The sequence below is a fragment of the Paraburkholderia xenovorans LB400 genome, from assembly GCF_000013645.1.
Lineage (GTDB): Bacteria > Pseudomonadota > Gammaproteobacteria > Burkholderiales > Burkholderiaceae > Paraburkholderia > Paraburkholderia xenovorans.
In genome coordinates, this window is the sequence record NC_007951.1 from 1,380,186 (window position 1) to 1,604,616 (window position 224,431).

Here is a 224,431-nt window from a genome sequence, read left to right on the forward strand (position 1 = left end):
CGATCAACTACAAGACGGAAGATTTCGTCGAAGTGATCAAGTCGCTCACCAACGACCGCGGCGTCGACGTGGTCCTCGACATGGTGGCGGGCAGTTATGTGTCGCGCGAGCTGACGGCGTTGGCCGACGGCGGCCGCATCGTGCTGATCGCGTTGCTGGGCGGCGCGAAAGCGGAACTGAATCTGAACGAAGTGCTGCGCCGCCGTTTGACGGTGACCGGTTCGACGCTGCGTCCGCGGCCGATCGAATTCAAGGCGAAGATTGCCGCGCAACTGAAAGAGCGCGTCTGGCCGCATCTCGAAGACGGCCGCATCAAGCCCGTGGTGCATCGCGTGTTTCCGGCCGCGCAGGCGGCCGAGGCGCACGCGCTGATGGAAAGCAGTACGCATGTCGGCAAGATTGTGCTGTCTTGGGGCCAGGACGCTTGACACGGTCGGTTTGACCCGATCCACCCCACGCAGTAAAATTGCGCGTTTTGCGCACGCCGCATGAATCCGCAAGGCGGACTGTAAGCGCAAACGAAGTCCGCCGCCAAGACAAGACGAGACGATGTCGAAACAACGAGCCAAACTGGTAGTCGGTAACTGGAAGATGCACGGGCGCCTCGCCGAAAATGCCGTGCTGTTGCAGGCGGTGGCGCAAGGCGCGGGCGAATTGCCGGCTCAAGTGCGCGTCGGTGTTTGCGTGCCGAGCCCGTATCTCGCGCAGTCTCAATCGTTGCTGGAAGGCAGCCGGGTGGCGTGGGGCGTGCAGGACGTGTCAGCGTTCACGCATGGCGCCTACACCGGCGAAGTGGCCGCGCCGATGGCGGTGGATTTCGGTGCCACGCTGGCGATCGTCGGGCATTCGGAGCGCCGTGCCTATCATCGCGAGAGCGCCGAGCTGGTCGCGGTGAAAACGCAGCGCGTGCTGGAAGCGGGTTTGACGCCGATCGTCTGTGTCGGCGAAACGCTTGAAGAGCGCGAAGCCGGTTCGACCGAGCAGGTGGTCGGCATGCAACTGGACGAAGTGCTGGCGAAATTGTCGGAGCAGGAGGCGGCGCGGATTGTCGTCGCGTATGAGCCGGTTTGGGCTATCGGCACCGGCAAGAGCGCGAGCTCTGAACAGGCGCAAGCGGTTCACGCGTTCCTGCGCGCGCGTCTGGCGGCAAAGGGCGCGGCAGTGGCGGATGTCCCGCTGTTGTACGGCGGCAGCGTGAAACCGGAAAACGCGGAAGAATTGTTCCGCCAGCCGGATATCGACGGTGGCCTGATCGGCGGCGCGTCGTTGAAAGCCCAGGATTTCCTGGTGATCTGCAAGGCGGCCACAACGAGCGTCGCCGGTTGAGCAGGGCGCCCTGGCGAGAATGACCCCATCCCGTGCAACACGTAGTGTGTTGCGCGGTTAAATAAAGACTCAGGTGAGTGTGATGCTGTATTTGAAAACATTGATTATCGTCGTTCAGCTGTTGTCGGCACTCGGGGTTATTGGCCTCGTGTTGCTGCAGCACGGCAAAGGCGCCGATATGGGCGCGGCTTTTGGTAGCGGAGCGTCCGGCAGTCTGTTCGGCGCGACCGGTTCTGCAAACTTTTTGTCACGTACGACAGCCGTTCTCGCGGCTGTGTTTTTTATCACCACGCTGACGCTCACTTACCTCGGCGCCTATCGCGCGAAACCTTCCGCCGGCGTGCTGGGCGCGGCTGTGGCGGCTCCGGTTGCTGCTTCCGCGGCTTCTGCCGCTTCGGCGGCGGCGGGTGGTTCGGCTGTTTTGCCGGCATCTGCCGCGTCCGTTCCGGCGACGGACGTGCCGAAATAAAATTTTCGTTCAACGTGTTTTTGTGCGTTGAACAAACTGTTTAGACCAGTTATAATTCAAGTCTTGAAGCGATTCGCGGGTTTTATAAGTTGTTTTCCCGGATTGCATGCAGTGCCGACGTGGTGAAATTGGTAGACACGCTATCTTGAGGGGGTAGTGGCGAAAGCTGTGCGAGTTCGAGTCTCGCCGTCGGCACCAAAATGTTATCTAAATGCCAGCCGCTTGCTTCGCTTTCGGCTGGCATTTTCACTTCTGGCGTGCGGCTTGCGTTGGGCTTGCGGCATGTGCGTTTCGGAAGTGATTTCGCGTCAGGAGTGCTATGCTCCTGACGGCACTCAGAACCCAACCGATTGAGGACTGTCTTGAACCTCGCAGCCTATTTCCCCGTCTTGTTGTTCCTCATTGTAGGCACCGGTTTAGGCGTAGCACTGGTCAGCATTGGCAAGATCCTCGGTCCCAATAAGCCTGACACCGAGAAAAACGCACCGTACGAGTGCGGCTTCGAAGCATTCGAAGATGCGCGCATGAAGTTCGACGTGCGCTATTACCTCGTCGCCATTCTCTTCATCATTTTCGATCTTGAAACCGCGTTCCTGTTCCCGTGGGGCGTTGCCTTGCGCGACATCGGCTGGCCCGGCTTCATGGCGATGATGATTTTCCTGCTCGAATTCCTGCTGGGCTTCGCCTATATCTGGAAGAAGGGCGGCCTCGACTGGGAATGATGGATTAATCGCCGGTTTGCGTGGGTGGCCTGGCTTGCCACCCCGTCTGGAGTGGAAAGCAAATGAGTATCGAAGGGGTCTTGAAGGAAGGGTTTGTCACCACCACGGCTGACAAGCTGATCAACTGGACGCGCACCGGCTCGCTGTGGCCGATGACGTTTGGTCTCGCGTGCTGCGCGGTCGAGATGATGCATGCGGGTGCTGCCCGTTATGACCTGGACCGGTTCGGCGTGGTGTTTCGTCCAAGTCCGCGTCAGTCGGACGTGATGATCGTCGCCGGCACGCTGTGCAACAAGATGGCGCCGGCTCTGCGCAAGGTCTACGACCAGATGGCGGAGCCGCGCTGGGTCATCTCGATGGGCTCGTGTGCGAACGGCGGCGGCTATTACCACTACTCGTATTCGGTGGTGCGTGGCTGTGACCGGATCGTCCCGGTCGACGTCTATGTGCCGGGTTGCCCGCCTACGGCGGAAGCGCTGGTGTACGGCGTGATCCAGTTGCAGGCCAAGATTCGCCGCACCAACACAATCGCCCGTCAATAAGGCCAACGCCTCCCCCACAATATGGCAAGCAAACTCGAGACCCTGAAAGCGAACCTCGAGGCGGCCTTTGGCGGCCTCCTGCAGAGCACTACCGAGGCAATCGGTGAGTTGACGATCGTCGTGAAGGCTGGCGACTACCTCAACGTTGCAACCCGTCTGCGTGACGACCGCTCGCTCGGTTTCGAGCAATGCGTGGATCTGTGCGGCGTCGACTATCAGACCTACGCCGACGGCGCTTACGACGGTCCGCGTTTCGCGGCCGTTCTGCATTTGCTGTCGGTGCAGAACAACTGGCGTCTGCGTCTGCGCGTGTTCGCACCGGACGACGAAGTGCCGATTCTGCCATCTGTCGTCGAAATCTGGAACTCGGTCAACTGGTACGAGCGTGAAGCGTTCGACCTGTATGGCATCGTGTTCGAAGGCCACCCGGACCTGCGCCGCATCCTGACCGACTACGGTTTCATTGGTCACCCGTTCCGCAAAGATTTCCCTGTCTCCGGCTACGTCGAAATGCGTTACGACCCGGAAGAGAAGCGCGTCGTCTATCAGCCCGTGACGATCGAGCCGCGGGAAATCACACCGCGCGTGATCCGCGAAGATCGCTATGGCGGTCTGAAACACTAAGAGAACGCCATGGCAGAGATCAAGAACTACACGCTCAACTTCGGCCCCCAGCACCCGGCAGCGCACGGTGTGCTGCGCCTCGTGCTCGAACTCGACGGCGAAGTCATCCAGCGCGCCGATCCGCACATCGGCCTGCTGCATCGCGCGACTGAAAAGCTCGCCGAAACCAAAACATTCATTCAGTCGGTGCCGTACATGGACCGTCTCGACTACGTGTCGATGATGGTCAATGAGCACGGCTACGTGATGGCGATCGAAAAGCTGCTCGGCATCGACGTGCCGGTGCGCGCGCAATACATTCGCGTCATGTTCGACGAAATCACGCGCGTGCTGAACCACCTCATGTGGATCGGCGCGCATGCGCTCGACGTCGGCGCGATGGCGGTGTTCCTTTATGCATTCCGCGAACGCGAAGACCTGATGGACGTGTACGAAGCGGTGTCCGGCGCACGGATGCACGCGGCTTACTATCGTCCGGGCGGCGTCTATCGCGATCTGCCTGACGCAATGCCGCAATACAAGGCATCGAAAATTCGCAATGCGAAGGCATTGTCGAAGATGAACGAGAACCGCCAGGGTTCGCTGCTCGACTTCATCGACGATTTCTTCACGCGTTTCCCGAAGTGTGTCGACGAATACGAAACGCTGCTCACCGACAACCGGATCTGGAAGCAGCGTCTGGTTGGTATCGGCGTGGTCAGCCCGGAACGCGCGCTGAATCTCGGCATGACGGGTGCCATGTTGCGCGGCTCGGGTATCGAGTGGGATCTGCGCAAGAAGCAGCCGTATGAAGTCTATGACAAGCTCGATTTCGACATTCCGGTCGGCGTGAATGGCGATTGCTATGACCGCTATCTGGTTCGCGTCGAAGAAATGCGCCAATCCACGCGCATCGTGAAACAGTGCGTTGAGTGGCTGCGTAAGAATCCAGGCCCCGTGATGATCGACAATCACAAGGTTGCGCCGCCGTCGCGCGTGGGCATGAAGTCGAACATGGAAGAGCTGATTCACCACTTCAAGCTCTTCACGGAAGGCTTCCATGTTCCGGAAGGCGAGGCGTATGCGGCTGTCGAGCATCCGAAGGGCGAGTTCGGCATCTACCTGATCTCGGACGGCGCGAACAAGCCGTATCGGCTGAAGATCCGCGCACCGGGCTATGCACACCTGTCCACGCTCGACGAAATGGCGCGCGGCCACATGATCGCCGACGCCGTGACGATCATCGGCACGCAGGACATCGTGTTCGGCGAAGTGGATCGCTAGGACGTATTCATCGGCGCGCGTCTTCAGATTGCACCGAAGCGCGCGGCAAGCAAAGGAACGCCGGGTCTGTCGCAGCATGATGTGAGCGACGGGTTTTCGTTCGGTAGGAATTGAAAGAGTCGTGTCTGAAAATGATCTCAGCTGAAGGCCTGAAAGAAATCGATCGTGCGATCGCGAAGTATCCCGCCGATCAGAAACAGTCCGCCGTGATGTCGGCGTTGGCCACTGCTCAGGAAGAGCATGGCTGGCTGTCGCCCGAACTCATGCAGTTCGTCGCGGACTATCTCGGCATGCCGGCAGTCGCCGTGCAGGAGGTGGCCACCTTCTACACGATGTACGAGACCTCGCCGGTCGGCAAGTACAAGATCACGCTCTGCACGAACCTGCCGTGTCAGCTTGGCCCGGACGGCGGCTCGGACAGCGCGGCTGAATATCTGAAGCAGAAGCTCGGCATCGACTTCGGCGAAACCACGCCCGACGGCAAGTTCACCCTGAAAGAAGGTGAGTGCATGGGCTCGTGCGGCGACGCGCCGGTGATGCTGGTGAACAACCATCGCATGTGCAGCTTCATGAGCCGCGCGAAGATCGACCAGCTGCTCGAGGAACTTTCGAAATGACGTGTTTACACGATCGTCACATCAAACCGCTGATTCTCGCCGGCCTGAACGGCGATAACTGGCATCTCGAAGACTATGTGGCGCGCGGCGGTTACGCCCAGCTGCGCCGTATTCTGGAAGAGAAGATTCCGCCCGAGCAGGTGATTGCCGACGTCAAGGCGTCGGGCCTGCGTGGCCGGGGCGGTGCAGGCTTCCCGACCGGCCTGAAGTGGAGCTTCATGCCGCGTCAGTTCCCCGGCCAGAAGTATCTCGTCTGCAATTCGGACGAAGGCGAACCGGGCACGTTCAAAGACCGCGATATTCTGCGTTTCAATCCGCATTCGCTGATTGAAGGCATGGCCATTGGCGCGTACGCAATGGGCATTACGGTCGGCTACAACTATATTCACGGCGAAATCTGGGAAGTCTACAAACGCTTTGAACAGGCGTTGGACGAAGCTCGCCGCGCCGGGTTCCTTGGCGAAAACATCATGGGTTCGGGCTTCTCGTTCGAACTGCATGCGCATCATGGTTACGGCGCCTATATCTGCGGCGAAGAAACCGCGCTGCTCGAATCGCTGGAAGGCAAGAAAGGCCAGCCGCGCTTCAAGCCGCCATTCCCGGCGAGCTTCGGCGTGTACGGCAAGCCGACCACCATCAACAACACCGAGACGTTTGCCGCGGTGCCGTTCCTGCTCGCAATCGGTCCGCAGAATTACCTTGAAATCGGCAAGCCGAATAACGGCGGCACGAAGATTTTTTCGATCGCAGGCGACGTCGAGCGTCCGGGCAATTATGAAATTCCGCTCGGCACGCCGTTCGCCACGCTGATGGAACTCGCCGGCGGCATGCGCGGCGGCAAGAAGATCAAGGCCGTGATTCCTGGCGGCTCGTCGGCGCCGGTCATTCCGGGCGACATCATGATGCAGACCGACATGGACTACGACTCGATCGCCAAGCAAGGCTCGATGCTCGGTTCCGGCGCGGTCATCGTCATGGACGAGACGCGTTGCATGGTGCGCTCGTTGTTGCGTCTGTCGTATTTCTATTACGAGGAATCGTGTGGTCAATGCACGCCTTGCCGTGAAGGCACGGGCTGGCTGTACCGCGTCGTGCATCGTATCGAGCACGGACTCGGCCGTCCGGAAGATCTGGATCTGCTGAACTCGGTCGCTGAAAACATCATGGGCCGCACGATTTGCGCGCTCGGCGATGCAGCGGCCATGCCGGTTCGCGGCATGCTCAAGCACTACTGGGACGAATTCGAATATCACGTCGCCCACAAGCATTGCCTCGTCGGCGGTCATGCCGGCGCTGCAGCGGCGTCGGAAACAGTGGCTGCCTGAGCACGCAGACAGGTACGTAGAACAGGTACACACCAGCATACGTCAACCGCGGGATTCATCGCCTGAAACGGGCGATGAACAGGCGAACGATTGAGCGGTAACAGGTTAAGGAAGATTGACCATCATGGTTGAACTTGAAATAGACGGCAAGAAAGTAGAGGTGCCTGAAGGCAGCATGGTGATCCAGGCTGCGCATAAGGTCGACACGTACATTCCTCACTTCTGCTATCACAAGAAGCTGTCGATTGCGGCCAACTGCCGGATGTGTCTGGTCGATGTCGAAAAGATGCCGAAAGCGGTGCCCGCGTGCGCCACGCCGGTATCGGCCGGCATGATCGTGCGCACCAAGTCGGACAAGGCGGTGAAGGGCCAGCAAGCCGTGATGGAATTCCTGCTGATCAACCACCCGCTGGACTGCCCGATCTGCGACCAGGGCGGCGAGTGCCAGTTGCAGGATCTGGCCGTGGGCTACGGCAAATCGGCGTCGCGCTATAGCGAAGAAAAGCGCGTGGTGTTCCACAAGAACGTCGGCCCGCTGATCTCGATGGAAGAGATGTCGCGTTGCATCCACTGCACGCGTTGTGTGCGGTTCGGCCAGGAAGTGGCCGGCGTGATGGAACTCGGCATGCTGGGCCGCGGCGAGCATTCGGAAATCACGTCGTTCGTCGGCAAGACGGTGGATTCGGAACTGTCGGGCAACATGATCGATCTGTGCCCGGTCGGTGCGCTGACCAGCAAGCCGTTCCGCTACAGCGCCCGCACGTGGGAACTGTCGCGCCGCAAGTCGGTGAGCCCGCACGATTCCGTCGGCGCCAACCTCGTGGTGCAAGTGAAGAACAACCGCGTGATGCGCGTTCTGCCGTTCGAAAACGAATCCATCAACGAATGCTGGATTTCGGACAAGGACCGCTTCTCGTATGAAGGCCTGAACAGCCCCGAGCGTCTGACTCAGCCGATGCTCAAGCAAGGCGGCAAGTGGGTCGAGACCGACTGGCAAACCGCGCTCGAATATGTGGTGAAGGGTTTGAAGGGCATCAAGGGCGACCACGGCGCAAATGCGCTGGCTGCGCTCGGCAGCGCCCACAGCTCGGTCGAAGAACTGTTTCTGTTGAAGCAACTGGCGCAAGCGGTCGGCACGCCTAACGTCGACTTCCGTTTGCGTCAGTCGGATTTCTCCGCGCCGGTCAACGGCGCGCCGTGGCTCGGCACCGCGATCGCCGATCTGTCGAACGTCGACGCCGCGCTGGTGATCGGCTCGGATCTGCGCCGCGATCATCCGCTGTTCGCCGCGCGTCTGCGTCAGGCCGCAAAGGGCGGCGCGAAGCTCACGCTCGTGCAGGCCACCAACGACGACGCGCTGATTCCGCAAGCGCAACGCGTGGTAGCGGCGCCGTCCGCATGGCTCGACGCGCTGGCCGGTATTGCCGGGGCCGTGTCGGAAGCCGGCGGTGTGGCGCTGCCGGAAGCTTTCGCCGGCACGCAGCCTTCGGACGCCGACAAACAGGTCGCGAAGTCGCTCGCCACGGGCGAACGCCGCCTCGTGTTGCTGGGCAATGGCGCGGTCCGTCATCCGGATTTCGCGGTCATCCAGGCCGCGGCGCAATGGATCGCAGATGCGACCGGCGCGACGCAGGGCTTCCTCACGGAAGCGGCCAACACGGTCGGCGCGCATCTCGTGAACGCGTTGCCGGGCGAGGGCGGTCTGAACGCTCGCGAAGTGTTCGAGCAACCGCGCAAGGGTTATGTGCTGCTGAATGTCGAACCGGAGTTCGACACGGCCAATCCGGCGCAGGCTTTGGCCGCGCTGAAGCAGGCTGAAATGGTGGTCGTGCTGTCGCCGTTCCAGACCGGTGCCGACTACGCCGACGTGCTGCTGCCGATCGCGCCGTTCACGGAAACCGCCGGCACGTTTGTCAACGCCGAAGGTACGGTGCAGACGTTCAACGGTGTCGTGCGTCCGCTCGGCGACACGCGTCCGGCCTGGAAGGTGTTGCGTGTGCTGGGCAGTCTGCTGGGTCTGCCGGGCTTCGAATTCGAGACATCGGAAGAAGTGCGCACGGCCGCTCTCGGCGACGGCGAACTGAAGTCGCGGCTGTCGAACCGGACCGGTGTCACGGTTGCGCGCGGCAAGGCGGCGAAGGCAGCGGAAGGCAAGTTCGAGCGTATCGCGAACGTGCCGATCTATCATGCCGACGCGCTGGTGCGTCGGGCAGAGTCGCTGCACCTGACGGCAGCGGCACGGGCAGCGAACACGGTTGGTCTGCCGGCTGCGCTGTTCGACAAACTGGGTTTGAAGGAAGGCGACGCAGTGCGCGTGCGCCAGGGCGAGCAATCGGTGCAGTTGCCGGCCGTGCGCGACGCGAATCTTGCGGAGACGGTCGTCCGCGTATCGGCGGCTACGCCTGCCGGTGCAGCGCTGGGCAGCCTGTTCGGTGAACTGGTGGTGGAGAAGGCGTAAATGAGCTTGTTCGATACGATCAACTCGGGCGGCACCCAGCTTCTCGGTGTGGCATGGCCCACGGTGTGGGCACTGGTGCGCATCCTGGTGGTGGCCGTCGTGATCCTGCTGTGCGTGGCTTACCTGATTCTGTGGGAGCGTAAGCTGATCGGCTGGATGCACGTGCGTCTCGGCCCGAACCGCGTGGGCCCCGCAGGTTTGCTGCAGCCAATCGCCGACGTGCTGAAGCTGCTGCTGAAAGAAGTGATTCAGCCGGCGCAGGCGAGTCGCTGGATATACATGGTCGCCCCGATCATGGTGGTGGTGCCGGCTTTCGCGGTCTGGGCGGTGATTCCGTTCCAGGCCGGCGCGGTGCTCGGCGACATCAACGCGGGTCTTCTGTACGCAATGGCGGTCTCGTCGATCGGCGTGTACGGGGTGATTCTGGCAGGCTGGGCGTCGAACTCGAAGTACGCGTTCCTCGGCGCCATGCGTGCCGCGGCCCAGATGGTGTCGTACGAAATCTCGATGGGCTTCGCGCTCGTGGTCGTGCTGATGACGGCCGGCACGCTGAACCTGTCGGGCATCGTCGGTTCGCAGGAACATGGCTTCTTCGCCTCGCACGGTTTGAACTTCCTGTCGTGGAACTGGCTTCCGCTGCTGCCGATGTTCGTCGTGTACTTCATCTCGGGCATCGCCGAAACGAACCGTCACCCGTTCGACGTGGTGGAAGGGGAGTCGGAAATCGTCGCGGGCCACATGATCGATTACTCGGGTATGGCGTTCGCGCTGTTCTTCCTCGCCGAGTACATCAACATGATCGTGATCTCGGCATTGGCTGCAACACTGTTCCTCGGCGGCTGGAGCGCACCGTTCGGCTTCCTGTCGTTTATCCCGGGCATCGTATGGCTCGTCGCCAAGGTTTTCTTCCTGTTGTCGGTGTTCATCTGGGCGCGTGCCACCTTCCCGCGCTATCGCTATGACCAGATCATGCGTCTGGGCTGGAAGATCTTCATTCCGGTCTGCGTGGTGTGGCTGGTGGTAGTCGGCTTCTGGATCATGTCGCCGTTGAATATCTGGAAATAAAGGGCGGATGAACCCATGACCGCAATCCAAAACTTTTTCAAGACCTTCTTCCTCACGGAGTTGCTCAAAGGCCTAGCGTTGACCGGACGTTATACGTTCCAGCGCAAGGTGACGGTGCAATTTCCGGAAGAGAAGACCCCGATCTCGCCGCGTTTTCGCGGTCTGCATGCGCTGCGCCGCTATGAAAACGGTGAAGAACGCTGCATCGCCTGCAAGCTGTGCGAAGCGGTGTGTCCGGCGCTCGCCATTACGATCGAGTCGGAAACGCGCGCGGACAACACCCGCCGCACCACGCGCTACGACATCGACCTGACCAAGTGCATCTTCTGCGGTTTCTGCGAAGAGAGCTGCCCGGTCGATTCGATCGTCGAAACGCACATTCTCGAGTATCACGGCGAAAAGCGTGGCGACCTGTACTTCACGAAAGACATGCTGCTGGCCGTTGGCGATCGCTATGAAACGGAGATCGCTGCGAACAAGGCAGCCGACGCACCGTATCGTTGAAGCGCTTCGGTTGAAGCAGTCAATGCAGTGGTAAAAGCAGCAATCACGGCCTGTTGTCGGGCCGGGCGCCGCGGCCTGAACGCCGCGGCACGGCGCACCTGCGCGGCTGTTCTGGCGGTATGCCAGTGGTATGTCAGCCCCGGGTGCCAAAGAACAATGCCTGACGATGGCCTAACGATGAACCGGTAATCATGGAATTCACGACCGTACTGTTCTACATCTTCGCGCTGCTCCTGGTGGTTTCAGGGCTGAAGGTGATCACCTCGCGCAACCCGGTGTCGTCCGCACTGTTTCTGGTGCTGGCGTTCTTCAATGCAGCCGCGATCTGGATGCTGCTGGAGGCCGAGTTCCTTGCGATCCTGCTGGTGCTGGTCTACGTCGGCGCGGTGATGGTGCTGTTCCTGTTCGTCGTGATGATGCTGGACATCAACATCGACGTGCTGCGCAAGGACTTCAAACGCTTCGTGCCAATGGCCACGCTGGTCGGCGCGATCATCGTGATCGAAACCGCGCTGATCCTGTGGCACGGTTACGGCGCGACCGCCACGGCGCTGCGCGACACCACGGCCGCCGCCAACGGCATGGGCGACTGGTCGAACACCCGCCTGATCGGCAAGATCATTTACACCGATTACATCTTCGCGTTCGAAGTGGCCGGTCTGGTGCTGCTGGTGGCGATCATCGCGGCGATCGCGCTGACCACGAGCCACAAGAAAGACAGCAAACGTCAGAACGTCAGCGAGCAGGTCAAGGTACGCGCTCAGGACCGTGTGCGCGTCGTGAAGATGAAATCGGAAAAGACCGCGGCCACCGTCGCGGCGGAAGAAGCCGCGGCAGCGGCGGCAGCAGCGGCCGACTCGGCACCAGCCAAGAACAGCTGAGCGGACAGGAGATAGAAATCATGTTGACCCTTGCCCATTACCTTGTCCTCGGCGCGATCCTGTTTGCGATCAGCATCGTCGGCATTTTCCTGAACCGTCGCAACGTCATCATCATCCTGATGGCGATCGAACTGATGCTGCTCGCGGTGAACACCAATTTCGTCGCGTTCTCGCATTACCTCGGCGACGTGCATGGCCAGATCTTCGTCTTCTTCGTGCTGACGGTTGCGGCAGCGGAAGCGGCAATCGGCCTCGCGATTCTGGTGACCCTGTTCCGTAGCCTCGACACGATCAATGTCGAGGATCTCGATCAGCTCAAAGGTTAATTTCAGGAAAAGCGGTTATGTCCACGATACTCAATGAAAACCTGCTGCTGGCGATTCCGCTGGCGCCGCTGGCCGGCTGTCTGGTTGCCGGGCTGTTCGGAAAAGCGGTAGGGCGAGCCGGTGCGCATTCGGTCACGATCCTCGGCGTCGCGATCTCGTTCATTCTTTCGGCCATCGTCTTCTTCCAGGTGATGGACGGCGCGAGCTTCAACGCGACCGTCTACGAATGGATGTCGATCGGCAAGACGAAGTTCGAGGTCGGCTTCCTGGTCGACTCGCTGACGGCCATGATGATGTGCGTGGTGACCTTCGTGTCGCTGATGGTGCACATCTACACGATCGGCTACATGGCCGACGACGACGGCTACCAGCGCTTCTTCTCGTACATTTCGCTCTTCACGTTCTCGATGTTGATGCTCGTGATGAGCAACAACTTCCTGCAGCTGTTCTTCGGCTGGGAAGCGGTGGGTCTGGTGTCGTACCTGCTGATCGGCTTCTACTTCACGCGTCCCACGGCGATCTACGCGAACATGAAGGCGTTCATCGTGAACCGCATCGGCGACTTCGGCTTTCTGCTGGGTATCGGCCTGCTGTTCGCGTTCGCCGGTTCGATGAACTACGGCGACGTGTTTGCGAAGCGCACCGAACTCGCGGCATTGACCTTTCCGGGTACGGACTGGGGTCTGCTGACGGTGGCCTGTATTTGCCTCTTCATCGGCGCAATGGGTAAGTCGGCGCAGTTCCCGCTGCACGTCTGGCTGCCGGATTCGATGGAAGGCCCGACGCCGATTTCCGCGCTGATTCACGCGGCAACCATGGTGACGGCCGGTATCTTCATGGTCACGCGCATGTCGCCGCTGTTCGAACTGTCGGATACGGCGCTCTCGTTCGTGACGGTCATCGGCGCGATTACCGCGCTGTTCATGGGCTTCCTCGGGATCGTGCAGAACGACATCAAGCGCGTGGTGGCTTACTCCACGCTGTCGCAGCTCGGTTACATGACGGTGGCGCTCGGCGTGTCGGCTTACCCGGTCGCCGTGTTCCACCTGATGACGCACGCGTTCTTCAAGGCGCTGCTGTTCCTCGGCGCGGGTTCGGTGATCATCGGCATGCACCACGATCAGGACATGCGCAACATGGGCGGCCTGCGCAAGTACATGCCGATCACGTGGATCACGTCGCTGATCGGTTCGCTGGCGCTGATCGGTACGCCGTTCTTCTCGGGCTTCTATTCGAAAGACTCGATCATCGACGCAGTGAAGCTCTCGCATCTGCCGGGTTCGGGCTTCGCGTACTTCGCGGTGGTGGCGAGCGTCTTCGTGACTGCGCTGTATTCGTTCCGTATGTACTTCATGGTGTTCCACGGCAAGGAGCGCTTCCGCGATCCGAAGCATCCGGATTCGCCGATGGGTGCCGAAGCCGCCGCCCATGCGCATGACGCGCACGGCCACGACGCGCACGGCCACGGCCACGGCCACGGTCACGACGACCACGCACACGAGCCGCACGAAACGCCGTGGGTGGTGTGGCTGCCGCTGGTGCTGCTGGCGATCCCGTCGGTGGTGATCGGCGCGATCGGCGTGGGTCCCATGCTGTTCGGCGACTTCTTCCAGCACGGCGTGGCGTTCGACAAGGTGATCTTCATCGGCGAAAACCATCCGGCGCTTCATGAGATGGCTGAAGAGTTCCAGGGCTGGGCGTCGATGGGTCTGCACTCGGTCGCGGGTCTGCCGGTCTGGCTGGCGCTCGCGGGTGTGGTGGTCGCATGGTTCCTGTACCTGATCCGTCCGGATTTGCCGGCTGTCATCAAGCGCGCATTCGGCCCGATCTACACGTTGCTCGATAACAAGTACTACCTGGACAAGATCAACGATGTCGTGTTTGCGCGGGGCGCCGTGGCAATTGGCCGTGGTCTCTGGAAGGAAGGCGACGTCGTGGTGATCGACGGCATCGTCAACGGCAGCGCACGCTTTATCGGCTGGTTCGCCGGCGTGATCCGCTTCCTCCAATCCGGCTACATCTACCACTACGCGTTCGCCATGATTATCGGCATGTTGGGGCTCCTGACCCTGTTTGTAACGCTCGGCGGCAAATAAGGCGAGGGACACTAATGCACGCTTATCCGATTCTCAGCATCGCAATCTGGTTACCGATTCTCGTCGGCCTGCTGGTCCTCGCTATCGGTTCGGACCGGAACCCGGCTCCCGCGCGCTGGATTGCGCTCATCGGCTCGGTCGTCAGCTTCCTCGTGACGATCCCGCTGATTACAGGTTTTGATTCGAGCACCGCCGATCTGCAGTTCGTCGAAAAGGCGAACTGGATCGAGCGCTTCAACATTACGTACCACCTGGGTGTCGACGGCATCTCGATGTGGTTCGTCGTGTTGACGGCCCTGATTACGGTGATCGTCGTGATCGCCGCGTGGGAAGTGATCACGAAGAACGTGGCGCAGTACCTCGCCGCGTTCCTGATCCTCTCGGGCATCATGGTCGGCGTGTTCAGCGCGGCCGACGGCATGCTGTTCTACGTGTTCTTCGAAGCGACGCTGATTCCGATGTACATCATCATCGGCGTGTGGGGCGGGGCGAACCGCGTGTACGCGGCATTCAAGTTTTTCCTGTACACGCTGATGGGCTCGCTGCTGATGCTGGTCGCGCTGCTGTACCTGTACGTCCAGACCGGCACGTTCGACCTCGCCACGTGGCAGCATGCGCAGATCGCCATGACGCCTCAGGTGTTGCTGTTCATAGCGTTCTTCATGGCGTTCGCCGTGAAGGTGCCGATGTGGCCGGTTCACACCTGGTTGCCCGACGCCCACGTGGAAGCGCCGACCGGCGGCTCGGTCGTGCTGGCCGCGATCATGCTGAAGCTGGGCGCATACGGTTTCCTGCGCTTCTCGTTGCCGATCACGCCGGACGCGAGTCACTTCCTCGCGCCGGTCGTCATCACGCTGTCGCTGATCGCGGTGATCTACATCGGCCTCGTCGCGATGGTGCAGGCGGACATGAAGAAGCTGGTCGCGTATTCGTCGATCGCGCACATGGGTTTCGTCACGCTCGGCTTCTTCATCTTCAATCAGCTCGGTGTGGAAGGCGCAATCGTTCAGATGATCTCGCACGGCTTCGTGTCGGGCGCGATGTTCCTGAGCATCGGCGTGCTGTACGACCGTATGCATTCGCGCCAGATCGCCGATTACGGCGGTGTCGTCAACGTGATGCCGAAGTTCGCGGCGTTCGTCATGCTGTTCTCCATGGCGAATTGCGGCCTGCCGGGCACCTCCGGTTTCGTCGGCGAGTTCATGGTGATTCTGGCGGCAGTCCAGTACAACTTCTGGATCGCGGGCGGCGCGGCAGTCACGCTGATTCTCGGCGCGGCCTACACGTTGTGGATGTACAAGCGCGTGTACTTCGGCGCGATCGCCAACGATCACGTGAGGAGCCTGCTCGACATCAACCGTCGCGAGTTTTTCATGCTGGCAGTGCTCGCCGCACTGACGTTGTTCATGGGCCTGTATCCGAAGCCCTTTACCGATGTGATGCACGTATCCGTGGAAAACCTCCTCTCCCACGTTGCGCAATCAAAGCTGCCGTTGCCTCAGTAACGCAGAGCGGAGGAATTTAAAGACCATGCAAAACGCCCCTATGACTGCTCTGTTGCCCGACGCGCTGGTGATGCTCGCCGTTGTCGTCGCGTGGCTCAACGACACGTTCGTCGGCCAGGCCGGTCGCCGTACCACGTATTTCATCGCGTTCTTCTCGACGCTGGTCGCCGGCATCTGGTTCGCGATGAATGCGTTCGACCCGCAAGTGCGCTACTACTTCGGCCACATGTACGTGGTGGATTCGTTCGCCAACGTGATGAAAGCGGTGGTGACGCTCGGCTACGCCGTGTCGATCGTCTACTCGCGCCGCTACCTCGAGGATCGCGGGCTGTTCCGCGGCGAGTTCTTCCTGCTGGGTATGTTCTCGTTGCTCGGCCAGCTCGTCATGATCTCCGGCAACAACTTCCTGACGCTGTATCTCGGCCTGGAGCTGATGTCGCTGTCGCTGTACGCGGCGATCGCCCTGCGTCGTGATGCGGCGCAGTCGAACGAGGCGGCCATGAAGTACTACGTGCTCGGCGCGCTGGCTTCCGGCTTCCTGCTGTACGGTATCTCGATGCTGTACGGCGCGACCGGTTCGCTCGACCTGAACGAAGTGTTCAAGGCGATCGGCACGAGCCACTACGACCCGAGCGTGCTGCTGTTCGGCGTGATCTTCATCGTGGCGGGCGTGGCGTTCAAGATGGGGGCGGTGCCGTTCCACATGTGGGTGCCCGACGTGTATCAGGGCGCTCCGACGGCCATGACGCTGATGGTCGGCGGCGGTCCGAAAGTGGCCGCGTTCGCGTGGGGCTTGCGCTTCCTGGTGATGGGTCTGCTGCCGCTGGCGGTGGAATGGCAGCAGATGCTGGTGATTCTCGCGGCGCTTTCGCTGATCGTCGGCAACATTACCGGTATCGTGCAGCGCAACGTCAAGCGGATGCTCGCTTACTCGGCGATCTCGAACATGGGCTTCGTGCTGCTGGGCCTGCTGGCCGGCGTGGTCGACAGCAAGACCACGGGCGCCGCCAATGCGTATGGCTCGGCCATGTACTACAGCATCGTCTACCTGATCACGACGATGGGTACGTTCGGCGTCGTCATGCTGTTGGCTCGCCGCGATTTCGAAGCCGACACGCTCGAGGACTTCAAGGGTCTGAACCAGCGCAGCCCGGTTTTCGCGTTCGTGATGATGATCATGATGTTCTCGCTCGCCGGCATTCCGCCCGCGGTCGGTTTCTACGCGAAGCTCGCGGTGCTGCAGGCCACCATGAACGCCGGCTTGACCTGGCTGACGGTGCTGGCCGTGATCACCTCGCTGTTCGGCGCGTTCTACTACCTGCGTATCGTCAAGCTGATGTATTTCGACGATCCGCAAGACAAGTCGCCCATTCTCGCCGACACCAGCACGCGTGCGTTGCTCGCCTTCAACGGCGTGGCCGTGCTGGTGCTCGGCATCGTGCCGGATCCGTTGTTGAAGGCCTGCCTGCAGGCTATCCAGCACACGCTGCTGCTCTGATGTCGGCGGCGGGTTGGTTTATCGTGCTGTTGGCGCTGGCGGGCGCCAACCTGCCGTTCCTGAATCAGCGCCTCTTCGCCGCCGTGCCGTTGAAAGCGGCGAGGAAGAGCGCCTGGATCCGGATTGCCGAATTGATTGTGCTGTACTTTGTGGTCGGCGCGCTCGGGTTTCTGCTGGAAGCGCGCGCGGGCAACCGCTTCGAACAGGGGTGGCAGTTCTACGCAATCACATTCGCGCTGTTCGTGGTGTTCGCATTTCCCGGCTTCACCTTCCAGTATCTCGTCAAACGCCGCTGACGGCGTCTCGCCGTCGGCGCACCCAGTTGTCCCGAGGTCCGCATATGGCTGAACTTCCCGATCACGACGCCGCGCTTACCGAGACCTGTCTCGAGAGCAAAACGATCCACCAGGGGCCGTTTCTGACGCTCAAGTGCGATACCGTTCGCCTGCCGGACGGTAAGCACGCCACGCGCGAGTATGTTCAGCACCCGGGCGCCGTGATGGTGATTCCGTTGTTCGACGACGGCCGTGTGTTGCTGGAAAGCCAGTATCGCCATCCGATGGGCAAGGTCATGGTCGAGTATCCGGCCGGCAAGCTCGACCCGAACGAAGGCGCGTTGGCCTGCGCGATTCGGGAACTGCGGGAAGAGACCGGCTATACCGCGCGTGAGTATGTCTATCTCACACGCATTCACCCGATCATCTCGTACTCGACCGAATTCATCGACATCTATCTCGCGCGTGGTTTGACCGCGGGGGAGCGCAAGCTCGACGAAGGCGAGTTTCTCGAACTGTTCACGGCGAGCGTGCCCGAGGTGTCCGAGTGGGTTCGCACCGGCAAGATCACTGACGTCAAGACGGTGATCGGCACGTTCTGGCTGGAGAAGGTTATGTCGGGCGCGTGGCCGATGGCGGAGCCGGAATAACGTCAACGGTTCAGAACGTGTGCCGGCCACCCCGAGCAGGCAGCGTGTCGCCGCACGGCCCGGCGCGGCAGTCTGTCGGCTGATCCGCTGCTGATCCGCCCAGGCGTTACGACGGAGCGGAAGCTGCCACATTACGGCATCCCGCCGCGTGCAAATCCGTGACGATCCGTTTCCACGCGCTGTCCACGGTAGCCGGCACTGGCGGAGAACTCGACGCCGCCACCGAATCGACTACATCGCGAATGAACACGCGATGCACGTAATCGGCGCTACAGGTTATTGGCGCACCATCTTCGGTGTCTAGCGCGGCAAAAGGCCGGCCGGGGCGGCTCGCATTGCCGAGGTCCGCGGGCATGGCAAGCGCGGCCGTAAGGGCGAACAACGCCGCGCCGATCAGCACGACGGTGCGCTGCGAGGCGAGCCACGGCGCGATCCACGTAAGCCTGGCAAGCGCGCGCGACAACGAGTGAAGCACGGCGGCCAACCACGGCAGCGAGCCGCCAGCACCACCGGCGCCGCCGATGTCGGCGGGCGAAGGCGGCGCAGTCCGGCAGAATCGATATCCGACGCAAGGTATATAGACCAGTTGCCGCTCGAGCCCAAGCGGCTGCAACGAACGGCGCAAGCGTGACACCAGCCGCGTCAGTCGATTCACGTCGACGTCCTGTTCATCGCCCCAGATCCGAGAAATCAACTCGTCGCGCTCCAGCGTGACATCGGGCTGCTCGACGAAGGCCTGTAGCAACGCGCTTTCGAAGCCCGTCAGATGAACGGTTGCGCCGGCATGGGTGACCACGCCCTCGTCGCCATGAATGGCCGGCAGGCCGATCGACCCGGACGACGCGCGCTGACAGCCAACGGCGCCGCGCAACCGCGCAAACCAGTTGCGAAGGGTTGCGCGGCGCGGTGCGGGCTCCTCCGCGACGGCGGCGCCAACCGGAGCAGGTGTTTCATCCGGCGCGGGTTCGTCGGTATCGATCTGAAGTCCTTCCGGCTCGAAACGATAGCCCGTACGGGGCATCGTCACGATATGGTCGCCGAGGCCGAGCGGCCTCAACGACTTGCGCAACCGGTAGACCAGTTGTGTCAGATAGAGCTCGTCCATATGGATCGCACGCTCGCCCCACACGACTCCCATCAATGCTTCACGGTCGCATACACGTCCGGCGCTTTCCACCATCAGACGGAGCACGTCTTTTTCCTGTCCCGACACGCGGACGGCGATATGGCCGACGGATACACGGTCATGTCGCCAGTCGAAACGAACGATGCAACTATTCTTACTCACGAATTCCTCCTGCGTATTTAATACGCATAACGTAGCATCGGTGAACGGTCTCAGCCAATGGAGGAACCCGGGCGCGCGCGCGAGGTAACGGACATACCCTGACGCCAGATGGAGTATCGCAACTTCCATATGGCACACGGCAGCATGGAAACCGGCACGGCAGGTGAGACGCGAATGTGCGCCATCTTCTATGGCGGACGCGGACCGGAGGAAAAACAATCGCATCGCGGCAGCAGTTAGCTTTCCTGTCCGCCGCGACTTTTTTCCACCTCACGGTTACCGATCATGAACTCATCGATGAATAGCGGCACGAGCGTCGTCTTTTTACAGCGGACACTGGCACAGGAAAATCCACGCCTGAAAGTGGACGGTCTGTCGGGCCCCGACACGCAAAGCGCGCTGCGGCGATTCCAGCAGCGGCGTGGCTTGCCGGACACCGGCATGGTGTGCGAGCAGACTCGCGCTCTGCTCACGCAAGCGGCACGCCATGCGGGATTGCTATCCGAAGCGGACGTGGCGGAAGTCAGCGACGCGCTAGGCGTTGCGTCAGCAAGGCTTCTCGCACTGATCGAGGTCGAGAGCGCGGGCTTTGGCTTCCTGCCGGATGCCCGCGCGAAGATCCTGTTCGAACGCCATGTGATGTACCGGCGGCTGGTCGCCGCGGCGCTGCCCGCGCAACGGTGGCGCAGCGAATTTCCTGAGATCGTCAATACGACACCCGGAGGCTATCTGGGCGGCGAGCAGGAATACGAACGTTTTGACGCAGCCAGCGCGCTCGATTCCGATTGCGCGATCGAAGCCTGCAGCTGGGGGTTATTCCAGGTCATGGGCCTTCATTGGCTGTATCTGGATTATGCCAGTGCGTCCGACTTTGCCGCGTCGATGACCATTGATGAGCGCAGCCAGCTCGACGCATTCGTTCGTTTCATCGAGCGCGACGCCGCGATGCTGCACGCGTTGCAGCAGGGAAGGTGGGACGACTTTGCGCGACGCTACAACGGTCCGGCCTATCACACACATGCCTATGACACACGACTGGCGTCAGCGGTCGCGCATTTCGACGCCGTGACTTGTGGAGGAGCGGCATAGGCGGGGTGAGATAGCCGATCGTCTACGTGGCCGGCGTGCGGAGCGCGAATTTTCGATGGATTCTCCATGTCGTTCGTCGATGAGGCATCCGAACATGAACAGGTCGATCAGGCAACGCCACGGTGCGTAGCCATCGACATCCACTTTTCATGAACGAGGTTCTTATGACGCAATTGAATGATTCCACGTCGGCAGGCGGCTCCGTACAGCAGGGGCGCCAGAACAGCAAGCTGGTGTACAACGGCGATCCGGGCGACAAGTCCGGTGCCAAAGGCGCGACGGAGAAGAAGTATCAGATGAACGGCTACAAGCCGGCCACCGAAGTCGAGAAGTTCAGCTACACGTCGGGCCGGGTGGCGAAGCGGGTCTACAACGGCTACAAGCCGAACGACACGAAGGTGTTCGGCTATTACACGGACTGGTCGCAATACGACGGGCGCTACGACGGCGATTTCGCTGACGATTCGTGCGGCCGCGGCATCGACCTGATGCTGCTCGACGCGAAAGCGTACGACAAGCTCGTGCTCGGTTTTGCCGGCATCATCGGCGACAAGGGCGAGAAGCAGAACACCATCAACCGGGCCGCGACGGATTTCGGCCGCAAGAAAGACGAAGCGACTTTCGTCGACGCCTGGGGCGACGTTGCTTCGTACCGTAACTGCGGTTTCCCGGGCTGGGTGAGCAACGACTATCAGGCATTGTTCCATCAGGAGACCGCGCAAGGGGTGCTGGGTGGTCTGCGCAAACTGAAGACCAAAAATCCCGACCTGGTGCTGTCGTTCAGTATCGGCGGCTGGACGATGAGCGAGGCGTTTCACTGGGTGGTTGCCGAGTCGGCACGGCGCAAGACGCTGATCAACAGCATTCTCGACCTCTTCAAGCGCTTCCCGATGTTCGGCGCGATCGATCTCGACTGGGAGTATCCGGCGGCAGAGGGTAACGACGGCAATACCTATTCCGATGCCGACACGCCGAACTTCCAGGCGTTGGTGCGCGAACTCAGGCAGGCGTTCGACGGCGCGCGCCGCAACGATGTGATGATCAGCATCGCCGCATCCGCCGCCTTGTCGAAGATGAAGAAGGCCGACCTGAAGGGCATGCTCGATGCCGGCGTGCACGGCATCAACCTGATGACCTATGACTTCTTCGGCACGCCGTGGGCGCCGAAGATCGCGCATCACACGAATCTGCATCCGAGCCACCCGAGCGACCCGAACGAGTTCAGTATCGACGCCGCGCTCGACTATCTGATCCAGACCGGCGTTCCGTTGAACCGTGTGGCGATCGGCTACGCGGCGTATAGCCGCAGCGCGCGCAATGCGAAGCTCACGAGCCTCTCGCCGCTCGAAGGCACCTACGATCCCGGCACGGGCACGACCACCGGCAGCTTCGAATCGGGCACGACGGAATGGTACGACCTGATCTATAACTACCTGGATCTGGAGAACCAGCGCGGCATCAACGGCTACGACGTCTATACCGACGAAATCGCCGACGCCGATTACCTGTACAGCAAAGACTCGAAACTCTTCATTTCGGTCGATACACCGCGCACGGTGAAAGCCAAGGGCGAATACGCGCGCCAGCGCGGTCTCGCCGGCCTGTTCACCTGGACCATCGACATGGACGGCGGCGTACTCGTCAACGCCGCACGTGAAGGGCTCGGCAACGAGATCACGAAGCAGACGATCGACATGTCGCCGTTCTACTTCAAGGGTATCAACGTGCAGGGCGGCAACCGGCCGCCGGTGGCCGCGATCGACGGTCCGCTGGAAGCGTTCGCAGGCGACGCGGTTCACTTCAGCGGCAAGCGTTCGAACGACCCGGATGGCGATGCGCTGACCTACCTGTGGTCGGCTCCGGGGCTGTCGTTCGACGGTGCCACCACTGTCGAGGTCGACGGCGTCGTGCCGACGGGTGCCGCCACGAGCTTCACGGTGAAGCTGACGGTCAACGACGGTCACGGCAACACCAACACCGCGCAGGTCAAGCTGACCGTGAAATCGAAAAGCGGTCAGCCGCCGGTAGCCCGGATGACGGTGCAACTCGCGTCAGGGACGGCGTTCCAGCTCTCGGGCACCGCGTCGTTCGATCCGGACGGCGATCCGCTGTCGTATGCGTGGGAGGCGCCGCAACTGCCGTTCGACGGCTCGCACGAGGCGGTCGTGAGCGGGGTTGTGCCGAGCGTCGCCAAAACGACCGACTACCTGATCCAACTGTCGGTGAGCGACGGCACGTCGACGTCGAGCGAGGCGATCTATCTGGAAGCCACGCCGTCGTCCGGCGGTTCCGTGAAGGCGGTGATCACGGGTAAGACGAACGTGGAGAGCGGCGCACCGCTGTCGCTCTCGGGTGCGGATTCGACCGGGCCGGCACCGCTCGTCTACAAGTGGAGCGCGCCTGGCCTGTCGTTCGACGGCTCCGATCAGGCGAGCGTTACCGTGACCGCGCCGACACTCACGAAGACCACCGCGTATCCGGTGCAACTGACGGTGACCGGACACGGCGGCGACGGCGCGCAATCGGTCGCATCGGTCACCGTGACGGTCGTCGCGGGCCAGAGCGCCGGCACGTGGAAGCCGCAGGACTATCCGGGCGGCTCGGTGGTGACGCACGACTATCAAGGCCAAGGTCTGCGCAAGTATTGCGCGTTGTGGTGGGCGAACCGCTCCGACGAGCCCGGCAATCCCGATTGCACGAGCAAGCAGAAGTATGACGGCAAGGTCTGGCAGGACCTCGGCAACGCCTGATCACCGGTTGCGGGTGATCATGTCCTGACCGCGAAGTGCGGCGGCGCTCCGGCGAGCGTCGCCGCACACGAGCCGGTCGACTTCCTGACCTTTGGAGTTGGATACCATCATGGCCACTTATCCTGTTGCTTTTTTCGCCACTCCGGTATTGGTGGGCGGCTTGAGAGGCGGTGTTGCCTTCGTCGCGTCGCATATGCTCAGCGATTTCGAACGGGTATTGGGCGTCGCTTGCGGAGCGCTTCTGTATCTGACGCGTTCGCATGAGACCACGACGTGGCGCAGGGCGATCTATTTCGTCGTGTCGCTCGTAGGTGGCAATGTTCTCGCACGGCGGATCGTTCTGACCTGGCCGCAGGTCGAACCGTGGCTGGCCGGGTTCGTCGCGAGTGCGGCACTCGTGACGTTCACGATTCTCGCGCTCGACTGGAGCGAGCGGCACGTCGAGCCGACTCTGGACCGTGTCTACGCATGGATCGTCAAACGGCTCCTCAAAGGATGAGGCAGGTTGCACGAAAGGCGCAAAAAAACGCGGGCCGCGACGGCCCGCCTTCACACATGCCGCTGGGCGGCGTCTGCTTTTTCCTGGTCTCCCAGGGAGACCTCCGGTACCCATCAACCGGATAGATCATCCTGCCATGCACGCAAAGTTCTGGATACGGCTCCGCGGTAGCGCGGGTAGTTCGGAATGTGCGCGCAGCTTCGCCCGTTCCCCTGTCTCGAAAACGTGCCTTTGTCTTATGACTTCAGGCAGTCTCGCTCTGCAGCCCTTCTATCTCTAGCATGGACCCTGTGACAGCGGTGTCGGGCATCTCCTTTACTTTGGATAACGAAGCGTAGGGGAGATATCCGATTCAGAGTGGATAATGAAAGTTGTCACTTGACAACCTGACTCCCACTCATTAAATTGGAGGGCATAGATGGTTCGAGGAACCCACTCTAAGAAAGAGGTCGAGGCAGCGCTGGCGTACGCGGAGCAGAACGGCTGGCGTGTCCAGGGCGGTGGCAAAGGCCACGCCTGGGGAAAAATGTACTGTCCTGACAAAGACGCCGAGTGTCGGTGCGGCGAGTTCTGCATATCGAGTGTCTGGAGTACGCCGAAGAATCCCGGCAACCATGCCAGGCATCTGAGGCGCATTGTCGATAACTGCACGGCTCGCCGGTAGCAGGGGTGCTCTGCAGGCGGCAGTGTTGGGCTGAATAAAAGCAGGAGTAACGTATGGAATATGTGTTCACCTTGAAGTACCGGCTCGCGGCGGAAGATTGCGATCTCGACGCGATCGTTGAGCGCCTGGGCGAAGCCGGGTGTGACGACGCCACCGCTGGCGTCGGGCAGCCGGGCCGCATCGCGCTGTTCTTTACTCGCGAGGGCACGTCCGCATTCGGGGCGCTGGTCAGCGCTCTCCAGGACATCAAACGAGTGGTGCCGTCCGCTCGCCTTGTCGAGGCGGGCCCCGATTTCGTCGGCCTTACTGACGTCGCCGAAGTCGCGGGCGTGTCGCGGCAAAACATGCGCAAGTTAATGCTTAACCACGCAATCGACTTCCCGTCGCCGGTCCACGAGGGCAGTGCATCGGTGTGGCATCTGTCGGACATCCTTGATTGGCTCAGTGCGCGCGGTGGTTATGAAATCAAGGCAGACGTGTTCGACGTTGCGAGATCGGCCAAGCAGATCAACCTTGCCAGAGAGGCGCGCGAACTCGAGCCGAGGCTGGGCCGTCAACTGGAATGCCTCGTGGCATAAAAGCAGAGTGGCAGCCAGCATGCGCAGCCTCGCAGGCGTAGGTGATCGGCAAGCCCATTTGCCTTCCGGAGTAGCCTCGGCAGGCGTTTGCGCAAAGCGTTAAAATCGCCCACCGCGTCCGGATTGTCCGTCACCTCCGGAGTCGGCGCCTTCGTCCGTAAAATTTTACGAACGACCGTTCACAAATTTACGTTTTGCGCTAAACTGGCACGCAAGCCCTGATTCCACATGAAGGTCCTCGATTTACAGTGTCCGCATGGCCATCGGTTCGAAGGCTGGTTCGCTTCGGCTGATGACTTCGAATCGCAGCAGTCCCGCAAGCTCGTCGAATGTCCGATCTGCGGTGCGAACGAGGTGAGCCGTTTGCCGTCGGCGCCGCGCCTGAATCTGTCGGGTGCGACCGGAACGAAAGCGCCGGCGGACGCAGGGGAAATGCAGGCGCGCGCGATTCGTGCCTTGCGCGAGGTACTGGAAAAGACCGAGAACGTGGGCGACCGCTTCGCCGAGGAAGCACGGCGCATTCACTACAATGAAGCGCCCGCACGCAATATTCGCGGTGTCACCACACCGGAAGACGCGAAAGCCTTGGTTGAAGAAGGCATCGAAGTGATGCCGCTGCCGGTCCCGGCTCCCTTGAAGGAACCGCTGCAATAGCGCAGTGGCTCACTGGGCGGCGGGTGGTGGCGGCCAGGAGACACTACGCATGAATCTGGACTATTCCCCCGCTGACAGCGCGTTCCGCGCCGACATCCGCGCCTGGCTCGAGGCAAATCTGCCCCGGGAACTGAGCGACAAGGTACTCAATCACAAGCGGCTTTCCCGCGCAGACTTCGCAAGCTGGCACAAGCTGCTCGGTATGCGCGGCTGGTCGGTGGTCGCGTGGCCGAAAGAATACGGCGGCCCGGATTGGGACGCCACCCAAAGGCACATCTGGGACGAAGAGTGCGCGCGCATCGGCGCGCCGTCCGTGCTGCCTTTCGGTGTCTCCATGGTGGCGCCCGTGCTGATGAAGTACGGCAACGAGGCGCAGAAACGCCACTATCTGCCGCGTATTCTCGATGGTACGGACTGGTGGTGTCAGGGCTACTCCGAGCCGGGCTCGGGTTCGGATCTGGCGTCGCTGCGCACGCGCGCGGAGCGCGCCGGCGACCATTACGTGGTCAATGGTCAGAAAACGTGGACCACGCTCGGCCAGTACGCCGACATGATGTTCTGCCTGGTGCGCACGGACAGCGGCGCCAAAAAGCAGGAGGGCATCTCGTTCCTGCTGATCGACATGAAAACGCCGGGTATCACCGTGAGGCCGATCATCACGCTCGACGAAGATCACGAAGTGAACGAAGTTTTCTTCGAAGACGTAAAGGTGCCGATCGAGAATCTGGTCGGTGAAGAGAATCGTGGCTGGACTTACGCGAAGTATCTGCTCGGCCACGAGCGCACCGGCATCGCGCGGGTCGGCCAGTCCAAGCGCGAACTCGTCTTCCTGAAACGCCTTGCACTGAATCAGAAAAAAAACGGCAAGCCGCTGCTGCAAGATCCGGTGTTTGCCGCAAAAGTCGCGAACCTCGAAATCGAGTTGATGGCGCTCGAAGTCACCGTGCAACGCGTGGTCGCCAATGAAACAGGCGGACGCGGGCCGGGACCGGAAGCGTCGATGCTGAAGATCAAGGGCACGGAAGTGCAGCAAGCGCTGACTGAACTGATGTTCGAAGCAGTCGGGCCGCTCGCCGCACCGTTCGACATACCGTTCCTCGAAGGAGAGCGCGAACATAGCCTCGCCGGCGACGACGATGCCGCGCCTCTCGCCGCGTACTACTTCAACTTCCGCAAGACATCGATTTACGGTGGCTCGAACGAAATTCAAAAGAACATCATCGCGCAGATGATTCTCGGACTTTGAGGAGCGGCGCATGGACTTCACTTTCAACGAAGAACAGCAGCAATTTGCGGATGCGTTGCGCCGCTATCTGGACAGGAGCTATGGGTTCGAAGCGCGCCAGGCGATCGTGCGATCTGAACCCGGTGTATCCGATGCGCATTGGGCCGCGTTTGCCGAACTGGGCCTGACTGCGTTGCCGGTGCCGGAAGCGCAAGGCGGTTTCAACGGCGGCCCGATCGACATGCTTGTCGTCATGCAGGAACTCGGCCGCGCGCTGGTCGTCGAGCCTTATTGGGCGACGGCGGTCGGCATCGAGGCGTTGCGCCTCGCGGGTAGCGAACAAGGCGAAGACGCGTCGCTGCTCGAACGTGCGGCTCGGGGCGAGATCAAACTGGCTGTGGCCTTTCACGAACCCCACGCTCGCTACGACCTTTTCTCGATTGAGACAACCGCGAGCGGGCAAGGCGGACAGCACACATTGACCGGCACCAAGTCGGTCGTACTGCACGGTGCGCAGGCCGACCACTGGATCGTGCCGGCCCGGCTGAACGGCGAGATCGCACTCTTTGTCGTGGCGCGCCATGCGGCCGGCGTCAGCGTAACGGACTACCGCACGATCGACGGCCAGCGTGCCGCCACGCTAGAGTTCAACGGCACGCCTGCGCGCCAGCTTGCCGGCCAACACGCTGGCGCGGCGGCGCTCGAACATATCGCCGACTACGGCACGGTGCTGCTGTGCGCCGAGGCAATCGGCGCGCTCGACGCCTTGAACCTCGCCACGGTGGACTACACGAAGACGCGCCAGCAGTTCGGCCAGCCGATCGCGCGTTTTCAGGCCTTGCAGCATCGCATGGTGGAGATGCTGATTCACGCCGAGCAGGCGCGTTCCGTCACGTATCTGGCCGCCATGCGCTACACCAGCACGGACGTCGACGAACGTCGCCGCGCGGTTTCCGCCGCGAAGGCGCGGGTGGGGCAGGCCGCGCGCTTCGTCGGCCAGCAGGCGGTCCAGTTGCATGGCGGCATGGGCGTCACGAACGAAGTAGCGGCGGCACATCTGTTCAAACGGCTTGCCATCATCGAAACCACATTGGGCGATGTCGATCACCATCTCGCGCGGTTCGCCGCGCTGCCCGGCTTCGTCACGGCCGAGGCGTGATCAGCCGCCCGAATCGAATAAAAGGAGATACGACAATGGGTTTGAGTTACGAGGACTTGATAGTCGGCACGAGCATCGAAATCGGCAAGCACACGTTCACGCGTGACGAGATCGTGGAGTTCGCGCAGAAGTTCGATCCGCAGCCGTTTCATCTGGACGAAGCCGCCGCTGCCGAGTCGCCGTTTCGCGGATTGGTCGCGAGCGGCTGGCATACCTGTTCGGTCATGATGGGCATGCTGGTGCGCAACGCGTTTGCGGATTCCACGTCGATGGGCTCGCCCGGTATCGACGAAATCCGCTGGTTGAAGCCGGTACGTGTCGGCGACACGATCACCATGATGAACGCCGTGCTCGACAAGCGCATCTCGGAGAGCAAGCCGGATCGCGGCATCGTATCGACGCAGTGGGAAGGCATCAATCAGCATGGCGAAACCGTGATCACGGTGCGCTCGAAAGCATTGTTCGGGCTGCGCAATCCGGGCGCCGCGTCATGACGGGCAGCGCGGCCGCTGCTGCAACGTTGGGCAGTGCCACCGCCTTGCGCGCGCTGGTGGGTGCCGAGCCGCTCGTTAGCGAATGGCTGACGGTGGACCAGGCGAGTGTCGATCGTTTTGCCGAAGCGACCGGCGATCATCAATGGATTCACGTCGACCCGGAACGGGCGCGACGGGAGTCGCCGTTCGGCGGCCCCGTTGCGCACGGTTTCCTGACGCTGTCGCTGATTCCCGCGCTGCTCGACAGGACGGTGGCGCTCGAACAGCGCATGGGCGTCAATTACGGATTGAATCGTGTGCGTTTTACGTCGCCGGTTCCGGTTGGTTCGCGGTTGCGCGCCGGATTCGCCGTCGAGTCCGTTACCGAAGTGGAGAACAACGGCGTGCAGGTGCTATGGAATGTGACACTGGAACGGGACGGCAGCGAACGGCCGGTGTGCGTCGCGGAGTTCATCACGCGGCACTATTTCTAGCGTTTCGGCGCACGCAGGTAGGTTGAAGAAGCGCGAAACGGCAGGCATGCCGGCTCGCGCTTTTTTTGTTATTGCGGAATCAGGCGGCGCGGCGAAATCAATGTTCGCTGATCGCGCCGCGTCTCCTGAAGAATACCCGCCCGGCCTCAAAACCGCGTAATCGGCGTCTCCACGCGAGCCGCCGCGCCGGCATCCATATAACGTGCGAGTTCGAGCTTGGCGATCGCATTGCGGTGCACTTCGTCGGGCCCGTCGGCGAAACGCAGTGTTCGTGCGGACGCATACGCATATGCCAGCGGGAAATCGTCGCTGACACCGCCGCCGCCGTGCGCCTGAATCGCCCAGTCGATTACCTGACAAGCCATGTTCGGCGCGACGACCTTGATCATCGCAATTTCGCCGCGCGCCCCCTTGTTGCCGACGGTGTCCATCATGTAGGCCGTTTTCAGCGTGAGCAGACGCGCCTGCTCGATCATGCAGCGGGCTTCGGCGATACGCTCCTGCGTGACGCCTTGCGCGGCAACCGGCTTGCCGAATGCGACACGTTGCAGCGAGCGTTTCGACATCAATTCGAGTGCGCGTTCGGCGAGACCGATCAGGCGCATGCAGTGATGGATGCGTCCCGGCCCGAGCCGGCCTTGCGCGATCTCGAAGCCGCGCCCCTCACCGAGCAGCATGTTGGTGGCGGGTACGCGCACATTTTCGAGCGTGATTTCCATATGCCCGTGCGGCGCGTCGTCGTAACCGAAGACGGTGAGCGGACGGTGCACGGTGATGCCGGTGGCGTCGGCGGGAACCAGGATCATCGACTGCTGCTGGTGGCGTGGCGCATCCGGATCCGTCTTGCCCATGACGATATAGATCTTGCAGCGCGGATCGCCTGCGCCGGACGACCACCATTTATGGCCGTTGATCACGTAGTAGTCGCCGTCGCGCACAATGCTGGTCTGAATATTGGTGGCATCCGACGACGCGACTTCAGGCTCCGTCATCAGAAACGCCGAACGGATCTGCCCTTGCAGCAGCGGTTCGAGCCACTCGCGCTTGTTGTCGTCGCTGCCGTAGCGTTCGATGGTTTCCATGTTGCCGGTGTCGGGCGCGTTGCAATTGAATACTTCGGGCGCCCAGGGCACGCGGCCCATGATCTCGCAGAGCGGCGCGTATTCGAGGTTCGTCAAGCCGGCGCCGCGTACGGATTCAGGCAGGAACAGATTCCACAAGCCGGCGTCGCGCGCTTTCTGCTTGAGTTGTTCGACCAGTTCGGTGGGCAGCCACGCGTTGCCGTTCTGGCGATTGCGGGCAATCTCCGCGTAGAACGCCTGTTCGTTCGGATAGATGTGCTCGTCGAAGAAGGCGAGCAGTTTCTCGCGCAACGCCTGAACCTTCGGGGTGTAATCGAAATTCATGTAAGACCTCGCGAATGACGGGTAACGGACGACGTTTGTTCGGGGCGCGGCCGGACGCGCGATTCAGCGCGCGAATCCGGTCAGCGCACTTTCTGCGCGTAGCGCCAGGCGAGTTCGGCCATCGGCTTCGCGCGGCGGCCGGCATCGAGCGCCTGCGCGCTGGCCGCGGTGCCGTCGACGACACGCTTCATGATCCCTTGCAGGATCGCGGCGATGCGAAACATGTTGTACGCCAGGTAGAAATTCCAGTCGCCGTGAATCTCGAAGCCGGTGCGTTGGCAATAGCGCGCGACATACTGGCTTTCGTCGGGAATGCCCAAGGCCGCCCAGTCGAGGCCCCCGATCCCGCGGAACTGCGTTGGGTCGACGTGCCACGCCATGCAGTGATAGGCGAAGTCGGCGAGCGGATCGCCGAGCGTCGACAACTCCCAGTCGAGCACGGCGAGCACGCGCGGTTCCTCGGGATGAAAGATCAGATTGTCGAGCCGGTAGTCGCCATGCACGATCGAAGCGCGCTCGCCCGTTTCGGCCGGCATATGCTGCGGCAGCCATTCGATCAGGCGCTGCATGGCATCGATCGGTTCGGTCTCGGACGCGATGTACTGCTTGCTCCAGCGACCGATCTGGCGCGCGAAGTAATTGCCCGGCTTGCCATAATCGGCGAGGCCCACCGCCGTCACGTCGACGCTGTGCAGCGCCGCGATCACGCGGTTCATCTCGTCGTAAATGGCCGCGCGTTCGGCGGCTGTCATGCCGGGCAACGACTGGTCCCACAGCACGCGGCCTTCGACGAACTCCATCACATAGAACGCGCGGCCGATCACGCTTTCGTTCTCGCACAAGGCGAGCATTTTCGCGACCGGCACATCGGTGCCGGCAAGCGCGTGCATCACGCGATATTCACGTTCGACGGCGTGCGCGGACGGCAGCAGTTTCGCAGCCGGCCCGGGTTTGGCGCGCATCACATACGAGCGGGACGGCGTGAGCAGCTTGAAGGTCGGATTGGACTGGCCGCCGGCGAATTGCTCCAGCGTGAGCGGGCCGGCGAATCCGTCGACGTGCCGGGTCAGCCACGCGGCGAGCGCGTCGCTGTCGAAGCGTTGCCGCTCGCTGACCGGGCGCGTGCCCTCGAAGTCCGAATAGTCCGGCTGGTGTTCCGGTTCGCCGGTCTGTGTGGCTTGCACCATCTGTCTCCTCCAGTTCGGGTTCAGCTACGCTTGTATTGAATGAATTGTGCGTAGAGCATTTCCATCGTGGTGTTGCGCACGCCGCGATGAAGCGGCGACGGCGGTGAATAATTGATCGTGCGCAGCACCCAGTCGCGTGGCGCGGCGCCCACGTCGAGCGCGTTGATGCAGCCGGTGGCTTGCGCCAGGTGCCCGAAGAACGTGCGGCCGCCAGCCGTCAGCGCATGCGACAGGATGGCGCGATTCACGCCGCCGTGCAGGACGAGCAGCACGGTGTCCCACGAGGTGTCCTCGCGCAACGCGGCGAGCGCGGGCAGCACGCGATCGAACAACTCGCCAATGGTTTCGCCGTCGAGAAAGCGCGTGCTTTCCTGCACGATGCCGTCGAACACGCCGAGAAACGCGGCTTCCATATCGTGTAGCGGAATGTTGCCGAGCTTGCCGCCGCGAATCTCTTCCCAGGCGGGCTCGATTTCCAGTTCGATCTGCTGGCCGGTCTCGGCGAGCACGCGCCGCGCCGTTTCGACGGTGCGCGGCAAACCGCTGACGATCACCCGGTCGAAACGGATCTGCTGAGCGGCGAACTCGCGGCCCGCCGCGCTCGCCTGTTCGCGGCCGTTGGCGTTCAGGGGCACGGTCTCGGGATCGATTGCGCGGCCGGAGTCGTCGAAATAGGTGACGTCGCCGTGACGCATCAGAAAGATGCGGCGGCGTTTGGGCAGTTGATAGTCAGGCATGGTCCTGTCGGTCACTGAGGTTCACTTATACGCCGGAGCACGTTTTTCGAGGAACGCGGAAATTCCTTCCAGACTATCGCGATGATGCAGCGACGCGACAAAGTTGTCGCGCTCCGCAACGAGATGGTCGGCGAGCTGCTGCGTGCCGGCCGCGCCGATCAGCCCCTTGATGCGAGCGACCGAATTGGGCGAAATCTTGCCGAGCTCGTCGGCCCAGGCAACCGCGGCGTCGCGCACGGCGCCGGTTTTGGCGAGTTTGTTGACGACGCCGAGTTCATGCAAACGCGTGGCGCCGATCGGTTTGCCTTCGATCAGCACTTCGGTGGCCAGCTGACGCGGCAACGCTTGCGCGAGGAACCACGAACCGCCGCCGTCGGGTGTCAGGCCCACGCGTGCATACGACATCACGAATTTGGCCGTGTCCGCCGCAACGATCAGGTCGCACGCGAGCGCGAGCGAGAATCCCGCGCCGGCGGCGGCGCCATCGACCGCGGCGATCACCGGCTTCGAAGAAAGGCGCAGCGCCGAGATCCATTCGCCGAGCAGATCGATGCTCTGGGCCTGCACGGACGGATCTTTCGCGCGATTTTCCAGCAGACGTTTCAGATTGCCGCCCGCGCAGAAAAAGTTGTCGGCGCCGGTAATCACGACGGCGCGGATCGACGGATCGCGCTCCACCGAGTCGAGCGCCTCGATGCCGGCGGCGTACATGTCCGGATGCAGCGCGTTGCGCGCGCCGGGGTTCGACAGCGTGAGAACCAGTGTCGATTCGCTTCCGGTCGGGCGCGAGGTCAGCAGTTCGGCGCTCATTGTTGTGTCTCCGTGGTGTGCGTTTCGGTATCGGCTGCGTCGCGTTGGGTCAGCGGCAGGCCAAGTTGAGCTCGCCGCGCGAGCCAGGGCGACGGACGATAACGCGGGTCGCCGAGCACGCTGAACATATTGCGCAGGATCGCGAGAATAGTGGTCGAGCCGAGCGCGTCGCCGAGGGCGAGCGGGCCGCGCGGATAGCCGAGGCCGAGCGTCACGGCGAGATCGATATCCTCCGGCGTGGCGATCTGTTTTTGCGCAATATCGCAGCCGATGTTGACGATGGTCGCCACCACGCGTTGCGCGACGAAGCCGGTCGAGTCGCGGATCACGGTGACGGGCACGCCGTCGGCGGCAAAGAGCGCATGCGCCATGTCACGCGCGGCGCGCGTGGTGGCGGGCGTCGTCATCAGCGTGCGGCGTTGCGCGCCGACGAGCGGGAAAAGCGCGTCGAGCGCGACGACACGGGTGGCGTCGAGCGCTTCGTCGACCGCGGCCGTGGTTGCATCGTGACCGAACGGTGTGACGACGATCAGCGAGTTCGATTCGGGCGTGATGCCGTTGTCGAGTGTCACGCCGGCTTTTTCGACGAGTTGCACGACGGCGTCATGCGCTTGCGGATAACGCTTGCTGACCCACACACTGGCCGGCAATCCGGTCGGCGCGGGCGCCTCGGCAGGTACCTGCTGCTTGCCGTCTTCGTAGCGGTAAAAGCCTTCACCTGTCTTGCGGCCGAGCAGTCCGCCCGCGAGCCGCGTGCCGGTGATGGGCGAAGGCGTGAAGCGCGGCTCTTCATAGAACTGGTGATAGATCGACTCCATCACCGGATGCGAGACGTCCAGTGCCGTCAGATCGAGCAGCTCGAATGGGCCAAGACGAAAGCCCGCCTGCTCGCGCATGATGCAGTCGATGTCGGCGAAACTCGCCACGCCTTCACCCGCCACGCGCAAGCCTTCGGTATTCATGCCGCGGCCCGCGTGATTCACGATGAAGCCGGGCATATCTTTCGCGCGCACCGGCGTGTGACCCATGCGGCGCGCGAGATCCATCAGCGCGTCGCCCGCGGCGGGATCGCTGCGCAGACCGTCGATCACTTCGACGACTTTCATCAACGGCACGGGATTGAAGAAGTGATAGCCGGCCACGCGCGACGGATCGCTACAGCCGGCGGCAATTGCCGTGATCGACAGCGAAGACGTGTTAGACGCGAGGATGCAGCGGCCGCTCACAACGGTTTCCAGTTCGCGGAACAGCGCCTGTTTGACGTCGAGTTTTTCGACGATCGCCTCGACGACCAGATCGCAACCGGCCAACTCGCCGATGGCCTGCGCGCCGCTGACATTCGCGAGTGCGGCGAGAGAGCGCGCCTGGTCGAGCTTGCCTTTAGCGGTCAACTTCGCGAAAGTCTCGGCGAGGTAGTCGCGCGCGGCGCCGATTGCAGCAGGGTTGGTGTCGTACAGACGCACAGTGAGGCCGGCCAGCGCGGCGATCTGTGCGATGCCGCGGCCCATTGCGCCGGTTCCGACAATGCCGATAGTCTCGATGCTGAAATTGCGAGAGGTCATTGTGATGCTCGACTCCATGATTATTTTAGAATAGCACGATCGTGCAATTTACCGGATGATTGATCGAAGACCGCTGCTTTGACGTTGACAGACGGTCACATACAACCCGAAGGAAGGAGACACCCGATGATCAGGCTGTGCGGTTTCGCGCTTTCTAACTATTACAACAAAGTGAAGTTCGTGCTGCTCGAACACGGTATTCCGTTCGAGGAAGTGGCGGTGCTGCCGAGCCAGGAAGAGGCCATGCTCGAGCATTCGCCGCTCGGCAAGGTGCCTTATCTGCAGACTGAAGACGGCGATCTGTGCGAATCGCAATGCATTGTCGAGTATCTGGCCGCGCGCTTTCCCGACAAGGCGATTTTCTCCACCGACCCGTGGGAAGCGGCCAAGGAGCGCGAGCTGATCATGTTCGTGGATGTGCATCTCGAACTGACCGCGCGCAATCTCTACAAGGAAGCGTTCTTCGGCGGCACCGTGACCGAGGCGACCAAAGGGCGTGTCGAGAAACTGCTTGAGCATCATATTGCCGGCTTCAGGCGGATCGCGAAGTTCGCGCCGTATCTGAGCGGCGAGCGTTTTAGCGTTGCGGATACGGCCGGGTACGTGAGCTTGCCGCTGGTGGGCATGGCGACGCAGACCATCTACGGGCGCGATTTTCTGCTGGACGCCGGCGTGGACTGGAAGGGCTACGTGAAAGCGATCAACGCACGGCCGGCCGCGCAGCGTGTGACCGAGGATCGCAAGGCATATATCGCCGCGTCGCGTCCGGTTTGACGCGTGCGGCCTGCCGGCAAGCGAACGACGGGCGCGCGCCGTGCACGCCCGGGCCGTTGCGCGCGATGGCAAGGAACGGGGAAGCGTTCTTGGCATCGCGCGGGACATTTCAAAGCCGTGCCAGCCGCTCGAGCGCGGTGGCGAGCGTGCTCTCCTGCTTGGCGAAGCAGAAGCGCACCACGCCCGACTCATGTGCCTCGTGATAGAACGCCGAGACCGGAATGGCCGCGACGCCGATCTCGCCGGTCAGCCATTGCGCGAATTCGGCTTCGGGCAAATCGCTGATTGCCGAATAGTCGACGCACTGAAAGTACGTGCCCGTGCACGGCAACAGCCTGAAGCGTGAATTCGCGAGGCCGGCGCGGAAGAAGTCGCGCTTCTTCTGATAAAACGCCGGCAGGTCGAGATATGGCGCCGGATCTTTCATGTAGTCGGCAAGGCCGATCTGCATTGGCGTGTTGACCGTGAACACGTTGAACTGGTGCACCTTGCGGAACTCGACGGTGAGCGCGGCGGGCGCGGCCACGTAGCCGACCTTCCAGCCCGTCACATGGTAGGTCTTGCCGAAACTCGATACCACGAAGCTGCGCTGCGCCAGTTCCGGATAGCGGGCCACGCTCTCGTGCGGCGCGCCGTCATAGACCATGTGTTCATATACTTCGTCCGACAGGATCAGCACGTTGGTGCCGCGCACGATCTCCTCGAGCTTGCGCATGTCCTGCTCGCGCCAGACCGTGCCGGTCGGATTGTGCGGCGTGTTGATCAGCAGGAGCCGGGTTTTCGGCGTGATCGCGGCGGCGAGCCTGTCGAACGGGATCGCGTAGTCGGGCGCTTCCAGCGTGACGAAGACCGGCTTGCCGCCGGCCAGTTCGATGGACGGCAGATAGCTGTCGTAGGTCGGTTCGACCACGACCACTTCGTCGCCCGGATGGACGCTGCAGAGAATCGCGGTCAGCAATGCCTGGGTCGCGCCCGCCGTCACGGTGATTTCGGTCGTGGCGTCGTAGCGGCGGCCGTACAGGTTCGCGATCTTGTCCGAGATTGCCTGACGCAGCGGCGCGGCACCCGCCATGGGTGGGTACTGGTTGTGGCCTTCGCGCATGGCGTTCGCGACCGCGTCGACAATGCGCGGATCGCAGTTGAAATCGGGAAAGCCCTGGCCGAGATTCACCGCGCCTTTTTCGGCGGCGAGTGCGCTCATCACGGTGAAAATCGTCGTGCCGACATTCGGCAGGCGAGACGGAAACGTGGGACTCGTTGGCGTATCGTGCGGTGCATTCATGGCGCTGTCCGGAGCGTGGGCAAGTGGGTTAGACAAAGGCGTCGTTTGAAACGGGCGAAGCCTGATTGTAGGGAATCGCGGCGCGGTGTGCGCGCCGCGAAGCTCGCGTTAGCCGTCTGGCCAGGGCCATGCGGCTGGCGACTCATGCGGTTGCGGGCTCACCGGCAGTGCCCGGTAACGCGCCGATGGCGGCGACGAAGGGCGCCGGCTGGGCGATCTGAAAGCCGAAATCACGTGCAATCCGTTTGGCCAGCTTCAACACCGCGCGATCTTTCGAGACCAGCCAGTCGGCTTGCGCGGCGTGCGCGAGTTCGAGAAACTTCTGGTCGTCGCGATCTTTGCATTTGGGCAAGGGCCTTGTGTCTTCCTGTGGCGCAACGGGTTCCACCAGTTGCGCGAGCCGCGCGACGACCGCGAGCGCGGCGGCCTTGTCCACTTTGCGATGCACGAACTGCGGGTAGTCGAGCACGTAGGTGAGTTCGGCGAGGCAGCGCGCGTCGATCAGCGCGGCCAGCGCGCCGCTTTCGAGCGCGGCCGCGATTGGCCGCGTGTGCGGATCGTCGAACACGAGAATGTCGATCCACACATTGGAATCGAGGACGACGCGCAAAGCGCCGCGCGAGGCATGGGAACCGGGCATTCGTTACAATCTGGCTTTCGTCTTTGACCGCCAGGCACGGCGTGCCTGCAAGCCTCTATGATAATCGTTCTGTCGCCGGCGAAATCTCTCGACTACGAAACCCCGCCTCACGTCAAAAAGCACACGATCCCCGATTTCGTCGAAGACGCGGCCGAGTTGATCGGCGGATTACGCCTTTTGTCGCCGCAACAGATCGCCTCCTTGATGGATATTTCGGATCAGCTCGCGCACCTCAATTTCCAGCGCTATGCAGAGTGGTCGCCCAAATTCGGCGCGCACAACGCCAAGCAGGCGGTATTGGCGTTCAACGGCGACGTGTACGAGGGTTTCAACGCGAAGACATTGTCGGCGGCGGATCTGGACTATGCGCAGAATCACGTGCGCGTGTTGTCCGGCCTGTACGGTTTGCTGCGCCCGCTCGACCTGCTGCAACCTTACCGGCTCGAAATGGGTACGCGTTTCGCCAACCCGCGCGGCAAGGATCTATACGCGTTCTGGGGCGAGCGGATCACGCAGGCCCTGAATGCGCAATTGAAGAAGAACGCCGTGGCGTCGCGCGTGCTGGTGAATTGCGCGTCGGGCGAGTACTTCAGGTCGGTCAAGCCGAAGCTGCTCGAAGCGCCGGTCATCACGCCCGTGTTCGAGGACTGGAAGGGCGGCCGCTACAAGATCATCAGCTTCCATGCAAAGCGTGCGCGCGGCCTGATGGCGCGCTATGCCGTGGAAAACCGTCTCGACAGGCCGGAGCAGTTGAAGGACTTCAACGCCGAAGGCTATGCGTTCGACGCCGAAGCGTCGAACGATTCCACTTACGTATTCCGCCGCCGCGTCGCTGAATAAGCGTTTCGCCGCGCCCACAAGCAGGGAAGAAACATCATGACGTTATCCATTACGAGCCACTTCGACGCAGGCGCGATCGAGGTGCTGTCCTGTGAAGAAGCGGGCAAGATCCGTTTGCGCGTGCGGCCGGACAGCCATGCCGAGTTTGCGCAGTGGTTCTACTTCCGGTTATCCGGCGCGGCGGGCGAGCGCTGTGTGATGACCTTCGAAAATGCCGCCGCGTGCGCTTTTGCCGAAGGCTGGCGCGACTATCAGGCCGTGGCGAGCTATGACCGGGTGAACTGGTTCCGTGTGCCTACGTCGTACGACGGCCGCGTGTTGACAATCGATCACACGCCGGATTTCGACCGTATTTACTACGCGTATTTCGAGCCGTACAGCGAGGAGCGTCATTCGGAGTTTCTGGGCGCGGTGCAGCAGATGCCGCAGGCGACGCTCACGGAATTGGGCACGACCGTCGAAGGCCGGCCCATGTCGTTGCTCACGCTCGGCACGCCGCAAACCGGCGACACGCCCAAAAAGAAGATCTGGCTGATCGCGCGCCAGCACCCCGGCGAGACAATGGCCGAATGGTTTATCGAAGGTCTCGTGAAGCGGCTCGCAGGTTGGGGCGATTGGGCGGGAGACCCGGTGGCGCGCAAGCTCTACGATCACGCTGTCTTCTATATCGTGCCGAATATGAATCCGGACGGCAGCGTGCACGGCAATCTGCGCACGAATGCGGCTGGCGCGAATCTGAATCGCGAATGGATGGAGCCGGATGCCGCGCGCAGCCCCGAGGTGCTGGTGGTGCGCGACGCGATTCACGCCACCGGCTGCGACCTGTTCTTCGATATTCACGGCGACGAAGCGCTGCCTTACGTGTTCGTGGCCGGCTCCGAAATGCTGCCGGGTTTCACCGAGCGGCAGCGGGAAGAGCAGCAGGCGTTTATCGAAGCGTTCAAGCATGCGAGCCCCGATTTCCAGGACAAGCACGGCTACGCCGCGAGCAAATATCGCGAGGACGCACTGAAGCTGGCGTCGAAGTACATCGGCAACGAATTCGGCTGCCTGTCGCTGACCCTGGAGATGCCGTTCAAGGACAACGCCAATCTGCCCGACGAACGGGTGGGCTGGAACGGCGAGCGTAGCGCGTCGCTTGGCGCCGCGATGCTTCAGGCGATCTTGCGGCACGTGGAGACGTTTGCTTAAACCGTGTTCCGCATAAAAAACGAGGCACACACCATGAAGCGTGTGCCTCGTTTTTCATTGCGTCACCCGTCGGACCGGCGGCTCGGGCGACATGATGCCGCAGCCGCGGGCCGCTACTGGGTTTTCTTCTTTGCCGGCGCCTTCTTTGCGGTGGCCTTGCCGGTGCTCGTTCGCGACGACGACTTGGCCGGGCTCGATTTCGAAGACTTCGTGGTCGCCTTCCTGGTGGTTTTGCCGCTTGCCGTGTGCTTGCCCTTGGCGCTCTTGTGCTTGCCGGACGACACTCGCGACCCCGAGGGTTCCGAGCTGCGCGCGCGGGCCGGGGGCACCGGATCGTTCCAGCTGAACGCCAGCATCTGCGTGCCGACATAGCCGCAGCGGAACTTCAGATCGGCCGGGTCGCCGTCGCCGCTCTGGCGGATGCCAAGCCCTTCGACTGTGACGATGTTGTCTACCTTGACGCGCTGCTTGCCCTCGTCGAACGAGTCGTTCCACGGCGTGACCGAGGCATGCGCGCTATCGAATGAGCTGGGTGGAAATTCGACGTGGTCGAAGGCGGTCGACGTGCTGGCGACAAAGTTGCCATGAGCCGCGCAGTCCGCAACGAGCGGGTCCGCGTGCATTTCATTGACAAGCTTGTTGACGAGATCATTGTGCTGCTCGAGTTGATCGGCGAGCGCGGAGGTGGAGCATATGAGCGAGAGACTCGCCGCACATGTTGCCAACCGGCCGACCAACCGCAGCAATCGGCGCGGTACGTTGGTACGATCCATCTAGTTCGTTAGACGCTAATGAGACATGAGGCACGTAAGATGCCCCGCGAGAGGGTGGAGTTCAATCCTGACACAAATATTTTGTCCTGTCGTGGTGCGCGGGCGGCTCGACGCGAGCCCGCGCCGCTCATTGCCGTCAACAGGCGTTCGTGGTCGATGCGAGTGTCAGGTGCGTGGTCCGCCCAATCGATATCTCCGTACGTCATAAGTGGTGACCCACGCAGGACGATAGACCGCGATCAACGCCGTCGACATGCCGGTGAACCAGGCTTCCCCTGTGGCAAGTAGAAGCACACTGAATGCGTAGCCGGCGGGTATTACGCTCATCGAGCCGCCGACGAGCGCGATATGAACGCCGAGCGCCGCGGCCGCCGTAAGAGACACGGCAATGGCAGGCGAGACAAACCCCTGGCCGAAGATGAACATGAAGAGATTGCGCGGCAGCCACGCGATGCTGATGCGTTGAACCAGAGTCGAAATGCCGACTGGCAGCGCGCCGTACACGAGGAAGGTTAGCGCGATACCCTGCCAGGGAGCATCGAAGACGACGGCCGCAAGACCCGTGACCACCGCCATGGCGATCAGCGCCAGCGCCCAGTCGAATAACGTGACGACTAGCGTGGCACCGAGCAGATGCATGACGGTGCCGTCGTCGAGCCATGCATTGCTGGCCCACAGCACCGACACTGCGACGATGATCGCAAGCCAGACATGCTGCAGTGTGCCGTCCTGAAGTCGTTTGAAAGGATTTTTCCACAGCGCGAGCGCGACCACTATCGCAGTGGCGGTCCAGCCACCGACAGCGACCCAGAACGGAAGCGGTGTGTAGAGGAAACCCATGAGTCTCATATTACTCGTTGGACGAGAAAAGGTGTGAGCGGATTCCATGCCAGCAGGCGCAAACGCTGTCAGAAAATGCCCGCCCGGGTTCTGTTGCGCGCACCCGCGCCGCTCATGCGGGACCTTGTGGAAGCGGGTCCGCTGCCGGTCCGGCGGCGGGCGCATCGCCATATTGCGTGCCCGGTTCGGCGGCCATCGGCAACAGGGCGGCCGTGTCGTTGGCGGGCAACGGATACTGGAAGCGCCGTCGCGTGCGGCGACGCAAGGGCACTATGCCGGCTTGTCCCATGATCGGGCGAATCGGGCCGTCGGCGTCGTTGCGCAATACCTGTAGATGGTTTGACAGCCAACCGTTGTAGAGCGCGACCGCGGCGGCGCGATTTGGCGCGCCGAGCTGCTGGAATATGCTGGTCAGATGGATCTTGACGGTGCCCTCGCTGATGCCGAGGGTGCGCGCGATCATCTTGTTGGTGCTGCCCATGTGGACGCAGCGCATGATCTGCTGCTGACGGGGTGACAGCCCGTTGGCCAGTTTGGTGCGGCGTGGCGGTGGGCTTTTTTCGTCGAACGGCCGGATGGCGATATCCGGTGGCAGAGGAGGATCGAGCGCCAGTGCGCCGGGTGGCACGTAGTGACCGCCCAGCAGCACCATTTCAAACGCGCGCACGATCAGACACGGGTCGGTGTCGCGCGGCACGACGCCGAGCACGCCTTCGTCCATGAGCTCTCGCACGGAGACCGGCGAGATCTGGTCGGTTAGCACCGCAATGCGCAGATCAGGGTAGTGACTGAGCAGATGGCGCGTATCCGCGATCGACATCCAGTCCTGCCAATCGATCACGAGCAGGTCGGGCCGCTGACGCTTGAGCGGGCGTTCAACCTGACGCCAGTCTTGCGCTTCGTTAAAACGCGCGAGCCGGTCAATTTGCCGCAGTAGTGCTTTGAGCCCATCACGTCGTTCCGCGTTTGAGTTGAGTATCGAGAATCGCATGCATGTCTCCAGATGAATCGGGCGAAGTGGCGCGATGCAGACGCGCGGCGAGTGAGAGCCGGATGCGTTGCGATACGTCGCCGTCCCTATGATGACAAATTCCCTTCAACTTGACGGCCTGTCCAAAAGGCATAAGAGGAATGACATGGAGAAGATCGGATACAAAAAAAGCCCCGCGCGCGACGGGGCTTTTTTATGTGGCGCGAAACGCGCCGGCGGCCATGCTCAATGGAAGTGCGGCTGCGCGGGCTCCGCGTCCTCCGGCATTTCGGCATGGACGATTTCGCCGAGCGGGTCGGCATAGAGCGGCACGCCACAGTCGTCGCAATATTCCGGCTCGAAGCGGCCGGCGTGCCGACGCACCTCGGTCACGCCCGTCTCCTTGAGCAATGCGACGATTTCTTCGAGCGGATCGTCCGAAGCGGCCGTTTCTTGCGGCTCTTCGTCGATGCCGGGCTCGCCGTTCTCACGGCCGTACAGTGGCCATACGACGCCGTAGATCACGTCGTTGCTGCCCCGGCGCGTGAAGCCGACGCGGTATTCGTCGATACGGCGTTCGCCGAAGCCCGCCACGACCGCGCGCAATTCCTGAGGCACCGCGCCGATCGTGTCGAACAGATAGCGCACGGCGGTGCGCACGGTGTGAGGGCGTACGCTCTCGTCGGCATCACGGCAGGCCGAGTAATAGGCGTCCGGTAACAGACACTCGAATTCGCAGCCGGGCAACACCAGCGACAGATTGGCGCCGCCTTGCGTGGCCCATTGTTCAAGGCATTGGCCGCGCTCGATCCGGCTGCCGTGCTCTTCTTCCTGCCAGCGGAACGTGGGCTCGCCCACCGGCGCCGCGACCACGGCCAGCAGGAAGCGCGGGTCGGCCAGAATCGGCGAAGTCTCCGGCAACTCGCCGAAATTCAGTTTCACGTTGCCGCCGGTCATGGCTGCCTGAGCGAGTTGCTGGGCAATGCGCCAGGTTTCGACATGATGACGCGGCAGTTGATCGATGCTGTACAGGAAAGGCGCCATGGCGACCCGCGTATTCGCGGCGAGCACGTGAGCTTGCAGATGCGCGCGCAGGGCGTCTGCGGCGTCGGCCTTGAGCGGGCCGGACGGAATCATGTAGCGGGTCCAGGCGAGCACGGGCGCGGCGATCAGCAGCGCTTCGTAAGGCACGCCTTCGTGTTCGAGGATGAACGACTCGCTGTGCGTTTCCGCCATATCGGCGAGCGCACCATACGCGTCGGGATGATTTTGCTGTAGATGATCGAGCGCGGCGTCCAGCGTAGTCTGGTTGGCATTGCGGACGATCTTGGCCAGCAGCGCATCGAGCTTTGCTTCCCAGAAGCGATCCTCGGTGCGGCTGCCCGACGCGAAAAGCGCGAGCGAAAGACCGACGAGCTTGTCGGCATCGGGTGGGAGACGTTTGGCGATTCGCGAGCGCATAAATCCGGAAGTTGGGGTGTACAACCTTATATTCTAGTCTTTTCTATGCCGCCATATTATTTGGGCGGCGATGCCGGATGAATTAGGACGTTTCCACACGAAAAATCAGCCTGTTGAGCGCGCCTGCGGATCGTTGCACGGCGACCTGGCCCAATGTTATAAGACGCTCCCGGACGCGTGACTCGCCTCTATACTGACCCTTTCAGCGGACGTCTGATAAAGGTATGTCTACTCGTCGCCGGGCGTTTGGCGTAACAGGAGATTCAACATGAAATCGGACCAACTGATCGAACGTCTTGCCGCTGTGTTCGCGCTGATTATCCTGGTGGGCGGATCGCTGCTGGTGCTGGCGCCTTTCACGACCGCGCTGCTATGGGGCGCCATTCTCAGCTATAGCTCCTGGGGCTTGTACAGAAGGCTGACCGCGGCTCTCGGGGGGCGGCGCAAGTGGGCGGCCACGTTGATCGTGCTCATCATTCTGATTGTGGTGCTTGGGCCGTTCGTCTATGCGGGCTTTGCCTTTGGTGCGCGCGTGCACGACATCGTCGCGCTGGTTCAACGGCTCTTTGAGGCCGGTTTGCCGGATTTGCCGCCGTGGGTTGCCCGGATTCCTCTGGTGGGTTCCAGCATCGAGGCATTCTGGGAGCGTCTCACAAGCAGCAATTCGGAACTGATCGCGCAATTGCGTACGCTAGCGGCACCCGCCGGCAAGTGGATTCTGGCGGCTGCGATTGCGGTTACGCATGGTCTCGGGCTGTTGGCGTTGAGCATCGTGCTCGCTTTCTTCTTTTATACGGGAGGCGAGGGTGCCGCCGCCTGGTTGAATGCGGGCATGCGGCGTGTTGCCGGCGAGCGTGCCGACTACCTGCTGGCGCTGGCTGGCAGCACGGTGAAGGGCGTGGTCTATGGGATTCTCGGCACGGCACTCGTACAGGGGATTCTGGCCGGATTCGGATGCTGGATCGCGGGCGTGCCGGCGCCAGCGCTATTGGGGCTGGCGACATTCTTCCTGTCCGTGATACCGGGCGGTCCGGTGGTCGTCTGGTTGCCTGCGGCGATCTGGCTGTACCACGGCGGCGCGACTGGCTGGGCGATCTTTCTGGTGGTGTGGGGTGTGCTGGTCGTCGGCATGTCCGACAACGTCATCAAGCCGATCCTGATCGGCAAGAATAGCGACATGCCCTTGATCCTTGTGATGCTGGGTATTCTTGGCGGCGCATTTGCTTTTGGTTTTCTTGGCGTTTTCATCGGCCCGACTTTGCTGGCGGTCGCCTATACCGTGCTTCACGACTGGACCATCGGCGCGCCGGCTGCGCGTGCGTTGGCGCCTGATGTGAAAGTACCTGTCATCGATGAGCGGGGTGGTATAAAAAAGGCGCCTTGAATAAATTCCAGATAACGCTTGCAAGACGGGGTGTGGCTCGCTAGAATCTCGCTCTTTCGTGCTCCGGACAACGGGGCGCGGGAGGCGGGAGAGCCAGCAGTGGCAAGGCTTTCAGCGAAGTGGGCGGGTTGGAAAAGTTGGAAAAACCTGTTGACGACGTAGCGAAAGTTATTCATAATCTCGTCTCTCTGCTGCTGATGCAGCGACGCAGAACGAAGCGGTACCGGGTGGTGGGTTGTTGAGGTTTCCCGGTGGCGGTTTGGTGGTGAATGCGGACCCGATCTTTAAAAATTAACAGCCGATAAGTGTGGGCGCTTGATGCGCGATGCGGGGCGGATCTTCCGGGATCTGCCGTAAAGCGGAAGTATCAGGTCTCACGCAGTAATGAAAGGAAGGTTTGACTGTCGCAAGATGGTTGGATCATTCGTCAGTACGTTGAGTGAGCGACCGGGCTCGAAAGAGCCCGAAAAACAGTAACAGGTTTGAACTGAAGAGTTTGATCCTGGCTCAGATTGAACGCTGGCGGCATGCCTTACACATGCAAGTCGAACGGCAGCACGGGGGCAACCCTGGTGGCGAGTGGCGAACGGGTGAGTAATACATCGGAACGTGTCCTGTAGTGGGGGATAGCCCGGCGAAAGCCGGATTAATACCGCATACGCTCTGCGGAGGAAAGCGGGGGATCTTCGGACCTCGCGCTACAGGGGCGGCCGATGGCAGATTAGCTGGTTGGTGGGGTAAAGGCCTACCAAGGCGACGATCTGTAGCTGGTCTGAGAGGACGACCAGCCACACTGGGACTGAGACACGGCCCAGACTCCTACGGGAGGCAGCAGTGGGGAATTTTGGACAATGGGCGCAAGCCTGATCCAGCAATGCCGCGTGTGTGAAGAAGGCCTTCGGGTTGTAAAGCACTTTTGTCCGGAAAGAAAACCTCTGCCCTAATACGGTGGGGGGATGACGGTACCGGAAGAATAAGCACCGGCTAACTACGTGCCAGCAGCCGCGGTAATACGTAGGGTGCAAGCGTTAATCGGAATTACTGGGCGTAAAGCGTGCGCAGGCGGTTCGCTAAGACAGATGTGAAATCCCCGGGCTTAACCTGGGAACTGCATTTGTGACTGGCGGGCTAGAGTATGGCAGAGGGGGGTAGAATTCCACGTGTAGCAGTGAAATGCGTAGAGATGTGGAGGAATACCGATGGCGAAGGCAGCCCCCTGGGCCAATACTGACGCTCATGCACGAAAGCGTGGGGAGCAAACAGGATTAGATACCCTGGTAGTCCACGCCCTAAACGATGTCAACTAGTTGTCGGGTCTTCATTGACTTGGTAACGTAGCTAACGCGTGAAGTTGACCGCCTGGGGAGTACGGTCGCAAGATTAAAACTCAAAGGAATTGACGGGGACCCGCACAAGCGGTGGATGATGTGGATTAATTCGATGCAACGCGAAAAACCTTACCTACCCTTGACATGTATGGAAGTCTGCTGAGAGGTGGATGTGCCCGAAAGGGAGCCATAACACAGGTGCTGCATGGCTGTCGTCAGCTCGTGTCGTGAGATGTTGGGTTAAGTCCCGCAACGAGCGCAACCCTTGTCCCTAGTTGCTACGCAAGAGCACTCCAGGGAGACTGCCGGTGACAAACCGGAGGAAGGTGGGGATGACGTCAAGTCCTCATGGCCCTTATGGGTAGGGCTTCACACGTCATACAATGGTCGGAACAGAGGGTCGCCAACCCGCGAGGGGGAGCCAATCCCAGAAAACCGATCGTAGTCCGGATCGCACTCTGCAACTCGGGTGCGTGAAGCTGGAATCGCTAGTAATCGCGGATCAGCATGCCGCGGTGAATACGTTCCCGGGTCTTGTACACACCGCCCGTCACACCATGGGAGTGGGTTTTACCAGAAGTGGCTAGTCTAACCGCAAGGAGGACGGTCACCACGGTAGGATTCATGACTGGGGTGAAGTCGTAACAAGGTAGCCGTATCGGAAGGTGCGGCTGGATCACCTCCTTTCCCGAGCTAACGTGTCAAGCGTTGAGCGCTCACGCTTATCGGCTGTGAATTAAAGACAGAAACGCAGACAGACTCAGGGGTCTGTAGCTCAGCCGGTTAGAGCACCGTCTTGATAAGGCGGGGGTCGATGGTTCGAATCCATCCAGACCCACCATGTCGATGATCGTTGGCGCTTAAGCGCTTACGGGCATCCCACCCCCGAAGGGGGCAGGGCGGATCTGGTGTGTGCATGACTGGGGGATTAGCTCAGCTGGGAGAGCACCTGCTTTGCAAGCAGGGGGTCGTCGGTTCGATCCCGTCATCCTCCACCAATCCTCAATGCGTAGCGTTCTGTGAAAGAAGCAGAGCGTTGTGCATTGGCGATTGAGCCAGTCAGAGTGATACATGGTTATAGCAACCGTGATATCGGCTGTCGTTCTTTAACAATCAGGAAGAAGTAGTAAGGAGATTCACGAAAGCATACTTAGAGATGGGTGTGCGAGTAGGTGAATCAGGGTTGTGATTGTATCAATGTATGAAAAGGTGATCGAAAGATTGCTTTGGAATACGGCGCAACACGAATACTCAACCTGTAGCGTGTGTATCGAGAGACACACCCGTTATAGGGTCAAGCGAACAAGTGCATGTGGTGGATGCCTTGGCGATCACAGGCGATGAAGGACGCGGTAGCCTGCGAAAAGCGGAGGGGAGCTGGCAAACGAGCTTTGATCCTCCGATATCCGAATGGGGAAACCCGGCCCGTATGGGTCATCCGTAGCTGAATCCATAGGCTGCGTGAAGCGAACGCGGTGAACTGAAACATCTAAGTAACCGCAGGAAAAGAAATCAACCGAGATTCCCAGAGTAGTGGCGAGCGAAATGGGACCAGCCTGCATTCTTTATCCGTAGTGTTAGTCGAAAGCTCTGGAAAGTGCTGCCATAGCAGGTGATAGCCCTGTAGACGAAAACATCATGGAAGAACTAGGTATGCGAGAAGTAGGGCGGGACACGTGAAATCCTGTCTGAAGATGGGGGGACCATCCTCCAAGGCTAAATACTCGTGATCGACCGATAGTGAACCAGTACCGTGAGGGAAAGGCGAAAAGAACCCCGGGAGGGGAGTGAAACAGATCCTGAAACCGCATGCATACAAACAGTCGGAGCCTTTGAAAGAGGGTGACGGCGTACCTTTTGTATAATGGGTCAGCGACTTACATTCAGTGGCAAGCTTAACCGATTAGGGCAGGCGTAGCGAAAGCGAGTCCGAACAGGGCGATTCAGTCGCTGGGTGTAGACCCGAAACCAGGTGATCTATCCATGGCCAGGATGAAGGTGCGGTAACACGTACTGGAGGTCCGAACCCACTAACGTTGAAAAGTTAGGGGATGAGCTGTGGATAGGGGTGAAAGGCTAAACAAACCTGGAAATAGCTGGTTCTCTCCGAAAACTATTTAGGTAGTGCCTCGTGTATCACCTTCGGGGGTAGAGCACTGTCATGGTTGTGGGGTCCATTGCGGATTACTACGCCATAGCAAACTCCGAATACCGAAGAGTGCAATCACGGGAGACAGACATCGGGTGCTAACGTCCGGTGTCAAGAGGGAAACAACCCAGACCGCCAGCTAAGGTCCCCAAATATTGCTAAGTGGGAAACGAAGTGGGAAGGCTAAAACAGTCAGGAGGTTGGCTTAGAAGCAGCCATCCTTTAAAGAAAGCGTAATAGCTCACTGATCGAGTCGTCCTGCGCGGAAGATGTAACGGGGCTAAGCAATATACCGAAGCTGCGGATGCATATTTATATGCATGGTAGGAGAGCGTTCCGTAAGCCTGCGAAGGTGCATTGAAAAGTGTGCTGGAGGTATCGGAAGTGCGAATGCTGACATGAGTAGCGATAAAGGGGGTGAAAGGCCCCCTCGCCGTAAGCCCAAGGTTTCCTACGCAACGTTCATCGGCGTAGGGTGAGTCGGCCCCTAAGGCGAGGCAGAAATGCGTAGCTGATGGGAAGCAGGTTAATATTCCTGCACCATTGTTAAATGCGATGGGGGGACGGATCGCGGAAGGTTGTCCGGGTGTTGGAAGTCCCGGTCCTTGCATTGGAGAAGGCGCTTTGGCAAATCCGGGCGCAGGATTCAAGGGTGCGAGGCCATTCACTTCGGTGAAGAAGCAATCGGAAGTGGTTCCAGGAAAAGCCTCTAAGCTTCAGTTTAACAAGACCGTACCGCAAACCGACACAGGTGGGCGAGATGAGTATTCTAAGGCGCTTGAGAGAACTCGGGAGAAGGAACTCGGCAAATTGGTACCGTAACTTCGGGATAAGGTACGCCCCTGTAGCCTGACTGGCCTGCGCCAGAAGGGTGAAGGGGTTGCAATAAACTGGTGGCTGCGACTGTTTAATAAAAACACAGCACTCTGCAAACACGAAAGTGGACGTATAGGGTGTGACGCCTGCCCGGTGCCGGAAGATTAAATGATGGGGTGCAAGCTCCTGATTGAAGTCCCGGTAAACGGCGGCCGTAACTATAACGGTCCTAAGGTAGCGAAATTCCTTGTCGGGTAAGTTCCGACCTGCACGAATGGCGTAACGATGGCCACACTGTCTCCTCCCGAGACTCAGCGAAGTTGAAGTGTTTGTGATGATGCAATCTCCCCGCGGCTAGACGGAAAGACCCCATGAACCTTTACTGTAGCTTTGCATTGGACTTTGAACCGGTCTGTGTAGGATAGGTGGGAGGCTTTGAAGCGTGGACGCCAGTCTGCGTGGAGCCGACCTTGAAATACCACCCTGGTCTGTTTGAGGTTCTAACCTTGGTCCGTTATCCGGACCGGGGACAGTGCATGGTAGGCAGTTTGACTGGGGCGGTCTCCTCCCAAAGTGTAACGGAGGAGTACGAAGGTACGCTAGGTACGGTCGGAAATCGTGCTGATAGTGCAATGGCATAAGCGTGCTTAACTGCGAGACCGACAAGTCGAGCAGGTGCGAAAGCAGGTCATAGTGATCCGGTGGTTCTGTATGGAAGGGCCATCGCTCAACGGATAAAAGGTACTCTGGGGATAACAGGCTGATACCGCCCAAGAGTTCATATCGACGGCGGTGTTTGGCACCTCGATGTCGGCTCATCTCATCCTGGGGCTGTAGCCGGTCCCAAGGGTATGGCTGTTCGCCATTTAAAGAGGTACGTGAGCTGGGTTTAAAACGTCGTGAGACAGTTTGGTCCCTATCTGCCGTGGGCGCTGGATATTTGAAGGGGGCTGCTCCTAGTACGAGAGGACCGGAGTGGACGAACCTCTGGTGTACCGGTTGTCACGCCAGTGGCATCGCCGGGTAGCTATGTTCGGAAGAGATAACCGCTGAAAGCATCTAAGCGGGAAACTCGCCTTAAGATGAGATATCCCCGGGGCTTCGAGCCCCTTGAAGGGTCGTTCAAGACCAGGACGTTGATAGGTCAGGTGTGGAAGCGCAGTAATGCGTTAAGCTAACTGATACTAATTGCCCGTAAGGCTTGATCCTATAACAGGTGTGTCTTATCCCCACAGGGGAAACAGGACACGCACGGTTGAGTGATCCGTGTTGTGCCAGCAGAAACAACACAACCCCACGCTCCACCCCTGGTGAGCATCACCAGAAACTACTTCTTCCCGATTGGCCTCGCTGGCCCGAAATCCAGCGCGGCAACAAGTCATGCCTGATGATCATAGCGAGTCGGTCCCACCCCTTCCCATCCCGAACAGGACCGTGAAACGACTCCACGCCGATGATAGTGCGGATTACCCGTGTGAAAGTAGGTCATCGTCAGGCTCCCAAGCAGCATCAGAAACCCCACCCCAACACAGGTGGGGTTTCTGCGTTTACCGCTCACACCATCCAGAACAGAAGCAGCGTGCAAAACCGCCGCGAAAAACCCGCCTTCACTCCTTCCCCAGCCGCACCGCCTCCGCGTAGCCCGTCAGTTCCAGTTTCCCAGTATTTTGTCTCGGGATCCATTTCGACCTTTATCCTTTCACAACTGCCCACACTGGAGCAAAAAATAGCTCCTTCCCACGGGCACAAACTGTCCTAAAAAACAGTTTGATCAATTCCGTCAATTCTTCCTACGGTAAGCGTGTCGCCAACGCCGTCTTGACGGTGTTATCGATTGCCCCATCGATTGGTCGCCAGCCGCATCAACGCTGCGTTGGCAGCACGCCGATCGAATAGCTCCGGATCGAAGCCTGGACCGACCCATTGGCGATAGTCATCCGCCTTCTCACTGTCAGGGGTATCGCGCAGCGTGGTCAGGAACATCTCGTACCCGGGCGCACCACCTACATCTTCCGGCGGGCAGGCACGAGCACCATCGATGACCTTGGACTCGCCCCATGATTCGCCTTCAATCGTTTCAATGCTCTCCACCTTGATCTGATGATCCCAGCCATCACCGAAGTCATATCGATAGATGATGCGCGAGTCAGGTCGCAGAACTTTGTTCAGTTTGGTTTTCCGGTCGTCGAACGTCTTGGTCAGGTCCATGAACTCCAATCCGGCTTCTATATCGAACTGGGCATAGGTCTTGCCGTCGATCAGGAAGTCGTGGAGATGGGTATCCTCCCAGCCGAAGGCAGCTTGCAGGATGTGATTGTGGCGCGACAATCTGGATGAGAGACGCGCGACAATCAAGTTGAGAATGTCGCGGCAGGAATGATGATGCCGATGTTGATTGACGCTGGCAAGCGTTTGTTGATTGACGCGCGGTGTTGATTGACGCGGGCGAGCGGGTGTCGCGCGACAATCAAGCTGAAGCCTTCCGTCGTTGAGGATTGCTGTGTAATGTGTGACGCCGCAGGTATTCTGGCTGCGCGACAATCAGGATGAGAATGGGGTGGCGTGGAAGGTGATGGGTTGATTGACGCCGGCTAGCTTTACCTGCGAGCCGCGCGTCAATCAGGATGAGACAGCGGGTCAGTTGGTGAGGTCAATGCCGTGCTGATCCTCCTGTGTCGGTGGCACGCCAACGTTCTTTGGTGTCGCGCGACTGGCCGGGCGTCCCGGTTCCTGCTGCTTGCGCTGCAGGGCCGTACGGCGACGGTAGCTTTCGACGTTCAGCTCAAAGATGGTCGAGTGATGGACCAGCCGGTCGACGGCGGCCACCGTCATGGCCCGGTCGGGGAAGACCTTGTCCCATTCGCCGAACGGTTGATTTGCTGTTATGCAAAGAGAACGGCGTTCATATCTGGCGCTGATGAGCTCGAACAGGACCGACGTCTCGGCCTGATCCTTGCTGACATAGGCGAAATCGTCCAGGATGACCAAATCGAAGCGATCCAGCCGGTTGATGGCGGACTCCAGAGCGAGTTCGCGGCGCGCGACCTGCAACCGCTGCACGAGGTCGGTGGTACGCGCAAACAGGACCTTCCAGCCCTTCTCCAGCAGACTCAGTCCGATGGCCGACGACAAGTGCGACTTGCCACCGCCACTCGGTCCCAGAAGAATCAGGTTGGTGCCGTTACGCAGCCAGCCGTCGCCAGCGCAAAGCGCCGAGACGTGCGCGCGGGACACCATCGGCACCGCGTCGAAATCGAAGTTCTCCAGCGTCTTGCCCGGCAGCAGCTTTGCGTCCCTGAGGTGACGTTCGACCCGGCGTCGATCGCGCTCGGCGATCTCGTGTTCGGCCAGCGCCATCAGCAGGCGCGCTGCCGGCCAGCCTTCCGTGTCGGATCGCTCGGCAAAGCTGGACCAGATCTGCTTGATGGCGGGCAGCCGCAAATCGTTGAGCAGCAGCGACAGGCGGGTGGCGTCGATGTCGAGACTCATGCCGTCACCTCCGTTGCCATGTCAAGCAGGGCTTCGTAGTCGCTCAGCGGTGCCAGCTGGACGTTCACCTCCGGCATGCTGTTCGTGCGCTTCGCTTCGAAACGCGAACACAGTGTGTCCAGGTCGGGTAACCGTCCATCGCCCAGACACTGCTGCAGTGCCTGGGCCAGTTGCGCTTCGCAGTTGTGCTCGTGGGCCAGGCTAAGCAGTTCAACCATGGTCCTGCATGCCTGACGCTCCGGGAGCTGCTCGAGCAGGCGATCGAAGGTCAGGCGATAGGCCTCGCGCGGAAAGATCTGATCGCGATAGACCAGGTTGAGCAGCGCCATGGGCTTGCGGCGCAGCGCGTGGATGACGTGCCGGTAGTTGATGACGTGGCCGTGCTTGCCATTGGGGCCCGCACGGCCGCGCTGCAGTGTCATCAGGGCCGTGCCGCCCAGGAACAGCTCCAGGCGGTCGTCATACAGCCGCACGCGCAGGTGATGGCCTATCAGTCGTGACGGGACGGTATAGAACACCTTGCGCAGGACGAAGCCGCAGGTGGTCGTGACGTACACGCGCGTTTCCTCGTAGTCGCACGTACGCTGGACCGGAAGCGGCTGAAGCAGTGCACGCTCGGCCTCAATGCGTTTGCCATTACGCGCGTTGATTCGACCGACGATCTCGTCGATGAAGCGGCGATAGGAATCGAGATCGTCGAAGTCGTGACTGCCGCGCAGAAGCAACGCATCACGCACTGCGTTCTTGAGGTGCCCATGAGGGCTCTCGATGGAGCCGTTCTCGTGGGCAACGCCACGGTTGTTGCGTGTGGGCTGCATGCCGTAGTGAGCGCACAGCGCATCATAACGCGTGGTCAAATCCTCGCGCGCGTCGGCATCGAGATTGCGGAACGCCGCCGACAGGCTGTCGCTGCGGTGCTCGCGCGGTGCGCCTCCGAGTGCCCAGATGGCGTTCTGAAGCCCTTCGGCCAGCGCGACATAGCTCTCGCCGCCGAGAATGACGTGAGCGTGCTCAAAGCCCGAGCAGGCCAGCCGGAAGTGATAGAGGCGGTGGTCCAGCGCGATACCCGCCACGGTGATGCCCAGGCTGTCCATCTCGGTGAAGTCGGACAAGCCTAGCTGACCGGGCTGGTGTACCTGACGGAACATGACGTCACGTTCCTCGCCATGAAGGGCGCGCCAGTCGCGAATACGCCGCTCGAGAGTGCGACGCACGTTGCCCGGGAGCTCGGGATGGCGCCGAAGCATCTCGTCGAGTACGGCTATCGGCCGGATGCCGGGGGCGGACTGGAGCAGCGGCACGATCTCGGTGTCAAAGATCGCGACGAGGGGATCGGCCCGGCGACGCCCGCGCGGGGCCTTCTTCTGCGATGGCAGTCGCCGGTCCCGATCGATGCGATAACCCGTGGCGGCGCTGAACCCGGCGCGCGCAGCCGCTTGAGCTGGTCCTTCCTTGAGTCTGTACTTCATGTAGAGCCTCATCTGATGGTCGTTGATGTGTCGGCCGGGCAACTCAGCCTCCCTTCGCTACATGGAAGAGCTGTTCATACCCGATTTACCGCGACCACCGACAAGGCACCCCGGCAGCGGGGCGGACTCCTCGGCGCGGCGTTGCGGCAGCGGTTCCGGGCTACGCCCTCCACCGCTGCCGCAACGCCAGTACTCTCATCCAGATTGACGCGCTGCTCTCATCTTGTTTGACGCGCGGCAATGTGATGCAATTTGCGCAGCGAGTCGGGGCCCTCGACCGTGATTCGACGCCAGACGGGCGGCTGGATATACAGCAATTGCACGTGCAAGGTATAGCGCTGGAACGATTTGGCCATCTGATCTCCGGAGGCTGAGTATCAGCGGTATTATCCCTTCACTGTGCGGGGAGCGTCACCACCCAGGGCAGCAAGTCATCAATCCGGTTGATCCGGTGATCCGCAATACGCCCGAGCACATGGCGCAGATACGCTTGGGGATCGATGCCGCTGAGCTTCGCCGTGCCGATCAGACTGTAGATTGCGGCGCCCCGGTCGCCGCCCGAGTCAGCGCCGGCGAACAAGTAGTCCCGCCGGCCAATGGCCACGCCGCGCAACGCACGCTCGACCGGCAAGTTATCGATTTCTGACTGGCCGCCGTCGCAATAGCGCATCAATGCCTCCCATCGATTCAAGGCATAGAGAATCGCCCGACCCGTGTCGGATTTACGCGAGAGCGTTTCCAGCGTCGCGCTCAGCCACGTATGGAGTTGATCGAGTCGTGGCCGGGCATGGGCCTGCCGATAGGCCCGGCGTTCGTCGGGTGACTTGCCCCGGATGGCTTCCTCGATCCTGTGCAGCGCGCCGATGCGCTCTAGCGCTTCGGTGTTCAAGGCATTCGGCCGAGCGGCATGCAGTTCGTAGAACTGTCGCCGGGCATGTGCCCAGCAAGCAGCTTCGGCAACACGCCCGGTTTCGTAGATCGCCCGGTAGCCACCATACGCATCGGCCTGCAGCGTGCCGCTGAACGATTCGAGGTGCTGTTGCGGATGAATGCCTTTGCCGGTCCGGCGTGTACGAGAACCACACGGCTGGTGGTGTCACGTCTCCCGAGTTCCGGTTATCGCGTACATACACCCACAACCGTTCGGTCTTGGCCTTGCCATTTCCCGGCGCGAGCACCGGCACGGGCGTATCGTCGGCATGCAGCTTCGTGGCCGCCATGACGTGTCGGCGTAGCGCATCGACCAGCGGTTGCAGCAGGTTCGCGCCGTGGCCGACCTATTTCGCCAGCAGTGAGCGATCCAACTCCACGCCTTCTCGGGCATAGATCACGGCCTGGCGGTAGAGCGGCAGATGGTCCGCGAACTTCGCGACCAGCATGTGTGCCAGCAGGCCCGGGCCAGCCAGGCCACGCTCGACGGGGCGACTGGGGGCCGGTGCCTGGGCAATGCGATCACAGCACGAGCAGGCCAGTTTGGGCCGCACATGGCGGATCACGCGGAAGCTGGCGGGTACGTATTCAAGTTGCTCGGACACGTCTTCGCCGAGCAGCTTCATCGCTCCACCGCAGGTCGTGCAGGTGTCGCCGGATTCCGGCAGGTGCGTCAGTATTTCGCGTGGCAGATGCTCTGGCAGCGGCTTGCGCTGTATCTGCTCAACTGCGGCGTGCGACGTCTTCGGAATCTCGATGGGCGCTGCGCCTTCGTCGGCTTCGAGATCCTCGAGCTTCAGTTCGAGCTGCTCGATCTGGCGATCCAGTTTCTCGGAACTGCGCCCAAACGCCATGCGGCGCAGCTTCGCGATCAGCAGCTTGAGATGCTCGATCTCGGCTTTGCCTGTCGCCACCACGGCTTCGTGCGACTCGACCAGATCTTCCAGGTGGCCGATGCGCGCGTCACGCTCAAGCAGCATCGCCTTGAGCGCTTCGATGTCGTCCGGATATGCGTTCGCCGTGGTCATGCCCGCAGTTTACGCGGGCGTCGGAAGGTTTACAACGCCGAACCCGGCTCGATCGTGCGAACCGGCTGTCGCCAATCGATGCCCTCGAGCAGCATCGACAGTTGTGCCTGGCTCAGGCAGACAACGCCGCCATCGGCTCGCGGCCACACAAACCGTCCGCGCTCCAGGCGCTTCATCAGCAGGCACAGGTCATCGCCGCTCCACCACAGCACTTTGATCAGATCACCGCGCCGGCCGCGGAACACGAACACGTGGCCGCTGAACGGATCGCGCTCCAACACCGTCTGCATTTTCGCGGCCAAACCATTGAAGCCCGAACACATATCGGTCACGCCAGCAGCTAACCAGACGCGAGTCCTGGCTGGCAGGTCCGGCATCATGACGTAGCTCTCAGACTGGCCAGCACGGTTCGCAATACCTCCAGATCCGCAGGGCCCTCGAAACGCACGCGAATGGCACCGCTCGCAATGACAACAACCGACGGCTCTATCGATTCCAGGGGCGAAGCCGGCGTATCAATTTGCACCGGTAGAAACGTTTCGGGGAGAAGCTGATCGTATCGCCACTCCAGTACCCATCTCCCGGCTACGCCACATCGATACGAGGTTCGCATTCAGTCCATGCGAGTGCGCAACCTCGGCAATTGAGCGGTTTGGGTCGCGTGTCTCGGCCACCACTTGCGCACGAAACTCCGGCGGATAGTGCTTCGAACCCACCCGACGACCTCGAGCTTTGGTTTCTATCATCTGATTCCCATTAGATTTCCGATGGGGATCAGATTGCCGACTTCAGGCCCCTATGCATAGACGGTACTGGGGACTCGCTTACTTCCTACGCGCATCGCGTAGTTGCTCTCTGCCTTAACATCTATCTCAAAATACTGTATAAATATACAGTGAAAAATCGCCGCTTCATGCTCGTCCGATGCCGGGCAGGGCGGAGCGTTCCCTATTCAGGAGCGTGTCTATGGCAGCAGCGATTCGGCTGGCGACGACCGCGCTGTCGTCCCAATTGCGACGTCAGGTGTGGCAGGGCAATGAGCTTGCCGAGGCGGACTCGCGTGTGATTTCCAGCGGTTATGCCGAACTGGATAAGTTGTTGCCGGGCCAAGGCTGGTCGGTTGGCGGCCTGACGGAATTATTGATCGAACATGGTGGCGTGGGTGAAGTACGTCTGCTAGCCCATGCGCTTTGTTATCTGACGATGCAGGCCGGACGGCATGTCATGCTCGTGGCGCCTCCGTATCAACCATGTGCGGCCGCGTTGAGGGCTTGGGGTGTCGATGTCGAGCGAGTCTTATGGGTGCGCTCGAGTGAAGACCAGGCCCTGTGGGCCGCCGCTCAGGCCTTGAAGCAGAATGGCATCGGCGCGGTCCTGGTTTGGCTGCCGAATGCGCGTGCCGACAAAGTCCGGCGTCTCCAGGTGGCGGCTCAGGAGTCGGCCTCGCTGGCATTTTTGATCCGGCCTGTCGAGGCAGCCCGGCAATCCTCCCCGGCACCGTTGCGAATGATCTGCGAGCCGCTCTTGCCGGCCAATGCGCAGACGATCAACCGTCGTCAATGGCTACAGGAGATTGGTTTGTCGATCGACATCTTCAAGCGTCGCGGGCCGCCGTTAGCTGAGCCTCTTCGGCTCGTTTTGCCTTTACAAAGCGTCTTGTTGCCGGAAAGCGGGGTCGGCAGCCATCAGGAACCAGAGATCAAACATGCTGTGGATCGCAGTCACATTGCCACTCTTGTCACTGGAAGCGGTGAAGCCCCTCGCGCCGCTCCCGGCTGGTTTGCTCGCGAAGTCGAATCGGCGTGAGTCGCGCGACGAAGCAGGCCAACCTCACAATGCCGAAGACATCGGTAAAAGGCATTGCTACGCCCTGGCCGATCATGCGCACATCCTGATGCCGGATTTCGACGCATTGCGCGCCGGCGTGCATGCGGGTCACTCGCGTTCATATGCACTGGCGTTGGCGCCGGGGCTCGAACTGCTTGCCGCCGATGCCGACCGCGAAACTCAGTCGTTCGAATCAATCGCGCTTGCATTGCTGGCGTACACACCGAAAGTGTCCCTTGCCGATGCGCACACTCTATTGCTGGAAGTCGGTTCCGGTTTGAGGTTGTTCGGCGGCTTGCGCGCGTTGTTGTCGCGGGTGTCCGCCACAGTGGCGGAGTTCGGCTATACGGCGCGCATTGCCTGTGCGCCGACCGCCTGGGGCGCGTGGCTATTGGCACAGGCGCGCTGTGCTCAGCAAGGGCGTCGCTGGCATGTGGTCAAGGAGACTTCACTCGTGCGTGTGCTCGATGGTTTATCCGTATCGCTGCTGCCGGTCACGCAGGCGCATCGCGATGCGTTTTCGCATGTCGGCTGTACGACACTGGCCGATTTGGGTCAGTTGCCACGCTCGGGTATCGTGCGACGTTTTGGTAGCGAAATTCTGGATCTGCTGGCGCAGGCGTATGGTACGCGCCCGGATCCCCGCGAATCGTTTCGGGCGCCGGCGTCGTTTCATGCGCAACTGGAGTTGCCCTCGCGGGTCGATAACGCGGATGCATTGCTGTTTGCCGCGCGTCGGCTGATTGTGCAGTTAGCTGGCTGGCTGAGCGCGCACCATGCGGCGCTCAGCGGCTATACGTTGCTGCTCGAGCATGAATTGGCGTCCCGTCATGCACCGAAGACATCGAGTCTGAAGGTTGCATGGGCCATACCGTCACGTGATGCCGAACATCTGATCTGGTTGCTGCGGGAAAAACTGAATCAGACAGTGCTGATGGCACCCGTTATCGAGTTGAAGCTGGTGGCGGATCAGGTCGGTGAATATGCTGGCCAGTCGGACACCTTGTTCCCCATGCCCGAATCGGATGGCGATTCGATTACGCGTCTGCTCGAACGCTTGAGCGCGCGGTTGGGTCCCGAGAATGTGCTGCAGATGTCGGTGCAGGACGATCATCGTCCCGAACGGGCGATGCGTGTTGAAGCCTACCAGGCGCAAGCGTTTTCGCGCAAGAAGCGTTCGCCAGCGAAGTCCCGGTCGAAACTCAAAGCGGACAAAACCTGGCTGACCGATGAGTTGCGGCACGCTGCCGCGGAGGAAGGGCGCGAAGACGGCGAGAGGGCCACACAGGCCAGCCAGGTCACCCAACGCCCATCCAGAACGAGCAACGCTAGAAACACCAACACATCCGCACCGCAACCCAACAACGCACAGGCATCCCTCGATCTACCCGACAGCGCGTTGCCTTCCCAGCCTCGCCCTGTCTGGATGCTCGATAAGCCGCTGCGTCTGATGATGCGCGACCAGCGGCCGATCTATCGCCGGCCGCTGAAAATGCTCACGCGTACCGAACGGATTGAAGCAGGGTGGTGGGACGGCAACGGTGTCGAGCGTGATTACTACGTCGCGGCCGATGACCGCGGCCATATGTTCTGGGTATACCGTGAACGTCTTAGCGGCGAGTGGTATTTGCAGGGTTTATTCGGCTGAACATCATGCCTCTATCCCAGTCACCATTCCTCGCGAAGCAGACACTTGCCACTCATTTGCCGGCATATGCTGAGTTGCATTGCCTGACTAATTTCTCTTTTCTGCGTGGCGCTTCACATCCTTATGAGCTCGTCGAGCAGGCGATGTCGCGTGGTTATAGCGCGCTCGCGATCACTGACGAATGCTCGCTGGCAGGCGTCGTTCGAGCCCATACGGCGTTGAAGGAAATCAGGGAGGAGCGGGAGCGTCAGCAGAAAGAGCGCGAGGATAAGGCCAAAGCGGCCAAAGCGGCGCAGGCGGCAGTGCCTTTGGAAGATGCGTCGAAAGCCGGATTTATACAACAGGAAGCCGAAGAAATAGAGGATGCCGAATCATTAAAACCCCTCCCTCATCTGATCATCGGCAGTGAATTCAATCTGACTGACGAAACCGGCGAACCCTTCTGCACCCTGGTTGCGCTAGCAACCAACCGCAACGGTTACGGCAATCTTTCCGAACTGATCACGCTGGCTCGCTCGCGCGCTGACAAAGGCAGTTATCGTCTCGGTCCGTCAGACTTCACTGATTCCTTGCCGCATCTGGCACATCTGCAGACATTGCCCGATTGCGTCCTGATGCTCGTGCCACAGCGCGCGGCGACACTCTCGCATACGCTGCGTTGTGCGCATTGGCTCGCATCATTCGCCGCACAGCGTGCGTGGATCGCGCTCGAACTCTGGCAAACAGGTAGCGATGATCTTCAGATCGACGCCTTGCGCATGATTTCAAAAGCGAGCGGTTTGCCGCTGGTCGCGGCAGGTGGCGTTCTAATGCATGCCCGCTCGCGCAAGCCTTTGCAGGACACGATGACCGCGATCGGCCTCGTCACGCCGCTATCGGCATGCGGTCACGCGCTTGAAGCGAATGCAGAGCGCCACATGCGTACGCGCGTACGGCTCGGCAAACTGTACCCGCGCGATACGCTGGAAGAAACGCTGCGTATCGCCGCGCTATGCCGCTTCTCGCTCGACGAACTCAAGTATGAGTATCCCGAAGAACTGGTACCCGCCGGCGAGTCGCCATCGAGTTATCTGCGCAAGCTGGTCATGGCCGGCGCGATGGAGCGCTGGCCCGAAGGCATGGATCTGAAGCGGATCGGCCAGATCGAAAAGGAATTGGCGCTGATCGCCGATCTGAAATACGAAAAGTATTTTCTGACGGTGCACGATATCGTGAGTTTCGCGCGTTCCAGAAACATTCTGTGTCAGGGGCGAGGTTCGGCGGCGAATTCGATCGTTTGCTATTGCCTGCACGTAACGGAAATCGACCCCGTGCAGATGAACATGCTGATCGAACGATTCATCTCCCGCGCGCGTAACGAACCGCCTGATATCGACGTCGATTTCGAGCATCAGCGGCGCGAAGAGGTGATTCAATATATCTACACGAAGTACGGCCGTCATCGAGCGGCGCTTACTGCATCGCTGATTACGTATCACGCGCGCAGTGCGCTAAAAGATGTGGGCAAGGCGCTGGGTCTCGAGGCGTCGTTGATCGAGCGGATCAGCAAGTCGCAACAATGGTGGGACGGCACGGATGCGGTCGCGGGATATCTGGCCGAAGCGGGCTTCGACGCCAACTCGCACATCACGCAGAATCTGATTCGCCTCACGAGGGAGTTGCGCAGCTTTCCGCGTCATCTGTCGCAACACGTCGGCGGGTTTGTGATTGCGAAAGACAAACTGTCGCGACTCGTGCCGATCGAAAACGCGACCATGAAAGACCGCAGCGTGATCGAATGGGACAAGGACGATATCGACGCGCTCAAGCTGCTGAAAGTCGACGTGCTGGCGCTCGGCATGTTGTCGGCCATCCGGCGCGCGTTGGAATTCGTCGCATTGAGGCGCGGTTTCCCACAGTTCCGGGTGCAGGATATTCCGCGCGAGGATCGGGCTGTCTACGAAATGTGCGGCCATGCCGATACGATCGGCGTATTCCAGATCGAATCGCGTGCGCAGCAAAGCATGCTGCCGAGGCTGAAGCCCAACAAGTACTACGATCTCGTGATCGAAGTGGCGATCGTGCGGCCCGGGCCGATTCAGGGCGGCATGGTGCATCCCTATCTGCGCCGCAAGCAGGGCCTCGAACCGGTCGACTATGCTAAGGATGAACTTCGTCCCGTGCTCGAACGCACACTCGGCGTGCCGATTTTCCAGGAACAGGTCATGCATCTGGCAATGGTTGCGGCGGAATATACCGGTGAGCAGGCCGATCAGTTGCGGCGCGCTATGGCCGCATGGCGGCGCAGTGGCAACCTTGCGAAGTATCAGAAGGATTTGAACGAACGGATGCTCAGACGTGGCTATGAACAGGCGTTCATCGACCGCATCTGCAAACAGATCGAAGGCTTCGGCGAATATGGTTTTCCGGAGAGCCACGCGGCGAGTTTCGCTTTGCTCGTCTATCTCAGCGCGTGGTTGAAGCGCTACGAACCGGCCGCATTTCTGGCCGGTTTGCTGAACAGCCAGCCGCTGGGGTTTTACTCGCCGTCGCAACTCGTTCAGGACGCGAAGCGCCACGGCGTCAAGATATTGCCGCCCGACGTGACCTTGAGCGATTGGGAGTCGACATTCGAGAGGCGCGGTCATGAAGGGCGGCGGATCTCATCGGACGAAACCTGTCTGCATCGTCAGCAGACCGTACTATCGGCGCAGCAATTGCGCGATCTTTCGCTGCGGCGCCTGACGGTGAGCAGGACAGTCCGGCGCGCCGCACAGCGATTGACGGCTCGCGTGTTTCAACCGTCGAACACCTATGGCGCGCGCGGTCCCGCCGTGCGTATCGGCATGCATCTGATCAAGGGCCTCACGCAAGGGGCCGCCGAACGCATCATGGCGGCTCGCCACGACGCGCAATTTACCGATGTCGACGATCTGGCGCGCCGCGCGGCCTTGACGCGGCGCGATCTCGAAGCGCTTGCCGCAGCGAACGCGCTGGTCAGTATCGCGGGACATCGGCGCGAAGCGTGGTGGGCCGTGACGGCGCAGCACGCGGTGCCCAGATTGCTGCGCGATGCGCCGATTGCCGAAGCTGCGCTGGCGTTGCCGCAGGCAGCAGAAAGCCGCGAAATCGTCGACGACTATGCGAGCCTCGGTCTCACGCTCAATCGTCATCCGCTCGCACTGTTGCGCGCGCGTCTTGCGCGCCAGCGTTTTCGCACGGCCGCCGAACTCACCGCCTGTCAGCACGGCACACTGGCGCGCGCGTGCGGCATCGTCACCGTGCGACAACGGCCGGGCACGGCAAACGGCACAGTATTCGTGTCGATCGAAGACGAAACCGGTTCGATCAATGTGATCGTCTGGCCGTCGCTGGTGGAAAAGCAGCGCAAGGTTTTGCTGGGCGCATCGTTGCTGGCGGTCTACGGCGTTTTGCAGCGTGACGACGGCGTGGCTACCGGAGGCAATCATTCTGGCAACGGCGTTCATGCGAATCAGGCCGGCAAGGCGAAACAGAAACACAAAGGCGAGGTGATCCATCTCGTCGCCCATCGCCTCGAGGACCACAGCGAATGGCTCGGCGACCTGGCTACGGCGAGCCGCGATTTTCATTGAGGCCTGGCTGGCCACAGGCAAGCGCGCCGGTTCGGCGTGTCAGAGCGCCGTGCCGGCGCGCGGCATCATCGCAATATGGGCACTTGTTGTGGCCGGCCCTCTCTACCAGGCGAGACGTCTACGCCTGCGCGGCACCGCGCCACGGGAACGCGGCTAACACTTGCCGGATCGCCGTATCGAACGGTGTACGGCGGCCGATCCCGAGCGCTTCGAGCCGGGTCGAAGCGAGGTGGCAGTTATGCGGGCGCGGCGTCGCATCGGTCGGCGTGCGTTGCGGTGTCAGATGCGCGTCGAGTTGCAACGCTTCGGCAAGGCGCACGGCGATCTCGTACTTGTTCATCGGTTCGTCGCCCGACCATTGCACGATGCCGCGAATCGCGTCGCCGCGCGCATGCAGTTCGAGCATCTGCCGGATCACGAACGCGACGTCCGGCGTGAAGGTGGGATAACGGATCGCCCATGCATCCATGACGGCGGGTTGACCAGCCGGCGCAGCCGACGCGGCGATCGCCGGCACGAGACTCGTCACGGCCGACTCGGCCCAACTGACGATCGGCCCGTACAGCAGCGGCAAACGCAGCACGCAGCCCAGGTCGGTCGATTCCGTCAGCGCGCGCTCGCCTTCGAGCTTGCTGTGCCCATAGGCATTGAGCGGCGCGGGCACGGAATCGTGCTGGTAGGGCGGGTGTGTGCCGTCGAACACGTAATCCGTGGAGATCGACAGCGTCCATGCGCCGCGCCGGTTCGCCGCCGCGGCAAGCGTGCGCACGGCATCGACGTTCAGTGCGCGGGCCAGCGCGGGATCGTGCTCGCACACGTCCGGTCGGCGCTCCGCCGCGGCAATCACGAGCGCATCCGGTGCTTCGCGCTCGACGAACTGCTCGACCGCCTGCGCGTCGCGAATATCCAGCGCGATCCTGCCTGGCGCCGGCCGGCTGAACGCCGTGGCCGCGACTTGCCAGCCGGGCTGCTGTGCCAGTTCGTCTGCGAGCGCGCGGCCGAGCAGCCCGGAGGCGCCGATGACGGCAACTTTGAACATGCCGTGAACTCGCTTAGCGGACTGTGCCGGATGCGCCGGTCGTTGCGCGAGTTGCCGCGCCCGTCACCGTGTAGCCGGCTTCGTCGATGGCGGCCTTGAGCGCCTCAGCCGGTTGCGCCGATTCGACTGTCACGCGCCCGGACGCCAGATCCACCTGGACCTGCGCGGCTTCATCGTGTTCGCGGATGGCGTTCGTGACCGCCGCGACACAATGCTGGCAGCTCATGCCTTCAACCTGGAATTCGATCGTCATCGGGATTACCTCGGAAAAATGGATATTGCGATAGTTGAATTATGCCTGCCGATCCGCAATTCAGTGGTGACCTTCCCATGATGGCAAGGTGTACGATCGATTCACATACAAGGGGAAACGCCATGAATATCGGTGAAGCGGCCCGCGTGTCGGGCGTCACGGCGAAAATGATTCGCTACTATGAAAGCGTCGGCTTGCTGGCGGCCAAAGCGCGCACGAGCGCCGGCTATCGCGTATATGGCCCGCAAGAGGTTCATTCGTTGCGCTTCATCCGCCAGGCGCGCCGGCTCGGCTTTCTGGTCGAAGACATCCGGCGGCTGCTCGCGCTGTGGCACGATCGCTCGCGCGCCAGTGCCGAGGTGAAGGCGATTGCGCTGGAACACGTTGCAGAGCTGGATCGGCGCATCGCCGAACTGACTGATATGCGCGACACGTTGGCGCACCTGGCCGACCATTGCCACGGCGACGACCGCCCTGATTGCCCGATTATCGAGCGGCTTGCCGATACTGACCTGGTTTCAGGACAGGGTTGTCATCCGATTTGACGTGTTGTGGCGTCGGTTCGCCAGCCGAAGCCTGAATTCGCGGCAATTCGAGTAGCATTTGCACCAAAACAATGCGTAAAAATATGGGGCAACATCATCCGTTAAGAAAAATACATCTCGAATTCAGCGAAATCAATCACTTACGTGCACCATGCTTGTGCACCATTCCAAAACGGAATGCACGTCATGCGGGCATTTCACTAGCAAGCTTGCACTATCGGTCTATAATCCGGGTTAACCCTTTTACGGGAAATCCCTGATGCCCAATCCACCGGGGATTCAATCTTGATCCTTGGAGAACATCATGTTTGCATACGTACTTGAAAAGCTGAGCACCTGGTTTGAAACTGCTGAACGCACCCGTCGTGAAGAATACCTGGCTTCGTCTTCGGACATCGTCCAACTTGAACAGCGTATTCGTTCACTCGAAAGCAACGGCTACTCGCTGTAAGTTTCAAATGCATCAAGCGTGACCTGGCAGCGCCAACGCGCGGCCTTGGCAGTAAAAGCGTTGAGCCCCGTCTATCTATGCGGGGCTTTGTCATATCTGGGCTGCAAAAATCGCGGCAGGATGGCGTCAGAAAGCTATCCGTGGCGAATGTCGACTAGCCTCGCGGCTGCCGTCGCGGTAAGGTAAAGCGTTTTCCGCGCAATCCGGCTTCTCAAACTCAACCGGTCCGCCCATGTCACTCGTCCGCACGCTCCCATCCATCCTGGTCTTGACCCTTGCAGCTTCGCTGACACCAGTTTTTGCCATGTCGAGCGCTTCTGCTGCATCGACCAGCGCGCGCAAGCCGGTGATTCTCGACTCGCAGAACGGCATCAGTGACGGTCAGAGCGGAACCGTACTCCAGACCGCGCCGCTTTCGCGGCAGCCGATCGTCGAGGCGCAGCCTATTGCGACACCGGCCGAACTGGCGCCGAATTCGTCGATCCCGATCGTCGTTGCGCCGTATATCCAGTTGCCCACAGGCGGGGGCACGCCACCGCAGCCGCAGCCTCGGCCAGCGCCTCGTCCGCAGCCTCGTCCGCAATAAGCGCTCGCGGCGCGATTGCTCCCGGCCGCTCCTTTCCCCTTTTCGTTGATGCTTCCGCGAGTGGCCAGTCCGCAGTCGCCAGGCGTATGCCGGCACGCCTGGGTTTCGTGCGGTTGACGAGCCGCAGCGGCATGCACCATTGGGGTTTGGGCGCATGGCGCGGGCGAAACCGTCAGACGACAATCATCGCGCGGTCTCGCGCCGGCGACCCAGCTACGCATCGAGTCTGCGCCGCCGTATCGACGAAAAACAGAACAAGGAGACATCGAATGCCGATTTACTGGATGCGACGGGCCGCCAGCGCTTGTGTCACGCTGCTCGCGCTGGTTGCGCTACCCAGCGCCGCGCTCGCCAAAGACACGCCGGAGAAGCCCGCGCTGACAATGGCCGTCGGCGGCTTGCCGGGTCTTTACTATCTGCCGGTACTCACCGCTCAACAGTTGGGCTACTTCAAGGACGAAGGCCTCGATGTCACGCTCGAAGACTTCGCGGGCGGATCGAAAGCGCTGGAAGCGGTGGTGGGCGGCAGCGCCGACGTGGGCGCGGGCGCATTCGAGCACACGCTGTTCATGCAGGAGAAAGGGCAGCACTACCGGGCGTTCGCGTTGATGGGACGCGCGCCGCAGATCGTTGTCGCGGTGCTGAAGTCGAAGGCCGATCAACTCAAGACGATGGCGGACTTCAAAGGCGCGAAAGTCGGCGTGAGCGCGCCGGGTTCGTCGACGGATCTCGTGCTCACCGTGGCTTTGCGCAAAGCCGGCGTACAGCGCAACGAGATTTCGGCGATCGGCGTGGGCAGCGGCGCCGCCGTGCTCGCGGCGGTGAGCGGCGGCCAGATCGACGCGCTCTCCAACGTCGATCCGATGATGACCAAACTGGCCCGCAGCGGCGCAATCAAGGTGCTGGTCGACACGCGCACGGTGAAGGGCACGCAGGAAGTGTTCGGCGGGACGATGCCGGCGGCGACCCTTTATGCATCGGACAGTTTCATCCAGAAGTATCCGAAGACCACGCAGGCGCTCGCCAATGCGATCGTGCGCGCGGATCATTGGCTGCAGAGCGCGAGCGATGCCGATCTGCTGAAGATGGTGCCGCCGGCCTATCTGCTCAACGACCCGGCGCTTTATGTGGAAGCGTTCCACAACGTGCGCGACGCCTATTCGCCGGACGGCCTGATGCCCGCGGACGGTCCGGCGACGTCGTTGCGCGCGTTGTCATCGTTCGATAACCGGCTCGATCCGAAAAAGATCGACCTGAACGCGACCTATACCAACGACTTCGCCCGCAAGGCCGCGGCGCTACTCAAGTAGGCGGCAGTGGCTCACCGGGCGGCCGGCTGCGCGTGTCGCGCGTAGCCGGGCACAACGCTCGTCAGGCGAGGCGAACTGCGTACGCCAGCGGTTGCAAAAAAGCTCGCGACCCGCAAAAGCCCGCAGCCAACCAAAGCCCACCACCCACACCACGAAGCTCAGTCGCCGCGATACTCCACCTTGAACTGTGCGGCGTTGTCTTCGCCGAGCACCTTGACGAGCCAGGGCATCTGCTCTTTCAGCGTTTTCGCCAGCGTGTACGGCGGGTTCAGAATGAACATGCCGCTGCCGAAAAGTCCAAAACCATCCTCGGGCGGATTGCTGACCGTCAGGCTCACGTGCAGCCAGTTCTTGTCCTGCAGTTTCTTCAACTGATCGGGAAAACGCAGCGACTCAGGGCGCCTCACCTGCGGATACCAGACCGCATACGTGCCGGTCGGGAAACGCTTCAGGCTTTCTTCGACACAGCGCAGCGTGCGCGTGTAGTCGCGCTTGTCCTCATACGACGGATCGAGCAGCACCAGCGCGCGGCGCGGCGCCGGCGGCAGCAAGGCGAGAATGCCGTCGAAGCCGTCGCCCGCATACAGCATGGCACGGCGGCCCGCGTCGCGGAAATTGTGGCGCAGCACGTCGATTTCGGTGGTATGCAGCTCGAACAGACGCATGCGGTCCTGCTCACGCATCTGCCGCCACGCGATATACGGCGAGCCGGGATAGAAGCGCAACTGGCCGTCCGGATTGAGCGCGCTGACTTCGTCGACGTAGTCGGCGAACATCGGCGGAAGATCGTTGCGCTCCCACAATCTGGCGATGCCGGTCCGGAACTCGCCGGTTTTGGTCGCGTAACCTTCCTTCAGCGAATAGACGCCAGCGCCCGCATGCGTGTCGATATACCAGTAGGATTTGTCCTTCTGGCCGAGGTAACGCAGAAGCTGCAACACGACGGCGTGTTTCAGAACGTCGGCGTGATTGCCTGCATGAAAGGCGTGGCGGTAGCTGAGCATGATGAGGAGACGCTGAAAGAGGGCATGCCGCTCCAGGGCGGATTCGGCGCTGCGGATGCAATACGGTGCAATGCTGCTGCACAACGGCCATACGGCGCGGTGTGCAGCGCGGCCGCGTATTGTACGCGACGCCGCGATGCGCACCGCGCTTTGCGGCGAGTGCCGCGTAACACGCTCCCGGCCGCGATCCGCCGGATTCATGTTACGCGCCCGGGTGCCGGCCAGGTCAGTCGTGCGCGTCGCCGATAATTTCCTCGATCCGCTCCTTGAGTTCCGGCGTGATCCGCCCGGCCACCTCGGCGGACTTCATGTTTTCGCCGATCTGTTCGACCCGCGACGCACCCGTGATCACCGTGCTGACGTTGGGATTTTTCAGAATCCAGCCAATGGCGAGCTGACCGACGGTGCAGCCCAGCTCGTCCGCCACTTCGCCGAGCTTGCCGACCACGTCGTTCCTGCCTGCGTCGGTGAGCTGCTTGCGCAGCCAGTCGTAGCCTTGCAATTGCGCGCGGCTGTCGGCCGGCACGCCGTTGCGGTACTTGCCGGTCAGCAGGCCGGACGCCAGCGGGCTCCAGGTGGTCAGGCCGAGGCCGATGTCCTCGTAGAGCCGCTTGTATTCCTGCTCGACGCGGTTGCGATGGAACAGGTTGTACTGCGGCTGCTCCATGACCGGCTTGTGCAGATGATGCCGTTGCGCGATGTCATAAGCGGCGCGGATTTCATCGGCGCTCCATTCGGAGGTGCCCCAGTACAGCGCCTTGCCGCGAGTGATCATGTCGCTCATGGCCCAGACGGTTTCCTCCACCGGCGTGTTCGGGTCCGGACGATGACAGAACACCAGGTCGACATAGTCGAGTTGCAGACGTTTCAGCGACGCGTCGATCGCATTCAGCAGATATTTGCGGTTCAACGTGTGGTACTGGTTCGGCGCTTCCGCGAGGCCCCAGAAGAATTTCGTCGACACCACGTAGCTCACGCGCGGCCACGCCAGTTCCTTGAGCGCCTGGCCCATGATCTCTTCGGATTTGCCGCCTGCATAGACCTCGGCGTTGTCGAAGAAGTTGACTCCCGCATCGCGCGCCGCCGCGAGCGATTCGCGTGCCGCGCGATTGTCCACCTGGTTGCCGTAGGTGACCCACGAGCCGATTGACAGTTCGCTCACTTGCAGGCCGGAGCGGCCCAGTCGTCGATAATTCATGCATTCCTCCTTGTTGGTGATGCCACCGGAATCCCGCTGAAAACATCCAGTTTAAAGAGATAAGCTGCAATACGCTTTTTACCGATGGAGTTCACACGGTTCATGCACAATAGCAGCGTTGGCCGCACTGCAGCATCCGGCGAACGGCCTATGCCGTTTGGCTGACTTCACGCCGCCGGCGGCCCGTGGTCTCATTGCTCATCAACTGCATGGAGGTTCTGGATGTCTTCACTGAACACAAATCTGAATGGCAAAGTCGCGGTGGTTACCGGCGCCGCAAGCGGCATCGGCAAGCAGATTGCGCTGACCCTTTCCGCGGCGGGCGCAGCGGTTGCGATCGCCGACCTGAACCAGGACGGGGCGAATGCCGTTGCTGAGGAAATCAGAAAGGGCGGCGGCAAGGCAATCGGTGTGGCGATGGACGTCACGAATGAAGACGCCGTCAACCAGGGCATCGACAAGGTCGCCGCGGAACTCGGCTCGGTTGACATTCTTATTTCCAACGCCGGCATCCAGATCGTCAATCCGATCGAAAACTATTCGTTTTCAGACTGGAAGAAGATGCAGGCGATCCATGTGGACGGCGCCTTCCTGACCACCAAGGCAGCGCTCAAGCACATGTACAAAGACGATCGCGGCGGCATCGTGATCTACATGGGTTCGGTCCATTCGCATGAAGCGTCGCCGCTCAAATCGGCTTATGTGACGGCAAAGCATGCGCTGCTTGGCCTCTCGCGCGTGCTCGCCAAAGAAGGCGCAAAGCACAACGTGCGCTCGCACGTGGTGTGTCCGGGTTTCGTACGTACGCCGCTCGTCGACAAGCAGATTCCCGAGCAGGCCAAGGAACTCGGCATCAGCGAGGAAGATGTGGTGAAGCGCGTCATGCTGGGCGGTACGGTCGACGGTGTCTTCACCACGGTGGAAGACGTCGCGCAGACGGTGCTGTTCCTGTCCACCTTCCCGACGGCGGCGCTCACCGGGCAGTCCTTTATTGTGAGCCACGGCTGGTATATGCAATAAGGAGGCGCGCATGGCGCAACGCAATCTCAAGCGGGCGCGCGTCGGCGCGCCCGGCGACGGGGAAGGCGAGGGCGCCGGTCCGGCGCCCGCCGTGCACCCCGGCCGGCACATCCATTTGCCTGATTACGAAACCGTTGCCCTGATGCTGCAAGGTGGCGGCGCGTTAGGCGCCTATCAGGCCGGCGTTTTTCAGGGCCTTCACGAAGCCGGCATCGCGCCGAACTGGCTGGCCGGCATTTCGATCGGCGCGTTGAATACGGCCATCATTGCCGGCAATCCGCCGGAGAAGCGCGTGGAGCGGCTGCGGCAATTCTGGGAGACGATCTGCCAGCCGGCTTTCGGACCGCCGTTGCCCACGTTTATCGAGCACGCGCTGTTCAACTCCAGCGAAGCCATACGCAAGGTGTTTACGGCAACCCAGGCAATGGGCGCCATCGTCGAAGGGCAAAAAGGCTTTTTCGTGCCGCGCTTCCCGCCGCCGTTGCCCACGGTGTCCGGACCGCCGCAGCTCGCCAGTTACTACGACACCACGCCGCTGAAGGCCACGCTCGAAGCGCTGTGCGATTTCGACCGGATCAATTCGCGCGAAACGCGGGTTTCGGTGGGCGCGGTCAATTGCGGCACGGGCAATTTCGCGTACTTCGACAACACGCACACGACGCTGAGGCCCGAGCACTTCATGGCGTCGGGTGCGTTGCCGCCAGGCTTCGCGGCGGTCGAGATCGACGGCGAGTACTACTGGGACGGCGGTTTGATGTCGAATACGCCGCTCTACGAGGTGATCCAGTCCACGCCGCGCCGCGACACGCTCGCGTTCCAGGTCGATCTCTGGAGCGCGATCGGGCCGGTACCGGACAACATCACCGACGTCCAGGGGCGCATGAAGGACATCCAGTATTCGAGCCGCACGCGTCTCGTGACCGATATGCTCCAGCGGTCGCAGCGTTTCCGGCACGTATTGCACGAGGTGCTGGAACGCGTGCCCGCGGATCAGCGTGACGATCCGTGGTGCAAGCTCGCTGAAGATCTGTCGTGTTCGAAGCGCTACAACGTGATTCATCTCATCTACCGTGAGAAAGAATACGAAGGGCATTACAAGGACTTCCAGTTCGGTCTTTCAACCATGCGTGAACACTGGCAAAGCGGTCTGGAGGATATTCGCCGTTCGCTTGTGCAGCCGGATTGGCTCGACATGCCGAATAACGACGCAGGCTTTGTCACGCACGATATCCACCGGGATTCGCGCTGAAGAACCGCACGGCCCATAAAAAAACGGCGCCCGGAAGGGCGCCGTTTTTACAAGCAAGTGCAAGTTCCATCAAAGCGCGTGCAATGCATGCCCGCGCTTTCCCGTGCCTTACTTCAATACGTGAGCGATCGCGTTGGCCACCGCGTCGAGGTTGCGCGTATTCAGCGCGGCCACGCAGATGCGACCCGTGCTCACGGCGTAGATGCCGAATTCTTCGCGCAGACGGTCCACCTGCGGCGCCGTCAGACCCGAGTACGAGAACATGCCGCGCTGCGCGTTCACGAAGCTGAAGTCGCGATCCACGCCGCTCGCCTTCAGGCGTTCGACCAGACCATTGCGCATGGCGCGGATGCGATCGCGCATTTCGGCCAGTTCCGTTTCCCACGTGGCGCGCAGCTCCGGCGACGCGAGCACGGCCGCGACCACCGAGCCGCCGTGCGTCGGCGGGTTCGAATAGTTCGTGCGGATCACGCGCTTGAGTTGCGACAGCACGCGAGCGGCTTCTTCCTTGCTTGCCGTGATGATCGACAGCGCGCCGACGCGCTCGCCGTACAGCGAGAACGACTTCGAGAACGACGACGACACGAACACGTTCAGTTCCGCCGCGGCGAACAGACGGACGGCCGCTGCGTCTGCTTCGATGTTGTCGCCGAAACCCTGGTAGGCGATGTCGAGGAACGGCACCAGATTGCGCGCCTTGACCACTTCGACAACCTGCTTCCATTGCTCGATGTTGAGGTCCACGCCGGTCGGGTTGTGGCAGCACGCGTGCAGCACGACGATCGTGCCGGCGGCATAGCTGTTCAGCGCGCTCAGCATGGCGTCGAAATTCACGCCGTGGGTGTGCGCGTCGTAGTACGGGTACGACACGACTTCGAAACCTGCGCCTTCGAACAATGCGCGGTGGTTTTCCCAGCTCGGATCGCTGATCGCGACCTTGGCGTTCGGGTTCAGGCGCTTCAGGAAGTCCGCGCCAATTTTCAGCGCGCCCGTGCCGCCCAGCGCCTGCGCCGTCACGACGCGGCCCGCCGCGATCAGCGGCGAGTCGTTGCCGAGCAGCAGCTTCTGCACAGCGGCATCGTAAGCGGCGATGCCTTCGATCGGCAGGTAGCCGCGCGGCAGCGCGGCATCGACGCGGGCCTTTTCTGCGTCGCGCACGGCGCGCAGCAACGGAATCTTGCCTTCTTCATTGAAGTACACGCCGACGCCAAGGTTGACCTTGGTGGTGCGCGTATCGGCATTGAAGGCTTCGTTCAGGCCCAGAATCGGGTCGCGGGGAGCAAGTTCGACGGCGGAGAACAGAGACATGATGGGTGGGCAGCAGTAGTGAAAAGAGGGCGGCTTCGATCGCGGACGGCCGGGCCAGCAGAGGCGTTCGCGCGACGCGCAAACGGACTGCGGACAGCAGCGAGCGAGCGCAACTTCGCATTGTAACGAATTCGCGACTATTTTTCGGTCGAGAAAGCCGGCCGGCCGGAAATTTCTGCTTGAAAAACAGGCACTCCGATACCACGTGCCATGAGCGGCTCTGTCCGTGAGACCGTCCGCAAAGGGCCGGAAAACGGCTCGCCGCCGTAAAAGCCGAAGCTGGACACGCAAGCCTGGCTGCCCGTGAGCCAATGCGAGCGACCTCTGCAAACGGTGGCCACATCGCATGCGGCCACACCCGCGCGAACCCTCGAAAGCCTACGCAGACCCGCTCGATCGTCGATTCCCGCAACCCGTTAGAATAGTTCTTTGCCCCAAGGCCCGATGCCGCCCCACATGTCCGAACAACATCTGACTGAAGCCGAAGATACGCTCGACGAATCCAAATTCGTCAGTTTCGAAGGCTCGCCGTTCCAGCTTTACCAGCCGTATCCGCCCGCCGGCGATCAGCCCACGGCGATCGACACGCTCGTCGAAGGCGTGGAGGACGGCCTCGCGTTCCAGACGCTGCTTGGCGTGACCGGCTCAGGCAAGACGTTCACAATGGCGAACACGATCGCGCGGCTTGGCCGCCCGGCTATCGTGTTCGCGCCGAACAAGACGCTCGCCGCGCAGCTCTATTCGGAGTTCCGCGAGTTCTTCCCGCGCAATGCGGTCGAGTACTTCGTCTCGTACTACGACTATTACCAGCCGGAAGCGTACGTGCCGCAGCGCGACCTGTTCATCGAGAAGGACTCGTCGATCAACGAACACATCGAGCAGATGCGGCTGTCGGCTACCAAGAGCCTGATGGAACGGCGCGACGTGGTGATCGTGGCAACGGTGTCGGCCATTTACGGTATCGGCAATCCGTCCGAATACCACCGGATGATCCTGACGCTGCGCACCGGCGACAAACTCGGCCAGCGCGACATCATCGCGCGGCTGATCGCGATGCAGTACAACCGCAACGAAGCCGACTTCCAGCGCGGCTCGTTTCGCGTGCGCGGCGATACGATCGATATTTTCCCGGCCGAGCATGCCGAGATGGCGGTGCGCGTCGAACTGTTCGACGACGAAGTCGAAACGCTGCAGCTGTTCGATCCGCTTACCGGACGCGTGCGTCAGAAGATTCCGCGTTTCACAGTGTATCCGTCGTCGCACTATGTGACGCCGCGCGATACCGTGGTGCGCGCGGTCGAAACGATCAAGACCGAACTGCGCGAGCGGCTCGAATTCTTCTATGCCGGCGGCAAGCTGGTCGAAGCGCAGCGGCTCGAACAGCGCACCCGCTTCGACCTGGAAATGCTCCAGGAGCTGGGTTTCTGCAAGGGCATCGAGAACTACTCGCGGCACTTTTCCGGCGCGGCGCCCGGCGAGCCGCCGCCTACGTTGGTCGATTACCTGCCGCCGGACGCGATCATGATGCTCGACGAGTCGCACGTGCTGATCGGGCAGTTGAACGGCATGTATAACGGCGACCGGGCGCGTAAGGAAAATCTGGTCGACTACGGTTTCCGCCTGCCGTCGGCGCTCGACAACCGGCCGCTCAAGTTCAACGAGTTCGAGCGCAAGATGCGCCAGGTGGTGTTCGTGTCGGCCACGCCGGCCGACTACGAGCAGAAGACAGCAGGGCAGGTGGCCGAACAGCTAGTGCGTCCCACCGGCCTCGTCGATCCGGAAATCGAGGTGCGGCCGGCGCGCAGCCAGGTCGACGACGTGCTGGGCGAGATCAACGAGCGCGTCAAGGTGGGCGACCGCGTGCTGGTTACGGTGCTGACCAAGCGCATGGCCGAACAGTTGACCGAGTTTCTGGCCGACCACGGCGTCAAGGTGCGTTATCTGCACAGCGACATCGACACCGTGGAGCGGGTCGAAATCATCCGCGATCTACGGCTCGGCACCTTCGACGTGCTGGTCGGGATCAACCTGTTGCGCGAAGGGCTGGATATCCCGGAAGTGTCGCTGGTCGCGATTCTCGACGCGGACAAGGAAGGCTTTCTGCGCGCCGAGCGTTCGCTGATCCAGACCATCGGCCGGGCGGCGCGGAATGTGAACGGCAAGGCGATTCTCTATGCGGACAGGGTCACGGATTCGATGCGCCGCGCGATCGACGAAACCGAGCGGCGCCGTAACAAGCAGATCGCCTTCAACCTCGAGAACGGTATTACGCCGCGCGGGGTGGTCAAGCGGATTCGAGACATTATCGACGGCGTGTACAACGTCGACGACGCCCGCGCCGAACTGAAGGAACAGCAGGCGCGCGCGAAATTCGAAGACATGTCCGAGAAGCAGCTCGCCAGGGAACTCAAGCGGCTCGAAAAGCAGATGATGGAGCACGCCAAAAACCTCGAGTTCGAAAAGGCCGCGCAAACGCGCGATCAGCTCGCACTGCTGCGCCAGCGGGTGTTCGGCGCGAACGTCGGCGATCACGTCTCCGGCGTCGAATAATGCGTCTTCACGCCGCTGGGCGCGGCAATGTGCCGCGCCCATGTCAATGACTGCCGGCTGCCCGCCGCGTCATCGCACGCATTTCCTTAAAAGCGCCTTAACACCCTGCTGGCATAAGGCTTTGCGTGCGTTCTGAATTGTTCTCCCTTGCGATCGATGATAAACTGGACCAATATTGAGAATGGTTCGCATTAACGTTCGTATGCGATGGCCTGTGATCGGCCGCGGTATTCAAGCTAGGCCCGCGGCGGCGGTGCCAACGCATGCGCAACGCACCGTTCCAATGGGTTCGATTCCAGTCTGATAAAAACAAGGAGTTTCAATGCGGATTTCTTCATTTGTGCGCGGCGGCGCAGCAGCGGTGGCCGCGGTCGCGGCTTTGTCGGCAACGGCGGCGGAATACCCGATCGGCAAGCAGCAGATTCAGGGCGGCATGGAAATCGGCGCCGTCTATCTGCAACCGATCACGATGGAGCCCGAAGGCATGATGCGCAAAGCGTCGGATTCGGACATCCACCTCGAAGCCGACATCCACGCGGTCAAGAACAACCCGACCGGTTTCGCCGAAGGCGACTGGATGCCGTACCTGCAGGTGCGTTATGAACTGACGAAAGCCGGCTCCAATCAGACGCAGAAGGGCGACATGATGGCGATGGTCGCCAACGACGGTCCGCACTACGGCGACAACGTGAAGCTGCAGGGTCCGGGCAAGTATCACCTGAAGATGATCGTCGAGCCGCCGATGCAAACCGGCCACATGGCTTTCGGCCGCCACGTCGACAAGGAAACCGGCGTGGGCCCGTGGTTCAAGCCGATCACGCTCGAATACGACTTCACCTTCGCCGGCATTGGCAAGAAGGGCGGCTACTGAACGCCGCGTATCGTCACGTGTGACCACGCTTCGCGGCGTGGCCGCGCGTGGGCGAATGGTTGAATGAAACAATGCAGCAGGCGGCGCGTCGTTGATGAACCCCACGGCGCCGCGTTTTCCGGAAAGGCCAATGAGAATTAACCAAAAGATCGCAACCTTCGCCGCCACGGTTCTGCTGGCGGGCGCGGCCCATGCAGCCGACCTGCCGACCTTCAAGCTGGAAATGAACGACGGCAAGCTGACCCCGGCGCGCATCGAGGTGCCGGCGGGACAGCGCATCAAGATCGAAGTGCGCAACACCGGCAAGGGCGCGGCCGAATTCGAAAGCGTGCAGTTGCGTAAAGAAAAGGTATTGGCGCCGGGTGCGGATTCGTTCGTCGTGATCGCGCCGCTGGAACCGGGCGAGTACAAGTTTTTCGACGACTTTCACCAGCAGGCGCAGGGTGTGATCGTCGCGAAGTAGCGGCTTGGGGCGCGAGCGCGGGCCTTTTCGCGGCTCGTGTGCTCGCCGGAGCAGTAGCAGGGTAGAGGGAGAGCTTGGATGGGTCAGATTCTGTTCGTCGTGTGGCGGGAAAGTGTCGAGGCGCTGCTGGTCGTCGGCATTCTGTACGCATGGCTGAAAAATGGCGACGACGATGCGCGCCGCGGTTTGCCGTACCTGTGGGGCGGCGTGGCAGCCGGATTGATCGCGGCAGTGGCGCTCGGCGCGGCGCTGGTCGGCTTCACCGAAGTGCTCTCCGGCGACGCGCAGGATTATTTCCAGACCGCGATGGTGCTGATCGCCTGCGTGCTGATCGTGCAAATGGTGCTGTGGATGAAGCAGCATGGCCGCTCGCTCAAGCGTGACATGGAACAGTCGCTGCAAAAAAGCCAGCGCGATTCGAACTGGTGGGGCGTCGCGCTGCTGGTGGCACTGGCGATCGCGCGTGAAGGCAGCGAAACGGTGATCTTCCTGTACGGCCTCGGCTTTGGCCAGTCCGGGCACGTGGACGGCAGCCAGATGCTTGCGGTCGTGATCGGTCTCGGCCTCGCGTTCCTGACCTTCTACGTGCTGCAACTGGGCGGCAAATTCTTCTCGTGGCGGCTCTTTTTCCGCGTCACGGAGATCATGCTGCTGTTCCTCGGTGCGGGCCTGTTCCAGACCGGTGTCGACAAGCTGATCGACAAGGAAATCCTGCCGACGCTCGTCGACCAGATGTGGAATTCGTCGGCGATCCTCGACGACTCGAGCACCTTTGGCTCGCTGGTCTCGACGCTGACCGGTTATCGCGCGCATCCGGCGCTGATGAATCTGCTGGCGTACGCGCTGTACTGGGCGGTGGTTTATCTGCTGGTGCGCCGCGCGAATCGCAAGCCGGTGCAGCAAGCCGCCGGGCGTGCGGCATGAGCACCGTCATGACCCGTCCGGGCCGCCTCGCGGCGGCCGGGCAGTGGATGCAGCGGCACGGCGCCGCGATTCGCGGCATTCAGTGGGTCGTGGTGGCGGTGTACGCGTTCCTGATTCTGGTGCCGGCGGTGATGCCGCTGCCGGGCGACACCGCGCACCTGTGGAACAACCTCACGCTCGCCGCGCAGTTCGTTTTCTGGGGTATCTGGTGGCCGTTCGTATTGCTTTCGATGGTCATGCTCGGCCGTGTCTGGTGCGGCGTGCTCTGTCCCGAAGGCGCGCTCGCCGAATTCGCCAGCAAATACGGACGAGGCTGGGCGATTCCACACTGGATGCGCTGGGGCGGCTGGCCGTTCGTCGCGTTCGGCCTCACGACCATCTACGGGCAGATGGTGAGTGTGTATCAGTATCCGAAAGCCGTGCTGCTGGTGCTCGGCGGCTCGACCTTCGCGGCGATGATCATCGGCCTGCTATACGGACGCGAGAAGCGGGTCTGGTGCAAGTATCTGTGCCCCGTCAACGGGGTCTTTTCGCTTCTGGCGCGGCTCGCGCCGTTTCACTACAAGGTCGATGAGGACGCATGGCGCCGTTCCTACAAGGACGGTGAGCATGGGCACCGGGTGATCCCGATCAATTGCGCGCCGCTCGTGCCGTTGCGCAATATGAAGGGCGCGTCGGCCTGTCATATGTGCGGCCGCTGTAGCGGGCACCGCGACGCGATTGCGTTGACGTGGCGCGCGCCGTCGTCGGAAGTGGTTGAGTTGGGCGACAAACAGGCGAATGCGTGGGACACCGCGTTGATCCTGTACGGCCTGCTCGGCATTGCGATCGGCGCGTTTCACTGGACCGCGTCGCGCTGGTTCGTCGATCTGAAGATGTTCTTCGCGACCTGGCTGGTCGACCACGACATTACGTGGCCGCTCGACACCAATGCGCCGTGGTTCCTGTTCACGCATTATCCCGAGCAGAACGATGTGTTTTCGTGGCTCGACGGCACGATGGTGATCGGCTATATCCTCGCCACGGCGCTGGTGTACGGCACCGCGCTGCTGATCCTGCTGATGGGCGCGACGCGCATGCTGGGGCGCTTCAATGCCGTGCGTCTGCATCATCTGACACAAGGGCTGATTCCGATTGCCGGCGCGGGCGTGTTCCTCGGCCTGTCCGCTACCACGCTGTCGCTGTTGCGCGCGGAGCATGTGTCGTTGTGGTGGGCGTCGGACATGCGTATCGCGATTCTGGCGATCGCCAATCTGTGGAGCGCATGGCTCGCCTGGCTCGTTACGCGCCGCTATAGCGAGCGCTTCGTGCAGCGCGGCCTCGCGATGGTCTGGTTCGTCGCGGCGCTGGCCGTGGTCGATAGCGCATGGTGGCTGATGTTCTGGGGTTGGGCTTCGAAATAAGGCTTCAAAGAAGGCTTCAAAGCAACGTTTCAACGCAACGTTTCAACGCAACGCATGGCCCGTCGCTGCGACCTGCCGCAGTAGCCGGCGCCGGCCCAGACAAAAAAGCCGTGGAGATGACACCATCCCACGGCTTTTTCCATTTTCTGCATGATCGGCACACGCCGTTGCGTGTCGCCGCATCGAGTGAGGACCAAAAAAGCGGCCTGGCTGGCTGCGACGGCTGGCTTGGTGTCTGCACGAAGGGGTCTAGTTCTCACGTGCAAGCCGTCGTGGCTGGCTAATGCCCAACACCTCTCTGGGAGGTGGTCCCCACAATACCCGGTACTTACCTCTGTTCGTCTTACTTCGTCAGGATCAGCTTGCCTAGCCGCGTTGCACGCAGCTGGTAGGTTTCGCCGTTGTGCACGATGCTGACGTGGCTATGTCCTTGCAGCAGTGCGTCGCTGCGTACGACCCGCTCCGACGTCCCGCCCGAACCGTTGGCGCGATCCGCGCCGGGCTTCTGGCCGGGTGCCGTTGCCGTCGATGCTTTCGGACGGCTGGTCAGCGCGGCCGCAGGGCGGCGCAGGCTGAGTGTGGAAGGGCGCGTGGGCTCGGTCATTGGTTTTAGCTGTTGGTCGATTCGATGAGTTAATTCTAAATGATAACTATTCCTATTTACAAGAAAGAGAAATTGATCGGATTTGAGTTTCGATAGTCGAGCGATGAAGAGGCGGAGCGGCGGAGGAAGCGGAAGAAGGCCGCCGCGCCCATTGGCGGCCTTGCCGGCGATAGCAAGCGCAGTGAGACGCGCGCCCGCCGGATTCAATGCAGCGAGCCGGGCTCCTGCTTCGCCTGCACGTATTGACGAATAAGCCGAACGGTATCGATATCGTTCTCCCGATACGCCGACTTCACGATCTCCTGCGTCTGGTGTGCATCGGGATCGGTCGATTCGGGCAGCGTGGTCGCGTACTCGAAGCGCAGAAACAATTGCAGTTCGTCCGGTTGCTCGATGGTCATGGTCAGCGAGCCGCCAACGTAGTCCGCCGTCTGCAGAATGTCGTAGCGCACGCTTTGGCTCTCCTCCAGCGTGACGCGATCGCGCACGGTCGCCTGGCCGTAGTGCAATTCCCGTTCGAGCACGTTGCCGTCGCGCGAAAGAATCGTGCAGCTGTCGAGTCCCATCACGAACAGTTGCGGCTGTTCGGCGCGCAGCACGAGACCTTCCCACAACTGCGCACGGGTCATGGATTCGACAAACGGATTCAACGGGTCGTTGATCTGGATAAGGTGTTCGAAATTCAAAACGACGGCTTCCTATGAATGCGATTACGCGACGGCGAGCCCGGAACGGATCGTGATCGAATGCGTGAGGATCTTGTGAACCGGGCACTGATTGGCAATTTGCAAGAGCCGTTCCCGCTGCTCGTCCGACAGATCGCCTTCCAGCACGATCCTGCGGTCGATGGTCGTGCCCGCTTCGCCGGTTTCGAGCGAGAGTGTCACGCGCACGTCGGCAAGCGGCCAGCCCTTGCGCTGAGCGTACATCTTCAGCGTGATCGACGTGCATGCTCCAAGGCTCGATAGCAGCAGCGAGACCGGCGTCGGCCCGCGATCACCGCCGCCGAGCGACTCGGGTTCGTCGGCCAGCCACGTGTGCTTGCCGTCGTCGAAAAGAACCTGGAAATTCGTCGAACCGATGTGGGCGGTGACGGTGGACTCTGCCATGCGCGCTCCTGAACAGGGACGGAAATCGCCGCGCGCCACGGCTCGTGATGACTGAGCGGCGCGGCGCGCGGCCTGAGTCGCTATTGTGAACGAATTTACCGGCCTTCGCGCCTCGGGATGCGGCGCAGGCCGCGCGTGAGTGTGTGCGCGTGCGTGCGCCTCGCCCGCCCGCGACTCAATGCGTGATCGCGCCCATGCGCCCGGCCTGGTAATCGACGACAGCCTGGCGGATCTCGTCTTCCGTGTTCATCACGAACGGGCCATAGCGCACCACCGGCTCCTTCAGCGGCACGCCGCCGAGCAGCAGCACTTCCAGCAGCTCCGTGCCGGCCGTGAGCGTCACGGAGTCGCCGTCGTTCTGAAACACCACCATTTTCTGCGCGCCGATTTCCTGACGCGCTTCGCCTTCGCCGTAGAACCCTTGGCCGGACAGGCTGTAGGCGAACACGCGATAGTCGGTCGGCACCGGCTGCCGGATCGTCGCGCCCGGTTGCAGCGAGAAATGCTGGTACAGAATCGGCGTGCGCGTTTCGATTGCGGCTTTGACGCCGAGCGCTTCGCCGGCGATCACCTTGACGCGCACCTTGCCGTCCGCGGACGTCGCCACGGGAATGCTCGACGACGGCATTTCCTGGTAGCGCGGCGCGATCATCTTGTCGCGGCGCGGCAGATTCACCCACAACTGCAAGCCGTGCACGCGCCCACCCGTGCGTACGAACGACGGGTCCGGCATCTCGCTGTGCACCACGCCCGCGCCCGCGGTCATCCACTGCACGTCGCCGGCGTGCAACGTGCCGGAGTGGCCGGCCGAATCCTTGTGGCCGAACTGGCCTTCGAGCACATACGTCACCGTCTCGAAGCCGCGATGCGGATGGTCGGGCGCGCCTTTGGCCTCGCCCGGCGCATAGTCGATCGGACCCATTTCGTCGAGCAGCAGGAACGGATCGAAGTCCATCAGCAAGCGGGTCGGAAACGGGCGGTGGACGATAAAGCCGCCACCCTCGGTCGTGCGAACGGCGGGAAACGTGCGTTCGATCGTGCGGCTCGTGCTCATCAAAGTCACCTCAAAAAAGGGGGAATAGCGTTATTTTTGAAACATGGGGCTATTATAGGGACCGTTTTCCGGGGTGCCAGCCGCCCTCACGCAATGGATTGTTCTATTACTGGAACGATGAGATGAAGATCGATTCACACAATCTGAATGACCTGATGTATTTTTCGCAGGTCGTCGAACATGGCGGTTTTTCGGCCGCCGAACGCGTGCTGGGCATTTCCAAGTCGCGACTGTCGCGCCGCCTGACCGAGCTGGAAGCGTCGCTCGGCGTGCGTCTGCTGCAGCGGTCCACGCGCAAGCTGGCGCTGACCGAAGCCGGGCAGCTGTTCTATCAGCATTGCCAGGCGATGCTGAGCGAGGCGCAGGCGGCCGTCAACGTCGTTCAGCAACTGCGCTCGTCGCCGCGCGGCACGGTGCGCGTCAGCGTGCCGGTCACGATTTCGCAGACCATCCTGTCGCAGATCCTGCCCGAATTCATGCATCGCTACCCCGAGGTGCGCGTCGTGATGCGGGTGACGAACCGTGTGATCGATCTGTTCGAGGATTCGGTCGACGTCGCGCTGCGGGTGCGTTCCGATCCGCCGGAAAACGCCAACATCGTGGTGCGGCCGCTATGGCGCACGCAGCAGATGCTGGTCGGCGCGCCGAGCCTGTTGCAGCAGAATGCGCCGCCGTTGCTGCCGGCCGATCTGAACCGCTTCGAAACGCTCGACGTGCCGACCGGCGACGGTCGCCACGTCTACAACCTGATCGCACCCGACGGCACGCGGCACGCGCATGAGCACGAGCCGCGCCTCGTGACCGCCGATCTGATGACGATCCGTGAAGCGGTGCTCGCCGGCGTGGGTATCGCCGCGCTGCCGGAGATGATGTACGGCGCCGCGTTGCGAGCCGGGCAATTGTCGCCGGTCATGCCGGGCTGGACATTCCCGACGCCGCAGTTGTACGCCGTATTCGTGTCGCGTCAGGGGATGGTGCCGGCCGTGCGCGCCTTTGTCGATTATCTGGTCGAGATGCTCGATCCCGACAACGGTAAGCACATCGCGGGAGAGTGCCCCGCGCGCGAGGAAAAGGCCGCTGCGCAGCCGGCGCTGGCGATTGCGTCATAGCACTTCTCATGCGCCACAACATCGCTTTTAGCATTTAAGCGCGGCTTGTCATGAGTACTTTCAATGGCCGTTTGCTTGAATGCGCGCGCTGCCGGGCCTATAGTGAAATCCCTTCGCTAAGGAGTCTCTTATGCGGAAACTCATGGCCGCTATCATAGCGGGCCTGATAGGGCTGACCGCGCTGTCCGTGTCGATCACGGCTGTCGCATGCGGTGACTCAGGCAGCTATCAATCTTCGACCGATGGCAAATGATCCCGCCGCCCGAAGGCGCCGAGTGCGCACAAAAAAAGGCCTTCATCTGACGATGAAGGCCTTTTACTTTTTGGCCCTTGTTTAAAGGGCTTTTTGTCGCATCACTTCGTTTTCGGTTGCGTCACGAAGCCGATCTTCGTCAGGCCGCCGGCCTGGGCCGCCGACATCACTTCCGCCACTTTTTCGTACGGCACCTTGCGGTCCGCGTCGAGATGCAGTTCGGGCTGCGGGTTGGCTTGCGCGGCCTGCGCAATCTTCGCGCGCAGGGTGGCGTCGTCGACCTTCTGGTCGTCCCACATGACGTTGCCGTCCGCGTCGACCGCGACTGTCACCTGGGCGGGTTTGGTGTCTTCTTTCTGACTGCTTGCATGCGGCAGATCGATCTTGACCGCGTGACGGATCACCGGAATCGTCACCATGAAGACGATCAGCAGAACCAGCATCACGTCGACGAGCGGCGTCATGTTGATTTCGTTCATCAGGCCGTCGTCATCGTCGCCGGCAAAGGGGCTCATTGCCATTGGAGTGCCTCGTCGATCAGTTCGTGCGGGCGAGACGCAAGCCGTCGCCGCGCCTCGACGACGACAGGCGCGCGCCGGTCACGAAGAATGCATGCAGGCCATGCGCAAAGCGGCTCAGTTTGGCGACCACCGCCTTGTTGGCGCGCGTCAGTGCGTTGTAGCCGAGCACCGCCGGAATCGCGACGAACAGGCCAAACGCGGTCATGATCAGCGCTTCGCCGACCGGGCCGGCAACCTGATCGATCGACGACTGGCCGCTCGCGCCGATGGCCAGCAGCGCGTGATAGATGCCCCACACCGTGCCGAACAGCCCGACGAACGGCGCCGTGCTGCCAATCGACGCGAGAATCGCGAGACCGCTCTGCATGCGCGCGACGCTTTCGTCCATCGTGTCCTTCAGGCAGCGCGTGACCCAATCCGACACGTCCATGCGGTCATGCAGATGCGGTTGCGTCTGATGATGGTGATCGGCCGCTTCCTGGCCCGACAGCGCCAGTGCGAGGAACGGGTTGTCCTGCGGCGTCGACGAGCCGGCGCCGAGTTTCTTCACGCCGTCGGCGAGATCGTCCGAATGCCAGAACGCCTGCTCGGCATTCTTCGTGAGACGCTTCAGGCGCATCACATTCCAGCCTTTGATGACGATCACGCTCCACGACATCACCGACATGATCAGCAGCGTGAGCGCGATACCCCGCGTCACGAAATCCCCTTGCGCCCAGACGTGCGCCAGTCCGTAGTTTTGCATTGCAATTCCTTTTTTTATAAAAGCTGCCTCAATCGTTCAGATTGAAGACGTAAGGCTGGGTGGTCGGGACCCGTACCGGCTGCCCGTTCTCAAGATAAGGTTTGCAGGCGCTCGCGCGCACTGCGTCGAGGGCGGCGTCGTCGAGGCGGCTGAAACCGCTGCTCTTCTTCAGAGCGACGTTTTCGAACTTGCCGGTCACGCCGACCACGAGACTCACGATCACCGTACCCGTCTCGCCGCGGCGCCTGGACAGCGGCGGGTAGTCGGGTTTGGCGATATTGCACGTGAGGTGGGAAATGTCTTTGGGCGCGCTGATCTCCATCGTCTGACGGCCGATCGCCGGCGCAGCAGGGGCGGGCGGCGCAACCGGCGTGGCAGGCGCGGGCGGCGTCGGATCGGGTGCGGCGACGGGCGTCGGCGACGGCGCGGCGGCCACCGGTAGAGGCGTGGGCGTTGGCTTGGGTGTTGGAGTCGGCTTCGGCTGGACCTTCTGCCTGGTGCGGACCGGCGGTGTAGGCGTGGGTGGCGGCGGCGCGATCGATTGAATCGCGACCGGCGTGGCAACCGGCGCGGGCGGCAGCAATTGCGCGGTCATTACCCGCGATTCGAGAGCCGGCTGAACGGGATCGTGACGCAAGGTCATGACCACGGCCAGCAGCGCAACGTGGATCGCCGCCACCACGGCGGTTGCAGTCAGGACGCGGGAATTCAGTCGGGAAGACGAAGCCGGCATGGCGCCGGCCGAAATGGTATGCGTGGCCGGCATATTAGCGTGGCGGCGCGCTGCGGAAGCAGCGCGTCAGGCAAGACGTCGTCATGTTCGAAAAATCAGCAGCGAAATGAACAAAGTAGTCACGAAACCAATCAGCAATTCCATCTCGAACTCCTTTGAAGGGTGAGGCGGGTAGCTGGCTGGTACGAATACTGGCTTGCTGACGGCAGTGGGATAACGCTTGAACGGCGAGAACGGCTGTGGGCGGCGAACGCCCGGGCGCGGCGGCCGCCGCGCCTTGTGAAACCCGGTCTCAGGCGGCCTTGCGTTCGTAAAACGTCAGCGGTACAGCCTGCTGATTATGCTCGAAACCGCACCGGGTCGCGCACACGCCGCTCTGCATCATGACGTCGCGCACGGACTCCGCGCATTTGCCGCAGCAGGAGGCGACGCCGAGCTCGAACTGAAGCTCGTCGAACGAATCGACACCGTCCGCGATCGAGGCACGGATCTTTCGGTCAGAAACAGACTTGCAGACACAGACAATCATGGCAGGCGTCATAGCTAACGTTAATGCGAATTATTATCATTTTGTTTGAGCTGTTTGGCAAGCGTCCTGCATGATTTTTTGTAACAAAACCAGACTCCTGGAAGGGTTTCGTCTATAAGGCGGGATTTGACGCGGGCGGCCGGCGGCGCGCGAAAGTGCGCGGAAAAGCCGCGTGGCCGGGCAAAACGTAGATGTGCGGCCGAATTTATGCGGCTTGGGAATTCGGCGCTACCGTGCGGCGGGACGGGATCACCACCTGCTCGACCGTTGCATCGACATGCAGCAATGTAGCCGCCAATTGCTGCTGATGGGTGCCGTCGCCGGTTGAATAAAAACGGGGCAGAGCGGTGCCGGCGCTTTCCGGCGCCGCGCGCAGGCCGTGTTGATCCAGCACCCGTTCCAGCTGACGGGCAATCGCGACGCTCGTATCGATCAGCGCGAGCCGATCGCCGACGATCTCGCGGATCGCTGTATCGAGAAACGGGTAGTGCGTACAGCCGAGCACCAGCGTATCCGCGCCCGCGTCGAGCATGGGCTGCAGGTAGCCGCGCAGCAACGCCCGCAATTCGGCCGAGCCGACGTCGCAGCGTTCCACGGCCTGCACCAGTCCGTGGCCCGGCTGGCAAAGAAAGCGGCAATCCGCGGCGTAGCGTTCGAGCAGCGCCTGGAAGCGCGCGCTGCGCAGCGTCACCTGCGTGGCGAGCACGCCCGCGACGCGGGTTTTCGACTGCAATGCAGCGGGTTTGATGCCGGGTTCGACGCCGACCAGCGGAATGGGCAGCTTTTCGCGAACCATCGCGATGGATTGCGCGGTGGCCGTATTGCAGGCGACCACGAGCGCTTTCGCGCCTTGCCTGACCAGCCATTCGCCGATCGCGAGCGTGCGGTCGGCGATGAAATCGTCGTCGCGTTCACCGTATGGGGCATAGAGCGAGTCGGCGACATACAGGATTGCTTCGTCAGGCAATTGCGCCCGCACCGCCCGCAATACCGACAGACCACCGAGACCCGAATCGAAAATGCCGACCGGTGCACGCGATCCGGCGCCAGACGTGAACGTTCCGGTGTTCGTGGACGGTGATTCTGCGGGCATAGGCGAAGAGGATGCGTGCGGCACGGCGCTCAAGGGGAAACCTGGGAAGGTGCGCAAGTATATCGTCAGCGCGTCGCCCGCGCGGCGCGCCCTGAAGGGACTTCCTTCGGGGCGGGCAGACCCATGAACGGGCGGCGTGGTTCGATCAGGATTCGACCGAACCCATTGCGGTTTGCTGATAGTTCTGGATACCGACCTTGTCGATCAGGTCGATCTGGGTTTCGAGCCAGTCGATGTGTTCTTCGGTATCGTCGAGAATCTTCGTGAAGATTTCGCGCGAGACGAAATCGCGAACCGATTCGCAATACACAATGGCTTCCTTGCAGGTGCTCTGCGAAATCTGTTCGAGCTTCAGATCGCATTCGAGGATCTCTTTCGTTTCCTCTCCGATCAGCAGCTTGTGCAGGTCTTGCAGGTTCGGCAGACCGTCGAGCATGAAAATGCGTTCGATGAGCCAGTCGGCATGCTTCATTTCGCCGATCGATTCGTCATATTCATGCTTGCCGAGTTTGTCGAGGCCCCAGTGCTTGTACATCCGCGCGTGCAGAAAGTACTGATTGATCGCAGTCAGCTCGTTCTTCAGTTGTGCGTTCAGATACTCGATGACTTTCTTGTCGCCTTGCATGGTATTTCCTTTTGGGGAATTTGAATTTTCAACAACAATAAACGCCATACCTGAAAAAGCCAAGGGAACAGACGTATCTTTTGACATTGTTCCGGATATCGCGTGTCGCGTTGCCGGCGGCAACAAAAAAGCCGGGACCGCGGTCCCGGCTCTTCGGCATGCGTGACAGGCGTTAGCGGCGAATCAAACGGTCGCGACCGGAATCTTGCCGATTCTGGCCTGCCATTCCTTCGGGCCGGTCTGGTGAACGGAGGTGCCGTTCGAATCGACGGCCACGGTGACCGGCATGTCCTGCACGTCGAACTCGTAGATCGCTTCCATGCCGAGGTCTTCGAATGCGAGAACCTTGGCGCTGCGAATCGCCTTCGACACGAGATACGCCGCGCCGCCCACGGCCATCAGATAAGCGGCCTTGTGCTTCCTGATCGCCTCGATCGCGACAGGGCCGCGCTCGGCTTTGCCGATCATCGAAATCAGGCCGGTTTGCGCCAGCATCATCTCGGTGAACTTGTCCATGCGGGTTGCCGTGGTCGGGCCTGCGGGACCGACGGCTTCATCGCGCACCGGATCGACCGGGCCGACGTAGTAGATCACGCGGTTCGTGAAGTCGACCGGCAGCTTTTCGCCCTTTGCCAGCATGTCGGCAATGCGCTTGTGAGCGGCGTCGCGGCCCGTCAGCATCTTGCCCGACAGCAGCAGCGTCTGGCCCGGCGTCCACGCCGCGACTTCTTCCGGCGTGAGCGTGTTCAGATCGACCCGCTTGCTCTTCTCCGTGTCCGGCTGCCAATGCACCTTCGGCCATGCGTCGAGCGAAGGCGCCTCGAGTCTGGCGGCGCCCGAGCCGTCCAGCGTGAAGTGCGCGTGGCGCGTGGCCGCGCAGTTCGGGATGATCGCAACCGGCTTGGACGCGGCGTGAGTCGGCGCGGCCATGATCTTCACGTCGAGCACGGTGGCGAGACCGCCGAGACCCTGCGCGCCGATCCCGAGCGCGTTGACCTTCTCGTGCAGTTCCACGCGCAGTTCTTCGATCCAGTCCTTCGGGCCGCGCGCGATCACGTCCTGAATGTCGATCGGATCCATCAGCGATTCCTTCGCCATCACCATCGCTTTCTCGGCGGTGCCGCCAATGCCGATGCCGAGCATGCCCGGCGGGCACCAGCCCGCGCCCATGGTCGGCACGGTCTTCAGGATCCAGTCGACGATCGAATCCGACGGGTTCAGCATCGCGAACTTCGACTTGTTTTCCGAGCCGCCGCCCTTGGCCGCGACCTGCACGTCGACCGTATTGCCCGGCACGATCTCGTAGTGGATCACGGCCGGCGTGTTGTCCTTCGTGTTCTTGCGGCCGCCTTCGGGCGGGCTCACGATCGACGCGCGCAGCACGTTGTCCGGGTTCAGATAACCGCGGCGCACACCTTCGTTGATCATGTCGGTGACACCCATCGTCGCGCCGTCCCAACGCACGTCCATGCCGACTTTCACGAACACCGTGACGATGCCGGTATCCTGGCAGATCGGGCGCTTGCCTTCGGCGCACATGCGGCTGTTGGTGAGAATCTGCGCGATGGCGTCTTTCGCGGCCGGGCTCTGTTCGAGTTCGTACGCGCGGCCCAAGGCCTGGATGTAGTCGAGCGGATGGTAATAGCTGATGTACTGAAGCGAATCAGCAATGCTCTGAATCAGATCTTCCTGTTTGATGACGGTCATGGCTAGCTCAGTGGAGACGGGGCGCTTGTTGTCGGACACGCCGGGCAGGCGAGTCAGTCGTGCGCCTTCAGGGGAGTGGAACCTTTAGCGGCACCCACGGCGTGCAGCACGGTGGGCTCTTCGAAATGCTTGGGATGCGTATGCGTGGTGAGGCGGTCGACCAGCGCCATCACGACTGCCGAGACGAGGAACGCCACGTGGATGATGACCTGCCACATGATCGTATGCGTCGAATTCTGATCGGGGCTGATGAAGGTCTTCAGCAGATGGATCGACGAGATGCTGATCAGCGCCATCGACAATTTGACTTTGAGCACGCCGGCGTTCACATGGTCGAGCCATTCCGGTTCGTCCGGATGACCCTCCACGCCGAGGCGCGACACGAACGTTTCATACCCGCCGATGATCACCATGATCAGCAGGTTCGAGATCATGACCACGTCGATCAGGCCGAGCACGACCAGCATGATGTTGGTTTCGTCGAGCGTCAGGGAAGCCGTGACGAGGTGCCAGACTTCCTTGAGGAAGAGCACGACGTAGACGGCTTGCGCCACGATCAGGCCAAGATAGAGCGGCACTTGCAGCCAGCGGCTCATGAAGATGATGGCGGGCAGCGGGCGCATGGGCCGGCGCTGCTGGGCGGAGTCGGGTCGCGGAGCGGACATAGGCAAGAGTCAGATGAAACGCAGGTGACGGAACACGGACCCGACGCGCCGGGCCGCCATGCATATACGCACACCGGTCGGGCATACAAACCCGGCACGCAAACCAGGTGCGGACGGCGCGGTGCGCGGCCGGGAAAGAGGCCGCAAATGGCCGCGAAAGGCCGCGAAAGCTCACGTCAGGCGCGCTATTGTACAGCGTCGGCTAAATTTGCTGCATCGCGGCGGGCAGGTTCGGGAGGCGGCCGGCGGCACGGCGTCGAAGACACCCGCAAGAACAAGGACGTAACGATTCAGGCTGGAATCGGCAGGGAGGCGAGCACGGGGCGCGTGCAAGTGGAGATGGCCACCGGCCGCCGCGGGCCTGTCCAGCGCGATGCGCTGGACAGGCCTTGCGGCGGCCGGCGGCATTCAGCGCTGCGTCATGCGCCGCCAACGCCTCCCATCGCACCGGCGGCTTTAGTCACTAGCGGCATGATCGAGCTGAAGAGTTGCGCCACGGCGCCCACCAGTTGCTTGATCATATCCATGACCGACCCGCCATTCTGTGACGGATCGGCGCCGCCTGTTTGCTGCGTCGCGCCGGGATCCTGTGCGTTCGTGTCACCGCCCGCCTGTCCCGTTGCGGCGGGGCTTTCGGCCATCTCGCTGCGTTCCGCTGCCTTGGCAGCGTGCCATGCGGCCCTCGCGTCGGAACGCTGCATATCGCCGCCGACATTCCCCGTGTTCTCCACGGACGAAAACGCCCGGACCGTACTGGAATCCGATCGACTGTGGCCTTCAAACTGCGCCGGTGTCTGCATGTGGCTCATCATGTTGAACGACGTGTTGCTGATGTTGTTGATGGCAGTCATCATCAAATCCTTGAAATTGGATGAAAGGAATTAATTAAACCGGATAGCTGTTATGCCAAAAATTGGCGTGCCAGCTTCCGGGTGCCCGTTACGAGAAACACATTGGCTGAATTGATCTGTTTTTATCGACCTCCTGTAGTTTATCCAAGGGAACCAGCCGGTACATCCGGGTCAATCATATTGAGATTGATCGGATGTTTGTTATCCAGCAATTGCGTGACGCAGATTATTCTGACAAAGCCAGTGAAATTACAGATGGCTTCCTGGGTAAGATCAATTTCAAGCGCCCATCTGGAAATCAGTTTTCCCACCGTCACGGATTCCTGGCGCGCAATTTCTTCGATGATTCGCCAATAAACCTCTTCGAGACGTAGACATGTCGCGAGGCCGTTGATCCTGACGGAGCGTTGCCGCGGCTTGGCGAGCTGTGGGGTGAAGTTGCAATACCGCGTCATCGGCATGTGCGTATACGCGTAGGAATACGAGGGGAAAGAGCCTCCGTTAAGGCGGTAAATGTCCTGATGCATTTCAAGATGGCCATGCATCTGCGACGTGAGTCGCGTGGGTTGTTTCTCATGTTCGGGTGAATTCAAGTGACGGCTAGTCAATCTTCTCTCCGCAATAATCCAGTCAGGTCATAAAGATGTATGACGTTGCATTTGACACATTTTCTTATTTTTGAGATATGAGGTCCGACTGGATCAATTGAAAATGCATGAGGCATGTGTATCGGTTTCGCGAAGGATTATTAAAGCGTCCAGACCGGCCATGTTTCCAATCTTCAGGCGACGTCGTGCATATATATGACCATCGGTGATGCCGCGGCTATTAAATTTCATTGGCGTAATCAATACAACGTAGCCAGGAATTTTCAATGCCGATCAGGAGCCGCAATGATTCGCCCAATAAGAAAGGTCGTGGTCGACCGCAGTCCCCGCCGCCGCGCGTGAGGGGCACTGCCGCGTTTCAGGTGGCCGCTCAGCTCGCGGCGGCCTGGGTGGCGTTGCTGGTCCCGGCGGCTCAGGCTGCCATGCCGGTCTGGCATGGTGCGCCGATCCACTACACAGCGAACGGCACGCCGCTGCCCGACATGCTGCGCGACGTGCTCGCGGTGGAGGGGCTGACCGCGGACATCGGCCGTGACGTCAAGGGCGCGGTCAATGGCCGTTTCGACGATACGCCCGGCAATGTGTTCATGCAGCTGGTCGAGGCCTACGGCCTGGTCTGGTATTTCGACGGCAAGTCGATGCACGTCACGACCGCCGCGGGCGTGCGCAGCCAGGTGATTCCGTTTGCGCCGATGACTCGCGAAGCGGTTGCCTCATTGCTGCGCAACCTGGACCTCGACGACGCGCGCCTGCCGATCCGATACTCGGCGACGACCGCCAGGGTTGCCGGCCCGGCGGCCTTTGTCGGCGCGGTAGCCGAGGCGATCGACAAGGCGCAGCGGCAGAGCACGGCGGAGCCGTCGTTCGATCAGACGGAGATCCGCATTTTCCCGCTGCGCTACGCGCAGGCGCAGGACATGCACTACTCGGTGGGCGCGCAGGATCAGGTAGTGCCCGGGGTCGCCTCGCTGTTGCGCAGGGTCATGGCGGACGCCTGGCAGGCGAGCGCGCCGCGCGCGGCCCGCTCGCGCGCCGAGATCCGCAGCGACGCCCGCAGCGCGCGCGGCGGCCCGCCGCCGCTGCCGAGCCTGCGCGGCCTGGGTCTTGCCGGCGGCGCGCCCGCCGATAGCGACGGCGATACGCCGCCGCCGCTGCCCGACGCGGGGACTTCTGATACGGCCCGGACCGACCAGCCCGGCGCGACGCCCGCGCGGCGCAACATCATCGCGGATCCGCGTACCAACTCGGTGGTGATCAACGACCTCGCCTCGATGATGCCGAACTACGAGCGCGCCATCGCGATGCTCGATCAACCGCAGGAGCTGGTCGAAATCGACGCGGTGGTGATCGACGTCTCGTCGAGCGCGGCGCGCTCGCTTGGCGTGGCCTGGGGCGGCTCGAACGGGCGTATCAGCGGTTCGTCCGGCACCATCAACTCGCCGTTGACCTTCGGCGCGCCGGCCCTCGCAACCGCGGCCGGCATGGCGAGCGGACTGAATCTCGCCACCCTGGTCGGCAATTCGGCGCAGTACCTGTTCGCGCAGATCCACGCCCTGGAAGACGCCGGCCAGGCTCGTGTGCTGTCGAGTCCGCAAGTCCTCACGCTGAACAACATGGAAGCGGTGCTGACGTCGCACAGTTCGGTCTACGTACGGGTTGCGGGCAACCAGGACGTCGATCTGTACAACATCGATACCGGTCTTACGCTGAAAGTGACGCCGAGCATCGAATCGGCCGCCGATCCGCGCCGCAATATCCGGCTCAACATCCAGATCGACGATGGCGCGTTCAACACGTCGATGTCGGTCGACGGCATTCCGAAGGTCGACAACCATTCGATCGTCACTCAGGCGATCGTGCGCGACGGCGAGAGTCTGCTGGTTGGCGGGTATCAGTACGAGCGCAGCGAAAGCACCACCTCGAAAGTGCCCGTGCTCGGCGACGTGCCATACCTCGGCGTGCTGTTTCGCGACACGCAGACGACCCGCGAGCGCCTCGAACGGCTGATCCTGATTACGCCACGCCTCAAGCGCATGGTCGGCAATGGAGAGCCGGCCGGTGGGGCGGTCATGGCGGGGCCGGTTGGGCTAGCCGCAGGCGCGGGGGAGGGGGCGGGCGCTGCGTCCAACGCTGTGTTGGCGAACGGCGCGGGCAGCGCGCCGGGTTCTTCCGCGCAGGCGGCACAGATGACGCCGCCGTCGACGCTTCGGGTGGCCACTAACGTGCCGTTGGGCATCAACGTCTCACCGGCCATCAACGTACCGGGCAGCGCCAACGCCAACGCCAGCGCCAGCGCCAGCGCCAGCGCCAACGCCAACGCCAACGCGTCCGCCGCTGTCACCGCCGCGCTGCGGACGCTCCCGGCGAGCGCCGGCCCGGGTGCGCCGTTGCCGTCCGCGCCAGCGTCGTCGCCTCCGCCTCTGCCCGCGTGGCAGTCGACGAGCAAGTTGCCGTGGGAGGACCGCCATGACCGCTGATGCGTTGATCCTCGTCACAGACGGTGTGCACACCGGCGCAAGCGTCGCGTTGTCCGCCGGCAAGCCGCTGCAGATCGGCAGTGGCGGCGAAGCCGATCTGATGGTGATCGATGACGGCGTCGAACCGCTGCACGCCACCGTGCAGTTGCGCGGCGCGGCGCTGGAGTTGCTGGCTCGCCAGCCGGGCGTCACCGTGTTCGGCCGGCGTCTGCCGCCGGGGCGGCGCGTGCTGTTGCGGCGCGGCGCGTGGTTTGCGGCCGGAGCGGTCACCTTCCAGTTTGGTGGCCGCGATACGCCGACTTCGACGCTGACGGCCAGCGCCGAGCGCGCCTATCTGTTGCGCCATGCGCCGCTCGCCTATTGCGCGAAACGCTGGTCCGGTGCGTCGCCGGTCGCGAAGGCGACGCTCCTTGCGACGCCGGTTGCCTTCCTGCTGCTCGCATGGATGGCGTCGAACCCGATGCCCGGCGCGCCGCACGCCCCCCGTGCCGACGACACGTTCCGGCTGGTGAGAACGCATCCCGATGCGAAGTCGGGTGCCCTCGTCTACGAAGGCTACGTGCAATCGCCGGCCGATCTCGCGGCGCTGACCGCGCGGGCGTGGTCCCGGCAGCGGACGCCGGTGATGCGCGTGATCGTGCTGTCGCAGTTGCAGGATCAGGTGGGCGATTTTCTCGCGCGCTATTACCGGGGCGCTGAAGTGCGGCCCGCCGAGCCGGGCGCATTCACCGTGGTACTGCCTGGCGCACAGGGCTTCCTGTCGCCTGAGTCATGGGACTACGCGCGCGTCGCGAAGCTTGCGCGCGGCGAGATCGAAGGGCTGCGCGGGCTCACCTTTCCCGGCCACGTGCAGGAGGGCGCGAAGGTGCGCGTTCCGCTCGAGGCGCTGGGGATGAATCTGCTGTCCGGTAGCCGCGCGGCCTGGCTCACCGACGCCCAGGGCGTGCGCTATTTCACCGGCGCGCGACTGCCCGCCGGACGAATCACGCGAATCTCGGCATGCGCGGCCGAAGTGACGCGCGACGATGGTTCGATCTACGAATTTTTTATGGTTGCAGCGCATGAATCCAAAGACTGCCACTAGAAGCACGCTTGGCTCGTTCGGTGAACTTCCGATCGAGGAGCGCCTTGCCGGAGCGGGTGGCCGCGAAGAGATCGCAGCGCAACTGACGCGCGAGATCGATGACCTGACCCATGCGCTGTCGACCTCGTCGGCAGAGGTGCGAAAAGAACTTGTTTTGCTTGTCGAGTGTTTGCGCGCGGCTCGGCAAGTCATAGAGCGAAGTGCGAACTTCGCAACACGCGCGCGACAAACTTAAGGAAGAGAAATCATGAATGGTGTCAATCCGTTGGTATCCCCGAATCCGGTTGGCAACAACTACGGCGGCGGCGGTGGTGGTGGCGGTTCAATGCTCAGCCCCAATGGCGGCGTGTCGATTAACAGTGTCGCCGAGCTGTGCGAGAAGCTGCTCAAAAAAGCAAACGCCAATTTGGCCGACGCGATGAACGAGGCCCAAAACCAGGCCGATGGGCAGCAAGCCAACGGGCAGGCGGCGGGCGGCGGCCAGGGCGGCGCCGGTGACAACCTCAGCCTGATGAAGGTTCAGCAGGCGCAAGGCAACGTCACGGCTATCAATCAGGAGGGCGTATCTCTCATTCAGGCCGCCACTGATTCGCTCAAGACCACGGCGCAAGCAATCAAATAACGCCTCTTCCTAACGGGACGAAGACGCCCTCGCGGCGTCTTCGGGAGCCATTGCAGATGCAGGACGACACCTTGCGACTACTGATTTCAATCGGCCACTACGCCCGCGTCTTTCGACGTTTCGACGAGGCGCGCTATCTGTTCGAGCGGCTGCGCCTGCTCTATCCGCGGCGCGCATTTCCCTATCTCGGGCTCGGCATGGTGGAACTCGACCTCGCGAACTATCGCGCTGCCTCGCGGCTGTTTGGCAGGGCGGTGGACCTCGTGCCCGACAGCTCGCTGGCGCGCGCCTGGCTAGGTGTGTGCCAGATATTCGAAGGTCACTACGCGCTCGGTGCCCGAACGCTGATGGCAGTGCCGAACGACGACGAGCCCAGCGCGAGTTCGATGGCGGAGGCGTTCCTCAACCTGCCCGAATGCGCGCCCTATACCCGTGCCGCGCGCGCTGCCCAGACTGCGCACCGCGCGGCTTCTTTCTCAACGATTGAACGACTGACTATTCGAAGCGGGCATTGATATGTTGCCACTCCTTGATACTGCCATTCCGGCGCAAGCCGACGCATGGTCCCCTATGTCTCCCTCCGCTCCCCAGCTCATTGATGGCGCAGGCGACGGTAGTACGGTGCTCGAGCGTATGCTGAACAGCATGCAGGATGGATACGACGCGTCGACCCGGCGCGTGACGACAGAGCTGGATCGACTCGACGCCGACAGCGTATCGACCGTGGACATGCTGAGGCTTCAGGCTCACGTGGGCGCGGTCACGGTGCAAGTGGAAATGATGAAGAGCGTTGCCGATGAATTGGGCCGCGCGATCCAGACGCTGACGCAGCGAAGCTGATGCGCCGCGCCCTGATCCTGCTGCCGCTGCTGCTTCTCCTCGCCGGCTGCAGAACCTCGCTTTTCGAAGGCCTGGACGAGGACCAGGCCAACCGCATCGTCGCCGCGCTGAGCCATCACGGTATCAACGGCTACAAGGAGCGCAACCCCGACCGCACCTGGAACATCACGGTCGACGACGCCGACGCGGTGGTCGCCACCGAACTGGCGAGCGCCTATGCGCTGCCGCGCGGCGGCCACGCGAATCTCGGCGACCTGTTCAGCCGCCAGGGGCTCATTTCGAGCCCCGAGGAGGACCGCGTCCGCTACGTGTACGGGCTCTCGCAGGAGCTCTCCGAGACGCTCGAAAAAATGGACGGCGTGCTGCTTGCCCGCGTGCATATCGTGCTGCCGGAGAAGGATCCGATGGATTCCACTCAGGACACTTTGCCGTCGGCCTCCGTGATGATGCGTTATCGCAGCGACTACAACCTCGAACCAATGCGCGACCGGATTCGTGCGCTGGTCGCGGGCGGCGTCGAAGGGCTGACACCCGCGCGCGTTTCGCTGACGCTCGTCGCGGTCACGCCCGTGCTGACTTTTCCCGGCGATTGCGCGGCCGGCGGCGATGTCGCGAGCGCCGCCGGCGCCGTCGCGGCCACGTCCTGCGAGGAAGCGGGCGGCTACACGCCGTCGCGCTCCACGGCGATGCTGGGCGTGCTGGCCTTGCTGGTGCTGCTGATGAGCGGCTCGATCTGGCTGTGGCGCTCGGGACGGCGCACGTGGTTCAAGCCGAAGAAGCGCGGCGCGGCAACCGGCGGCAGCGTTCAGCCGAATTCAGGCAGCCACGCCGGAGGCGACGCATGAAGCACGCGTACACCTGCGCGCCGGCCGACTGGGCACATCACAGCTGGCTCGAACGTGGGCGGCCCGTCCGTAACGAACGCGCCGCGCGCGCCGCCCACGCATTTCTGTTCGGCCGTTATCCGCAACTGATTCGGGTGGCGCTCGCCGACGTGCCGCCGGCGCTGCCGATCTGGCCGCGGCCCGCGTGCGCGCGCTTGTGCCGGATCGTCGCCGCGCTCGCCTTCGCGCCTTCGCTGCGTCGCGTGGTGGCCGCGCAGGCGCGCGCCGCGTTTGCGGCCGGCGTCGCGCCGCAACTGCTCGCCGAGATTCAGCGGCATCCGCGCGCCGCTTCGGGCGGCCTGAATGTCGAGCCGGCGCCGTCGCTGTTCAGCCGGCGCGACATGACGGCGGCAGGGCTGGCGCTGTCGCTCGAAGCCGCCGCCGACTCGCGCTATGCGTTCTGGTGGAGCCTGCGCTTGCCGCGCGAGATCTACGAGGCCGCATGCCGCTATCGCGTGCGTGATCTGTCCGCTGCCGAGGCGCGCGAACTGGTCGCCGAGGCGCGGCGTCTGATGGAGGCGCACCCATGCTGATCTGTCGAATGGGCGCCTGGCGGATCGAATCCGACGGGCATCTGAGCATGCATGAGCTGGCGTCGCTTGAAGGCTTGCGCGCCGTCGACGCGGACCGTGCGGCCGAAGTGGCGCATGAGCGCCGCCGTCTCGGCATGCAGGTGCGCGAACTCAAGCGCCGCGCGTGGCGGCGCGGTCGCGCGGCCGGGACCGCGGCGGCGCTGCGCGAGCAGGTGGCGCGTACGGCCGCGACGGCGTTCGTCGCCCATCGTCTGGAGGACAGGCTCACGCAGATCGTGCTCAGCGTGGTGAGCGACATTGTCGGGCAGCTGCCGCCGTCGGCGGTGTTGTCCAATCAGCTGCGCCGCTCGCTCGTGGTGGCGCAGTCGCAACGGCTGGTTTCGGTACGCGTGGCGCCGGCCGACTTCGATGACGCCGTGCGCCTGATCGCGACGCTCGAGCAGGAGTTCGGGGCGCCGCTATGCGGCGTGCTCGCCGACGCGGGACTGGCTGCGCATGCGTGCGTCATTGAAACCGAGTCCGGCGTGATCGACGGCGGTCTGAAGGTTCAGTTGCCGGCGCTGGAACGCGGCATCCGCGACAGCGTGGCGCAGGTGCTGCGCGAATATGACTTTGCGGACGGCTCGGGACGTACGGCGCTCGACACGATCGAGCACGGCCTGCGGCAGACGTTGACCGCGCTGGCGGCGCCGTTGCCATCGCCTTTGCGATCGCCGACGCCGATGCCGATGCCGACGCCGATGCCGATGCCGATGCCGATGCCGCCGACAGCGCCGACAGCGCCGACAGCACCGACAGCACCGACAGCACCGACAGCACCGACAGCACCGACAGCACCGACAGCACCGCCAACGCCGACAGAGCCGACAGAGCCGACAGTGCCGCCAACGCCGCCACGTCCCAACGCAGTCCGCGTGGTCCAGCGTTCATTCGCGCGGGAGGCGCCATGAATCTCTGGCACGACATGGAGACCGTGACGCTCGCGGACGTCGAGCGCACCAACCTGGCGATCCGCCATTTCGGCCATCCGCACGCGGTATCGGTCGGCGCACGGCGTTTCACGCTGCAGTTCGAAGCGTGCCGCGCGCGCTATCCGCTGCGGGTGTCCGGGGTCGCCGGGCAGGTGCCGTTCAGCGCCGGCTGCGATGCCGGCGCGCTGCTGCCGGAACTGGCGCCGTCGGTCATCGACGCGCGCGGCGACGCCGCGCTCGGGCACGTCGCCGACGCGTTGAACGACTGGCTATGCGCGCTCGAGGGGCTGTTCGGCTTCACGATCGATCTGACCGGTGTCGCGTTCGACGGCGTCCCGGAGCAGGGCGCGTACGGGCTCGCCGTGACCCATACGGCAAGCGGTCGCGCCGCTCATTTTTCGTTTCTTAGCCCGGCGGTCGATGCATGGCTGCAACTGCGTGCGCCGCCCGTGCCGTCCAGAGAGGCGTTGCTGAGCCGCCTGTATGTGCGCCTGCCGATCTGCCTGCCGGGCCCGTCGCTATCGGTGCCGCGCCTGCGCCGGATCGCAGCGGGCGACGCGCTGCTGTTCGATCGCCATTCGAGTTACCTGCGCGTGCCGTTGCGAATGGGCACGTGCCGGATCCTGTTGAAATTCACTGAGGAGTACACCTTGATAGACCATGTCATGACTGATGAAACCCAGCCCGTCGAAATGACCAGCGAATTGCTGCCGATCGACTCGATCACCTTCGCCTTCGAGGCAGTGCTCGGCACGTTGTCGTTGTCGGTAGCCGAACTGGCGCATTTGCGCGAAGGCTCGATCGTCGCGTTCCGGCTGCCGGCGCGCGAGCGCAAGGTCACGCTGCTCTGTCAGGGGATCCCGTTTGCCCGCGGCGAGCTGATCGATATCGAAGGCGCCCTCGGCGTGCGCGTTACGCGGCTCACCCAGGAGGATCTGCCGGCATGACCGCCCAGTTCGATCCGCTGCAGAACATCAGCCTGTTTTTCATGCTCGGGCTGCTGCCGCTCGCGGTCGCGATGACCACTTCGTTCACGAAGTTCAGCATCGTGCTGACGCTGCTGCGCTCCGCGCTCGGCGTGCAGCAGGCGCCGAGCAATCTCGTGATCTCGGGCATGGCCCTCGCGGCCACGCTCGTCGTGATGGCGCCGACCCTCTCGAAGATCGAGGCCGCGCTCGATACCGGCGACGGCGCCATGCCGCGCCCCACCGAACTGGTGCAGGCCGTGCGCGGCCCGCTCGGCGAGTTCATGCTGAAGCACTCGCGGCTCGAAGAGCGGCAGTTTCTCGTCAGCGCGGCGAAGCGGATCGACCCGGAGCACGAGGCGCACGACACCGACTTGCAACTGCTGATACCGGCGTTCCTGATCAGCGAGATATCGAGCGGATTCGAAGCGGGCTTTCTGCTCTACATCGCGTTTCTGGTGGTGGATCTGGTGGTCGCCAACGTGCTGAGCGCAATGGGCATGATGATGCTCTCGCCAAGCACGGTGTCGATCCCGTTGAAGCTGTTCATCTTCGTGTCGGCGTCGGGCATGTCGAAGCTCATGCACGGCCTCATCGTCAGCTATGCAAAATGAACGGCCTGCCGTCTCTCTCCACGTTGTCCAGCGACGCGTTGATGCTGGTGTTCTGGCTGTCGTTGCCCGCGCTCGCGGTAGCGACCCTTGTCGGCCTGCTGATCGGGCTGCTGCAGTCGGTCACGCAGATCCAGGATCAGAGCCTGCCGTATGGCGCGAAGATCATCTGCGTGGGCTTCGTGCTGATCGTCACCGCGCCGTGGGCGAGCCGCGAACTCGCGCGCTTTCTCTCGCACGTATTCACCTATATTGCAGCGGGGCGTCTGCATTGAGCATGGAAACCATCCGCTATATCGAAGGCTTTGCGTTCTGCACGATCCGGCCGGCCGTGGCGCTTAGCCTGGTTCCATTCAACCAGGGCGGCTCGGTGGGGATCGTGTTGCGGCTGCCGCTCATGATCGCGATCGCCATGCTGCCGCAGCAGGTGGGCTGGCCGCCGCACCTGTGGGCGGGGATGTTCTTCGAAATGGCGACCGGCGCTGTACTGGGGTTGCTGCTCGGCACGATCTTTCACGCGGCGGGAGCCGCCGGTGCCGTGCTCGACCAGCAGGGCGGCTACACGAGCGCCGCGATCTACGACCCGAACTTCCAGCAGGAGGCGGCGCTGTTCGAAAGCCTGTTTCTGCAATTCGCCGCGTTGACGTTGTTCACGGGGCCGGGTTTGCCGCTGCTGTACGGTTTCTTTACGGATGCGTGGGTGCTGTGGCCTCCCGGGCGCTGGCGCGGCGATCTGGTCGACGTGTTCGGGCAGCTTGCGCAACGCAATCTCGCGGACTCCCTGACCGAGGGTCTGCGTCTCGCGAGTCCGTTGCTCGGCCTCGTGCTGCTGGTGGACATCGCATTCGGCCTGATGTCGCGGCATGCGAAGCGCCTCAATCCGTTTGCGACCGCGCGCACCGTGAAAGCCGCGGTGCTGACGTTCGCCGCCGTGCTCAGCGTGCCTGCGCTGTTCGCGCAGTTGCGCCTCGCATTCGATCACGTGATCCATTTGCGATGAGCGACAAAAGCGAAGCGCCCACCCCCAGGCGGATCCGCCGCGCGCGCGCGGACGGCGAGATCGCGAAGAGCGTGCATCTGACTGTGGCGTTCAGCGGCCTCGTCTGGTGGCTGTATCTGTTCATCGAGGCGCCGCATCTGTACGCACTCGGCAGCCAGCTGATCCTGCACGTCACGACACTGGACGCATCGCGCGATTTTGGCGACCAGCTCGCGTCGACCTGCGCCGCGCTTTACGCTTTCATGGCGCCGGTGTTGACGGCGCTCGGTGTCGGCGTACTCGCGGTTCTGGTGCCGGAGCTGATGCAAACGCGCGGCGTGCTTGCATGGAAGCGCGTCGCGCCCGACGTCAAGCGCCTGAATCCCATCAACGGGTTGAAGCAGATGTTCAGTCTGCGCCTGCTGTGGGACAGCGTGCTCACGATCATCCAGTTCACCATTCTGCTGTTTCTGTTCACACAGGCAGTCGTAGCCTGGCTGCGGCAACTGGCTCCTGCATGGGAATTTTCCCTGCCGGTCCATCTCGGCTATACGGCCATTGCGCATTCGCATCTGCTGGCGTGGATGGCCGCCTCGCAGATCGTGCCCGGCGTTGCCGACTATCTCGTCCAGCGCTTTCTGTGGCTGCGCGGCCTGCGCATGGACAAAAACGAAATCAAACGCGAATTCCGCGACGACGAAGGCGACCCTTACGTAAAAAGCCGTCGCCGCGCGCTTCATCGGGAGCTTGGCCAATAACATGTCGAACCGTTCCATTCTCAGCCGCTACGATCTGTCGGCTTTTTTTGCGCGTCATGCGGACCTCGCCGTCGGCATCGGCATTCTGGCGGTTCTTGCCTTGCTGATCGTGCCGGTGCCGCCGTTCGTGCTCGATCTGTTCATCTGCGTGAGCTTCGCCGCCGGGCTGACGATGCTCACCACCACGCTGTATGTGTCGAAAGCCGCGGATCTCGCGAGCTTTCCGTCGCTGCTGCTGATCACGACGTTGCTGCGCCTCGCGCTGGCCATCGCCTCCACCAAGATGATCCTGCTTCATGCGCACGCCGGCCAGATCATCGGCGCGTTCGGTGAAATGGTGGTGGGCGGCAATGTGGCGGTCGGCCTCGTGGTTTTCGTGGTGCTGGCGGCGATCCAGTTCATCGTCGTGGCGAAAGGCGCGGACCGTGTCGCGGAAGTGGCGGCGCGCTTCACGCTCGACGGCATTCCGGGGCGGCAGATGAGTATCGACGCCGATATGCGCAACGGTGTGGTCACGCCCGCCCAGGCGAGCCGTCTGCGCGCGTCGCTCGAACGCGAAACCTATTTCTACGGCTCGCTCGACGGCGCGATGAAGTTCGTCAAGGGCGATGCGGTGGCGGGCCTCGTGGTGGCGCTGGTGAATATCGTCGGCGGACTGGCGGTCGGTATCGCGCAGCGCGGCATGTCGTTCGGCGACGCGCTGCGCACGTACACGATTCTGACGGTCGGCGACGGCCTCGTGTCGCAGATTCCGTCGCTGATCGTCTCGGTGGCCGCGGGTATTCTGGTCACCCGGGTGAGCGCGGCCGACGGCGCCGACGCCCATCTCGGCAGTGACATTTACAGGCAACTGGCGGCGCATCCGAAAGCGATCGGCATGGCCGGCGTGGCGTGTCTTTCTCTGGGTGTGATTCCAGGTTTTCCGCATGTCCAGTTCCTGGTGGCCGGCGGCTTGCTGCTCGCGCTCGCGATCACGCTGATGCGCAACGCCGCGCTCGCGACCAACTCGCAGCGCGCGCTGATGCCCGGCTTGACGCGCGACGGCGGCAACTACGTGCCGCGTATTCTCGACGACGTCGAGTTGGGTACAAGCGCGGCGTTGCGCTTGCGGCTCGGTCTGGAGGCGTTCGACGCGTTGCGGCCCGAGGCGCTGAACCGCCAGCTCGGTCAATTGCGCCGCAAGCTGATGGTCGAGCTGGGCGTGCCGTTTCCGGGTCTCGCGTTGCTGCGTGATGCGCGGCTCGCGCCCGAGCGCTACGTCGTGGATATCGAAGACGTGCCGTTTGCGAGCGGCACGCTGGTCGACGCGCACACGCTGGTGAGCGGTGACGAGAGCCGCGTCGTGTTCGACGGCGTGGCGGGCTACCGGCCGCGCGCGGCGAAATCGGTCTGGGTGCCGAGCGCGACGGCGGCCTCGCTCGACGATCCTGAGCTCCACAAGGCGAGTGTCGACGAGGCGCTGTGCGATCACCTCGCGGAAGTCTGCGAGCGTTCGGCGGCCGATTTTCTCGGCGTCCAGGAGACGCGCTTTCTGCTCGATCAGCTGTCGATCGAATTTCGCGAGCTGGTCGCTCAAGTGGGGCAGACCGTGAACACGGTGCAGCTCGCCGGTGTGCTGCGCCAGTTGCTGCAGCAGCGCGTGCCGATCCGCAATCTGCGCGCGATTCTCGAAGCCGTCGTCCGCGTGCCGGCGGCCGAGCGCACCACCGACCGGATGGTGCGGCAGGCGCGCATCCAGCTGGGGCCGCAGATCGCGCGCGGCTATGCCGACCTGGAGTCATGGACGATCTTCGCGGCGGTGCTGGAGCCCTCCTGGGAAGCCGAGCTCGAAGCGCAGATCAGAAGCGGGGTCGACGGTGAACCGCAATGCGTGCTTTCGGTGGAGGAACTGGAGCGTGCGCAACGGGTTTTCGCCATCGACATGAACGGGGTCGCGCTGATCGTGACGAATGCGGTTTTGCGTCCGCATCTGGCGAGGCTGCTGCACGACTTCGGGCGGCGCGTCGACGTATTGGCCATCGAAGAGATTCCGCTCGACGTGTACCGTGTCGAGGCCGTTGCGACGCTGGGCGACGCATGAAGGAGAACCTGATGCCCTCTATGGGGAAAACCGCGCCGGTGTTTCTGTCCGCGCCCGCGTTGCGCGGCCGGGTGGTGGAAGCGCGCGGCGTGATCGCACGGGTGGTGGGCGTGTCGTTGCGGATCGGAGAGAAGGTGCGCCTCGTGCGGCCGGATACGCTCGAAGCGCAATACGGGGAAGTGGTCGGCTTTACACACGATGGCGCGCTGGTCATGCCGCTTGCCGGCCTGAACGGCCTGTCGGATATCACCGAGGTGCAAGGCTGCGGCTCGGCGTGGGGCACGTTCGACGCGGCGGGGCTGCTCGGCCGCGTGGTCGACGGTCTCGGCAATCCGCTCGACGGCGGTCCGGTGCCACGGCCGCTCGCGAGCGCGGCGGCGCAAGCCGGGGAGGGGACGCTCAATCCGCTGGAGCGCCCGGTTATCGCGACGCCGTTCGCCACCGGCGTGCGCGCGATCGATGGCCTGCTGACTTGCGGCGTGGGTCAGCGCACCGGCATCTTCGCGCCCGCCGGCGGCGGCAAGAGCACGATCATGGGCATGATCGCGAACGGCGCATCCACCGATGCGATCGTGGTCGCCCTGATCGGCGAACGCGGCCGCGAAGTGGCGGAATTCATTCACGACCACCTCGAACGACGGCGCGCGTCGACGATCGTGATCGCGGCGACGTCCGATCGCCCCGCGGCGGAACGGATCAAGGCGGCGGAACTTGCGTCGCAGGTCGCCGTGGGGCTGCGCGCGAGCGGGCGTAACGTCCTGCTGCTATTCGACTCGCTCACACGCTATGCGCGCGCGCTGCGCGAGCTCGGGCTGGCGGTCGGCGAACCGCCGCTGCGAGGCGGCTTTCCGCCCAGCGTGTTTGCGCAGTTGCCGCGTCTGATCGAAGCGGCCGGGGTGACGGCGCAGGGCAGCATCACCGCGTTTTACACCGTGCTCGCCGACGAAGCCGATCTGTCCGATCCGGTTGCCGAGGAAGCGCGCTCGCTGCTCGACGGGCATATCCAGCTGTCGTCGAAACTGGGCGCGGCGGGGCACTATCCCGCCATCGATATTCTGCGCAGCCGAAGCCGGTTGATGACGCGCGTCGCGGCTGCCGTGCATCAGGCGGACGCGAACCGCGTGCGCGACTGGCTCGCGCGTTATGAGGATGTCGAACTATTGCTGCAGATCGGTGAATACCAGCGTGGTAACGATGCGGACACGGACCAGGCTATTGACCGGCGTGCGGCGATCGTGAGCTTTCTGCGCCAGCGGTACGACACGCGTTGCGGCTGGGACGACACGCGCAGGCAGTTGCATGCGTTGTGTGACGGCGATCGTCGGGCATGACGCAGAGCGTCGCGAGGTTGGCGGAGTTCTGGCGCGTGCTCGCCCGAGTGCGGCGCCTGCGGGTGCAGCGCCGGCTTCGCGAGGTAGTGGACGCGCGCCGCGACGAGCGTCTGGCGGCAGACGAGGTGGCCGCGAGGATCGCCGCGCTCGAACGCCACGCCGAAGAGCGGCTGCGGGTGCTCGCATCTTGCCGACGCGAGCCGCGCGCGGGCCGGCAGTGGCATGCCACGCTGCGCGCGCACGACGCGCTCGCGCCGATGCTGCGCGGTCATCTGGCCGAAGCGCAGACAGCGCACGCCGCGGCGCGCGAAAAGGCGGCGCAGGCGCTGGCGGGCTGGCGGCGTGAGACGATGCGGCAGGAAGATGCCAGCGCGCGTGCTCGCGAATGTCTGGTGCGGACGCGTGAGACGGGATAGCGGCAAGCCATTGTCGGGATGAACCCGCGGATGATGGAAACGCAATGAAGCCGGACGGCCATAAGGACGTCCGGCTTTTTTTACATCGCATGAACCTCGCCGCCATGACGGGCAATGATCGGGTGGCCGCCGGATCTCAGGCTTCACTCCGGGCGACAGGTGTCGCCTGAGCCGGCGAGCTTTATCGAAAGTCGCCTGCGTTACGCTTTGTTGCGGTCGAAATCTTTCTGCGTCGGCTCCTTGCCGGTCTTAGGGTCGACAAACTTGCCACCTTGACCGAGCACGAGCTCGTAGCCGTGTGGCGCAACGGTCGCATTGCCCTTCTGCAGGGTGAGCGGCGCGCTGTCGTCCTGGCTGATATGTGCGGCCTCCCACTGCTTACCTCCGAGAGTGAGGGTCAACTTGTCCGCGTAGGAGACTTTCGGATCGTTCTTGGCGGCCTTCGTGTCGACCACGATGTGGCCGCCCGGAATCTTGAAGTCCAGTGCGCCAGTGAAAGTGCCCTGATTATTGTAATGGGGGTCACCCCGAAGAGTGGTCGTGGCGCCGGTCTGCTTGTTGGTTAGGGTAATAGCCGAGTCTGACTTGTTGAAATCGATATTGAATAGAGGGGTTTCGAGTTTGCCCTTTGTTCCGTTGAAGCCAGTGGCCTGGACTTGCGAGCTGTTGTCGACGTGGCTGCCGCCTGTCGCGTTGTCGCAGCCGCCGAACGAATCGTTATGGCGGTCACGGAATCCCGGCGGCTGACTGGCGCTACGGCCGCGGCTGACGCTCGTCGCTTGCGCGAAAAAGCTGCTGTTCGAGCCATTCGCCGAGCTGTGGCTGCTCATGGCGAACGAGCTCTTCGAAAAGCCGCCCCCCATGTTGGACGTTTGCGCGAACGGGTTCCGGGCGCCGTACGCGCCGGCGCGCGAAGACTGCGACTGCATTGCACCGTACGAGTAAATGTTCGTGTTGGCCCCATTCGCCGAACTGTGGCTGCTCATGGCGAACGAGCTCTTCGAGAAGCCGCCCATCATGTTGGACATCTGCGGCGACGGGCCGCGAGCGCCGTATGCGCTGGCGCGCAAAGGCTGCGACTGCATTGCACCGTGCGAATGGACGTTTGTGTTGGCCTGGAGCGCGAAGAACTGATTGGTTTGCATCGCTGCTTGCATGTCGATTTTCCTGAAGTAAAAAAGTCGGCTTGACTGGAAAGGCGGAACCGCGTCGCCGACGGTTTGAGATTGGTTCCGTGCATGACATGGTAGAGAGATGGAAATGTTATTCGGCGTACTTATTTATAGTTCGTGAAATGATCTGTGAATTGTTCAGGGTTTGCTCTTGCCCGGAGTGACGTTCACGAGTCTGCGGCGATATAGGTGACCGTGGAGTGGGGCGGCGCCCGGCTAGCACGCGATTGGCAGGTGCCGATAGCGCCTGCGCGAACGTCCTATCCCTGTATGACACGGGAGAGGCTCACCGATGATTTGATTGCCATGACGGTGGGCGGATCTTCGTTGCGCACCGTTCGTCCACAACTCGTCGAGGTGCGACCATGTCGACCAGCCCGATCGGTAATTCCAGTGCGTTTTCATCACCCTATTCATCCGGCGCGGATGGATCTCCCGTACCATCTGTGCCCGATTCACGCGACGCGCCGGCGGCAGCCCGTGGCGGCGGCTCAGCCCGGCGCGACTCCGTCGGCCAGAGCATTCCCCCCGGCGTCGCCGCAGCCCACCCGTTGCTGCGTCGGTACTCCGCCGCGAAGCAACCGTCGGCATCGCGGCAGTCTTACCCGGCGTCAGCGACGCAATTTGCCGCCGCCATGATCGCCCGTTACGATGGCGGGACCCAGTCGCGCAACGAGGCCGCCGACCGCAACAACACCCTGCTCATGCTGCAGACAGCGAAGCTGTCGATGACCGGCCTGCCACCCGACCAGGTGGAAATGAACCTGAACGAACTGCAGTTTGCCGGCGCACTGGCCCAGATGAGCGAGGCGAAGCGGAGCCTGTTCGCGCAACGCGCGAACGCACTGCGCACTGCGCCGGACCACCGCTATGAGGCAATGCTGTCCGCCTTGCAGCAGGACGTCCAGAGCGAGCTGCGCGGCATCCAGGCCGATCCGGTGCGGCGCATGAACGCGGTGTTCAATCCGCCAGCCGGCCTGGCCCTGCTGGGCGGGAACGGCCAGCAGCAGATGGCCGCGTTGCGCAGCGAGGCGATGAAGATGAATGCAGCTGGCGCCAGCCCGGCGCAGCGCGAGCAGGCTTTCGCGAGAGCCAGCGAAATCAGGTCGCGGATGCAGACGCAGATCCTGCAGCAATCACAGGACATCCACGCGGCCCAGCAGAAGAGCTGGGCCGACTCCGCGGCGCGTGTGAACCGGATCCTCGACGACGCGCCGAAATACGCGGCGGACACGATCCAGCTGCCCCATAACTCGGACGATCCGGACTGGGACACGAATACACGCAAGCCCGCCTACGCGAAGACGTTTCCGTACCAGTCGGTGATGGAAAAGCTGCTCTCGCCCGACGGCTACTCACAACAGGAGCGCGGCCGTTCGACTCCACGCACGCTGCCAGCCGGAGATCGCGCGCGCGACCTGCTGACCTTCCAGGAGGGCATGTCGGATCCGGGCTCGGACATTTACCGGCGTGTCACGAAGCTGGAACAGCAGGCACTCACGACGATGGCCGCTCCCGGGCCAGAACTGGACGCGGGCCGGCCCGCCTCGACCCTCAGCGGCGTGGCGGCCCATGCGCCGGCATACGATCAGAACTACGTATCAAACCTCGCGGCCGGCTATCAAGGCGTGCTGAAGGACACCGACCAGCAGAACCGCGCGATGCTGAGGGAGCATACCCCCGGTCTGGCGGACAAGGTGCTGTACGGCATCGGCCGGTTCGCCGCGGACCTCTCGCCGATTCCCGGCATGGACTGGCTCGCCACCCAGCTACTCGACGCCGGGTTTCCGGATCACGGCGGCCTGAGCGGTGATGAGGTGAAAAACATCGACCTGGGGGCGATGATCTTCGGGTTGTTGCTCGGTGGGCGCGAGCCGGAGGGCGAGGGGGCGCTGAAGGCGCCGGTCGCCGGGCCGGGCGAGGGGCCGGGACGCGGAATGGGAAACACGCCGCAAGGCCAACCGACGCAGACCGGTGTTGCCGCAAGCCGCGCATTCACGCCCGCCGGCCTGCCTGAAGGCTATGCGCTCCAGGGCATTCCGTCCTCGTACGGTCCATCGGCCACGCCGGGCGTGCATGTCGATGCGGCCAGCGGCCAGAAATTCATCATCGCCGACAGGCAGGCGTTCGCGGTGCGCTACGACAGGGATAACGCCACCTACCGGATCTACGATCCCGCCAACCCCACACGCCCCGCCTATCCGGTCCGCTTCGACACGCAGACCGCGAAGTGGGCAATCCATCAGGATGTCGGTTTGCAGGGCGGCATGGATAACGGCAACACCTCGTCTTCCGGAAGCGGGCCATCGGCCGCATCTTCGGAATTGCCGCCATTCGCCGATGCGTTTCACGTCACAACATCGACGGGTTCAGAACCATCGGCCGCAATGATGGAAACGCTGAACCCGGACGAATGGCATTCGGCCGCCAGCGGCGAACTCGACAACCCCGCCTACGTCAACCAATACAAAAGCGCATTCGACGCATTGCCCGCAGCGCAACGGCGCGCTATCCGGGAATGGACCCATCTGGATATCGGCGGCGACAGCGACCGCTATTCCAGCGACAGCAGCTATGAAGGTAATAACTTCGAGCTGAATCAGCAACTATACCGGCGTGTCCATGATGCTGACACGGCGGTCAATGCCCGCAGGTTGCAGGAGGGTATCGACCATCTGCCGAAACCGCAGGAGCCGAACCGCCTGCTGCGTATTGCCGAGGTTCCCGCCGATTATGCAAGCCGGTTTGCACCGGGCGAGTACGTGACCAATTCCCCTGCTTTCATGTCTGCGTCGAGCGAAAACGAGTATGCGAATGCCACGTTGAGAGATGGGCCGGGGGGAAGTGGACCTGATCATCCCTTTGCGCTCTACGACATCGCGGCGCAATCGGCGACCCCATTCATCAAATCCATCACGACGCTGGCCAGTGAAGAAAGCGAATGGCTTTTCAGGCCAAACTCGCTGTTCAGGATCGAAGAAATCGCCAGAGCCACCCCAACCGACGCGGAGGACGCGGCTCGCATCGGCATGCGTCTGGTCGAAGTCCCGATCACCGCGCCCGTCTATGCGAAGAACATCCACTCGGGCGAATGGGAACTTGTCTATCCGCCGGGAATGCGGCCGGTCTACACGGAACTGCGGTCAACCAGGCATCCGCCGCTGCAGCCGCCGGCTCCCCGGCATCCGGACTCACCCCCGGCGCCCACGGCCGGCAATCCGAACGCGACCGGCCCATCACGCGTCTGATCTGTTCGACGCGGCGGCCCGTCGCGATTCCGATCGTGCGCAACGCACGCATACCCTGCCGGGTGCCGGTGGCACTGGCAGGGAGATGACGTTTGGACCCGCCGCCGGACGGACCTGACTCATTTCGATGAACTATAGCGATACCACATCGCATTGACCAGGCGTGACCTAATGCTCGCTCGTGTCGCTTCCTTCAGAGGCCATCAACATGACGACTTCCACTTCGGGCAGTGCAGTAGGTGATAGCGGATACGCAGGTAATTATCCCCAGCAATCTGATAAGACCGCCGCGAAGAACCCAGCGCCACCGTCCCCGGCAGTTCAATCGCACGACCCGGTCTCTCCTCCTGTATCCACGCCATTCTCGAACAGCCTGAACTTCAAGACGGGTCTTCTGCTATTCACCTTGAACACGCTGCAGGACAGGCGTTCTCTGCCGGGAGTGAGTTCCTTTTCAACCCGCCTGATTTCGGCAAACCGTATGGGTCATGCAGCGAATGGCGTGGCGTCGAATCTCGGCAGGTTCTTCAGTTCGTTGGGCAAGACGCTGGACCCTTACGGCAGCCAGACGCCATCCCTCGCTGCATTGCAGGCGGCCAAGGCGCTGGGCAATGCGACCGGCTACGCGATCGATTTCTCGAAGGTCGAGGATAAGAAGGCCACAGCGCGCAACTACCTGCATGGCCCGTTGAGACAGGGAGCGTTCTCGCTTCTCCCTGAACAGGACCCGCACGAGGAGATCGCGCTGGTCAGCTTCCGGGCATCTTCGACGTCAAAGCAGTCGCAAACGGCCGCGCCCGGAATGGGTGATCGGGTTACGCAAACGCCGGGTCCGCTGCATCAGTCGCACGGCACGCAGACCCATTCGCCAGTCATTAGCCGCGATAGCCGGATCCAAACGGAGGGTCCCGGCGTCAGCCGGGCGACGCAAACGCCGGTTCTCACGCAGAGCCGCTTCACGCAGACGGATTCGAATCAGGCGGAAAAGCAGCCGGCCCACGCGGGCGACGAAGAGAAACCGGCCGGGTCCACGAATCTGCCGGCAAGCAATGACGCCGGTACTCAAACGAATAAGCAGCTTGCCCACGAAGCAACGCAGACGCGGCGAGATGCGCATGATGCCGAGGTCCAGACTCACTCGCCGGGAACGACGGACAGCGGCAACCAGGCGACACCGCGCGTCGCCGATGCAGGCACGCAGAATCGTGTCCGTGTAAAGCATCAGAACGTGCAAACGGACTCACCGGGCCAACTGGACGAATCTGTTCAGGCAGCCGCGCGAACAGACCACAGCGAAACGCAAACGGGTCTCCGCCTGCATGACGGCACCGCGCAGACAGACGACAGGGCGAGGACCAGTACAGCGGTTCAGGCTGTTCCGTTCAGCACCACGACGGGAACCCAGGCAGCGATCGTGAAGCGCGACGCCGACGTACAGACCGTGCCGCCGGCCACAGACCGTTCACTGCAGCAGAATCCTGGCGGCCCGGCCGGCACTGGGCAACCCGCGCAGCCGGATGCCGGGCAACGAACAGGCAAGCACGATGCCGGATCTCAAACCAGGTGGCCGCAGATCGATCGCGAATCTCAGGCAGATGTCGAAACCCGGCAACACGCCACGCAAAAATCGCCGCCGCAGACGGATCATCGCAGCAGTCAAACAATGGTGATACAGCGTGACCGCGACATTCAGACTGCGCCGCCATCCCGCTCGCGAGCCGTCCAGACCGAGCCAGCGCCCGCCAGCCGCGATGCTCGTGAAACCACGCGAAAAGTGCTGCCGGACAGCGTAAAAGCCAACGGCCACTGGCTGCCGATAGACATACTCGCGCTGGCGTCGAGTTCGGCAAACGTTAAGGGCGACTCAAACACGATGAACCAGATGTCGCTGGTCGCTGATTCGTTCAGTACCGCTGGCGACGTCGTCTCCGTTGCCAACATCAACGGCGGCAAGCTGCTTGCACTCTCCTCGAAGGCACTGTCGCTGCTCGGCACAGCGGTCGGACTGGCGCCGTCTGTCGGACAATTGTCTTCCGATATCAAGGAGATGATCCGCAATCCCGGAAACGAGCAGGCGAAATGGAACGTGGGTAACGACTCCGTGCAACTCGTCGGCGGGCTCGTCGCGACGGCTGTGTCTTTTGCTTTTCCGCCGGCGGCGCTCGCACCGTTGCTGCTGCCGAATTTCGCCGAGATCTATCATGCCGAGGCGCTGCGGCAGAAAGTCGATGATCTGCGCGCACAGGGACTCAACGCAGAGGCCGATGCACTGCATACCGAGTATCAGAAGGCCGCGCTCAATGCGACGCCGGTGGTGAACTGGTTTTCCTCGTTCTATACGCCGGCCATGCGGCCCGCTATCGAAAGTTTCGAATTGTCGCAAGGGAACAAGCCCGGTGCGCCGCCTATGGGCGACCTGAGTTCTGGCACCCGAGGCGACGCGACGGTTCTCGACTACTACGGGCAAGCGATGCAGGAACGCGGACAGAGTCTCGCTACGTCCGCGACACCTTACCTGAAGGCACTTGCCCAGAGCGCGGACACGGACTCCGTGACGCTCGTTTCGCGTGCGCCGCAGACGTTCGGCTGGCCATCCACGGGGCAACCTATGCGTGTATTCGACCGGTCTATCGCGATGACCTATTCGAAAGAATCCGGCGCGGTGAGCTATCAGTTCTTCGGTAAGGAGAAGGATGGCGTTTTCCGTCTTCTCACTCTGGGCGAGGGCGTAACGACAGGTCACGGAAAAAGGAACCTGGTCGTCGTGGGCAATATGCTGGACCCTGACAAAGATCGGGTTAAATTCGACCTTCAGGCGTATAGCGGCGATAAAACAGGCAGCACCTACCTGGCCGATCCCAATCGATACACCGTTTGAGAGATTGAGGTGTCCGCTTGGCGGCCGCCGGAACTTTACTTGCCAATCCTAAGTTAAATGAAGTTCCGAGAATCGGTTTTGCGGATCCTGTGTTCAGATCGCGGTGCAAGGTCGTGGGATGACAGCCATGTCGTGCAACTCTTCTGGCCTGCCGGTGCCGCGCCGGCAGATCGTTACGGAACACGTCGAACCACCCCAGGAGTAACCCTGGGTATCGAGGAGGCAGTAACGATACCTGGCAGCATGCCTCCAGCATGCAACCATGACACGGCCGGATGGCTTCGGTTAACATTGAAGAATAGAAGCGGCGCCGCGCGTCATTGCCGGCGATACCGCTGCCCGTAAGTAGCAGGTAAGTTGCGGCCTTTATCGTGTTTGAAAGTCGGTGAGCGATCGCGCGCATGGTGCAGTGCGGCACAGGCGATCAGGTTGCCGGGATTGGAGACACCCGCCGCAGCTTTCGGGCGCCATACGATACGACGCGTCCCACGCGCGTCGGCACAGGTTTTACGTTTCATCTTCACCAAGGGGTTGTCGATGTCTGCGATTGAATCGGTTCTTCAGGAACGCCGTGTTTTCCCGCCCTCCGCTGAAACAGTAGCGGCCGCGACGATCTCCGGCATGGACGCGTACCGGGCGCTCGCCGCCGAAGCGGAACGCGATTACGAAGGTTTCTGGGGGCGCCTCGCTCGCGAGACGCTAAGCTGGAATACGCCCTTCACCAAGGTACTCGACGAATCGAAGGCGCCGTTCTACACGTGGTTCGAAGACGGCCGGCTGAACGCGTCGTATAACAGCATCGACCGTCACGTCGAAGCCGGCAACGGCGCGCGCGTCGCGATCATTTTCGAAGCCGACGACGGCACCGTCACCAACGTCACCTACCAGGATCTGCTGCAACGCGTGTCGCGCTTTGCGAACGCGTTGAAGAAGCGCGGCGTGAAAAAGGGCGACCGCGTGGTGATCTATATGCCAATGTCGATCGAAGGCATTGTCGCGATGCAGGCTTGCGCGCGGATCGGCGCCACGCACTCGGTCGTGTTCGGCGGCTTCTCGTCGAAGTCGCTCAACGAGCGGCTGGTGGACGTGGGCGCGGTCGCGCTCATCACGTCGGACGAACAGATGCGCGGCGGCAAGGCGCTGCCGCTGAAGAACATCGCCGACGAAGCGCTCGCGATGGGCGGCTGCGAAGCGGTCAGGAGCGTGATTGTGTTCCAGCGCACCGGCGGCAAGATCGCCTGGAACGCAGACCGCGATCTGTGGATGCACGAACTCACGCAGGCCGAACCGGATCAATGCGCGCCGGAGTGGGTCGGCGCCGAGCATCCTCTGTTCATTCTGTACACGTCCGGGTCGACCGGCAAGCCGAAGGGCGTGCAGCACAGTACCGGCGGCTATCTGCTGTGGGCCGCGCAGACCATGAAGTGGACCTTCGACTGGAAGCCCACCGACGTGTTCTGGTGTACCGCCGACATCGGCTGGATCACCGGCCATAGCTACATCACGTATGGTCCGCTGACGCTCGGCGGCACCCAGGTCGTGTTCGAAGGCGTGCCGACCTATCCGAACGCCGGCCGCTTCTGGGACATGATCGCGCGGCACAAGGTGTCGCTGTTCTATACCGCGCCCACTGCGATCCGCTCGCTGATCAAGGCCGCCGACGCGGACGCGAAGGTGCATCCGAAGAGCTACGACCTGTCCACGCTGCGCATCATCGGCACGGTCGGCGAGCCGATCAATCCGGAAGCGTGGGTCTGGTATTACGAGAACGTCGGCGGCAGCCATTGCCCGATCGTCGATACGTGGTGGCAGACCGAAACCGGCGGTCACATGATCACGCCGCTGCCGGGCGCCACGCCGCTCGTGCCGGGTTCGTGCACGTTGCCGCTGCCGGGCATCATGGCGGCGGTGGTCGATGAAACCGGCCAGGACGTGCCGAACGGGCAGGGCGGCATTCTGGTGGTGAAGCGCCCGTGGCCGTCCATGCTGCGCAACGTGTGGGGCGATCCGGACCGCTACAGGAAGAGCTACTTTCCCGAAGAACTCGGCGGCAAGCTGTATCTCGCCGGCGACGGCGCGGTGCGCGACAAGGAGACCGGCTACTTCACGATCATGGGCCGTATCGACGACGTGCTCAACGTGTCGGGCCACCGCCTCGGCACGATGGAGATCGAGTCGGCGCTGGTGTCGAACCCGCTGGTTGCCGAAGCGGCCGTGGTGGGGCGCCCCGATGCGACCACCGGCGAAGCCGTGTGCGCGTTCGTGGTGCTCAAGCGTTCGCGTCCGGAAGGCGAGGAAGCGGTGAAGCTCGCCAACGAACTGCGCAACTGGGTCGGCAAGGAGATCGGTCCGATTGCCAAGCCGAAGGACATCCGTTTCGGCGAAAATCTGCCCAAGACGCGTTCGGGCAAGATCATGCGCCGCCTGCTGCGCTCGCTGGCGAAAGGCGAGGAAATCACCCAGGACGTGTCCACGCTGGAGAACCCCGCGATTCTCGACCAGCTCGGCGAGTCGCTCTGAGCCCGGGTTTGCCGGTGCAAGTGGCAAGGGCGTATCGAACGGTGCGCTCTTGACCTGAGGCAAACATCGGCCACGGAAGCCGGCTCTTCATGGCCACCGCGCGGACAATCCCGATTGCCTGCACGGTGCCTTTTTGATACATAGGCGCATGGCCGCGCCGCACCCATCCTCTCACGCTACGCTCAATCCGCCGCCCGAACCGCCCGCGGTCTCGGCGGCGATGGCGCGCGCGCACCAGAAGTACTGGCGCTTCAACCTCGCCCTGATCGCGGCGTTGATGACGGTGGGCTTTCTCGTGTCGTTCGTCCTGCCGCTGATGGCGCCGGCTCTCGCGCAGGTGCGTATCGGCGGGTTCAGGTTGCCGTTCTACTTCGGCGCGCAGGGCGCGATCCTGATCTACCTGGCGCTCATCCTCGTGTATATCGTGCTGATGCAGCGCGCCGATCGCCGGCTGCAACGCGCCTTCGTTGCCGACGCGGGCGCCGTTGTCGGCATTGCCGGCACGGACGGCGGCGCCGGCGTGCCCACCACGCGCGGAAACTGAGCCGATGAAGCTCACGAACCGGCTGATCCGTTCCTACGCCCTCTATACGCTCGGCTTCCTGCTCTTCATCTACGTGATGTGGCGCATCGAGCGCACCACCGGTCCGGGCGTGTGGATCGGCTATGTGTTCCTGTTCGTGCCGATCGCGGTCTATGCGGTGATCGGCCTGTTGTCGCGCACTTCCGATCTGGTCGAATACTACGTGGCGGGACGGCGCGTGCCGTCCGCCTTCAACGGCATGGCGACGGCCGCCGACTGGCTTTCGGCGGCCTCGTTCATCGGTCTCGCCGGCTCGATCTATGCGACCGGATACGACGGTCTCGCGTATCTGATGGGCTGGACCGGCGGCTATTGCCTCGTCGCATTCCTGCTCGCGCCATATGTGCGCAAGCTCGCCCGCTACACGATTCCCGATTTTCTCGGCACGCGTTTTTCGAGCAACGCGGTGCGCGGCCTCGCGGCGCTGTCGGCGATCCTGTGCTCGTTCGTTTATCTGGTCGCGCAGATTCAGGGTGTCGGCCTGATTGCGACGCGCTTTATCGGCGTGGATTTCGCCGTGGGTATTTTCTGCGGCCTCGCGGGCATTCTGGTGTGTTCGTTTCTCGGCGGCATGCGTGCCGTGACGTGGACGCAGGTCGCGCAGTACATCATCCTGATCGCCGCGATTCTGATTCCCGTGTCGATGATCGCTCACAAGGACGGCCTCGGCTGGGTGCCGCAATTCAACTACGGCCGCCTGATGGAGCGTGTGGAAGACCTCGAGAAGCAGGTGCGCGAGGCGCCGCTAGAACAGACCGTGCGCGACGACTATCGGCGCCGTGCCGCGCTGATGCAGGTGCGGCTCGATACCTTGCCGCAATCGTTCGTCGACGAGAAACTGCGTCTCACGCAGGAAGTTGCCGATCTGCGCCGCCATAACGGGCCGCTGCGCGAGATCAAGGAGCGCGAGCGGGCGCTCGAACTGTTTCCACGCGACGCCGCCGCCGCGCAGATCGTCTGGACCCAGCGGCGCGATGAAATGCTGATGCGCGCCGCCGCGCCGGTGCCGATGCATGAGCCGTTCCCCGCCGCGAGCGATGAAGAGCGGCGCACCCATGAGCGCAATTTTCTGTCGCTGCTGCTGTGTCTGTCGCTCGGCACGGCGAGCCTGCCGCATATCCTGACGCGCTACAACACGACGACCTCGGTGGCTTCCGCGCGACGTTCCGTCGGCTGGACGCTCTTCTTTGTCGCGCTGTTCTATCTGACGGTGCCGGTGCTCGCCGTGCTGATCAAGTACGAGATATTGACCAACCTGGTCGGCCATCACTTCTCGGACTTGCCGCAATGGCTCATGCAATGGCGCAAGGTGGAGCCGAGCCTCATCAGTCTCGCCGATACCAACGGCGACGGCATTGTGCGCTGGAGCGAGATCCAGATGCAGCCCGACATGGTCGTGCTTGCCGCGCCCGAGATCGCGGGGCTGCCGTATGTGATGTCGGGGCTGATCGCCGCGGGCGCGCTGGCCGCGGCGCTTTCCACCGCGGACGGTTTGCTGCTCACCATCGCCAATGCGTTGTCGCACGATGTGTATTACCACATGGTCGATCCGAACGCGTCGAGTCAGCGGCGCGTGACGATCTCGAAGATTCTGTTGCTGGGGGTGGCGCTGTTCGCTTCGTACGTGGCGTCGCTCAATACGGGGAACATTCTGTTTCTGGTGGGCGCGGCGTTTTCACTGGCGGCGTCGAGCCTGTTTCCGGTACTGGTGCTCGGCGTGTTCTGGAAGCGCACCACCCGGCTCGGGGCGGTGGCGGGCATGGTGGCGGGGCTGGTGGTGTGCATCTATTACATCGTCTCCACATACCCGTTCTTCACGCAGATGACCGGGTTCGCCGGCGCGCGGTGGTTCGGAATCGAGCCGATCAGCTCGGGCGTATTCGGCGTGCCGGCGGGCTTTCTGGTGGCGATCGGCGTGAGCCTGCTCGACCGCAAACCGGACGCTTATACGCGGGCGCTGGTGGACTATATCCGCCATCCCTAAGGCCGATTGCGCGAGGGTGTAGCGCAGGGCGCGAAGTTTGCTATAATTCGGCTCCCCGCCGGAGAGATGGATGAGCGGTTTAAGTCGCACGCCTGGAAAGCGTGTATAGGTTAATAGCCTATCCGGGGTTCGAATCCCCGTCTCTCCGCCACCCTTCCAGTAAGCTTTTGCGGCTCCCGAAAATTCGGCTCTGTGCCATAAAAATGGCTCTGTGCCATAGAATTTTCAGCGCAGGGGCCGAACCCGCTCCGGTTTTCGCCGGTAAATCCGCTGCGTTACCTTCCCGTCGGCATGCGCCAGAAGTGCTTGCGCGTGCTCGAGCGTCTCCGCGTCGCTGGCGCACTTCGCCCGCAGATCGTGCTCGGTGAAGTGCTCGCGCACCTTCGTCTCTTCGAGCACGCGAGTCAGGAAATTGCGCCACATCGTGTCCCATCCGCCGGCGCGGCCGGTCGTCTCGTTGAAGTAGCATTCTCCCCGGCGATTGCAGAACAGCCAGGGTGCGATCTTCACCGGACGCACTGACTTGGCCATGTCCACTGCCTCGCGCAGCTGCTCGCTCCATTCGTAAATCAGCCGCTTGCCGGTCGACCCTTCGGTCTTTCCGGGCATCACATGGATGCCGTCCTCTTTGAGGTCCGACATCGTCAGGCGAAGCAGGTCGCCTCGGCGCATGCCGGTCAGCAGCTTCAGGCGCATGTATGCCTGGATGGCCAGAACGCTGCCGGCCTTGCGCTTCGATTCGATCGAAAGGCACTCGACGATCTCCCAGTCCTCCACATACCGCGTGCGCGGCTTTTCGCCGTCGAGGCGGACCTCCCCTTTAAACGGATGCCTGTCGAGGTAACCCCATTTCACGGCCATCGTGAAGGCGTGCGATAGCACTTCGACCTCGCGGTGCGCCGATGTCTTGGCGGCGCGTTTGTCGACGTACTGGTAGATGTGACGCGGCTTCAGGGCGCCGAGCGCGTGAGCGCCCATAACGGCGCGCAGGCGCTTGATCGCGACGGCGTTCTGGGCCTGCGTCGTGACTTCCTTTTTTGGTACGACCTCAAGCGCATACCGGTCGAGAAGATCGCCGATTGTCTTCGCATCGTCGAGCGTGCTCAGGCGGTCCGCCCAAGTTTTGTATGCCTCTGGGAGCGTCGAGCCGAGCCGGAATTGCGTCTTGCCGTCCCATGATGCCTCCAGCCCGGGTGGGACGCGGTAGTAGTAAGCGCCGTGGATGAATCGCCACCGCAAAGGCAGGCCTTTGTTTTCGGCCCGGCGTTTCTTTGGCATTTATGCTGCGCTCCAATCGAACGCTTCCGCCGGCTCGGCGTGCTTGTCGGCGCGTGCGCCAAACTGCTGCTTGACATGCTCGCGAAGGACAATCACCCGGCCATCCGGCCGGATCCGGTGCTCAATGCCCATCGCGCGCAGCACGCTTGCCTGACTGGCGCGCTGACGACGGTCGGTGAGTTCGACGAGTTCTTTGTTGGTTAGAAACATCGAATCGGCCATGCCTATTCTCCAAACCAAAGTTTGCGCGTGAGGTCGATCACGCGCTGTGCTACTTCCATCATCCGTTCAGTTCCTTCTCGGCGGCCGCGAGCGCAACGTTCAACTCGGCCATCGCTTCATGCGTACCGCCCTTGTCTGGGTGCACTTCGGCGGCGCGCCGGCGGAACGCAATGCGCACGCTCGGCATATCGCGGACGGTCGACGGCACGCCGATCACTTCTCGCCAATGTCGAGCGGCCGCCGGCGGCGGCAGGGCGCTGAAACCGGTGAATGCCCGATCGAGGATCTGTGCGCCGCCGTGCCGGTCGATCGCGCGCATTGCCTCGAGCGTGGCGGCGATCGCCGCAATGTTGTCGGCCACCGTCTCATAGCGATCAATCGCCATCACGCGGCGCACGCCTTTGTTCGTCTCCCAATAGACCGCGGCGCCGTGATCGTCCGGCTCGCGCTGGTCGGACCGCGGCATGCCATCGAGTCGGGTCTTCAGATTTGTCGAGATAACGATGTCGTCGCGCTTGATTCCGAGGCGATCGAGTTCGACGAGCACGCCATCGCATGCAGCGAACACCGTGATCCACCGTCCGTCGTGCTTGAACCGGCCGTTTTTTTGGAGGTAGGATTTCGTGCGCGGCCATCCTTCAGGCCATTGAAGAGGGTAGGCGGCAATCATGCGATCGCTCCGAGGTCGTGCATCTGTTGCAGCTGCGCGGCGACGTCGACCGGCACGTCAAAGAATTGCAGCGCACCCTTGCAGGGGACGAACGGTATCGGCTTCACGTCGACCAGATGGAAACCATACTGGCCGTCGGCATGCCATTTTGATGTGCGATCGGCGGGGTGGATGCATGCGTCGATTGTCGCGGCGCCGATGATCCCACCGCGCTCGAGCTGCTCGAAGGGGGGCAGCTGGATCGTCGGCCCTCCGGACGCCCATAACGGATCCTGGGCGTCGTCGTATTCGGCACGCGTCATGGCCTTCGAGGCGTGGACGAGGAAGCGGCCGCGGAGCCGCGTTGGCCAGACGCGGTTCTCGATGTCTTTAATTTCGCCTGCGGCGATCGCCGCGAGCCGTGCGGTCCCGGAGAGGTCCGGGCGTACGATCAGCCATGCCCACGGCTGGCGAACGGAAAGGGCTTTCATGCCGCATGTACCTCGCAATAGTGTGGGCGAAGTTGGTTCGTCAGACAGGTGCAGACCGGGCCGACCGGCCGCGGCGCGGCGGCGAGTGCGATTCCGTACATGTCGATCGAACCGTCGGACATGAAGAGGTGCTGGTAACCGGCGGCGAGCAGCTTGTCGGCGATTTCCCGGAACGTGCGCTCGGATACCTCAAGGGTTGCGACGGTATATGTCATGCCGCACCTCGCGGGAATTCGTCATGCGTGCGACCATCCAGTTGTCGACCGGCCGCCTTCTTGCCGACGCGTTCGAGGACGCATCGAGCGCCAAATCGAGTGAATGCACGCGGATAGCGATCGGTCTGAATGAAGCGCGAGGGTTCGTGCTCGTAGTCGCCGAACGCGAAACGCCCGGGTGTCTCGGACGGATGCATGCCAGCTGGCGCCCATTCACCCCATTGCTTGAACAGGAACGGCACGCCAGCGGCCGCGCACTGGTCACGTAGAGACCTAGCCCACTGGATGCTCATCGGTCGCGCGTTGGGGCCGCTTTCGCCGCCGCAGATCACCCAATCTGGCATCAGGTTGAGCGGGATTTCGCCGAGATCGCCAAGCATTGGCTCGACACTCCAGAAGCGCACGCGCGCGGGCACGGCGAGTAGTTTCCCTGCGTCGCGCAACATCTCATCGCGGTCGACGAACGTTGCGCCGAGCCAGACATTCCACTGTCCCGCGCACCAATCATGCGACTTCAGCATGCGCATGACGTTGCCGATGCGCTTCGTCAGCAGCAGCCAGTCGAGGTTCGGCGTCAGCTCGATCAGGTCGAAGAGGTCGATGCGCCATTTCGGATCGACATCGTTATCGAAGACATCGGCGAGCGACGCGCAGAACACCCGCTGCCGGCGGCCGTGCTCGGCGAAGAACGATGCATGGTTCGCGTTCCACTGAAGCGGCTTGCGCCAGTTAGCGGCGGACGTGCGGCGCCGCGGCGCGCCGGGCCCCCAATTGATCGCTGAGCCGCCGGCGAAGCGTGCGTTGCGCGCCTCGGCGTAACAGTGATCGCAGCCGGGACTCACCTTCTGGCATCCTTCCCACGAGTTGAACGTGTGGTCGGTCCACTCGATTTTGCTATTCTCACTCACGATCGCCCTCGCTTGCCGTACGCGCGCCGGTCAGCGCCCACTCTGCCCATCTCACTGCTTTCGTAAACGATTTCAGATCGCATGGGCAATATGGATTGTTCGTGCTAAACGTCTTGTGCCATCCCTTTTCAATTTCCTCGCCGGTCAGCGCCCGCGTCTGCTCCACAGGTTGCGGGGCAGACTCTCCGCGCAGTTTCCAGTAATGTGAAAGTGCGCGGTCGGCCACTGGATCATCGTGCGGACAAGAGCCAACGCACAGGTCCATTGATGACGATTGCGCTGTTTGCACGGCGCGAGCGTCATCCGTCAGCGCCCGCGTCTGCTCCACAGGTTGCGCTACTGGTTGCGGGGATACGGCGCGGGCACGGTCTTTTCCTTCCTGCTCACCTTGGGCATATGCATCGCTCATCGCTTCTTCGATATTTTCTTCAATCACGTTCATTAGCGCGTCTGCGCTGTCAAACTGGTGACCCTCGTCAAGCATTCCCCTCAACAGGAAACGGAGTGCCGCGACGTTCTCAATCACTTCCCGCGCGTAGATAGGAGTCTTCCCTGGTGCCCGCTCATCGTCCAGCACCACGGCAGAGGGATTTGCCTGCGGGCAATCTGTTTCGTGCGGGCCGTTGATCGGCGCGCCACAGAAGAAGCAGACACCCGTTGATGGTCCTGCGTTCTCGATGGCGTTCAGCGCGCACGCCTTCAGCTCTTCGAGCGTGGCAACGATCGCTTCTGGCTCATCGTCAGGGCTGTTGCGGTCAGGTATCTCGCACACGTTCGTAAGGAATGCGTCGAACCACGCGGGCAATGCCGTCTCCCCACCTTCCGCCGACTGGGGCGGTTGAGGGACGGCGTAGAGCGGCGTGCAGGTTCCACCATTGGCGCGCGCTTGATCGCGGGCAGTCAGCTCGTTCGCGTGCGCATGCACCCACGTCTCGTCACTGAACTGCTCCTTCCATTCCACCAGCCACGCTACCGGCTCCCCCGATTGCGCTGGCGCGGCAGGCTTGCTTGCAGATAGCAGGGCACGGCGATTCCACGCGTCGATTGCTTCCAGCGCGTACGCGCGCATCTGGGAAGAATCGAAAATCCAACCTTTCTGGCATGGCTTAGGCAGCGGCGGGAGTTCTGCAGCGCTCGAAATTGCGTCTGTCATGCTTCGCCTCGCGCTTGCTTGATCGCATCGGAGATTGCCACTATGTGCGGCCAGTATTCGCTTTTGGACGGCCGGAAGTCGGGATCAGTGAGGATGAGCAGCGCGAGCAGGCCGTCGATCGTCGCGTGCGCCTTTTCGAGCAGCTGCAAATGATCGATAGGCGGCGCCGGCGGCCGGGGCACGTACGGACCGTGCAGCGTGAGCGTGCTGAGGAAGCGGTCCGGTGCCAGCTCGTGATCGATCGCCAGGCAGAAGACCCGGCCGCCCTGCGAGACGAGCGGCACCAACAGGTCCGGATTCTTCGTATCGCCGCCGATATAGACGCCTTCCTTGCCGAGCATCGCGCGAACCTGTGGTTGCAGCGGGTCGATCTCTTCGGCTTGGCCAATAAGGATTAGATTTTTCACTTGTAATCCTTACTTGACGGAGATATCCGGGACGATGACCGAGGGCTTGAAAATCACCTTGTAGTGATATGTGCTCACGTCCGCCCCATCGATCTGCTCGACGAAGTAGGTCACGTTGTCGGATAGCCCGAGGAAATGCTTTTTGAAACTGTTAGGGCCGGTTTTGCACGTGATCGAAACTTCGCGGGACTTATCGGCATTGCCGATGGAGCACAAGCCTTCGATGCTCAGCATGTACTCGCCAGTGATGCCGTTGTAGAAGACCACTCGTCGGTTGATCTGGAAGTTGTCCGCAGCCTTCGACAGATTCTGGGAGGCCACGTCGGCATCGTTGCAACCGGAGAGCGCGGACAGGAATGCAGCAGTTAATGTGAGAAGCGCGACGCGCTTCATGTTTTTTCGATGTTTCATTGCGTCTGATCTCATGGTCACGGTTGGCTATCGAAAAGGTCGCTCTGCGCGTTGCTGCTGCTCGACTCCGACAGATGCGTCGGGCAGAAATGGACGTCGTCGCCGACTTGATGGGCATGTGCCGCGCACAAATGTCGATCGCATGTCTTCCCCGCGCGGGATCGGTGGTCGCACTGGAAGCCGCTCGGCGCGTTGCAACCATCGACAGAGCAGCGGGGCGCCTGCCGGCGGCCGCGCGTGCAGACGATTCCAGAGACGCCGCCGGGCAGGCGAAAGGGCGTGCAGGGCATGTCGATGGTTATCCGACGATCGCAGTGAGGGTGGTAGAGCCGTCGGCGTGTTCCGTGCGCAACATGAGTGCACTTCGACCTCGAGCCGGCCGGATTTCACGCCAAGCCGCGACAAGACTCGCCGGCGGATTGAATTCGGGGTTGAGAATCGCGCTGCTGCAAGCGAGCTCGGGATCGTCTTCGGTCGGGATGGAGAACGAAGCGATGAACGGGATCTTGTTGGCCTTACAGATCTCGATGATCTGAGCCATGAGCGGGCTGATCTGCGTGTCGTATACCTGCTCTTTATTCAGTTGCTGTTCCATAGAAACTCCGGAAAAAGGACCGGGCCGAAGCCCGGCCAAACACACGCCGCGCCGATGAGAGGGTCAGCGCGCCGGACTACTCTGTTTGACGTTCGAGGCGCCGCGCGCGATCACGACCGGACCGACATGCAGCACGACTCGCTCGCCGCGATCGCGCGCGAGCATCTCGACGAATTCGGCGCAGAGCACCTGCGTCGCGCTGTCCGTCGGTACCCGCGAAGTGGCGTACACGCGCGCAGCGTCCAGGAACGCTCCGCGGCGGCGCGGTTCGCCGTACATCAGTTGCCCGCTACTCGATAGTTGGTCGGCTGCGTATCGGTGCGCGATTGCAGTTCGGCGGGTTTGAGGGAGCAGTCGAAGCCGGCGGCGCGGTAGGCGTCATAGACCTCTTTGCTCACCTGGCAGCGGATGAGGACGGCCGCTTTCTGCAGGTTCGTTTTCGTCGTCGCGTCGTCGGTGACGGTGGACTGACGAACGGTCTCCGCGGCGGCGACCTCAAGCTTGCAGTCGAGCAGGCTGTTCGACGAGCCGCCGACGGCAGAGAAGCCCGCGAACGCGACGCCGGCCTGCGTCGTCTGCCCGCAGTTCATCTGTGAGAACGAGGCCGCGTACGCACCGAGAACAGGTGCCGAGACGTTGCGCACCGTTTGCGATGTGTGCTCGGGCTCCTGGCTGAACTGGATCGTGCCCTGTGCTGTAGACGTCGCGGCAGACTGCTGCGTCGCGGTGGCCGTGGTCGACGTTTGAGCCTGCGCCTGCCCGGCGACCCCCAGTGCTAGAATCAACGCGACGGCGAATTTGGTGTTCATCGTTACACCCCCAAGGTGTGGTTGGTCAGGCCTCGGTCATTCACAGTGACCGAGGCCTTCTCATTTGCTTCGAAAGATTTCACCAGGCAGCACGCTTCGAAGAAATCGGCGACGCGCACGTGGAGCACATATCGGCCATAACGCTTGATATGCACAGCCCACTTTGAGCGCGTCGCGACCCAGCTAACGCCTTTGATGCCTGTCCTGTTGCGGGAAGAAGCACGCTGGTTGACCAGCTGAGCGGTGTTGTCGGCCCAGCGACAGTTCTGAGGGAAATAGCCTTTTGAGCCGTCCCTCCGATCCAACGTCGTTCCGTTCGGTCTCTCGCCCATGTCAGCAAGGAAATTTTCGAAGCTGAGCCAGCGTTCGCAGATCGTTATGCCAGCGCCGCCATATTGAGGAAAGGCGTCGCAGCGCGGATTGAGACAACGCTGCTTCATGTGATTCCACGAGCGATATTCGGGCGACGAACCGGAGTCGCGAGCGCGCCCGTGGGTAACATTGAGCGAGTGACCAGGTTGGAACGGCATGTCTCGCTCGTTCAGTTGAAGGAGTAAGAAGCTGCCAAGTTGGTGTAACCGTACGAGGAGACATCCGTTCCCACGCCGGATTTACTGGAACCGTAGCCACTGCCTACGGTATAGCCGCCAGCATTCGCGTTCGAGACGCTACCGGTGTAGCTGCCGGACGCCGATGCACCGCCGCCGATGCCTGCGAAACCGTACGAGCCGATGCCGGCGCCGATGACGGTGCCGCCGATCGCGTAGCCGCCGCCGGCGGAATTGCTCCACTGCGACGAATAGCCATTGCCGTTCTGACCGGCCTCAGCCTGCGAGCCACCCGACGTGCTGGACGACGAACCAAAACCGCCGCTGAACGACAGCGAACTGTTGCTCGAATAACCGCCTGCGAATGCGGCCGGTGCTGCGGCGAGGGAAAGTGCTGCTGCAACTGCGAGGGTGATGCGCTTCATGGTCTACCTCAGGTTGGTTGGTCGCGCGGTGGTCCGGCCGCGCCCGGCACTGCGGATTCAGTCGTATTTCGCGTCTTCCGGCGGCCGCTCGATGGCGGCGCGGTAATAGGCTTCGGCAAAGCGGTATAGCGCGCTGACCGGGCCCGACACGCTTTGATATTCCTGGCGTCCGATGCGACCGTCGAGAACGACGGTTAGGCCGGCCGCGCGCGCCAGTTCGATGATGTCCGGCATGATCAAGGCTTCCCGGTGCTGGGGAACGGCCATGCCTCTCTGCCGGCTTCGTCCGCAGTCGGTGTGCGTTTCGCGGGAGCCGGTTTCCTGGCTGAAACTTTCTTCGCGCTCACCGGTGGTGGAGTCGTTTTCGCCGCTGCCGGCTTTTTCACGGCCGGGACTTTCTTCACCGCGAACTTGCGCGCGGGAGCGGGACTGGCCGGTGTCTTCTGCGCTGGTGCAGCCTTTTTCGCCGCCGGTGTCGGCGTGGCCTTACCTTTCGGCTTTGCGTTGACGTCGGCCTGTTTCCGGACGGCTGCCGGATCGATGCCGCGCTCGCGGGCGACGGCCTCGAGCAGCTCGGGCTTCGACGGGCCGTACGTCGCCGCAACGGACTCGTCGATGAGCGCGATATCCATCACGAGGCGTCCGAGGCCTTCAGGACATGCACGCGCGTTTGCCTCGATTTCGTCGACCTTCTTCGCGAACTCAGCCTCGGTGAGGGGCTTCGAGCCCCACCCATACAATTTGGTGATGCGCTTCTGGTTCTCGTTCCACAGGCGACGATAGAACGTGACGGCGACGATCTTCAGGTCGAACTCGTCGAGGCCATAGCCGTCATGCTTCTCGCGCACCTGACGGAAGAGCTCGCCGCGGTATGCGTCGGCAGCTTTCTTCTTCGCGTTTTCCGCGGATTGGCTGGGATTGGCCGCGCCGGTGCTGCGCGCCTCGATGCCCTTGTCGGCCAGCGCTTTCTTCAGGTCTGACTTCTGCATCACGTCGACGAGCTTGCCGGCGTGTGGGTCCTCGAGCAGCGCGGCGGATTTCGCTCCCTTCGCACCGAGGATCTGCCGATAGGTCCGATGCTTGGGATCGTCGTAACAGTGCTCGTCGAGGTTCACCCACCCGCCGGCCAGCGCGCCATATTGGTATGGCTTGACCTTCTTCGCTTCCTTGCCAGCAATCACGGTGCGGCCGGTCGCTTCAGCTTCGGCCCGTTTCTGCGCTGCCGCGGCGATGCGTTTCTTCTCGTAGCAGGCAAGATCGGTACAGACCTCTTTGCTCTTTACGTCGCCGAACAGATCCACCTGGTTGCCGGTACGCTTCGGGCACGGACCGCAGGCGCCGGCGGTCGGCACGAGCCCGGCGTCAGAAGTCTTGAATGGCGCCTGATCGAGCCGAAGCATGTAATTGCGCTGAATGTGTTCAGCTGCGGTTTTCAGCGGCCGCGGTTCACCGTCGACCCACGGAGCGGTGATTTCCTTCGCCGCCTTGTCCTGCAGCTCGGCCGGCAGGCGGGCAATGAGCAGCGCGGTGGCTGCGGTCAGCTTTCCGTCGAAGAACAGCTCGCGCACGGAATCGATCAACGAAGTCAGCTTGAGCCGCTGCGCCACGTACGACCGGGTCTGGCTGACTTCCTCGGCGATCTGTTCGACGGAGTGCCCGCGCTCCTGAAGCACCTTGTATCCGTCAGCCTCTTCGAGCGGGTGCACGTCTTTGCGCTGCAGATTCTCGATGATCTGAATGTGGAGTACTTCGTCATCGGTGAGATCGCGTACGAGCGCCGGCAACTCGACCAGCTGCGCCGCTTCAGCTGCGCGATGCCGGCGTTCGCCCGCGACGAGCTCAAACAGTCCCGGCTCTTCCGGCCACGGCCGCACGAGCACCGGCTGCAGCACGCCGTGTTTCATGACGCTCGCAGTCATTTCAAGATGGTGGGCCTCGACGAAGCGCTTGCGCGGGTTTGTCGGCGAGCGTCGAATAGATTCGATCGGCAACTGCGCCACGGTCGAGTTAGATTGAGTGGACATGGCGGTCGTATCAGTGAGTGGTGCGCGGTGCGGCGGCAGGCGAATTGAAGATGGCGCGGAGGATCCCGGACAGAGCGAGATCGCCGAACGCGGGCGTGAGCTGCGTCGCGTAGGCCTGACGCTCGCGCATGATCTGCAGCGCCCGCCGGAACGATGCATTGCTCTGCGGCGCGTCGAGCCACATCGGGAGCCAGTTACCGACGCCATACAGGGCGTCATAGCGGCGTAGCATCACCGCGCGGGTCATCCGGACAGGCGCCGCGATAGCGACGTCGTCCTCGTTCATCACATGCTCAGCGCCCATCGCGAACCGGGAATGGGGAAGCGTCCAGGTGTCGAACCTGATGCAGTCAATACGCTGCCCGTCTTCGCCGAGCGCCACGATCGACTGCAGGTGATCGGTCGGCCGTGAGTCGTTGAAAATGAAGATCGTTTTCATGGCTTGAGTCCCTTCGTGTGGTGCGTCGCACGCCGACGCCCGGCGGCGCGCAGAAGCGCGCGAACAGTTCGATGTGTTTCTCGCAGCGACGCGTTACGCGCGTCGAGATCGGCGAGCAGCTGCCAGAGAGTTGGTGCGGGCCTGCGTCGCTGCATTACGGATCCTGAAAAAACGGGCGCTGTGAGAGCCGCCCCCAAGCTCGCCGACCGGGGGTCACAACCGACGAGAGACCACTGAAAAATCATTTGCGCAGCTCGACCAGCGCGATGAGTGCGCGGAAGTGCTCCGGACGCAGATCGATGGCGCCGCTTCCGGTCCGGATGCTGATATCGCCATTCGGCCAGGACACAAGAGACACCTCGTCGACGGAGATCGTGAAGTCGGGCTCACGTGTGAGCTCCGGCGACGGCTTTGGTGGATCTGCTGGTGATGGCGGGGCCTCCGCGGCCTTGGCGGTAGGCTTCTTCCGCATCGCGACGATTGCGGAAGCTGCCTCGAAATGGCTGACCGCGACCGGCGCAGTCTTTACTTCAGCCTTTGGCTTCGCCGCGACCTGGCTTCCGATGCAGTATTTCCCGCCGTCACGAACGATCCGGCCATCGTGGAGCGCGCCCTGAATGAATGGGGAGAGGCCGCCTTTGGAGGAAATGCCGAGCGCCTGACAGATAACCGCGCTGCCTGCCGGGCCATGCTCTTTCAGATATGCGATTACCTCATCAGCTCGCGTGAGGCGTTTCGTCTCGGGCAAGTTGGCGATCGTTGCTTTCTGAAGGCCGTTGAGCGGATTGGCCCACGGATTCGTTGGTGCGGGGGCGCGCTCGATCCCGCCGACGTCTGCGTCCGTGACCGGCTCCGCTGCAGCAGCCGCATCAGGCTCCGCGGCGCGCGGGAACATGTTGGGGTGGCCGACGTTCTTCACGACAGCTGCCCCACGTTGACGGCAGTGCTGTGGCGTGGGAAGAAACGCGAGGCCCGTGCCACCATCGTGTCGAGCTCGAGCACGGCCTGCTCTCCCGATGCGTGTGCCTGTTCGTACAGAGCCGGTAATTCACTTTCGAAGCTCTCGCGCACTTCGTCACGCGTTGCGCAGCGATTGTCGAAATACCAGAAGACCTGTTCGGCCTCGCCGATGTGCAACTGGATGGTGTCGGCACCCGGCACGACTTCGTAGCTGCGCGTCACCCAGACCATCACCACGCCCGCATTGGAACTTCCCATCAGGCATGCCGCCTTGAATTTGGCGCAGTCCTGATGCGCCGGCGGCACGACGCAGATGCGACTCACCGCGGCGGTAGGCCGGAGAACGAATGCCTTGTACTGGCCGAGCGGCTCGCCGCAAACCGCGCACCGCTTGTAGTAATGGCAGGCGGCGAGATCCGGCGACGCCAGCTCGGTGGCCGGCGGCAGCGCGCGCAGTCGAACCGGCACGGCCGGCACTCCGTTACGAAGAAGCATGCTCATGGCGCTTCCTAAACCGGAGGCACGCCGCGACCGCGCCTCCGGAAGAGCCCGATCATCGTTCGCGGGGGCGGGCGGGTTGAGATTGGAGTCGAAAGCGCGGTCGAAGCGACCGGCGACAGTGGTGAGCGTCCAGGCGACGGATCCGAGAGTGACGATGGCCGAGCCGATATAGCCGAGCATATTCACGGCAGGACCCTCCCGGTGACTTGCTGGACATAGGCCTTCGAGAGTTGAACGCCGATCGCTTCGTTGCCGGTGTAGAACGCTTCGAAGATCTGCTGCACAGAAATATCCGCACTCCCTTCGGGCTTGCGATTTCGCGTTCCGATTTCCTTCAGCAGGTCGTCGGTGTCGAGTCGGCAGAGAACGTCGCTCACGTCGACGTCCACAGATATCCAGGACATGGTCATTCCTCCGAGACAAGACGGATGCCGCGCATGGCAGCGGTCACGGCGACGAAGTCCTGCATCGTCCGCACGTCGTTCAGCATCGTCCGGAGCATTTCCGGCGTGGCACCCAGTTCGATCGCCGTTTCGAGCGCGTGTGCGGCGCCGCGTTGGACGAGGTGCTGCGCGATTAGCTCGGGACCGTCGAGCTCGTGCTCGAGCTCGCGCGATTTATCGAAGTCCGGAATGTTGTCGATCTTGGCCATGTCATTCCTCATCGATGTCGTTGGCGGCGCGCCGTTTGATATCGACGCATTGGTCGTCGAACGCGAGCGACGTCTGGTCGCCGATCCGGCGGCGCGGCTGCGAACTACGGCGTGCTTTCGGGTTCGGATGGAGTTGGGCGCGGACCGCGGCCTGAACGGCGGCGCGCACTGCCGGCGAGAGCAGGGCATCGTCGGGCTCGCCCTCGACGCCGAGCGTGCGGCAAGCCGGCGCCAGCATTTCGTCCGGGAGGCGGGTAGGAGTCGGTCGCATGGCCGTTCTCACAGGCACCGGGTGAACGAGCACGACGAATCCCCAGCGGCCGCACGGTCCTGGTACTGCATATAGCCGAGCGCGAGCAGGTAGACGAACAGCACGCCGAGGATGGCGAGGATGTTCCGGACGATCCGGAAAGCCGACTTCACAGCGCGAGCGCCGCGCCGGGTGTTGCCGGTGGGTGTTGCTGACTGTTGGTTGGCCATCGCTCGCTCCGTGGTTGCGGTGTGTTGGAGCGAATATTACCTGTAGGTAAATATACCGTCAATACCTGTAGGTAAAATTGTGAGCGTCACATTTGAACGGCCGGATGCCTGTCTGGAGTTCGTAGGCTTCTGCTGAAATTAACGGTTAAGTGATGTCGCCTGAGCGAAGCGCCAGACCAACAAGCTTCCTACTTTGGGCTACCCGTTTCTTCACCTGCTCAAACTCTTGTTCAGCTTGGAACAACTGGGCTGCCGCTGTCTCATACGCGGATCCGGACACCCATGACTGGATGAGAGGGATCGCAGAAATATTGCCGGAAACGACGTCGGTCGTAACGCCTAATATCAAATTTATGCGGTGTTTACAACTCTGACCGTTTGCACCCGCAACGCAGGTGCACGACGCAGTAAAGCCGACGGGCTGGCGGCGGAAGACAACTTCATAAGGCTCATCGGAAGAGCCCTGGACGTGAAACATAATTTCATTCATCTCGCTCTCCGTCAGCAAATGTAACTTTTTCGGCGTGTTGACGTCGCTCTTTCCATTCACGCAGCTCGATCACTTTTACCCTTGATCTGCGGCCGTTGTACGTCGGGGCCAAGCAGCATCTTCGCGGCCCAGAGCATCTGATTTTTTGCGGCTGGCGACATCCTCGCCATCAAAGCCACTACTTCCATAGTGATCGGGTCCACAGCCGGAAGTTTTGCTTCTTCGGCAGGCGCGAGTTCAGCTTCGACACCGTCCATCCAGCCTTTGGGTTTGCTGAATTTATGCTCAACAAGATCGGCCAATTCCTCTCCGATTCGCTTCTTGCCGGCCTTTCCCTCCGGGTACAGCATCCGCGTGACATACGATGCCTCCCTCTCAATGCGGCGCCCAAGTTCCGCAGAAGAGCCGTCGCATTCGTGGTCGCGGAGCCACAGAAGCCTCTGCCGGCGCTGCTCATATTTATCCATACGTCCATTTCATAGAGATTTTACTTGGAGGTAAATGCCCTTCAGGTATTGACTTGTAGTTACCCACAGGTAAAAATTCGGCAATGGAAAAGCTCCTTGCCTTCATCAACAGCCTGTCACCGTCAGAGCGCGAGCATTTCGCGTCGACCTGCAGGACCACCATCGGCTATCTCCGCAAGGCAATCAGTGCCGGGCAAGAACTGAGGCCGGATTTATGTGTGCGTATAGAGCGGTACCCGGGTTGCCCGGTGGGCCGAATCGATTTGCGACCGAGAGACTGGTTCGAAAATTGGCCTGAGCTTGTCGCTGCGTCGCCTCCTCGCGCGCCTCTTCAAGAGGAGGGCGTATGACGCATCACACGTTAAGACTGACTGCGGATGCATCGGGCGTGGGAGCGTCGGTGCAGTTACTTTCCGAGCTTGCCAAACGCTTTCCGGAGGTCGTTGAGCGATTTGTTGACGGACTGCTCGACCTTTCTGAACTCGTTCGCGTCGACGTGCGTAACTGCACCGCAGGAACTGCAGGTGAGGTTCGGATCTGTCTTGAGCCTTCGGATTGTTTCCGTGAGTTTCTTGCGGCAGTTGCCGCAGGGAACGTCGACGGTTTGGTTGTCGAAGTTGATGGTCATGGGTGTTCCCCTCGCAAAGGAGATTGACGTGTGGAAACGCAATTCTAGCGCGGGGTGGAACACCCTCAATTTCGTGGTCGGCGGCGCGGGCAACGCGGTTGCGCAGCAAGAGGAGGGCGTCTGACATGCGGCGTATCCGATCGATGTTGATCCCGGTTCGCGGACAGATCCGCAGGCGCGCCGCACGCGCATCCTGTCCTGAAATGGGCGCGTGGCTACCGTGGGTTCGGCCGCCTGGCGTCGAACTCGTGCAGTTCCGCGCGCGGATCGAGGAACGCAACCGGTCGGACCTCAGGAGCGAGGTCGATCGCGTGCTGCTTGAGCGAGCGGGTGCAGAAACTCCTCCCATGCACTCTGAAAGTGCTCGAAGGCGAATATCGAAGCATCCGATGACGGGCTTTGTAACGCGTTTGAAATCCCTCGCTCGCAACAGCGCGCGAAGGCTTCTTCGAGCAAATCGGGGTGCGAGTGACAGGCAATGAGAGCGCGGATCATCGCATTCTGCGCGCGCACTTCTGCCTCGCAGAGCGTAAGGCGAAACGTGAGCTGTTCGATGGGTGTCGGCGTGGCCGATGTTTCGTCGTCTTTGTTGTCCATGAGGGTTCCCTTTCGTTGTGAACCGGTGTGTGTGGAAGCTACCGATTCTAAACGGGGTGTGAACCCTCACCAATTCTGTCGCGGGGCGCCGATGTTTGCGCCGGGCGGCGCGTGAATTCACGGGGATTTGCATGGTGTCCATGCAAAAAATTTTGCTCGCGGCTCAAGTGGGCTCTCAAGTGGTAATTCGATTGGATTTGTATATGACGCGGACCAAACGACCTGACTCTGAAGCCCGCACGGCGTTCTGCGTGCAACGTGCCGGCGCAAAGCGTCGAGGCATCGCGTGGGATTTCACTTTCGAAGACTGGATGGCCGTCTGGACCGAGTCAGGACATTTCGCGGAGCGCGGCCGGAACAAAGGGCAATACGTGATGGCACGAAACGGTGATACCGGGCCCTACGCGCGAGGCAACGTGAGCATCATTTTGCATAGCAGGAACATGAGCGATGCGCATGTCAACGTCCCTGAAAAATGTAGCCCGGCCAGACGTATTGGGACCGGGAAGGGATGGAGCATCAACAAGCTCAGCAAGAAGAATCCGTATCACGTCATGCACTGCGGGAAATACGTCGGGGTGTTCTCGACCGAGGACGATGCGCGCCGCGCATACCTGCACGCCGTCGAGCAGACGAGGTTGCAGGTTGCGGCGGGTTCCCTGCGATCGCGGGCAACTGAGCAAAGTCAATCTCAAAATACTCAAAACCATGAATAGCGAAAACAAGTCGTTGCCAATGGTGGGCGGCGCGGTCGATGGCCCGTCTTTCGTCCCGGAAGAGAAGATTGCGTTGTGCAAAACATTTCGCGATGCCGTTCGACTGTCCTGGTCGCTGCGCAGGACGCGGGGAATGTCGAAAAAGACACTGTCGGAGCTGTGCGGCTTCCACGCGCCTCACGCCACGGATTATTTGCACGACACCGACTATGACGCGGCGGGCCGCAAACGCCGGTCATTACCGCCTGATTCGATCAAGGATTTTGAGGCAGTAGTCGGCAACCGGGCCATCACGCAATACATGGTTCATCAGGTTCGGCTCACGCTCATGGAAGCGCTGCTCGAACAACGGAAAGCGGCATGAAATACGAAGAGGCGAAAGCCGTCTGTGAGAAAGCATTCGCTGCTGCGGAGTTGCGCGTCGGTGCGGACGAAGTTGCGGTGAAACGAGAGGTCAGTTTGATGGCCGCGCGTGACCGGATTCTGATGCGCGCGCTGCACGTCGTGACAAAGCACGAGTCATCCACAGGGCAGTCATGAACGCGGATCTGGTTGGCACGGTTGTGTTGCGCACGTTCGCAGTGATGGGCGTCGCTGTGGCGTTCATGCCGTCGATCGCGCGATCGCGCGTGAGGTTTGGTTTCACGAGCTGTCTCGCGCTCGCCGCCGTGCTGATCTGGTTCAGGCCGTAGGAGTCACATGTCGTTTCACTTATCGAATCTCGCCTGGAGCGTCGAGCTCCGCCACGCGCAGAAGATTGTCCTGCTGTGCCTTTCACATCTGGCGCTGCAGAGCACGTGTGAATGTTCAGTCACGGTGCGCAAGCTCGCGTACATGTGCGGCATGTCAGATAGCGGCGTGCGTGGTCAGCTCGAAGCCCTGACAGCGGCCGGCCTGGTCGACGAGATCCCGGGCAATGGCGAGACTTTCTATCGCGTCAACGTGGCGCCGCGCGATGCCTAAGACGAGCAAGAAGGGCGCGGCGGAGCACCCACAGATCAACGCTGGCCTCGTCGAGGCCGCTATACGCCGTCACGTCGACCCGCGCGGCGCCAACACGCTCATTCCCGAGGCTGAAATTCGCTGGGGCGTCGGCTCGCAGCGCGGCGTTTATCGCGCGGACTTCGTCATGGTCACGCGCTCCAGTTACGCGACGGAGCTCGAGGTGAAAGTATCGCTCGCGGACTGGCGCAAGGATCTGTCGAAGCCGAAGTGGGTTGGCATGCCCGCCTGGATCACGCGCTTCGTCTACGTGGTGCCCGAGCAGCTCGGTATTCCTGAATGGGTGCCCGCGCATGCTGGCGTGTGGCATGTGCGCCCGCGGCCGTCGCAATACGAAGCGTGGGAAGGGCCACGGCGCCCCGACGGCTATCAGATCGTCGTCGCCCGCGCGCCGCACGTGCTCGGCCGCGAAAAGCTACCAGCTGCCGTGCTCGGCACGTGGCTGCGCAATCTCTATTACCGCTACTGGGAACAGCGGGTTCATCTTGAGGGCCGCATTGCGCGGCACGTGCGGGAGAGAGTTGCATGAGAGTCGCAGACGTATTGCGCGAACTCGGTCGCCCGATCGCCTACTACCCGTTCCTCGCTCGATACCTCGGCGGCGTGAACGCTGCCGTGTTCTTCTGCCAGATCTTTTACTGGCAGGACAAGGCTACCAGCGAATTCGGCGTGCATAAGACCGTCGATGAGCTCGAGCACGAGACCGGCCTGTCCTACGAGGAACAGCGCGCCGCCCGCACGAAGTTGCGTGCCGCCGGTGTGCTGATCGAGACCGCCAAGCGCATCGAGCATCGCACGTACTTCCGCGTCGACGAGGATGCGCTCGAATTGCTGTTGTCTTCCGAGCCACCCGCACGTAAGGCGAAAAAGTCATTGGTGGGCACATCGGGAAAGTCCACTTCCCGAAATGGGAAAAGTCCATCTCGGGAAGTGGACAAAGTCCATTCCGCGAACTTGGAAAAACCCATGCCGCCGGGTGGGGAAAACCGCGCCCGCGGGAAGGGAGATCCCCATTCCGTTAACGGTACAGAGATTACAGCAGAGACTACAGCAGCAACGCGCGCGGCCGAGGCTGTGGACAACTCTGCTGTTGCTGCTGCTGAAGCTGAAAAAGCCCAACCGAACCCCGAGCGCGAATTGACGGACTTGCTGGTGTCGCTCGAGGCCGCTCGGGGCAAATCGCTGAGCGTCGACCGGAACCGCGACCGTGTGCACGTGCTGACGTGGGTCGGCAAGGGCGTGACGGCGGCGCGACTGCGGGAAGCCCACGCGTTGGCCGTGGCGGCGCGATCGCGAGAGGGCGACGAACGGCCGACGTACGCAGGGTTCGTCTCGACGTTCATCGACGCAGAGGCCGCGGCGCCGGTGACGGCTGAGTCACAAGCACAGGTCGACTGGTGGCTGGCAGGCGAGGAAGTGCTGGTGGCGGCCGGCGAACGCTTCGGCGCCCGGCCGAAGCGGCGCGACGAGCCTTTGCCGCTGTACCGCGCGGTGGTGGCCAGAGCGGCGGGTAAGGGGCCGTGGATCGACGCGATCCTGCGCGACGCCCAGCGCGGCGGCGGCCAGTTCCAGCAGATGATCGTGGCGACGCTCGGTGAAGCGCTGCTGCCTGTCGACTGGTACGCATCATGAGCACCCAAACCGAAAACGCATTCTGGCTCGTGTGGTCGCCGACCGGCAGCGCGCCGCCGCGGTACCGGCACGCGAGCAAGCAGAGCGCCATCACCGAGGCAGAGCGGCTCGCGCGTGCTCACCCTGGCCAACTGTTCGTCGTGCTCGAGCCGATCGCCGGGCGGCGCGTGGACAACATGGTGCGCACGACCTACGTCGATGAGAAGGAGATCCCGTTCTGATGAGCAACGTCATCGACATCGAGGAGCTGCGCTTCACGCGCGACAAGCGGATCGTGCGGCCGCGCGAGGAGTGCGAGCACAAGCACATGACGATGGACGACCACGGCCAGTTCGTCAGGTGCGACGACTGCAAGGTGCAGCTCTCTCCGTTCTGGGTGCTCAGCCGGATGCTCGATCAATACGAGCGCGCTCTCTCGAAGATTGCCGGCCGCGAGCAGCGGCAGTCCGAGGCCGAGCGCAGGACGGTGCATCTGCGCGCCGCCCAGGTCGTCGAGCGGGCATGGCGCAGTCACACGACGGTGCCGACGTGCCCGCACTGCGGCGAGGGGATTCGCGCGACCGATGGCTTCGGAAATAGCGCGATCAACAGATCTATCGATGAACGGCGGCGCGCCGCCAAGAAGGGAGGCGTATGAACTGCAAGCCGGGCGATCTGGCGGTGACAACGGGCATGGCCGTGCCAGCCAACAACGACGTGATTGTCGAAGTTGAAAGTTTCGCTTTCGTCAATCACTTGGGCATGACGGTATGGAACATAAAACACCGTCAGCCGATGCTTGTGGATACCGGTCCGCGAGCAGGAACGTGGATGGATCGCGGGATTATTTGCGACACAAATCTTCGCCCGATCAGCGGCGTGCCGGTGCACGACGAGCAGCTCGACGAGGTGCCGGCATGAAAGCGACGATCCAAGCGGATGGCACGATGGTCATAACAGCGGAGACCGAGATCGAGGCGTATGCGCTCGGGCGGTGGTCGATGGACAGCAATTTGGATTTGGACCCCAACCTGTGGTGTCCAAAGTTGGTAACCGACTGCTCGAAATACCCAGCGGCGATTCAACCCAGCCGGGTGTCCGGAGCAACTCAGCAATGAGCGAGCTCTTGATCCTCTCCGTGATCGCGGCGCCGCTCGTGCTCGTGCCGGCGTTCATCGTGTCATTCCTATCGTATGTGGAACCGCTATCCTGGCCATACACCGAGATAGCGTTCGCGATCGCCGAGGAGTCGGAATTTGCGCGGTTCGAACGCGAAATGCTCGAGAAGATTGCCGCGTCGCTCGCGATCCCGAAGGAGCTGCTCGACGAACCCTATGAGTCTAGCGGCTATTCCTACTTCGCCGAATCGCTCAAACGCGACGCGCAAAGATATGGTGGCTGGCGATGAGCAAGGGCACTGTCCGTTTCCCTGAGAGCGCGATCGTCGACGGCCGCATTGGTACGTCGCGCATTGCAGCGACGATCGCGGGCGCGGCGGCGCGCCTGGCATCCGCCGATCTCGAACCGCTGCAGGGCGCCGTGCAGACACTTGCGCGCGGCATCGCGGCACAGACCGGACAGACACCCGAGCAGGTCGCCGCAGCTTGGGGCACTGTCGAATATTCGAATTCTAGCGGGGTGCAGTTGGTAGCCCCGCACATGGCGGCCGGCGCAAAGCATCGCGCGAACGCGGCACTCGGGGAAAAGCCTGCGCCTGGCAAGCGCGAAACCCCGCGGGGGGAACTGACGCCCGTGCAGCGCGTGCAGCAACTCGGCCGGCTCGGTACCGGACGGATGAACAAGACTGAGGCCGCGTACGAGCAGCTGCTGGCGGCGCGTCTCCACCTTGGCGAGATCCTCTTCTATCGCTTCGAAGCGCACAAGCTGCGGCTCGGCGACAACACGTTCTATACGCCCGACTTTACTGTGATCGTTGCCGACGGCAGCACGGAATATCACGAGGTGAAGGGCTACTGGACAGACAAGGCGCGCGCCAAGACGAAGGCGGCCGCCGCTCAACACCCGTATCGATTCATCGCAATCAAGCGCGCCGGCCGTCACGGCTGGAGCTTTGAAGACCTCACCAGCCGCAGCTGGTGATCACCCATCCATCCAGGAGCGTCACATGTCAGTCCGAGCAAAGTTCAAGGTTATCTCGACCACGCAGCGCAAACACTGGGACATCCAGAAGGGAAACATCCACGAAATCCAGCTCGAGCCGGTGACGAGTGGCTCGACGGAAAACGAAAGTTTCTACGCCGCCACTCCGCACGGTGCGATCAACCTGCAGACCGTCAACGAAGAAGCCGGCGCGCAATTCGAGCTCGGCGCCGAGTACTACATCGACTTCACGAAGGCCTGACGTCGCACGCGGCCATCGCGCCGCGCCGCGCGCATCAAATCACATGGAGAAAATGGACATGGACAACCAGCACAAGCAGATCAATGGGTATCGCGACCTGTCACAGGCTGAAATCGATCTCATCAACGAGATCAAGGCGAAAGGCGAGGAACTGCGCGCGCTCGTGACGAGGATCCAGGACGTTGCGATTCCGCCGCTTCCCGAAATCGAACCCGCCGTGGCTGGCGACGAGCCGGTGCTTCTCGAAGGCAAGCCCATCGCAATTGCGACGGAGGGCGATGACCCGTGGTACTGGCTTCGATATGCGGACGCTTCGTTTCGATGCGGAGTCATGTATGCGGTCCGCGCCGTGGCGAAACCCGCATCGTATTGACGATGAGCCAGCTCGACATGTTCGGCAGCGCGGAGCCGATCACCATCACCGCGTCGCCGGCGTCCAACGAAGCCGCAGTCATCCGCGACCGGCACGCCGAGTTGATTGGTCTGCTGCCCGAGAAACTTCGGCCGCAGTGCACGCCCGCGCTGCCGGTGCCGAGCGCCAAGGCCGAGCTCGACGCGTGGACCCGCACCACGCAGCGCATCTATCTGCTGTACCTCATCGGCGCAATTGCGCGCGGCGTTTATCGCGATGCGAGCGAGGCCAATGCCCCGTACGTGCTGATGAAGCTGAACGGCCTCGGAGGTCAGTGGTGAAGATGACCTTCATCGTGCCGGCACAGTTCACGGTATTTGGCGTGCCGCAGCGCGAGCGGCCACCATGCCTCGCGCAGTGCGAAGTGGTGGAACTCGTGCGCTCATTCGCCTATTCCCCGTGGAAGTTCCGGAACACACTGCGCCGCGGCCTGCGTGTCAGCTACTCGGCGTACGTCCGGCTGCCGGCATGGATCGCGCCGCCGGAGAACTGGCCGCGCCTTGAGACTGGCGAGGTCGAGCTACGTGTGCCGATGCACCTGAATCAGCGGGTGCCGCTCCCGGAATTCCCTCCCGACCGCAACCGCGTGCGCATTGACGATGTGCTGAAGCTTCGAGGCGATCCATGCTGACGCGCAAGAAGCCGCTCGTGAGCAGGACGCCGCTGAAGCGCTCCGCGCCGATCGGCGTGCGGCCGTCGCCGGGCAGCTCGCTCACGCGCACGAAGGTCCGCGTGAAGTCACCGGTCGCAGCACATCCAAAACATTGGGCCGCCAAACGTCGCCCGAGTCCTACCGCGATAGAACGTCGATACATGGGCTACGTCGCCGCACTTTGTTGCGCGGTGTGCCGCCGTCTAGGTATTGAAGGAACACCAGCAATTGTCCATCACCAACGGACGGGCACCGGGAAAATGCGCGCCAGTCACTACCGCACTTGTCCGTTGTGCCCGCTGCACCATCAGGGCAGCGGCTTCGGAGTGCATGACATGGGCCGGTCACAATTCGCTGACTTATACGGTTTCAGCGAGGTCGACCTCGTTGAGGAAACTCGCGGCCTGTTGGTTGAATATCTTCCTGCCGAGGAACGCACATGAAACAGGACATGTCAGGCGAGATTTTCCACCGTCTCACTGTCGTCGCAGATGGTGGCGGCGCGCGCGTGTTGTGCGCGTGCCAATGCGGTGGCCGCGTTGACGTCTTGCGCAGCAATCTTCGGAGAGGGAACACGCGTTCTTGCGGGTGCCTTCATAGGGAACGGGCCGCTGAGCGTGCAGCCGTACGTAATCTCCGCCACGGAATGACAAACACCCGGATTTGGGGGATTTGGGACGGGGTCGTCGATCGCACGAGCCGACCGGGTACGTGCCATTACGCCGACTATGGGGCGCGAGGCATTTGCCTGCATCCCGAATGGCTGATCTTCGAGAATTTTTACCGCGATGTCGGCGCTCCACCGAGCGATCTGCATTCCATCGACCGTATAGACAACAACCGCGGCTACGAGCCTGGAAATGTGCGATGGGCGACTGCCGCCGAGCAGGCGAGAAATCGCCGCAGCAACAGGTTCGTGATGATCGCCGGCAAGCGCATGTGCCTCGCCGAGGCAGCTCGAGTGGTGGGTATCAGCAAATCGACAGCGTCACGCTTGCTTCAGCGTGGGGAATGGGCCGAGGTGTTCGGTGGCGTGCCTGACGAATCTGTGGGAGAGATCGATGGTTGATACGACCCGACGGGGCGGCTCGGCGATGCGATGGTCAGAGGAAGAGGACGAAATCCTGCGCGAGATCTGGAAGTTGCGTACGCCGCTCAAGGTTTCTGCCGCACGCTTGCCGGGCCGATCCGTGCGCGGGATACAGATGCGCGCAGACATCCTCAAGTTTCCACGCCGCCGGCAGGCACGCGGAACGTCCGACACACGCCCGGCCTTCGTTGCATTGTGGAAGGCCCTGAAGAAGCCCGGCACCCGCATTCAGTTGGCGGCGCGAGCTGGAGTATCGAATCAGACCGCTGGCGATTTCATCAAGCATTTCCGCAGCCAGATGCACATCGTCGGCTGGTATCACCCCGCCGATGGCAGAGCCGCACCGATCTACAAAGCAGGTGCTGGCGAGGACAAGCCGAAACCGCCGAACAAGCCTCGCGCTGAGGTCTATAGCGATTACTGGAAGCGTATGAAGCGTGAACGGCCCGATCTCGCGGCGGCGCGTATCGCGCGTGCCACGTTCAAACGCCTCGAACGCGAAGGCAAGTTGATGAAACGAGATCCGGCCGCTATCGCGTTGTTCGGCGTGTGTGGCGGCGCGCGGCCGGAATGAGCGAGCCGCTTGAGTGGTGGGAATACGGTGACCCGCTGGACGTGCTTGAACGCCGCCAGTCTGAGAGATGCGTCGGATGCCAGCACGCGGCGGCGCGTGAAGATCCGTTCGGCGGTGTGCGAATGGTGTGTAGGAAGGGCCGGAAATACGGGAAGCGCTGTGCGCAATACAAGGAAACCATCGAATGACAGAAACGACAGAAATGCTCTTCCGTACGCCGCAGGACGCGATGCGGTATGCGTTCAGCTATGCGATGCAGCAGCGAGACAGGCCGCTTGCCGATCGCTTGGCCGCGCCGGCGGCGCGCACCGGCAAGGGGCTGCATGGGAACGATGGCGCCGGGCAGGCTGGCATGATCCGGCGCGAACTGGATCAACTCAGCGATATCGACCGAGCTGTTCTCGTCGCATTGTTTGCGCCGCACTCATATCCTTGTTCGTGCGGTGCCGCGTGCTGCTCACGCCACACCCCCAACCCTGAGTATGCAGCTGCTATTACCTTCCTCGCGGAGAAGGCACTCTCCCAGCTTTCCGGTCATCTGTCCAATTACCAACTGCGGCGCGGCCTTGTGGAGAAAGCCCTTGGGACGAAGATTACGATCAAGGATCTGGCTGCGAAGTGCGAGGTAACCGAGAAAACTGCAGATGCACATTGGCGAATCGTCAGGGACTGGATTGGCGGTACGCCAAAGAAGAAGTCGAAAAAGGCAGCGAAACGGGAGCGCGTCAACGCCGGCGACGGTGTAGCCGACGTCGCGCGCGTCGACGAAGAAGAGGATTCGAAAACGCTCACGGCCGTCGACGGGATAGCATCCAAAGCGCGAAAGAATGCCGACGAATTGCTGTCCGCGCTGTCGTTCATCAGGGCCTAGCGCACTGGTTTGTTGACTTTTACTATTTCGACCGTAAAATACGCCTCAATCTGACACTGTGAATAAGTGTCTCCAAAGCCCCGCCAAAAAATTGCGCGGGGCTTTTTCGTTTGTGTTGGAGGTCTCGCGATGAGCAAACCGGCTTCGAAGGCAGCAGTGCCAAAGGGTGCTCGCCCGAAGCTCGGCCGGAGCGTAATTGTCCGATATCGCTTCGTGAAACCGATGACGGTCGGCATCATCATCGGAGTGTATGAGGCCGATACCGACGACGTCATCGTGCAGGCCTTTCCTGTCGACCGGGAGTCGATTCAGATTCCTGCGATCCCTTACTACAGCGCCGAGCCGGACGATGACGTCCAGTCCGCGGTGTGGCCAGCCTGATCCCGAACATTCTCACCTTTCGCGCAGGTCGCCATCGTGTTGCGGATATCGGTGCGCGCTGATATGCAGGCGGCGGCTCGCAGCCTCAGTGCACTCGAGCAGAAACAGGTGCCGTTTGCTACCGCGCTCGCGTTGACCTCGCTGGTGAAGATCGCCCAGCAGGCAGAGAAGAAGGCGCTGCCTCAGATCTTTGACAGGCCGACGCCGTTCACGGTCAATTCGATCGGCGTCAAGGGCGCTCGCAAGTCCAATCTCGAGGCGACGGTGTTCGTGAAGGACATCGCTGCCGCTTACCTCGCACCGTTTGAGTTTGGCGGTCCACACAAGCTCATCGGTTCGGGCAAGACCTGGCTGAACCCGAAGGACCGTGCTCTCCTGAACCAGTACGGCAACTTCTCCAAGTCCGCGCTGGACCGGCTCAAGGCGCGCCCCGACATATTCGTGGGCACGATCCATACGAGGACCGGCGAACAGATCGGTGGTGTGTGGCAGCGACCAGCGCCGACCAAGGTCATCCAGACCCCTGGCAAGCGGGCTACGAAGGTGCGCGGCGCCAACAAGACAGGTCACCTGAAGCTGCTCATACGGTTCGGTGATGCTGAGCCGGTCAAGCAGCATCTCGACTTCGGATCACGCGCAGAGGCGATCGTGAAGGCGAATGCAGCGGCCGAGTTTGCAAAGGCGTTGGCCAAGGCGCTCGCAACAGCCAAACGTCGGTGAAGCGTGCGGGCCGGCGTGCCCGCAGAGCCCGGCCCAGCAAGGCTTTGCTGGCAGTGCTCAAAAAATAGGCAAATCCGGTCGTCGCACCACGTTGGTGCGGGTCCTTCCCACCGCCCTACCGGAACGCGGGCACTGCGCGCGCCCGTTCTTCCCGTTCTTCTGAGTAAAAAAAACGCGTTACACGTTACACGGCAGTGACGCGGCGCACGGCGCAAACCCTTATGGCAACTGGCGAGACTGGTGTAACGCGGAAAAATCGCGGCGTTACACAGAGCGCTGGCGCCGTTACACCGGCGACGATCGGGAAGGCCGCGCTCTGTGAAGCGCTAGGGTGGACGCGGCCGCGGCTCGATCGACGCCTCGACGGCGATGGAAATTTTCCGGTCGCGAAACGTGGCACGCGCGCCGGCGGCTGGGAATTCGATCTCGCCGCAGTCCGGACATACCTCGGCGTCGCGCCGAAGGAAGCGGGCGAGCCGACGCCGGCGCCGGCATCGAAGACGCAGGGCCGCGCGCCGATCGACTCGCGCACGCCGTTCGCTGAACCGAAGTACACGGTCGTGCCGCCCGCCGGCGTCGAGCCAGTTGTGCATGCGGGCGAGCAGACGGCGCGGCAGCGACGCGATGCGGTACAGGCGGAGATCCTGGAGGACAAGCTGCGGCGCGATCGCGGTGAGCTCGTGCAGGTCGAGGTCATGCGCCAGGTGTTGAACACGATGCTTGCGCATCTCGGTAAAGGGCTCGACAGACTGTCCGACCAGGTCGTCGAGCGCTGTGGTTTGCCGGAGGAATACGCGGACCAGATTCGCGCGGTGACCGACGATCTGCGTCGCGCAATGGCGGACGAATTACGCGTGCTGCTGGAGTAGCACGATGCTCGAACTCGAATATGCCGACCCGTACCAGGTCGCGCGCGAGTCACTCAGCTCGCTTGTGCCGCCCGAGCGGCAGACCGTCGCAGAGTACGCGGTGCTGTACCGGCACCTGTCGAACCAGGGCGGCGGTTATGTCGGTCGCTGGCACCACGAAAAAGCGCCGTACCTCGTCGGCCCGATGGAGACGCTTACGCGTCTGGACTATCTGACGACGGTGGTCGTCGGGCCGGGGCAGTCCGGCAAAACGGAGATCGCGCAGAACTGGTTGCTCAAGTCGGTGGCCAACGACCCGGCCGACATGCTGTGGTACATGCAGACCGACCCGGGTCTCGAGTCGTATGTGAAGAGCCGGATCAATCCGATGATCGACTCGCATCCCGAAATGGCGATGCGTCTCGGGTCGAGGCCGATCGACGACTCGCTGCACTTCAAGCGTTTCGACGGCATGCGCGTCGAGTTCCTGTCGGCCGCGCCGAACAACGTCATCAACAAGTCGGCGCCGCGGATCGTTGCCGACGAGGTGGACGCCTACGACAAGGCGCTTGGCGACGTCAAGACTCTGCTCGATGTGCGCCGGCAGACTTTCCAGCGTCAATCGATGCTGCTGGCGATGAGCCATCCTGACCGCGCGCGCGGCCTCGTCCCGGATCGCGACTGGTCGGAAGGGATCATGGCCATGTACGGCGACAGCGATCGCCGCATCTGGTATTGGCCGTGTCCACACTGTGGCGCATGGTCTAGTCCCGTTCCGATCGCGGCGCGCTATATGGCGCTGCACTATGACGAGAAACAGACGCTCGATGAGATCGAGCGGAATACGCGGCTCATATGTCCAGTGAATGGATGCCTCATTGAGGACCGCGAGCGGCGCGCGATGAATGTCGCCGCGTTCCGGTCCCCGTTCGGTGGATGGATCGGAGACGGCCAAGAGATATCGCAGGACGGGATTGTCACCGGCGAACTGGTTGCGCGCAAAAGCGCGGGCTTCTGGATCGTCGGCGCGATGTCGCCATTCATCCTGGGCGGCATCGGCGGTCTCGCCCGGGCGAAGGTCAAGGCAGAGCGCGAGCTGGAGGTCAGCGGCGAAGACATGGCACTCCGCCAGGTCACGGTCAAGCAGCTCGGTTTTCCCTACGCAGCAACGCGCGGCGTCGGTTCGATCGACGCGAATGTGCTGGCCGAGCGCGCTGACTCGGAACTGAAGCTGGGCGTCGTACCCGAAGGCGTGCGCTTCCTCGTGACGGGCGTCGACTGTCAGCTCGCGCACTTCGAATGGCTCACGCGCGGTTTCGGCATTGACGGCGAAAGCTGGGTCATCGACAAGGGGCGCATACCCGGAGATCCCGCGACATCTGCGGAGGACTGGGACCAGATCATCAATCTGATCAAGCGGACCTATCCGCTCGCCGACGGATCTGGTCGCGCGATGCCCGTCCGTGCGCTGGGTTTTGACAGCTACGGGCAGCCGGGCGTAACGCAGCAAGCCTATGCCGCGTGGCGCCGCTGGAAAAAGGCGGGTCTCACACGGTTGATCGGGAAGATCTCTGGCCGCGATGCGTGGACGGTCATTCCGACGAAGGGTGCCGACAAGCTCGCCGCGCCGCGCCTGATGGTCGTGTATCCGGACACATCGCGCAAAGCAAACCGGGCGGCCTCGAGTGGTGACGTTCCAGTCGCACGTTTCAATCCGAACCTGTTCAAGGATGACCTGGCTGGCCAGTTGCAACTGGCTGAGCCGGGAAAGCTGTATGTGCATTTTCCGCATGCGTTGCGCTCGCAGGAGCAGCCGCACGTGTGGTTCGAGCAGCTTACTTCCGAGACCCGCACGAAGAATGGCGGTTGGGAGAAAAGCGCGGCAGGCCGTCGGAACGAGGCGCTCGATCTGATGGTGATGACGCACATGCTCGCCCAACTGCATGGCCTGAACCGCATCTCGTGGGATAAGCCGCCCTCCTGGGCAAAGCCGTGGGACACCAATTCGTCTCTCGTCGCGGTGAGCACGGCTTCGACAAGCCCCGGCTCAGCCGGATCCACATCGTCGACGGCGCCGCAAAGCGCGCCGCGCGAGAAGAAAAAGTCAGCAGTTCACCGGTACCGATAAACATGGCCACAAACGATCTCTGTTCGCCGCTGTACGGCATGACCGATGCGCAGCTGCAGGCCGCGCTCGCGGCCGCCCAGCAGGCGTATATCGATCTGCGCACTGGCGACAAGGCCGTGACGGTGGCATATGCGCAGGGCGATGGATCGCGTAGCGTCACGTTCCAGACCACGAACCTTGCCGCGGTCCGGATGTTTATCCGTGACCTGCAGGCAGCTCTCAACCCGGGCGTGAAGATGTGCAAGCGCCGCCGCATGGTTCCGTTGTTCTGATGAGCAGCGCCGCCATACTGGTCGACGCGAGCGGCCGGCCGCTGCGCGCGCGCGCGAATACCGGCGCCGGTCCGGGTACCCTGGCGAACAACGTCGGCCGTGCGTTCTTCCCGTATCAGGCCGCGGACTGGCAGACGCAGGAGATGGGCGCGTGGCTGCCGTGGATCCGCTCACCCGATGCCGAGATCAACCAGTTCCGCGACCGCATGGTCGCGCGCTCGCGCGATCAGGTTCGTAACGACGGTCGCTCGAGCGGCGGCATCACGCGGATCCTCGACAACGCCGTCGGCGCGTCGCTGCGTTTGTCGGCCGCGCCGGACTATCGCGCCCTCGCCGAGATCAGCGGAGCAGCTTTCGATATCAAGTGGGCGAACGAATTCAGGCGTGCAGTGGAGGCGCGTTGGCGCCTCTTTTCGAACGACTTCGGCCGCTACAACGACGTGTCCCGTCAGCTCACCGTCTCGCAGCAGCTGCGTCTCGCGCTGCGCCACAAGCTGATTGACGGTGAGGATCTGGTCATCAATTACTGGATGCCGGAACGGGTGGGGCGCGGCGGCGCGCGATATGCCACGGCCTATCTCGTCGTGGATCCTGACCGCCTGTCGAATCCCAACCAGATGGTCGACACGCGCCACATGCGCAACGGCGTGGAAGTGGATGAAAACGGCGTGCCGCTGGCATACCACATCCGCAAGGCGCACCAGAACGACTGGTACAACTCTGTCGAAAGCATGATCTGGGAGCGCGTCGAACGCGAGGACGATGACGGCTGGCTGCGCGTGATCCACGACTTCGAGCGTGACCGTGCTGGCCAGAACCGCGGCGTGGGCGTCTTCATTCCGGTGCTCGCCCACGCAAAGATGCTTGCGCGCTACTACGGCATCGAGCTGCAGGCGGCGGCCCTCGCCGCGTCGATTGGTACGTACGTCACGAGCCCATATGATCCGTCGGAAGTTCAGGACGCGGTCGGCGGCGAGGATCACGAGCTCGGCTATTACCAGGGTCTCCGGGCGGAATGGAACGAAGAGCGCCCAGCGATGTTCAACGGTGTGCGCGTGCCTGCGCTGGCCCCCGGCGAAGACATCAAGGCGTTCACGTCCGACCATCCGCACAACGGCTTTACCGAGTTCGTGCACGAGATGCAGGGTTGTGTCGCATCCGCCCTCGGGATTTCGCTCGAGCAGGTTACGCAGGACTGGTCGAGGAGCAACTACTCGAACATGCGCGGGTCACTGCTGGAGAGCTGGAAGACGCTCATTCGACGCCGGCTCGAATTCTCTGCAGGCACCGCGACGCCCATGTACGCGGTTTGGCTTCGCGAGTCGATGGAGAACGGCGAACTCCCCCTTCCGGCCGGCGCGCCCGATTTTCTCGATGGGGTGACCGCATACGCGGGCTGCAGCTGGCTCGGGCCCGCACGCGGTTGGGTGGATCCGGTGAAAGAGCCGCAGGGTTCGATCCTGAAGATGGATGCGGCGCTGACCACGCTCAAGCAGGAAGCCGCCGAGCAGGGATCCGACTGGGAGGAGCTGCTCGATCAGCGTCAGATCGAAATCGAGGCCTTCCGCGAACGTGGCATCCCGCTACCCGAATGGGGCGGCAGCGAGATGGCCACGCGCACCGACGAACCTCCCCAGGAGCCGCAGGCAGCATGAGCAACTATCCCCATCTTGCAACGCGGCTCTTCAACGTGCCGATCGCAATCGCGCCGCAGAAGGCCGAAATCGTAATGGCAGCGCTCGCGGATCGTTTCGGAATCGCGAAGATGTTCCGCGGCGGCGGCGACGTGGTGGTGCTGGCTGACGGTGGCGCGCAGGCATTCCTGCAAAGCGCCAATACGTCGCAGGCCGACTATCGCCCGTATGAGGTCGTGGAGGGGGTTGCGATCGTTCCTATCGAGGGAACGCTTGTGCACAAGCTCGGCGAATTGCGGCCGTACTCGGGGATGACGGGTTACGACGGCATCCGCGCCAATCTGAGCATGGCGATGGCCGACGAGAGCGTTCGAGCGATTGTGCTCGATATCGATTCGCCGGGCGGCGAGGTCGCCGGCTGCTTCGATCTCGTGGACTCGATCTATGCCGCGCGCGACGTCAAGCCGATCTGGGCCATTTGCACCGAGAGTGCCTATTCGGCCGCGTACGCGATCGCGACGGCGGCGAGCCGGATCATCGTCCCGCGCACCGGTGGCACCGGCAGCGTCGGCGTCATTTGTATGCATGTCGATTTTTCGCAGGCACTGACGAAAGCGGGAATCGAGGTCGAGCTCATCTATTTCGGCGACAAGAAAGCCGACGGCAGCGACATGAAGCCGCTGTCGAAAGACGCCCGCGCACGGTTTCAATCCGATGTCGACGCGATGGGCCAGTTATTTGTTGAGACCGTGGCGCGTAACCGCGGCCTCACTACCGCAAATGTGCGAGGCACACAGGCCGGCACATTCCTCGGCGCCGCTGGCGTCGAAATCGGCTTCGCGGACGCAGTGATGTCGCCCGATGAAGCATTCGCATCCTTGCTCGACGAGCTGGGCTGACTTATCCCACCAACAGGGTAATCACATGAGCAATTTGTTTCGTAACCTGGCTGCGCGAGGTGGTATCAGCTTCGCCCACCTCGGTAAAGGAGCGGCCCGCGCGGCCGACGATACGCCTCCCCCTGACGACAAAGGCGGAAAGAAGGGAAAAGCCGAAGGCGAAGACACCGGCGACGGTGATCAGAACCGCGAAAACGGCGATGGCAAAGCTGAAGGCGAGGACCCACCGCCGGACGACAAGGGCGGCAAGAAGGGCGAAGCCAAGGGAGAGGACGGTCAGGACGACCAGGCCGCCGAGGACGATGACGACGACGAGGAAGAGATGCGCGGTAACAGCGCAGCGGCGAATGCCCGTCGACGTGAGCGGATGCGCTGCGCCCAGATCATGGGCTCGACGGCCGCAGGCAGGAACCCTGTTCTGGCCGCGAATCTCGCGTTCAACACGTCGATGACTCGCAAAGAGGCGCTGGCTGTGTTGACCGGTACGCCGGCCCCCGCGGCGACCGCGCCGGTGTCACGTCGTAATCCGTCGCTTGGCGCCGGCGGTGAACGCGGGGTGAGTTCGGAACAGGCGATCGCATCCAGCTGGAACACCGCCATGCAGAAAGCACGGCCGGCGCGCAAGCGCTGATCCGTCCCACCCGTCAATCGAACCCTCGAGGTAACTCACCATGACGCAAACCCCTCTCATCGAAGGCCGCCACGACGGTGGTTTTCTGGTCAGTGAATCGCGTGGCCACCGTTCCCGCGATCGCGGCACACTCAGCGGCGCCGCAAAGATTCCGGCGGGCCAGGTCCTCGGCCGCAAGGTCGGCGGCACCGCGGCGGCCGCTGCCAAGGCCGGCAATACCGGCAATGGCACTTTCACGCTCGACGCGACGACCCCCGTCGTCGGCAATGCCCAGCCCGGTGTGTACGTCGTGCGATGCACCACCGCAGCGGCAAACGGCGGCACCTTCCGCGTATTCGATCCGACGGGCGACGTGATCGGCGATGTCGCGGTCGGCGCCACCTTCAACGACCAGATCAAGTTCGTGATCGCCGACGGCGCGACGGACTTCGTGGTCGGCGACGAATTCGACGTGACGGTGTCTGCCCTGTCGAAAGCCTACGTGCCGCTCAGCCTGACCGCGACGGACGGATCGCAGGTCGCCTCCGCCATCTCGTTCGCGAACGTCGACGCGACGCTGGCGGACCAGACCGGCACCGTCGTCACGCGTGACTGCGAGGTCAATGGCTTCGAGCTGTTCTGGCCGACGGGCGCATCCGCGAATCAGATCTCCGCCGGCACGGCGCAGCTCGCTGCCCTGGGAATCATCGTTCGCTGATCGCCCGTAGCTCTTCCACGTTTTTCCGATAACAGTCGGCCGCGCAAGCGGCCATTATTATTTCTGGAGCCAAATAATGGCCAGTTTGGACGTGTTTCACCAGGATGCGTTTACGACCATCCAACTGACGACCGCGGTCGACAAATACCCGTTTCAACCGACGGGCCTCGGCGATCTGAACATCTTCGAGCCGGACCCGATCCGCACGACGGCACTCGCGGTCGAACAGCGGCAAGGCAAGCTCGTCGTCGTCCCATTCAGCGAGCGTGGACAGGAAGGCACGCAACGTACGACGGAACAGCGTGAAGCGCGTTACTTCAAGGTGCCGCGCATCATGCATGCCGACACGCTATACGCAAACGAAATCCAGGACATCCGCGCGTTCGGTACCGAGTCCGAGCTCATGCAGGTGCAGGCTGAAGTCGCGCGCCGTCTCAATGGACCCACGGGCCTCACGAGCAACATCGAGTACACGTGGGAGTACCACCGTCTGGCCGCCGTGCAGGGCATGCTGCTCGACGCCGACGGCACGGTGAAATACAACTGGTTCGACGAATTCGGCATTACGCCACCGAGCCTGGTTCCGTTCAATCTGTCCGCACAGACTCCCAACAGCCTACGGCCCATCGTCAATGGCATTCGCCGGACGATGGCGCGCAAAGCGCAGGGCGCATTTCTGCCGACGACGAAGATCTTTGCGTTGTGCGGCGACCTGTTCTACGACGAATTGACCAATCACACGGACGTGATTCGGACCTACCTGAACTGGAGTGCGGCATCGGAGCTGCGCGACGACAGCCAGGGTGCTGCGTTCGAAGCGTTCCCCTTCGCCGGCGTGACCTGGTCGAACTATCGCGGCTCGGACGACAACACGACGCTGAAGATTCCGGACGATGAGGTCCATTTCTTCCCGGTTGGCGCGCCGGGCGTCTTCCGGGTGGCGTACGCGCCTGGCGAATCGTTCGAATGGGTCAACACCCCGGGCAAGCCGATCTATGTGATCCCGATCTACGATCGCGACCGCAACTCGTTCTGGAAGATGGAAGCGTATTCGTACCCGCTTCACATCTGCACGCGGCCGGAGGTTCTGCAAAAGGGCCACGCAGGCGCCTAAGCCGTGCCGTTCAACTGGCGCGCCGTCACCGACAAGATGAACGGCGTAGTGATGCAGACGTTCGGCGAGAACGTGCGTGTGCTGTATATGCCTGCGTCGGGGGCGACGCCCTACGAAGTTGACGGGGTGTTCGACGAGGCGTTCCTCGATCTAGTTGTTGTCGATGGCGTCCAGGTCGCGACCGTCCAGCCCCGACTCGGCATTCAGGTGTCGCAGTTCGAGGCAGCGCCTGTACAGGACGATCAGTTGCATATCAAACGCACTGGCCTGATCTACGTCGTGCGCGAGGCCCGGCTCGATGGATGGGGCGGGGGCGGTTTGATGCTCAATCTCATAGGTGGCGATGGTGGCTGACCCAACTGGCCGGTCGACCATGCGAAAGATGGTGGTGGCTGCATTTCAGGCGGCTGCAGCCGCGCCGACGATCCAGTCACCGGGAGACTGGAGCACGCCTCCGGCGAAGTTGCCGGCGATTCTGGTGCGTTGTGGTGATGACCAGAAGATATCCAACGGAAACATCGGCGAAACGCAGTTCAATACTGACCTCGTGATCGAGATCCGCGGCATCGTTTCTGGCCCATCCGGCGAGGCCGCACAGGACGCGCTCGAAGATCTCGGCGCAACGATCGAAGACATCCTGCTGCGCAACGTTGCCATTCGTGCGCAGACGCAGGACTTTCCGATGATCGCGACGGTAACGGAGATCAAGTCGGAGGGTCGTCTGCATTTCGGCGCCGTGAGCATGGCAGTGCACTTCCAGATCTATGAGGCATTCGATCCGGACGTGGAGACCACGCTCGAGCGAATGACCGTGACGGCTGATCTGAGAAATGTCTTCGACGCCAGCGGCACTTATCCCAACCCGCCTTTCCCCGACGCAGTTCAGCCAGCGCCGCGCACTTCGGGCCCCGACGGGCGCGCCGAGGGCGGCTTCGATATTGAACTTCCCCAATAGGAGCGACGCATGTTCGTCAAACCCGCACCGGGTCTGAAGATTCGCGACCCTGAACTGAAAGACCTGATTCCGGATGAAGGCCGGAACGTGTCGGACGACGATCTGTATTGGCACCGCCGCCTGCGCGATGGTGACGTCGTCCTCGTTGAAAAATCGAATGCGTCGGCGGTTGCACAGCCCGCGCGTAACATCGGGAGCGAACAATCGTGAGCGTTCCGTTCAAGAATATTCCTGCTGGCGATCAGATCCGCGTGCCGCTGTTTTACGCGGAGGTCGACAACAGCCAGGCCAATACCGCGACGCAGTCCCAGCGCGCGCTGATCATTGGCCAGATCACGGCCTCGGGTACCGGTACCCCCAATACGCCGACGATCTGCCAGGGCAAATCGGATGCGAAGACCGTCGGCGGCCCGGGCTCCATGCTCGCGCTGATGACTGCTGCGTATCGAGATAGCGATGACTTCGGAGAGGTCTGGTACTTGCCGCTCGCGGATGATGGCAGCGCAGTGGCCGCAACGGGTTCGATCAATTTCACGGCGGCCGCGACGGCCGTAGGTGTGCTCTTCCTGTATCTCGCAGGTCAGCTGGTCACGCAGACGGTGAATGCTTCGCTTACCGCTGCGCAACTCGCAACGGCGCTGGTGGCGACAGTCAATGCCGCGACCGATCTGCCGGTAACAGCGGCCGTCGACGGCACGACCACGAGCAAGGTGAACTTTACGGCGAAGAACAAAGGCCTCGCCGGCAACGATATCGACATCAGCGTGAATTATCGCGGCACGGCCAATGGGGAAGTGACGCCGGCCGGCCTCACGTTCGCTATCACGGCAATGAGTGGGGGCCTGGTGAACCCTTCGCTGACGGCGGGTCTCGCCAACCTCGCAGATATGCCGTTCGACTTCATCGTCATGCCCTACACGGATGCGACGTCACTCGATGCGGTCAAGTCTTTCCTCAACGACCAGAACGGGCGATGGGCATGGTCGAAAGGCATCTATGGGCATTTCTTTGCGATGTATCGCGGTACGGTCGGTGCTCTGACCACGTTCGGCGTGACGCGCAATGATCAGCATGGCAGTGTGATGGGCTTCAATGGTTCGCCGACGCCGGCGTGGGTGGGTGCGGCCGATTTGTGTGGCGCTGTCGCCGTCTCGCTGCGTGCAGATCCGGGGCTCCCGCTTCAGACCGTCGCTCTCTCGACATTCCTTGCCCCGCCGGTCGCATCGCGCTTTGCGCTACCGGATCGCAATACGCTGCTGTTCGACGGTATTTCCACCTTCACCGTCGCCGACGACGGAACGGTCGCGATCGAAAATCTGATCACCACGTACCAGAAGAACGGCTTCGGACAGCCCGACAACAGCTATTTGCAGGTCGAGACGCTATTCCTGCTGATGTATGTGATCCGACGGCTGAAAGGCGTCGTCACCAGCAAATATGGCCGCAAGAAACTGGCAGCGAACGGCACGCGCTTCGCACCGGGCGCGAACATCGTCACGCCCAACATCATCCGGGCCGATCAGATCGCTGAGTATCAGGCGATGGAATTCGAGGGATATGTCCAGAACAGTGATGCGTTTGCCGCGGGCCTGATCGTCGAGCAGGACGCCCAGAACCCGAGCCGCATTAACGAGCTGTGGGACGGCGTTCTCATCGACGGACTGCGAATCTTCGCGCTGCTTGCCCAGTTCCGCCTCAGTTGATATGGAGTTGAAGTTTTGCCCGGGCTGCTGCACCGAGAAGGCAGCAACCTCAGAAAATTTCAGTCGTAATCGGCGAACGCGCGACGGACTTGCTTGTTACTGCAAGCCGTGCTATTCGGCTCGATATCGGGATTTCTATGCGGCTAACCGGGCGAGGGAGGTGGAGCGCGGCATTGCCTGCGTCCGCAAACGCCGGGCCGAGAGACCGGAGTATGACCGGGCGTTGAGTCGAGAAGCGAAGCGACGGGAACTTTCGGATCCAGTGAAATATGCCGAGCATCTCGCTCGTGGCAATGCATGGCGGATGGCGAATCCCGACAAAGCGAAGGCTTTTAAGCACAACCAAAAGCCGTTTCGGGCTGCCCGTGCAGCAGCCCGAAAAGCGAGGCTGAGCCAAGCTTCGCCGCCATGGGTTGATCTGGACGCAATCCGGTCGATCTATGAAGAGGCAGCCCGGATCACGATGGAAACTGGCATTACGCACGAGGTCGATCACATTGTTCCGGTCATGGGCCGCACAGTCTGCGGGTTGCATGTCCCGTGGAACCTTCGGGTCATTCCTGCGACGCTGAATAGGAAGAAGTCAAATCGTTTCAATGAGTAACTTGCTTCGGATCTTTTGCAGCCAACACCGCCTTCGGGCGGTTTTTCTTTTTGCGAGCCATAAATGTCGAATACCACGAACCGCATTGCCGGGACGGCGTATCTGACGGTGGACGGGACGACCTACACCGTTGCTGGCGACTTCGAGTACGACCCTAGCTCCGTCACCCGCGAAACGCTATCCGGGCAGTCGGGTGTCGACGGTTTCAGCGAGAAGCCGAAGCCCGGCCAGATCAAGGCGACGCTGCGCGATATGAGAGGGCTGTCGCTCGCCGCAATCAATGCGATGGACGACGTGACTGTCGTCGCTGAGCTGGCGAATGGCAAAACGATCATCGGCCGCAATATGTGGACCGTCGATCCTCAAGGCTCGAAGGCCGAAGACGCGACGAATCCTGTCACGTGGGAAGGCCCGAGCGTAACGGAGAACTGATCGGTGGAAACATCCAGAACAATCGTTTTCCGCAAGCCGATCACCGCCGGTGCGGGCGCGGGAGCCAGGACGTACGACTCGGTGACCTTGCGCGAGCCGCTGGCAGGTGATTACGAGACGGCCGAGAAGAACGCGGGCAAATATGGGCTCGTTGTTGCGTTAATCGCGACCGTTTCGGGCGTGCCGATCGATGCTGTCGACCAGATGTATGGCAGTCAGATCGAAGAGGCGGAAGACTTCTTCGCCGTGTTCGCTGAGGGCGTCAGTCCCACGGAAAAGCGCAGCGACGATGAGATGACGCTGCCGCTTCAGCAACCAGTCAAGCTCACCGAGGACGATACCGGCCTGAATGCCGCGTCGCTCGATCTCAGCGAGCCAACCAATCTTCAGCGCCGCAAGGCGCGCGCCGCGGGCGGCCCGTTTGCCGCTTCGATCGCGCTGATTTCCGATGTCGCGAAGGTGCCCAGGAAGACCGTCCGGGCGATGTGCGCTCGCGATTTTCTGACCGCCGTGGGTTATTTCAACGGTTTTCAGATCGGGCGGCGGCCGGGCTCGGACGACTGATCGCCGCCGAAGCTACATACGTGCCGGACGATTGGGAGCAATGGATAGCGGACATCGCTCATTTCTGGGGCATTCCGCCTTCCGGCGTCTGGGCAATGACCTGGTCCGAAACAGAGTGGCACCTGAAGGAAGCGCTGAGGATCCGCGGCGCGACTGGAACACCTCATGGCCAATAAGATTCAGTTCGTCATCACCGCGGTCGATCGCGCGACGTCCACCGTGCGTAAGGTCAAAGGATCGATCGCGGGCACGATTGCACCGGTCACCGACCTCGGCAAATCGCTCGGCGCGCTAAGCCGTGAAACCGGGCTGTCGCGGCTGACGGGCGGCCTGCTGTCGGCGGCGCGCGCGGCCGGTTCTCTGGCAGGAAAGGTGGCGATGATTGCCACGCCGCTCGGGTTGCTCGGCGGCCTCGGTTCGATCGCCGGCCTGGCGGCTTTGATTACCGGGTGGGGACGTGCGGGCCAGGAGCTCGACCGCACGTCGTCGATCATCGGGATTGGTACGACCGAACTGCAGCAGTATCGTGGCGTCGCGAGACTGGCGGGCCTGGACACGGAGAGCATGGACGCTTCTCTCCAGCAGCTCGGCGACACGATGCAGGGCGCCGTGAACGGGCGCGCTCCCCAGGCGCTTGCGCTGATGAGCGCCTGGCGAATCGGGCTGCACAAGACGGCCGACGGCGCCGTTGACACGTCGCGTGCGCTGCTGGACGTATCGAAGGCTATCCAGTCGAATATGCGGGCCGGAGGCACCATCCAGTCGGCGCGCCAGATTGCACAGGCGTTCGGCGTCGAATCGCTGCTACCCCTGCTGATAAAGGGGCCGGCCGCCATTCAGGAGCTGGTGCGGCAGTTCGATCAGTTGCACGCGACTATGGACGGCCAGTCGATCAGGCAGGCCGACGAGTACGCGCAGAACATTTCGAAGCTCGAGATATCGGTCGAGTCGCTGCGCAATTCGCTGGGCAATGCGCTGATCCCGGTGCTGCAGCCGGCTATCGAGCTGATGACCGAATGGCTCGCGGTGCCGGAGAACAAGCAGAAGATCGTTGCCGGCCTTGCCGGCGCAGTGCGCTGGCTGTCCGAAGAAGTCAAAAGTTTCGACTGGGACAAGGCGAAGAAGGGTGCGAGCGAGTTCTTCGACCTCGTGTCGCGTTCGTACGAACTGCTCGTTCGCGTGAGCAATGCCGCGTCACGGGTGGGCGAGGGCGCGGAGCGCTTTGGCAACGCCCTTAGGGGCAATGGTCTGAGCACTAACGCCGAGCTTGCTGCCGGCGTCAATGGCAACACCACGCAGGCAGTGAAGTTTTTCGAGTCCCGTGGCTGGAGTCATGCGCAGGCGCTCGGCATCGCTGCGAACCTGCAGGCGGAAAGCGGCGTCGACCCAACCGCCGAAGGGGACAACGGCCAGGCGTACGGTATTGCGCAATGGCACAAAGACCGGCAGGCCGCCTTCCAGAAATGGGCCGGAAACTGGATTGGTAATTCGACGCTCGAGCAACAGCTTGGCTTCGTCGACTACGAACTGCGCAACGGGGGAGAAAGTCAGGCCGGCGCAGCGCTCAGCAAAGCGACCACTCCGGAGCAGGCCGCAGACGTCGTCTCGCGCCTATACGAGCGTCCGACGAATGTCGAAGGGGAGGCTGCAGCTCGCGCTCAGTTCGCAGGGCAGCTCAGCGGTATCTACGGCCCTTCTTCGATCGTTCAGGCCAATCAGCCGGCGCCCGATCCGACGCAAGCCTCTCTGGGCCCTGGCGAGTCAGTAGTCAAGGTCGATATCAGCCTGAAAGGTGCGCCGCATGGCACGCGCACATCCGTACGCTCGTCGCGTAACGTCAACGCGAACGTCCGGACCGGCACTACGATGGATCTGGGAGCAGCAACATGAATATCGGAGGGGGCGCAGGCGCCGTACTCGGCGCGACGTCGGGAATCTCCAATCTCGCGAGTTCGCTGGCGGCGCGGCTCGGCGGATCGATCGGAAGCTATTTTGAACAGCTGCGGCCGGCGTCGTTTCGTGGCTTACCGTTCGTCTCGCTCGCTGCCGACGGAACGTTCGGCCGACGCAACGCGATACACGAATACCCGAAGCGCGATAAGCCGTGGGTGGAGGACATGGGCCGCGCGTCTCGTCGTTTCCAGGTGACTGGTTATCTGGTCGGCAACTATGTCATCCAGATGCGCGACGCCATGATCGAGATGTGTGAAACGGAGGATTCTGGCGAGCTTATCCATCCGACATACGGGCGCCGAACCGTTAGCGTGATGGAGTTTCGCGTCATCGAACGGTGGGACAAGGGGCGCTATTTCGAGCTGCAATTCGATTTTGTTGAAAGCGGTGACCGCCTTTTCCCGACGGCGGACAACGCGACGACGAGTTTAATTTCGTCGGCAGTGTATGCGCTCGGCCTGTCAAGCGCCGCCGAGTTTGCATCGCGCGTGCTCTCGACGTTGTCCTACGGTGCGTCAATCGTCGGGACGGCTGTGAGCACGGCGCTCACGTGGTACACGAATGCGAAAAACATCGTCGGCGACGCGCGCAATCTGATCCGCCTCGTTTTCGATCTTCCCGGGTCGTTCGGCCGTTTTGCCGGCAGCGCGACCGTCCCGACGTTCAGCAAATACCCAGGCGCACCGGCGCAATCTTCCTCGTTGACGGTGGATCAACTCATCGCTCAGGCGACGCAGGCCCGCACAGCGGTTACGGGCGCCGCCGGTGTGCTGGCGTCCGCGGCCGCCGGCCTGGACTCGAGCTCGACCGATGCATTTGCCGCCGCGGCGCGCGGTGTCGCGGACGCGGTTCTGGCAGCAGCGCCGGCGCCGGCCGACGGAATCCGGTTGCTCACGTCACTCGCCAGCTTTCAGCCAGCGATGCCCACGACGGCGTCCGTGATCGGCACGAGTATGGCGACGATGCAATCCGCGTGCGGAGATCTGTTTCGCCGCGCGGCGATCGGAAGCGTCGCGCTCGCGGCGTCGACATATCAACCGACGTCGGCCGATGACGCTGCCAGCGTGCGCGATGCTGTCACTGCATTGATTGACAGCGAGATCGAGGTCGCGGGGAATCAGGGCGAGGACGATGCATACGGAGCATTGCGCTCGCTGCGCGCGGCCATCGTCCAGGACCTGAACAAGCGCGGCGCCGGGCTCGCAGCGATCAGGACGTTCAACATGAAGGCGAATCAGCCGGCCCTCGTGCTCGCCCATCGCATCTATCGCGATGCGGGCCGTGCCGATGAGCTCGTTACCCAGGCAAATCCTATTCATCCAGCGTTCATGCCGCAGACTTTTCGCGCGCTTTCCTCCTGAGTATGGCCGACGACCTGACGTTGATTATGGACAGCGCAAGCGTGGGCGGCTGGACGAAGATCCGCGTTACGCGTGGCATCGAGCGCTTGCCGAGTGACTTCGAAATCGAGATGACCGAGAAGTATCCGGACGACCTCGAGCAGATCAGCGTCATCCCCGGTGAGAGCTGCTCGGTGGCGATCGGGACGGACGTGGTGATCACCGGCTACGTCGATCGGGTAATTCCAGGCTTCGACCGTAAGTCTCACCGTATTCGTGTGGTGGGCCGGGGTAAATGTCAGGATCTCGTTGATTGCAGTGCGGAATGGGAAGGCGGCCAGATCAGCGGATCCAACGCGTTGCAGATTGCGCAGAGGCTGGCCGCGCCATACGGCATCACCGTCACGAGCGACGGCAACGACGGGCCGAGCATCCCGCAGATCAACCTGATGATCGGTGAGACCGCTTTCGAGGTGATCGAGCGCATATCGCGATACGCAGGGCTACTCGCTTACGACCTTCCGGACGGGAATTTGCGGCTCGCGCGCGCTGGCGTCGATTCCCACAGTTCGGGCCTTGCACAAGGCCAGAACGTCGAGGAGGCGGAATTTGAATGGAGCACCGACCTGCGTTATTCGGAGATCGATGCGTACCTTCTGACAATGCAAACGATGGGTGACGCCGGCGCGAACCTCGTACCGGTCGCAACCGCTACTGACGCCACCGTCGATCGGCACCGCAAGCTCTATATCGTCTCCGAGCAGGTGCAGGCTGGCCGGAACATCGCGCAGGAGCGGGCGAATTGGGAGGCGGCCCGGCGGGCCGGAAGGTCACAGATGGTGCATGCGCGAGTGGACAGCTGGCGCGATGGCGACGGGATGCTCTGGACGCCCAATATGCTGGTGCCGGTCGCGCTGCCGTTCCTGAAGATTCCCGAAGAGACCTTCATGCTCATTTCCGAGGTTACTTATCTGCTCGACGACGATGGCACGCATGCCCAACTGGTGTTGATGCCGCCGGATGCGTTCAAACCGGAGCCGACGATCCTGCAGCCGCTTTCGCCAGACGTCGTGATCGGCGCGCCGAACGCACCGTGAAAGCCTATCTCGACAGGACTGCGAGGCGCGTAATGAGCGCGCTCGCGCAAGGCCTCGTGAAATTGGTGAATGACAGCGCCGGCATTCAGTTCATGCAGGTCAAGTTCAACCCGCTGCAAACCATCGATAACCTGCCGCGCTGCGCCGAGTACGGGCTCACGTCGAATCCGCCAGAAGATTCGGACGCAGTTGTGGCGTTTGCCGGTGGCGATCGCTCGAACGGTGTGGTGATCGCGACTGGAAACGCGAAATACCGCATGAGGCAACTCTCGACTGGCGAGGTGGCCATTCACGACAACATCGGGCAGTCGGTATATCTGACGGCGGAAGGCATCGTGATCAATGGCGGCGGAAATCCACTGACGGTCACTAATACCCCGAAGGTAAGGATGGAAACGGCGTTGATGGAATGTACCGGTGACATCGTGGACAACTGCGACACGAACGGCCGCAGCATGGCAGCGGACCGAGTCATCTTCGATGGCCATGAGCACGACGTCAAAAACGTGCAGGGCGGCTCGAGCACGATCACATCTGAAAAACCGACGCAGCAGGAATAACCCATGCCGGATATCTCTCTTGTATGGGACGTCGACAACAGCCGCGGCGACTGGCAGCTTGTCGGGCCGGTGCTGCTCACCGGCAACGATCTGGCCAGCGCGGCGTTGATCAGCCTCTTCTCTGACCGGATCGCAAACCCGGACGACGTCATTCCTGACGGCACCGACGACCCGCGAGGGTGGTGGGGTGACCTCGGCGAGGATCAGCCGATCGGCTCGCGCCTGTGGCTTCTCTCGCGCGCGAAACAGACGCAGGAGACCCTGAATAACGCGGTCGACTATTCGCGTGAGGCGTTGCAGTGGTTTATCGATGACGGAGTGGTGGCGCGCATCGATGTCTTTGCGCAGTGGGTGCGCACGTCGTTCCTCGGACTGCAGGTCATCTTCTATAACCAAGACGGCACTACCGCAGCTGCTCTCAGCTATGCGTGGGCCTGGAACCAGATCGCCTGACATGCCATATGCACGGAAAACACTCGCGCAGATCCGGTCTGACGCGATGGCGGACATTGCGGCCGCGCTGCAGGGCTCGGATCCTCTCCTGCGGTTCGCGGCGCTAAAAATCATCGGGGTTGTGCTCGCGGGCATGACCAACGAGGAATACGGGTACCTCGACTGGATTGCGAAACAGACGAACCCTTTCACGGCCGACGACGAGTACCTCGAGGCGTGGGGGGCACTGAAGAAGGTCTATCGCAAGGATGCGAGCGCCGCGAGCCTGTCAGCGACGTTCACGGGCGTCGCCGGCAAGCTGCTCGACGACGGTACGCCGGTGGTGCGAAGCGACGGAGCAACCTACACCACGTCGGGCACGCAGACCGTCGTCGGGACTTCGGTCACAGTGACGATCGTGGCCGACGTCGCGGGGGCTGCCGGCAATGCGGATCCCGGTACCGTCGTCGCTCTCGACATCGCAGTCGACGGCATTCAGTCAACCGGCGCAGTCATTGGCACAGTTTCGTCGGGCGCCGATATCGAGGACCAGGAGGATTATCGCGCGCGCGTATTGGCGAAGTATCAGCAGCCTCCGCAGGGCGGCGCGGCGCCGGATTATGTGGAATGGGCGACTGACGTCGCTGGCGTCACACGCGCATGGTGCGCGCCCAACGGCTTCGGCGCTGGAACTGTGGTCGTGTACGTCATGCTCGATGACGCGCAGGCAGCGCATGGTGGCTTTCCGCAAGGCACCGACGGGGTGTCGCAACACGATCAGGGGCCCGGTGGTCTGCCGCGTGGAACGGTAGCGACCGGTGATCAGTTAGTTGTCGCCGATGCAATCGTCACGCTCCAGCCGGGTACGGCGCTCGTATGGATTTGTTCACCTGTCGAGAACGTACTGTCGTTCGAACTGACCGGGTCGGCAGGATGGTCGACGGCGATCCGGAACGCGGTCAAGGCGCAGATTTCTGATGTCTTCTTTCGCAACGGCGATCCGCGCGGCGGCACGATCGACAGATCGGATATCAATTCGGCGATCGCTGCAGTGCCAGGAACCGCTGGTTTCGTCATTACTTCCATCACCGGCGTGATATCCGGCACGCCGACCACATACCCCGCAAATATCACCGGCAGTTTCGGCTCGCTGCCCGTGCTCGGGGAAGTCACTTTCGGCTGAAGACCCATGCTCGCTCCGAATCTCACTGCCGACGATTTTCTGTTGGCGCTACAGGCGCTTATGCCTCGCGGCCGCGTATGGCCGCGCGACGCCGATGCGGTGCAGACAAAGACACTTTCTGGTTGCGCGCCCACGTATGTCCGGTTGACGAACCGTGCGAATGAGTTGCTCGTCGATGGCTTTCCCGCGACCGCATATGAACTGCTGCCCGAATGGGAGTCGTCACTCGGGCTGCCAGACCCATGCGCCGGTGCGGCGCCGACCATTCCGCAGCGTCAGGCGCAGGTAGTCGCCCGCTTTGCCAATAGCGGCGGCCAGTCGCTCGCTTACTTCATCGAATATGCGGCGAGTCTTGGCTACACGGTAACCATCGAGCAATACATACAGGCGCGCGCGGGCCTTCTCAAGGCCGGTGACCCGTGCTGTGGCTATGACTGGAACTTCGCATGGAAGATCACTGCGCCTTTCCAGTCATTCACATATGCGGTCGCTGGAGCGATGGGCGCCGGCGATCCTCTGGTGGCATGGGGAAATGATGTTCTCGAGTGCGAGCTCAGGGCAATCAAGCCTGCTCACACAATTCCGATTTTTGCCTACGGCTTTACTGGGACCTTAGACGGCACCTTCACTCTTGATGAGTCAGCTCTCGCATGAATGACATCCTGAAGAAAAGTAAATGGCTTGCTGTGAAGCTGATCGCTGCGTTCACACTGGTGCTAGTGGCGTCTAATGCTGGTGCGCAATTTACACCTGGTCAGATCCTCACAGCCAGCCAGCTCAATGCTGCGCTGGCGGTCAAGACTAACAATGCGAGCGCCGCGATCACCGGCGGGACAATCACCGGTCTCTCTTCTCCGCTGCCGGTTGCGTCGGGCGGGACGGGAGCGACGAGCCTCGCCGCTCTGTTTACGCCATCGAATCTAGCGGTCCAGGCGGCCAATACGGTGCTGGCGAATGTCACATCAACATCGGCCTCGCCGACGGCATTCGTGATGCCGAGCTGCAGCACGGCAAACAGCGCGCTTCAATATACGAGTGGAACGGGATTCACATGCATCACGAATAGCGCGTTGACGACCGCGACGCTTGCGCAGTTTGCTGCGACAACTTCGGCTCAGTTGGCCGGGGTGATCTCGGACGAGACGGGCAGCGGATCGCTGGTATTTGGAACGAATCCATCCATTTCGGGCGCAACAACTACAGGCGGCTCGATCAACAATACGCCGATCGGCGCTACGACGGCCAATACCGGCAAGTTCACGACACTTCAGACAACTGGCGCGTACACGCCTTCAAGTACGGCCGGGATTGTTGGTACGACAACGAATGACAGTGCGAATGCGGGGAGCATCGGAGAAAGATTTGATCCAACCGCTGGCAGCACGTCGATTACTTCGGCCACGCCGACGAACATCATTTCCCAGAGCTTGACGGCCGGGGACTGGGACTGCGAAGGATATGTTTACGTCCTCATGGGATCGGGAGCTACGGGAACGATCTTCGTCGCTGGCATAGGCACCGTATCAGCCACTTTGCCGGCCGCGCCGAACATTACTCAGACATCGCTCTCTATTCCACCGTCTGGAGCCATGTCGTTTCCGGTTTGGGCGTCATTCCAGCTGGCCAGCACAACGACGGTATATCTCGTCGGGTATGCAACTTTCTCCGGTGGCACGGCGACGACGCAAGGCCGTCTCCACTGTCGGAGACCACGGTAATTCCTTCCTTATATTTTAGAGGCCCGCTTGATGCGGGCTCATTGCATTTGACAGCGTCGTTGTCGACGCATAAGAGGCCACATGTTTCGAATCGACGATGCAACCGCCGCCAGTTCACTACCCGTACCGGAAGCTCCTGGCCCCGAAGGCTACTTCACCGAAGGCAATCCAGCTGGCGGGACACCTGCGACGAACGTGCGCGGGTCATGGCTAAACATGATTCAGGAAGAGCTATGCGCGATCCTTGCAGCGGCCGGCATTGCTCGCTCAAAGACGAGCTACAACCAGGTCAATACCGCTCTGCAGAAAATGTATAGTCCCGTTGTAGGTAGCTCGCGCAATCTGGCAATGAGCGTGGCAGCCGCATCGGCTACGGCTACTCTCACTGCAGATGAGATTGTTGTGGGCACCGAGCTGGGTGGCCAGAAGTACGTCCTGCCGAGCTTCAACAAGACCATCAACCTCGCGACGACCGGCGCGGGCGGCATGGACACAGGCACGGCACCCATCTCGGGCTTCGTTGCGCTATACGCGATCTACAACCCGACGACTCAGACGTCCGCACTACTGGCGACGAATGCGACAAGCGCAGTCCAGCCTAACGTGTATGGCGGTGGGAATATGCCGAGCGGCTACACGGCGAGCGCGCTTCTTTCGGTTTGGGCGACAAACGCCAGTTCGCAGTTTATTGTTGGTGGCTTGCACGACCGCTATCATTTTTTTGCGCCGCGCCAGTTCCTCAATACCAGCACGGTCAATGGCTCGTTGACATCCACGCCATGCACGGTCATCCCAAAGAACGCGGTTCGGACGACCATCGCCGCGCAGACTGCGTCGAGCGTTACGACGGGCATGAACCTGATCATTGCAGCTGATGCAAGCGGAACTGGTCAGAAAGTGACCGGCGGATATTCACAGCCCGGTACTGGCATCCCCGGCAACTTTGATCTAGACGTGCTTACGCCCCAGACTGTGTTCACGCAGATGGCCATCGCATCTGGCACTCTCACTTCGACGGCCAGCGCGGTCGGATACTGGATTTAAATCATGACGACTATCAACGTTCAATTCGCAGACAGCACACAAACGGCGATCGTGTCATTTTTTTCGGGGGCGCCCGATCCAGAATTCTGGTCTAACTGCGGCACGGTGGACACTTCCGATCCGCGTTGGGCCGCATATTACGCTGAACAACAGAAATTCTTTCCGCCGATTCGGGGACTGCCGGAACCCACGATCGATGTGACCTAAGCTTTGATAATCAGCCCCTGCCCAGTCGGAAGGCTTGCGACAGGGACATTGTTTCGAGCGCTCCAATCATCCATGCCTTCTTTCTGCGGTTGATAGCCGTAGTAGGCATAATCGTCGAGCAAGACGATCCCTCCTACGGAAATTCTCTCCCACATGCATTCAATTGCGGCTACCTCAGGCGGGCTGCAGTTTAGGTCAAGATGAAGGAATGCGATTTCCGTCGAGCGAATCTCGGCCAAGGTTTCAGGGATGCTGCCGACGATAATTCTCTTGTTGCTCCACTCAGAAAAATTTCCCTCGACGATAGATAGGACATCTGTGTAAAAGCCAGTATTCAACTCGTTGCGGTTTTTCTCAAGAACGCCGCCTTCTTTCTCCCGCTCTGAAACATATCGCTCGTCAAGGCCCTGGAATGTGTCAAGCAGGTAGAACGTACGACCATTCGCATCCCAGTTCAGGTCTTTCATAATCGCTGAGCTGAGAAAGCCACGGTTGACTCCGCACTCGACAAAATCACCCCTCACGCGAGATGCAGAACGAGCAGCCCAAAGACCGATGTGAATGCGCCAATACCATTGATAGTCCGCTCCCGCCGCCTGCATCCCGCGCGCATAGGCCGATTTGAATCTCGCGTCGCCCATGAAGTCATGGTTATGGGTCGACACCAAACCGTCGAACTCATAAGACTCGTCGATTTTCGGCCGCAAAATCGACGAGATTTTTCTATAAGCGCGCTTTTCGGCGTAGCCGTATTTCAGGTAATGCTCGATCGGGTCGACTCCAGCCGACCTCACATCTGGGTTAAGCGACAGATAGTCATCGGCGTTGAAATCATCTGGCAGCGTGACTTGCGACATTACATTTCCTGACATGGTTCGGGCGGTTTGCATCTTACCAAAGCTTATCCGAGGGCCTCTCAGAACCGATATTTCGCCATCAGCACATGCGTCCCGCTCCATATCGGCTGATAGGGGTTGCTGGCGCTGCCGTTCACCTTGTTGGCGAAATACTGGTAGGCGATCGAGAAGTTGCCCCGTGCGACTGATGCGCCGACTACGTAGCCGACCAGCCACTGCGGCTTGTATTCGACATGGATGTTTCGCGGCGTGGCGCCAGCCTCAGGAACCCAGTTGATGACGTCCTCGCTCCACGTCGAGCGGTGCAGATACGGACCGGCTTCGACGCCGAAGCGCCAGCCGCGGTAGTCGTAGTGCGGCTCGACGGTGAGCATGAAACCCTGATCGTGGCCGCTGCCGATGAATCGGCTCAGGTTGTTGCATGGGCCGCTGCAGGGATTGGACTTGTTCACGCCGACCAGATCGGGACCAACCCAGCGGCCTGAAGTCGTGTTCGTGTTGGCGCTGGGCACCATTGCATCGGTGTGGACAGTGCCAAGCCATGCCCATCCGAGATGCCAGTCGATGCCCCATGACTCTTGCTGGATGATCGGTCCAGTGAGCCCGACCTCAAACGATGGAGCCGTCAGATTGAGGCTGTGCTCGAAACCCTGCTGATACCAGAGTCCATCGGGGCCGTTGCGATATGCCGCACCGCCGATACCCGCCTCAAAGTGAATGTAGTCGCTGACGTTATCGGCGTGCGCGGCTGCCGTTGCACAGCCGAGCGCCATTGCTACGGTTGCTGTTCTCCATCGGGCGCCTGGGAATCGGCGTTCAAGTCGATCATTGCCCCGACTCGGCGCATGCGTTGTAGCACTCGCTCGATCGTCTTGTCGTCCAGTTCGAGACGGGCAGCGGCGAAAAATAGCATGTGCGGATTCATATCCCGCGGCTTCTCGCCCCCGGTGTAGTTGCGCCATTGCCGGCCGCTCGACACGCCGAACAGCGATGCCATCTTGGAGGCAGACAGGCCGAGCTCGCTCTTCAGTCGGTCGAGATCCTGCGGAGTGGGCGGGGTGTAGAGCATGACGGGATCCAGCACCCAAACGGATGCGAAAGCAGGTTTTCATGACGGTGTCCTTTCGGATAGACGGGCCGCGCATTTGCGCTTCCAACAAAACCAAATGTAGGACGTTTGGGCCTAAGTGTCAAGCAGCAGAATAACCATTCGATAGACAGCCGCCTGGAAGCGGCTTTTTTTATTTCCGGGGATTCATGGAAGACAACGCGATGAGCCTGAGCGATGACGAACTCTCCAGCCTCACTCATGAGGACCAGTGGAAGCGGAACGTCGACAAACAATTTCAAGCGTTAAACCTCAGACAGAGCAATACGGATGTCGAGATGGCGAACATCAAAAGCGATGTTGCAGAGAACACGGCGCTCACCCGTCAGATTGCGGACGACACGAAAGCAATGCGCGATGCCTGGGCCGACGGCGTTGCGATGAAGCGATTTTTCTGCAGGCTAGCCGATGCGTGGACCTTCCTGCTGCGTAAGGTCTTTCTTCCCGGGCTGGTCACAGTGCTGGTGCTGGTGATCATGAAGGCAATTCTGTGGGGCGCGACGATCCCGGAATGGGCGAGCGCGATCTTCAAGCTGATGGGCTAGCGACGCACGCCGTCCGTGCAATTTCCTTTCTTTTAATCCGCGCACAGACCGTCGCGCTGGAGATCCCCATGTCACCCGAAACGCTCGCCCAAGCGCTGCAGATTCCGCTCGCCCGTGCTTCCCTGTGGGCCGATCCACTATCGGCCGCGATGGCGCTGTATGAGATCGACACGCCGGCTCGCGAGGCGGCCTTTCTCGCGCAGTGCGGCCATGAATGTGGCCGCTTTCAGTGGCTCCGCGAGCTGTGGGGCCCGACACCGGAACAGAAGCTTTATGAGCCGTTCACGCCGAAGTCTCGCGCATTGGGAAATACGACCGCCGGCGACGGTTTTCGCTATCGCGGTGGCGGCCTGCTCGGCATCACCGGTCGTTACAACTTCCGGGTGATGGGCCAGAAGATCGGCTTCGATCTCGAGGCCAACCCCGATCTCATTGTGCGTCCTGACGTCGCGTCGCTCGCATCAGCGCAATTCTGGGCCGATAGAAACTTCAACGCATATGCCGATGCAGGCGAGTTTCTGACGCTGAGCCGGGCTATCAATCTCGGCAATCCGAACAGCACGGCGACACCGAATGGCATCGACGATCGCGAGCAGCTCTGGACGAGCTGCAAGGCTGCGCTCGGTGCGTGACATAAACAGCGAGTTTGCGATTTTTCGCAATTTCGCAATCTGCCGCCTCGAGCGGCGTTTTTTCATTCTGGAGCTTTCGATGAACTCTGCAACCTGGGTCAAATTTCTGGCCGGCATTCTCCTGTTTGGCGCGTGGCTGACGCTTGTTCTGATGCGCATCGTGCCGCCGGGCCCGCTCGTCGATGCAATCGGCTATGCCCTCGTGGGTCTCGGTATCTACCACGCGTCGGCCAACGGCTCATCGGTGTCCCCGTTGCTGGCATCACTGCTTGCGCGCTTGACGCCGACCGACGAGCCCACATCGACGACTACGGCCATGACGATCACGACTCCTGTTGCACAGACGCCGTCGGCAGCCACCGAGCCTGCTTCGGCATCTGCCGTGAGCGCGGCGCCGGGCGTGACCGTGATAGCGCCATCGGTGTCTGCGGCCGGAACGCTGCAATGATTCGGGCCGCGATCGCGCTTGCCGCGTGCGCGGTCCTCCAGGGTTGCGCGTCGCTGTGGTACGCCGGCATGGCGCGCTATGACATCGAGCCGATCACCAACTCGAGCGGCGTGGCCACCAGCTGCTGCGTGCTGAAGGTCTGGAACGGCAAACAGATGGCCACGGTCGATGCGACCTTCACGCGCACCGCCGCCGGCGATTACAGCATCTCGCTCAGGGAGACCGACGTTCAGGCCTTCCAGGGGCAAGCAACCGCCGCGGCAGCGGCATCCGACGTCGCAGCGGCGGCCGCTTCGGCAGCCGTTACGGCAATCAAAACCCTCAAGTAAGAGATCCCCCATGAAACGCTTATCCATGCTGCTCGCGGCAGGCCTTGTCGCGGCCGTCGCTCTTGTCGGCTGTGCCTCCGCTCCTACCCAGACGCCGGCGCAGATCGCCGCCAACATCTGTCCGGGCGTGCAATCCGAAATCGATGTGCTGCAGAAGTCCGGCGTCTTCACCGGCGGCGCGCAAGCCACGTTGACGAACCAGATTCAGCCGGACGTCGACGCGGTTTGCGCCGCCGGCGCGGCTTTGACCGTGACGACCGTCGATATTCGCAAACTCGTGCAGGCAACATTCCCGATCGTTGTAGCGGTGATCGCGAATTCGAGCCTGACCGATCAGCAGAAGCTGCAGGCGACGCTGGCCGTCGGCGTTGTGGTGACCGGCATCAACACCGCGCTTTCGCTACAGCCGGCGACGTCGACCACGGCGCCGGTGCCAGCTAGCGGAGCAATTGCATCATGAGCAACCGGATCCGCGTCGCATTGAGCGGATCCGGCTTTCGCCTCGGCGCGCACCTTGGCGCGCTGCAGGCGATCGTCGACGCCGGCTATGAAGTAGTGGAACTGGCAGGCACGTCCGGCGGTTCGATTGTCTCGGCGATGTTCGCTGGCGGCATGAAGCTCGCGGACATGCACGAACTGTGCATGCAGATGGACTGGTCGCCGATGATGCGTTTCTCGCCTTGGGCGGTGGTGCGCCACCAGTCGCTGTGCACGGGCAACGCGCTGCAGGCGTTTCTCGAGCAGAGCACGCATGGCAAGACGTTCGTCGACTCGGCGATCGATCTGAAGATCATCGCGGCCGATCTGCTGACCGAGAGGGAGTTCCTGTTCAGCCGGCAGACCACGCCTAACGTGCCGATCGCGATGGCTGCGCGCGCGAGCGCATCGATTCCGATCGTCTTTCCGCCAGTGGCCTGCGCTGGCGCGCTGCTCGTCGACGGGGGCACATGCGACAACGTGCCGGCGAGCGACCTTACCGTCGACGACGTGCCGCGGCTCGGGATCTATCTGGTATCGGATGACACGGCGCTTCGCCCGGGCAACTATGGTTTGCGCACGCTGGCGCCGCGGATCATTGACTTGATGCTCGCCGCGAACGAGGCAGCGCACGTCGAGCTCGACACCAGGAGTGGGGCGACCATCGTGCGCGTGCCCACCGGCTATGCGAGTTCGTTCGATCGCAACATGCCGCTCGATATCCGCCGGCGCTTATACGATGACGGCTACGCAGCGACAAAGGCGGCCTTGTCAGCGCTCGAAATCTCGCGAGCCGGCGTCTAGTCCTTTCGGCCGTTCTTGCGCCGCTCTTCGAGGCGGCGCATCGCCGCTTCGGTCCTCTGCTCCTGACGTGGCGTTTGCGGATCAGTCAGGCAGGGCTCCGCATTGAGTTCGCGCTCAAAACATTCCCATACGGTCCCGGCAACGTATGCAGTGCCGCCGGCGCCGATCATCCTTCGGATCTGATCCGCGCGCATTACCGTCGCGCGTAGGCGATGAATTTCCTGCAGCAGACGGAGCACGGTCGGGGTCGGCTCACGATTGTAGATTTCGGCCAGTTCGGCAGCGGTCAAGGGCTTGCGATGGTGCATGGCAGGCGTCAAAACACTGTATGGATGAACAGTATAACGCCACCGTCGAAAGAGCCTTTTTCTGTGCCACAGAAAGCGCCCAACATCAATGAAATCAAAGGCATACGACGGGAACAATGGCTATCCTATGGCACGTTCCACCATTCCTAACGTGATGATTGATAAGGTGTTTCTACCAGTCAGTTTGATAGGTTAATAGCCTATCGGGGGTTCGAATCCCCCTCTCTCCGCCAGGAACCCGAATTAAAAACCCCGTAAGTTCAAATGCTTACGGGGTTTTTGCTTTCTGGGATCCTTTTCGGCCGCCACGCAGGCCGGTATCGTGCAAACTCGCTGCGGAAGTTTGGTGAATGCTGTCGCCCGAGATGTGAATTCGCAGGCGGAAAAAAACTGCGGCCCGCCTCAAGAACGACGATGCACAGCCGATAGTGCGTGCAGAGGTTTTGCGAAAGCTGATTTTCGGCACCCGTTGCGCCTCGACTACGCGGTGCCTTGGAAAAGCATCCTAAAATGCGCGACCAGGCCCGGATTTTCGAGCGGAGCGGCGGCATGACCTTGCCGCCGGTCAGGGTCATGGATAAGAATTCAACGATGCGACATTCCGCTACGGAGGCGCTGTGATTCGAAACTGGCTTGGCGGTGTGTTATTGGCGACATGTTGCGTGAGCAACGTCTTTGCGGCCGGCCCGGATTGTTCGCGGCCGTTTACGCTCGGATTACACGACCACGGGCTGCTCTATTCGCTCGATACCGATAGCGGTATCGACAAGGACTTCGCGGATGAGTTGATCCGGCGCAGCGGTTGCCAGATCAAGCTCAGCCTCATGTCGCGCGCGCGCATCTGGAAGCTGATCGAGTCGGGCGCGCTCGATTTCAGCCTTTCCGGAATTGCCAATGACGAGCGCAATCAATATGCTTCGTTCGCATGGTACTTCAGCGACAAATATTATCTGCTCGTGCGCAAAGACGCGGGCATCCACGACGTCGCGGAGTTCGAGCAGGACGATCATGCCCAACTCGGGGTAATCCGCAGTTTTCGCTATAGCGATTCCGCCAACCAGCTGGTCGACAAGCTGACGGCGGAAAACCGGATAAGCCAGGCAGGCGGACTCGAGCCCCTCTATCAGGCGCTCATTCTGCGGCATATCCAGGGCATGATTGTCGAACCGTTCGACTATCCCGCGCTGGAAGAGAAAAAGATACGCGAAGCGACCACCATCATCGAGTTCAACGATCCCTCCGTGCCGCACGGACTGATCATGTCAAAGAAAGCACTCCCGGAGGCCGAACGGAAAAAGTGGCAGGCGCTGGTGGATGAAATGCGCGCTGACGGAACCGTGCGCCGCATCTTCGAAAAGTATTTCAGGCCGGAGCTGGCCGATGCGATGGTGAACTTCAAGGCGTCGCCGTGATCCGGGTGCGCTCCGTCCTGCTGCCGCTGTTCGTGCTGACCGCGTCGCTCTGCGTGACGTGGACGGTATGGAATCACGAACGGCAAGCAACCAGCAAAGAGCTGCGCACCCAGTTTGATTACACCCTGGGCGATGCCGTCAGCCGCATCGAACAGCGCATGGCGAGCTACGAGCTCATGCTGCGGGGCGTGCAGAGTCTGTTTGCCGCGAACGGAACGATCGACCGCGACAGGTTCCGGCGCTATGTCGGCGCGCTCAATCTCGACGCGAACTTCTCCGGGATCCACGCCGTCGGCGTCGTCGAATGGGTGCCGGCGGCGCAGAAGGCGGGCCACGTGGCGAGAATGCGCGAGGAAGGCGTTCCCGGCTATACGATCCTGCCCGAAGGGCAGCGTGAGGACTATGCGCCGCTCGTTCAGCGCGAGCCTTATGTCGGCATCACGCAAAGCTCGCCCGGCTTCGACACCTGGAGCGATCCGGTGCGGCGCGCCGCGATGGAGCGAGCCCGCGACTCCGGCATGGCGGCGCTTTCGGGAACGGTGCACCTTTTGATCGACGCGGATTCGGACCTCCGGCCGGGTTTCATCATGTACCTGCCGATCTATGCGTCCGGTGAAACGCAGGAGAGCGTTCTGCAGCGGCGGGCGCACATTACCGGCTGGGTCTACGCATCGTTCCGTATGCACGACGTGATGGCGAGCCTCTATGGCGAACAGCCCGCCGGCGTCTCGCTGGCCGTTTACGACGGCGTAGCGGCATCGGACGCAGCGCTTCTATATCGCACCCCGGCTGCGAACGGGTGGCATGCGCCCGCGCTGATGTCCGCAAACGAATACCTGGTCGTGGACGGGCGCGACTGGATGCTGTCGATGGACGCCTCGGACGAATTCCGCTCCCGGCTGGGCAGTAACGCGGAGCCGTTGATTGCAGGTGCCGGAATCGGGCTGAGTCTGCTGCTGGCGCTGCTGACCTGGCTGATGGTGACAGGGCGTGAGCGCGCCATCCGTCTGGCTTCGGGGATGACACGGGAGTTGCGCGAGAGCGAAGAGAAGTTTCGCGCCATTGCGGATTGCACGGTGAATCTGGAGATCTGGTGGGGACCGGACGGGAAACCGCGCTGGATCAATCCGTCTGTCGATCACTACACGGGCTACACGGTCGCCGAATGCATGGCCATGCCGAACTTCGCGCGCACGCTGATTCATCCGGATGACGTGGAGCGTGTTGCGCCGGAATTTCAGAAAGGACTTCAGGGCTTTCGCGGCGACGATCTCGAGTTTCGTTGCGTGCGCAAGGATGGTTCGCTGCTGTGGCTCTCGCTCTCGTGGGTTCCGATCAGCAATGCGAGGGGCGACTTCGTCGGCTTTCGCACGAGCGGGCGCGATATCACCGAGCGCAAGAAGTCGGAAGAGAAGATCCGGGAACTGGCCTTCTACGACACGCTGACCCGCCTGCCCAATCGCGCACTTCTTCTGGACCGGCTGAGGGAGTCGATGGCGGCCAGCCGCGAGAACAACGTCTGCGGCGCGCTCATGTTCATCGATCTCGATCACTTCAAGACGTTGAACGATACGCTCGGCCACGACAAAGGCGATCTGCTGCTGCGGCACGTCGCGTACCGGCTGTCCAGCAGTGTCAGCAAGGGAGACACAGTCGCGCGGGTGGGCGGTGACGAGTTCGTTGTCGTGCTGGGCAATCTGAGCCTGAACAAGGCGGCCGCGACCGCGGAGACCGAGGCGGCGGGAGAGAAAATCCTCGCCGTGTTGGGCCGTGCCTACGAGCTCAACGGGGTTCAGTTCCGCAGTACCGCCAGCATCGGCGTCACCGTCTTCAACGGAGAGCAGACCTCCACTGACGAACTGTTCAAACAGGCCGATCTCGCCATGTATAAATCGAAGGAGCGCGGCCGCAATGCCATGTGCTTCTTCGATCCCGCCATGCAAACGACGGTGCTCAAGCGAGCCGAGCTCGAGGTGGGCTTGCGCAGTGCGATCGAGGAGAACCGCTTCGTTCTGCACTATCAGGCGCAAGTCGTCGACGGCGATCATATAACGGGTGCCGAGGCACTCGTGCGTTGGGAGCATCCGGTGTGCGGCCTGATACCTCCGGCGGAGTTCATTCCGCTTGCGGAGGAAACGGGCCTCATCCTCGAGATAGGGCGAATGGTGTTGGAGTCCGCATGTGCGCAACTCGCGCTGTGGGCAACAGAGCCGCAGATGGCGCATCTGTCGATCGCAGTGAACGTGAGCGCCCGGCAATTCCGTGAGCCGGACTTCGTGGAGAGCGTGCTGGGTGTGATCAACCGGAAAGGAGCGAGGGCGGACCGGCTGAAGCTGGAACTGACCGAGAGCGTGCTCGTTGAAAACGTCGAGGACATTATCGAAAAGATGGGCGCTCTTCGAGCGCGGGGCGTGACGTTCTCTCTGGATGACTTCGGCATTGGATACTCCTCGCTGTCCTACCTGAAACGGTTGCCGTTGGACCAGCTGAAAATCGACCGCTCCTTCGTGCGCGACATCCTGGAAGACCCCAACGACGCGGACATTGCGAGAACCATCGTGGCGCTTGCCCGCAGTTTCGATCTCGGCGTCATCGCCGAGGGCGTCGAGACCGAGGCGCAAAGAGACTTTCTTGCGGTAGCAGGATGCCATGCCTATCAGGGGTTTCTTTTCTGCAAACCGCTTCCCGTGCGGAGTTTCGAGCAGTTCGTGGCGAGCTTCGAATGCCGGGACCGGATGGCAGACCGGCGGCGTGGTCGCGATGAGAGAAGCGTCGATTCAGATACGATGACCTGACTGGCGTCGTGCAACGCACCGTCCGGCCGGTTTTCGATGCTGTACACTTCAGCGGAAACCTCTGCCGGAGGTGGTGGCATGGATCGCAAGGTCAAACTGCTGTCTGGACTGGATCTGTCGAGTGCAATCGGTGCGGAAATCGGTGCGCTTTGCCGACCCGTGGTGACGCGCCCGGAGGGCACGGTTTATTACATCGACCACGCCAGTACAGAAGTTCTGCGCGAAAAATATAAACACGATCCGAATGTCGATATCAACGCGCTCGTGGACGTCGATGCCGTATGGGGCCAGCAATCGCTGTCCGAAGCGCTCGGCGGCAAGCTGGTCGATTACGTGATCGCCTCCCATGTGGTCGAACATGTTCCCGATCTCGTCGGCTGGCTCGCCGAGATCGGTGCAATACTCAAACCCGGCGGCCAGTTGCGGCTCGCCGTGCCCGACAAGCGTTTCACCTTCGATCTGATGCGGGAGGATTCGCGCATCAGCGACGTACTGGGCGCCCATGTGGTGCGGGCGCGCATTCCGCAGCCGCAGGCCATCATCGACCATATCGTGAACGTGCGATACGACGTCAGCGCAGGGGAGATCTGGGCCGGCATATGTTCGAATGGAAGGCCGGCGCATACATTCGCGGATGCGATTGCCTCTGCCCAGGACGCCTTTGCAAACGGCAACTATCATGACGTGCACGTCTGGGTCTTCACGCCGCTCACGTTTGCAAGGATCTGCCGCCAACTCGTTGAAAACGGATTGTTGAGCATGTCATGCGCTAACTTTTTCGACACCGCGAGAAACGAACTCGAGTTTCAGGTTCATATGCAGCAGTGCGCCGATGTGCAGTTGGCCGCCGCCAGCTGGGCACGCATGGAGGCGGCAGCCATGCCTGTGCCGCCACCCGCGAATCCCGCCGTGCCGTTGCCCGAGGGGCGCGCCGCGCCTTCTCTATTGCAGCGTGTGGTCCGGCGTTTGGGACGTGTGCTGTCATAGTGCAATACGGCAGCGGATCTGCTTCAGCCGCCTTTATTTCAATTCGGTTACGATTTTCTCCGGGCGTGACGATCCGGAATGTTTCCGTAATCGGTAGAATAAACGCATGGAAACACACAGCATCCGAGACGCAAGCTCTTTGCGCTACGTAGCCGGCCTCGATGGACTCCGGGCCATTTCCATGATGCTGGTCGTCCTGTTTCATTACACGAGCTATTTTTCCAGCAGCCTGGCAGAATTGGGGGGTGCCTGGACCGGTGTAGTGCGTATTGCGTCAACCGGCTGGATAGGCGTCGACGTATTTTTCGTGATTTCAGGTTTTCTGATCACAACAACGCTATTGAAGAGGCCGGTCGATTCGCTCGCGTCATATTCGACATTCATTCGGCGCCGTGCAGTCAGGCTGCTGCCGGCCTACGTCGCAAGCCTGCTGATATTCACGCTTGTCGCGCTGCTGAGCGATCCGCATGACAAAGTGTTGGGAAACGAGTATCTGCTGTGGACATTCACGGCCAGCCTGCAGTCGCTGCTGGGTGATCGGGTCGCACTTGCCGATCAGTATTTCTCGATGGCGCATTTCTGGACGCTGGCGGTGGAATGGCATTTCTATCTCGTCTTCCCGCTTCTCGTCGCCCGTTGCCGCTCATACTTTCGCCCGGCCGTGGCGCTGCTGCTGATCGCCGTCGCCTTCAGGGTGATATGCCATTTTGCCGGGATTTCCGACAACGGCATCTATACATTCACGCTTTGCCGGATCGACTCGATTGCGGTAGGTTGCCTGCTGGCACTCGTGCCTGCCCGTCTTGGCTCAAGGCGCTCGGCCGTGGCCGGCATGCTCGGTGCGGTGCTTTTCATATCGATCTGGATTGCCCTCGCGCTTTCAGATGTCCCATTCAAGACCTTGGCCTGGCTTCAGACATTGGGTTATACGCTTCTGGCCGTTTCGATCGCGCTGATGATCTACCGCGTCATTCATTCCTCTGCGCACTCGGCAATCGTGCGCGCGCTGGAATTCAGGCCGCTTGCTTCAATGGGACGCGCGAGTTATAGCCTGTATATCTGGCACTTGCCGTTTTATCCGGCCATTGCGCTGGCCGCGCAAGATCGCTTCACGGATGTCAGGCTTGCCTATCTGGTCGCAATGCTGACTGGCGTCGTGATGACAGCGGCGCTCGGAGGTCTCTCTTATCGGCTCGTCGAGTCCCGCTTCACCCGGGCGCGCCCAGCGGTGCTTGCCTGAAGGCGGCGTATTGTTGCGCCGCACTGCACCCGCACTGCTGCCGAAGCAGCACGATCGACCCCGTGGGCTAATCACGGCGAGACGCGCTGCGTGGGATCGCGAAGCAAAACAGATCATCTTGCTCTAAACTAGCTGCCGCCCAAGCCAGCCCAGTCGAGAGCAATAACTCCATGCCCCCAGAGCCCGCCGACCCGTCCGACCCCTCATCCGTTAGTCTGCCGAAACAGCCTGCGTTTCAACGTTTCTGGTGCACACGCATCTTCTCGTCGCTGTCGTTCCAGATGCTCGCCGTGGCAATGGGCTGGCACATCTATGCGCTCACGCACAGCGCCTTCGCGTTGGGTCTCGTCGGCCTCGCGCAATTTCTACCGATGTTCGTGCTGACCCTCGTGGTCGGCCATGTTGCCGACCGTTACGACCGGCGGCGAATCGCGGCCATCTGCCAGAGCCTCGAAAGCGTCGCTGCGTTGCTGTTCGCCTGCGGCACTTTCGGCGGCTGGATCAGCGCGCCGGTCATCTATGTGCTGGCCGCGTGCGTTGGCGCGGCGCGAGCTTTCGAGTCGCCCGCGGTGGCTTCGCTGCTGCCCGGCGTCGTGTCGCGCGGGCAGTTGCCCAAAGCGACGGCATGGGCCACCTCCGCGAATCAGAGCGCGCAGATCGCGGGCCCGGCACTGGGTGGGCTTCTCTACGGCATCGGCCCCGGTGCGGCTTATCTCGCCTGCACGCTGTCGTTCGCGGCGGCCGCCGCGGCCGTGTGGAGCATCCCATTGCGCACGAAGCCGGCCAACCGCGCGCCCGTCACGCTGGAGTCGGTATTCTCGGGCATTGCCTTCATTCGCAGGGAGCCGGTCATTCTCGGCGCACTGTCGCTCGATCTGTTCGCCGTGCTGTTTGGTGGCGCGACCGCGCTGTTGCCGGTCTTCGCGCGCGATATCCTGCACACAGGGCCGCTCGGCCTCGGGCTGTTGCGTTCGGGCACGGCCATCGGCGCGCTCGCGGGCACCGTCTGGCTCGCGCATTTCCCGCTGCGCAACCGCCCCGGCGCGGCGATGTTCGGCGGCGTGATCGCGTTCGGCGCGGCCACTGTGGTGTTCGGGCTGTCGCATCAATTCCTCGTGTCACTCGCCGCGCTCTTGGTGCTGGGCGCCTCGGACACCATCAGCGTCGTCGTGCGCCTGTCGCTCGTGCAGCTGCGTACGCCGGACGAGATGCTGGGGCGCGTCAGCGCGGTCAATTCGCTTTTCATCGGGACGTCGAATCAATTGGGCGAATTCGAATCCGGTGTGACGGCAGGGTGGTGGGGCGCACAACCGGCCGTTCTGGTGGGCGGCGTGGCGACCATTGCCGTCGCTTTGCTATGGATGCGTTTTTTCCCGCAACTCGGCCGCACGCGCTCGCTGGAGCGCGAAGAGGAACTGGCGCCCAGCCATTGACCGGCTGCACCCGGCGCGGACCTATTCTCAACTTGCGAGGGTTCGCACCTCCCGCGCGCGGATGATCGGACGGGGGTTTCACCCGCTATGATGGTGGCACCTTCACTCGGTTCCTCTCATCATGCGCATTGCCCCGTTGCCTCCGCTCCAATGCCTGGTCGCATTCGAATCGGCCGTACGGCATGCGAGTTTCACGAAAGCCGCCGCGGAACTGCATCTGACGCAGAGCGCGATCAGCCGGCAGATCGCACAACTGGAAGACTTCCTTGGCCGCTCGCTTTTCGTGCGTGAGCACCGCGCATTGCGTTTGACGATCGCCGGCGAAGGTTACGCGAAGCATGTGCAATGGCTGCTTGCCAGTTGTTCGGAAGCCACGCTGGACGTCATGAAGCGCTACGGCGATATGGAATTGACGATTGCGTGTTCGTCCGGCGTGGCGGTGCTGTGGCTGACGCCGCGGCTCGGCGCATTTCGCGCCGCACATCCTAACGTCAGGATCAGAATGATCGTGCGCGACGGGCTTGCGTCCCTATCGCCCGCGGAATTCGACGTGGGGCTGTACTACATCCGTCAGCGCGCCGAACCGCATTTCACCGCGCGCCGCCTCTTCGACGAAGACGTGTACCCGGTATGTTCGCCCGGATATCTCGCCGGCCGCGTGCTGACGCCCGCCGGGCTCGTGCACGAAACGCTGCTGGTGCAGGAGGACGGCCAGCGGCAATGGATGTCGTGGTCCGAATGGTTCCGTCTGAATCATGTGCAGATGCCGGCGTCGCCGCAGGCGGTGGTCGTGAATCACTATCCGCAACTCGTGCAGATGGCGATTCTCGGCCAGGGCGTGGTACTCGGCTGGCGGCACATGATCGATGCATGCCTGAGCGAAGGGCTGCTGGTGCGGGCCACGCAAGCGTCGGCGAGTCACGGCGGCGGCTATTACGTCGTGTCGCCGAACGACCGCTCGCAGAACCAGGCGGCGCGCCTTTTCACCCGCTGGGTGTTCGAGCAGGCAGAAGCGCAGATGGGCAGGGCGGCGAGCTGAAACGGGCTCGCATGCGCCAGACGCATGCATGCATGCGAATCTTTCGTTTCGGAAACAAATCAGGTCTCTCTAGGATCGGCGTTATGCATGCGAAAGCGCCGTCCGGTCATGGCGTGCCGCAATGCCGACACTACCGCCCGACAGGCAGCCAGATGAGGAAAGGGACCATGCAGGGAACGCTTTCATCCAACCTTCCACTCTCCGTGGATACGCTCGCGCGGCAGCGGCGCCGCGCCATTATCGCCACGGTGCTCGGCAATGGGCTCGAGTGGTTCGACTTCACCGTGTATAGTTTTTTCGCCGTCATCATTGCGAAGCTGTTTTTTCCGACCGGCAATGAGCTGAGCTCGCTGCTGCTCGCCGTGGCCACCTTCGGCGTCGGCTTTTTCATGCGGCCGGTGGGCGGCATCGTGCTCGGCGTGTATGCGGACAAAGTGGGCCGGAAGGCGGCGCTCTCGCTGACCATTCTGCTGATGGCGGCGGGCACCGCGCTGATCGGCCTCGCGCCGACCTATGACCAGATCGGTCTGTGGGCGCCGGTGCTGATCGTGGTAGCGCGCCTGCTGCAGGGCTTTTCAGCCGGCGGCGAGATGGGCAGCGCGACCGCCTTTCTCACGGAATACGCGCCCGTGGAGAAGCGGGCGTTCTATTCGAGCTGGATCCAGTCGAGCATCGGCTTTGCGGTGCTGCTGGGCGCGGCGGTCGGCACGTTCGTGACGGCGAGCCTGAGTGCCGACGCACTGCATTCGTGGGGCTGGAGAATGCCGTTCCTGATCGGCATTCTGATCGGGCCGGTCGGTTATTTCATTCGCAGCCGCATGGACGAAACACCGGCGTTCAGCGCCGTGGCCGAAGAAGCCCGGAACGATTCTCCGCTTGCCGAAGTATTCCGCCGTTTTCCGCGCGAGACGTTCGCCAGTTTTTCGATGGTGATTCTGTGGACCGTATGCACTTATGTGCTGCTGTTCTATATGCCGACCTATTCGGTGCGCACCCTGCACCTGCCGCAGTCCACCGGCTTTCTTGCCGGTATGCTCGGCGGTCTGATGATCATGTGCTTCTCGCCGGTGGTCGGCAGCCTGGCCGACCGCTTCGGCCGCCGCCGTTTTCTCTCGGGTGCGGCGGTCTTGATCCTGCTGCTCGCGTGGCCGATGTTCACGTATATCAACCGGGTGCCTGGCCTCGCTTCGCTGATGGTGTTTCAGGGCGTGTTCGGCGTGCTGATCGCCGCCTATACCGGGCCGATCCTTGCTGCGTTCTCCGAACTGTTTCCGACCAAGGTGCTGTCGACAGGTCTCTCCGTTGCCTATAACTTCGCGGTGACGATTTTCGGCGGCTTCGCGCCGTTCTTTATCACGTGGCTGATCGCCTCGACCGGCAGCAACATGGCGCCCGCCATCTACGTGATGATCGCCGCGGCCGTCAGTCTGGCGGGTACGTTCTTCGTGCGTGATCCGCGCCGGGGCGGGGTCTGAAGGCAAGAATGAAGCGGCGTGTCCGGCGGTATTGGCCGGAAGCATTTCCTCATCAAGTCAGGAACATATCAATGAGCATTACGGTAATCAGCGGCGGCAACGTACTCGATCTGGCCCAGGGCGTGTTGCTCGAGCATCAGTACGTCGTGATCGAAAACGGCCATATCGTCGAAGTCACCGATCGTCCCGTCGATCTGCCCAACGCGCGCGTAATCGATGCTCGCGGCAAAACGGTGATGCCCGGGCTGATCGATTGTCATGTGCACGTGCTGGCTTCGCGCGCGAACCTCGGTACGAACGCGACGCAGCCGAACATTCTCACCGCGATTCGCGCGCTGCCGATTCTCAAGGCCATGCTCGGCCGCGGCTTTACGAGTGTGCGCGATGCGGGCGGCGCGGATTGGGCTTTGACTCAGGCGCTGGAGAGCGGTCTGATTCCGGGCCCGCGTATTTTCCCGTCGGGCAAGGCGCTCTCGCAAACGGGCGGCCACGGCGATTTCCGTCCGCGTGGCGATATGCTCGAACCGTGCTCGTGCTGCTTTCGGGCCGGCGCGATTGCGCGCGTGGTCGACGGCGTGGATGCCGTGCGGCTCGCCGTGCGCGAAGAGATTCAGAAAGGCGCCACGCAGATCAAGATCATGGCCTCGGGCGGTGTTGCCTCGCCGACCGATCCGATCGGCAACACGCAGTATTCCGAGGACGAAATCCGCGCGATCGTCGCCGAAGCCGAGGCGGCCAATACCTACGTGATGGCGCACGCGTACACGGGCCGCGCCATCTCGCGGGCGATTCGCTGCGGCGTGCGCACCATCGAGCACGGCAACCTGGTCGACGAAGCCGCCGCGAAGCTGATGCGCGAACATGGCGCGTTCGTGGTACCGACGCTGGTCACGTACGACGCATTGGCCAAACACGGCGCCGACTATGGTTTGCCGGCCGACTCGATCGCCAAGGTCGAAACCGTGCGGCAAGCGGGGCGCGACTCGCTACAGATCTATGCGAATGCCGGTGTGCCGATGGGTTTCGGTTCCGACCTGCTCGGCGAAATGCACACGTTCCAGAGCGACGAATTGCGTATTCGCGCCGACGTGCTCGGCAATCTGGAAGCCTTGCGTTCAGCCACGACGATCGCCGCGGATATCGTCGATCTGAGCGGCAAGCTGGGCGTCATCAAGGCCGGCGCGATTGCCGACATTCTCGTGGTGGACGGCGATCCGCTCACGGACATCGGCGTGCTGACCGGGCAGGGCGAGCGCATCGAGTACGTATTTCAGCGAGGCGAAGTGGTGAGCGAGCGAGGCAGCGTCGCGTCGCGCTGATCGAGGCGCGTGTGGTTTGACGCGGGTCGTTGCTTCAGGCCCGCGCGGTGTTCACGCGCAGAGCGGTCCATCGCACTGTCGCCAGAATCGATGCCGCGACGATCAATGCTCCGCCCACCCACGCGGTCACCGAAATTCGTTCGCCCAGCCAGAGGCAGGCAAACACCGCGCCGAACGCCGGTTCGCTGCCCATCAGCAGCGAGACGCGTGTCGGGCTGCTGCGCTTGATCGCGAAGTTCTGCGCGAAGAATGCGAACAGTGTGCACGCAATCACCAGATAGCCGACATAGCCCCAGAACGCCGCGTGTCCGGCAATCGACGGCAACGGTTGCCACTGTTGCGGCGCGAACCACCAGGCGGCCGCGGCGCTGCCGAACGCCACCACGCCCGACTGCACCGCCGTCACCGACAAAGGCGGCAGGGCCGAATCGCGCATGACGCGTTTGGTCACGCACACCGTCAACGCGCGCAGCAGGGCGGCCAGCAGAATCAGCGCATCGCCCGGGTTGAAGCTCAGTGCGCCGTCGCCGGCAAGCAGCCACGCGCCGAGCAGGGACAGCGCCACGGCCAGCCATTCGATTCGGCTCGGCCTGCGCCTGAGCAGCAACCATTCGATGAGCGGCGTGAGCACCACGCATAGGCTGATCAGAAACGCGGCGTTAGCCGCGCGGGTCATCAGGATGCCGAAGGTTTCACACAGAAAGATGCCCAGAAGCAGCGCACCGGCGATCAGCACGCCGCGCAGTGTGCGGGCGTCGGCCGCGCGCAGGTGGCGCAGAGCCGGCGACAGGATCACGAAAGTGATGCCGAAGCGCAACGCAAGCAGACCCAGCACCGGATAAAAGACCAGTGCGCTCTTGACCACGCCGTAGCTGGTGCCCCACACCACGGCGACAGCAAGCAGCATCAGATCGGACAGCATGAGCAGGCGTTCCTGTTTCGACATGGCGAACCTCGAGTTAGAAAGTCCGTATTGTCGAGCTTTGCGCGATGCATGATAATCGGGTCATGGCGCACAGCGTTTATGTTGCGAATGCATCAATAGACTGGTCGCACTCACGGAATCCCACGATGACCCCAACGGAGCTTTTCGCCTTGCTGCCGGACATGGCGGTGTTTGCGCGCGTCGTCGATGCCGGCAATTTCTCGGTGGCGGCGCGGCAACTCGGCAGCACGCCGTCCACGGTCAGCCGCCAGATCAAGCGGCTCGAAGACGCGCTTGCAACCCGTTTGCTCGAACGCTCCACGCGCACGGTGCGGGTCACCGAATCCGGCGCACAGGTGGCGCGATTCTGTCGCGACATGGTGAGCGCCGCGTCGGGCGCGGTCGATGCGGCCGGGCAACTGGCCGGCAAGCCGCAGGGCAAGGTGAGCGTCAGCGCGCCGACCCAGTTCGCGAAGTCCGTGATTCATCCGCTGATCCCCGGCTTCCTGCGCGCTTACGGCGAGGTGGACCTGCAACTCCTTTTCACCGATCGCGACGTCGATCCGCTCGCCGACGGTATCGATCTGGTGATCCGCCTGACCGAGCATCCGCCGCAGGGTCTCGCGGGGCGCCGGCTGGGCGCGGTGCGCTGGCTGCTGGTGGCGTCGCCGGCGTATTTGCGCGAGCGCGGTACGCCGGCGCAGCCACGCGATCTGCTGAAACACGCATGCATCTATCTCGGCGAGACGGCCGACGACAACCGCTGGCGCTTTCGCCGCGGCACCGAGACACAGAGTGTCGACGTGAAGGGGCGCTACATTGCGAATCACGCCGGCGCACGGCTCGAAGCCGCGCTGCAGGACTTCGGTATTGCGTGCGTGCCGGAGTTTGCCGCCGCCGAGTGGTTGCCGGGCGGCGAACTCGTACAGGTGCTGCCGGACTGGAATCTCGAAGCGCGCGCATACGTGGGGTCGGTGTGGCTGCTGTATCCGCCGAACCGTTTCCTGCCGCCGAAGGTGAGGGCGTTGATCGACTACCTCGTCGAGCATTTACATGACGTGCTCGATACGGCGTGAGAACGACAGCATGCGTGGCGAATGGCGCGGAATAGCTTCGCGCGGTTAGTTCGCAGACCAGAAGAACGTAGAGTCGCCCGCGTAATCCACGATTCAATGTCATCAACGATCAGACCGATCATGAGGAAAACTGGTATGAGCTTCTGTGCAAACGGGCCGATTGCGGCCACTGTCTATCGTGGCGATTCGATCGAGAACACGCATCTGGCGCACGTCGCGGTGGTCGACGCCAACGGGCGCCTGCTGGCGTCGTTCGGCGACCCGTCGCGCGTGACGCTGGCGCGCTCGGCGGCGAAGCCCGCACAAGCGTTGGCGGTGGTGGAAACCGGCGCGCTGGAGCGTTTCGGTTTCGACGAAGCCGATCTTGCGCTGATGTGCGCCTCGCACAGCAGCGAGGCGCGCCACATCGAACGCGCGCGGCAGATGCTGGCCAAGGCGCGGGCGAGCGAAGCCGACTTGCGTTGCGGCGGGCATCCGCCGTTGTCCGACACGGTCTACGTCGATTGGCTCAAGCGCGACTTCAAGCCGGGCGCCGTGTGCAGCAACTGCTCCGGCAAGCACGCGGGCATGCTGGCCGGCGCGCAGTCGATCGGCGCGGCGATTGCCGGTTATGAGCGACCGGATCATCCATTGCAGGTGCGCGTAAAGCACACGGTTGCGGACGTATGCGATTTACCCGACGGCGCAGTGCAATGGGCCACGGACGGCTGCAATCTGCCGACGCCGGCTTTTCCGCTCGATCGCCTCGCGCGCCTGTTTGCGAAGCTGGCCGCCGCTGAGGACGAAGTGTCGACGAGGCCGGCCGCCACGCCGCGCACGGCAGCGCTTGCACGAATCTACCGCGCAATGACGACCTATCCGGAACTGGTGGCGGGGGAAGGCCGATTCTGCACGCTGTTGATGCAAGCCTTCGAGGGGGCGTTGGTCGGCAAGGTCGGCGCGGACGGCAGCTATGCGATAGGCGTGCGGGCGTCGGAGCAAACCGGGAAGGCGGGCGCGAACGGCGCGCTGGGCATTGCCGTGAAAATCGAGGACGGCAATGTCGGCGTGCTGTATGCGGTGGTCGCGGAATTGCTGGTGTTATTGGACATCGGCACGCCGGAGCAACGCGCGAAACTGGCGGCGTTCCATACACCGAGGATGTTGAATACGATGGGTATTGAGACGAGCCGAATGACTTTTTCGGTCTCGCTTGAACGGGCAGCGGAGTTGGGGGCCGAGTGAGCTGCCGCGACCGCGACGGCGCGCGTAGCGCTGTCGAAGGATAAATGCCTTGTCGATGAGGCGGAATGTGCGCGGACAGAGATCGCACAAGAATTGGTGATTATGCGGATCACCTATCTATTTATCATGTGACCAATTTTTACAGTGCTCCTATATACGCCAGAAACTGTGGATTTGATAATGAGGCTGGCTATCAACCCGATATGAGCACTGGGGTCAGACAGGTTTGCGTCACAACGTGACGGGCCAAGTCTGCGAGCACGGGCGGCCGGCCGGGAGACATTACGTCCTCGCTACTGGCATTCTCCTGGTCACGCCGTTGCCAACTACTGCACGAAGCTGATACGCGTTTAATCAACGACATCAACGATCTTGGTTTTAATAAAAATAATTAGGATGACTAGCAGAATGAGAGGGTTGAAGATAATGCATTTGGTGATACGCGGTAAGCGCGACGCGTCCAGCGACACCTGCGGAGAGCCGGTTGCACGGCATGGGTACGGCATATGCTGAACTTCGTAACGCGACGCACCCTGACGGTCAGCGGCGCGACGCTGCCGACCTTGCCCGACGGCGAGCCGGCATTGCAGCTACGCACCATCGCAGGGGAGGAAACCCTGTCGACGATCTACGAATACGAGTTGAGCCTCGTCACACCCGTCGATCCGCTGCTGCCGGACAGCACGGCCGCCAACTTCGACCTGAAGGAGATGATCGGCGGGGAACTGACGGTCACCATCCAGCTCGACGGCATGGGGACGTTCGTGCCGGGTATGGCCGGCGCCAGTGGCGCGGCGAATTTCGGCGCCGGCATGCGTGAGATCAGCGGCATTGTGACCGCGGCGAGTCTGGTGAGCCAGTTGAACCGCCAGTATCTCTACCGGTTGAAGATGCAGCCGTGGATCGTGCTTGCCGAGCGGCGCACCGACTACCGGATCTTCCAGAACAAAACAGTCGTCGAGATCATCGACGAGGTGCTCAAGAGCAATTATCTCTACTCCTACGTCAAGCGTCTGGGCGGCAGGTATTCGAACCTGGTCTATCAGGTTCAGTACGGCGAGTCGGACTTCGCTTTCATCCAGCGCCTGATGGCCGAACACGGCATCTACTGGTTCTTTGAGCACAGCAGGAGTTTTCACCGCATGGTGCTGGTCGACAATCTCGGTGCGCACAAACCCGTGGAGAGTCTCGCGTACCAGACGCTGTGGTACTACCCGCCGGGACACAAGATCGACCGCGAGTACATCGAGGAATTCCAGACGACCGATTGCATCCAGTCGGGCGTCTGGACGACCGACGACTTCGACTTCACGCAACCGGGCGCGGATCTGGCGGTAAAGAACGCGCTGCCGCAGAAGACAGCGCATAACCGGCTGAGCGTCTACGAATGGCCGGGCGACTATACGGATGCGAAAGACGGCGCGCAGTTCGCGCGCGTGCGCATGGAGGAAATCCGCGCGCTGGGTGAGCGTGCCACGGGCAGGGGGCATCTGCGCAACGTGGTGTGCGGCACGACCTTTACGCTCGCGGGCTACCCGCAGGAGGCGGCAAACCGGGAGTACCTCGTAATCGGCGCGAAGCTGCTGGCGGAAGAAACCGGCGAGCAAACGGGCGCGGGTCAATACCGCATCGACACGACGTTCGAGGTGCAGCCGGCCACCACGATGTTCCGCGCACCCCGCACGGTGGCGAAGCCGCGCACCACCGGACCGCAAACCGCGATCGTGACGGGGCCGCCCGGCCAGGAAATCTGGACCGACAGATACGGCAGGGTGAAGCTGAAGTTTCACTGGGACCATTCACCCGTGAACGACCAGAACTCATCGTGCTGGGTGCGGGTGTCGTATCCGTGGGCGGGCAGCAACTTCGGCGGCGTGAACATACCGCGCGTGGGTCAGGAGGTGATCGTCGATTTCGAGAATGGCGATCCCGACCGGCCCATCGTGACGGGGCGCGTGTTCAATGCCGCCTCCATGCCGCCGTGGGAGTTGCCGGGCAACGCGACGCAAAGCGGCATGCTCTCGCGCTCGATGAAAGGCCACTATGGCACAGCCAACGCGATCCGCTTTGAAGATAAGGAAGGCGCGGAGGAACTATGGCTGCAGGCCGAGCGCGACATGCGTACCGAGGTCGAGCACGATGAGTCGCATACCGTACGACACGACCGCACGAGAACGGTCGGACATGACGAATCCACCACGATTGACCACGACCGCACTGAAAAGGTGGGGCGCGGTGAGCAGGTTGATATCGGTGAGGACCGCCGCCACAGCATAGGCAACGATGCGCATCTCTCTGTCGGGCGCGATCACAAACTGCGCATAGGCAAGGATCGTATTGAGGATATCGGCAACAACCGCAAGGACACAATCGGGGCCGACTTCCGGATCAACACGGGTGGTCACGTCGCGCATACGGTGAAGGGACATCACCAGATCGAGGCGGGACAGGCCATTAAACGCCACACCCCCATCTATCAGCTACAGGCCGGCGAAGCTGCTGAAATCATCGGCCCGGCCGGAAAGATCACGCTCGACAGTCATGGCATCACGCTGGAAGCGGTCAGGATTCTGCTGAAGGGACCGGTTCACGCCAGCACGGGCTGGGTCGAGAACTCGCTGGACATGCGCTCAGAGGTCCGGCAATGCACGTTCACACCCGACTTTTTCCCGTTTTCCGGCTAGCCGGTGCCCGCGTAGCACGGCCTGACTATCTTCCTCAAGGAATTCCGCTTCATGATTGTGACTTTCCCGCTCGAAGACGATCCGTATTACAGCGCTCCCCCCGCGCCGCCTTATCCGCAGTCCGCGAATGCGGCGCTGACTACGCCGGCGCTGGTGCGCAAATATATCGATCTGGCAAAGCATATGGCCGGTGGTGTATTCCCGGTGGGGCAGAACCGGTTCTGGCATGGTGGCGTTCATCTTGCCGGCAAGGGTCCAGTGCGCGCCGTAGCCAACGGCACCATTGTTGCGTACCGGCTGGATCCGGCTTACCAGCAAAGCTCGCTGGACTGGCTGAACAGAATGGGGACGCCTGGATCGACAAGGCAGCCTCGTCTGTTCAGCGGTAGTTTCGTGCTGATTCGCCATGAGTTTGAAGCGACCAATCATGTGACTGACCGCTACGTCGGCGCACACTTCTATTCGCTCTATGCGAACCTGCTGCCGCAGAAGGGTCTGCTGACGAAAGCGGTCCTGCCGCCCTTTCTCACTACCGGGGGCGCTGCGATTCCGGTCAGCGCATTGCGTGGCGACGAAGTGACGGTGACGGCGGTCATTGACGACGGTCATCGCATGGTCAAGGTCAGGGTGACGGATATCAATAGCTATGCAAGTCGGGAGGGGTGGATCGAGCGCATGTATCTTGACGTCGAGCCTCGCGTGGCGCTGGCTCCCTCGCAGAAGATCCGGCTGGGCTATCCCATTGCATGGCTGTATGCATGTCATCCGTCGGAGAAACAGTGGTTGCCGGTTGGACGTGCCGAGGTCTGCCGGTATCCGGTGCGGGTTGGACAGGTGATCGGTTATCCCGGCATCACCGACGGCAATCTTGGCGCGGTGTCGGACAGCTTTCACTTCGAGATATTTACGTCGAAAAATGCGCTGGTGAAGCCGATGAAGCCGCTGGCGCCGCTGGATATCCAGAACCCTATTTCATCGCGTCAGGACTATGTGGATGGGACGAAAGGTGATGGGATGGGGAAGGTTTGGTTGACTAGGAATGCGAGACTGGCTCGCAAGAAGCTCGATAGGCTTATCGCAACTCTATCCGCGCCCGACATGAAGCTGTTTCCGTCGGGTTCGTGTTTTATCTCGGCGATCCCTTGCGCGACTGACGGGTTGCAGCCCGCTGCCTTGAACAAGCTGATCTGTTTCAAGCTATATGGCATGGACGGTGAAACCTACTACGCTTATGCCCGTCAAGAGGGTGCCGCTGCCGACGGGCGGGACTTTGTACGTGATGCGTGGGTCACACTGACCACTGACAGCGACTGGATTGCGCGGGGCTGGCAGACGTATGAGGACAGTGAATTGAACACGCACGACGACGGCTTTGTGGAGGATGACGACGCAGTGATGCAGGCCATCGTGACCGCAGCGCACAAGTCTTCGGCAAGCCTCAGTCTGGAAGATCTGCACGCTGAAGGAGTGGATGCGATCCTGCGCACCACGGCGATCCGATTCCACACGGAATGGGATAGCGACCACAACAGCACGCGTTATGAGAAGCTACAGACGGGCGCGCATCCGCCGCTTCCGCAGTTGACAGACGATCAGTTCAACGCGTTTCTCTCGGACGTTCAGAGCCAGCAATTCTGGCGTGACGCAGGCGTGATGAACGACGGCCGGAACGCTACGAACGGGACTCCGCTATCAACATCAATGGACCCAAAAAACTGGCACTTCCATCCTGTTGGGTTCCTCGCGCAGATGCGCGAATGCCTGGCGACGGACGCCACGCTTTCGGAGGAAGCGTTTGAGCTGGAAATCCTGAAAAGCTGGAACACCGGGCTGAAGCTAATCGAGAAGCGTCTCAAACAGCTTGAGCCGTGGGCGCATGAGGATGCCGCCATGCCGCTCCCGCCGCCCGCGCGTTCTGCCGTCATTCGGGAATATGCAACCCTGCATACCATCCACAATGTCAGGCATACCGACTTTTGGTCCAACTTCGAATACTGGTTTGGCATCACGCCCAACGACGTGGCATCACCTGAATCGCTGCATGGAACCCTTGCCGCAGCGCTAGCCGGCCATCATGTTTATAAATACCTGAAAGGCATGAGGGAGTTTTTCAAACACATCTCGATGCAGCGAGTGGTCAAGGGCGCGTTGGGGTATCGGGCTGGAGCCTACGTATTTGCCGGGGTACTTCCTGACAAACCGCTCGTGCCGGCCAGATCAGGCTTCCAGATGGAATATATCAACATTGGATGCGAGTACGGGCCGTTCTTCCGGGCGTTCAGCCTCGCCAATCCGATTGACCAGAATCGAATGGAAGTCCAGTTGCACGAAGTCGCGCACCTTCGGAACACTGCTCACGCGAATGATCAGAAGATCGAACTGGCGGCTACGGTCGCGGACCCCTATCACTTCAATCAGCAAACGGCTTATGGAGCGAGAGCGGCACGGGTGCTGGCTGAGTTCACACCCAACCGTGCAATGGCAAACGCCGAGAATATTGCATTTTTTATCGAGAGCGCGAAGGATGAAGCCTGACCATCGGGTGATGAGGGGTATCCGGTCTGCTGTCCTGACAGGGGGGCTTGTCGCGGCGTTCACGTGTTTCGCCTCCTCAACATCGCAAGCCATTTCGTCACCGACCCAAACTACGGATAGTTCCATGACAGACAATCAGACTTCAGGTCCGAGTGCCAACCAGACGGGTGTCGTACCCGATGAACGGGTGGGTTGGGTCAAGAATCCACTGATTACGCAGATCGGATTATCGAAAGTAGTCCTTGACCCCGACTATCTGGAAATCCGGTATTACCTGACTTACATAAATCCGAGCAACGAAGACGTTAAGTGGACGGGTATGCCAACTCCGAACGGACCTGCCACCCGTTTGTATTCCGAGGGCAAGGAGATTCTGCCCGCGCCACCGCAGAACACCGATGTCGTCCCGTATGTGGCCGCCCCTCGGGATGAGGAGATCATGCTCTATGTCAACGTAGTGAAGGCAAAAGAGCGCTGGACCTCCGATGGACCAGGCGAGTTCGTCATCATGAACAGCCAGTTCCTTCCGGGCACCCATATCTACGAGATCGTGTACTGGCACACCCAACTGGACTGGATCGACGTCCGCAAGGTTCTTGACGGCACCGATGCACGGGGCAAAGGCCGGATGAGATATCCGATCACCGACAACGCACCGTCGAACCGCCTGTATTTCAAGGTCTACGCGCCGACCGATGAAGAGGCGAGAAAGGGGCTGCGTGTCCAGTACCTCGGGGAAGTGGATGCCCGCAGCCAGCTTCTTCCCGCCATGCCATACGCGCGCCCCGGAGACTACGCACTGGCAACAGGCTACTGGTCAGCGACGGGTGCAAGCATCCAGCGCCTCGGCGGCTATCACGAAGTCTTCGTCAAGGAAGGCGACTCGCTGCCGAATCTGCCTGGCGACGTGGGCGTTGATCCTTTCAGCTTCAGGTGGAAGTACATAGGCGAAAGCAGTCAGGCCACGGTGAGATAACGTCGGGTCGGCATTAACAGCCGGGCATTGGCGAATGCCGGGACATTGATTTTTTTAGAGAGCGCGAACGATGAGGCTTGACTATCGGGTGATGAGGAGTGTGCGGTCAGATGTTCTGACGGGAGGGCTGGCTGCGGCATTCGCGTGCTTCGCCTGTTCATCGTCGCAAGCCACCCCGTTACCGACCCAAACGACGGTCAGTTCCATGACGGACGATCAGACCTCAACTCAGAGCGCTAACCAGACGGACGTTGTGCCCGATGAACGGGTGGGTTGGGTCAAGAATCCGCTGATTACGCAGATCAGGTTATCGAAAGTGCTCTTTGGCCATGACTATCTGGAAATCCGGTATCGCACCACCTACATAAATCCGGGCGAAGGAGAGGTCAAGACAACAGGCAGGCCCACTCCGAATGGTCCCGTCATGAGACTTTATTCCGAGGGCAAGGAGATTCTGCCGGCACCACCAGAGAACAATGATGTTGTACCGTATGTGGCCGCTCCGAGGGATGAAGACATAGCGCGTTCTACTTATTTTATGAAACCCCATGAGATTTGGGATGGAGAAGTGGCGGACGAGTTCGTCATCCTGAACAGCCAGTTCCTTCCGGGCACCCACACCTACGAGATCGTGTACTGGCAGACGCAATTGGACTGGATCGATGTCCGCAAGGTTCTTGACGGCACCGACGCGCGGGGCAAAGGCCGGATGAGGTATCCGATCACCGATAACGCACCGTCGAACCGCCTGTATTTCAAGGTCTACGCGCCGACCGATGAAGAGGCGAGAAGGGGGTTGCATGTCCAGTACCTCGGGGAAGTGGATGCCCGTACCCAGCTTCTCCCAGCCATGCCATACGCGCGCCCTGGAGATTACGCACTGGCAACAGGCTACTGGTCCGCGACTGGCGCAAGCATCCAGCATCTCGGCGGCTATCACGAAGTCTTTGTCAAGGAAGGCTACTCGCTGCCGAATCTGCCTGGCGACATGGGCGTCGATCCTTTCAGCTTCAGGTGGAAGTACATGGGCGAACACAGTCAGGCCACGGTGAGATAACGTCGGGTCGGCATTAACAGCCGGGCATTGGCGAATGCCGGGACATTGCATTTTTTATCGAGAGCGCGAAGGATGAGGCCTGACCATTGGGTGATGAGGAGTGTGCGGTCCGCTGTTCTGACGGGAGGACTGGTCGCGGCGTTCGCATACTTCGCCTCTTCATCGTCGCAAGCCGCCCCGTTACCGACCCAAACGACGGTCAGTTCCATGACGGACGATCAGACCTCAACTCAGAGCGCTAACCAGACGGACGTTGTGCCCGATGAACGGGTGGGTTGGGTCAAGAATCCGCTGATTACCCAGATCAGGCTTCATGACGTGATCTCCCGGCCTAACAGCATGAAGATCAGGTACTACCTCGCTTACATAAATCCGAGCAACGAAGACGTTAAGTGGACGGGTATGCCAACTCCGAACGGACCTGCCACCCGTTTGTATTCCGAGGGCAAGGAGATTCTGCCCGCGCCACCGCAGAACACCGATGTCGTCCCGTATGTGGCCGCCCCTCGGGATGAGGAGATCATGCTCTATGTCAACGTAGTGAAGGCAAAGGAGCGCTGGACCTCCGATGGACCAGGCGAGTTCGTCATCATGAACAGTCAGTTCCTTCCGGGCACCCATATCTACGAGATCGTGTACTGGCAGACGCAACTGGACTGGATCGATGTCCGCAAGGTTCTTGACGGAACCGATGCACGAGGCAAAGGCCGGATGAGATATCCGATCACCGACAACGCACCGTCGAACCGTCTGTATTTCAAGGTCTACGCGCCGACCGATGAAGAGGCGAGAAGGGGAATGCATGTCCAGTACCTCGGGGAAGTGGATGCCCGTACCCAGCTTCTCCCAGCCATGCCATACGCCCGCCCCGGAGACTACGCCCTCGCAACAGGCTACTGGTCTGCGACGGGCGCAAGCATCCAGCGCCTCGGCGGCTATCACGAAGTCTTCGCCAACGAAGGCGACTCGCTGCCGAATCTGCCTGGCGACGTGGGCGTTGATCCTTTCAGCTTCAGATGGAAATACATAGGCGAACACCAACAGGCCAACGCGCAATAACGCAGCTTACTTATCCTGGATCCGAGGTACTTTCATGCGTCCTGTTGTTCTCGTAGGGCATCGCCATTCCTGTCCGCTGCATGGGATAGGCACTGTGACGACCGGTTCCGATGGTGTGACGGTCAACGGCCGTCCGGTTGCCCGCGTCGGCGATATGACAAGTTGCGGCGCGACTATCGTGAGTGGCTCGTCAACGACGTTCGGCGGCAAGGCGGTTGCCCGTATGGGTGACGCCACCAGTCATGGCGGCACGTTGATCGAGGGCGACGACGGTTGGCTGCTCGACTAACCGCTACCGGAAGCGCCCCTTAGCCGCACCATGCCACGGCGACGTGGCATGTTTGGGACCGGCACCTTGAAACGATCCCTTTCCCGAGTGATCGGAAAGTCGGACGCTGCTCGACATAGCGCCTTGTGACTGAGCGCCGGAACATGCACTGGCTTTGCCAACTGGACGCGCGTTTGTCCAGCCCTCAGATCACTGCATCTTGCCGGGTTTGTACTTCACGTCGTCGCGCATCTCGCTGCGGATGCAGCCCGACAACCCAAACAACCCAAACAAACAAACCCTCAAGCAACCACCTCACCCAAAGCCACTCCCCCCAGCGCATTCCGAATCGCATCCGCCAACTCAGCAGCGGCGAACTTGGCCACATACCCATTAGCCCCGGCATTCTTCACATGCGCCTCATTCGCCGCCCCAGTCAGAGAAGAATGAATAATGACCGGAATATCACGAGTACGTTCATCCGCCTTGATCTGCCGGGTCAGCATGAACCCGTCCATCTCAGGCATCTCGAGATCGGTCAGAACGAGCGCGATACTATCCTTCACCCGCGTCCCATTGGACTGAGCTTCCCGCGCAGCCTGCTGCAAAGTATTCCAGGCTTCTTCCCCGGTCTTGGTCATCACAAAGTCGGCGCCAATAGCACTCAAAGCCTGCTCGATCAGCTTGCGGGCGAAGCCGGAATCATCGGCGGCAAGAATTTTCGCGCCGTGCCGAATGCCCAGCGCCGCTCCCACGGAAGCAGGGTCGACACTCGGATGCTGTGACGGAAACACATCACGCAGCACCTGTTCCACATCGATCACCTGAGCGAGCCGCGAGTCGCCCGTATTGCCGTCGATCCGCGCGATACTCGTCACGAGATTGCCACCTGCCGCGCCCTCGGCGGACAACACCTGGTTCCACTCCAGCCGCACGATATCGTCGACTTCCTCGACCGCGAACGCCTGCGTCGAGCGCGCGAATTCCGTCACCAGCAGGATGTTCAGACCGCGCGTGGGCTCGCAGCCCATCAGTCGCGGCAGGTCGATCACAGGGATGATCTGCCCGCGAATATCCACCGCGCCCATTACGAACGGCGACGAACCGGCGATCGGCGTGACCGCCGGCATCGTCGAGATCTCACGCACCTTGAAGACGTTGATGCCGTACAGCTCGTGCGCGTCGCTGCCGGGCACGGAGCCCAGCCGGTACAGCAACAGCTCGAATTTGTTGGAACTCGTCAGGTTGCTGCGTTCATCGCTCGCGCGGTTTTCTACGGCCATTGAATCTCTCCAGAATTGCGGTGCGTGTGGTGCGCCATGCAATCGTCGCATTCGATTCTGGCGCGTGCCCTACCTTTCAGTTATCGGCGCGAGCGGCAGAAAGTTCAACGATTCCACGCTCTTTTCCTCGCATGCTCTGGTTAACACGCAGTCGTAGCGTGAGGCATCAAGCCGCGCGAACAGGGCGGCCGCAATGTGGAAGCATGGGTGCATTCATCTGAAGGTTACCTGCGGTTACAGAAACGACAGCGTCGTATCACATGGTCCAAAGCGCGCCTCCTAGAATGCACAGCGATTAAAGCGTGGCGCAGTCAGGGGCTTGCAAGCTGGTTGCAAGGTATCCGCGCAGTGAGCACGGTCCCCGAGGCGCACACGCGTTGCCGTCGTTTCGCTTCCACCTCAAGGAGAACGTATGATCCGCTTGCCTCTCGCCACCCTCGCCAGTGCCTGTGCGGCTGGTCTGTTCGTCGCCGCCACCGCGGCCAGCGCGCAAACCGCTCCTGCGGCGCCCGCTGCGGACGCCGGCCGTTTGCATGCCGCCGACCAGACATTCATCGCGGACGGCACCAAAGCCGTCGCGACGCAACGCGACGCCGCGCGCCTCGCCACCTCGCGCTCGACGGACCGCGACGTCAAGGCTTTCGCCGAACGCGTTTCGACCGATAACGCGAAAATCTCCGACGCGCTGCGCGCGGCGAGCCCGCGCGGTGTCGACGTGCCGAAAAACGATCCCGACGCGGCCGTGATCGCGAGCATCAACAACCTGCGTGGCGCCGACTTCGACAAGGCCTATATCGAACAGGTCGCGCTCGCCGGCGAACAGAAAGCACTGTCGGCATTCCAGGCGGAAATCGCTTCGGGCCGCGACGAGCAGTTGAAGGATGCGGCAAAGAAGGCGTTGCCGACTATCCAGGAGCATTACGCGATGGCGCAGGATCTCGCTAAGCGCAAGCATCTATCCAGCACGGCGCAATAAGCAGCAAGCAGCAAGCAGCAAGCAGTAGACAGCAAGCGCTTCGACACGCGTCACGCCGCGGCGTGACGCGTGTCAGATCAAATGCGCAGTTTTCGGCGATAATCGGCTTCGCTCTTTCGGGTCCGCCGCGCGCATGATTTCGCACCACACGCACTCCGAAAGCTCCCTTATCTTCACGCGCATTCGATCGAAGCTGTCCGCATGAGCAAGCCTGTCAATCTGCCGCAACGGCTGGACCCTATGCTTCGGCAAGCCGTCGCGCTTCAGCAGAACGGCGCATTTGCCGAGGCCGAGGAACTCTATCGCGAGATTCTCGACCTCAAGCCCCGTCATTTCGACGCGCTGCAATTGCTGGGCGCGCTGGCGTTGCAAGCGGGCCGCTTGCAGGAAGGCGTCGAATTACTCAGAAAGGCGCTTGCCGTCAACGCGAAACAGGCGCCGATCCATTCGAATCTCGCCTATGCATTGAACGCGTTGCAGCGTTTCGACGAAGCACTCGCGAGTGCGGAACGCGCACTGGCCTTGCAGCCCAAATTTCCCGGCGCACTGAACAATCGCGGCAACGCGCAAGCCGGCCTGAACCGGCCGCTCGACGCGCTCGCCAGTTTCGATCGCGCGATTGCGCTGACGCCGGATTTTGCGCAAGCCTGGAACAACCGCGCCTGCGTGCTGCGCGACCTCGGCCGTCCCGCCGATGCGCTCGCCAGTTGTGATCACGCGCTCGCGTTGCAGCCGGCTTATCCCGACGCGTGGAGCAATCGCGGCAACGCATTCAGCGACCTGAACCAGCCGGAAGAAGCGGAACGCAGCTACCGTCGCGCGCTCGAATTGGCCCCGGCATTTGCTGACGCCTGGAACAACCTCGGCCTCGCGCAGATCGATCTCAATCAGCACGCGCAAGCGCTCTCGAGTTACGAGCGCGCACTCGCCGCGAATCCCGCGGCGGCTGAGACGCATTGGAACGAGTCGCTGTGTCTGTTGCAAATGGGGCGCCTCGAAGCTGGCTGGCAGAAATACGAGTGGCGCTGGGAGCGCAGCCGGATCAAGGCAAGCCGGCGCGTGTTTGCACAGCCTCTTTGGCTGGGGGATTTTTCGATCGGGGGCAAGACGATTCTGTTGCACGCGGAGCAGGGCCTCGGCGACACGCTGCAGTTTTGCCGTTATGCCGCGCTGGTGTCGAAGCTCGGTGCGAAGGTCGTGCTCGAAGTGCCGCCCGAATTGATGCGCCTCATGTCCACGCTCGACGGCGTGGACCAGTTGATCGAAGCCGGCGAGGCGCTGCCGCCGTTCGATTGTCACTGTCCGTTGCTGAGTCTGCCGCTGGCATTCAAAACAGACCTCGATAGCATTCCTTCGGCCACGCCGTATCTCTACGCGCACGCCGAAGCGGCTCGCCAATGGCGCGACCGGATTCACGCGCAAGCAGACACGCACCTGAAAGTCGGACTCGTGTGGGCAGGCGGAAACCGGCCGCATGTCGCGGAACTTCGCAAGAACGATGCGCGCCGTTCGATCGCCTTCGAGCGGCTCGCGCCCATTCTCGACGTGCCCAACGTGCAGTTCTTCAGCCTGCAGAAAGGACCGGCTGCACAGCAGTTGAAAAGCGGCGAGTGGGGTGGCCGCATTGTCGATTACACGGAAGAACTGGACGATTTCGCCGACACCGCGGCCCTGGTGGCGAACCTCGATCTGGTGATTTCCGTGGACACATCCACGGCTCATCTGGCCGGCGCGCTCGACCGGCCGGTGTGGATTCTGAACCGCTTCGACACCTGCTGGCGCTGGATGCTGGAGCGCACCGATACGCCGTGGTATCCGGGCGCGAGGCTGTTCAGGCAGCCTGCGCTGGGCGATTGGGATAGTGTGATGCAGGCCGCGCGTGATGCGCTGGCTGCGTTGAGCGCATCGGCTGCGAACGTCACCCATTCCGGATAAAGATAGCGCTCCCGCTCCGGCGAATTTACGCGGACGCGCGTAGACTGAACGTCCGTTTATCGACGGTTCAGCCACGGAGATACATCAATGGAATACAGACATCTGGGTGCATCCGGTTTCAAGGTGCCGGTACTGAGTTTCGGCACGGGCACGTTCGGCGGCAAAGGCGAGTTCTTCCAGGCGTGGGGCGCGACCGACGTCGCCGAGGCGCGTCGTCTGATCGACATCTGCTTCGATGCGGGCGTCACCATGTTCGACAGCGCGGACATCTATTCGAGCGGCGCGTCCGAGTCGGTGCTCGGTGAAGCGCTCAAGGGCAAGCGCGACAAGGCGATCATCTCGACCAAGGCAACCTTCCGTTTCGACGACGGGCCGAACAGCGTCGGCTCGTCGCGCTTCCATCTGATTCAGGCGGTGGACGCGGCGCTCAAGCGCTTGCAAACCGATTACATCGACCTGTTCCAGTTGCACGGTTTCGACGCCAGAACGCCGGTCGCCGAAGTGCTGTCGACGCTCGACGATCTGGTGCGCGCCGGCAAGATCCGCTATACCGGCGTGTCGAATTTCTCCGGCTGGCATCTGATGAAATCGCAGGACGTGGCGGACCGCTACGGCTATCCGCGCTACGTCGCGAATCAGACTTACTACTCGCTGGTTGGCCGCGATTACGAGTGGGAGTTGATGCCGCTCGGCATCGATCAGGGCGTGGGCGCGGTGGTGTGGAGTCCGCTCGGCTGGGGGCGTCTCACCGGCAAGATCAAGCGCGGTCAGCCGTTGCCCGATTCGAGCCGCTTGCATAAAACCGCCGACATGGGGCCGCCTGTGCCGGACGAGTATCTGTTCCGCGTGCTGGATGCGATCGACGAGATCGCGGCCGAAACCGGCAAGACCGTGCCGCAGATCGCGCTGAACTGGCTGCTGCAGCGGCCTACCGTCTCGACGGTGCTGATCGGCGCGCGCAACGAGGAACAGTTGCGCCAGAACCTCGGCGCGGTGGGCTGGAATCTGACGCCCGAGCAGGTGGCCAAACTCGACGCGGCGAGCGCAGTGCGTCCCGCTTATCCGTACTGGCATCAGGAAGGATTCGCGGAGCGCAACCCGAAGGCGGTGTGAGCGAGCGCCTGCGTTCGTAGACACGCTGCATGACACGCGCTCCGGTTCGACCTTATTTCGCGAGTTCGGCCGGGGCAGCGAACAGTTCGCTGTAATAGCGGCGGCCGGCGTCGAGATGCGGGCCGAACGCAAAACCTTGCGCGAGCATGGCATCGAAATCCGCGCGTTCGATTTTCATCACGTAGCTGTGTTCGGTGGTGACGAGGCGGCACGAGGTGCCGGTCGCCACCGCCGCGCTGAACCACTTGCCCGCGCTCGCGTGGCCCGACGCAAACACAACTTGTCCGGTTTCGATCTGCCAGCCGCCGTCCAGCAGAATCCAGATGGACTGATCACGAGCCGTGGTCGCGTCGTTCGTGCATTGCGCGACGACGGCGCTGGCTTGCGCTTCCCATTCATGCGAGTGGGCGATCACCCATCGCAGTTGATCGGTCGTGAGGCGGGTAAAGAACGGCGTGTGTTTCAGCAAATGAAGGTAAGTGACCGAGGGTTTCATGGTCGTGCTCCTCGTCGTGACTGAGGCGTCGGACGGTTGAGGTTGAGGTTCGCATGCGCCCGTCAGAACCGGCAGCAGGATGGCGCATGCGATCAGCGTGGCTGCTTTCATGGCGGTATGTCGCGCCGCCGTGCTTAACGCCGGACCCGTGCTTCGAGTAAGTCGGCCATGCCGATTCGCCGCGCGAAGTCGATCCGCACACGCTCCGACACTTCGAGCACTTCACGCGCGCCGTCGCCGACAAAGTCGATCACTGAACGCATCGGCCGCTCGCCTGAAGGCAGCCCGACGATCCGCACGATTTCGTCGGCCACGGCTTGCGGATCGGCGTTCTCGGGCGTCAGTCCGGACAGGCGCTCGCCGATCTGATCCGTCACGCCGTCATAGCGTGCGTAGGCCGCGGCGCGCTCGGTGTCGGCGGGTTTGCCGGCGCTCGGAAAGTGCGCTGTGCCGCGAGTGAACGCGCCAGGCACGACGATCGAGGTTTCGATGCCGAAGCGCGCGATCTCATAGGCCAGCGAAACCGCCAGCGAATCCATCGCGGCCTTCGCGGCGCCGTACGGACCGAGGAACGGCGGAAAGCCACCCTTGGTCGTCGTGCTGCTGATCCATAACATCAAGCCGGCTTCCTGTTCGCGCAGAAAGGGCAGCACTGCGCGGTTCACGCGCTGCGCGCCGAACAGGTTGGTGTCGAACACCTTGACCATTTCCTCGGGCGTGAATGCTTCGCTGGGGCCGACCACCAGATGCCCGGCATTCTGCATCACCACGTCGAGGCGTCCCTGTTCACGGACGATCGTCGCGGCCGCCGCATCCGCCGACGCTTGCGACAGCACGTCGAGTTCGAGCGGATGCAGCTGGATGCCTTTGGCTTTTGCGAGCGCACGCATTTCGTCGGCGCGCGGCTTGTTGCGTCCTTCTACGTCGCGCATCGTCGCGTAGACAATGTGGCCGGCTTCGGCGAGCGACTGCGCGGTCAGTTTGCCGATGCCCGTGCCGGCGCCCGTCACGAGGATGACGTTCTTCTGCATGTTCTTCTCCGATTCGATGAAAGTGAGGCGGCCTTCAAAGGCCGCCCAGCGAGATGCGCATCGGAGCATCCCGCTCGTCACTCACGTCACTCACGTCACTCACGTCACTCACGTCACTCACCTCAGGCGAGGCCGCCGTTGGCACGCAGAATCTGACCGTTGACCCAGCCCGCGTCCGGACCGGCGAGGAACGCCACCACGGATGCGATATCGTCCGGCTGGCCGAGACGTTGCAGCGGCGGCATCTTGGCGAAGGTCTGGATCTGTTCTTCAGTCTTGCCGTCGAGGAACAGCGACGTCGCGATCGGACCCGGCGCCACGGCGTTGACGGTGATGTTGCGGCCGCGCAGTTCCTTGGCGAATACATGCGTAAAGGCTTCGACGGCAGCCTTGGTCGCGTTGTAGATCGCGTAGCCCGGCATGTTCAGCGCCAGCGTGGTGCTCGAAAAGTTGACGATGCGTCCGCCGTCGTTCATGCGCGCGGCTGCTTCGCGCAAGGTGTTGAAGGTGCCGCGTACGTTGATGTCGAAGGTCTGGTCGTACAGCGCGTCGCTGGTGTCGGCGAGCGGCGTGGTCTTGAGCACGCCGGCGTTGTTGACGAGCACGTCCACTTTGCCGAGCTGCTGTTCGGTGATCTCGAACAGGCGGCGCACGTCGCCGGCGTTCGACACGTCGGCCTTCACCGCGACGGCTTTGGCGCCGGCCGCCGTGAGTTTCGCGACGAGCGCATCGGCTTCGGTCGAACTGGATGCGTAGTTGATCGCGACGGCGAAGCCGTCGTTGGCGAGGCGTTGCGCGACCGCTGCGCCAATGCCGCGGGATGCGCCGGTGACGATAGCGACTTGCTGGCTGATTGAGGCGTTCATGATCCGTTTCCTTGTGTGTGTGGTGAGTGGATGAGTCGAATCATGGACGCTTTCCGTGCATAGATAATCGGGTTAGACTGGCCATCATCATTCCATTTGCTTTAATAATCGGCGTACAAACCGCCAGAACGGACACCAACGGACACACCCGCATGGATCGTTTCGAAGAAATGCGCGTTTTCGTGCGGATCGCCGAACGGCAAAGCTTCACGCGCGCTTCGGACGATCTGCAGATTCCGCGCGCCACCGTCACCAACCTGATGAAGCGCATGGAGCAGCGGCTCGGCGCGCGGCTGCTGGAACGCACCACGCGCACGGTGCGGCTTACGCATGACGGCGAGGCATACTACCGCCGCTGCGTGCGGCTGATCGCCGATATGGAGGAGGCCGAGGGCTCGTTCTCGAATCTCGCGCCCAAAGGCCTGTTGCGGGTCAATTTGCAGGGCACGCTGGCGCGGCACTTCGTGGTGCCGGCGCTGCCGGCGTTTCTCGCGCGCTTTCCAGAGATCGAGCTGACCATCGGCGAAGATGACCGGCTCGTCGATCTGGTGCGGGAGGGCGTGGATTGCGTGCTGCGGGCAGGCAACCTGCAGGATTCGTCGATGGTGGGGCGCCGCGTCGCGCAACTTCCGCAAGTCACCGTGGCAAGTCCGGCGTATCTCGCGGCCTATGGCGAGCCGGCCGATCCTTCGGCGCTGTCCACCCACCGCGCGGTCAATTACGTATCGAGTGCCACGGGCAAGGCCGTGCCGCTCGAATTTAACGTGGCGGGCCGCGAGGTGGCGATGGTGCTGCCGTCGGCGGTGTCGGTGACCGGTACCGAACTCTATACGGGCTCGGCGCTTTCGGGGCTAGGCATCGTGCAGGTGCCGCAATACCGGGTGGCCGCCGAACTGGCGGCGGGGCGGCTGAAAATCATTCTCGCGGACTTTCCGCCGCCGCCAATGCCGGTATCCGTGCTGTATCCGCAGAACCGGCAGTTGTCGTCGCGGGTACGGGTGTTTGCGCAGTGGCTGGGCGATATTTTTGCCACGGCCGCAACATGATGTCTTCTATTCCTTGACCGGATACGGCTGCGAGCCGGCGGCGGCGGTCAGGGCGCAGGTTGAGCCGGACACACCGGGCCGCGCGCGATCGTGCGGTGCGGAGAAGTCCTGAACCGGGCCGAGCGGCACGATGCCGGTCGGATTGATGCTGCGGTGACTCTCGTAGTAATGCCGCTTGATGTGCGTGAAATCGACCGTCTGTGCAATGCCGGGCAACTGGTAGATGTCGCGCGTGTAGGCGGACAGATTCGGATAGTCGGCGATGCGGCGCAGATTGCATTTGAAATGGCCGACATAGACGGCGTCGAAACGGATCAGCGTCGTGAACAGCCGGATATCGGCTTCCGTGAGGTGCGCGCCGGTCAGATAGCGTTGCGTCGCGAGTTTCGCGTCGAGCCAGTCGAGCGTTTCGAAGAGCGGCGTGACGGCTTCTTCATACGCTTGCTGCGTGGTGGCGAAGCCCGCTTGATAAACGCCGTTGTTCAGCGTGTCGTAGACGCGGGCGTTGATCGTGTCGATTTGCGCGCGCAACGGCGCCGGATAAAAATCGCCGGGCTTCGCGCCAATGCCGTCGAACGCCGAATTCAGCATGCGAATGATTTCCGACGATTCGTTGCTGACGATCGTGGCGCGCTGCTTGTCCCACAGGATCGGCACGGTGACGCGGCCGCTGTAGTGAGGGTCGGCGGCGGTGTAGACCTGGTGCAGCAGCGCCGCGTGATTGACGGTGTCGGGCACGACGCCGGGGCCGTCCGCGAAAGTCCAGCCGTTTTCCAGCATCAGCCAGTGCACGACCGAGACGTCGATCATTGCGTCGAGGCCTTTGAGCGCCCGCACGATCAAGGTGCGATGCGCCCACGGGCAGGCGAGGCTTACATACAGGTGGTAGCGTCCGGCTTGCGCTTCGAAGCCGCCGGCGCCGCTCGGACCCGGCGAGCCGTCCGCCGTCACCCAGTTGCGGAATGCCGCGTCGTTGCGCACGAAACGGCCGCCGGTCGACTTCGTGTCGTACCAGCGGTCCTGCCATTGTCCGTCCACTAAAAGTCCCATGTCGCTGCTCCTTACGTGTGCGCTATCGTGCCACGGCGCGCGCAATGAACGTTCCAGAGAACGTTCGGTCCGGTTTCAGGTACTTCATGCGTGGCTCGTGCGGCGTTTTCGAAAGCCGACCGCAATTGCGCTTAGCCGAAACGCCGCCGCCCTATCGCCATAGTGGACTGGCATTGTCGCTTTGCCGTACCATCTTTGCGTCGAACTCGTTCGAAGGAATGGAACATGTTGTCGGAAGACGAACTGGCTCTGCTCGACGCGATCCGTGAGACCGGCAGCCTGTCGCGCGCGGCGGCGCGCCTCGGCAAGGCGCCCTCCACGGTATCGCATGCCGCCCGGCAACTGGAGACGCGCTTCGACGCGCTGCTGTTCGACCGGCGCCGCTACCGCCTGCAACTCACGCCCGCCGGCCAGCTTCTCGCCGATGAAGCCGCGCGTCTGATGCTCGACATGTCGCGCATGACGCAACGCGTGAAGCAGATCGCGAGCGGGTGGGAAGACCGCCTCTGGATAGTCACGGATGAAATCCTCGAGTTCGAATTGATGATGCCGGTGGTGCGCGCGTTCGACGCACTTGGCTCGGGCGTGAAACTGCGCTTCACCCACGAAGTATTGAGCGGCACCTGGGAGGCGCTGCGCGACGGCCGCGCCGATCTGATCGTGGGCGCGACCAACGAGCCGCCGGCGATTCCCGGCCTGCGCTGGTTCGAGCTCGGCGTGATGGAGTGGGTGTTCGCGGTGTCGCCGCGCCATCCGCTGGCGGCCGTCGAGGGGCCGCTCGGCCGCGAGCGGATTCTCGAACATCGCGCGGTGGTGGTGGCAGATTCGTCGCGTACGACGGCGGGGCGTGCTTACGGTCTGATCGGCGGACAGGCGTCGCTGGCCGTGCCGTCCATGCGCGCGAAAATCCTGGCGCAACGCGACGGCCTGGGCGTGGGGTGGTTGCCGCGTCAGCGTGTCGCGACGCTGTTGAAGCAGGGCGAACTGATCGAGAAGGCGACCGCCGACCCGCGTGAGCCGAATGTGCTGTACGTTGCGTGGCGCGGCGATCATGAAGGGCGCGCGTTGCAATGGTGGCTCGAACAGCTGCGGCAGCCGCGGCTTGCGAAACGCCTCGTGCGCGGCGTGGATATGACGGTCGGCGGGTGAGCCTTGCAGTGGCCGTTGGCGAGTGAGCGGTTTTTTATGCGGGTAGCGCGGCTTCTCGTGGGATCATACGCGCCGTGCTGGGCGATTCTGCTTTCCGCACGGCATGGAACGAGAGGAGCAAGGCGATGATCGATGGACTGGTGGGCGGGCGGTTGTACGGCGAGGCGCAGATTCGCACGGGGCAGAACGGCAGGCGTTTCGTGACCTGCAAGGTGCGCGCGGCGACCAACGACGGCGACACGATTTTCGTCAACGTGATTGCCTTCGACGACGGCGTGCAGGCCGCGCTGCTCGCATTGAGCGACGCGGACAGCGTTGCGCTCAGCGGAACCTTGACGCCCAAGGTCTGGACCGACAAGAACGGGCTCGTCAAGCCGGCCGTGGATATGATCGCCCACAAGCTGCTGACGGCTTACGAAGGCCGCCGCGAAGCAGACGAGTGAGGCGTGCCTCGCGGCCCGCCGCCGGCATCCCTGAGATAGTCGACGAAGCGGTCCGCAACCGGCTCGGCGTCGCCGCTTCTGCGCAACAGGAGCACTTGCGACATCAGCGTCTCGCCCGTTAGCGGCAGGAAGCAGACGCGCGGATCCTGCACCTGGCGCAACGTGTACGGCACGAGCGCCACCCCCATGCCGAAGCCGACCATCGTCACCACGGTCTGCCACAAGCGCGCTTCATGGCGAATCAACGGACTGAATCCCGCGCCCACGCACTGCGCAATGATCAGGTCGTGATAATGCGGCGACACGGTGCGCGGAAAGAGAATGAACGGTTCCTGCGCCAACGCCTGTAAATCGACCTTGCGTTTGCGCGCGAGCGGATGCGCGGCGGGCAGACAGCACAAAAACGGCTCGGAAAAGATCGGCGCGGAAATGACGTCGGACGGGAAATTGCCCCAGTGCGCGCAGCCCATGTCGATCTGCATCCGCTGGATTGCGTGGACCTGCTCGCTGGTATTCATCTCCTTCAGCACGATTTCCACGCCGGGGTAATCGGCCTCGAAGCGCTTCACCGCCTGCGGCATGCCGCGGTACAACATGGAATTCACGAAGCCGATCCGCAGGCGGCCGGCAAGGCCATGCGCCGAGCGAACGGTCATGCGTTCCGCTTCGCTCGCCTGCAGGAGCAGGCGGCGTGCTTCGCCGAGCAGCACCTGGCCCGCGTTGGTCAGCGATACGGTCTTGTTGGTGCGCGCGAGCAACTGCACGCCGAGTTGTTCCTCGAACTTGCGAATGTCGAAACTGAGGGCGGGTTGCGAAATGAACAGCCGCTTGGCCGCGCGGCCGAAATGCAGCTCCTCGGCAACCGCCACGAAATAGCGCAACTGCTTCAGGTCCACGGCTGTCTCCAGGTTTCTTGTCGATAAGCTGCGTCTATCGTACCGGATATAAGTTGTATTAGACGATTATCGACGCGGCTTTTATGCTCCTTTCACTTGCACTACGTGCAGGGACCAGAGTAATGCGCCAAAGCGCGAACTCTGGCGATAAAGGAGACACGCATGAGCGACATCACCGCGCAGCCGGCACACGGCTCGTCCAACATTCCCGACAGCCGGGGCATCAACTTCTTCACCAGCGATCCCGACTTCGAGCGTCTGCTCAAGCTGCATCTCGGCGAGGCGCTGTTTCACGAACTCGAAGGCCAGCTCGTTTCGCTGGGCCAGCGCGCGTCCGACGAACTCGATATCTGGGCCGCGTCCGCCGACAGGAATCCGCCGCAATTGCGCCATCGCACGCGGCGCGGCGAAGCGCTGCAAAGTATCGACAAGCACCCCGATTACGTCGCGCTGGAACGCGTGGCTTACGCGGAGCTGGGACTTGCCGCGCTGAGTCACGAGACCCGTGACGGCAAACAGTCGCCGCCGCCGCTCGTCAAATACGCGCTGACGTTCCTGTTCGTGCAGGCGGAATTCGGCCTGTGCTGTCCCGTCAGCATGACCGATTCGCTCACGCGCACGCTGCGCAAATTCGGCGCGCCGGAACTGGTCGCGCGTTTTCTGCCGAGGCTCGCCTCGCGCGATTTCGACACACTGTTTCAGGGCGCGATGTTCATGACGGAACAGGCGGCGGGCTCGGACGTCGCGCGCATTGCGACGCGTGCGTCGCTCGAGACCGAAGCGGATGGGCAAACGTGGCGCCTGTACGGCGACAAATGGTTCTGCTCGAATGCCGACGCCGATCTCGCGATGGTGCTCGCGCGCCCGGACACGGCGCCGCCCGGCATCAACGGACTCGGCCTGTTCCTGCTGCCGAAGACGCTGCCGGACGGCTCGCGCAATAGCTACCGGATCGTGCGTCTGAAGGACAAGCTCGGCAGCCGCTCGATGGCGAGCGGCGAGATCGTGCTGGAAGGCGCGGTGGCGTATCTGATCGGCGAGGTAGGGCGCGGTTTTCATCAGATGGCGGACATGATCAACATGTCGCGGCTGTCGAACGGCGTGCGCGCCGCGGGTTTGATGCGCCGCGCGCTGACGGAGGCGCTGCATATTGCCCGCAATCGCGAAGCGTTCGGCCGCAAGCTGATCGATATGCCGTTGATGCAGCGTCAGTTGCTCAAGATGATGCTGCCCGCCGAACAGGCGCGCTCGATGTTCATGCGCATCGCGCTGCTGTTGCAGCAGGCCGACGCGGGCGACCGCCAGGCCGCGAAATGCGTGCGCATTCTCACGCCGCTGATCAAGTTCCGCGCCTGCCGCGACGCGCGCCGCGTAACCGGCGACGCAATGGAAGTGCGCGGCGGCACCGGCTATATCGAAGAATGGAGCGACGCGCGTCTCGTGCGTGATGCGCATCTCGGCTCGATCTGGGAAGGCACCAGCAACATCGTCGCGCTCGATATCGCGCGGGCGGCGAAACGCGACGGCGCACTCGAACCGTTGCGCGCTTATCTGCAGGATCTGCTCGGCGCGGCGGGATTGCCGCCGGCCAGTCTCGCGTTGCTGCGCTCGACGCTCGCGCGTGCGTGCGATGCGCTGGCCGGCGTGGCGGATTCCGGTCGCGACGAATGGGTCCGGCAAGCGGGCACCGCGTTGTATCACGCAACGACAGCCGTGCTGATGGCCTGCGAAGGCGTGCGTCTTGCGCCGGACTACCGGCGCCTCGCGCTCGCGCATCTGGTGGTGCGGCACAAGCTGTTGCCGTCCGATCCGCTGGCGTTGCAGCCGGAGCAGGACGAAAGCGAGGTGATCGACGCGCTGGTCAAAGGCCGCAGCGTCACGCTCGTGCAGGCGTTGCAACTGTTGCCGCGCGGGGGCGCGCAATGACGGCACCCGTGAATGCCGGCACACAAGGCGCGCTGCAAGGCATCAAGGTGATCGACCTGAGCCGCGTGCTCGGCGGCCCGTACTGCACCCAGGCGCTCGCCGATCACGGCGCGCAGGTGATCAAGCTCGAACCGCCGGACGGCGACGAAACACGCGGCTGGGGGCCGCCGTTCTATGGCGACACCGCATGGTATTTCGCCGGCGTGAACCGCAACAAGCAGGGCATCGCGGTCGATCTTTCACGCGACGAAGGCCGCGCGATTCTCTGGAAGCTGCTCGAAGACGCCGACGTGCTGGTCGAAAACTTCAAACCCGGCACGCTGGCGCGCTGGGGCATGGACTACGAGCGCGATTTGCGCGAGCGTTTCCCGAAGCTGATTCATTGCGCCGTGTCGGGGTTCGGTCCCGATGGCCCGCTCGGCGGCCTGCCTGGCTACGATGCCGCGATTCAGGCAATGACCGGCCTGATGAGCGTGAACGGCGAGCGCGACGGCCCCGCCATGCGCGTCGGCTTGCCGGTGGTCGACATGGTCACCGGCCTGAATGCGTTCGCCGGCGTTCTGCTCGCGCTCGCCGAGCGCGCGAAGAGCGGCCGTGGCCAGTCGATCGATATCGCGCTGTACGACTGCGGCGTTTCACTGCTGCATCCGCATCTGCCGAACTATTTCGGCTCGGGCCGCACGCCGCAGCGCAGCGGCAACGCGCATCCCAACATCACGCCATACGACAGCTATCGCACCGCGAGCGCGCCGATCTTTCTCGCGGTGGGCAACGACCGGCAGTTCGCGAAGCTCTGCGCGCATCTCGGCGCGCCCGAACTCGCCGACGATCCGCGTTATGTCGACAACCGCAGCCGCTGCGCGCATCGCGAGCCGCTCAAGGCCGCGCTGGAAAGCCTGCTCGCCGCGCACGACTGCGAACCGCTCGCGCACGCGCTGATCAACGCGGGCGTGCCGTGCGGACCGGTGCAAACCGTGGACGTGGTGGCGCGGCATCCGCACACCTTGCATCGCGGCATGGTGGTCGAGATGGGCGAGTATCGCGGCACCGCGTCGCCGATCAAGCTGTCGCGCACGCCGGCCACGTATCGCAGCGCGCCGCCGTCGCTCGGTGCCGACACGCGCGACGTGCTCGACGCATTGGGTATCGACGCCGCCACCCAGCGGCGTCTGTTCGAAGCGGGCGTGCTGAAAGCGGGCGCACCTGAAGCATAAGCGCAGCAGTTCCCGGTGACGGCACGAAGAAGCCGCGCCATCCAGAAGAACGACCTTGGAGACACAGACATGAATCGCGAGCCAGACGTCCACGCCGCAGGCCGGCAACCCACGCGCGCCGCAGCCGCGGCCTTTGTCGGCACCACGATCGAGTGGTACGACTTTTATATCTACGCCACGGCGTCCGCGCTGATCTTCGGCAAGCTGTTCTTTCCAGGCGGCGATCCGTTCTTCGCCACGCTGGCTTCGTTCGGCACTTTCGCGGTCGGCTTCTTCGCGCGACCGTTCGGCGGGCTGGTGTTCGGCCACCTTGGCGACCGCATCGGCCGCAAGAAGGCGCTCGTGGCGACGCTCGCGATCATGGGCGTCGGCACCGTCGGCATCGGCTTTCTGCCGACTTACGCGAGCGCCGGCGTGTGGGCGCCGGTGCTGCTCGTACTGCTGCGCGTCGCGCAGGGGATCGCGATCGGCGGCGAGTGGGGCGGCGCGGTGCTGATGGCGAGCGAACATGCGCCGCAAGGGCGGCGAACCTTCTTCGCCTCGTTCGCGCAACTCGGTAGTCCGGCGGGCCTGATCCTGTCGCTGCTCGCGTTCCGCGCGGTGGCCTCGATGGACAAGGACGCGTTTCTCAGCTGGGGATGGCGTCTGCCGTTTCTCGCCAGCGCAGTGCTGCTGGTGGTCGGCCTGCTGATCCGCGCGGGTGTGGACGAATCGCCGGAATTCAAGGCGCTCAAGGCGCAACGGCGAGTGGCCGCGCTACCCGTGGCCGAAGTCGTGCGCGATGCGTGGCGCACGCTGTTGCTGTGCCTCGGCGCGAACGTGATCGGCGTGGCCGGCGCGTGGTTCATCAATACTTTCATGCTCAATTACACGACGCAGACGCTCGGCCTCGACCGGTCGTTGATTCTCGACTGCCTGTTCGTCGTAGCGTTCATTCAGTTGTTCACGCAACTAGGTTCGGGATGGTTCGCGCAACGCATCGGCACGGGACGTTTCCTGAAGGGCGCGGCAGCGCTGGCAATGCTGTCGCCGTATCCCATGTTCGCGCTCGTCTCGACCGGACGGCCGGTGGCGATCGTGATCGGCATTGCGCTGGCGGTGATGTGCATGTCGAGTTCGTATGCGGTGATGGCGGGGTTCATGTCGACCGCGTTCGCCGTGCGCGTCAGGTACTCGGCGATTTCGCTGTCGTACCAGGTGTGCGCCGCGCTGGCCGGCGGCCTGACGCCGCTGATCGGAACGTTGCTCGCGCATCGGTATCCGGGCGCCTGGTGGCCGCTTGCCGTGTTCTATAGTGTTCTGGCCGGGGTGTCGCTGGTGTGCATCAGTACGCTGGAGCGCCGCAAGCGTGGCGCGGCGCATGGCGTGGCCGAAGCGGCCTAGCACTCTGCGCGTGTGATTGTGCGCGTGCCGCCGACGCCCGGAAACGCGAGGAAATGTGATTTTCGTGGTTAACCCCACGTCATAGTCCCCCGACATAATGTCATCCTCACTGGCGCAAAAGCCGCCTACCATCAAAGCGGAAGGCAAAAACGGGGGAAGTCATCATGAATCGCTATCGTTCGCTGGGGGTCGTGACCGGTGCCGCCCAGGTTGCCAGTGCCGACGTGCTGTGCAGAATGAGCGCCGCCTGGCAACGGCGCGGTGCGGCGCGGCCGTTCGATCTCCTTCTGGAGCGGCACTCGTGGCAAGGGCCGGCCTCGCAGCGCGAAGTGGATGCGCAGTTCAAGATCCATGTGTTCGACACCATGCGGGCGTTCGAAAAACGCGGAGTCGAAGCGATCGTGTTGCCGTGCTTCCTTAGCCATACCTTCATCGACGAACTTTCTGCAAACGTGGCCGTGCCGGTCGCCAACATCATGACGGCGCTCTCGGCGCACGTGCGGCGAGCATTTCCGTCGGTGCGCCGGGTCGGCGTGCTCACTTCGGATGCCATTCGCGATAACGGCCTTTTCGAGCGTTATTTCGACGCCGCGCGGTTCGACGTGCTGCATCCGCGCAACGAAGCGGGCTTCGATTGCGTGACGAGCGCCGTCTATAGCGACGAAGGCATCAGGAGCGGCTGTCTCTATGGCCGGCCGGTCGAGTTGTTGCGCGCGGCGTGCGCGGATCTCATTGCGCAAGGGGCGGAGATCATCCTGCCGGGGCTCGTAGAAATCGCGCTGGTCGCGCGCGCACTCGGGCGGCTCGAGGTGCCGCTCGTCGACGTCAATCTGGTGTACGCGCGCTATGTCGCGGCAGCCCAGTATTCGCAGCAGGAGCGGCGCTTCAAGGTGGGCGTGCTGGGCGGCGTCGGGCCGGCGGCGACGGTCGATTTCATGGCCAAGCTGGTACGCAACACGCCGGCCGCATGCGATCAGGATCACATCAAGGTCATGGTCGAGCAGAACCCGCAGATTCCGGACCGCACCGCCGCGCTGCTCGGTAGCGGAGAGGATCCGACGCTCGCGCTATATGCCGCCTGCAGGACGCTCGAAGACGGCGGTGCGGACCTGATCGCGATTCCGTGCAATACGGCGCATGCGTTCGTCGAGCGGATCCAGCCGTCGCTCGGCATTCCGATCGTCAATATGCTGACCTGTACCGCCGATTATCTGCGCGAGACCTTTCCGGGCTTGCGTGAAATCGGCGTGCTGGCCACCACGGGCACGCTGGCGAGCCGCGTCTATGAACAGTCGCTCGAAGCGCGCGGTTTCGTGCAGATCGTGCCCGGCGAGCAGGCTCAGGCGCGGCTGATGCATGCCGTCTACGGACCGAAGGGCGCCAAGGCGGGGTTCACCTCGGGCGAGTGCCGCGACGACCTCGCCGCGGCGGTCGACGACCTGATCGCGCAAGGCGTGCAAGTGATCGTGCTGGGTTGTACCGAATTGCCGCTGCTGTTGCGCGACGCCGCGCTGGCTTGTGCGGCCGGGCGGGTGGTAAGGCTTGTCGATCCGACCGAGGTGCTGGCGAAACGCTGCGTGGCGTATGCGCTGGGTGAGCGCGGGGCGCCGCGTTTCCACCACAATGCCCAGAGGACGAGCGCGATCAGTACTGTTGCATCCAGTGCGCCCGGTATGGGCAACGGGTCGGCCCACTTGTCCCTGTTTGTCGACGGGGAATAGTAAGGCGTGCCGCTGCCATAAGCCTGCGCCAGATTGCACACGTTGACCGCACCTGTGGCAAGCAGGACGGCACACACCGCAACAACGGACAGGACGCGTTTTGTGCCGTTTGTTCGCGCACAAAGTTTTCCATTCGCCAAATCCTCTTTGGTCATCAAAGAGGATTCAGACTATCCGCGTCCCGATCACAACTTGAAAAAATGCGTTTATCGGTTGCTGCGTCATCGCAGCGTTGCCGGCGACGCACGATCAGGTACGCTACTGCTGGCGGAACAGCAGATCTTGTCCGCAGATGGCTCCCGGCAAGACACAGTTGCAATTGCGACTTGCGAGCCAAACCTGTATAAATATACAGTATAGTATCCCCTTAGAAGCTGGGCTTCGGCGCGCGTTTCCGCCGGCCCCGGCGGCACCGGACTTGCGCGGTCGCGAGGCGTCCGTGAGAGGTGGCCCACTCATTCAGGCGGTCGAAAAAATTGGCATCTAACGGCATTATCAGGATTCGCGGCGCGCGCCAGCACAACCTCAAGAACGTCGACCTCGACGTACGAACCGGCGAAATGACAGTCGTAACCGGCCCGTCCGGCTCCGGCAAGTCGAGCCTCGTGTTCGACACGCTTTACGCGGAAGGGCAGCGGCGCTACGTCGAAACGTTCAGCGCTTACGCACGGCAGTTTCTGGACCGCATGGACCGGCCGCAAGTCGACCGCGTGGACGGCGTGCCGCCCGCCATCGCGATCGACCAGACCAATCCGGTGCGCAGTTCGCGCTCCACCGTCGGCACCATGACGGAGCTCAACGATCACCTGAAGCTCCTCTACGCGCGCGCGGCCGAACTGTTCGACCGCAAGACGGCCCGCCAGGTGCGGCACGACACGCCGGAAACGATCTACGCCGAACTGCTCGAGCGCACCGCGAAGAACGAGCCGCGGCTCGTCGTCACGTTCCCGGTCGAACTGCCGGAGTCCGCGTCGGAGCAGGAAGTGGAGCAGTGGTTGTCGGCGAGCGGCTACACGCGCGTTCAGGCACAGCGCGAAGTCGATTCGCCCACGGGCAAGCGCAAACTGCTCGATGTGGTGGCCGACCGCTTCCGGCCGCGCTCGGTGGACAAGCAGCGAGTGGTCGAGGCGATCGAGGCGTCGCTCAAGCGCGGCGGAGGGCGCGTCAATGTTTATGTGCTGCCGGCGTCGTCGGAAGGGCCGGAAGCTCAGGAAAGCGAACCGGAAATCTGGCGCTTCTCCACCGGCTTGCATAGCCCCGAAAGCGATCTGCGCTATGCGGACCCGCAGCCCGCGCTGTTCTCGTTCAACTCGGCGTACGGCGCGTGCGAAGTCTGCCGCGGTTTTGGTCGCGTGATCGGCGTCGACCTCGGGCTGGTGATTCCGGACGCGCGCAAGACGCTGCGCGACGGTGCGATCAAGCCCATGCAAACGCCGGCCTGGAAGGAATGCCAGGACGATCTGATGCGCTACGCGGCGAAAGCGGATATTCGCCGCGGCACGCCGTGGGGCGAGCTGACGGACGCCGAGCGCGACTGGGTCATCAACGGCTCGCCCGACTGGAACGGCAAGTGGCAAAGCCACTGGTACGGTGTCAAACGCTTCTTCGAATATCTCGAATCGAAAGCGTACAAGATGCATATCCGTGTGCTGCTGTCCAAATACCGCAGCTATACGCCGTGCGAAACCTGCGGCGGCGCGCGTCTGAAAACCGAATCGCTGTTGTGGCGCCTCGGCAGCAAAGCGAATGCGGACGACGTGTTGCCGGCCGGCAAGCGCTTCCTGCCGCGCGGCGTCGACTGGACGCGCGAACAGCTCGAAGCGTTGCCGGGTCTGACCGTGCACGACCTGATGCTGATGCCGATCGAGCGTATCCGGCGCTTCTTCGACGAAGTCAGCCTGCCGAGCGCGCTGCTCGACGACGCGCTCAAACTGCTGCTCGCCGAAGTGCGCACGCGCCTCAAATATCTGTGCGACGTGGGCCTCGGTTATCTCACGCTCGACCGGCAGAGCCGCACGCTGTCGGGCGGCGAGGTGCAGCGGATCAATCTGACCACGGCGCTCGGCACGTCGCTCACCAAGACGCTTTTCGTGCTCGACGAGCCGAGCATCGGCCTGCATCCGCGCGACCTGAACCGCATTGTCGAAGCCATGCACCGCTTGCGCGACGCGGGCAATACGCTGGTGGTGGTCGAGCACGATCCCTCGGTCATGCTCGCCGCGGATCGTCTGATCGACATGGGCCCGGGGCCGGGCGAGCGCGGCGGCTCGATCATTTATGACGGCGTGCCCGAGGCGATCCGTTCTTCCGGCACGCTCACCGGTGAGTATCTTGGCGGCCGCCGGCATGTGGCGGACGCGGCGCACTGGTCACAGCGTCCGGTGAATGACGCCACGCCGCGCATCGTGCTGGAAGGCGCGACGGAACACAATCTGCGCGATGTCACGGTGGAGATTCCGCTGGAGCGGCTCGTCTGTGTGACGGGGGTATCGGGTTCCGGCAAATCCACGCTGCTGCAAGACGTGCTGTATCCGGCCATGGCGCGCCACTTCGGTCTTGCCACCGAATCGCCGGGCGCATTCAGAAGCTTGAGCGGCGCCGATCAGGTCACCGACGTCGTGTTCGTCGACCAGTCGCCGATCGGCAAGACCGCGCGGTCGAACCCGGCCAGTTATGTCGGCGCGTTCGACGAAATCCGCAAACTGTTCGCCAGGGCGCCGCTCGCGCAGCAACGCGGCTACGGCCCGGGCATGTTCAGCTTCAATTCGGGTGACGGCCGCTGCCCGACGTGCGGCGGCTCGGGTTTCGAACATATCGAAATGCAGTTCCTGAGCGACGTGTACCTGCGTTGCCCCGATTGCGACGGGCGCCGTTATCGCGCGGAACTGCTCGAAGTAAAGATCGAACGCGGCGAACCGGCGCGCGCGCTGAGCATTGCCGACGTGCTGGAACTGACGGTGAGCGAAGCAACCACCTTTTTTGCCAAAGACGCCGAAGTGCTGCGCGTGCTGCAGCCAATCGTCGACGTGGGCCTCGAATACGTGAAGCTCGGCCAGCCGGTGCCCACGTTGTCGGGCGGCGAAGCACAACGGCTCAAACTCGCCGGGTTTCTCGCGGAATCGGCTCAGGCGCGCACCGCGCGCAGCGCGAAGCAGCCGGTCGCGAAGCGTCTGTTCATGTTCGACGAACCGACCACCGGCCTGCATTTCGACGACATCGCCAAGCTGATGCAGGCGTTCGGCAAACTGCTCGCGAGCGGTCATTCGCTGATCGTGATCGAGCACAACCTCGACGTGATCCGCGCGGCCGACTGGCTGATCGACCTCGGTCCCGAAGGTGGCGACGGCGGCGGCCGGGTGCTGTGCGCCGGCACGCCGGAAGACGTCAAGGCGTGCCCGGAATCGCATACCGGCGAAGCGCTGCTGCAATACGACCGCGCCATGAACGCGGCCGCCGAACCGGCGTCGCAAGGCATTCCGCTGCAGAAGGCGCTGAGCGCGGCGCGTGCGCGCCGGGCCGTCGAAGGCGAGGACGTGGTGCGCATCGTCAATGCGCGCGAGCACAACCTGAAATCGCTGGACGTGGACATTCCGCACGGCAAATTCAACGTGATTACCGGGGTCTCCGGTTCGGGCAAGTCCACGCTCGCCTTCGACATTCTGTTCCATGAAGGGCAGCGCCGTTACCTCGAATCGCTCAACGCCTACGCGCGTTCCATCGTGCAGCCCGCGGGGCGGCCCGAGGTGGACGCGGTGTACGGCATTCCGCCGACCGTCGCGATCGAGCAGCGGCTTTCGCGCGGCGGCCGCAAGAGCACCGTGGCGACTACGTCCGAGGTGTGGCACTTCCTGCGTCTGCTGTATGTGAAGCTCGGTCTGCAGCATTGCATTCATGACGGCACGCCGGTTACGTCGCAAAGCGTGGAATCCATCGCGGCGCAGTTGCTGCGCGATCACAAGGGGCAGCACGTTGGTTTTCTCGCGCCGCTGGTCGTGAATCGCAAGGGCGTCTATACCGATCTGGCGAAGTGGGCGAAAGCGCGCGGCAATACGCATCTGCGTGTGGATGGCGAATTCGTGCCGGTGGACCCGTGGCCGAAGCTCGACCGCTTCCGCGAGCATACGATCGAGTTGCCGGTGACCGATCTCGTCGTGTCGCCGGACCATGAAGCCGAGTTGCGTCAGGCGCTCGACCAGACGCTGGAAGTCGGCAAGGGCGTGATGCATCTGCTGGCGCCGCTCGACGGTTTGCACGACGCGATGAGCGGCGGCCGCCCCACGGCGCAACTCGGCGCCGTGAAGGTGCTGTCCACCAAGCGCGCGTGTCCGGTGTGCGGCACGAGCTATCCCGAGCTCGACCCGCGCATGTTCTCGTATAACAGCAAGCATGGCTGGTGTACGACCTGCGTCGGCACGGGTCTCGCGCTCACGCGCGAGCAGCGCGCCGCATACGACGACACGATCGTTGTCGACGACAATCGCGGCCGCGAACAGAGCCTGCCTTCGGAAGAGCAGGAGCCCGAAGGCCTCGTGGATGAACCGTGTCCGGACTGTGCGGGCACGCGTCTGAATCCCACTGCACGCGCGGTCACCTTCGACGCGCAGGCCATTGTCGATGTCGCGCAATGGACCGTGTCCGACACGCGCGCGTGGGTCGACACACTGGAAATGACCGGTCGCGACGCGGAAATCGCGCGCGACGTGATCAGCGAAATCGGCAGCCGCCTGCAGTTCCTCGAAGAAGTCGGACTCGGCTATCTGAGTCTCGATCGCGCCGCGCCGAGTCTCTCGGGTGGCGAGGCGCAGCGTATCCGTCTCGCGGCGCAACTCGGCAGCAATCTGCAAGGCGTGTGCTACGTACTCGACGAACCGACCATCGGTCTGCATCCACGCGACAATCAGATTCTGCTGAACGCTCTGCGCAAGCTCGGTGAGAAGGGCAACACGCTGGTGGTCGTCGAGCACGACGAGGACACCATCCGGCGCGCCGATCACATCATCGACATCGGGCCGGGCGCGGGCAAGCGCGGCGGCACGCTGGTCGCGCAGGGCAGTGTGGCGGACCTGTCGGCGCAACCCGATTCCGTGACCGGGCAGTTTCTCGCCAACCCGATCGTGCATCCGTTGCAGCCGCGTCGTGAAGTGGTCGCGCCGGGCAAGCGCACGGCCGCGGTGCCGGAAAACTGGCTGACCGTGCACGGTGGCAAACTGCACAACCTGCGCAACGTCACGGTCGGTATTCCGCTCTCGCGATTGGTGGCGGTCACGGGCGTCAGCGGTTCCGGCAAGTCGACCCTTGCACGCGACGTGTTGATGGCTAATCTGCTGGATGCGGTCGGGCGGTCGGTGCTGTCGTCGCCGGCCACACGGCGCGCGCGCGCCGCGGCCGAGGAGAAGCCGGCGGCGAACCGGCGCTCCAGCGTGCTGGCGCGCACGGCGCCGCGCGCGCAATTGAACGTGACGCATGCATGGCAAGGCTGCGATTCGATCACCGGCTGGGAGACTATCGACCGCGTACTCGAAGTCGATCAAACGCCGATCGGCAAGACGCCGCGTTCGTGTCCTGCCACTTACATCGGCGTATGGGACGCGATCCGCAAGCTGTTCGCCGGCACGCTCGAAGCGCGTGCGCGCGGCTATACGGCCTCGCGTTTCTCGTTCAACACGGGCGAAGGCCGTTGCCCGGCCTGCGAGGGGCAGGGCGTGCGCACCATCGGCATGAGCTTTCTGCCCGATGTGAAAGTGCCTTGCGATGTGTGTCACGGGCAGCGCTTCAATCCCGAGACGCTCGCGGTCACATGGCGCGGCAAGAATATCGGCGACGTGCTGACTATGGAAATCGACGAAGCCGTCGAGTTTTTCGCGCCCATCTCGAACATCGCCCATCCGTTGCAGTTGATGAAAGACGTCGGGCTCGGCTATCTAACACTGGGTCAACCTTCGCCCACGTTGTCGGGTGGCGAAGCGCAGCGTATCAAGCTCGTCACCGAATTAAGCAAGGTGCGCGACGACATTACGCGGCGCGGTCAGAAGCCGCCGCACACGTTATATGTGCTGGACGAACCGACCGTGGGCCTGCATATGGCTGACGTCGCCAGGCTGATTCGCGTGCTGCATCGTCTCGCGGACGGTGGCCATAGTGTCGTCGTCATCGAGCACGATCTGGACGTGATCGCCGAGGCGGACTGGATCATCGATCTCGGCCCGGAGGGTGGCGTGGGCGGCGGGTCGATTGTCGCCGCCACGGATCCCGAAGGACTCGCCCGCGTTGCCGCAAGTCATACAGGCGCCGCGTTGCGGCCCGTTCTCGCGCGATCGCGCGACAACGACACCATCGTTGCGGGCGAAGGCACGAACGGTTGATGTAGCAGGGAGCGGCGCAATCAACGTTGCGCCGCTCCTTTCCTGTTTGTTGCACCTGGCAGGTTGCGCGCTCGCAAGGCGACCGCCGACACGCGCATGCGGCCGACGAGAAGTTGTCCTGCTCTCCCTGCTAAGTCCACTCACGCTCGGCGTTATTCTGTCTGTTAGCGTTATGTAATTTAATTGAATTGTTTTGTAATTAACTATAAGACGCCATTGAGATGCGTATTTAAAGTGTCGTAAATACCGCTAAAAATATTTTCGAACACGGTTTTCCTTCTGCTATCGTCTCGCCTTCGGCGGCGGTCTCATTCCGGCGTCCTGATCACTCCAGCAAACGTACTGTTCACGGTCCGCTCGAATCATGCGGCGACCGTGCGAAGAGGCGTGCCCGGCCGGCCTTCCGTTTGTGCGGTGCGGCCGTTCAGTTGAGAGTTTCGCGTGCATTCATGCACGTCGCGAGTGCAGTGAAATCCCAATTCTCGTGCAGAAAAAGTCGAATGCTTATCTGCTCCGTATACGCTTATTCTTTTAAAGCGGCGCCAATTCGGTATGAGTTAGAGTTATCTCTCTAAACTAAGTATGCCGCCATCAAAAAAAGTTTGACCGTACATTTTTTGTCCTGCTATCTTTGCGTCCCATGAAACGCATGTGACGTTCGCGCAAAAAGTTCCAGGCGCTACGACCCACATCGATCAGGTTGTCTCGATCGTGTACGCAAGGCGGAAGTGAGTGGGTCAAATTTAATCTATTAGTAGTTCTACTTAGATCGGCTATTGGGCTCGCATGACCTGCGGCCGCAGTCCTCCTGAGTCACGTCCGTGTCATCGGAACGAGGCTGGGTAGTGCTGCGTCCGTTTTGGACTACGAATCAAAAGAGGCCGATCGCCAGATGGCTGAAGTGAATGTGGTTTGCGGTATGTAAGCGCACTGCAGTTACAGAAATGAACGGTTCACGCCGGAGGAGTAAAGGTGGGTACGAAAGTCGAAGGGCAATTTCCGGCAGCAGCGGCCCGTATGGAGAGGCCAGGGCGCCCGCGTGAGTTTGGGCGCAAGCAGCAAAACCCAGTACGTCGCTTCGGCGGTATCGCAGTCGTTCTGCTCCTGCATATCGTGCTGATTTACGCACTGATCAATGGCCTCGCCACCAAGGTCGTGCAGGTCATTCAGCATCCTATCGAAACGAAGATCATCGAGCCGGTGAAGCCGCCGCCTCCGCCGCCGTTGCCCACGGTGCAATTGCCGCCGCCGAAGTTCGCGCCGCCGCCGCCGCCGTTTGTGCCGCCGCCGGAAGTGCAGGTGCAGACGCCGCCGCAGCCGACGATTACGCATCAGGCCGCACCGGTTGTGTCGGCGCCCGCCGTGGCGCCGCCCGCACCACCGGCGCCGCCCGCGCCGAGCAAGCCGGTGAGCACTGAAGTCGGGGTGGTGTGCCCGAACTCGGATCAGATCCGTTCGTCGATCCGCTATCCGAAAGAAGCTCAGGAAAACAACGTAACGGGTGATGTTCTCATTGAATTCGTTGTCGACCCGCAGGGCCATATTACGAATGAACGCGTTGCCAAATCCGCAGACGACTCGTCACTGGATCGTGCTGCATTCAACGCGGTCAAGCAGTTCACGTGCGTTTCCCAAGGCCAGGCTGTCCGTGTGCAAGTTCCGTTCTCGTTTAATCTGAACTGAATTCACCGGCTGTTCGGTACCGGTAGCGATTTATCAGTCTTGGTTTTGAAGTTGTACTAATGAACTTGGAGCAGGCATGAAGAAGCGTACTCTCGCCGCACTGGCGGCAACCATGTTGATCGCCGTAACTACGGTGGATACCTTTGTTGCACCGCAAATGGCCCATGCGCAGGCTAGCGACGCTACGGCGTCGGCTGCAGCGCCTGCCACCGCCGCGCCGCAAACGGCGAGTTCCGCCGCTGACGAAGCCGTGCCGCCGCCGGCGCCGGCCACGTCCGAAACCGTCAATAACCCGTACGGCCTCGGCGCACTGTGGAAGAACGGCGACTTTGTCGCGCGCTTCGTGCTGATTCTGCTGGTGCTCATGTCGATGGGCAGCTGGTACATCATGATCACCAAGTTCGTCGAGCAGTTCCGTGCGAACCGCCGCGCAAAGAGCGCCGATGAACAACTCTGGACTGCGCCGTCGCTGGTCGAAGGCGCGAAGCTTCTCGACGAAGCGTCGCCGTTCCGCTTCATCGCGGAAACGGCGATCGAAGCCGGCGAGCATCACGACGAAGCGCTGCTCGAAGCCGTGGACCGCAACACGTGGATCGATACCTCGGTGGAGCGTGCCATTACCAACGTGTCGAATCGTCTGCAAGACGGCCTGGCGTTCCTCGGCACGGTGGGTTCGACGGCGCCGTTCGTCGGCCTGTTCGGCACGGTGTGGGGGATTTATCACGCACTGACCGCTATCGGCATTGCCGGCCAGGCTTCGATCGACAAGGTCGCGGGTCCGGTGGGCGAGGCACTGATCATGACCGCCATTGGTCTCGCGGTGGCCGTGCCCGCGGTGCTCGGCTACAACTTCCTGGTTCGTCGCAACAAGTCGGTGATGGAGCGTGTGCGTGCATTCGGCGCGCAACTGCATACCGTTCTGCTGGCCGGCAGCCGTCGCCCGGCGCGTGCCGCGGCTCGCGAAGCGTCGCTGGTTCAATAAGCGGAGTCTGTCATGGCAATGAGCGTTGGGCAGGACGACAACGACGAGGTCATCTCCAGTATCAACACTACGCCGCTCGTCGACGTGATGCTGGTTCTGCTGATCATCTTTCTGATCACGATTCCGGTCGTGACGCATACGGTGCCGGTGCAATTGCCGAAGGAGACGATCCAGCCGCTGCAGACTACGCCGAAAAGTATCGTCATCGCGGTCAATCGCGACGGCGACTTCTTCTGGAACGAGAAGCAGGTCGACGGGCCTACGCTGCTGGCACGCCTGAAGACCGTGTCGGTCATGACGCCGCAACCGGAAGTGCATGTTCGCGGCGACCAGAACGCGCGTTATGAATTTATCGGTCGGGTCATTACCGAGTGCGAGCGCGCTGGTATTGCGAAGGTTTCGTTTATTACTGAGCCGCCCGCGCGCGGGGGGTGACTTTGCATGGGACCGCACTAAGTGCGGTGCATGGGACCAGAGTAAGCGCTAAAGCACTAACTCTGGTCGACAGCTAAAGCACTAAGTCCGGTCGACAGCTTTGCATGGGACCGGACTAAGTGCGGTGCATGGGACCAAAGTAAGCGCTAAAGCGCTAACTCTGGTCGACAGCTGAAGCACTAAGTCCGGTCGACAGGAGCCAATAATGGGAATGAACGTATCGTCGGGCGGCGGCAGTGAGCCGGATGTGATGGTGGACATCAACACCACGCCGTTGATCGACGTGATGCTGGTGCTGTTGATCATGCTGATCATCACAATTCCGATCCAGACGCATGCCATCAAGATGAATCTGCCGGTCGGCAATCCGCCGCCGCCGATCACGCAACCTGAAGTAGTACAGATCGATATCGACTTCGACGGCACCACCACCTGGAACGGCCAGCCGGTGCCGAACCGTGCTGCGCTCGAATCCAGGCTCGCTCAGGTAGCGGCTGAACCGGTGCAGGCGGAAATCCATCTGCGGCCGAACAAGCTGGTGCCGTACAAGGATGTCGCCGAGGTGATGGCGTCCGCGCAACGGCTGGGCGCGACGAAAATCGGCCTGATCGGCAACGAGCAGTACATGCAATAGGGAAGGCAATGCAAACGATTCATCAACGGTTCAAGCGTGCCGTCGTCGCGGCCGCTCTCGTGCTGCCGCTCGCCGCTCATGCCGCCGACACCTTGCGGCCGGATGTGGCGAAACCGCTGAACGCCGCACAGGATCTGTATCGCGCGCACAAGTACAAGGACGCGCTGACGAAGATCGATCAGGCGGCGGCCGTGCCCGGCAAGACGCCGTATGAAAGCACCATGATCGAGCAGATGCGCGGCGCGGCTGCGGCGGCGGCCGGAGAATCCGGCGTGGCTGCTCAGTCGTACGAAACGTTGCTGAGTTCCGGGAAGTTGAGTGGCACGGACGAACAGCGCACCTCGGCGGCTCTGGCCGGCATCTACTTCCAGCAAAAAAACTATACGCAGGCAGCGAAAGTCGCGCAGCGTTATCTGAAGTCGGGCGGTAGCGATCCTGACATGCGCACGCTGCTGGTTCAGTCTTACTACCTGTCGAACGATTGCGCGAGCGTGGTGAGCCTGCTCAAGCCGGGCATCGACGCGCAAGTGCGCGCCGGTCACGCGCCTGACGAATCGCAATTGCAATTGCT

The 224,431-nt window shown here is 62.1% G+C and carries 233 protein-coding genes, 4 tRNA genes, 3 rRNA genes and 2 pseudogenes (2 of these 242 only partly in view); 164 read left to right on the top strand and 78 right to left on the bottom strand.

The window, feature by feature from the left end; genetic code table 11:
* The 20 genes from BXE_RS06000 to BXE_RS06095 form a co-directional block, all read left to right on the top strand.
* Positions 1–428 carry the final stretch of an NAD(P)H-quinone oxidoreductase gene (locus BXE_RS06000; protein WP_011487491.1) on the top strand. Its footprint begins 589 nt before the window's first position, so the window shows 428 of its 1,017 coding nt (coding positions 590–1,017); the start codon falls outside the window, past its left edge; it ends in the stop codon at positions 426–428.
* A gap of 121 nt (positions 429–549) precedes the next feature.
* Complete coding sequence (gene tpiA, locus BXE_RS06005; protein WP_011487492.1) at positions 550–1,326, top strand: triose-phosphate isomerase; 777 nt, start codon at positions 550–552, stop codon at positions 1,324–1,326.
* Positions 1,327–1,408: 82 nt separating this feature from the next.
* A complete protein-coding gene (secG, locus tag BXE_RS06010; protein WP_011487493.1) occupies positions 1,409–1,795 on the top strand; it encodes a preprotein translocase subunit SecG in 387 nt (128 codons plus the stop codon).
* 113 nt (positions 1,796–1,908) lie between these two features.
* Positions 1,909–1,993, top strand: a tRNA-Leu gene (locus BXE_RS06015).
* A 164-nt stretch (positions 1,994–2,157) separates the two neighbouring features.
* Entirely contained in the window at positions 2,158–2,517 is a 360-nt protein-coding gene (locus BXE_RS06020) for an NADH-quinone oxidoreductase subunit A (protein WP_007175615.1), read from the top strand.
* A 62-nt stretch (positions 2,518–2,579) separates the two neighbouring features.
* Positions 2,580–3,059 (top strand): NuoB/complex I 20 kDa subunit family protein, encoded by a 480-nt coding sequence (locus tag BXE_RS06025; RefSeq protein WP_006052903.1) that lies wholly within the window; start codon positions 2,580–2,582, stop codon positions 3,057–3,059.
* A gap of 21 nt (positions 3,060–3,080) precedes the next feature.
* A complete protein-coding gene (locus tag BXE_RS06030; RefSeq protein WP_011487494.1) occupies positions 3,081–3,683 on the top strand; it encodes an NADH-quinone oxidoreductase subunit C in 603 nt (200 codons plus the stop codon).
* Positions 3,684–3,692: 9 nt separating this feature from the next.
* Positions 3,693–4,946 carry an NADH-quinone oxidoreductase subunit D gene (locus tag BXE_RS06035; RefSeq protein WP_011487495.1) on the top strand — a complete coding sequence of 418 codons (1,254 nt, stop codon included), beginning with the start codon at positions 3,693–3,695 and terminating at the stop codon, positions 4,944–4,946.
* Positions 4,947–5,077: 131 nt separating this feature from the next.
* Complete coding sequence (nuoE, locus tag BXE_RS06040) at positions 5,078–5,563, top strand: NADH-quinone oxidoreductase subunit NuoE (protein WP_007175612.1); 486 nt, start codon at positions 5,078–5,080, stop codon at positions 5,561–5,563.
* Positions 5,560–6,888, top strand: a complete 1,329-nt coding sequence (gene nuoF / locus BXE_RS06045) for an NADH-quinone oxidoreductase subunit NuoF (protein WP_011487496.1) — start codon at positions 5,560–5,562, stop codon at positions 6,886–6,888. The genes nuoE and nuoF overlap by 4 nt, the downstream gene beginning before the upstream one ends.
* Positions 6,889–7,012: 124 nt before the next feature.
* Complete coding sequence (gene nuoG / locus BXE_RS06050) at positions 7,013–9,346, top strand: NADH-quinone oxidoreductase subunit NuoG (RefSeq protein WP_011487497.1); 2,334 nt, start codon at positions 7,013–7,015, stop codon at positions 9,344–9,346.
* Entirely contained in the window at positions 9,347–10,411 is a 1,065-nt protein-coding gene (gene nuoH, locus BXE_RS06055; protein WP_011487498.1) for an NADH-quinone oxidoreductase subunit NuoH, read from the top strand.
* Between the two features lie 15 nt (positions 10,412–10,426).
* Positions 10,427–10,915: an NADH-quinone oxidoreductase subunit NuoI gene (gene nuoI / locus BXE_RS06060; protein WP_007175608.1), complete on the top strand. Its 489-nt coding sequence runs from the start codon at positions 10,427–10,429 to the stop codon at positions 10,913–10,915.
* Positions 10,916–11,106: 191 nt separating this feature from the next.
* Positions 11,107–11,796: an NADH-quinone oxidoreductase subunit J gene (locus BXE_RS06065; RefSeq protein ID WP_007175607.1), complete on the top strand. Its 690-nt coding sequence runs from the start codon at positions 11,107–11,109 to the stop codon at positions 11,794–11,796.
* Positions 11,797–11,816: 20 nt separating this feature from the next.
* Positions 11,817–12,122 carry an NADH-quinone oxidoreductase subunit NuoK gene (gene nuoK, locus BXE_RS06070; protein WP_006052894.1) on the top strand — a complete coding sequence of 102 codons (306 nt, stop codon included), beginning with the start codon at positions 11,817–11,819 and terminating at the stop codon, positions 12,120–12,122.
* 17 nt (positions 12,123–12,139) lie between these two features.
* Complete coding sequence (gene nuoL / locus BXE_RS06075; protein WP_011487499.1) at positions 12,140–14,218, top strand: NADH-quinone oxidoreductase subunit L; 2,079 nt, start codon at positions 12,140–12,142, stop codon at positions 14,216–14,218.
* Between the two features lie 14 nt (positions 14,219–14,232).
* Positions 14,233–15,723, top strand: coding sequence for an NADH-quinone oxidoreductase subunit M (locus tag BXE_RS06080; protein ID WP_007175605.1), 1,491 nt, complete (start codon positions 14,233–14,235; stop codon positions 15,721–15,723).
* Positions 15,724–15,748: 25 nt separating this feature from the next.
* Complete coding sequence (gene nuoN / locus BXE_RS06085; protein WP_011487500.1) at positions 15,749–17,221, top strand: NADH-quinone oxidoreductase subunit NuoN; 1,473 nt, start codon at positions 15,749–15,751, stop codon at positions 17,219–17,221.
* Complete coding sequence (locus BXE_RS06090) at positions 17,221–17,517, top strand: DUF2818 family protein (protein WP_011487501.1); 297 nt, start codon at positions 17,221–17,223, stop codon at positions 17,515–17,517. Before nuoN ends, BXE_RS06090 begins: the two co-directional genes overlap by 1 nt.
* Positions 17,518–17,561: 44 nt before the next feature.
* The gene (locus tag BXE_RS06095; RefSeq protein ID WP_011487502.1) at positions 17,562–18,146 is read left to right on the top strand and encodes an NUDIX domain-containing protein; all 585 of its coding nucleotides are present in this window, start codon (positions 17,562–17,564) and stop codon (positions 18,144–18,146) included.
* Between the two features lie 106 nt (positions 18,147–18,252).
* Here the strand turns inward: BXE_RS06095 and BXE_RS06100 are convergent, their stop codons facing one another.
* Positions 18,253–19,434 (bottom strand): winged helix-turn-helix domain-containing protein, encoded by a 1,182-nt coding sequence (locus BXE_RS06100; protein WP_038456634.1) that lies wholly within the window; start codon positions 19,432–19,434, stop codon positions 18,253–18,255.
* A 285-nt stretch (positions 19,435–19,719) separates the two neighbouring features.
* Between BXE_RS06100 and BXE_RS06105 the strand changes: the two genes are divergently transcribed.
* From BXE_RS06105 to BXE_RS06145, 10 genes are all read left to right on the top strand, one after another.
* Positions 19,720–20,523 (top strand): N-acetylmuramidase domain-containing protein, encoded by an 804-nt coding sequence (locus BXE_RS06105; RefSeq protein WP_011487504.1) that lies wholly within the window; start codon positions 19,720–19,722, stop codon positions 20,521–20,523.
* A gap of 164 nt (positions 20,524–20,687) precedes the next feature.
* Entirely contained in the window at positions 20,688–23,273 is a 2,586-nt protein-coding gene (locus tag BXE_RS06110; RefSeq protein ID WP_011487505.1) for a glycoside hydrolase family 18 protein, read from the top strand.
* Positions 23,274–23,382: 109 nt separating this feature from the next.
* Positions 23,383–23,772 carry a putative holin gene (locus BXE_RS06115; RefSeq protein WP_011487506.1) on the top strand — a complete coding sequence of 130 codons (390 nt, stop codon included), beginning with the start codon at positions 23,383–23,385 and terminating at the stop codon, positions 23,770–23,772.
* A gap of 418 nt (positions 23,773–24,190) precedes the next feature.
* Positions 24,191–24,436, top strand: coding sequence for a hypothetical protein (locus tag BXE_RS47100; RefSeq protein ID WP_081435493.1), 246 nt, complete (start codon positions 24,191–24,193; stop codon positions 24,434–24,436).
* A gap of 53 nt (positions 24,437–24,489) precedes the next feature.
* Positions 24,490–25,014 carry a helix-turn-helix transcriptional regulator gene (locus BXE_RS06120; protein WP_011487507.1) on the top strand — a complete coding sequence of 175 codons (525 nt, stop codon included), beginning with the start codon at positions 24,490–24,492 and terminating at the stop codon, positions 25,012–25,014.
* A gap of 228 nt (positions 25,015–25,242) precedes the next feature.
* Positions 25,243–25,668 (top strand): DUF1178 family protein, encoded by a 426-nt coding sequence (locus tag BXE_RS06125; RefSeq protein ID WP_011487508.1) that lies wholly within the window; start codon positions 25,243–25,245, stop codon positions 25,666–25,668.
* Positions 25,669–25,717: 49 nt separating this feature from the next.
* Positions 25,718–26,914: an acyl-CoA dehydrogenase family protein gene (locus BXE_RS06130; RefSeq protein WP_011487509.1), complete on the top strand. Its 1,197-nt coding sequence runs from the start codon at positions 25,718–25,720 to the stop codon at positions 26,912–26,914.
* Positions 26,915–26,924: 10 nt separating this feature from the next.
* Positions 26,925–28,052: an acyl-CoA dehydrogenase family protein gene (locus tag BXE_RS06135; protein WP_011487510.1), complete on the top strand. Its 1,128-nt coding sequence runs from the start codon at positions 26,925–26,927 to the stop codon at positions 28,050–28,052.
* 35 nt (positions 28,053–28,087) lie between these two features.
* Complete coding sequence (locus BXE_RS06140) at positions 28,088–28,546, top strand: MaoC family dehydratase (RefSeq protein WP_011487511.1); 459 nt, start codon at positions 28,088–28,090, stop codon at positions 28,544–28,546.
* A complete protein-coding gene (locus BXE_RS06145) occupies positions 28,543–29,019 on the top strand; it encodes a MaoC family dehydratase (RefSeq protein WP_011487512.1) in 477 nt (158 codons plus the stop codon). Before BXE_RS06140 ends, BXE_RS06145 begins: the two co-directional genes overlap by 4 nt.
* Positions 29,020–29,165: 146 nt before the next feature.
* On the opposite strand, the gene BXE_RS06150 is transcribed toward BXE_RS06145, so the two are convergent.
* The 5 genes from BXE_RS06150 to BXE_RS06170 form a co-directional block, all read right to left on the bottom strand.
* A complete protein-coding gene (locus BXE_RS06150; protein WP_007175590.1) occupies positions 29,166–30,425 on the bottom strand; it encodes an acyl-CoA dehydrogenase family protein in 1,260 nt (419 codons plus the stop codon).
* 80 nt (positions 30,426–30,505) lie between these two features.
* Positions 30,506–31,612: a phosphotransferase gene (locus BXE_RS06155; RefSeq protein ID WP_011487513.1), complete on the bottom strand. Its 1,107-nt coding sequence runs from the start codon at positions 31,610–31,612 to the stop codon at positions 30,506–30,508.
* A 20-nt stretch (positions 31,613–31,632) separates the two neighbouring features.
* Positions 31,633–32,349 (bottom strand): histidine phosphatase family protein, encoded by a 717-nt coding sequence (locus tag BXE_RS06160; RefSeq protein WP_007175588.1) that lies wholly within the window; start codon positions 32,347–32,349, stop codon positions 31,633–31,635.
* Positions 32,350–32,370: 21 nt separating this feature from the next.
* Complete coding sequence (locus tag BXE_RS06165; RefSeq protein ID WP_011487514.1) at positions 32,371–33,159, bottom strand: oxepin-CoA hydrolase, alternative type; 789 nt, start codon at positions 33,157–33,159, stop codon at positions 32,371–32,373.
* A complete protein-coding gene (locus tag BXE_RS06170) occupies positions 33,156–34,721 on the bottom strand; it encodes a 3-hydroxyacyl-CoA dehydrogenase (RefSeq protein WP_011487515.1) in 1,566 nt (521 codons plus the stop codon). The genes BXE_RS06165 and BXE_RS06170 overlap by 4 nt, the downstream gene beginning before the upstream one ends.
* Before the next feature lie 126 nt (positions 34,722–34,847).
* Between BXE_RS06170 and BXE_RS06175 the strand changes: the two genes are divergently transcribed.
* Entirely contained in the window at positions 34,848–35,495 is a 648-nt protein-coding gene (locus tag BXE_RS06175) for a glutathione S-transferase family protein (RefSeq protein ID WP_011487516.1), read from the top strand.
* A 109-nt stretch (positions 35,496–35,604) separates the two neighbouring features.
* Here the strand turns inward: BXE_RS06175 and BXE_RS06180 are convergent, their stop codons facing one another.
* Positions 35,605–36,777 carry a pyridoxal phosphate-dependent aminotransferase gene (locus tag BXE_RS06180; RefSeq protein ID WP_011487517.1) on the bottom strand — a complete coding sequence of 391 codons (1,173 nt, stop codon included), beginning with the start codon at positions 36,775–36,777 and terminating at the stop codon, positions 35,605–35,607.
* A 142-nt stretch (positions 36,778–36,919) separates the two neighbouring features.
* Positions 36,920–37,417: a putative toxin-antitoxin system toxin component, PIN family gene (locus tag BXE_RS06185; protein WP_011487518.1), complete on the bottom strand. Its 498-nt coding sequence runs from the start codon at positions 37,415–37,417 to the stop codon at positions 36,920–36,922.
* A 57-nt stretch (positions 37,418–37,474) separates the two neighbouring features.
* Between BXE_RS06185 and yaaA the strand changes: the two genes are divergently transcribed.
* On the top strand, positions 37,475–38,257 hold the full coding sequence (gene yaaA / locus BXE_RS06190) for a peroxide stress protein YaaA (protein ID WP_011487519.1): 783 nt from the start codon (positions 37,475–37,477) through the stop codon (positions 38,255–38,257).
* Between the two features lie 36 nt (positions 38,258–38,293).
* Positions 38,294–39,448: a M14 family metallopeptidase gene (locus BXE_RS06195; RefSeq protein ID WP_011487520.1), complete on the top strand. Its 1,155-nt coding sequence runs from the start codon at positions 38,294–38,296 to the stop codon at positions 39,446–39,448.
* Positions 39,449–39,561: 113 nt separating this feature from the next.
* Here BXE_RS06195 and BXE_RS06200 read toward each other — a convergent pair whose 3' ends face one another.
* The 4 genes from BXE_RS06200 to BXE_RS06215 all read right to left on the bottom strand — a co-directional run bounded on the left by BXE_RS06200 (position 39,562) and on the right by BXE_RS06215 (position 43,492).
* On the bottom strand, positions 39,562–40,221 hold the full coding sequence (locus tag BXE_RS06200; RefSeq protein ID WP_011487521.1) for a BspC domain-containing protein: 660 nt from the start codon (positions 40,219–40,221) through the stop codon (positions 39,562–39,564).
* Between the two features lie 165 nt (positions 40,222–40,386).
* Positions 40,387–41,061 carry an energy-coupling factor ABC transporter permease gene (locus BXE_RS06205; protein WP_011487522.1) on the bottom strand — a complete coding sequence of 225 codons (675 nt, stop codon included), beginning with the start codon at positions 41,059–41,061 and terminating at the stop codon, positions 40,387–40,389.
* Positions 41,062–41,173: 112 nt separating this feature from the next.
* Positions 41,174–42,052 carry a response regulator transcription factor gene (locus tag BXE_RS06210; protein WP_011487523.1) on the bottom strand — a complete coding sequence of 293 codons (879 nt, stop codon included), beginning with the start codon at positions 42,050–42,052 and terminating at the stop codon, positions 41,174–41,176.
* Between the two features lie 225 nt (positions 42,053–42,277).
* On the bottom strand, positions 42,278–43,492 hold the full coding sequence (locus tag BXE_RS06215; protein ID WP_011487524.1) for a DUF2863 family protein: 1,215 nt from the start codon (positions 43,490–43,492) through the stop codon (positions 42,278–42,280).
* A 268-nt stretch (positions 43,493–43,760) separates the two neighbouring features.
* Between BXE_RS06215 and BXE_RS06220 the strand changes: the two genes are divergently transcribed.
* From BXE_RS06220 to rrf, 6 genes are all read left to right on the top strand, one after another.
* Positions 43,761–44,876 (top strand): AI-2E family transporter, encoded by a 1,116-nt coding sequence (locus BXE_RS06220; protein ID WP_011487525.1) that lies wholly within the window; start codon positions 43,761–43,763, stop codon positions 44,874–44,876.
* A gap of 484 nt (positions 44,877–45,360) precedes the next feature.
* Positions 45,361–46,891 (top strand): 16S ribosomal RNA (locus tag BXE_RS06225).
* Positions 46,892–46,968: 77 nt separating this feature from the next.
* A tRNA-Ile gene (locus tag BXE_RS06230) sits at positions 46,969–47,045 on the top strand.
* Positions 47,046–47,126: 81 nt separating this feature from the next.
* Positions 47,127–47,202: transfer RNA gene (locus tag BXE_RS06235), tRNA-Ala, on the top strand.
* 294 nt (positions 47,203–47,496) lie between these two features.
* Positions 47,497–50,378 (top strand): 23S ribosomal RNA (locus BXE_RS06240).
* Positions 50,379–50,552: 174 nt separating this feature from the next.
* Positions 50,553–50,666, top strand: a 5S ribosomal RNA gene (rrf, locus tag BXE_RS06245).
* Together the 16S, 23S and 5S rRNA genes with 2 tRNA genes alongside form the textbook arrangement of a ribosomal RNA operon.
* 330 nt (positions 50,667–50,996) lie before the next feature.
* Here rrf and BXE_RS06250 read toward each other — a convergent pair.
* The 7 genes and pseudogenes from BXE_RS06250 to BXE_RS48130 form a co-directional block, all read right to left on the bottom strand.
* Positions 50,997–51,710: a plasmid pRiA4b ORF-3 family protein gene (locus tag BXE_RS06250; protein ID WP_011487526.1), complete on the bottom strand. Its 714-nt coding sequence runs from the start codon at positions 51,708–51,710 to the stop codon at positions 50,997–50,999.
* Positions 51,711–51,806: 96 nt separating this feature from the next.
* The gene (gene istB, locus BXE_RS06255; RefSeq protein ID WP_011487036.1) at positions 51,807–52,658 is read right to left on the bottom strand and encodes an IS21-like element helper ATPase IstB; all 852 of its coding nucleotides are present in this window, start codon (positions 52,656–52,658) and stop codon (positions 51,807–51,809) included.
* The gene (gene istA, locus BXE_RS06260; RefSeq protein ID WP_038456258.1) at positions 52,655–54,139 is read right to left on the bottom strand and encodes an IS21 family transposase; all 1,485 of its coding nucleotides are present in this window, start codon (positions 54,137–54,139) and stop codon (positions 52,655–52,657) included. The genes istB and istA overlap by 4 nt, the downstream gene beginning before the upstream one ends.
* 227 nt (positions 54,140–54,366) lie before the next feature.
* Positions 54,367–54,483 (bottom strand): annotated as a pseudogene (locus tag BXE_RS45395) (IS1096 element passenger TnpR family protein); the annotation flags it as partial.
* A 38-nt stretch (positions 54,484–54,521) separates the two neighbouring features.
* Positions 54,522–56,085 (bottom strand): annotated as a pseudogene (gene tnpC / locus BXE_RS06265) (IS66 family transposase).
* A gap of 29 nt (positions 56,086–56,114) precedes the next feature.
* Complete coding sequence (gene tnpB, locus BXE_RS06270; RefSeq protein WP_011487528.1) at positions 56,115–56,465, bottom strand: IS66 family insertion sequence element accessory protein TnpB; 351 nt, start codon at positions 56,463–56,465, stop codon at positions 56,115–56,117.
* A 135-nt stretch (positions 56,466–56,600) separates the two neighbouring features.
* Complete coding sequence (locus tag BXE_RS48130; protein ID WP_011487529.1) at positions 56,601–56,831, bottom strand: transposase; 231 nt, start codon at positions 56,829–56,831, stop codon at positions 56,601–56,603.
* A 220-nt stretch (positions 56,832–57,051) separates the two neighbouring features.
* On the opposite strand from BXE_RS48130, the gene imuA reads away from it, so the two are divergent.
* Genes imuA through BXE_RS06285 form a run of 3 tightly spaced genes read left to right on the top strand, consistent with a single transcriptional unit; the run spans position 57,052 to position 63,153 of the window.
* Positions 57,052–57,891, top strand: a complete 840-nt coding sequence (imuA, locus tag BXE_RS06275; RefSeq protein WP_011487530.1) for a translesion DNA synthesis-associated protein ImuA — start codon at positions 57,052–57,054, stop codon at positions 57,889–57,891.
* Entirely contained in the window at positions 57,791–59,560 is a 1,770-nt protein-coding gene (locus BXE_RS06280; protein WP_011487531.1) for a Y-family DNA polymerase, read from the top strand. The genes imuA and BXE_RS06280 overlap by 101 nt, the downstream gene beginning before the upstream one ends.
* 5 nt (positions 59,561–59,565) lie before the next feature.
* Positions 59,566–63,153, top strand: coding sequence for an error-prone DNA polymerase (locus tag BXE_RS06285; RefSeq protein WP_011487532.1), 3,588 nt, complete (start codon positions 59,566–59,568; stop codon positions 63,151–63,153).
* Between the two features lie 118 nt (positions 63,154–63,271).
* Here the strand turns inward: BXE_RS06285 and BXE_RS06290 are convergent, their stop codons facing one another.
* A complete protein-coding gene (locus BXE_RS06290; RefSeq protein WP_011487533.1) occupies positions 63,272–64,192 on the bottom strand; it encodes a dTDP-4-dehydrorhamnose reductase family protein in 921 nt (306 codons plus the stop codon).
* 13 nt (positions 64,193–64,205) lie between these two features.
* Entirely contained in the window at positions 64,206–64,445 is a 240-nt protein-coding gene (locus BXE_RS06295) for a heavy-metal-associated domain-containing protein (RefSeq protein WP_011487534.1), read from the bottom strand.
* A gap of 122 nt (positions 64,446–64,567) precedes the next feature.
* On the opposite strand from BXE_RS06295, the gene cueR reads away from it, so the two are divergent.
* From cueR to BXE_RS06310, 4 genes are all read left to right on the top strand, one after another.
* The gene (cueR, locus tag BXE_RS06300; RefSeq protein ID WP_038456625.1) at positions 64,568–64,990 is read left to right on the top strand and encodes a Cu(I)-responsive transcriptional regulator; all 423 of its coding nucleotides are present in this window, start codon (positions 64,568–64,570) and stop codon (positions 64,988–64,990) included.
* Between the two features lie 304 nt (positions 64,991–65,294).
* On the top strand, positions 65,295–65,441 hold the full coding sequence (locus BXE_RS43925; RefSeq protein WP_007175569.1) for a DUF3563 family protein: 147 nt from the start codon (positions 65,295–65,297) through the stop codon (positions 65,439–65,441).
* Positions 65,442–65,673: 232 nt separating this feature from the next.
* Positions 65,674–66,027, top strand: a complete 354-nt coding sequence (locus BXE_RS46405; RefSeq protein ID WP_011487536.1) for a hypothetical protein — start codon at positions 65,674–65,676, stop codon at positions 66,025–66,027.
* Between the two features lie 269 nt (positions 66,028–66,296).
* Entirely contained in the window at positions 66,297–67,337 is a 1,041-nt protein-coding gene (locus BXE_RS06310; protein ID WP_011487537.1) for an ABC transporter substrate-binding protein, read from the top strand.
* A 158-nt stretch (positions 67,338–67,495) separates the two neighbouring features.
* Here the strand turns inward: BXE_RS06310 and BXE_RS06315 are convergent, their stop codons facing one another.
* Positions 67,496–68,341, bottom strand: a complete 846-nt coding sequence (locus tag BXE_RS06315; protein WP_011487538.1) for a 23S rRNA (adenine(2030)-N(6))-methyltransferase RlmJ — start codon at positions 68,339–68,341, stop codon at positions 67,496–67,498.
* Between the two features lie 226 nt (positions 68,342–68,567).
* Positions 68,568–69,539, bottom strand: coding sequence for a potassium channel beta subunit family protein (locus BXE_RS06320; protein ID WP_011487539.1), 972 nt, complete (start codon positions 69,537–69,539; stop codon positions 68,568–68,570).
* 222 nt (positions 69,540–69,761) lie between these two features.
* Between BXE_RS06320 and BXE_RS06325 the strand changes: the two genes are divergently transcribed.
* On the top strand, positions 69,762–70,559 hold the full coding sequence (locus BXE_RS06325) for a 3-hydroxybutyrate dehydrogenase (RefSeq protein ID WP_007175564.1): 798 nt from the start codon (positions 69,762–69,764) through the stop codon (positions 70,557–70,559).
* 10 nt (positions 70,560–70,569) lie between these two features.
* The gene (locus BXE_RS06330; protein WP_011487540.1) at positions 70,570–71,808 is read left to right on the top strand and encodes a DUF3734 domain-containing protein; all 1,239 of its coding nucleotides are present in this window, start codon (positions 70,570–70,572) and stop codon (positions 71,806–71,808) included.
* Positions 71,809–71,916: 108 nt separating this feature from the next.
* On the opposite strand, the gene BXE_RS06335 is transcribed toward BXE_RS06330, so the two are convergent.
* Positions 71,917–73,116 (bottom strand): amino acid aminotransferase, encoded by a 1,200-nt coding sequence (locus BXE_RS06335; RefSeq protein WP_011487541.1) that lies wholly within the window; start codon positions 73,114–73,116, stop codon positions 71,917–71,919.
* A gap of 456 nt (positions 73,117–73,572) precedes the next feature.
* On the opposite strand from BXE_RS06335, the gene uvrB reads away from it, so the two are divergent.
* From uvrB to BXE_RS06360, 5 genes are all read left to right on the top strand, one after another.
* On the top strand, positions 73,573–75,666 hold the full coding sequence (gene uvrB / locus BXE_RS06340) for an excinuclease ABC subunit UvrB (RefSeq protein WP_038456620.1): 2,094 nt from the start codon (positions 73,573–73,575) through the stop codon (positions 75,664–75,666).
* A 322-nt stretch (positions 75,667–75,988) separates the two neighbouring features.
* Positions 75,989–76,537, top strand: a complete 549-nt coding sequence (locus BXE_RS06345) for an iron transporter (RefSeq protein WP_007175560.1) — start codon at positions 75,989–75,991, stop codon at positions 76,535–76,537.
* A 130-nt stretch (positions 76,538–76,667) separates the two neighbouring features.
* Positions 76,668–77,000 carry a cupredoxin domain-containing protein gene (locus tag BXE_RS06350; protein WP_038456618.1) on the top strand — a complete coding sequence of 111 codons (333 nt, stop codon included), beginning with the start codon at positions 76,668–76,670 and terminating at the stop codon, positions 76,998–77,000.
* 78 nt (positions 77,001–77,078) lie between these two features.
* Complete coding sequence (locus BXE_RS06355; protein ID WP_011487544.1) at positions 77,079–77,924, top strand: FTR1 family iron permease; 846 nt, start codon at positions 77,079–77,081, stop codon at positions 77,922–77,924.
* A complete protein-coding gene (locus tag BXE_RS06360; RefSeq protein ID WP_011487545.1) occupies positions 77,921–79,327 on the top strand; it encodes a 4Fe-4S binding protein in 1,407 nt (468 codons plus the stop codon). The genes BXE_RS06355 and BXE_RS06360 overlap by 4 nt, the downstream gene beginning before the upstream one ends.
* 343 nt (positions 79,328–79,670) lie before the next feature.
* On the opposite strand, the gene BXE_RS06365 is transcribed toward BXE_RS06360, so the two are convergent.
* The 4 genes from BXE_RS06365 to BXE_RS06380 form a co-directional block, all read right to left on the bottom strand.
* On the bottom strand, positions 79,671–79,931 hold the full coding sequence (locus BXE_RS06365; RefSeq protein ID WP_011487547.1) for a hemin uptake protein HemP: 261 nt from the start codon (positions 79,929–79,931) through the stop codon (positions 79,671–79,673).
* Between the two features lie 203 nt (positions 79,932–80,134).
* Positions 80,135–80,617, bottom strand: coding sequence for an SRPBCC family protein (locus tag BXE_RS06370; protein ID WP_007175555.1), 483 nt, complete (start codon positions 80,615–80,617; stop codon positions 80,135–80,137).
* 24 nt (positions 80,618–80,641) lie between these two features.
* Entirely contained in the window at positions 80,642–81,040 is a 399-nt protein-coding gene (locus BXE_RS06375) for an OsmC family protein (protein ID WP_011487548.1), read from the bottom strand.
* Between the two features lie 175 nt (positions 81,041–81,215).
* A complete protein-coding gene (locus BXE_RS06380) occupies positions 81,216–82,094 on the bottom strand; it encodes a pirin family protein (RefSeq protein WP_011487549.1) in 879 nt (292 codons plus the stop codon).
* Between the two features lie 122 nt (positions 82,095–82,216).
* On the opposite strand from BXE_RS06380, the gene BXE_RS06385 reads away from it, so the two are divergent.
* Positions 82,217–83,203 carry a LysR family transcriptional regulator gene (locus tag BXE_RS06385; protein ID WP_038456615.1) on the top strand — a complete coding sequence of 329 codons (987 nt, stop codon included), beginning with the start codon at positions 82,217–82,219 and terminating at the stop codon, positions 83,201–83,203.
* A 354-nt stretch (positions 83,204–83,557) separates the two neighbouring features.
* Here the strand turns inward: BXE_RS06385 and BXE_RS06390 are convergent, their stop codons facing one another.
* The 10 genes from BXE_RS06390 to BXE_RS06435 all read right to left on the bottom strand — a co-directional run bounded on the left by BXE_RS06390 (position 83,558) and on the right by BXE_RS06435 (position 91,533).
* Positions 83,558–83,977, bottom strand: coding sequence for an ExbD/TolR family protein (locus BXE_RS06390; RefSeq protein WP_011487551.1), 420 nt, complete (start codon positions 83,975–83,977; stop codon positions 83,558–83,560).
* Between the two features lie 16 nt (positions 83,978–83,993).
* The gene (locus tag BXE_RS06395) at positions 83,994–84,722 is read right to left on the bottom strand and encodes a MotA/TolQ/ExbB proton channel family protein (RefSeq protein ID WP_011487552.1); all 729 of its coding nucleotides are present in this window, start codon (positions 84,720–84,722) and stop codon (positions 83,994–83,996) included.
* 28 nt (positions 84,723–84,750) lie between these two features.
* On the bottom strand, positions 84,751–85,488 hold the full coding sequence (locus BXE_RS06400) for an energy transducer TonB (protein ID WP_011487553.1): 738 nt from the start codon (positions 85,486–85,488) through the stop codon (positions 84,751–84,753).
* 259 nt (positions 85,489–85,747) lie between these two features.
* Positions 85,748–85,984: a (2Fe-2S)-binding protein gene (locus BXE_RS06405; protein WP_038458174.1), complete on the bottom strand. Its 237-nt coding sequence runs from the start codon at positions 85,982–85,984 to the stop codon at positions 85,748–85,750.
* Positions 85,985–86,189: 205 nt separating this feature from the next.
* Positions 86,190–87,077, bottom strand: coding sequence for a glutamate racemase (gene murI, locus BXE_RS06410; RefSeq protein WP_011487555.1), 888 nt, complete (start codon positions 87,075–87,077; stop codon positions 86,190–86,192).
* Positions 87,078–87,222: 145 nt separating this feature from the next.
* Positions 87,223–87,702, bottom strand: coding sequence for a bacterioferritin (gene bfr / locus BXE_RS06415; protein WP_011487556.1), 480 nt, complete (start codon positions 87,700–87,702; stop codon positions 87,223–87,225).
* A gap of 183 nt (positions 87,703–87,885) precedes the next feature.
* Positions 87,886–89,409, bottom strand: a complete 1,524-nt coding sequence (locus BXE_RS06420; protein WP_038456612.1) for a fumarate hydratase — start codon at positions 89,407–89,409, stop codon at positions 87,886–87,888.
* Positions 89,410–89,462: 53 nt separating this feature from the next.
* Positions 89,463–90,074 carry a TIGR00645 family protein gene (locus BXE_RS06425; protein WP_011487558.1) on the bottom strand — a complete coding sequence of 204 codons (612 nt, stop codon included), beginning with the start codon at positions 90,072–90,074 and terminating at the stop codon, positions 89,463–89,465.
* A gap of 419 nt (positions 90,075–90,493) precedes the next feature.
* Positions 90,494–90,928: a hypothetical protein gene (locus BXE_RS06430; protein WP_011487559.1), complete on the bottom strand. Its 435-nt coding sequence runs from the start codon at positions 90,926–90,928 to the stop codon at positions 90,494–90,496.
* A 137-nt stretch (positions 90,929–91,065) separates the two neighbouring features.
* On the bottom strand, positions 91,066–91,533 hold the full coding sequence (locus BXE_RS06435) for a ribbon-helix-helix domain-containing protein (protein ID WP_011487560.1): 468 nt from the start codon (positions 91,531–91,533) through the stop codon (positions 91,066–91,068).
* Positions 91,534–91,871: 338 nt separating this feature from the next.
* Between BXE_RS06435 and sctC the strand changes: the two genes are divergently transcribed.
* The 18 genes from sctC (at position 91,872) to BXE_RS47830 (ending at position 106,254) form a co-directional block, all read left to right on the top strand.
* Positions 91,872–94,010, top strand: a complete 2,139-nt coding sequence (sctC, locus tag BXE_RS06440) for a type III secretion system outer membrane ring subunit SctC (RefSeq protein WP_233518818.1) — start codon at positions 91,872–91,874, stop codon at positions 94,008–94,010.
* The gene (locus BXE_RS06445) at positions 94,000–95,094 is read left to right on the top strand and encodes an FHA domain-containing protein (protein ID WP_011487562.1); all 1,095 of its coding nucleotides are present in this window, start codon (positions 94,000–94,002) and stop codon (positions 95,092–95,094) included. The genes sctC and BXE_RS06445 overlap by 11 nt, the downstream gene beginning before the upstream one ends.
* A complete protein-coding gene (locus BXE_RS43930; RefSeq protein WP_011487563.1) occupies positions 95,072–95,329 on the top strand; it encodes a hypothetical protein in 258 nt (85 codons plus the stop codon). The genes BXE_RS06445 and BXE_RS43930 overlap by 23 nt, the downstream gene beginning before the upstream one ends.
* Positions 95,330–95,341: 12 nt before the next feature.
* Positions 95,342–95,716: a hypothetical protein gene (locus tag BXE_RS06450; RefSeq protein ID WP_011487564.1), complete on the top strand. Its 375-nt coding sequence runs from the start codon at positions 95,342–95,344 to the stop codon at positions 95,714–95,716.
* Between the two features lie 56 nt (positions 95,717–95,772).
* The gene (locus tag BXE_RS06455) at positions 95,773–96,231 is read left to right on the top strand and encodes a tetratricopeptide repeat protein (RefSeq protein WP_011487565.1); all 459 of its coding nucleotides are present in this window, start codon (positions 95,773–95,775) and stop codon (positions 96,229–96,231) included.
* Positions 96,232–96,349: 118 nt separating this feature from the next.
* Positions 96,350–96,556 carry a hypothetical protein gene (locus BXE_RS47105; protein ID WP_233518817.1) on the top strand — a complete coding sequence of 69 codons (207 nt, stop codon included), beginning with the start codon at positions 96,350–96,352 and terminating at the stop codon, positions 96,554–96,556.
* The gene (sctJ, locus tag BXE_RS06465; protein WP_011487567.1) at positions 96,556–97,401 is read left to right on the top strand and encodes a type III secretion system inner membrane ring lipoprotein SctJ; all 846 of its coding nucleotides are present in this window, start codon (positions 96,556–96,558) and stop codon (positions 97,399–97,401) included. Before BXE_RS47105 ends, sctJ begins: the two co-directional genes overlap by 1 nt.
* Positions 97,398–97,973 carry a hypothetical protein gene (locus BXE_RS06470; protein WP_011487568.1) on the top strand — a complete coding sequence of 192 codons (576 nt, stop codon included), beginning with the start codon at positions 97,398–97,400 and terminating at the stop codon, positions 97,971–97,973. Before sctJ ends, BXE_RS06470 begins: the two co-directional genes overlap by 4 nt.
* A complete protein-coding gene (locus tag BXE_RS06475) occupies positions 97,967–98,923 on the top strand; it encodes a FliH/SctL family protein (RefSeq protein ID WP_011487569.1) in 957 nt (318 codons plus the stop codon). The genes BXE_RS06470 and BXE_RS06475 overlap by 7 nt, the downstream gene beginning before the upstream one ends.
* On the top strand, positions 98,920–99,891 hold the full coding sequence (locus tag BXE_RS06480) for a FliM/FliN family flagellar motor switch protein (protein WP_011487570.1): 972 nt from the start codon (positions 98,920–98,922) through the stop codon (positions 99,889–99,891). Before BXE_RS06475 ends, BXE_RS06480 begins: the two co-directional genes overlap by 4 nt.
* Positions 99,888–100,523 carry an EscR/YscR/HrcR family type III secretion system export apparatus protein gene (locus tag BXE_RS06485; protein WP_011487571.1) on the top strand — a complete coding sequence of 212 codons (636 nt, stop codon included), beginning with the start codon at positions 99,888–99,890 and terminating at the stop codon, positions 100,521–100,523. Before BXE_RS06480 ends, BXE_RS06485 begins: the two co-directional genes overlap by 4 nt.
* Positions 100,520–100,795 carry a type III secretion system export apparatus subunit SctS gene (gene sctS, locus BXE_RS06490; RefSeq protein WP_038456601.1) on the top strand — a complete coding sequence of 92 codons (276 nt, stop codon included), beginning with the start codon at positions 100,520–100,522 and terminating at the stop codon, positions 100,793–100,795. Before BXE_RS06485 ends, sctS begins: the two co-directional genes overlap by 4 nt.
* A gap of 2 nt (positions 100,796–100,797) precedes the next feature.
* Positions 100,798–101,520 (top strand): EscT/YscT/HrcT family type III secretion system export apparatus protein, encoded by a 723-nt coding sequence (locus tag BXE_RS06495; protein ID WP_038456599.1) that lies wholly within the window; start codon positions 100,798–100,800, stop codon positions 101,518–101,520.
* Positions 101,517–102,257, top strand: coding sequence for an EscU/YscU/HrcU family type III secretion system export apparatus switch protein (locus BXE_RS06500; RefSeq protein ID WP_011487573.1), 741 nt, complete (start codon positions 101,517–101,519; stop codon positions 102,255–102,257). Before BXE_RS06495 ends, BXE_RS06500 begins: the two co-directional genes overlap by 4 nt.
* A gap of 1 nt (position 102,258) precedes the next feature.
* Positions 102,259–104,337, top strand: a complete 2,079-nt coding sequence (locus tag BXE_RS06505) for a flagellar biosynthesis protein FlhA (RefSeq protein WP_011487574.1) — start codon at positions 102,259–102,261, stop codon at positions 104,335–104,337.
* An 11-nt stretch (positions 104,338–104,348) separates the two neighbouring features.
* Positions 104,349–105,668, top strand: a complete 1,320-nt coding sequence (locus BXE_RS06510) for a FliI/YscN family ATPase (protein WP_148222913.1) — start codon at positions 104,349–104,351, stop codon at positions 105,666–105,668.
* On the top strand, positions 105,665–106,084 hold the full coding sequence (locus BXE_RS06515) for a hypothetical protein (RefSeq protein WP_011487576.1): 420 nt from the start codon (positions 105,665–105,667) through the stop codon (positions 106,082–106,084). The genes BXE_RS06510 and BXE_RS06515 overlap by 4 nt, the downstream gene beginning before the upstream one ends.
* 44 nt (positions 106,085–106,128) lie before the next feature.
* On the top strand, positions 106,129–106,254 hold the full coding sequence (locus BXE_RS47830; protein WP_267886362.1) for a hypothetical protein: 126 nt from the start codon (positions 106,129–106,131) through the stop codon (positions 106,252–106,254).
* Between the two features lie 30 nt (positions 106,255–106,284).
* Here BXE_RS47830 and BXE_RS06520 read toward each other — a convergent pair whose 3' ends face one another.
* Positions 106,285–107,241 carry a DUF1521 domain-containing protein gene (locus tag BXE_RS06520; protein WP_011487577.1) on the bottom strand — a complete coding sequence of 319 codons (957 nt, stop codon included), beginning with the start codon at positions 107,239–107,241 and terminating at the stop codon, positions 106,285–106,287.
* Positions 107,242–107,891: 650 nt separating this feature from the next.
* Here BXE_RS06520 and BXE_RS06525 point away from each other — a divergent pair.
* From BXE_RS06525 to BXE_RS06550, 6 genes are all read left to right on the top strand, one after another.
* A complete protein-coding gene (locus BXE_RS06525; RefSeq protein WP_233518816.1) occupies positions 107,892–110,504 on the top strand; it encodes a hypothetical protein in 2,613 nt (870 codons plus the stop codon).
* A 481-nt stretch (positions 110,505–110,985) separates the two neighbouring features.
* Complete coding sequence (locus BXE_RS06530; RefSeq protein WP_233518815.1) at positions 110,986–113,382, top strand: hypothetical protein; 2,397 nt, start codon at positions 110,986–110,988, stop codon at positions 113,380–113,382.
* A 537-nt stretch (positions 113,383–113,919) separates the two neighbouring features.
* Positions 113,920–115,902: an acetate--CoA ligase gene (acs, locus tag BXE_RS06535; protein ID WP_011487580.1), complete on the top strand. Its 1,983-nt coding sequence runs from the start codon at positions 113,920–113,922 to the stop codon at positions 115,900–115,902.
* 148 nt (positions 115,903–116,050) lie between these two features.
* Positions 116,051–116,446: a DUF4212 domain-containing protein gene (locus BXE_RS06540; RefSeq protein ID WP_011487581.1), complete on the top strand. Its 396-nt coding sequence runs from the start codon at positions 116,051–116,053 to the stop codon at positions 116,444–116,446.
* Between the two features lie 4 nt (positions 116,447–116,450).
* Positions 116,451–118,469 carry a sodium:solute symporter family protein gene (locus BXE_RS06545; RefSeq protein ID WP_011487582.1) on the top strand — a complete coding sequence of 673 codons (2,019 nt, stop codon included), beginning with the start codon at positions 116,451–116,453 and terminating at the stop codon, positions 118,467–118,469.
* 60 nt (positions 118,470–118,529) lie between these two features.
* Positions 118,530–118,620, top strand: a tRNA-Ser gene (locus BXE_RS06550).
* Between the two features lie 74 nt (positions 118,621–118,694).
* On the opposite strand, the gene BXE_RS06555 is transcribed toward BXE_RS06550, so the two are convergent.
* The 27 genes from BXE_RS06555 to BXE_RS06680 all read right to left on the bottom strand — a co-directional run bounded on the left by BXE_RS06555 (position 118,695) and on the right by BXE_RS06680 (position 133,818).
* Positions 118,695–119,747, bottom strand: a complete 1,053-nt coding sequence (locus BXE_RS06555; RefSeq protein WP_011487583.1) for a tyrosine-type recombinase/integrase — start codon at positions 119,745–119,747, stop codon at positions 118,695–118,697.
* Positions 119,748–119,969 (bottom strand): DUF4224 domain-containing protein, encoded by a 222-nt coding sequence (locus tag BXE_RS06560; RefSeq protein ID WP_038456595.1) that lies wholly within the window; start codon positions 119,967–119,969, stop codon positions 119,748–119,750.
* 58 nt (positions 119,970–120,027) lie between these two features.
* Positions 120,028–120,639 (bottom strand): molecular chaperone DnaJ, encoded by a 612-nt coding sequence (locus tag BXE_RS06565; RefSeq protein ID WP_011487585.1) that lies wholly within the window; start codon positions 120,637–120,639, stop codon positions 120,028–120,030.
* Positions 120,636–121,109 (bottom strand): ASCH domain-containing protein, encoded by a 474-nt coding sequence (locus BXE_RS06570; RefSeq protein WP_011487586.1) that lies wholly within the window; start codon positions 121,107–121,109, stop codon positions 120,636–120,638. The genes BXE_RS06565 and BXE_RS06570 overlap by 4 nt, the downstream gene beginning before the upstream one ends.
* Positions 121,106–121,324, bottom strand: a complete 219-nt coding sequence (locus BXE_RS06575) for a hypothetical protein (RefSeq protein WP_038456593.1) — start codon at positions 121,322–121,324, stop codon at positions 121,106–121,108. The genes BXE_RS06570 and BXE_RS06575 overlap by 4 nt, the downstream gene beginning before the upstream one ends.
* Positions 121,321–122,232 (bottom strand): phage Gp37/Gp68 family protein, encoded by a 912-nt coding sequence (locus tag BXE_RS06580; protein ID WP_011487587.1) that lies wholly within the window; start codon positions 122,230–122,232, stop codon positions 121,321–121,323. Before BXE_RS06580 ends, BXE_RS06575 begins: the two co-directional genes overlap by 4 nt.
* Positions 122,225–123,385, bottom strand: a complete 1,161-nt coding sequence (locus tag BXE_RS06585) for a hypothetical protein (protein WP_011487588.1) — start codon at positions 123,383–123,385, stop codon at positions 122,225–122,227. Before BXE_RS06585 ends, BXE_RS06580 begins: the two co-directional genes overlap by 8 nt.
* Complete coding sequence (locus BXE_RS06590; protein ID WP_011487589.1) at positions 123,382–123,792, bottom strand: hypothetical protein; 411 nt, start codon at positions 123,790–123,792, stop codon at positions 123,382–123,384. The genes BXE_RS06585 and BXE_RS06590 overlap by 4 nt, the downstream gene beginning before the upstream one ends.
* A 9-nt stretch (positions 123,793–123,801) precedes the next feature.
* Positions 123,802–124,185 (bottom strand): hypothetical protein, encoded by a 384-nt coding sequence (locus BXE_RS06595; RefSeq protein ID WP_038456590.1) that lies wholly within the window; start codon positions 124,183–124,185, stop codon positions 123,802–123,804.
* 316 nt (positions 124,186–124,501) lie between these two features.
* Positions 124,502–124,798, bottom strand: a complete 297-nt coding sequence (locus tag BXE_RS06600; RefSeq protein WP_081435494.1) for a hypothetical protein — start codon at positions 124,796–124,798, stop codon at positions 124,502–124,504.
* Positions 124,799–124,861: 63 nt separating this feature from the next.
* Complete coding sequence (locus BXE_RS46410) at positions 124,862–125,029, bottom strand: hypothetical protein (RefSeq protein WP_158340907.1); 168 nt, start codon at positions 125,027–125,029, stop codon at positions 124,862–124,864.
* 47 nt (positions 125,030–125,076) lie between these two features.
* Positions 125,077–125,607, bottom strand: coding sequence for a hypothetical protein (locus BXE_RS06610; RefSeq protein WP_011487592.1), 531 nt, complete (start codon positions 125,605–125,607; stop codon positions 125,077–125,079).
* 2 nt (positions 125,608–125,609) lie between these two features.
* The gene (locus BXE_RS43240) at positions 125,610–126,137 is read right to left on the bottom strand and encodes a hypothetical protein (protein ID WP_011487593.1); all 528 of its coding nucleotides are present in this window, start codon (positions 126,135–126,137) and stop codon (positions 125,610–125,612) included.
* 11 nt (positions 126,138–126,148) lie between these two features.
* A complete protein-coding gene (locus BXE_RS06620) occupies positions 126,149–126,580 on the bottom strand; it encodes a hypothetical protein (RefSeq protein ID WP_011487594.1) in 432 nt (143 codons plus the stop codon).
* A gap of 57 nt (positions 126,581–126,637) precedes the next feature.
* A complete protein-coding gene (locus BXE_RS46415; protein WP_011487595.1) occupies positions 126,638–126,814 on the bottom strand; it encodes a hypothetical protein in 177 nt (58 codons plus the stop codon).
* Between the two features lie 2 nt (positions 126,815–126,816).
* Positions 126,817–128,604 carry a ParB/RepB/Spo0J family partition protein gene (locus BXE_RS43245; protein WP_158340905.1) on the bottom strand — a complete coding sequence of 596 codons (1,788 nt, stop codon included), beginning with the start codon at positions 128,602–128,604 and terminating at the stop codon, positions 126,817–126,819.
* 10 nt (positions 128,605–128,614) lie between these two features.
* Complete coding sequence (locus BXE_RS46420; RefSeq protein ID WP_038456584.1) at positions 128,615–129,043, bottom strand: hypothetical protein; 429 nt, start codon at positions 129,041–129,043, stop codon at positions 128,615–128,617.
* Between the two features lie 241 nt (positions 129,044–129,284).
* On the bottom strand, positions 129,285–129,962 hold the full coding sequence (locus BXE_RS06635; protein ID WP_011487597.1) for a hypothetical protein: 678 nt from the start codon (positions 129,960–129,962) through the stop codon (positions 129,285–129,287).
* Positions 129,959–130,690, bottom strand: coding sequence for a hypothetical protein (locus tag BXE_RS06640; RefSeq protein WP_148222914.1), 732 nt, complete (start codon positions 130,688–130,690; stop codon positions 129,959–129,961). The genes BXE_RS06635 and BXE_RS06640 overlap by 4 nt, the downstream gene beginning before the upstream one ends.
* Complete coding sequence (locus tag BXE_RS06645; protein WP_011487599.1) at positions 130,687–130,908, bottom strand: hypothetical protein; 222 nt, start codon at positions 130,906–130,908, stop codon at positions 130,687–130,689. The genes BXE_RS06640 and BXE_RS06645 overlap by 4 nt, the downstream gene beginning before the upstream one ends.
* A 2-nt stretch (positions 130,909–130,910) precedes the next feature.
* Positions 130,911–131,156, bottom strand: coding sequence for a hypothetical protein (locus BXE_RS06650; protein ID WP_011487600.1), 246 nt, complete (start codon positions 131,154–131,156; stop codon positions 130,911–130,913).
* Between the two features lies 1 nt (position 131,157).
* Positions 131,158–131,427 carry a hypothetical protein gene (locus BXE_RS06655; RefSeq protein ID WP_148222915.1) on the bottom strand — a complete coding sequence of 90 codons (270 nt, stop codon included), beginning with the start codon at positions 131,425–131,427 and terminating at the stop codon, positions 131,158–131,160.
* Between the two features lie 8 nt (positions 131,428–131,435).
* Positions 131,436–131,636: a hypothetical protein gene (locus BXE_RS06660; protein WP_011487602.1), complete on the bottom strand. Its 201-nt coding sequence runs from the start codon at positions 131,634–131,636 to the stop codon at positions 131,436–131,438.
* A 145-nt stretch (positions 131,637–131,781) separates the two neighbouring features.
* Positions 131,782–132,126 (bottom strand): hypothetical protein, encoded by a 345-nt coding sequence (locus BXE_RS06665; protein WP_148222916.1) that lies wholly within the window; start codon positions 132,124–132,126, stop codon positions 131,782–131,784.
* A 56-nt stretch (positions 132,127–132,182) separates the two neighbouring features.
* Positions 132,183–132,593, bottom strand: a complete 411-nt coding sequence (locus BXE_RS46880; RefSeq protein ID WP_011487604.1) for a hypothetical protein — start codon at positions 132,591–132,593, stop codon at positions 132,183–132,185.
* Between the two features lie 406 nt (positions 132,594–132,999).
* Positions 133,000–133,221, bottom strand: a complete 222-nt coding sequence (locus BXE_RS46425) for a hypothetical protein (protein WP_038456580.1) — start codon at positions 133,219–133,221, stop codon at positions 133,000–133,002.
* Positions 133,222–133,512: 291 nt separating this feature from the next.
* A complete protein-coding gene (locus BXE_RS06680) occupies positions 133,513–133,818 on the bottom strand; it encodes a hypothetical protein (RefSeq protein ID WP_011487607.1) in 306 nt (101 codons plus the stop codon).
* 131 nt (positions 133,819–133,949) lie between these two features.
* Between BXE_RS06680 and BXE_RS43255 the strand changes: the two genes are divergently transcribed.
* From BXE_RS43255 to BXE_RS06920, 48 genes are all read left to right on the top strand, one after another.
* Positions 133,950–134,534 (top strand): hypothetical protein, encoded by a 585-nt coding sequence (locus BXE_RS43255; RefSeq protein WP_049782101.1) that lies wholly within the window; start codon positions 133,950–133,952, stop codon positions 134,532–134,534.
* 19 nt (positions 134,535–134,553) lie between these two features.
* On the top strand, positions 134,554–134,898 hold the full coding sequence (locus BXE_RS06690; protein ID WP_038458150.1) for a hypothetical protein: 345 nt from the start codon (positions 134,554–134,556) through the stop codon (positions 134,896–134,898).
* Positions 134,895–135,074 (top strand): hypothetical protein, encoded by a 180-nt coding sequence (locus BXE_RS06695; protein ID WP_038456578.1) that lies wholly within the window; start codon positions 134,895–134,897, stop codon positions 135,072–135,074. The genes BXE_RS06690 and BXE_RS06695 overlap by 4 nt, the downstream gene beginning before the upstream one ends.
* On the top strand, positions 135,071–135,226 hold the full coding sequence (locus tag BXE_RS46430) for a hypothetical protein (RefSeq protein ID WP_158340903.1): 156 nt from the start codon (positions 135,071–135,073) through the stop codon (positions 135,224–135,226). Before BXE_RS06695 ends, BXE_RS46430 begins: the two co-directional genes overlap by 4 nt.
* A gap of 7 nt (positions 135,227–135,233) precedes the next feature.
* Complete coding sequence (locus tag BXE_RS06700) at positions 135,234–135,497, top strand: Rrf2 family transcriptional regulator (protein ID WP_011487609.1); 264 nt, start codon at positions 135,234–135,236, stop codon at positions 135,495–135,497.
* Positions 135,490–136,065 carry a hypothetical protein gene (locus BXE_RS06705; protein WP_011487610.1) on the top strand — a complete coding sequence of 192 codons (576 nt, stop codon included), beginning with the start codon at positions 135,490–135,492 and terminating at the stop codon, positions 136,063–136,065. The genes BXE_RS06700 and BXE_RS06705 overlap by 8 nt, the downstream gene beginning before the upstream one ends.
* Positions 136,062–137,168 carry a hypothetical protein gene (locus tag BXE_RS43260; protein ID WP_011487611.1) on the top strand — a complete coding sequence of 369 codons (1,107 nt, stop codon included), beginning with the start codon at positions 136,062–136,064 and terminating at the stop codon, positions 137,166–137,168. The genes BXE_RS06705 and BXE_RS43260 overlap by 4 nt, the downstream gene beginning before the upstream one ends.
* A complete protein-coding gene (locus tag BXE_RS06715; protein ID WP_011487612.1) occupies positions 137,165–137,389 on the top strand; it encodes a hypothetical protein in 225 nt (74 codons plus the stop codon). Before BXE_RS43260 ends, BXE_RS06715 begins: the two co-directional genes overlap by 4 nt.
* Entirely contained in the window at positions 137,389–137,805 is a 417-nt protein-coding gene (locus tag BXE_RS43265; RefSeq protein ID WP_011487613.1) for a hypothetical protein, read from the top strand. The genes BXE_RS06715 and BXE_RS43265 overlap by 1 nt, the downstream gene beginning before the upstream one ends.
* Entirely contained in the window at positions 137,802–138,068 is a 267-nt protein-coding gene (locus BXE_RS06725; RefSeq protein ID WP_011487614.1) for a hypothetical protein, read from the top strand. Before BXE_RS43265 ends, BXE_RS06725 begins: the two co-directional genes overlap by 4 nt.
* A complete protein-coding gene (locus BXE_RS06730) occupies positions 138,065–138,265 on the top strand; it encodes a hypothetical protein (RefSeq protein ID WP_038456576.1) in 201 nt (66 codons plus the stop codon). The genes BXE_RS06725 and BXE_RS06730 overlap by 4 nt, the downstream gene beginning before the upstream one ends.
* Complete coding sequence (locus BXE_RS06735) at positions 138,262–138,555, top strand: hypothetical protein (RefSeq protein ID WP_011487615.1); 294 nt, start codon at positions 138,262–138,264, stop codon at positions 138,553–138,555. Before BXE_RS06730 ends, BXE_RS06735 begins: the two co-directional genes overlap by 4 nt.
* Positions 138,552–139,247 carry a hypothetical protein gene (locus BXE_RS47110; protein WP_233518814.1) on the top strand — a complete coding sequence of 232 codons (696 nt, stop codon included), beginning with the start codon at positions 138,552–138,554 and terminating at the stop codon, positions 139,245–139,247. Before BXE_RS06735 ends, BXE_RS47110 begins: the two co-directional genes overlap by 4 nt.
* Positions 139,248–139,272: 25 nt before the next feature.
* A complete protein-coding gene (locus tag BXE_RS06745) occupies positions 139,273–139,509 on the top strand; it encodes a hypothetical protein (RefSeq protein ID WP_011487617.1) in 237 nt (78 codons plus the stop codon).
* A 58-nt stretch (positions 139,510–139,567) separates the two neighbouring features.
* A complete protein-coding gene (locus BXE_RS06750) occupies positions 139,568–139,882 on the top strand; it encodes a DUF7681 family protein (RefSeq protein WP_038456573.1) in 315 nt (104 codons plus the stop codon).
* 2 nt (positions 139,883–139,884) lie between these two features.
* Positions 139,885–140,202 (top strand): hypothetical protein, encoded by a 318-nt coding sequence (locus BXE_RS06755; RefSeq protein WP_038456571.1) that lies wholly within the window; start codon positions 139,885–139,887, stop codon positions 140,200–140,202.
* Positions 140,199–140,552, top strand: coding sequence for a hypothetical protein (locus tag BXE_RS06760; protein ID WP_148222917.1), 354 nt, complete (start codon positions 140,199–140,201; stop codon positions 140,550–140,552). The genes BXE_RS06755 and BXE_RS06760 overlap by 4 nt, the downstream gene beginning before the upstream one ends.
* Positions 140,546–141,016, top strand: coding sequence for a Ref family recombination enhancement nuclease (locus BXE_RS43950; RefSeq protein ID WP_049782103.1), 471 nt, complete (start codon positions 140,546–140,548; stop codon positions 141,014–141,016). Before BXE_RS06760 ends, BXE_RS43950 begins: the two co-directional genes overlap by 7 nt.
* Before the next feature lie 203 nt (positions 141,017–141,219).
* Positions 141,220–141,642, top strand: coding sequence for a hypothetical protein (locus BXE_RS06770; protein ID WP_049782104.1), 423 nt, complete (start codon positions 141,220–141,222; stop codon positions 141,640–141,642).
* Entirely contained in the window at positions 141,635–142,237 is a 603-nt protein-coding gene (locus BXE_RS06775) for a hypothetical protein (protein ID WP_011487622.1), read from the top strand. Before BXE_RS06770 ends, BXE_RS06775 begins: the two co-directional genes overlap by 8 nt.
* Positions 142,238–142,421: 184 nt before the next feature.
* On the top strand, positions 142,422–143,108 hold the full coding sequence (locus tag BXE_RS43275) for a hypothetical protein (RefSeq protein ID WP_011487623.1): 687 nt from the start codon (positions 142,422–142,424) through the stop codon (positions 143,106–143,108).
* Positions 143,109–143,237: 129 nt separating this feature from the next.
* A complete protein-coding gene (locus tag BXE_RS06790; RefSeq protein ID WP_038456563.1) occupies positions 143,238–143,489 on the top strand; it encodes a hypothetical protein in 252 nt (83 codons plus the stop codon).
* A gap of 51 nt (positions 143,490–143,540) precedes the next feature.
* Positions 143,541–144,209 (top strand): hypothetical protein, encoded by a 669-nt coding sequence (locus tag BXE_RS06795; protein ID WP_233518813.1) that lies wholly within the window; start codon positions 143,541–143,543, stop codon positions 144,207–144,209.
* Positions 144,210–144,430: 221 nt separating this feature from the next.
* Positions 144,431–145,078 (top strand): hypothetical protein, encoded by a 648-nt coding sequence (locus BXE_RS06800; RefSeq protein WP_011487626.1) that lies wholly within the window; start codon positions 144,431–144,433, stop codon positions 145,076–145,078.
* A gap of 4 nt (positions 145,079–145,082) precedes the next feature.
* On the top strand, positions 145,083–147,185 hold the full coding sequence (locus BXE_RS06805) for a phage terminase large subunit family protein (protein ID WP_011487627.1): 2,103 nt from the start codon (positions 145,083–145,085) through the stop codon (positions 147,183–147,185).
* A gap of 2 nt (positions 147,186–147,187) precedes the next feature.
* Positions 147,188–147,457: a gpW family head-tail joining protein gene (gene gpW / locus BXE_RS06810; protein WP_011487628.1), complete on the top strand. Its 270-nt coding sequence runs from the start codon at positions 147,188–147,190 to the stop codon at positions 147,455–147,457.
* Between the two features lie 143 nt (positions 147,458–147,600).
* Entirely contained in the window at positions 147,601–149,112 is a 1,512-nt protein-coding gene (locus BXE_RS06815) for a phage portal protein (protein WP_233518812.1), read from the top strand.
* A gap of 110 nt (positions 149,113–149,222) precedes the next feature.
* Positions 149,223–149,990, top strand: a complete 768-nt coding sequence (locus BXE_RS06820) for a S49 family peptidase (protein WP_233518811.1) — start codon at positions 149,223–149,225, stop codon at positions 149,988–149,990.
* 25 nt (positions 149,991–150,015) lie between these two features.
* Entirely contained in the window at positions 150,016–150,621 is a 606-nt protein-coding gene (locus tag BXE_RS06825) for a hypothetical protein (RefSeq protein WP_011487631.1), read from the top strand.
* A 40-nt stretch (positions 150,622–150,661) separates the two neighbouring features.
* A complete protein-coding gene (locus BXE_RS06830; RefSeq protein ID WP_011487632.1) occupies positions 150,662–151,318 on the top strand; it encodes a head decoration protein in 657 nt (218 codons plus the stop codon).
* Positions 151,319–151,394: 76 nt separating this feature from the next.
* Positions 151,395–152,432, top strand: a complete 1,038-nt coding sequence (locus tag BXE_RS06835) for a major capsid protein (protein WP_011487633.1) — start codon at positions 151,395–151,397, stop codon at positions 152,430–152,432.
* Between the two features lie 3 nt (positions 152,433–152,435).
* Positions 152,436–152,786, top strand: a complete 351-nt coding sequence (locus BXE_RS06840) for a head-tail joining protein (protein ID WP_011487634.1) — start codon at positions 152,436–152,438, stop codon at positions 152,784–152,786.
* A 19-nt stretch (positions 152,787–152,805) separates the two neighbouring features.
* On the top strand, positions 152,806–153,387 hold the full coding sequence (locus BXE_RS06845) for a hypothetical protein (RefSeq protein ID WP_148222918.1): 582 nt from the start codon (positions 152,806–152,808) through the stop codon (positions 153,385–153,387).
* 9 nt (positions 153,388–153,396) lie between these two features.
* Positions 153,397–153,597 carry a DUF2635 domain-containing protein gene (locus tag BXE_RS06850; RefSeq protein ID WP_011487636.1) on the top strand — a complete coding sequence of 67 codons (201 nt, stop codon included), beginning with the start codon at positions 153,397–153,399 and terminating at the stop codon, positions 153,595–153,597.
* Positions 153,594–155,090, top strand: coding sequence for a phage tail sheath subtilisin-like domain-containing protein (locus BXE_RS06855; protein WP_011487637.1), 1,497 nt, complete (start codon positions 153,594–153,596; stop codon positions 155,088–155,090). The genes BXE_RS06850 and BXE_RS06855 overlap by 4 nt, the downstream gene beginning before the upstream one ends.
* Positions 155,091–155,250: 160 nt before the next feature.
* Positions 155,251–155,694: a hypothetical protein gene (locus BXE_RS43280; RefSeq protein WP_148222919.1), complete on the top strand. Its 444-nt coding sequence runs from the start codon at positions 155,251–155,253 to the stop codon at positions 155,692–155,694.
* A 63-nt stretch (positions 155,695–155,757) separates the two neighbouring features.
* Positions 155,758–156,126 (top strand): phage tail tube protein, encoded by a 369-nt coding sequence (locus BXE_RS06865; protein WP_011487639.1) that lies wholly within the window; start codon positions 155,758–155,760, stop codon positions 156,124–156,126.
* Positions 156,127–156,129: 3 nt separating this feature from the next.
* Positions 156,130–156,690 (top strand): phage tail assembly protein, encoded by a 561-nt coding sequence (locus tag BXE_RS06870; RefSeq protein WP_011487640.1) that lies wholly within the window; start codon positions 156,130–156,132, stop codon positions 156,688–156,690.
* Between the two features lie 165 nt (positions 156,691–156,855).
* Positions 156,856–158,580, top strand: a complete 1,725-nt coding sequence (locus BXE_RS06875) for a phage tail tip lysozyme (RefSeq protein WP_011487641.1) — start codon at positions 156,856–156,858, stop codon at positions 158,578–158,580.
* Entirely contained in the window at positions 158,577–160,004 is a 1,428-nt protein-coding gene (locus tag BXE_RS06880) for a DNA circularization protein (protein WP_011487642.1), read from the top strand. Before BXE_RS06875 ends, BXE_RS06880 begins: the two co-directional genes overlap by 4 nt.
* Positions 160,005–160,006: 2 nt before the next feature.
* The gene (locus BXE_RS06885) at positions 160,007–161,080 is read left to right on the top strand and encodes a phage baseplate assembly protein (RefSeq protein ID WP_011487643.1); all 1,074 of its coding nucleotides are present in this window, start codon (positions 160,007–160,009) and stop codon (positions 161,078–161,080) included.
* Positions 161,077–161,640, top strand: a complete 564-nt coding sequence (locus BXE_RS06890) for a phage baseplate assembly protein domain-containing protein (RefSeq protein ID WP_038456554.1) — start codon at positions 161,077–161,079, stop codon at positions 161,638–161,640. Before BXE_RS06885 ends, BXE_RS06890 begins: the two co-directional genes overlap by 4 nt.
* Before the next feature lie 3 nt (positions 161,641–161,643).
* The gene (locus BXE_RS06895; protein WP_011487645.1) at positions 161,644–162,093 is read left to right on the top strand and encodes a phage GP46 family protein; all 450 of its coding nucleotides are present in this window, start codon (positions 161,644–161,646) and stop codon (positions 162,091–162,093) included.
* 1 nt (position 162,094) lies between these two features.
* Entirely contained in the window at positions 162,095–163,255 is a 1,161-nt protein-coding gene (locus BXE_RS06900; RefSeq protein ID WP_011487646.1) for a baseplate J/gp47 family protein, read from the top strand.
* Between the two features lie 6 nt (positions 163,256–163,261).
* Positions 163,262–163,909 (top strand): YmfQ family protein, encoded by a 648-nt coding sequence (locus tag BXE_RS06905; RefSeq protein ID WP_011487647.1) that lies wholly within the window; start codon positions 163,262–163,264, stop codon positions 163,907–163,909.
* Positions 163,906–164,973 (top strand): hypothetical protein, encoded by a 1,068-nt coding sequence (locus BXE_RS06910; protein ID WP_011487648.1) that lies wholly within the window; start codon positions 163,906–163,908, stop codon positions 164,971–164,973. The genes BXE_RS06905 and BXE_RS06910 overlap by 4 nt, the downstream gene beginning before the upstream one ends.
* Positions 164,974–165,054: 81 nt before the next feature.
* Positions 165,055–166,017 carry a hypothetical protein gene (locus tag BXE_RS06915; RefSeq protein ID WP_011487649.1) on the top strand — a complete coding sequence of 321 codons (963 nt, stop codon included), beginning with the start codon at positions 165,055–165,057 and terminating at the stop codon, positions 166,015–166,017.
* 3 nt (positions 166,018–166,020) lie between these two features.
* Complete coding sequence (locus BXE_RS06920) at positions 166,021–166,224, top strand: hypothetical protein (RefSeq protein WP_038456549.1); 204 nt, start codon at positions 166,021–166,023, stop codon at positions 166,222–166,224.
* Here the strand turns inward: BXE_RS06920 and BXE_RS06925 are convergent.
* From BXE_RS06925 to BXE_RS06935, 3 genes are read right to left on the bottom strand one after another with little or no spacing between them, the layout of a single operon-like run.
* Positions 166,221–167,081 (bottom strand): TylF/MycF/NovP-related O-methyltransferase, encoded by an 861-nt coding sequence (locus tag BXE_RS06925; RefSeq protein ID WP_148222920.1) that lies wholly within the window; start codon positions 167,079–167,081, stop codon positions 166,221–166,223. The two genes, BXE_RS06920 and BXE_RS06925, sit on opposite strands and share 4 nt — an antisense overlap.
* A 59-nt stretch (positions 167,082–167,140) precedes the next feature.
* A complete protein-coding gene (locus tag BXE_RS06930) occupies positions 167,141–167,854 on the bottom strand; it encodes a hypothetical protein (protein WP_038456548.1) in 714 nt (237 codons plus the stop codon).
* A 2-nt stretch (positions 167,855–167,856) separates the two neighbouring features.
* Positions 167,857–168,150 carry a hypothetical protein gene (locus BXE_RS06935; protein WP_038456546.1) on the bottom strand — a complete coding sequence of 98 codons (294 nt, stop codon included), beginning with the start codon at positions 168,148–168,150 and terminating at the stop codon, positions 167,857–167,859.
* A 188-nt stretch (positions 168,151–168,338) separates the two neighbouring features.
* On the opposite strand from BXE_RS06935, the gene BXE_RS43285 reads away from it, so the two are divergent.
* The 6 genes from BXE_RS43285 to BXE_RS47835 all read left to right on the top strand — a co-directional run bounded on the left by BXE_RS43285 (position 168,339) and on the right by BXE_RS47835 (position 171,424).
* The gene (locus BXE_RS43285) at positions 168,339–168,734 is read left to right on the top strand and encodes a hypothetical protein (RefSeq protein WP_011487652.1); all 396 of its coding nucleotides are present in this window, start codon (positions 168,339–168,341) and stop codon (positions 168,732–168,734) included.
* Positions 168,701–169,366, top strand: coding sequence for a glycoside hydrolase family 19 protein (locus BXE_RS06945; RefSeq protein ID WP_233518810.1), 666 nt, complete (start codon positions 168,701–168,703; stop codon positions 169,364–169,366). Before BXE_RS43285 ends, BXE_RS06945 begins: the two co-directional genes overlap by 34 nt.
* 79 nt (positions 169,367–169,445) lie before the next feature.
* Positions 169,446–169,814, top strand: coding sequence for a hypothetical protein (locus tag BXE_RS06950; RefSeq protein ID WP_148222921.1), 369 nt, complete (start codon positions 169,446–169,448; stop codon positions 169,812–169,814).
* On the top strand, positions 169,811–170,143 hold the full coding sequence (locus tag BXE_RS06955; protein ID WP_038456540.1) for a hypothetical protein: 333 nt from the start codon (positions 169,811–169,813) through the stop codon (positions 170,141–170,143). Before BXE_RS06950 ends, BXE_RS06955 begins: the two co-directional genes overlap by 4 nt.
* 10 nt (positions 170,144–170,153) lie before the next feature.
* Positions 170,154–170,603, top strand: coding sequence for a hypothetical protein (locus BXE_RS06960; protein ID WP_011487654.1), 450 nt, complete (start codon positions 170,154–170,156; stop codon positions 170,601–170,603).
* Positions 170,600–171,424 carry a patatin-like phospholipase family protein gene (locus BXE_RS47835; protein ID WP_011487655.1) on the top strand — a complete coding sequence of 275 codons (825 nt, stop codon included), beginning with the start codon at positions 170,600–170,602 and terminating at the stop codon, positions 171,422–171,424. Before BXE_RS06960 ends, BXE_RS47835 begins: the two co-directional genes overlap by 4 nt.
* On the opposite strand, the gene BXE_RS06970 is transcribed toward BXE_RS47835, so the two are convergent.
* A complete protein-coding gene (locus BXE_RS06970; protein WP_148222922.1) occupies positions 171,421–171,849 on the bottom strand; it encodes a hypothetical protein in 429 nt (142 codons plus the stop codon). The genes BXE_RS47835 and BXE_RS06970 overlap by 4 nt on opposite strands.
* A gap of 500 nt (positions 171,850–172,349) precedes the next feature.
* On the opposite strand from BXE_RS06970, the gene BXE_RS06975 reads away from it, so the two are divergent.
* From BXE_RS06975 to BXE_RS07010, 8 genes are all read left to right on the top strand, one after another.
* A complete protein-coding gene (locus BXE_RS06975; protein ID WP_011487658.1) occupies positions 172,350–173,144 on the top strand; it encodes a substrate-binding periplasmic protein in 795 nt (264 codons plus the stop codon).
* Entirely contained in the window at positions 173,141–175,939 is a 2,799-nt protein-coding gene (locus tag BXE_RS06980; RefSeq protein ID WP_038456538.1) for a bifunctional diguanylate cyclase/phosphodiesterase, read from the top strand. Before BXE_RS06975 ends, BXE_RS06980 begins: the two co-directional genes overlap by 4 nt.
* 78 nt (positions 175,940–176,017) lie before the next feature.
* Positions 176,018–176,926, top strand: a complete 909-nt coding sequence (locus BXE_RS06985; protein WP_011487660.1) for a methyltransferase — start codon at positions 176,018–176,020, stop codon at positions 176,924–176,926.
* Positions 176,927–177,032: 106 nt separating this feature from the next.
* A complete protein-coding gene (locus BXE_RS06990; protein ID WP_011487661.1) occupies positions 177,033–178,166 on the top strand; it encodes an acyltransferase family protein in 1,134 nt (377 codons plus the stop codon).
* 170 nt (positions 178,167–178,336) lie between these two features.
* Positions 178,337–179,599: an MFS transporter gene (locus tag BXE_RS06995; protein ID WP_011487662.1), complete on the top strand. Its 1,263-nt coding sequence runs from the start codon at positions 178,337–178,339 to the stop codon at positions 179,597–179,599.
* A 121-nt stretch (positions 179,600–179,720) separates the two neighbouring features.
* Positions 179,721–180,638, top strand: coding sequence for a LysR substrate-binding domain-containing protein (locus BXE_RS07000; protein ID WP_011487663.1), 918 nt, complete (start codon positions 179,721–179,723; stop codon positions 180,636–180,638).
* A 167-nt stretch (positions 180,639–180,805) separates the two neighbouring features.
* The gene (locus BXE_RS07005; RefSeq protein WP_011487664.1) at positions 180,806–182,113 is read left to right on the top strand and encodes an MFS transporter; all 1,308 of its coding nucleotides are present in this window, start codon (positions 180,806–180,808) and stop codon (positions 182,111–182,113) included.
* A gap of 71 nt (positions 182,114–182,184) precedes the next feature.
* A complete protein-coding gene (locus BXE_RS07010) occupies positions 182,185–183,432 on the top strand; it encodes a metal-dependent hydrolase family protein (protein ID WP_038456535.1) in 1,248 nt (415 codons plus the stop codon).
* 34 nt (positions 183,433–183,466) lie between these two features.
* On the opposite strand, the gene BXE_RS07015 is transcribed toward BXE_RS07010, so the two are convergent.
* Positions 183,467–184,378 (bottom strand): DMT family transporter, encoded by a 912-nt coding sequence (locus BXE_RS07015; protein WP_011487666.1) that lies wholly within the window; start codon positions 184,376–184,378, stop codon positions 183,467–183,469.
* Between the two features lie 125 nt (positions 184,379–184,503).
* Between BXE_RS07015 and BXE_RS07020 the strand changes: the two genes are divergently transcribed.
* The 6 genes from BXE_RS07020 (at position 184,504) to BXE_RS07045 (ending at position 193,909) form a co-directional block, all read left to right on the top strand.
* The gene (locus tag BXE_RS07020) at positions 184,504–185,433 is read left to right on the top strand and encodes a LysR family transcriptional regulator (RefSeq protein ID WP_038456533.1); all 930 of its coding nucleotides are present in this window, start codon (positions 184,504–184,506) and stop codon (positions 185,431–185,433) included.
* A gap of 135 nt (positions 185,434–185,568) precedes the next feature.
* On the top strand, positions 185,569–186,657 hold the full coding sequence (locus BXE_RS07025) for an asparaginase (RefSeq protein ID WP_011487668.1): 1,089 nt from the start codon (positions 185,569–185,571) through the stop codon (positions 186,655–186,657).
* Between the two features lie 506 nt (positions 186,658–187,163).
* Entirely contained in the window at positions 187,164–189,341 is a 2,178-nt protein-coding gene (locus tag BXE_RS07030; RefSeq protein ID WP_011487669.1) for a type VI secretion system Vgr family protein, read from the top strand.
* A gap of 51 nt (positions 189,342–189,392) precedes the next feature.
* Complete coding sequence (locus tag BXE_RS07035; RefSeq protein ID WP_011487670.1) at positions 189,393–191,876, top strand: hypothetical protein; 2,484 nt, start codon at positions 189,393–189,395, stop codon at positions 191,874–191,876.
* Between the two features lie 124 nt (positions 191,877–192,000).
* The gene (locus BXE_RS07040) at positions 192,001–192,852 is read left to right on the top strand and encodes a hypothetical protein (RefSeq protein ID WP_038456529.1); all 852 of its coding nucleotides are present in this window, start codon (positions 192,001–192,003) and stop codon (positions 192,850–192,852) included.
* A gap of 205 nt (positions 192,853–193,057) precedes the next feature.
* Positions 193,058–193,909 (top strand): hypothetical protein, encoded by an 852-nt coding sequence (locus BXE_RS07045; RefSeq protein WP_038456527.1) that lies wholly within the window; start codon positions 193,058–193,060, stop codon positions 193,907–193,909.
* On the opposite strand, the gene BXE_RS47120 is transcribed toward BXE_RS07045, so the two are convergent.
* Entirely contained in the window at positions 193,891–194,118 is a 228-nt protein-coding gene (locus BXE_RS47120) for a hypothetical protein (RefSeq protein ID WP_233518808.1), read from the bottom strand. The genes BXE_RS07045 and BXE_RS47120 overlap by 19 nt on opposite strands.
* Here BXE_RS47120 and BXE_RS07050 point away from each other — a divergent pair.
* A complete protein-coding gene (locus tag BXE_RS07050; RefSeq protein WP_233518807.1) occupies positions 194,117–194,968 on the top strand; it encodes a hypothetical protein in 852 nt (283 codons plus the stop codon). The two genes, BXE_RS47120 and BXE_RS07050, sit on opposite strands and share 2 nt — an antisense overlap.
* Positions 194,969–195,002: 34 nt before the next feature.
* Positions 195,003–195,257 carry a PAAR domain-containing protein gene (locus BXE_RS07055; protein ID WP_011487674.1) on the top strand — a complete coding sequence of 85 codons (255 nt, stop codon included), beginning with the start codon at positions 195,003–195,005 and terminating at the stop codon, positions 195,255–195,257.
* Between the two features lie 281 nt (positions 195,258–195,538).
* On the opposite strand, the gene BXE_RS07060 is transcribed toward BXE_RS07055, so the two are convergent.
* On the bottom strand, positions 195,539–196,519 hold the full coding sequence (locus BXE_RS07060; protein ID WP_011487675.1) for a chemotaxis protein: 981 nt from the start codon (positions 196,517–196,519) through the stop codon (positions 195,539–195,541).
* A 412-nt stretch (positions 196,520–196,931) separates the two neighbouring features.
* On the opposite strand from BXE_RS07060, the gene BXE_RS07065 reads away from it, so the two are divergent.
* The 3 genes from BXE_RS07065 to BXE_RS07075 all read left to right on the top strand — a co-directional run bounded on the left by BXE_RS07065 (position 196,932) and on the right by BXE_RS07075 (position 200,543).
* The gene (locus BXE_RS07065) at positions 196,932–197,495 is read left to right on the top strand and encodes a DUF4142 domain-containing protein (protein WP_011487676.1); all 564 of its coding nucleotides are present in this window, start codon (positions 196,932–196,934) and stop codon (positions 197,493–197,495) included.
* 201 nt (positions 197,496–197,696) lie between these two features.
* A complete protein-coding gene (locus BXE_RS07070) occupies positions 197,697–199,430 on the top strand; it encodes a tetratricopeptide repeat protein (protein WP_011487677.1) in 1,734 nt (577 codons plus the stop codon).
* A gap of 87 nt (positions 199,431–199,517) precedes the next feature.
* Positions 199,518–200,543 (top strand): aldo/keto reductase, encoded by a 1,026-nt coding sequence (locus BXE_RS07075; RefSeq protein WP_011487678.1) that lies wholly within the window; start codon positions 199,518–199,520, stop codon positions 200,541–200,543.
* A 52-nt stretch (positions 200,544–200,595) separates the two neighbouring features.
* Here the strand turns inward: BXE_RS07075 and BXE_RS07080 are convergent, their stop codons facing one another.
* The 3 genes from BXE_RS07080 to BXE_RS07090 all read right to left on the bottom strand — a co-directional run bounded on the left by BXE_RS07080 (position 200,596) and on the right by BXE_RS07090 (position 202,936).
* On the bottom strand, positions 200,596–201,039 hold the full coding sequence (locus BXE_RS07080) for a hypothetical protein (RefSeq protein WP_233518805.1): 444 nt from the start codon (positions 201,037–201,039) through the stop codon (positions 200,596–200,598).
* Positions 201,040–201,173: 134 nt separating this feature from the next.
* Positions 201,174–202,070, bottom strand: a complete 897-nt coding sequence (locus BXE_RS07085; protein WP_038458120.1) for an SDR family oxidoreductase — start codon at positions 202,068–202,070, stop codon at positions 201,174–201,176.
* A gap of 122 nt (positions 202,071–202,192) precedes the next feature.
* Positions 202,193–202,936 (bottom strand): SDR family oxidoreductase, encoded by a 744-nt coding sequence (locus BXE_RS07090; RefSeq protein ID WP_011487681.1) that lies wholly within the window; start codon positions 202,934–202,936, stop codon positions 202,193–202,195.
* A 152-nt stretch (positions 202,937–203,088) separates the two neighbouring features.
* Between BXE_RS07090 and BXE_RS07095 the strand changes: the two genes are divergently transcribed.
* Complete coding sequence (locus BXE_RS07095; RefSeq protein WP_011487682.1) at positions 203,089–203,982, top strand: LysR family transcriptional regulator; 894 nt, start codon at positions 203,089–203,091, stop codon at positions 203,980–203,982.
* 6 nt (positions 203,983–203,988) lie between these two features.
* Here the strand turns inward: BXE_RS07095 and BXE_RS07100 are convergent, their stop codons facing one another.
* On the bottom strand, positions 203,989–205,032 hold the full coding sequence (locus BXE_RS07100; protein WP_011487683.1) for a glutathione S-transferase family protein: 1,044 nt from the start codon (positions 205,030–205,032) through the stop codon (positions 203,989–203,991).
* Between the two features lie 225 nt (positions 205,033–205,257).
* Between BXE_RS07100 and BXE_RS07105 the strand changes: the two genes are divergently transcribed.
* Both BXE_RS07105 and BXE_RS07110 read left to right on the top strand, forming a co-directional pair.
* A complete protein-coding gene (locus BXE_RS07105) occupies positions 205,258–206,181 on the top strand; it encodes a LysR family transcriptional regulator (protein WP_011487684.1) in 924 nt (307 codons plus the stop codon).
* A 125-nt stretch (positions 206,182–206,306) separates the two neighbouring features.
* The gene (locus BXE_RS07110) at positions 206,307–206,624 is read left to right on the top strand and encodes a single-stranded DNA-binding protein (protein WP_011487685.1); all 318 of its coding nucleotides are present in this window, start codon (positions 206,307–206,309) and stop codon (positions 206,622–206,624) included.
* On the opposite strand, the gene BXE_RS07115 is transcribed toward BXE_RS07110, so the two are convergent.
* Complete coding sequence (locus BXE_RS07115) at positions 206,594–207,520, bottom strand: LysR family transcriptional regulator (protein WP_011487686.1); 927 nt, start codon at positions 207,518–207,520, stop codon at positions 206,594–206,596. The genes BXE_RS07110 and BXE_RS07115 overlap by 31 nt on opposite strands.
* A 162-nt stretch (positions 207,521–207,682) precedes the next feature.
* Here BXE_RS07115 and BXE_RS07120 point away from each other — a divergent pair, with 162 nt between their 5' ends.
* From BXE_RS07120 to BXE_RS07165, 10 genes are all read left to right on the top strand, one after another.
* Entirely contained in the window at positions 207,683–209,446 is a 1,764-nt protein-coding gene (locus tag BXE_RS07120; RefSeq protein WP_011487687.1) for an acyl-CoA dehydrogenase family protein, read from the top strand.
* A complete protein-coding gene (locus tag BXE_RS07125) occupies positions 209,443–210,660 on the top strand; it encodes a CaiB/BaiF CoA transferase family protein (protein ID WP_011487688.1) in 1,218 nt (405 codons plus the stop codon). Before BXE_RS07120 ends, BXE_RS07125 begins: the two co-directional genes overlap by 4 nt.
* Before the next feature lie 69 nt (positions 210,661–210,729).
* Entirely contained in the window at positions 210,730–212,043 is a 1,314-nt protein-coding gene (locus BXE_RS07130) for an MFS transporter (RefSeq protein ID WP_011487689.1), read from the top strand.
* Between the two features lie 164 nt (positions 212,044–212,207).
* Entirely contained in the window at positions 212,208–213,764 is a 1,557-nt protein-coding gene (locus BXE_RS07135) for an amino acid racemase (RefSeq protein ID WP_011487690.1), read from the top strand.
* Positions 213,765–214,210: 446 nt separating this feature from the next.
* The gene (uvrA, locus tag BXE_RS07140; protein WP_011487692.1) at positions 214,211–220,126 is read left to right on the top strand and encodes an excinuclease ABC subunit UvrA; all 5,916 of its coding nucleotides are present in this window, start codon (positions 214,211–214,213) and stop codon (positions 220,124–220,126) included.
* Between the two features lie 972 nt (positions 220,127–221,098).
* Complete coding sequence (locus BXE_RS07145; protein WP_011487693.1) at positions 221,099–221,809, top strand: energy transducer TonB; 711 nt, start codon at positions 221,099–221,101, stop codon at positions 221,807–221,809.
* Positions 221,810–221,885: 76 nt separating this feature from the next.
* On the top strand, positions 221,886–222,791 hold the full coding sequence (locus BXE_RS07150) for a MotA/TolQ/ExbB proton channel family protein (protein WP_011487694.1): 906 nt from the start codon (positions 221,886–221,888) through the stop codon (positions 222,789–222,791).
* Between the two features lie 12 nt (positions 222,792–222,803).
* Positions 222,804–223,226, top strand: coding sequence for an ExbD/TolR family protein (locus tag BXE_RS07155; RefSeq protein ID WP_011487695.1), 423 nt, complete (start codon positions 222,804–222,806; stop codon positions 223,224–223,226).
* Positions 223,227–223,431: 205 nt separating this feature from the next.
* Positions 223,432–223,860, top strand: a complete 429-nt coding sequence (locus BXE_RS07160) for an ExbD/TolR family protein (protein ID WP_011487696.1) — start codon at positions 223,432–223,434, stop codon at positions 223,858–223,860.
* Between the two features lie 8 nt (positions 223,861–223,868).
* A protein-coding gene (locus BXE_RS07165; RefSeq protein ID WP_011487697.1) for a tetratricopeptide repeat protein crosses the window boundary here: on the top strand, positions 223,869–224,431 show its beginning. The gene runs 622 nt beyond the window's last position; 563 of the gene's 1,185 nt are visible here — the first part of the coding sequence; the start codon lies at positions 223,869–223,871; its stop codon lies off the right edge, out of view.

What these genes read in the sequence shown, in the direction of transcription:
- tpiA (WP_011487492.1), top strand. Translation starts at nt 550, where the DNA reads ATGTCGAAACAACGAGCCAAACTGGTAGTCGGTAACTGGAAGATGCAC.
- secG (WP_011487493.1), top strand. Translation starts at nt 1,409, where the DNA reads ATGCTGTATTTGAAAACATTGATTATCGTCGTTCAGCTGTTGTCGGCA.
- BXE_RS06025 (WP_006052903.1), top strand. Translation starts at nt 2,580, where the DNA reads ATGAGTATCGAAGGGGTCTTGAAGGAAGGGTTTGTCACCACCACGGCT.
- BXE_RS06030 (WP_011487494.1), top strand. Translation starts at nt 3,081, where the DNA reads ATGGCAAGCAAACTCGAGACCCTGAAAGCGAACCTCGAGGCGGCCTTT.
- BXE_RS06035 (WP_011487495.1), top strand. Translation starts at nt 3,693, where the DNA reads ATGGCAGAGATCAAGAACTACACGCTCAACTTCGGCCCCCAGCACCCG.
- nuoE (WP_007175612.1), top strand. Translation starts at nt 5,078, where the DNA reads ATGATCTCAGCTGAAGGCCTGAAAGAAATCGATCGTGCGATCGCGAAG.
- nuoF (WP_011487496.1), top strand. Translation starts at nt 5,560, where the DNA reads ATGACGTGTTTACACGATCGTCACATCAAACCGCTGATTCTCGCCGGC.
- nuoG (WP_011487497.1), top strand. Translation starts at nt 7,013, where the DNA reads ATGGTTGAACTTGAAATAGACGGCAAGAAAGTAGAGGTGCCTGAAGGC.
- nuoH (WP_011487498.1), top strand. Translation starts at nt 9,347, where the DNA reads ATGAGCTTGTTCGATACGATCAACTCGGGCGGCACCCAGCTTCTCGGT.
- nuoI (WP_007175608.1), top strand. Translation starts at nt 10,427, where the DNA reads ATGACCGCAATCCAAAACTTTTTCAAGACCTTCTTCCTCACGGAGTTG.
- BXE_RS06065 (WP_007175607.1), top strand. Translation starts at nt 11,107, where the DNA reads ATGGAATTCACGACCGTACTGTTCTACATCTTCGCGCTGCTCCTGGTG.
- nuoK (WP_006052894.1), top strand. Translation starts at nt 11,817, where the DNA reads ATGTTGACCCTTGCCCATTACCTTGTCCTCGGCGCGATCCTGTTTGCG.
- nuoL (WP_011487499.1), top strand. Translation starts at nt 12,140, where the DNA reads ATGTCCACGATACTCAATGAAAACCTGCTGCTGGCGATTCCGCTGGCG.
- BXE_RS06080 (WP_007175605.1), top strand. Translation starts at nt 14,233, where the DNA reads ATGCACGCTTATCCGATTCTCAGCATCGCAATCTGGTTACCGATTCTC.
- nuoN (WP_011487500.1), top strand. Translation starts at nt 15,749, where the DNA reads ATGCAAAACGCCCCTATGACTGCTCTGTTGCCCGACGCGCTGGTGATG.
- BXE_RS06090 (WP_011487501.1), top strand. Translation starts at nt 17,221, where the DNA reads ATGTCGGCGGCGGGTTGGTTTATCGTGCTGTTGGCGCTGGCGGGCGCC.
- BXE_RS06095 (WP_011487502.1), top strand. Translation starts at nt 17,562, where the DNA reads ATGGCTGAACTTCCCGATCACGACGCCGCGCTTACCGAGACCTGTCTC.
- BXE_RS06105 (WP_011487504.1), top strand. Translation starts at nt 19,720, where the DNA reads ATGAACTCATCGATGAATAGCGGCACGAGCGTCGTCTTTTTACAGCGG.
- BXE_RS06110 (WP_011487505.1), top strand. Translation starts at nt 20,688, where the DNA reads ATGACGCAATTGAATGATTCCACGTCGGCAGGCGGCTCCGTACAGCAG.
- BXE_RS06115 (WP_011487506.1), top strand. Translation starts at nt 23,383, where the DNA reads ATGGCCACTTATCCTGTTGCTTTTTTCGCCACTCCGGTATTGGTGGGC.
- BXE_RS47100 (WP_081435493.1), top strand. Translation starts at nt 24,191, where the DNA reads ATGGTTCGAGGAACCCACTCTAAGAAAGAGGTCGAGGCAGCGCTGGCG.
- BXE_RS06120 (WP_011487507.1), top strand. Translation starts at nt 24,490, where the DNA reads ATGGAATATGTGTTCACCTTGAAGTACCGGCTCGCGGCGGAAGATTGC.
- BXE_RS06125 (WP_011487508.1), top strand. Translation starts at nt 25,243, where the DNA reads ATGAAGGTCCTCGATTTACAGTGTCCGCATGGCCATCGGTTCGAAGGC.
- BXE_RS06130 (WP_011487509.1), top strand. Translation starts at nt 25,718, where the DNA reads ATGAATCTGGACTATTCCCCCGCTGACAGCGCGTTCCGCGCCGACATC.
- BXE_RS06135 (WP_011487510.1), top strand. Translation starts at nt 26,925, where the DNA reads ATGGACTTCACTTTCAACGAAGAACAGCAGCAATTTGCGGATGCGTTG.
- BXE_RS06140 (WP_011487511.1), top strand. Translation starts at nt 28,088, where the DNA reads ATGGGTTTGAGTTACGAGGACTTGATAGTCGGCACGAGCATCGAAATC.
- BXE_RS06145 (WP_011487512.1), top strand. Translation starts at nt 28,543, where the DNA reads ATGACGGGCAGCGCGGCCGCTGCTGCAACGTTGGGCAGTGCCACCGCC.
- BXE_RS06150 (WP_007175590.1), bottom strand. Translation starts at nt 30,425, where the DNA reads ATGAATTTCGATTACACCCCGAAGGTTCAGGCGTTGCGCGAGAAACTG.
- BXE_RS06155 (WP_011487513.1), bottom strand. Translation starts at nt 31,612, where the DNA reads ATGGTGCAAGCCACACAGACCGGCGAACCGGAACACCAGCCGGACTAT.
- BXE_RS06160 (WP_007175588.1), bottom strand. Translation starts at nt 32,349, where the DNA reads ATGCCTGACTATCAACTGCCCAAACGCCGCCGCATCTTTCTGATGCGT.
- BXE_RS06165 (WP_011487514.1), bottom strand. Translation starts at nt 33,159, where the DNA reads ATGAGCGCCGAACTGCTGACCTCGCGCCCGACCGGAAGCGAATCGACA.
- BXE_RS06170 (WP_011487515.1), bottom strand. Translation starts at nt 34,721, where the DNA reads ATGACCTCTCGCAATTTCAGCATCGAGACTATCGGCATTGTCGGAACC.
- BXE_RS06175 (WP_011487516.1), top strand. Translation starts at nt 34,848, where the DNA reads ATGATCAGGCTGTGCGGTTTCGCGCTTTCTAACTATTACAACAAAGTG.
- BXE_RS06180 (WP_011487517.1), bottom strand. Translation starts at nt 36,777, where the DNA reads ATGAATGCACCGCACGATACGCCAACGAGTCCCACGTTTCCGTCTCGC.
- BXE_RS06185 (WP_011487518.1), bottom strand. Translation starts at nt 37,417, where the DNA reads ATGCCCGGTTCCCATGCCTCGCGCGGCGCTTTGCGCGTCGTCCTCGAT.
- yaaA (WP_011487519.1), top strand. Translation starts at nt 37,475, where the DNA reads ATGATAATCGTTCTGTCGCCGGCGAAATCTCTCGACTACGAAACCCCG.
- BXE_RS06195 (WP_011487520.1), top strand. Translation starts at nt 38,294, where the DNA reads ATGACGTTATCCATTACGAGCCACTTCGACGCAGGCGCGATCGAGGTG.
- BXE_RS06200 (WP_011487521.1), bottom strand. Translation starts at nt 40,221, where the DNA reads ATGGATCGTACCAACGTACCGCGCCGATTGCTGCGGTTGGTCGGCCGG.
- BXE_RS06205 (WP_011487522.1), bottom strand. Translation starts at nt 41,061, where the DNA reads ATGGGTTTCCTCTACACACCGCTTCCGTTCTGGGTCGCTGTCGGTGGC.
- BXE_RS06210 (WP_011487523.1), bottom strand. Translation starts at nt 42,052, where the DNA reads ATGCGATTCTCGATACTCAACTCAAACGCGGAACGACGTGATGGGCTC.
- BXE_RS06215 (WP_011487524.1), bottom strand. Translation starts at nt 43,492, where the DNA reads ATGCGCTCGCGAATCGCCAAACGTCTCCCACCCGATGCCGACAAGCTC.
- BXE_RS06220 (WP_011487525.1), top strand. Translation starts at nt 43,761, where the DNA reads ATGAAATCGGACCAACTGATCGAACGTCTTGCCGCTGTGTTCGCGCTG.
- istB (WP_011487036.1), bottom strand. Translation starts at nt 52,658, where the DNA reads ATGAGTCTCGACATCGACGCCACCCGCCTGTCGCTGCTGCTCAACGAT.
- istA (WP_038456258.1), bottom strand. Translation starts at nt 54,139, where the DNA reads ATGAGGCTCTACATGAAGTACAGACTCAAGGAAGGACCAGCTCAAGCG.
- tnpB (WP_011487528.1), bottom strand. Translation starts at nt 56,465, where the DNA reads ATGATGCCGGACCTGCCAGCCAGGACTCGCGTCTGGTTAGCTGCTGGC.
- BXE_RS48130 (WP_011487529.1), bottom strand. Translation starts at nt 56,831, where the DNA reads ATGATAGAAACCAAAGCTCGAGGTCGTCGGGTGGGTTCGAAGCACTAT.
- imuA (WP_011487530.1), top strand. Translation starts at nt 57,052, where the DNA reads ATGGCAGCAGCGATTCGGCTGGCGACGACCGCGCTGTCGTCCCAATTG.
- BXE_RS06280 (WP_011487531.1), top strand. Translation starts at nt 57,791, where the DNA reads ATGCTGTGGATCGCAGTCACATTGCCACTCTTGTCACTGGAAGCGGTG.
- BXE_RS06285 (WP_011487532.1), top strand. Translation starts at nt 59,566, where the DNA reads ATGCCTCTATCCCAGTCACCATTCCTCGCGAAGCAGACACTTGCCACT.
- BXE_RS06290 (WP_011487533.1), bottom strand. Translation starts at nt 64,192, where the DNA reads ATGTTCAAAGTTGCCGTCATCGGCGCCTCCGGGCTGCTCGGCCGCGCG.
- BXE_RS06295 (WP_011487534.1), bottom strand. Translation starts at nt 64,445, where the DNA reads ATGACGATCGAATTCCAGGTTGAAGGCATGAGCTGCCAGCATTGTGTC.
- cueR (WP_038456625.1), top strand. Translation starts at nt 64,568, where the DNA reads ATGAATATCGGTGAAGCGGCCCGCGTGTCGGGCGTCACGGCGAAAATG.
- BXE_RS43925 (WP_007175569.1), top strand. Translation starts at nt 65,295, where the DNA reads ATGTTTGCATACGTACTTGAAAAGCTGAGCACCTGGTTTGAAACTGCT.
- BXE_RS46405 (WP_011487536.1), top strand. Translation starts at nt 65,674, where the DNA reads ATGTCACTCGTCCGCACGCTCCCATCCATCCTGGTCTTGACCCTTGCA.
- BXE_RS06310 (WP_011487537.1), top strand. Translation starts at nt 66,297, where the DNA reads ATGCCGATTTACTGGATGCGACGGGCCGCCAGCGCTTGTGTCACGCTG.
- BXE_RS06315 (WP_011487538.1), bottom strand. Translation starts at nt 68,341, where the DNA reads ATGCTCAGCTACCGCCACGCCTTTCATGCAGGCAATCACGCCGACGTT.
- BXE_RS06320 (WP_011487539.1), bottom strand. Translation starts at nt 69,539, where the DNA reads ATGAATTATCGACGACTGGGCCGCTCCGGCCTGCAAGTGAGCGAACTG.
- BXE_RS06325 (WP_007175564.1), top strand. Translation starts at nt 69,762, where the DNA reads ATGTCTTCACTGAACACAAATCTGAATGGCAAAGTCGCGGTGGTTACC.
- BXE_RS06330 (WP_011487540.1), top strand. Translation starts at nt 70,570, where the DNA reads ATGGCGCAACGCAATCTCAAGCGGGCGCGCGTCGGCGCGCCCGGCGAC.
- BXE_RS06335 (WP_011487541.1), bottom strand. Translation starts at nt 73,116, where the DNA reads ATGTCTCTGTTCTCCGCCGTCGAACTTGCTCCCCGCGACCCGATTCTG.
- uvrB (WP_038456620.1), top strand. Translation starts at nt 73,573, where the DNA reads ATGTCCGAACAACATCTGACTGAAGCCGAAGATACGCTCGACGAATCC.
- BXE_RS06345 (WP_007175560.1), top strand. Translation starts at nt 75,989, where the DNA reads ATGCGGATTTCTTCATTTGTGCGCGGCGGCGCAGCAGCGGTGGCCGCG.
- BXE_RS06350 (WP_038456618.1), top strand. Translation starts at nt 76,668, where the DNA reads ATGAGAATTAACCAAAAGATCGCAACCTTCGCCGCCACGGTTCTGCTG.
- BXE_RS06355 (WP_011487544.1), top strand. Translation starts at nt 77,079, where the DNA reads ATGGGTCAGATTCTGTTCGTCGTGTGGCGGGAAAGTGTCGAGGCGCTG.
- BXE_RS06360 (WP_011487545.1), top strand. Translation starts at nt 77,921, where the DNA reads ATGAGCACCGTCATGACCCGTCCGGGCCGCCTCGCGGCGGCCGGGCAG.
- BXE_RS06365 (WP_011487547.1), bottom strand. Translation starts at nt 79,931, where the DNA reads ATGACCGAGCCCACGCGCCCTTCCACACTCAGCCTGCGCCGCCCTGCG.
- BXE_RS06375 (WP_011487548.1), bottom strand. Translation starts at nt 81,040, where the DNA reads ATGGCAGAGTCCACCGTCACCGCCCACATCGGTTCGACGAATTTCCAG.
- BXE_RS06380 (WP_011487549.1), bottom strand. Translation starts at nt 82,094, where the DNA reads ATGAGCACGAGCCGCACGATCGAACGCACGTTTCCCGCCGTTCGCACG.
- BXE_RS06385 (WP_038456615.1), top strand. Translation starts at nt 82,217, where the DNA reads ATGAAGATCGATTCACACAATCTGAATGACCTGATGTATTTTTCGCAG.
- BXE_RS06390 (WP_011487551.1), bottom strand. Translation starts at nt 83,977, where the DNA reads ATGGCAATGAGCCCCTTTGCCGGCGACGATGACGACGGCCTGATGAAC.
- BXE_RS06395 (WP_011487552.1), bottom strand. Translation starts at nt 84,722, where the DNA reads ATGCAAAACTACGGACTGGCGCACGTCTGGGCGCAAGGGGATTTCGTG.
- BXE_RS06400 (WP_011487553.1), bottom strand. Translation starts at nt 85,488, where the DNA reads ATGCCGGCCACGCATACCATTTCGGCCGGCGCCATGCCGGCTTCGTCT.
- BXE_RS06405 (WP_038458174.1), bottom strand. Translation starts at nt 85,984, where the DNA reads ATGATTGTCTGTGTCTGCAAGTCTGTTTCTGACCGAAAGATCCGTGCC.
- murI (WP_011487555.1), bottom strand. Translation starts at nt 87,077, where the DNA reads ATGCCCGCAGAATCACCGTCCACGAACACCGGAACGTTCACGTCTGGC.
- bfr (WP_011487556.1), bottom strand. Translation starts at nt 87,702, where the DNA reads ATGCAAGGCGACAAGAAAGTCATCGAGTATCTGAACGCACAACTGAAG.
- BXE_RS06420 (WP_038456612.1), bottom strand. Translation starts at nt 89,409, where the DNA reads ATGACCGTCATCAAACAGGAAGATCTGATTCAGAGCATTGCTGATTCG.
- BXE_RS06425 (WP_011487558.1), bottom strand. Translation starts at nt 90,074, where the DNA reads ATGTCCGCTCCGCGACCCGACTCCGCCCAGCAGCGCCGGCCCATGCGC.
- BXE_RS06430 (WP_011487559.1), bottom strand. Translation starts at nt 90,928, where the DNA reads ATGATGACTGCCATCAACAACATCAGCAACACGTCGTTCAACATGATG.
- BXE_RS06445 (WP_011487562.1), top strand. Translation starts at nt 94,000, where the DNA reads ATGACCGCTGATGCGTTGATCCTCGTCACAGACGGTGTGCACACCGGC.
- BXE_RS43930 (WP_011487563.1), top strand. Translation starts at nt 95,072, where the DNA reads ATGAATCCAAAGACTGCCACTAGAAGCACGCTTGGCTCGTTCGGTGAA.
- BXE_RS06450 (WP_011487564.1), top strand. Translation starts at nt 95,342, where the DNA reads ATGAATGGTGTCAATCCGTTGGTATCCCCGAATCCGGTTGGCAACAAC.
- BXE_RS06455 (WP_011487565.1), top strand. Translation starts at nt 95,773, where the DNA reads ATGCAGGACGACACCTTGCGACTACTGATTTCAATCGGCCACTACGCC.
- BXE_RS47105 (WP_233518817.1), top strand. Translation starts at nt 96,350, where the DNA reads ATGCTGAACAGCATGCAGGATGGATACGACGCGTCGACCCGGCGCGTG.
- sctJ (WP_011487567.1), top strand. Translation starts at nt 96,556, where the DNA reads ATGCGCCGCGCCCTGATCCTGCTGCCGCTGCTGCTTCTCCTCGCCGGC.
- BXE_RS06470 (WP_011487568.1), top strand. Translation starts at nt 97,398, where the DNA reads ATGAAGCACGCGTACACCTGCGCGCCGGCCGACTGGGCACATCACAGC.
- BXE_RS06475 (WP_011487569.1), top strand. Translation starts at nt 97,967, where the DNA reads ATGCTGATCTGTCGAATGGGCGCCTGGCGGATCGAATCCGACGGGCAT.
- BXE_RS06480 (WP_011487570.1), top strand. Translation starts at nt 98,920, where the DNA reads ATGAATCTCTGGCACGACATGGAGACCGTGACGCTCGCGGACGTCGAG.
- BXE_RS06485 (WP_011487571.1), top strand. Translation starts at nt 99,888, where the DNA reads ATGACCGCCCAGTTCGATCCGCTGCAGAACATCAGCCTGTTTTTCATG.
- sctS (WP_038456601.1), top strand. Translation starts at nt 100,520, where the DNA reads ATGAACGGCCTGCCGTCTCTCTCCACGTTGTCCAGCGACGCGTTGATG.
- BXE_RS06495 (WP_038456599.1), top strand. Translation starts at nt 100,798, where the DNA reads ATGGAAACCATCCGCTATATCGAAGGCTTTGCGTTCTGCACGATCCGG.
- BXE_RS06500 (WP_011487573.1), top strand. Translation starts at nt 101,517, where the DNA reads ATGAGCGACAAAAGCGAAGCGCCCACCCCCAGGCGGATCCGCCGCGCG.
- BXE_RS06505 (WP_011487574.1), top strand. Translation starts at nt 102,259, where the DNA reads ATGTCGAACCGTTCCATTCTCAGCCGCTACGATCTGTCGGCTTTTTTT.
- BXE_RS06510 (WP_148222913.1), top strand. Translation starts at nt 104,349, where the DNA reads ATGCCCTCTATGGGGAAAACCGCGCCGGTGTTTCTGTCCGCGCCCGCG.
- BXE_RS06515 (WP_011487576.1), top strand. Translation starts at nt 105,665, where the DNA reads ATGACGCAGAGCGTCGCGAGGTTGGCGGAGTTCTGGCGCGTGCTCGCC.
- BXE_RS47830 (WP_267886362.1), top strand. Translation starts at nt 106,129, where the DNA reads ATGAAGCCGGACGGCCATAAGGACGTCCGGCTTTTTTTACATCGCATG.
- BXE_RS06520 (WP_011487577.1), bottom strand. Translation starts at nt 107,241, where the DNA reads ATGCAAGCAGCGATGCAAACCAATCAGTTCTTCGCGCTCCAGGCCAAC.
- BXE_RS06525 (WP_233518816.1), top strand. Translation starts at nt 107,892, where the DNA reads ATGATCGCCCGTTACGATGGCGGGACCCAGTCGCGCAACGAGGCCGCC.
- BXE_RS06530 (WP_233518815.1), top strand. Translation starts at nt 110,986, where the DNA reads ATGGGTCATGCAGCGAATGGCGTGGCGTCGAATCTCGGCAGGTTCTTC.
- acs (WP_011487580.1), top strand. Translation starts at nt 113,920, where the DNA reads ATGTCTGCGATTGAATCGGTTCTTCAGGAACGCCGTGTTTTCCCGCCC.
- BXE_RS06540 (WP_011487581.1), top strand. Translation starts at nt 116,051, where the DNA reads ATGGCCGCGCCGCACCCATCCTCTCACGCTACGCTCAATCCGCCGCCC.
- BXE_RS06545 (WP_011487582.1), top strand. Translation starts at nt 116,451, where the DNA reads ATGAAGCTCACGAACCGGCTGATCCGTTCCTACGCCCTCTATACGCTC.
- BXE_RS06555 (WP_011487583.1), bottom strand. Translation starts at nt 119,747, where the DNA reads ATGCCAAAGAAACGCCGGGCCGAAAACAAAGGCCTGCCTTTGCGGTGG.
- BXE_RS06560 (WP_038456595.1), bottom strand. Translation starts at nt 119,969, where the DNA reads ATGGCCGATTCGATGTTTCTAACCAACAAAGAACTCGTCGAACTCACC.
- BXE_RS06565 (WP_011487585.1), bottom strand. Translation starts at nt 120,639, where the DNA reads ATGATTGCCGCCTACCCTCTTCAATGGCCTGAAGGATGGCCGCGCACG.
- BXE_RS06570 (WP_011487586.1), bottom strand. Translation starts at nt 121,109, where the DNA reads ATGAAAGCCCTTTCCGTTCGCCAGCCGTGGGCATGGCTGATCGTACGC.
- BXE_RS06575 (WP_038456593.1), bottom strand. Translation starts at nt 121,324, where the DNA reads ATGACATATACCGTCGCAACCCTTGAGGTATCCGAGCGCACGTTCCGG.
- BXE_RS06585 (WP_011487588.1), bottom strand. Translation starts at nt 123,385, where the DNA reads ATGACAGACGCAATTTCGAGCGCTGCAGAACTCCCGCCGCTGCCTAAG.
- BXE_RS06595 (WP_038456590.1), bottom strand. Translation starts at nt 124,185, where the DNA reads ATGAAGCGCGTCGCGCTTCTCACATTAACTGCTGCATTCCTGTCCGCG.
- BXE_RS06600 (WP_081435494.1), bottom strand. Translation starts at nt 124,798, where the DNA reads ATGGAACAGCAACTGAATAAAGAGCAGGTATACGACACGCAGATCAGC.
- BXE_RS06610 (WP_011487592.1), bottom strand. Translation starts at nt 125,607, where the DNA reads ATGAACACCAAATTCGCCGTCGCGTTGATTCTAGCACTGGGGGTCGCC.
- BXE_RS43240 (WP_011487593.1), bottom strand. Translation starts at nt 126,137, where the DNA reads ATGCCGTTCCAACCTGGTCACTCGCTCAATGTTACCCACGGGCGCGCT.
- BXE_RS06620 (WP_011487594.1), bottom strand. Translation starts at nt 126,580, where the DNA reads ATGAAGCGCATCACCCTCGCAGTTGCAGCAGCACTTTCCCTCGCCGCA.
- BXE_RS46415 (WP_011487595.1), bottom strand. Translation starts at nt 126,814, where the DNA reads ATGCCGGACATCATCGAACTGGCGCGCGCGGCCGGCCTAACCGTCGTT.
- BXE_RS43245 (WP_158340905.1), bottom strand. Translation starts at nt 128,604, where the DNA reads ATGTCCACTCAATCTAACTCGACCGTGGCGCAGTTGCCGATCGAATCT.
- BXE_RS46420 (WP_038456584.1), bottom strand. Translation starts at nt 129,043, where the DNA reads ATGAAAACGATCTTCATTTTCAACGACTCACGGCCGACCGATCACCTG.
- BXE_RS06645 (WP_011487599.1), bottom strand. Translation starts at nt 130,908, where the DNA reads ATGTCCTGGATATCTGTGGACGTCGACGTGAGCGACGTTCTCTGCCGA.
- BXE_RS06650 (WP_011487600.1), bottom strand. Translation starts at nt 131,156, where the DNA reads ATGGCCAAGATCGACAACATTCCGGACTTCGATAAATCGCGCGAGCTC.
- BXE_RS06655 (WP_148222915.1), bottom strand. Translation starts at nt 131,427, where the DNA reads ATGCGACCGACTCCTACCCGCCTCCCGGACGAAATGCTGGCGCCGGCT.
- BXE_RS06660 (WP_011487602.1), bottom strand. Translation starts at nt 131,636, where the DNA reads ATGGCCAACCAACAGTCAGCAACACCCACCGGCAACACCCGGCGCGGC.
- BXE_RS06665 (WP_148222916.1), bottom strand. Translation starts at nt 132,126, where the DNA reads ATGAATGAAATTATGTTTCACGTCCAGGGCTCTTCCGATGAGCCTTAT.
- BXE_RS46880 (WP_011487604.1), bottom strand. Translation starts at nt 132,593, where the DNA reads ATGGATAAATATGAGCAGCGCCGGCAGAGGCTTCTGTGGCTCCGCGAC.
- BXE_RS46425 (WP_038456580.1), bottom strand. Translation starts at nt 133,221, where the DNA reads ATGACCATCAACTTCGACAACCAAACCGTCGACGTTCCCTGCGGCAAC.
- BXE_RS06680 (WP_011487607.1), bottom strand. Translation starts at nt 133,818, where the DNA reads ATGGACAACAAAGACGACGAAACATCGGCCACGCCGACACCCATCGAA.
- BXE_RS43255 (WP_049782101.1), top strand. Translation starts at nt 133,950, where the DNA reads ATGGTGTCCATGCAAAAAATTTTGCTCGCGGCTCAAGTGGGCTCTCAA.
- BXE_RS06690 (WP_038458150.1), top strand. Translation starts at nt 134,554, where the DNA reads ATGGTGGGCGGCGCGGTCGATGGCCCGTCTTTCGTCCCGGAAGAGAAG.
- BXE_RS06695 (WP_038456578.1), top strand. Translation starts at nt 134,895, where the DNA reads ATGAAATACGAAGAGGCGAAAGCCGTCTGTGAGAAAGCATTCGCTGCT.
- BXE_RS46430 (WP_158340903.1), top strand. Translation starts at nt 135,071, where the DNA reads ATGAACGCGGATCTGGTTGGCACGGTTGTGTTGCGCACGTTCGCAGTG.
- BXE_RS06700 (WP_011487609.1), top strand. Translation starts at nt 135,234, where the DNA reads ATGTCGTTTCACTTATCGAATCTCGCCTGGAGCGTCGAGCTCCGCCAC.
- BXE_RS06705 (WP_011487610.1), top strand. Translation starts at nt 135,490, where the DNA reads ATGCCTAAGACGAGCAAGAAGGGCGCGGCGGAGCACCCACAGATCAAC.
- BXE_RS43260 (WP_011487611.1), top strand. Translation starts at nt 136,062, where the DNA reads ATGAGAGTCGCAGACGTATTGCGCGAACTCGGTCGCCCGATCGCCTAC.
- BXE_RS06715 (WP_011487612.1), top strand. Translation starts at nt 137,165, where the DNA reads ATGAGCACCCAAACCGAAAACGCATTCTGGCTCGTGTGGTCGCCGACC.
- BXE_RS43265 (WP_011487613.1), top strand. Translation starts at nt 137,389, where the DNA reads ATGAGCAACGTCATCGACATCGAGGAGCTGCGCTTCACGCGCGACAAG.
- BXE_RS06725 (WP_011487614.1), top strand. Translation starts at nt 137,802, where the DNA reads ATGAACTGCAAGCCGGGCGATCTGGCGGTGACAACGGGCATGGCCGTG.
- BXE_RS06730 (WP_038456576.1), top strand. Translation starts at nt 138,065, where the DNA reads ATGAAAGCGACGATCCAAGCGGATGGCACGATGGTCATAACAGCGGAG.
- BXE_RS06735 (WP_011487615.1), top strand. Translation starts at nt 138,262, where the DNA reads ATGAGCGAGCTCTTGATCCTCTCCGTGATCGCGGCGCCGCTCGTGCTC.
- BXE_RS47110 (WP_233518814.1), top strand. Translation starts at nt 138,552, where the DNA reads ATGAGCAAGGGCACTGTCCGTTTCCCTGAGAGCGCGATCGTCGACGGC.
- BXE_RS06745 (WP_011487617.1), top strand. Translation starts at nt 139,273, where the DNA reads ATGTCAGTCCGAGCAAAGTTCAAGGTTATCTCGACCACGCAGCGCAAA.
- BXE_RS06750 (WP_038456573.1), top strand. Translation starts at nt 139,568, where the DNA reads ATGGACAACCAGCACAAGCAGATCAATGGGTATCGCGACCTGTCACAG.
- BXE_RS06755 (WP_038456571.1), top strand. Translation starts at nt 139,885, where the DNA reads ATGAGCCAGCTCGACATGTTCGGCAGCGCGGAGCCGATCACCATCACC.
- BXE_RS43950 (WP_049782103.1), top strand. Translation starts at nt 140,546, where the DNA reads ATGCTGACGCGCAAGAAGCCGCTCGTGAGCAGGACGCCGCTGAAGCGC.
- BXE_RS06770 (WP_049782104.1), top strand. Translation starts at nt 141,220, where the DNA reads ATGACAAACACCCGGATTTGGGGGATTTGGGACGGGGTCGTCGATCGC.
- BXE_RS06775 (WP_011487622.1), top strand. Translation starts at nt 141,635, where the DNA reads ATGGTTGATACGACCCGACGGGGCGGCTCGGCGATGCGATGGTCAGAG.
- BXE_RS43275 (WP_011487623.1), top strand. Translation starts at nt 142,422, where the DNA reads ATGACAGAAACGACAGAAATGCTCTTCCGTACGCCGCAGGACGCGATG.
- BXE_RS06790 (WP_038456563.1), top strand. Translation starts at nt 143,238, where the DNA reads ATGAGCAAACCGGCTTCGAAGGCAGCAGTGCCAAAGGGTGCTCGCCCG.
- BXE_RS06800 (WP_011487626.1), top strand. Translation starts at nt 144,431, where the DNA reads ATGGCAACTGGCGAGACTGGTGTAACGCGGAAAAATCGCGGCGTTACA.
- BXE_RS06805 (WP_011487627.1), top strand. Translation starts at nt 145,083, where the DNA reads ATGCTCGAACTCGAATATGCCGACCCGTACCAGGTCGCGCGCGAGTCA.
- gpW (WP_011487628.1), top strand. Translation starts at nt 147,188, where the DNA reads ATGGCCACAAACGATCTCTGTTCGCCGCTGTACGGCATGACCGATGCG.
- BXE_RS06815 (WP_233518812.1), top strand. Translation starts at nt 147,601, where the DNA reads ATGGGCGCGTGGCTGCCGTGGATCCGCTCACCCGATGCCGAGATCAAC.
- BXE_RS06820 (WP_233518811.1), top strand. Translation starts at nt 149,223, where the DNA reads ATGTTCCGCGGCGGCGGCGACGTGGTGGTGCTGGCTGACGGTGGCGCG.
- BXE_RS06825 (WP_011487631.1), top strand. Translation starts at nt 150,016, where the DNA reads ATGAGCAATTTGTTTCGTAACCTGGCTGCGCGAGGTGGTATCAGCTTC.
- BXE_RS06830 (WP_011487632.1), top strand. Translation starts at nt 150,662, where the DNA reads ATGACGCAAACCCCTCTCATCGAAGGCCGCCACGACGGTGGTTTTCTG.
- BXE_RS06835 (WP_011487633.1), top strand. Translation starts at nt 151,395, where the DNA reads ATGGCCAGTTTGGACGTGTTTCACCAGGATGCGTTTACGACCATCCAA.
- BXE_RS06845 (WP_148222918.1), top strand. Translation starts at nt 152,806, where the DNA reads ATGCGAAAGATGGTGGTGGCTGCATTTCAGGCGGCTGCAGCCGCGCCG.
- BXE_RS06850 (WP_011487636.1), top strand. Translation starts at nt 153,397, where the DNA reads ATGTTCGTCAAACCCGCACCGGGTCTGAAGATTCGCGACCCTGAACTG.
- BXE_RS06865 (WP_011487639.1), top strand. Translation starts at nt 155,758, where the DNA reads ATGTCGAATACCACGAACCGCATTGCCGGGACGGCGTATCTGACGGTG.
- BXE_RS06875 (WP_011487641.1), top strand. Translation starts at nt 156,856, where the DNA reads ATGGCCAATAAGATTCAGTTCGTCATCACCGCGGTCGATCGCGCGACG.
- BXE_RS06880 (WP_011487642.1), top strand. Translation starts at nt 158,577, where the DNA reads ATGAATATCGGAGGGGGCGCAGGCGCCGTACTCGGCGCGACGTCGGGA.
- BXE_RS06885 (WP_011487643.1), top strand. Translation starts at nt 160,007, where the DNA reads ATGGCCGACGACCTGACGTTGATTATGGACAGCGCAAGCGTGGGCGGC.
- BXE_RS06895 (WP_011487645.1), top strand. Translation starts at nt 161,644, where the DNA reads ATGCCGGATATCTCTCTTGTATGGGACGTCGACAACAGCCGCGGCGAC.
- BXE_RS06900 (WP_011487646.1), top strand. Translation starts at nt 162,095, where the DNA reads ATGCCATATGCACGGAAAACACTCGCGCAGATCCGGTCTGACGCGATG.
- BXE_RS06905 (WP_011487647.1), top strand. Translation starts at nt 163,262, where the DNA reads ATGCTCGCTCCGAATCTCACTGCCGACGATTTTCTGTTGGCGCTACAG.
- BXE_RS06910 (WP_011487648.1), top strand. Translation starts at nt 163,906, where the DNA reads ATGAATGACATCCTGAAGAAAAGTAAATGGCTTGCTGTGAAGCTGATC.
- BXE_RS06915 (WP_011487649.1), top strand. Translation starts at nt 165,055, where the DNA reads ATGTTTCGAATCGACGATGCAACCGCCGCCAGTTCACTACCCGTACCG.
- BXE_RS06920 (WP_038456549.1), top strand. Translation starts at nt 166,021, where the DNA reads ATGACGACTATCAACGTTCAATTCGCAGACAGCACACAAACGGCGATC.
- BXE_RS06925 (WP_148222920.1), bottom strand. Translation starts at nt 167,081, where the DNA reads ATGTCGCAAGTCACGCTGCCAGATGATTTCAACGCCGATGACTATCTG.
- BXE_RS06930 (WP_038456548.1), bottom strand. Translation starts at nt 167,854, where the DNA reads ATGGCGCTCGGCTGTGCAACGGCAGCCGCGCACGCCGATAACGTCAGC.
- BXE_RS06935 (WP_038456546.1), bottom strand. Translation starts at nt 168,150, where the DNA reads ATGCTCTACACCCCGCCCACTCCGCAGGATCTCGACCGACTGAAGAGC.
- BXE_RS43285 (WP_011487652.1), top strand. Translation starts at nt 168,339, where the DNA reads ATGGAAGACAACGCGATGAGCCTGAGCGATGACGAACTCTCCAGCCTC.
- BXE_RS06945 (WP_233518810.1), top strand. Translation starts at nt 168,701, where the DNA reads ATGGGCGAGCGCGATCTTCAAGCTGATGGGCTAGCGACGCACGCCGTC.
- BXE_RS06950 (WP_148222921.1), top strand. Translation starts at nt 169,446, where the DNA reads ATGAACTCTGCAACCTGGGTCAAATTTCTGGCCGGCATTCTCCTGTTT.
- BXE_RS06955 (WP_038456540.1), top strand. Translation starts at nt 169,811, where the DNA reads ATGATTCGGGCCGCGATCGCGCTTGCCGCGTGCGCGGTCCTCCAGGGT.
- BXE_RS06960 (WP_011487654.1), top strand. Translation starts at nt 170,154, where the DNA reads ATGAAACGCTTATCCATGCTGCTCGCGGCAGGCCTTGTCGCGGCCGTC.
- BXE_RS47835 (WP_011487655.1), top strand. Translation starts at nt 170,600, where the DNA reads ATGAGCAACCGGATCCGCGTCGCATTGAGCGGATCCGGCTTTCGCCTC.
- BXE_RS06985 (WP_011487660.1), top strand. Translation starts at nt 176,018, where the DNA reads ATGGATCGCAAGGTCAAACTGCTGTCTGGACTGGATCTGTCGAGTGCA.
- BXE_RS06990 (WP_011487661.1), top strand. Translation starts at nt 177,033, where the DNA reads ATGGAAACACACAGCATCCGAGACGCAAGCTCTTTGCGCTACGTAGCC.
- BXE_RS06995 (WP_011487662.1), top strand. Translation starts at nt 178,337, where the DNA reads ATGCCCCCAGAGCCCGCCGACCCGTCCGACCCCTCATCCGTTAGTCTG.
- BXE_RS07000 (WP_011487663.1), top strand. Translation starts at nt 179,721, where the DNA reads ATGCGCATTGCCCCGTTGCCTCCGCTCCAATGCCTGGTCGCATTCGAA.
- BXE_RS07005 (WP_011487664.1), top strand. Translation starts at nt 180,806, where the DNA reads ATGCAGGGAACGCTTTCATCCAACCTTCCACTCTCCGTGGATACGCTC.
- BXE_RS07010 (WP_038456535.1), top strand. Translation starts at nt 182,185, where the DNA reads ATGAGCATTACGGTAATCAGCGGCGGCAACGTACTCGATCTGGCCCAG.
- BXE_RS07015 (WP_011487666.1), bottom strand. Translation starts at nt 184,378, where the DNA reads ATGTCGAAACAGGAACGCCTGCTCATGCTGTCCGATCTGATGCTGCTT.
- BXE_RS07020 (WP_038456533.1), top strand. Translation starts at nt 184,504, where the DNA reads ATGACCCCAACGGAGCTTTTCGCCTTGCTGCCGGACATGGCGGTGTTT.
- BXE_RS07025 (WP_011487668.1), top strand. Translation starts at nt 185,569, where the DNA reads ATGAGCTTCTGTGCAAACGGGCCGATTGCGGCCACTGTCTATCGTGGC.
- BXE_RS07030 (WP_011487669.1), top strand. Translation starts at nt 187,164, where the DNA reads ATGCTGAACTTCGTAACGCGACGCACCCTGACGGTCAGCGGCGCGACG.
- BXE_RS07035 (WP_011487670.1), top strand. Translation starts at nt 189,393, where the DNA reads ATGATTGTGACTTTCCCGCTCGAAGACGATCCGTATTACAGCGCTCCC.
- BXE_RS07040 (WP_038456529.1), top strand. Translation starts at nt 192,001, where the DNA reads ATGACAGACAATCAGACTTCAGGTCCGAGTGCCAACCAGACGGGTGTC.
- BXE_RS07045 (WP_038456527.1), top strand. Translation starts at nt 193,058, where the DNA reads ATGACGGACGATCAGACCTCAACTCAGAGCGCTAACCAGACGGACGTT.
- BXE_RS07050 (WP_233518807.1), top strand. Translation starts at nt 194,117, where the DNA reads ATGACGGACGATCAGACCTCAACTCAGAGCGCTAACCAGACGGACGTT.
- BXE_RS47120 (WP_233518808.1), bottom strand. Translation starts at nt 194,118, where the DNA reads ATGGAACTGACCGTCGTTTGGGTCGGTAACGGGGCGGCTTGCGACGAT.
- BXE_RS07055 (WP_011487674.1), top strand. Translation starts at nt 195,003, where the DNA reads ATGCGTCCTGTTGTTCTCGTAGGGCATCGCCATTCCTGTCCGCTGCAT.
- BXE_RS07060 (WP_011487675.1), bottom strand. Translation starts at nt 196,519, where the DNA reads ATGGCCGTAGAAAACCGCGCGAGCGATGAACGCAGCAACCTGACGAGT.
- BXE_RS07065 (WP_011487676.1), top strand. Translation starts at nt 196,932, where the DNA reads ATGATCCGCTTGCCTCTCGCCACCCTCGCCAGTGCCTGTGCGGCTGGT.
- BXE_RS07070 (WP_011487677.1), top strand. Translation starts at nt 197,697, where the DNA reads ATGAGCAAGCCTGTCAATCTGCCGCAACGGCTGGACCCTATGCTTCGG.
- BXE_RS07075 (WP_011487678.1), top strand. Translation starts at nt 199,518, where the DNA reads ATGGAATACAGACATCTGGGTGCATCCGGTTTCAAGGTGCCGGTACTG.
- BXE_RS07080 (WP_233518805.1), bottom strand. Translation starts at nt 201,039, where the DNA reads ATGAAACCCTCGGTCACTTACCTTCATTTGCTGAAACACACGCCGTTC.
- BXE_RS07085 (WP_038458120.1), bottom strand. Translation starts at nt 202,070, where the DNA reads ATGCAGAAGAACGTCATCCTCGTGACGGGCGCCGGCACGGGCATCGGC.
- BXE_RS07090 (WP_011487681.1), bottom strand. Translation starts at nt 202,936, where the DNA reads ATGAACGCCTCAATCAGCCAGCAAGTCGCTATCGTCACCGGCGCATCC.
- BXE_RS07095 (WP_011487682.1), top strand. Translation starts at nt 203,089, where the DNA reads ATGGATCGTTTCGAAGAAATGCGCGTTTTCGTGCGGATCGCCGAACGG.
- BXE_RS07100 (WP_011487683.1), bottom strand. Translation starts at nt 205,032, where the DNA reads ATGGGACTTTTAGTGGACGGACAATGGCAGGACCGCTGGTACGACACG.
- BXE_RS07105 (WP_011487684.1), top strand. Translation starts at nt 205,258, where the DNA reads ATGTTGTCGGAAGACGAACTGGCTCTGCTCGACGCGATCCGTGAGACC.
- BXE_RS07110 (WP_011487685.1), top strand. Translation starts at nt 206,307, where the DNA reads ATGATCGATGGACTGGTGGGCGGGCGGTTGTACGGCGAGGCGCAGATT.
- BXE_RS07120 (WP_011487687.1), top strand. Translation starts at nt 207,683, where the DNA reads ATGAGCGACATCACCGCGCAGCCGGCACACGGCTCGTCCAACATTCCC.
- BXE_RS07125 (WP_011487688.1), top strand. Translation starts at nt 209,443, where the DNA reads ATGACGGCACCCGTGAATGCCGGCACACAAGGCGCGCTGCAAGGCATC.
- BXE_RS07130 (WP_011487689.1), top strand. Translation starts at nt 210,730, where the DNA reads ATGAATCGCGAGCCAGACGTCCACGCCGCAGGCCGGCAACCCACGCGC.
- BXE_RS07135 (WP_011487690.1), top strand. Translation starts at nt 212,208, where the DNA reads ATGAATCGCTATCGTTCGCTGGGGGTCGTGACCGGTGCCGCCCAGGTT.
- BXE_RS07150 (WP_011487694.1), top strand. Translation starts at nt 221,886, where the DNA reads ATGAAGAAGCGTACTCTCGCCGCACTGGCGGCAACCATGTTGATCGCC.
- BXE_RS07155 (WP_011487695.1), top strand. Translation starts at nt 222,804, where the DNA reads ATGGCAATGAGCGTTGGGCAGGACGACAACGACGAGGTCATCTCCAGT.
- BXE_RS07160 (WP_011487696.1), top strand. Translation starts at nt 223,432, where the DNA reads ATGGGAATGAACGTATCGTCGGGCGGCGGCAGTGAGCCGGATGTGATG.